The organism is Streptomyces sp. NBC_01381, from assembly GCF_026340305.1.
Taxonomy (GTDB): Bacteria; Actinomycetota; Actinomycetes; order Streptomycetales; family Streptomycetaceae; genus Streptomyces.
In genome coordinates this window covers 1,480,821-1,711,506 of sequence record NZ_JAPEPI010000002.1, presented here as the reverse complement: position 1 = coordinate 1,711,506, position 230,686 = coordinate 1,480,821, and the positions used below count along the sequence as shown (strand labels likewise).

Below are 230,686 nucleotides of genomic sequence, written 5' to 3'. Positions count from 1 at the left end.
GATCTCGTCGCGCAGGGCCGGGTCGAGCCCCGCGGTCGGCTCGTCGAGGAGCAGCACGGCGGGGCGGCGGGCGAGCGCCCTGGCCAGGGCCACGCGGCGCTGCTGACCGCCGGAGAGTTCGCCGGGGCGGCGGCCCAATATCCCTTGCCCTGTGGGGAGTTGGACCTCGGAGAGCAGGGCGGAGAGGGACGCGGGGGTCCGGTCGACGGCCACTTCGGCGAGCAGGCCGCGCACCTTCATCCGGGGGTTGAGGCCGGTGCCGGGGTCCTGGCCGAGGTAGGCGAGCCGGTGCCTGCGCAGGGTGCGCAGATCGGCGGCGCCAAGGGTCAGGACGTCCCGGCCGAGCACTTCGACCCGGCCTTCCGTGCGCCCGGCCCCCGGTGGCAGGGCTCCGGCGACGGCCCGCAGGAGGGTGGTCTTGCCGCAGCCGGAGGGGCCGACGAGCGCGGTGACGCGGCCGGGGCGCACCTCCAGGCTGCCGCCGTCGAGCAGCAGACGGCCGTCGGCGGCGGCGACCGTCAGGTCCGTGACGCTCACCGCCACGTCGGACGCGGGGACTTGGCCCTCGGGATACCAGTCGGGCAGGTGATTCACAGGGCGGTCCCCACTTTCCGGCCGGTCTGCGGGACGAGTGCCGACGCGGCCAGGTTGACGCTCATGGCGAGCAGGCCGATGGCGATGCTGGGGGCCAGGACGGCCCAGGGGTTCAGGACGATGCCGCCCGAGTTCTCCCGGATCATCAACGCCCAGTCGGCGGCGGGTGGTTGGGGCCCGACCTGGAGGAACCCCGCGGTGGCGACGATGTAGACGGCGGCGACGAAGCGCAGCCCGAAGAGGGCGAGCAGCGTGGCGCGCAGATTGGGCAGGACCTCGCGTACGACGAGATGCCACAGGCGTTCCCCGCCGACGGCCGCCGCTTCGATGTACCCGGCGGCCGCGACCGGCGCCGCGGCGCCAGCGACGAGTCGTACGGCATAGGGAACGCCCATCACGACCGCGGCCGCGATCACGGCGAACCGGCCGCCGCCCGGCCAGGACAGCGCGATGAGCAGGATGCCGAGCACGGCGGGCAGCAGCATCAGCACATCGGCGGCCCGCTCGACGACACGTCCGACGGGCGGCCGCAGGGCCCCGAGCACACCGAGCAGCGCGGCCGTCACGGTCACCAGCGCGGCCACAAGCAGCGACGTACCAATGAGCTCACGCCCTCCGGCAAGCAGCCGACTGAGCACATCACGCCCGAGCTGATCGCCACCGAGGACGGCCTTGCCGCCCGGTTCGGCGTACGGGGCGGCGACCGGGGTGTCGATGGCGTGCGGGGCGAGCCAGGGGCCCGCGACGGCAACCGCGATGAGCACGAGCGCGGGCAGCACCCGCAGCACGACACCCCGCCCGGGACGGCGACGCGCGGCCCGCGGCGCGGCTTGCAGGGCGGTCATGCAAAGCCTCCAAAAGCCCGGGCACCAAACTCGCCCGATTCGGCGTACGAAGCATCGACGGCGCACGGGGCCAACGCGAGCGCGGGCAGAACCCGCAACACAACACCCCGCCCGGGACGGCGACGCGCAGCCCGCGGCGCAGCTTGCAAGGCGCTCATGCAAGACCTCCAAAAGCCCGAGCACCAAACTCGCCCGATTCGGCGTACAGAGCGTCGACGGCGCGCGAGCGCAGGCGGGACCCACGGCACGACGCCCCGCCCGGGGCTGCGGTCCGCGGGCTGCCGGGCGGTCATACGCGGCCCCCAGAAGCCCTTGCGCGTACCAGATCGGCGAGCAGGAGTACCCCGGTGATGACCGCGCCGGTGACGGCGACGACTCCGGCCACTACCGGGCTGTCCCGGTCGGCGACGGCTCCGGCCAGTACCGAGCCGATTCCCGGGTAGTTGAAGATGGTCTCCACCACGACGGCGCCGCCGAGGAGCATGCCCGTCGAGGTGGCGATGCCCGCCGCGATGGTCGGCAGTGCGCCGGGCAGCAGATGGTGGGTGAGGATCCGGTGGCGCGGGAGTCCGTCGATCACGGCGCTCTCCACGTGCGGGGCCTTCGCCTCGTCGGCGAGGGCGGCGCGCACGATGCGGGTGTTCCAGCCGATCTGCGGGATGGCCAGGGCCAGTACGGGCAGGATCAGCATCCGCCAGGAGGCCGGTGAGCCGTCGGCGTCGGTCAGTGTGACGGCGGGCAGCAGGTCGGTCCAGAGGGCGAAGACGAGCACCAGGGCCACCGCGACGACGAACTCGGGCAGCGCGAGGATCCCGGTGGCCGTGGCGGAGAGGGCCCGGTCGGCGGTGCCGCCTGGCTTGAGCGCCGCCCAGCAGCCGAGGCCGACCGAGACGGCGAGCGTCACCAGCAGCGCGAGACCGCCCAGGAGCAGGGTGTTGGGGAAAGGACGGGACAGCAGCTCCGCGATGGACTCGCCGCGCGCGGACGTGCCGAGGTCACCGGACGGCAGGCCGGTCATCCAGTCCGTGAAGCGGGTGAGGACCGGCTGGTCGAGGCCGAGCAGGTGGCGCCGCCGCTCCAGGTCGGCGGCGGTCTCGCCGCGCTCCGACGTGGCGTTGGCGGCGTCGCCCGGCAGCAGTTCGATGGCGGCGAAGACGACGGCGAGCAGTACGGCGAGCAGCAGCGCGCGGCGGGCGAGCAGCACGCCGAGCCGGAGGGCGCCGGACAGCGCCGCCCGTCCGGCCCGGCGCGCCGTCGCGGCACTGCCGCCGGCGCCGGGTCCGGAGCCCGGGCCAGGGCCCTTGCCGCCTACGCCCGTCCCGGACGCCGTCGCCGTACCGCTCAGCGGGCCAGCCATGCCGCCTCGAGCTGCACACGTCCGTAGCCGGGCAGTTCGGGCAGGCCGTGCACGGGGGCGGCGGCCAGGTCGATGCCTTCGGCGACGCCCCACAGGAGATAGCCGGACGCGTCGTGCTCGATCTTCTGGAGTTCGCCGAGCGCGGCGGCGCGCGCCGCCGCGTCCTTGCCGCCGGTGGCCTCGCGGTAGGCCGCGTCGAACTCCTTGCTCTTCCAGCCCGCCTCGTTCTGCGCGGACTCGGAGACCATCGTCTTGCTCGCCAGGAAGATCACCGAGTCGTTGGTGCCCCAGTAGGTGGTGTAGAGGTCGCCCTTGAGCCAGGTCTTGTCCCAGAAGGTCGCGGACTCCTGCTTGACCACCTCCACCTTCACCCCGGCCTCGCGGACCTGACTGGCGAAGAGCGTCGCGGACTCGGCGAGGCCCGGGACGTCCTCGGTGGTCAGCAGGCGGTACGTCTTGGACGTGTCGAAGTCCGCTTCCTTCAGCAGGGACTTGGCCTTGGCGAGGTCACGGCCACGCTGCGGGACCTTCTCGTCGTACGCGGGGTCGCCGGTGCCGAGAATGTCGTTGCCGACGCTCCCGTACCCGGAGAGGACCTGGTCGACCATGGCCTTGCGGTCCACGGCGAGCCGCAGCGCCTCGCGCACCTTCGGGTCCGCGAACGGGCCGTCGGCGGTGCGCATGACGATGGGCATCGCCATGTCGTCGGGGCGGCGCACGATCTGGATGTCCTTGCGCTTCTTCGCCGTACGGGCGGCGACCGAGCCGACGTTGGAGGCGAGGTCGATCTGCCCGGCGATCAGGGCGTTGGACATCGCCTGCGGCGACTCGAAGATCTTGACCTCGATGGCGTCCAGGTACACCTCGCCGCCGTGCCAGTCCGCATTGCGTACGAGACGGGCGTTGCCGGAGCGGAACCAGTCGAGCTTGAAAGGACCGGTGCCGGGCGCCTTCCCGAGCTCCTTGTCCTTGGTGCCCTTCTTGAGCACGAAGGTCGTCAGACGCATGAGCAGGGGCAGTTCGGCGTTGGCGTAGTCGGAGACGAGGACGACCGTGTCCTCGCCCTCCGCCCTGATGTTCTCGGCCTTGATGCCGGGCAGCCGTGACGCACCGGACGGCGTGCCGCGCAGCCGGCGCAGCGACCAGACGACGTCGTCGGCGGTGACGGGTGTGCCGTCGTGGAACTTGGCGCCCTTGGCGATGGTGAAGCGCCAGGTCTTCAGGTCCTCGGACGACTTCCAACTGGCCGCGAGGCGTGGGGTGGTGTTCTTCTTGGCGCCGGGCGCGGTGAGCGTGTCGTACAGGAGGGCGATGATGAGGTAGTCGCTCTCGTTGGTCTGAGTGCCGTGCGGGTCCCGGGTGATGGCCGAGGCCCGGCCCAGGGCGCCGACCCGGAGCGTGCCGCCCTTGCGGGGCTTGCCGCCCGCGCCGGCCGCGTCGGACGAGGATTCACCGTCCCCCGAGCACCCGGTCAGCAGAGCCGCCGTACTCAATGCCCCGCCGGCCCACAGCACTTGGCGCCTGGAGATGTCCACGTACGTCCTCGTTCCGTTCGGACCGGTTCGCAGCCGGTTCGGGGGCAATCAAGAAGGCTTTAGGTTTGCCTACCCTAAGAACGAAGGGCCCCGCAAGCCGCACCCCCCGTGAAGTGCACCTGTGCGCCCCCGAGTTGAGAATTACGCCGTTCCCTGGCGTGATCCACTACTAAGGTTTGCCTTACCTTAGTTTACTGCTAGCGTTCAAAGCGTCACCGGTGGCACGGACCGACTCCCCCCCCATCACATGTACCGATTCCTCCCCCATCAACGGAAACGGACTATTTCGCGATGAGCACGGCAGCCGCACCTGTCCGCACGCTCGACCCCCATTCCGCACACCAACTCCGCGAAACCGCCGAGAAGATACTCGCCGAATTCGGCACATCCGCCACGTCTCCCCGGCTCCTGGAGCGCATAGCGCAGGCCGCCACCGGCTTCGACCCCCGTCTGCTGCACCATTGCCGGCCCGTGGACACCGCCGACGGACTCTTCGTCCTGCGCGGCCTCGACGTCGACGACCAGGCCATCGGGCCGACACCCGCGAGCTGGGCCGACGCCGGTGACAGCGGGGCCGTCCACGACATCACGCTGCTGCTGCTCGCCTGCGCGATGGGCAACCCCCTTGCCTGGGAGGGCCAGCAGGACGGCCGGTTCGTGCACAACATCGTCCCCTCGCCCGGCCACGAGGCCGAGCAGACCGGCGCGAGCAGCGCGGTGCTCCTCAGCCCGCACACCGAGGACGCCTTCCACCCCGGCCGCGCCCATCTCCTGATGCTCGGCTGCGTACGCAATCACGACCGCGTCGCCACCACCGCGGCCAGCGTCCGCAAGGTCCAACTCTCCGACGAAGACGTCGACTTGCTCGCGCGGCCCGTCCTGCCGATCCTCCCCGACGACGCGTACGCCGCCGCCCAGGGATACGCCGACCAGCCGCCACCCGCGGTGCCCGCCCTGTTCGCGACCGATGACGGCCTCACGCTGCGGTTCGACCCGGCGTACACCCCGGTGGAGCGTGCGGTGGCGCCCTACCGCGCCGCCTACCGGCGCCTCGAAGCCGAACTCGCCCGCGCCTCGGTCGCGGTGAGCCTCGCGCCCGGCGAGATCCTCGTCGTCGACAACGACCTCGTGGTGCACGGCCGGGTGCCGTTCCAAGCCCGCTACGACGGCACCGACCGCTGGCTCAAGCGGGCCTCCGTACGCGTCCCCGGGCGGCGCACACGGCCGCCCGCCGAAGCCGCCGAGCACGGCTACGGCCAGAGCGCGCTCGAAGCACACGCGCGCTGACCCTGCCCGGCGCACGTGCGTCGGCGCCGCCCGGCACACGCGGCCCGAACTCCCGCCCACGGACCGGAGGTACACCCCCATGACCCGAATATCGACGAGCCCCTCGGACACCGGGACGGCCGACGGCGCCGGCCGACGCCTGCGCGTCCTGTCCACCACGGACCTCGCCGGCATCGACATCTCCCTCGCCGACGTCATCGCCACGGTCGAGGACGCCTACGGCACCCTCCACGCGGGGCGCTCCGACAACCCCCGCAAGCTGACCGTCAAACCGCGCGACGAGCACTCGGTCGCCTACGCGATGCTCGGCCGTGACGGCTCCCGCGATGTCGTCGCGATCAAGACCTCGTACAAGCACGGCCTGGACAAGGGCCGCGACGAGCAGCACTACTACACCTCGCTCACGCTGTACGACGATGTCACGGGTCTTCCGGTGGCGATGATGGACTGCTCCCGCATCGGCTCCCTGCGCACCCCGGCCGTCTCCGCGCTCCTGGCCCGCGAGTGCGCCACCCCCGGCGCCCGCAGCGCGCTGGTCATCGGCACCGGGACCCAGGGCCGGCTCGCCCTGCCGTTCCTGCTCACCGCGCTGCCCGGCCTCGACCGCCTCATGCTGTCCGGCACCCACCCCGAAGGCATCGCTGCCGTCCGCGCCGAGCTCAACTCCCATTTCCCGGAGCGGGAGTTGGAGATCGTGACCGATCTGCGGGCCGCGGCCGCGGACGCCGACGTCATCGTCGCCACGGCGGGCGGGCACACCCCCGCCGCGGTCGAGGCCGACTGGCTCAAGCCCGGCGCGCTCTGCATCCTGGTCGGGCACGGGCTCGCCCCCTCGACGCTCCACGAGGCCGACCGCCTCATCGCCACGAGCGAGGCACAGATGAACGTCACCGGAACCGACATGGCCGACGCGAAGGGCCAACTCCCGCCGGTGGATGCCGAGTTCCCGCCCGTGCTCGCCGGAGCCGCCGTCGGGCGCCGGTCGGCCGATGACCGGATCTTCGCGTACAACAGCGGCCTGGTCGTCACGGACATCGCGCTCGGCCACCGTTTCGCCCAACTCGCCATCGCCCAGGGCCTGGGCACCGAGGTGGCCCTGTGGCAGTGACCGCATCCGCCGGGGGCGGGGCCACCTGGCCGAGCGTGCCCGCCCTGCCCGATCCCGCCACCGAGACGGTCCTGGCGAGCGGGCTGCTCGATGAACTCTCGTACGCGCTCGGCGGCCCGTTCCACTTCCTCCTGCCGGACGCCTTCGACACCAACTTGCAGGCGATGCGGGCGACTTTGACCGCCGCCGAGGTGGACGGCTTCGTGTACTTCGCGAAGAAGTCCAACAAGGCCGCCGTGTGGGTCGAACGCTGCGCGGCGCACGGCGCGGGCGTCGACGTCGCATCCCTCGGTGAGCTGCGCGAGGCGTTGGGCCACGGAGTACGCGGCGAGGACGTCGTCGTCACCGGTCCCGCCAAGGCGCGCGAGCTGCTCGAACTCGCGGTGCGGCAGGGCGCGTTGATCGCCGTGGACGCCCTCGACGAACTCGACGCGCTGCTCGCGACGGAGACAGTGGCCGCGCTCCGCCCTGCCCGAGTGCTGCTGCGCTGCCTGCCGCCAACCCAGCCGCACAGCCGCTTCGGCATGACCGACGCCGAACTGACCGCCGCCCTCGACCGCTGCGTCCGGGCGGGCGACTCCGTACGGATGGAGGGGTTCAGTTTCCATCTCTCCGGATACGAGGTGGGGCCGCGCGCCGAGCTGGCGGCCCGGCTCGTCGAGCGGTGCCTGAAGGCGCGCGCGCTCGGCCTCGCGGCGGACCGGATCAGCGTCGGCGGCGGGCTGCCGGTCAGCTACACCGACGCCGAGAGCTGGCGCGCGTTCCTCGCCGAGCAGCACGGTGGGCACTTTCACGCGGGGAAGTCGTTCGACTCCGGGGACTTCTATCCGTACCACTCGCCGGTCGCCGGGGCCGGGGCGCTCGCGGCCCTGCTTTCGTCCCGGCCGCAGGGGCACGGGCAGCCGCTCGCCGGGCTGTTGAAGGAGTGCGGCGTCACGCTCCTCGTCGAGCCGGGGCGTGCGCTTCTGGACCGGGCGGGCGGCAGCGTGTTCCGGATCCAGGGGGTCAAGGAACGCGACGGCTATCGGATCCTGACCGTCGACGGGAGCAGCCTGAGCCTGTCGGAGCAGTGGTTCAACAGCGAGTATCTGCCGGAGCCTTGGCTGCTGCCCCGGTCCTCCGGCGACTCCCCGGGGGTCTATCCCGCGAGCGTGGGCGCGGCGACATGTCTGGAGTCGGACCTGCTCACCTGGCGAAAGGTCCCGTTCTGGCGGCGACCTCGGGTGGGGGATCTGCTCGTGTATCCGAACACAGCCGGGTACCAGATGGATTCCAACGAATCGCCGTTCCATGAACTGCCGTTGCCACCGAAGGTGGTCATCGACCGCGTCGAGCGTCCGGAAGGGCGTCCAGCCGTGCGTCCACGCTGGCGGTTCGACCGTCACTTCCTCCGAGCCTGATCGTGACCGACCCGACCCGACTCACCCCAGGAGCTGTGATGCCCGGATCACTTCAGCGCCCCGCCGTGGTCACCCGCGTGTCCGACCTCATCGGCCACACCCCCCTCCTCGAACTCGCCGCCACCGAGACCGGCAGCCGCCTGCTGCTCAAACTGGAGATGTTCAACCCCACCGGCACGGCCAAGATCCGGATGGCCCGGCAGATGATCGCCGACGCCGAGGCCCGCGGCGAACTGCGCCCCGGCGGCCGGATCATCGAGTCCACGTCGGGCAACACCGGGCTCGGCCTCGCCGTCATCGCCGCCGAACGCGGCTACACCTTCACCGCCGTCGTCGACCACCACGCCTGCGCCGACAAACTGCGCGGGATGAAGGCCCTTGGCACCGAACTCGTCTACGTGGCCGACGACGGGACCGATGAACTCGCCACCGCCGCCCGCGAGGAGCTCGCCGAGGACATGGCGCGCGGCCAGGACAACACCATCTTCACCGAGCAGCACAACAACCCCAGCAACGGCGTCGGATACTTCCCCGTCGCCCATGAACTCCACGACGCGCTCGACGGACGTATCGACGTGCTCGTCGGCGCGGTCGGCACGGGCGGCGCCCTCTGCGGAACGGCACGTGAACTGCGTACGCTCATGGCCGACTTCACGACCGTCGGCGTGGAACCCAAGGGGTCCATCGCGTTCGGCGGGCCCGCCCACGACTACTACCAGTCGGGCACCGGCACACCCGAGGGCGCCGAGATAGGCGCCCTCGTCGACTTCGGCCTCATCGACGAGGGCGTGAAGGTCGGCGACATCGAGGCGTTCGCCACCTGCCGGGCCGTCGCCCGCACGGGGCTGCTGATCGGCGGTTCCGCGGGCGGTGTCGTCCATGAGGCGCTGACCCGGCTGCCCGCCCTGCCGCCCGGCACGACTATGGTCGCGCTCGTCAACGACGGCGGCGAGAAGTACCTGGACACCGTCTTCAACGACTCCTGGATGCAGGCCCGCGGCCTCCTCGATCCCGCAGCGGAGCGGGAGATCGAGGAGCTCCTCAGCAAACTCCGCAGGAACCGATGACACCGATGCCGATGCCGACCACCCTCCTGCGCGACAGCCGCGCGCTCGCCACCCTGGCCGTCCCGCTCGTCCTCACCCAGCTCGCACAGGTCGCCCTGACCACCACCGACACGGTGATGATGGGCCTCCTCGGCACCCAGGAGCTGGCGGCGGGCGGCCTGGCGATCGTCATCTTCAACCAGCTGCGCACCATGGGCGTCGGCCTTGTCACCTCCGTCGGCAACCAGATCGCGGCCGCGGCGGCCCGTGCCGAACAGGCGGAATCCGTAAGGGAATCGGGACCAGAGGAAGGAAGGGAGGCGGGCTGCGGGAGTCACGATGAAGTCCGCGGGATCGTCCGCGCCAGCCTCGCCGTGGCCACCCTCGCCGGCATCGCCGGGGCCGTCCTGATGATCCTCATCGGCCAGGCCCTGCCGCTGCTCGGCCAGGACGCGGACGTCGTCGACCGCGCCCAGAGCATGCTCTTCGCCCTGGCTCCCGGACTCCTTCCGTGTCTGTGGTTCCAGGCCATCCGCCAGTTCACCGTCGGCATGCGGCGACCGCAGGCCCTGCTGCAGATCACGGTCGCATCCATCGCCGTCAACGCGGGCCTCAACTGGGTTCTCATACACGGCACTTGGGGCCTGCCCCGGCTCGGCCTGACCGGCATCGGCATCGCCACGTCCACCGTCTATCTGCTCTCCTTCCTCGCCCTCTACGTATCGGCCAAGCGGGACAGCGAACTGGCGCCGCTGCTCACCCTGAGCGTGACCAAGGCCGACCCGGTCACGGTCAAGCGCCTTGTCGGCCTCGGGGTGCCGATCGCGGCGACGTACGGATCGGAAGCGGGATTCTTCTCCCTGACCGCGCTGATGGCCGGCTCCTTCGGGCCCGCCGCACTCGCCGCGCACACCGCCGTCAACCAGCTCGTCTACATCGTCTTCCAGGTCGCCGTCGGCCTCTCCCACGCCGCGTCCATCAACGTGAGCCGCGAACTGGCCCTCGGCCGCGTCGACGACGCGCGACGCATCAAGAACACCGCGCTCGCGTGCGCGGCGGCCGTCATGACGGTCGTCGGCATCGCCTATCTCACCGTGCCCCGCCTGATCCTGGCCCCCTTCATGGACTCAGGATCCGACCGCGCGCTGACCATCGCCACGCAACTGCTCGTCGTCACGGCGTTCCTGCAGTTCTTCGACTGCGCGCAGAACATCGGGGTGGGGCTGCTGCGCGGCCTCGACGACACCAAGAGCGGCTTCCGCATCACACTCATCGGATACTGGGCGGTCGGACTCCCCGCCGCCTGGCTCCTGGCCTACCCGCTCGCCCTGGACACCACCGGCATCTGGCTCGGCCTCCTCACGGGCCTCGCCACCACGGCAGTCCTGCTGCTGCGCAGATACTCGGCGTCATTGGCCGGGCGGGGGGATGCGGTGGCGGCTGGGGCGGTCAGCGGGTAGCACCTGACTCACCGTGCGCGCGGTGGGTCACCCTGCGGCTCCGTCACACGTTGCCGATTCGCCCGCCGCGCGTTCGGCGGCACTGCGCAGCACACAGAATTCGTTGCCCTCCGGGTCGGTGAAGACGACCCAGCCGGTGCCGTCGGGATTGCGGCGGTCCGCCGCCACGGTCGCGCCCGCGGCGCGGAGCCGCTCGACCTCAGCGTCGCGCGGTCCATCGGGCTGCAGGCACAGGTGGACCCGGTTCTTGTGGGCCGCCTTCGGCTCGGGGACCTGGGCGAAGTAGAGGTGGAGTCCGGTGGGGAGGGCGATGGCCGCCGTCGACTCACCGGGAAAGTCGTCGTCGTTGAGCGGATGGCCGACCACCTTGCTCCAGAACTGGGCCAGTTCGTAGGCGTCGACACAGTCGAAGGCGACGTTGAAGAGGGTCGAGCGCATGGGTGGGGCCCTTCGTCGGTGCGGGTCGGTGCGGTCTGCCGGGGGTGGGTGGGAGCCGGTCGTTGCGGGGCATCCGTCCGGCATTGTCAGTGGCGGATGCCAACGTGGCCAACATGACTTCGCCGACGACCGAGCTCCCGCCGACCGCGAATCCGCTGACGCTGGCCGGCATCGACGCCGCGCTGCGCGCCGCGTGGTCCGCCGACACCTGCTCCCCCGACGATCTCGAGCGCAGGCCGTGGAGCGCCGAGAATCCGGCCTGGGGGCACTGCGACATCACCGCGCTCCTGGTCCACGACCTGTTCGGCGGCGTGCTGCTGTGCGGGGATGTGCGGTCCTCGGCGGGGGAACAGCAGGGCCACCACTGGTGGAACCGCCTGCCGAGCGGGCTCGAACTGGACCTGACCCGCGAGCAGTTCATCCTGGGCCAGCAGATCTCGACGCCCCGCACCGTGATCCGCCCACCGGGGCCGCTGCGCCGCCAGGCGGAGTACGAACTGCTGCGGCGGCGGTTCGGCGGGGCGGCGGGGCTTGTCCTGTCCGACGACGGGGAGGCGGGTGGCGGCGACGACCGCTCCTGACCCTCACTCCGCCGACGAGCGCCCGTGAGCCTCATTCCGCCGCCGGGCGGCTGGACTCCCTCGCCTCGATGCGTACCCTCGCCCGCCAGTGCACGGCCGGTGGCGTCTCCGGCTCCCGGACGAGCCGGTCGACCAGGGCGGCGACCTCGGCGGCCGCGGGGAGTTCAATGCGTACGCTGGTGAGCCTCGGGCGCAACAGCCTGCCGAGCAGCAGATCATCGGCGCCGACCACGGCGACGTCCCCCGGGATGTCGAACCCGGCGTCCTGCAGGGCCCGCATCAGGAGCATCGCGTACTCGTCGCGGCGCATACGGCCCGGAGATCTTCGCGGACGACCTGGTCGCGACGTTGCCACGCGGGGCGGAGCTCGCGATCGGGCACTCGCTCGGCGGGATGGCGCTCGGCCTCGCGGTGGAGCGGCTCGCGCCGGCGCGTGCCGTCTACTCCGACCCGGCGTGGCCGCTCGGGCAGGCCGGGTCGGTCGACCCTGCCGTGTTCGTGGAGTTCCAGCAGGCGTCGCGCGCGATGATCGCGGAGTTGAATCCGCGCTGGGAGGACGCGGATGTCGACGTCGAGGTGGCGACGTTGGCGGCATGGGATCCGGGCACCGCGCTCGCCCTCTCCGGGGAGAACGCGGTCGATCGCACGCCGGCCGCTCCCGTCGTCCCGTCCCTGGTACAGGTGGCGGATCCCAGCTTCCTCATCTCCGATGAGCTGAAAGGGGAGTTGGAGCGGCGGGGCTTCACCATACGTACGGTGAAGGGGGCCGGGCACACCATCCACCGGGACGACTTCGAGGCGTTCATGGCGTCGCTGGACGGCTGGGTCTAGGCCTCCGGCGGTCCGGACCCGCCGCTTCCCGGCGAGCAAGGATCCGCCGTCCGGGGGCCAGCGCGCCCCACCTTCGGCGATTTGCGCCGCTTCACCCGTTATGTTCGCCAGATGATCACACCGGCCACCAGGCGGCTGACCACCGCCTGCGCTCTCAGCGCCCTCGCGCTCACCACGCTCGGCGCCTGCGGCAGCGACACCGCCCCCGCCCCCGCCCCGCGCGAGCGGGTCCGCGCCACCGAGGGACCGGCGACCCTCGCCCCCGGCCCCGCAGGCCTCACCCCCGTCTTCAAGAACGCCCCCCGCACCAAAACCGCCGCACCCACCGTCGCCCTCACCTTCGACGCCGACATGACCGCCGATCAGGGGCCACGCGCCGCGGCCGGCGAGCGGTTCGACAATCCGGCGCTGGTGGCGACCCTGCGCCGGCTGAATGTGCCCGCGACCTTCTTCATGACGGGGCGGTGGGCCGAGGAGTACCCGGCGCAGGCGAAGGACATCGGGCGGGATCCGCTCTTCGAGGTCGCCAACCACTCGTACAGCCACTACGCCTTCACCAAGAACTGCTACGGCCTGCCCACCGTCCCCGCCTCCGGCATGCGCGCCGACATGGAGCGCGCCTTCACCGCCTTCCGCAAGGTGGGCATCGAGCGCCCGGTGCCGTACTTCCGTTTCCCCGGCGGCTGTTACGACAAGCAGGCGCTGCGCGCGCTGGCACCGGGCGGCGTCACGGCGGTGCAGTGGGACGTGGTGAGCGGCGACGCGTTCGCCACGGACGCCGACGCGGTGGCCAAGCAGGTGCTCGACGGGGTGCGGCCCGGTTCGGTCGTCGTCATGCACTGCACCCGCAGCGCGGCTCCCGCCACCGAGCGTGCCCTGCGGACGATCGTCCCGAAGCTGCGTGAGCGCGGCTTCCGGCTCGTCCGGGTGTCGGAGCAGATCGGCAGCGCCCGTCCGCGCGGATAGAGCGGATGGAGCGGATGGATGAGTCATTCCGACGTGATGGCAGGATGACTGCATGGTGACGAATCAGCCGTGGACGGGGCTTCACGACGACCTGCTGGCAGCGAAGACATCGGTGTACGACCCGAGCGGTTTCGCCTGCTCACTGCCGGTGCCCGAACCGGAGAGTGCCGAGTACGCGGCCCACGGGTTCACGCTCGACGGCCGCTCGGTCCGGTTTCGCGTGGCCAAGACCACCCCGACGAAGGTGGGACAGTTCGTCACCGTGTGGCAGCGGTCCGCGGAGGGGCCGATCCGGCCCTTCGACGCCGACGACGGAGTGGATCTCTTCGTCATCAGCAGCCGCGACGACGACGGCTTCGGACAGTTCGTGTTCCCGCGCGAGGTGTTGTGCGAGCGCGGCATCGTCTCCCGCGACGGCTCCGGCGGGAAGCGCGGATTCCGCGTCTATCCGCCGTGGGTGACCACGACCAACCGGCAGGCCCGCAGCACCCAGGCATGGCAGGTGAACCACTTCTTCGACCTCGCCCAGGACGGGCATGCCGACCTGACGCGCGCCCGCGCCCTCTACCACCCATCGGTGCCCGGCAGCCCGTCGGCCGAGTGCGTGCTCTGCCGGAAGCCCACCGAGTACCCGGAGTCCCACAAGGGCGTCACGCTGTGCCCCGTATGCGAGTGGCACGAGGCGCAGCGCACGGCCTGCTCGGGCTGATCCCGAGGGACCGCCCGAGCCGCGCCCCCTCCCCCCAGCCCCTCTCCTCATCCCCTACGCGAAGCGAGCCCGCAAGCCGTCGCCACCGCCGCGGCCGCCAGCGCCCCCGCCCCGGCGACCGGCAACAACGGAACCGGCACCACCCCGTCCCGCGACCCCGTGATCAGGTCCGTCAGGACCGCCTGCGCCGGTGAGCCCGTGGTGACGAGCGCGAGCAGCGCGGCAAGCAGCAGCACGGAGATCGCCCACGCCGGCGAACGCAGCAGCGGCCAGTTGGTGACGGCGCCTATCGCGGTGCCGAGCAGGGCGCTCACCAGCATGGCGAGGAGACCGGCGCCGCTCGCCGCGATCCGGTTCACCGCCGTACGGTGATCGGTGCTCGCCGCGTCGCTGATCACCGCGACGACGACGGTGGCCACGACACCGAGCACGGCGCTCGCCAGGAAGGCGGAGAGCAGCGTGGCCAGGTGCGCCCGCCAGGGTCCCGCCGCCGCGGCCGTGCAACTGCGCGCCGACGGCGGCTCGTTGGTGACGCAGATCCGTACGATCCAGGCGGCGACGGGCAGCAGCGCGGCGGCCGCGTACGCGAGGGAGTCGAGGACGGGCTGCCCGCTCTGCACGCCCACGGCGAGGAACGCGGCGTACAGGATGACCGGCGCGAGCCAGCGCTGGGAGCGCAGCAGCAGGGCGGACTGATAGTGCAGCAGGGCGTTCACCGGCCTCGCACCTCGCTCTCGGAGTTGGTCTCCAGGGCCGAAGCCGCAGCGGCCTCGCACCCCGGCCCGGAATCGGCCCCGGACCCTGCGGACACCGACACCACGTGCCACGGCGGACGCGCCCCCAGCAGCGCGCGCAGCGCCACGTCCGAGTGTGTCGCGGCCACGGTCAGGCGCAGCCCGCCCTCCGGGGAGTGCCCGGTGACGGTGCCCGGGGTCGCGGGTGGCGGCGCTCCCGGTGGGCCCTGTGCCTCGATGACGACGGACGGTTCCTGCGGGGCCGTGGCTTCCGAAGTCGCTTCCGGGGTACGGAGGTTCACCTCCGTACCCACGACGGCGTACGTCACGTCCACCGCGCCCGAGAGCCGCCGCGGGTCGTGGTCGACGAAGACGACGGCGCCGCCCTCCGCGACGCGCTCGGCGACGGTCCTGTCGAGTTCGTCGCGGGCCGCGGCGTCCAGGCCCGTCCATGCCTCGTCCAGGACGAGCAGTTCGGGCCCGGCGAGCAGGGCCTGCGCGACGGCGACCTTCTGACTGCTGCCCTTGGACAGCTCCGACAGGGGCGTACGCGCGTAACTTCCGGCGCCGAAGCGTTCGAGCAGCTCCTCCGCGCCGCGCGCGGCCTCGCCCTTCGGCAGGCCGTGGATCCGGCCCAGGTGCGTGAGGTATCCGACGGCCGTGAACGGCAGGGCCGCCGGGAAGCGTTCGGGTACGTACGCCGTGCGCGGCCGGCCGACGACGCGGCCCTCGGACGGGGCGTCGATCCCGGCGATCATGCGCAGCAGCGTCGATTTGCCGGTGCCGTTCGCGCCCTCGATCCGGACGAGCGTGCCCGCGCGTATGCCAAGGCCGACGCCGCGCAGCACCCATGGCCCGCCCACGGCATAGCGCCGCCCCACCCCGTCGAGCCGCAGCGCGAGATCGGCGCGGCCACCGTAAGGATCTTGATCACCTTGCATCCGGACATCCTCGCGCAGGGGCAACGCGCAAGGGGCAACCGGTACGACAAAGCCCCTGCCAGGACCGATCTTCGGCCTGGCAGACTGGTCGGGTGAGCAGCGACCCGACCGCCGGGAACACCGGCACCCAGAACGGCCAGGACACCCGCGACCCCCAGGGCAGCCCCTTCCGCGTGGAGCAGGTCTCGCGCGACGAGGCACCGCAGTTCGTGCTGCCGCTGGTGGCGCGGATCGAGAAGGCCGAGCCGCCGCACCGTACGGACGCCCTGGAGACGGCGGCCCGCGCGGTCCTGGTGATGCTCAGCGACGAGCGGTCCCTCGGTGACGGCCAGTGGGCGCAGGCCATGCGGGACTGGCAGGACGCCCGCATCCGCAAGGTGGTCCGGCGAGCCCGCGGCGCCGAGTGGCGCAGGGCCGAGGCGCTGCCCGGCATCACGGTCACGGGCAAGTCGGCGGAGGTCCGCGTCTTCCCGCCGGTCCCGCTGGACGGCTGGCCCAAGGAGTTGGCGAAGCTCCAGGTGTCGGGCACGGACCTGGACGACCCGGAGCCGCTGCCCCCGGCGGACGCGACCGCGCCCATCCTGTGGATGAGCCCCGATGTCGACATGTCGGCCGGCAAGGCGATGGCCCAGGCGGGCCATGGCGCCCAGCTGGCCTGGTGGGAGCTGTCGGACGAGGAGCGCGCGGCCTGGCGGGACGCCGGTTTCCCGCTCTCCGTCCGCACCCCGGACGCCGCGCTCTGGCGCGAACTCGTGGCGAGCGGCCTGCCGGTGGTGCGGGACGCGGGGTTCACGGAGATCGCGCCGGGCTCCTGCACGGTGACCGCCGACCACCCCGCCCTGCGCTGAGCCGAGGAGGGCCGACATGGCGACAAAGACCGACGGCGAAGGCACCGGCAGGCTCGCCAAGCTCGACGGCCGTGTCGAGCGCGGCAATCAGACCCGGCGGCTCGTCCTGCGCCGCACGGTCGACATCGCGTCGGTCGAGGGTCTGGACGCGCTGTCGGTGGGCCGTATCGCCACCGAGCTGAAGCTCAGCAAGAGCGGGGTGTTCGCGCTCTTCGGCTCCAAGGAGGAGCTGCAGCTCGCGACGGTCCGCGCGGCGGGCCGCATCTTCCTGGACGCGGTGGTGGAGCCGGCCCGGCAGTCCCCGCCGGGCCTCGGCCGGGTGGGCCGCCTTTGCGCGTGCTGGCTGGACTACTCGCGGCAGCGGATCTTCCCCGGCGGCTGCTTCTTCTACGGGGTGATCGCCGAGTTCGACGCCCGCGAGGGGGCCGTGCACGACGCGCTGGTCCGCGCCGACCGCGACTGGACCGACCAGGTCGAGCGCTGCATCGCCGAGGCCCGCGACACGGGCGAACTGCGCCCGGACCTCGACGTCCCGCAGCTCGCCTTCGAGCTCATCGCCTTCATGGAGACGGCGAACGCGCACTCGGTCCTGCACGACGAACCGGATGCCTATCGCAGGGCGGGCGTCGCCATCACGACCCGTCTGCGCGCGGCGGCGACGGATCCGGCGCGGGTTCTTCAACTCCCCTGATCGCTGAATGAATTGATCCCGAGGGCAGCAACTCCAAGAAACAAGTAGCACGACCGTTCGCATAGTTTTATGCTCGTACACATGCCCTCATGGATCAGGATCATGCGATCGCCCTGGCAGGCGGGACCCGAGGCGCACGCGCCGGGCCCGGTCCTGGTGAGCGTCACCGAGTTCACCGCCCACCGGCACTCACAGACCCTCCCGATCGCCCTGTCGGGGCTGCGGCTGCGAAGAAATTGGCCGGGGCTGCCCGGCGCCGTCGGCATGTGGCTCTGGGTTGAACCGTTGCGCAAGCGCTCGGGGTCCGTCTCGGTCTGGATCGGCGAGCGTTCGCTGTACGCGTTCGTCGCGCGCCCCGACCATCTGCGGACCGTCCGTGCGCACCGGGACCGGGGCGCGATGCGCGCCACCGTCTGGACGGCGGACCGGCTCGCCCCTGACGCCCTCTGGGCCGAGGCGAGCGCGCTGCTCACCGGCTCAAGTCCCTGGCCAGAACCGGCAGTTCACACCCCGGAAGGAAAGTGATGACCTCATGACCACCGACCTCGTCGCGCTCGACCGCGCCGCCGTCCAGGAATCGCTCCGCGTCCTGCGCATCGCACGCGACACCGACTGGGAACGCCCCTCGACCTGCGCGGGCTGGACGCTGCGCGATCTGGTGGCGCACATGGCCGCGCAGCACCACGGGTTCGCGGCGGCGGCGCGGGGCGCGGGTGCCGACCGTACGTACTGGATCGCGCCGGATCTCGGCCGCGATCCGTTCAAGGTCTACGACGAGTCGGTACGTCATGTCCTTGCGGCGTTCGCCGAAGAGGGCGTCCTGGAGCGGGGGTTCACGCTTCCCGAGCTCGGCGGGACGTTCACCGGACGTGTCGCCGTCGGCTTCCATCTGCTCGACTACGTGGTGCACTCCTGGGACGTGGCGGCGACCCTGGGCGTCGGGCTCGACCTGCCACGGCCGGTCGTCGGGGCCGCGCTCGACATCGCCCGGCGGGTGCCGAAGGATCCCGGACGCAGGGGCCCCGGTGCCGCGTTCGCGCCGGTCCTGCCCACGCCCGAAGAGGCGTCCCCGCTCGACGAGATGCTGGCCCTCCTCGGGCGCTCTCCCCGGTGGCACGAGCGATGAACATCACGCACGCCTCTTCCGTATCTCCCGGTACCAGGAAGTAGCTTGCCCTCCACGGCAAGTCGACGGGCACGGGAGGCACGGCACATTGCGGCGCATCAATGGCACGGCTCTGATCATCGCGGCACTTGTGGCCACACTGGGCGCGCTCGCGTTCCCGATGTGGTCCTACGCCGACCGTTCGGGCACAGGGCCCGCCAATCTGGCCGCCGGATCCGTGGCAACGCAGTGGGGTCCGCTCTCGGCGGCCGACCGCGATCTGCTCGTGAAGGTGCGGCTGGCGGGGCTGTGGGAGCTGCCCGCGGGCCAGCAGGCGGTCGAGCGGGCACCGACCGAGGCGATCAAGGAGGCCGGCGACCATCTGATCGTCGGCCACACGGACCTCGACAAGCGGGCCCGTTCGGTCGCGGCGCAGCTCGGCGTGGAGCTTCCGAACCAGCCGAACGCCCAACAGCAGGGCTGGCTCCAGGAGTTGACCGAGGCCAGCGGCGAGACGTACCAGCGGAAGTTCGTGAATCTGCTGCGCGTCGCGCACGGCAAGGTGTTCAGCGTGATAGCGCAGGTGCGGGACAGCACCCGCAACACGCTGATCCGGCAGCTGGCCAGCGACGCCAACCAGACGGTCCTCGACCACATCACGATGCTGGAGGCGACCGGGCTCGTCGACTTCGACGACATCGCGAACGGTGGCGCCGCCACCGCCACGGCCAGCCCCACCGGGCCTCCCCCGCCCTCCGGCGGGCTTCCCCCCGAGCCTGCTCCCGCCGGTCCCAGCGGTGATGTGTCGACCACGTCACGGCCCTCGCCCGCACCGCCGGGAGAGGTCAATACGGATCGGCCGGAACCTCAAATGTAGCTCTGAACGTCCCTCTCCAGGGGTTCACCCGCGGCTGTCGGGGTCATGACTCCGACACTCGACCACGACGCGGGGTCATGGCGGAGGAGGGGGAAACATGAAGCACCTGGGGACCGGAATCGGGTGGCGTCCGGAGATCGCGGACGCCGTGGAACGGATGCCCGGCATCGACTGGGTCGAGGCCGTGTCGGAGAACCTGTGCCCCGGGCACCTCCCCGACTCCCTGCTCAGGCTGCGCGAGCGCGGCGTGAGGGTGGTGCCGCACGGCGTCTCGCTCGGCCTCGGCGGCGCGGACCGCCCCGACGAGACCCGCCTCGCCGCACTCGCCGAGCGCGCGCAGGCCCTCGGCTCGCCGCTCGTCACCGAGCACATCGCGTTCGTACGCGCCGGTGGCCCGCTGACGGCCTCGCAGCCGCTGGAGGCGGGCCATCTGCTGCCGGTGCCGCGCACCCGCGACGCCCTGGACGTGCTGTGCGAGAACGTACGCATCGCGCAGGACGCGCTGCCGGTGCCGCTCGCCGTGGAGAACATCGCGGCGCTGATCTCCTGGCCCGGCGAGGAGATGACGGAGGGGCAGTTCCTGTACGAGCTGGTCGAGCGCACCGGCGTCCGTCTCCTCATCGACGTCGCCAACCTCCACACGAACCACGTCAACCGCGGCGAGGACCCGGCCAAGGCCCTGGACGAGCTGCCGGTCGAGGCCATCGCGTACGTCCATGTGGCGGGCGGCTTCGAGCGCGACGGCGTCTGGCACGACAGCCACGCCCATCCGGTCCCTGAGCCGGTCCTCGCGATCCTCGCGGACCTGGCCTCACGGGTGAGCCCGCCCGGCGTCCTCCTGGAGCGCGACGAGAACTTCCCGGAGCCGGGCGAGCTGGAGCGTGAGCTGGACGCGATACGGGAGACGGTGACGGCCTCCGGCGAGCTGCCCGCGGGCGACTCGCAGGCGCGCGGCGACTGCCCGCCCGCCTCCCCCGGCGCCCGTCAGCGCACCGCCCTCGCGCAGACCGCGCTGCTCTCCGCGCTCGTCGCGGGCACTCCCGCGCCTGAGGGCTTCGACCACACGCGTCTGAAGGTGCAGAGCCGCGCACTGACCGGCAAGCGGGCCGATGTCGTGGCGAAGGTGGCGCCCGAGCTGCCGGAGATCCTCGGCAAGACGTTCCGCTCGGACTTCTTCGCGTACGCGCAGACCCGCCCGATGACGGGCGGGTACCGGCGTGACGCGCTCGACTTCGCCGAGCGGCTGCTGCTCGCCGGGCAGCCGGAGGACGCCGAAGCCCGGGGCCGGCTGACCCGCTGGTGGCTGGAGCGGTCCGGTCCCGCGCCGCTGGACGGGCGGCCGGTCACACGTTGGCTACGGGCGGCGCGGTTCGCGCTGCGGCGGGGATAGACAGCGGCATACGGGGGATAGGGAAATACCGTGGAAGTTCTGACGATCTGTTACTTCGTGCTGGTCACGGCCTCGTCGGTGGTACTCGCCGTCGGACTCGCCACGGCGCTGCACGCCGATGTCCGCCAGCCCGACGCCCAGCACCAAGCCGTGTTCGACCCCCTGGAGGCCGCGTTCCTCGCGGGCGGGCCCGGCAGGGTCACCGATGCCGTGATCACGACCATGCACGAGGACGGCCGACTGGCCATCGCCGGACCCGGCATCGTCGGCATCCTGCGGCCCGAGGCCCGTAACCCGGTGGAGGGCGCCCTGCTCCAGGTGCACGCCGCCGCGCCGAGCGGCGCCCTGCACTGGCTGCGGATCGGCGTGATGCGCAGCCCCGCCGTGCAGGCGGTCGGTGACGCGCTGGCCTGGCGCGGCCTGATGGTGCGGCCCGAGGCCCTGGCCCGCTGGCGGGTCAAGGCGAGGCTGCACAACGTCGTGACCTTCGCGGGGTTCTTCGTCGTCTGCATCTTCGGCTTCGCGGGCGCCGGCGACGGGCCGTCGGGCGACTCCGTGACCGGCCCGATGGTCCTGCTGTTCGTCGGGGTCTTCATCGGGGGCCTCACGGGCTCGCTCTGCGCCAAGTCCGCCGGCGGCCGGGTCAGCACCGCGGGACGGGCCGCGCTCGACCAGTACCGCGTCGCCTACGCCCACGCGTACGACGCGATGAACCGCGTGGCCATCGGCGGCCTGAACGGCGTGCTCGACCCCGAGCTGCAGGCCCAGCTGATCGCCGCGTACGGGATCCGGCCGGTGCGGCGCGCAGCCCCCCATTCGCCGTCCTATTCGGGCGGCTCCGGGGTCGTGTGCTCGTCGGGCAGCCCCTCGTGGTGCGGCGGAGGCGGGGGCGGCGGCTCGGCCTGCGGGGGCGGCGGCTGTGGAAGTTCCGGCGGAGGCGGCGGGTCATCCTGCGGAGGTGGTGGCGGCGGAGGCGGGTCCTCCTGCGGCGGCAGCTCCGGCGGGGGCGGTGGCGGCTGTGGGGGCGGCGGAGGCGGCGGTTCCTGACCCCGCCGCCAGGGGCACGGCGGGCGCCCGCCCGCAATGCCCCTTACTCGTACGGCAGTTGACGTACTCCGGGCGGTAACCGGCAGACGCCTCCCCGCGGCGCACTAACGTGCGGTGCCGCAACAGGAGGCGCCATGCGATCCATCAACGGCACCGGCCTCATCGTCGCGGGGCTCGTCGCGACCCTGGCCGCGCTGCTCTTCCCCATCTGGTCGTACGAGGACCGCTCGGGCACCGGCCTGGACAGACTCAACGCGGAGACCGTGTCGACCGACTTCGGCCCGCTGTCCGCGCTCGACCGCGAGTTCATCACCAAGGTGCGGCTCGCGGGACTCTGGGAGCTCCCCGCCGGACAGCAGGCGCAGGAGCGCGGCACCGCCAAGGCCGTGCAGACCGCGGGCGAGCACCTCGTCGACGGCCATACGTTCCTCGACGCGCGGGTGCGCGAGGTGGCGACGCAGCTCGGCCTCGAACTGCCCAACCAGCCGAGCTCGCAGCAGCGTGACTGGCTCGACGAACTGAACGACGCGCGCGGCGCCACGTACGACGAGAGATTCGCGAACATCCTGCGCGCGGCGCACGGCAAGGTCTTCTCGGTGGTCGCCGAGGTCCGCGCGACCACCCGCAACTCGCTGGTGCGCGCCCTGGCCGACGACGCGAACACGACGGTCCTCGACCACATCACGGTGCTTGAGGACACCGGCCTCGTCGACTTCGACGATCTGGCGCGGGACGCCGCGTCGGCGGCCCCCGACCCCGTCACCCGCTCCCCCGCCCCGCCGGAGCCGACCGACTCCCCGCCCCCGGCGACCCCAGTCTCCCCATCGCCCACGTTCCCGCTGCCGCCACCGGTGTCCCGGCCCAAGCCGACGAAGACCGAGCCGCCCCACAAGCCCAAGGAAGGCGAGAAGGGCAGGACCGGGAAGAGAGACAAGCCGGAGAGTCGGGGCAAGGGCCGGCCCGCGCGAAGCGGAACGTTATCCACCGGCGATCTCCCGTCCGCATGGTGAATAAGCCGTGGCGCGGGCCCCGTCCGCTCGCATAGAACACCCGCATGTTCTGGCTCCCCCTGCTCCTCCTCGCCTGGGTCGCGACAGGCCTGTCCTGTGCCCGGCTCTGCCTCGCCGCGTACCGCACGGCCCCGCCCGGCGCGGCCCTGGAGCACCGTCATGAACTGACGCTCTACGAAACCGCCTTCCTCTCCGGCGGCCCCGCTCGCGTCACCGACCTCACCCTGGTGTCGATGGCCCGCGCCCGGCGGCTGCTGCTCGCCCGCACCGGCTGGGCGACGGTGGTCGACCCGGTGGGCGGTGACGACATGGAGCGTTCCGTGCTCGGCGCGATAGGGCCCGCGGGCCAGTCGCCGATAGCGCCGGTGCGCCGGGCCGCGGCCGGCACCGAAGCGATGCGCGCCCTCGCCGACCGGCTCGTCGCGGCGGGGCTCGCGCTGCCGGACGGCACCTGGTCGGGGGTCGCGGGCGCGGTCCGCCAGGTGCGGGCGAGCGCCGCGGTGGTGCTCGCCCTCGGCGCGGCGGCGCTGCTGATGCCCGCCCAGGAGGCGGCCGACCGGACGCCCGGCGATGTGCACATCGCGTTCTGGTTCGCGCTGCCCCTGGCCACCGCCCTGGCCTGTCTGGCCGTCGCCCGCTTCGAGATCCACCCCTACCCCCGCTGGGCGTCGCCCGCCGGGCAGCGTCTGCTGAGCGCGCTTCCGGCGCGCGGCGGCTCCGACCTCACCGCCGTCGCCGTACGCGGCACCCGCGCCCTCGCGGACCCCGATCTGCGCGCCGCGTTCACGCACCGGGATACGGCGCATCGGGGGCATTGACGGAACAATGCGCCGACACCGGCAGGCGGTGCTTTACTTCGCCTTTTACCGAACGAATCATCCCTTTTGTTCGAGCAACACACGGCCGAATGAAGGGATGGAGAGCGATGAGAGCAGCAGCCGCCCTCTACGGAACCGCCGGATCCTTGGTCCTGACCGCACTCGTCGCCGCCCCCACGGGAAGCGCGTCCGCGACCGACACCTTGCCCTACCCGCAGGCGCACGGCACCGCCGTCGCCGTCCAGCGCGCGAAGGCGGCCGGCATCCGCTTCGGCGCCTGCGCCGCGGCGGAGGGCCTGCCGCCGTCCGTCCGCTGCGGCACCGTGCAGGTGCCGCTCGACTACGCGCAGCCGGACGGCAAGCAGATCAAGCTGACGGTCAGCCGCGTCAAGGCCACGAAGAAGGCCGCGGGCAAGCGCGCCAAGGCCGTCAAGCGCCAGGGGGCGCTCGTCTTCAACCCCGGGGGCCCCGGCGCGTCCGGCATGTACTTCCCGCTCGTCGGGGCCATTCCCGAGTGGAAGCGCATCGCCGCCGCCTACGACCTCGTCGGCTACGCCCCGCGCGGTGTCGGCCGCTCGGCGCCGATCTCCTGTCAGGACCCCAAGGAGTTCGTGAAGGCGCCGACCCATTCGCCGGCCCACCCGGACGCCGCGTACAAACTGAAGCGCGTCGCGGAGGCGCAGGCGTACGCGCGCGGCTGCGCCAAGCGCTCCGGGGCGGGCCTGCCGCACTTCAACAGCCTGAACAACGTCCGTGACCTGGAGGTCCTTCGGGCGGCGCTCGGCGAGCAGAAGCTGACGTTCATGGGCGCCTCGTACGGCACCTACTTCGGCGCCGTCTACGCCTCGCTCTTCCCGTCGCACGTGCGCCGCATGGTGTTCGACTCGGCGGTGAACCCCGACCCGGCGCAGATCTGGTACTACAACAACCTCGACCAGTCCGTGGCGTTCGAACGGCGCTGGGCCGACTTCCGTACCTGGGTGGCCAAGCACGACAAGACGTACCACCTGGGCAAGACGCCCGATGCCGTCCTCAGGAGCTATGAGAGGGTCCGCGACGCGCTGGCCCGCAAGCCCGCCGGCGGCAAGGTCGGCTCCGGCCAGCTGCAGTCGGCGTATCTCCAGGCCGGCTACTACGACGACTTCTGGCCGATGCGCGCCTCGGCGCTCTCGGCGTATCTGAAGGGCGACCCGAAGCAGCTGATCGAGCAGGCCGCGCCCGTGCCGAAGGCGGCCAAGGAGCAGGAGAACAGCAACGCGGTCTACACCGCGGTCGAGTGCAATGACGCGGCCTGGCCGACGGACTTCAAGACCTGGAACCGCGACAACTCACTGGTCGCCCGCCTCGCGCCCTTCGAGACCTGGGACAACGCCTGGATGAACCTGCCGTGCGCCTACTGGCCCGCGCCCCGCCAGCGTCCCGTGGACGTCCGCACCGACGAGGGCGAGCTGCCCCCGACGCTGATCCTGCAGGCCGAGCGCGACGCGGCGACGCCGTACGAGGGCGCCGAGGAGCTCAACCGCAGGCTGAAGGGTTCGGTCCTTGTGACGGAGCGGGATGCGGGCACGCACGGCATCGCGGGCGGCCCCAACCAGTGCGTCAACGGCCACCTGGAGGCATATCTCCTGGAGGGCAGGCTCCCTGTGCGGCGCGCGGCGTGCGCACCGCACAAGGAGCCCGAGCCGCTGTCCGGCGCACGGGCGAAGGCTCTTCCCAAAAAGCGCTAGCAGGCGAGCGCTAGCCGGTCACAGCGCGCCGAGCCGCTCCAGCGGGAACGGCGGCTGGGCCAGCGGGCGCACCGCGAGCCGGGTCAGCGGCAGGGCGTTGTCGTCGCCCGCCGTGCGGTTGGCGTGCAGGACGCCGCAGTGGGTGCAGCGGTGGACGAGGACCCATTCGCCGTCTCCGCGTACGGAGATGGCGAGAGGTTCCATCCGGGCGCCGCACTCCGCGGCCCGGTCGCCCGGGGTGTCGTCGAGGTGACGGCTCCACAGGCAGTTCGGGCAGTGGTTGCGGTGGTCGGTTCCGGGTGCGGTCATCGATACGTCGAGACCGCACTGCAGACAGCGGAAGGACTCGGCGCGCGCCTCAGTGCGGGCGCGCCTTGATGTGTTGCGGGACATGGTGAAGGTGACTCCAAAGCAATGCGGAAGGGATCGGCTCCGAGCTGTTCCGCAGGGCCCTGGGCATACACTCACCATCTTTCTGTCTCCGGGTACGACCTTTCGATGAAACGCGCACCGGGCGGGCGCGGCAACCGAATTAACGGTGCCGCGCCCGCCCGGCGCGTGTACGGCGGTGGCGCTTACGCCAGACCCGCCACCAGGTCCGCCACGGACTTGCGGCGGCCGGTGAAGAACGGGACCTCTTCGCGGACGTGCATCCGGGCCTCGGAGGCGCGCAGGTGCCGCATCAGGTCGACGATGCGGTACAGCTCATCGGCCTCGAAGGCCAGCATCCACTCGTAGTCGCCGAGCGAGAACGAGGCGACGGTGTTGGCGCGCACGTCGGGGTAGCCGCGGGCCATCTTGCCGTGGTCGGCGAGCATGCGGCGGCGGTCCTCGTCGGGCAGCAGGTACCAGTCGTAGGAGCGCACGAAGGGGTAGACGCTGATGTAGTTGCGGGGCGTCTCGTCGGCCAGGAAGGCCGGGATGTGCGACTTGTTGAACTCGGCGGGGCGGTGCAGCGCCATGTTCGACCAGACCGGCTCCAGGGCGCGGCCCAGCATGGTGCGGCGGAAGAGGTTGTAGGCCTCCTGAAGCTCGTCGCTCGTCTCCGCGTGCCACCAGATCATGACGTCGGCGTCGGCACGGAGCCCCGACACGTCGTACGTGCCACGGACCGTGATGTCCTTGGCGGCGAGCTGGTCGAACAGCTCCTGGACCTCATCGGCGAAGCCGACGCGATCGTCGGGAAGGACGTCGCGCAGCTTGAAGACGGACCACAGCGTGTAGCGGATGACCTCGTTGAGGTCCTTGGCCTTCTTGCCGGCGTTCGGGCTCTTGGCGGGGGCGTCGTCACTCATGTCTCTATTCTCCTCCGCCGCCGTGCAGACTCTGCACCGGGTTGCTGCTGAGCTCCTCCGCCCACCCGTCGCCCACCACCACCCTTCCAAAGAAGCGCTGCGCGCTGCCCCTATTACTCCAGGTCGCCGCCCAGCTGGTCCACGGCCGCGTACGCGCTCGCGATGCACGCGGGGATGCCCACGCCGTCGTACGCGGCTCCGCAGACGGCGAGGCCGGGCAGTTTGCTCACGTGCTCGCGGATGCGGGCCACGCGCGCGTGGTGGCCGACGGGGTACTGCGGGAGGCCGTCGTGCCAGCGGGTGACGCGGGTGGCGACGGGCGCGGCGTCCAGGCCGGTGGCCGCGTACAGATCGCGCCGGGAGAGGGCGAGCAGGTCGGCGTCGTCCCGCTCCAGGATCGCGCTCTCCCCGTACCGGCCCACCGAAGTGCGCAGAACCAGCAGGTCAGGGTCCTCATCGGCGATCCAGGCCCACTTGCGCGAGGCGAACGTGGACGCCTTGATGGTGTGCCCGTCGATGGGCGGCACGAGAAAACCGCTGCCTTCGGGGAGGTCGGTTTCGCTGCGGCGGTAGGCGAGGGTCATCAGGGCCATGGAGGCGTACTCGACGGCGGCGAGCTCGGCGGCGGCCGCGGGTGCCTCGACGCCCAGGAGCGCGGCGGCGGCGTACGCGGGCACGGCGACCACTACGCAGTCGGCGTCGATGACGCTCTTCTCGGTGCTGACCTGCCAGCCCCCCGCGGTGCGCTTCAGCCCGGTGACGGCCGCCCCGGTGTGGATGACACCGCCACGCGCGCGTACCGACTCCGCGACCGCGAGCGGCAGTTGGCCGACGCCGCCCTCGATGCCCATGAAGACGGGGCCGGTCTGCCGGCTCTTCGCGGCGCGGGCCTGGATCTCGCGTACGCCCTCGGTGAGCGAGGCGTGGCTGCGGGCCGCCTCGAAGAGCTGCGGCACCGCCGAGCGCATCGAGATGCGGTAGGCGTCACCGGCGTACACCCCGCCCAGGAGCGGCTCCACCAGGCGGTCGACGACCTCGCGACCGAGGCGCCCGGCGACGTACTCACCGACCGCGACATCGTCGCCGACCTCGGTGGCCGGCAGCTCGCGGTCCTGCTCGATGCGGTGCAGACCTTCGTCGGAGAGCACCCCGGAGAGGGCCGACGCGTCGCCGGGCACGCCCATGACGTGGCCCTTGGGCATCGGGCGCAGGGCGCCCCGGGTCCAGATCGCGGCGGTCGCGGTGGCGGGCGGCTGCAGCCGGTCGGTGAGGCCGACCTCGCGGGCCAGGGCCACGGCCTCGGGGCGGCGGGCGAGCATCGACTCGGCGCCGAGGTCGACGCGGACGCCGGCGATCTCGCCGGGGAGCAGTTTGCCGCCGAGCCGGTCGGCGGCTTCCAGGACGGTCACCCGTGCTCCGGCGCCGAGCAATCGATGGGCGGCGGCAAGGCCGGCGATCCCACCGCCGATGACCACGACATGACCCGTACCCGTACGTGTGTCCGTTTCGCGCATACCTCCACTCTACGAGCCGCGCGAGTCCCGACCGTGACCCCATCGGGACCTGTCGGCAACCACCGTTCCGCCCCGCTCCGGCGTCAAAGGAGCAGTCAAGGGAGCAACAGCCACCACGACCCTCGGGGGGTACGTCGGGATGAACGCGTCCAGCACGTCCAGGCACCGCACCGTCCAGGCACTCTCGGCCGTGCTGCTCGCGGTCGCCCTCGCGCTCGCGGGGTGCAGCGCGGGCGGTGACAGCGGCGGCGACAGCGACAAGGCGGCGGGCGGCGCGGCGAGGGACCGGGCGGACTCGTCCGACGAGCGTGGCGTGGGCGGCGGCCAAGCGGACGAGTCCGGCGCGAAGAAGCCGCCGAAGCTCACCGGCACCCACATCATCCGCACCGCGACCCTGACCGTCCGCGTCAAGGACGTCCCGAAGGCGCTCGACGAGGCGCGCGCGGTCGCCACGGACGCGGGCGGTGTCGTCGGCGACGAGACGACGGACCGCGACGGCCGCGGCCACGAGCGCTCGCGGATCGTGCTGCGGGTGCCGCAGGACCAGTACGAGGAGGTCCTCAAGTCCCTTGAGGGAACGGGCAAGTTGATCGAGCGCAAGGCCAAGGCGCAGGACGTCACCGACCAGGTCGTCGATGTCGAGAGCCGCATCAAGTCGCAGCGGGCGAGCGTGGCGCGGGTGCGGGAGCTGATGGACAGGGCGACGAAGCTGAGCGATGTCGTCACCCTGGAAGGGGAGTTGAGCTCCCGGCAGTCCGAGCTGGAGGCGCTGCTCGCGCAGCAGTCGTCCCTGAAGGACCGTACGAGCATGTCGACGATCACGCTCTCGCTCAGCGAGACGGCGGTGCAGAAGACGGACGCGGACGACGACGATCCGACGTTCGTGGACGCGCTGTCCGGCGGCTGGAACGCCTTCGTGACGATGCTGCGCTGGCTGGCGGTCGCCCTCGGCGCGATCCTGCCGTTCGCGGCGGTGGCAGCGCTGTTGATTCTGCTGTGGCAGCGTCTTGTGCGACCCCGGCTGCCACAGCCACCGGCGGGCGAAGGCGACGACGACTAAGCGCTCCGCGGGAAGTGCCGCGAGGGTGCCGTCGCTCGTCTGCGGCTTTGGCGAAGTCCGGTGCGGTTCGGGTGCGCCCCGAAGGGGCGCGGGGCTGTGACATATGCGGCTCCGCCGCGTGGGCGCGACCAGCCCCCACCGGCCCGCGGGTCCATCACCGCGATTCCAGCGGAGCGCTTAAGTAGCGTGTCCGTATGAGCAGCGCGAGAGAGCGACTTGTGGTCATCGGGGGCGACGCGGCGGGCATGTCCGCCGCGTCGCAGGCACGCAGGCTCAAGGGCCCGGACGAGCTGGAGATCGTCGCTTTCGAGCGCGGTCACTTCACCTCGTACTCGGCCTGCGGCATCCCCTACTGGGTGGGCGGCGACGTCCCTTCGCGGGACGAGCTGATCGCGCGTACGCCGGAGGAACACCGGGCGCGCGACATCGACCTGCGGATGCGTACGGAGGTCGTGGAGATCGATCCGGCGGGGCGCCGCGTGCGCACCCGGGACCTCGAATCCGGGGCCGAGGACTGGACGGCGTACGACAAGCTCGTGATCGGCACCGGCGCCCGTCCGGTCCGCCCTTCGCTGCCCGGCATCGACGCCCCCGGTGTGCACGGCGTGCAGACCCTCGACGACGGCCAGGCGCTCCTGGACACGCTCGCCGAGACGCCGGGCCGCAGGGCGGTCGTCATCGGCGCGGGCTACATCGGCGTCGAGATGGCCGAGGCGCTGATCCAGCGACGCTACGAGGTCACCGTCGTCAACCGCGGCGCGGAGCCGATGTCGACGCTCGACCCGGACATGGGCCGCCTGGTCCACGAGGCAATGTCGGGGATGGGCATCGAGATGGTGAACGACTCCGAGGTCACCAAGATCCTCACCGGTGAGGACGGCCGGGTCAGGGCGGTGGCCACGGAGGACGCCGAGTATCCGGCGGACGTGGTGGTGCTCGGCATCGGCGTGCGCCCCGAGACGGAACTCGCCCGCGCCGCGGGCCTGCCGCTCGGCGAGCACGGCGGGCTGCTCACCGACCTGGCGATGCGCGTACGCGGCCACGACGGCATCTGGGCGGGCGGCGACTGCGTGGAGGTGCTCGACCTGGTCTCGGGCCGCGAACGCCATATCGCGCTCGGCACGCACGCCAACAAGCACGGCCAGGTCATCGGCTCGAACGTGGGCGGCAGTTACGCGACGTTCCCCGGTGTCGTCGGCACGGCGGTCAGCAAGGTCTGCGACCTGGAGATCGCCCGCACGGGCCTGCGCGAGAAGGACGCGCGGGCCGCGGGCCTGCAGCACGTGACGGTGACCATCGAGTCGACGAGCCGGGCGGGCTACTACCCCGGAGCGGCCGTGATGACGGTGAAGATGCTCGCCGAACGGGGCACGGGCCGGCTGCTCGGCGTCCAGATCGTGGGCCGCGAGGGAGCCGCCAAGCGCGTGGACATCGCGGCGGTGGCACTGACGGCACGCATGACGGTGGAACAGATGACGGCACTCGACCTCGGTTACGCCCCACCGTTCTCACCGGTGTGGGACCCGATCCTGGTGGCGGCACGGAAGGCGGTGGCGGCGGTGCGGGCCTAAGCGCCCCGAAGGGGCGCGGGGAACTGCGCGCCCAGCCACAGCAGACCCGCAGAAAGAGACGCACACACCCCCGCGCGGAGCGCAAGTACGCCCTGATTCGCGCCCCCTTCACTTCCGCGTAACCCAGTTCCCCCGCAGGTCAGAACGCGCTTGCTACGCAAAAGGCCCCGCAACCCGAGCCTCCCGAGTTGGCTGATTCATGGCGGTTCGGCCCGGCACCCTTTCCGGGCCTCACCGAGCCCGCCGAGGACCAGAACATGTAACCGGCACCGATCGGAGCCCCGGGGGCCGCCGACCCCCCTGAGCGGCCACGGTTTCCCGGAACGCCCGGCTCCGAAGTGTCACCACCCTCCCCGCGCACCCCTCATCCACCCCTTTAGAACAGAGCCATCTTTTTTCCGCCAGCTTTCACAGAATCCGCACAGAACCCTCAATCGGGCCGCACTATGTGACGCGTCAGAGCTGCACGGACACACACTGCGACAGGTGACCGTGCCGTTGGGGGCCGGGCCGCTGGGTGGAGACACCCCAGCGGCCCGACCGTGGAGGGGACCACACACCGCATGAATCACACCGCACGAGCGGCGGCTCTCGGCGCCGCCGCTCTGCTTCTCGCGCTCTCGCTGCCCGGCGCTCCCGCGTCAGCCGCCGAGGCGCCCCGCATCGACCTGCGCGTTCTGGTGGTGACCGACGGGGGCCCCGCCACCGCCGCGATCACCGCCGAGCTGGACGGCCAGGGCACTCCGTACACCACCGTCGACCTGCGACAGAGCGGCCGCCCTGTGATCGACGGAGCGTTCCTCGCGGACACCGTGAACGGCCGGCCGCGGGCCAGGTTCCAGGCCGTCGCGCTGCCCAACGACAACCCGTTCGGGGCCGGTTCGGCGGAAATGGCCGCCCTCGCCTCCTACGAGCAGACGTACGCGATCCCGCAGGTGGACGCCTACACCTACGCCCGGCCCGAAGCGGGGCTCCAGACACCGAAGTTCAGCGGTTCGCTCGACGGGGTGCGGGCCCAGGTGACCGCTTCGGGCAAGAGCGGACCGTTCGGCTATCTCGCGGGACAGGTGCCCTTCGAGGACAACTCACCGTCCGTCAACGAGAGTTACGGCTTCCTGGCCGAGCCCGCACCCGGCGCCGACTTCACCAGCTACGTGGACGCACCGGTCCCCGGCGGTTCCGGCCGCGGCTCGCTCGTGGGCGAGTACCGGCACGACGGGCGGCGCGACCTGGTGGTGACCTTCGTCTACAACCAGCACCAGCAGCAGTTCCGGCTGCTCGCCCGCGGCATCGTCGACTGGCTGACCCAGGGCGTCCAACTCGGCTCCTCCCGCAACTACTTCGCCGTCCATGTCGACGACGTCTTCGGCGCCGACGACCGCTGGGACACCGAGCTCAACTGCACTCCGGGCGACGTGGACTGCCCGCCGGGCCAGGGCACGCCCGACCCGATCCGGATGACGCCGGACGACGCCGCCTACGCGGCCCAGTGGTCCAAGGACCGCAAGTTCCCGCTCGACATGGCCTTCAACGGCGGCGGCAGCGAACTCTTCCGTGAGGAGAACGGCGGCTCGGACCCGCTGGCCGACCGGTTCGTCGCCGACCGCGACGACCACCGCTGGATCAACCACACCTACAACCACCCCTTCCTCGGCTGCGTCCAGGACGTCAGCACCGTCCCGTGGACCTGCGCGAAGAACGCGGACGGCAGCACGCGCTACGTCTCGCGCGCCGAGATCTCCGGGCAGATCTCCGACAACCGGGCCTGGGCACAGCGGGCCGGACTCCCCCTGGTCACCGGCGAGTTGGTCACCGGAGAGCACTCGGGACTCAAGGTGCTCCCGCAGCAGCCCGACGACAACCCGAACCTGGGCACGGCGCTGCGGGACAACGGCGTGACCTGGCTCGGCTCGGACAACTCACGGGACCGGGCCCAGCGCCAGGTCGGCCCGTCCCTGACCGTGCCGCGCCACCCGATGAACGTCTTCTACAACGCGGGCCGCACCAGCGAGCAGGTCGACGAGTACAACTGGATCTACACCCGCAAGGCCGACGGCGGCAGCGGCGTCTGCGAGAACTCCTCCGTCGCGACCTGCCTGGACCGGCCCCTCGACCTCACGACCGGCTACCAGGACCACATCGTGCCCGTCGAGTCGACGATCGCGCTCGGGCACGTCCTGGCGAACGACCCGCGGCCGCACTTCATCCACCAGTCGAACCTCGCCGAGGACCGCATCGCGTACCCCGTGCTCGGGTCCGTACTCGACGCGTACGGTGCGCTGTTCGCGGAGAACGCGCCCGTGGTGAACCTGCGGATGGCCGACGTCGGCGGCGAGTTGCGCTCGCGCGCGGCGTGGGACTCGGCCGTCGACGCCGGGCGCGTCACCGGCTACCGGGTCGGTGACACCGTGACGGTTCAGGCGCCGGCGGGTGTGGCCGTGCGCGCCACGATGCCTGCCGGCAGCGTTCAGCGGCTCCTTTTGGGTACCGCACCGTTCGGGTCCGCCTATGCCGGGAGAACCTCGGGCTGGGTCTCGCCTGGCCTCCTCCAGGACAGGGTCACGCTTACGTTGCCGAGCGCTGTCGCCGCGGGCGACGTGGGCGGTTCTCGGGCCGATGTCCCGAAGCCTGCCAGGAAGCTGCCAGTGCCTGACGGGGCTGCACGGTACGTGAAACCTGGCGCCGACAGGCACTGATCACTCCGCATCTTTGCCGTTTGAATCTGCGGGTCCGCTGTGGCTGGTCGCGCAGTTCCCCGCGCCCCTTCGGGGCCCTCCCCGTCGCGTTTCGTACCTCACCCGCGGAGCCCCACCATGCCCAACTCGACCCGTGTCACCCTCCTGACCGAAGGCACCTATCCGCACAGCCACGGCGGCGTAAGTGTCTGGTGCGATCAGCTCGTGCGTGGCATGCCCGATGTCGACTTCGGGGTGCTCGCCGTCACCGGGACCGGTCGCGAGAGTCTCGCCTGGGAGCTGCCGGGCAATGTCGACGAGCCCGTCTCTCTTCCGATGTGGGGCCCGGCCCCGGCGGGGCATCCCCCTCGCGGCCGCCGGGCACGCCAACTCCTCGCCTCCTACGAGCAGTTCCTCACCGCCCTGCTCGACCCCGCCGCCGAGGACGGCTTCGCGCCCGCCCTGCACGAGCTCGCCCGGCATGCCCGCGACGGCGCCCTCGCCCCCGCGCTGCGCACCGACCGTGCGGTGCACGTCCTGGCAGCCGTGTGGAACACCTCGGGGCTCGCGGTCGCCGACGCGCGGCCGACGCTGCACGACGCGGTCACCGCCACCGGGCTGCTCGAACACGCGCTGCGGCCGCTCGCCGCCCGCCCTCCCGAGCGCGGTGTCGCGCACGCGGTCAGCGGCGGCATCGCGGCCCTGCCGGGACTGATCGCCCATCAACTCCACGGAGTACCCCTGCTGTTGACCGAGCACGGGGTCTATCTGCGCGAGCGCTACCTCGGCTACCGCACAGGACCGTACAGCTGGCCGGTGAAGGCCCTGCTGCTCGGCTTCTTCCGGCTGCTCGCCGAGGAGACATACCGCAGGGCCGCCCTGATCACCCCGGGCAACCGCTACAACCGCCTCTGGGAGGAGCGCGGCGGCGCGGCCCCCTCCCTCATCCGCACCGTCTACAACGGCGTGGACCCCGAGGCCTTCCCGCCCGCGGGACCTGAGCCGCACAGCCCCACCCTGAGCTGGGCCGGCCGGGTCGACCCGATCAAGGACCTGGAGACGCTGATCCGCTGCTTCGCCCTGGTCAGGCAGGAGATCCCGGACGCCCGCCTTCGCCTGTTCGGCGGCACACCGCGCGGCGGCGAGGCCTACCGCGAGCGCTGCGAGGCGCTGGCGGCGGAGCTCGGCCACGGCGACGCGGTGGTCTTCGAGGGCCGCGTCGAGCACATCAAGGACGCCTACGCGGCGGGCAATGTGGTGATGCTGTCCAGCATCAGCGAGGGCTTCCCCTTCACGCTGATCGAGGCGATGTCCTGCGGGCGCGCCACGGTCTCCACCGATGTCGGCGGGGTGCGGGAGGCCGTCGGCCCGACCGGTCTCGTGGTGCCGCCGCGCGCCCCTGAGGCCATGGCGCGGGCCGTGCTCGAACTGCTCCGCGATCCGGAGCGCCGGGCGGCGATGGGCGAGGCGGCCCGGCTGCGGGTGATCGAGCAGTTCACGCTCCGGCAGACGGTGGATGCCTTCCGCGCGATCTACGAGGAGCTGGCCACCGGACAGGGTCAACAGGGCGCTTCTTACGAGGTGTTGGCCTACCGCGACATCACCGGCGGGGTGGCCGGATGAGCGGCCCGCTGCCCCTGCGGCCGCGCGGCAGGCGCGTACCCTCGTGGGCCGCGGCGGCCCACGCCGCGCACACCCACGGCCCGAACGCCACCACCGGCCGCACCCACGAGTCCGGCGCCGACGACACCCTCGCCCTGCGCCTGGCCCGCCCGCCCCGCACCACCACCGACGACGACCGGCCGCGCGTGCACCCCCGCGTCACGCTCCGGCCCGCCCGCGCCGACGACCCCGTCGACCGGCTCGCGGCCGAGCTCGCCGAGGACGCGGGCGCCGCCGTCCACCCCTACGAGGTCGCCGCGCTCCTGGAGTCACAGGGCCTGACCGGCGACCGGATCCAGGAGACGTATGGGCACCCCGATCTGTTCTCGCTGGCCGACGCCGTCTTCCGGCGGGTGCCGCGCAGCCATCCGAAGCCGCCTGTGCCGCCCGACCCCTGGCGGCCCGACCATCTGCGCTGCGCCCTGCGCGGACTGCTCTTCGCGCTTCCGGGTACGGCGTATCTGCTGGCGGAGGGCGCCTGGGGGTCGGCCTCCGGGCTGTACGGGCTGATCGCCGCGGCCCTGGTGTCCTGGGCCTGGTCCCAGGCGCTGAGCCACCGGGCGTACGCACGCCTTGCCACGGGGCGGCACGAGGCCGGGCGCACCCTGCTGTTCGGGGCGCCGCTCGGCATCGCCGCCGCTTCCGCCGCCGGGCTGCTGGTCGCGGGGCCCGGACCCGCCGCGCTGTTCGCCGCCGGGCAGTCCTGTTACCTGGCGGCGGCCGGTGTGCTGCTCGTGCTCGGCCGCGAGAAGGTGCTCGCCGCCGCGCTGCTCCCGGTGTCGCTGGCCGCGGCCGCGCTGCCGTGGTGGCAGCCGCCGGGCGCCCTGCGGACGGGTGTCGTGCTGCTCACCGTGCTGCTCGCGGTGGCCGCCGCCGGGCACGCGTTGCGCTCGGCGCTGCGGGCCGCTCCGGTGCCGGGCCCCGCGCCGCATCCGCTGCGCTCGCTCCCGTACGGCCTGTTCGGTCTCGCGGCCGGAGTGCTCACGGCCGTGGCGGGGCGTCAGGAACCGTACGCCGTCATCGTGTTGACCCTGAGCATGGGCCCCGCCGAGTGGCTGCTCTACCGCTACCGCGGACTCGCGGTAGCCGCCCTGCACGCCTCGACCACACCCCGTGGCTTCCGGCTCCGCGCCACCCGCGCACTCGCGGTGTGCGGCGCGGCCTATCTCGCGCCGCTCGCGCTGGGCGCCGTCGTCGTCGGCGCGCCCGCGGTCCAACTCCTGCTGCTCGGCGCCGTGTTGTGGACCGCCCTGCTTCTCCAGGCGTTCGGCGCGGCCTGGTCGTCCGCCGTGCCCTGCCTGGCCGCGGCACTCGCCGCCACGGCGCTCCCGCACACCGGCGCGCTCTCCGCGTCCGCCGCACAACTCATCGGCTGTACGGCCGCGGCTCTGGCTCTCCTTGCCGTCGCCGTCCACCACTTGGGCCGGCCCACGGCACACGCCTGAGCCGACCCGCGCCCTCGGCGCCCCCTTCATCGGGCCGGGCCCCCGCCCGCCGCACACCACCTCCATCACCCTCCGTCACCTGCAAGTCACCGAACCGCCTTCAGGAGCACCCATGCCCTCCGCACCACTCGTCGCCGTCACCGGAGCCGAAGGCTTCATCGGCTCGCACCTCACCGAAGCCCTGGTCGCATCGGGCCACCGGGTCCGCGCGATGGCGCAGTACAACTCCTTCTCGTCCTACGGCTGGCTGGAGACCCTCGCCCCCGACGTGCTCTCCGAGGTCGAGATCGTCCTGGGCGACGTACGCGACCCGGGCTCGGTCCGCGGCCTGGTCGCCGGCGCGGAGACCGTCTACCACCTGGCCGCCCTCATCGCGATCCCGTACTCCTACCAGGCGCCCCACAGCTACGTGGACACCAACGTCACGGGCACCCTCAACGTCCTCGAGGCCGTACGCCACTTGGAGACACCCCGCCTGGTGCACACCTCCACCAGCGAGACCTACGGCACCGCACAGACCGTGCCGATCACCGAGGACCACCCCATCAACACCCAGTCCCCGTACGCCGCTTCGAAGGCGGGCGGCGACCGGCTCGCCGACAGCTACCACGCGAGTTTCGAGACGCCCGTGGTCACCCTGCGCCCCTTCAACACCTTCGGGCCGCGCCAGTCGATGCGGGCCGTCATCCCGACCGTGATCGGCCAAGTGGCCGCAGGATCACGGGAGATCACCCTCGGCGATCTGCGGCCGACCCGCGACTTCACCTTCGTGGCGGACACCGCGCAGGCCTTCATCGCGGCGGGCACCGCGCCCGCCGACGCCGTCGTGGGCCGCACCTTCAACGCCGGTACCGGCGGCGAGATCTCGGTGGGCGACCTGGTGCGGCTCATCGGCAAGGTGATGGACGCCGATCTGGACGTGCGCGAGGACGAGCGGCGCATCCGCCCGGCGGCCTCCGAGGTGATGCGCCTGGTCGCCGACGCGACCCGGCTGCGCGCGGCCACCGGCTGGGCCCCCGCCCACGACCTGGAACAGGGCCTGCGCCGCACCGTCGAGTTCTTCCGCGACCCGGCCAACCTGGCCCGCTACAAGACGGACATCTACAACATCTGACGCCCGCCCGGCACCGCAACTCAACTCGCCCACCGCGCAAGGGAGTTCCACCATGCACGCAGTCATACTCGCCGGCGGCAAGGGCGTCCGGCTCCGGCCGTACACCACCGCCCTGCCCAAGCCGCTCGTCCCGATCGGCGACCAGCACGCGATCCTGGAGATCGTGCTGCGCCAGCTGGCCACCGCCGGCTTCACCAGCTGCACCATCGCCATCGGGCACCTCGGCCACATCATCCGCGCCTACGTCGGCAACGGCGCCCGCTGGGGCCTGCGCGTCGGCTACTCCACGGAGGACAGCCCGCTCGGCACCATGGGCCCGCTCCTGACGATGATGGACCGGCTTCCCGAGCACTTCCTCGTGATGAACGGCGACATCCTGACCGACCTCGACTACGCGGACGTGCTCACCAGCCACCGCGCGTCCGCCGCGCCGCTCACCATCGCGACGTACGCACGCGAGGTGAACATCGACTTCGGCGTGCTCACCACCGACTCGCAGCGCGTGGTCGCCTTCACGGAGAAGCCGAGCATCGACTACCGCGTCTCCATGGGGGTGTACGGGGTCTCGCGCGACACCCTCGCCCCCTACACACCCGGCCTTCCGCTCGGCTTCGACGAACTGGTCCTCGACCTGCTGAAGTCCGAAACCCCGCCGCACGCCTACGATTTCGACGGCTACTGGCTCGACATCGGCCGCCCGGACGACTACGACCGCGCGAATGCGGAGTTCACCACGCACCGCTCGCTGCTCCTCAAGGGGGCGTGACGACACCGTGCGCATTCTCGTCCTGGGCTCCACCGGATACCTGGGCGGGCACATCGCCGAGCGGCTGCACGCCCTGCCGGGCGTGCGGCTGTTCCGCGGCGGCCGCGCCCCTTCGGACGACCTCCGGATCGACCTCGCCCGCGTGACCACCGACGCCCTCGCCGAGCAGCTCGCCCGGGCCGCGCCCGACGCCGTGGTCAACTGCGCGGGCGCGGTCGGTGGCGGAGTGCTTGCCCTCGCCGAGGTCAACTCCCGGGGCCCCGCGGTCCTTTGCGACGCTCTGCGGGCCGCGGCGCCCACCGCCCGCCTGGTGCATCTCGGCTCGGCCGCCGAGTACGGGCCGACGTGCATCGGCGAGCGGACCCCCGAGGACGCCCCCGCCCGCCCGGTCGCCCCGTACGGCGCGACCAAGCTGGCCGGCACCCTCGCCGTCCTCGACGCGGGGCTCGACGCGTTCGTCCTGCGGGTCACCAACCCGGTGGGCCCTGGCGCCTCCCGCGCCGGGCTCCCGGGCCGGCTCACCGCCGAGCTGCGCCATGCGCTGTGCCGTACGCCGCACGGCACGGTACGGGTCGGCGACCTGTCGGCGCACCGGGACTTCGTCGACGTACGCGATGTGGCGGACGCCGTGGCGCTGACGCTGACCACATCGGGGCGGCCGCGCCTGCTGAACATCGGCAGCGGCCGGGCCGTCCCGGTGCGCGACCTGATGCACGGCCTGGTGGCCGCCGCGGGCTTCACCGGGCGCGTGGAGGAGACGCTCGGCAAGGTGGGCCGCTCGGTGGCCGTGCCCTGGCAGTGCGCCGACATCTCCGCGGCGGAACGGGAGTTGGGCTGGACACCGGTGCGCTCGCTGCGGGATTCCCTGACCGCGCTGTGGGCCGCCGACGGATCGTCACCCATCGGGCACGCCGTCGGGGATCCGCGATGACGCTGCTGGTGCCGCTGTACGTCCACCCGGCCGCGGACCCCGCGGCCTGGCAGGCGCTCCTGGCGGCCGCGCCCCAGCTGTACGGCGTCGTCCTGAACGCCGCCGACGGCCCGGGGCAGGCCCCCGACCCCGCGTTCACCTCCGCCTCGCGCGCGCTGCGCGAGGCGGGGGTGCGGGTGCTCGGCTATGTCGACACGGCGTACGGGCGGCGGCCGCTCGACGCCGTCACCGACGACCTGGACCGCCACCGCGCCTGGTACGGGGTGGACGGCTGCTTCCTCGACCGGGTCGCGCCCGGCCGCCGCGAGCTGCGGCACTGCCGGCGTCTGGTCCGTTCGGCGCGGGGGCGTGGCGCGCGGACGGTGGTGCTCAACCCGGGCGTGCATCCGGCGCCGGGGTATGCCCGGGCCGCCGATCTGCTCGTCACGTTCGAGGGCCACTGGTCGACGTATCTGAGCTCGTTCACCGCCCCGCCCTGGACGGCCCGGCACTCCCCCGAGCACTTCTGCCACCTCGTGTACGGGGTGCCGCCGGCGCTGGCCCGCCTCGCCGGACGCACCGCGGTACGGCGGGGTGCGGGCGTGCACTGCGCGGTGCCGGGGGCGGGGCCCAATCCCTGGACGCAGCCGCCGCCGTTCCGCGGCAGCGGGGAGGAGTCGTGACCCGCCGCCGCGCGCTCGCCCCGCTCCTTGCCGCCGTCCTCCTCCTCTCCGGCTGCTCGTCGGCCGCGCGGGACGAAGCGGACCCGGAACCGTGGCGGCCGCGTCCCGGCACCGCCTGGCAGTGGCAGCTCGACGGCCGCGTCGATCCGCGCGTGGACGTGCCCGTCTACGACATCGACGGCTTCGAGAACCGCGCGTCCGACGTGGCCCGGCTGCACAAGGACGGGCGCCGCGTCATCTGTTACGTCAACGTGGGTGCCTGGGAGTCCTTCCGCCCCGACAGCGGCGACTTCCCCGCCTCGGTCCTGGGCCGCCCCAACGGCTGGAAAGGGGAGCGCTGGCTCGACATCCGCCGTCTCGATGTGCTGCGCCCGCTGATGGCGGCGCGCTTCGACATGTGCCGCGGCAAGGGCTTCGACGCCGTGGAGCCTGACCTCCTCGACGGCTACCTCAACCGCACCGGATTCCCCCTGACCGCCCGCGATCAGCTGGCCTTCAACCGGATGATCGCCCGCCTCGCGCACGACCGCGGCCTGTCCGTCGGCCTGAAGAACGACCTGCCGCAGATCCCCCGGCTCGTCGACGACTTCGACTTCGCCGTCAACGAGGAGTGCGCCCAGTACAAGGAGTGCGCCGAGCTCACCCCGTTCGTGAAGGCGGGCAAGGCGGTCCTGCACGTCGAGTACGCCGTGCCCAACGAGGAGTTCTGCGACCGCACACGCCGCCTCGGCCTGTCCTCCATGCGCAAGAGGCTGGACCTGGACGCGTGGCGCAGACCCTGCTGACACCCAACAGAAAAGGGTCACTGCCCGATCGGACAGGGACCCTTTTCAGACATCTTTCAGACGGACGTCAACCAGGCGGACGTCTTTCAGACGGCCGTGCGCGTGTGGACGTGCTCCACGAGCCGCGTCAGCGCGTCCGGGTCCGTCGACGGCAGGACTCCGTGGCCGAGGTTGAAGATGTGCCCTTCGAGCCCGGAAGCGGCGGCGAGCACCTCGTCCGTCTTGGCCTCGACCGCCTCGCGCGTGGAGAAGAGGACCGCCGGGTCGAGGTTGCCCTGCAGCGCCTTGCCGGGACCGACCCGCCGGGCCGCCTCGTCCATCGGCACCCGCCAGTCGGCGCCCACCACGTCGGCGCCCACCTCGCCCATCAGTCCGAGCAGCTCGCCCGTGCCGACACCGAAGTGGATGCGCGGCACGCCGTACGAAGCCACCGCGTCGAACACCTTCTTCGACGCGGGCATCACGGAGCGCCGGTAGTCGGCCGGGGCGAGCGCGCCCACCCACGAGTCGAAGAGCTGCACGGCGCTCGCGCCCGCCTCGATCTGCACCTTCAGGAAGGCCCCGGTGATCTCCGCGAGCCGGTCGAGCAGCTCGGCCCAGAGCTCCGGGTCGCCGTACATGAGCGCCTTGGTGTGCTCGTGGTTACGGCTCGGACCGCCCTCGACCAGGTAACTCGCGAGGGTGAAAGGCGCACCGGCGAACCCGATGAGCGGCGTCGACCCCAGCTCGCCCGTCAGCATCCCGATCGCCTCGGTGACGTAGTGGACGTCCTCAGGCGTCAGGTCCCGCAGCTGCGCGAGGTCGGCGCGCGAGCGGATCGGGTTGGCGACGACCGGGCCGATGCCCGGCTTGATGTCGAGGTCGATGCCGATGGCCTTGAGGGGTACGACGATGTCGCTGAAGTAGATCGCGGCGTCGACCTTGTGGCGGCGCACGGGCTGCAGCGTGATCTCCGTGACGAGCTCCGGCATCATGCAGGACTCCAGCATGGCCGTGCCCTCGCGCACCTTGCGGTACTCGGGAAGTGAGCGCCCGGCCTGCCGCATGAACCAGACCGGCGTGTGCGGCACGGGCTCGCGCCTGCAGGCCTTCATGAAGGCTGAGTCGTACGTCGCTGCGTTCTGCTGGCCCGCGGGGCTGTTGTTGGCACTCACGCGGAAAGTCTCGCACGGGGCCGTGCGCCCCCTGTCCCGAGGGACACCCTGGCTTGACCGAGCCCCCTCTCAGGGGTGTCCCTCCCTGCGCGAAGCGGCGGTTCCCCTTAATCTTCCCCGCATGGCTGCGGCTCAGGGACAACGGTCGGACGGCGCTGGCGAGATGGAAAGTACGGAGGGGAAGGTGGGGGAATCGGCTCCGTTGCCCTTCCGCGCGGCGGTGGACGCACTGCGCGGGGCACGGCTTCGGCCCGAGATCGAGATCGACCCGACGCGGCCTCCGCAGCGCCTCGCCCCGTACGCGTACGCGCTGGAGGCGGCGGTGGTGGACGGCGACGACGACCTGGCGGACGGCCGCCTGGTGCTGCTGCACGACCCGGCGGGGCACGAGGCCTGGCACGGCACGTTCCGCCTCGTCACGCTGGTGCGCGCGGAACTTGAGCCGGAGATGGCGGCGGACCCGCTGCTGCCCGAGGTGTGCTGGTCGTGGCTGACGGGTGCGCTGGGGGCGCGCGGTCTGGTGTGCGGGGCGCCGAGCGGCACGGTCACCCGCGCCGGGTCGCACTACTTCGGCGGACTCGCCCAGCGTCCGCCCGCGTCGCAGATCGAGATCCGGGCTTCCTGGACGCCGGCGCCGCACGAAGGGTTCGGCGGGGTGCCGGACACCGCGGCGCACCTGGCCGCGTGGTGCGATCTGCTCTGTCAGGTGGCGGGGCTGCCGCCCGCCGGGCAGGGAGGCGACGGTTCCGTGGTGTCGCTGCCGCAGCGCCGGGGACCGCAGAGTCCGTGAGCGGAGATGCCCGCGCAGGTGTCCGGGTGACGCCCGGACACCTGCGGGATCGTTTCTGAGCGACTCCGATTCGGGTTGATCTTCGGATGATCGATCATGTGTCCGAATGGTCCGAATTGTTACTCACCAAATCGTGATCATTCTCTAAAGGCGGGCGGGTTTGGTGCCGAAGAGGTGGGTGACCTTGAAAGCACGGTTCGTCCCGGCTTCATCCCCGAGCCGGTTCCGTCCCGCACCCCAGGAGGCCTGGTGTCCGTTCTCCTCGAGCAGCCCGCAAGCCTGGTCGCCTACCGCCCGAACAAGCCGACCGCCATGGTCGTCGTGGCCGACCCACGTGTCCGCTCCACCGTCACCCGCCACCTGTGGGCGCTCGGTGTGCGCGACGTGATCGAGGCCTCGTCGATCGCGGAGGCTCGTCCCCGCATCGGCAACCCCCGTGACATCTGCGTCGCAGACGTCCACCTCCCCGACGGCTCCGGCCTGACGCTCCTCTCCGAAACCCGCGCGGCGGGCTGGCCCAACGGCCTCGCGCTCTCCGCCGCCGACGACATCGGCGCCGTACGCAACGCCCTCGCGGGCGGCGTGAAGGGCTATGTCGTCACCGGTACCCGTACCAATGTCGGTCTCCCCACCCGCCCCGGCGCCGCGCCCATCGGCTCGGCCGCCGCCCGAATGCACCGCCGCCCCCCGGGCGCCCCGAGCCACCCCGGCGGCTACCGCGAGCTGTCCGGCCGCGAGGTCGAGGTGCTCCGCCTCGTCGCCGAGGGCCAGTCGAACAAGGCCATCGGCGTCTCGATGGGGCTCTCCGCCCTGACCGTGAAGAGTCACCTCGCCCGTATCGCGCGCAAGCTCGGCACGGGTGACCGGGCCGGGATGGTAGCGGTGGCGCTGCGCACCGGAATCATCCACTGACTCATTTACACCCCTCGCACACCCGTCGACGGAACGTTCCGTCGACGGGTGCTGTGCATACACAGATACCCTTGACAGGTGACCGACGCCCAAGAGACCGCAGCAGACAGCTCACTGCGAACCACCGGAGGCGGCCCTCCGGACGACGTCGAATCGGCGCCGATCCCTTTGGACGAGCCGCGTGATGGCATCCCCCCGGTGGTCGCCGACGAGACCGCCCTCGCCGAGGTGATCGCCGCGTTCGCGGCAGGCAGTGGCCCCGTGGCCGTGGACGCCGAGCGCGCGTCCGGCTACCGGTACGGCCAGCGCGCCTACCTCGTGCAGCTGCGCCGCGAAGGCGCGGGCAGCACCCTGATCGACCCCGTCGCCTGCCCCGACCTCTCGGGGCTCGGCGAGGCGATCTCCGGTACGGAGTGGGTCCTGCACGCCGCCACTCAGGACCTGCCCTGCCTCCGCGAAATAGGCATGATCCCGACCAGCATCTTCGACACGGAGCTCGCGGGGCGGCTCGCCGGATTCCCCCGGGTCGGCCTCGGCGCGATGGTCGAGGGGGTGCTCGGCTTCGTCCTGGAGAAGGGACACTCGGCCGTCGACTGGTCGACGCGCCCGCTGCCCGAGCCGTGGCTGCGGTACGCGGCGCTGGACGTGGAGCTCCTCGTCGACCTGCGCGACGCCCTGGAGAAGGAGCTCGACCGGCAGGGCAAGCTGGAGTGGGCCCGCGAGGAGTTCGACGCGATCGCCTCCGCGCCGCCCGCGCCGCCGCGCAAGGACCCCTGGCGTCGTACGTCCGGGATGCACAAGGTGCGGCGGCGTCGCCAGATGGCGGTCGTACGCGAACTGTGGACCGCGCGCGACAAGGTGGCCCAGCGGCGGGACGTGTCGCCGGGCAAGGTGCTGAGCGACGGCGCGATCGTCGAGGCGGCGCTTTCGCTGCCGCCGAACGTGCACGCGCTCGCCGGGCTCACCGGCTTCGGGCACCGCATGGGGCGGCGCCAGCTCGAGCAGTGGCAGGCCGCGGTGGACCGGGCCAAGGCCCTGCCCGACTCCGAGCTGCCGCAGCCGGGGCAGGCCGTGTCCGGGCCGCCGCCGCCGCGCTCCTGGGCGGACCGCGACCCGGCGGCCGCGGCGCGCCTCTCCGCCGCGCGGGCAGCGGTCTCGGCGCTGGCCGAGGAGCTGAACATGCCGCAGGAGAACCTGATCACTCCGGACACGGTACGAAGGGTCTGCTGGGAGCCGCCGGCCCAGGTGGACGCGGATTCCGTCGCGGCGGCGCTGGCCTCGCACGGCGCGCGCCCCTGGCAGATCACCCAGGTCACACCGGCCCTGGTGACGGCCCTCACCTGACCGCCGCTCCGCGGCGGATCTCTCCCACCCACCCACCCGATTACCCCGCAACACGGGGCAAGCGGGTGGGTGGCTCGCGTTGCGACGGACGCGCGGCCCGTACGCCCCTGGCGGATGCCGGGTAATCGGGTGGGTGGGCGGGAAAGGATCCGCCGCGGAGCGGCGGTACAGGACAGCCCGCCCTGCGGCAGCCGGGACGCTCGGCGCACCCGCCCGGCGGCAGCCGGGGGGATCGGCGCGCCCCGCCCCGGGGGCCGGAACGCACCGCCCAGCCAGGCCGCAGGCCAAGTGTGACCTTCGCCTCCCCGAGCCGGGACTGGGCAGCCTAGTTACCGACAAGTAGCATGGTTCCCGGAAGCGCGCCGCAGGCGCACCCGCACCCTGGAGGAGAGCCATCGTGCCTCGTACCGTCAGGGACGTCGTCTTCGTTGATGGCGTCCGCACCCCGTTCGGCAAGGCGGGCCCGAAGGGCATCTACCACGAGACCCGTGCGGATGACCTCATCGTGAAGGCCATCCGGGAGCTGCTGCGCCGCAACCCGGCCCTCGACCCCGCCAAGATCGACGAGGTCGCCATCGCCGCGACCACGCAGATCGGCGACCAGGGTCTGACGCTGGGCCGCACGGCCGGGATCCTGGCGGGCCTGCCCCAGTCCGTGCCGGGCTACTCGATCGACCGCATGTGCGCCGGCGCCCTGACCGCCGTGACGGCGACCGCCGGCTCCATCGCGTTCGGCGCGTACGACGCCGTCATCGCCGGTGGTGTCGAGCACATGGGCCGCCACCCCATGGGCGAGGGCGTCGACCCGAACCCGCGGTTCGTGAGCGAGAAGCTCGTCGACGAGTCCGCCCTCTTCATGGGCATGACCGCCGAGAACCTGCACGACCGCTACCCGAGCATCACCAAGCAGCGCTCCGACGAGTACGCCGTGCGCTCGCAGGAGAAGGCCGCCAAGGCGTACGCCAACGGCAAGATCCAGCAGGACCTGGTGCCGGTCTCCGTGCGCCGGACGAACGCCGAGGCCGGTGAGACCGGTTGGGGTCTCGCCACCGCCGACGAGCCGATGCGCCCGGGGACGACCCTGGAGAACCTCTCGGGTCTGAAGACGCCGTTCCGTACGCACGGCCGCGTCACCGCCGGCAACGCCGCGGGCCTCAACGACGGCGCCACGGCGTCGATCATCGCCTCCGAGGACTTCGCCCGCGAGAACAACCTGCCGGTCAAGATGCGCCTCGTCTCGTACGCCTTCGCGGGTGTCGAGCCCGAGGTCATGGGCTACGGGCCGATCCCGGCCACGGAGAAGGCGCTCGCCCAGGCGGGCCTGACCATCGACGACATCGGTCTCTTCGAGATCAATGAGGCCTTCGCCGTCCAGGTGCTCGCCTTCCTCGAGCACTACGGCATCGCCGACGACGACGCGCGCGTCAACCAGTACGGCGGCGCCATCGCGTACGGCCACCCCCTCGCCTCCTCCGGCGTACGTCTGATGACGCAGCTGGCGCGGCAGTTCGAGGAGCAGCCCGAGGTCCGCTACGGCCTGACGACCATGTGCGTCGGCTTCGGCATGGGCGCCACGGTCATCTGGGAGAACCCGAACTTCAACGGAGGCAGCAAGTGAGCACCAACACCGCTGAGCTTCTGAAGGGCGCGGCCGAGCTGTTCCCGGACGAGGTCGTCACGCAGGCGCACGTACGCCACCTCGACCTGCCCGCGGGCGCCGGGCGCTTCGCGCTCATCACGCTCGACAACGGCTTCGACCACACCAAGCCGACCACCTTCGGCCCCGGCTCGCTGGCGAACCTCAACGCCGCCATCGACCAGGTCGAGAAGGAGGCGGCCGAGGGCACGATCGTCGGCGCCGGCATCACCGGCAAGCCGTTCATCTTCGCCGTCGGCGCCGACCTCAAGGGCGTGGAGATCCTCAAGCGCCACGAGGACGCGCTCGTCATCGGCAAGAGCGGACACGACGTCTTCAAGCGTCTGTCCGGCCTCGCCGTGCCGACCTTCGCCTACTACAACGGTGCCGCGATGGGCGGTGGCGTCGAGGTCGGTCTGCACTGCTCCTACCGCACCGTCTCCAAGGCGCTGCCCGCCTTCTCGCTGCCCGAGGTCTTCCTCGGTCTGGTCCCGGGCTGGGGCGGCTGTGCGCTGCTCCCGAACCTGATCGGCGCCGACAAGGCCGTCTCGGTCATCATCGAGAACTCGCTGAACCAGAACCGCCAGCTCAAGGGCAAGCAGGTCTTCGAGCTCGGCATCGCCGACGCGCTCTTCGAGGGTGCCGACTTCCTCGAGCAGTCGCTGATCTGGACGGCGTCCGTGCTCAACGGCACCGTCACGGTGGAGCGCCCCGAGATCGACCGCGCCGAGGGCTGGGACGCCGCCGTCGCGCGCGGCCGTGGCATCGCCGACTCCAAGGTGCACGGTGCGGCCCCGGCCGCCTACCGCGCCCTGGAGATCATCGAGGCCGCCAAGGACGGCGACCTGCAGAAGGGCTTCGACGCGGAGGACGTCGCGCTCGCCGACCTCATCATGGGTGGCGAACTGCGCAGCGGGCTCTACGCGTTCAACCTCGTACAGAAGCGCGCCAAGCGCCCGGCGGGTGCCCCGGACAAGAACCTGGCGCGCCCGGTCACCAAGGTCGGCGTCGTCGGCGCGGGCCTGATGGCCTCGCAGCTCGCGCTGCTCTTCCTGCGCCGCCTCGAGGTGCCGGTCGTCCTGACCGACATCGACCAGGAGCGCGTCGACAAGGGTGTGGGCTACGTCCACGCCGAGATCGACAAGCTGCTCCTCAAGGGCCGCGTCAACCAGGACAAGGCCAACCGCCTCAAGGGCCTGGTCTCCGGTGTCCTGGACAAGGCCGAGGGCTTCTCCGACGCCGACTTCATCATCGAGGCCGTCTTCGAGGAGATCGGCGTCAAGCAGCAGGTGTTCGCCGAGGTCGAGGCCGTCGCTCCGGCGCACGCCATCCTCGCCACCAACACCTCCTCGCTGTCCGTCTCCGAGATGGCGTCGAAGCTGAAGCACCCCGAGCGGGTCGTCGGCTTCCACTTCTTCAACCCGGTCGCGATCCTCCCGCTCCTGGAGATCGTCCGCGGCGAGCAGACGGACGACGCCTCCCTGGCCACAGCCTTCGGTGTCGCCAAGAAGCTGAAGAAGACCGCGGTGCTCGTGAAGGACGCCCCGGCGTTCGTCGTGAACCGCATCCTCACCCGCTTCATGGGCGAGATCCAGAACGTCATCGACGAGGGCACCCCGGTCGCCGTCGCCGAGAAGGCCGTCGAGCCGCTCGGTCTGCCGATGTCGCCGCTGGTTCTGCTCGAGCTGGTCGGTCCTGCCATCGGTCTGCATGTGTCGGAGACCCTGAACCGCGCCTTCCCGGAGCGCTTCACGGTGTCCCCGAACCTCGCCGCCGTCGTCAAGGCCGGCAAGCGCGGTTTCTACGTGTACGACAGCGGGAAGCCGGAGCTCGACCCGGAGGTCGCCGCTCTCCTCAAGCAGGGCGATGTCGTCCTGACCGAGGAGCAGACCCGTGACCGCGTGCTCGACGCGGTGGCGCAGGAGATCCGTCTGATGCTCGACGAGGGTGTCGTCGCCGAGGCGCAGGACATCGACCTGTGCCTGATCACCGGCGCCGGCTGGCCCTTCCACCTGGGCGGCATCACGCCGTACCTGGACCGGGCGGGTGTCAGCGAGCGGGTCACCGGCAAGAAGTTCCTGGAGCAGGGCCTGGCGAGCGTGCCCGCGTAACGCCTGAGCAGTGACTCCTGAACAGTGAGAGGGGTGTCCGGTCGGCTGCCGACCGGACACCCCTTCGCCGTTTCCCGGGGCCTGCGACGTACGGGCGTACGGGTCAGACCCGCGTCCACGCGTCCAGGGCGAGGCCCGGCTCCGCCTTCTGCCGTGCGATGTGCAGCGTGCCGTCCACGCTGATCGCCGCGAGCACCACCCGCCCGCGCGCGTCGAGCGCCAACGCCGGTGATCCCAGGCACGGTTCGCCGGTCTCGGACCACCACAGGCCCGCCTCCTCGCGCTCCGTGGGGAACGCCGCGAGCGCGGGGCGTCCGGTACGGGTGCGGTGGGCGAGGATCGTGCAGTCGTGGCCGTCGATCGTCGCGCGCAGGGCGGCCGTGGGGCCCGGGTCGGGGGTGCCGCTCAGGGGGATCGGGGCGGCGTCGGAGCGGTGGGCCTGGACGCCCGTGGCGCGGGCGTCGGCGGCGTAGTACGTGAGGCCGTCCTCCGCGGTCTCCAGGGCCGTGCCCGAGCCGGGTGCCGGGGCCAGCGGGATGTCGTCGCCGCGCACGAACTCGCCGCCCTGCTTCTCCTGGGCCCAGTGCAGCGTCTTGTCGGCCGCGGGCCCGAAGACCGCCACGCGTCCCGTCGAGGTGGCGACGGCCACGATGCCGTCGAGGACCTGGCGGACCTTGAAGTCCTTCCAGCCCTCCCACTGGCCGCCCTTGCCCTCGCGCCGCAGCCGGACGCTGTTCACGGCGTCCCGTACGAAGACATGGACCGTGCCCGCGGCGTCCACCGCGGCGGTCGGGGCGCCGAGGTGCGGGGCGCGCTCGACGAGCTTGGTGTGCGGGTTGCCGAGCGAGCGCCAGTCCATCAGCGGGCGCCCCGACTGGTACTGGATGGCGTGCACGACATCGACCTCGGGGTCCGCGCCGCCCGGCTTCGGGCGCCGTCGCAGGCCGATGAAGTGCACGTATCCGTCGGCGCCCTGGGCCAGGGTGAGATGGGTGATGTCCGGTGCGGCGAAGAAGTCGGGGCCCGTCCAGTCGGGGCCGCCGGGGCGGGTCTCCGTCCAGCGCAGCAGGCCCCCGTCCGTGCGGGCGTACGCGGTGAGCCGGTCGTCCTTGCCGCGCAGCAGCCAGCGGCCGGTCTCGGGCGTACCGGTCGCGGCGCGGTCGCCGCCGGCCGGGTGGGCGGGCTCCTGCCCGGGCCTGGGGGCTGACCTCTGCGGCATGACTCGGCGCCGACCTTCCTTCGAGCGTTCGCTGGTCGTGGCCTGGGGACTGTCCGGGGTTCGGGGCCGGACATGTCCTGGGGCCGACGGCCCACAAGTCTACGTTTGGTGCGCACGGCCGCCGGTCAGGGCCCGGACCCTTGGTGTGCCAGGGTTGCGCCATGACAACTCTGCTCGTCGTCGACGCGGCGAACGTCGTCGGCTCGGTCCCCGACGGCTGGTGGCGCGACCGGCGCGGGGCCGCCGAGCGGCTGCGGGACCGTCTGGTGCCGTACGCGGATGAGGGCCTTCCCGGCCTTCCGGGCCCGCTGGACGTCGTGCTCGTCGTCGAGGGGCAGGCCCGCGGTGTGGAGTCCGTGCCGGGCGTACGCGTCGACTCGGCGCCGGGCAGCGGGGACGACCGGATCGTGGAGTTGGTGGCGCTGCAGGGCTCCGACCGGGCCTGCGTCGTCGTCACCGCCGACCGGGAACTGCGCCGCAGGGTGACCGATCTCGGCGCGCGGTGCCTCGGCCCGCGCAGCGTGCGTCAGCCCGACGCCGGGCGGGAGTAGGTCCGGGAGTAGACCACCGCGCCCACCACAGCCACCGGGCGAGCACCGCGGCCACCACGGACTCCACGGCCACCGGGTGACCGAACTCCCCGCGCAGCGCCCCGGCCCGCGCAGCGTGCGTCAGCCCGACGCCGGGCGGGAGTAGGTCCGGGAGTAGACCACCGCGCCCACCACAGCCACCGGGCGAGCACCACGCACACCACAGCCACCGGGCGACCGAACTCCCCGCGCAGCGCCCCGGCCCGCACACCGTGCGTCAGCCCGACGCCGGGCGGGAGTGGACCCGGGAGTAGATCACCGCGCCGTCCACCGTCGCCACCGGCGCATAGCCCGCCGCGAGCACCCGGCGCAGCGAAGGCACCCGCTCCGGGGCGAACGGCTTGCCCCGCGAGTCGTCGACGATCAGCGCGGGCGGCGCGGCCGCGAGCTCGGCGCGGAAGACCGGCCAGGCGCCCTGAACCGCGTACTTCTCGCCCACCTGGGGGCCGTTGCGGCCGCCGCTGTAGTTGGTCAGGAGCCCCGCGGTCAGATAGCGGCTCGCGGGGTCGCGGTCGGCGAGCCAGTACGTCTCGGGGTGTATCCCCCAGAGCAGCACCCGGTCGCGCGGGGATGTGCGCGCCCTGACCTCGTCGGCGATCCGCTCGGCGTGCGCCAGTTCGGGGCGCGGCGCCAGCATCCCCCAGGCCAGGAACAGCACACACGCCCCGGCCGTCACGGACACCGCCGTCAGGGTGCGCTCACGGGGCAGGATCTGGAGCGCCGCGGTGCCCAACAGGGCGAGTGGTGGGGTGAGTTGGAGGTAGTAGTGGCCGAAGAAGTGGAAGCCGACCAGAACCGCACCCACCGATGAGGCGAGCCAGAGCCACAGCTCCGCCGAGCCGGTGCGCGCGACGCGCAGGACGCGTACGACGGGCGGGATGATCCCGGCGCAGGCCGCCGCGAGGATCACCGTATTGGTCAAACCCCGGACCAGCACGTGGAGTTCGGACCCGGTGAAGGAGGCGTAGGCGCCCGATCCCGTCACCGTCCAGAAGAGGAAGCCGGCCGGGTCGGTGACGGCGGCCGCAGCGAGGACCGGGCCGCACAGACCAACTCCCAGGCGCAGTACGTCCCTTCGGCCCGCCCCTGAGCTCCAGAGGAGCCACGCCACCGGCACCAGCATCGCTCCCCCGGTCTGCTTGGCCAGGAACGCGCAGGCCACTGCGGCCCCGGCCAGGGCCCACCGGCGCCGGTCGGCGCACCACAGGGCGGCCGCTGTACAGGGCAGCATGAACACCTCGAAGGTGGCCGCCTGTACGTCCTCCGGGTTCAGGCCGACCGAGATCAGGAGATACAGCACGCCGGCCGTGCGGCCCGCCCCGTCGCCCCAGCGGCGCCGGGCGACACACGTGAGGAGGACGGCGGTGGCGAGCTGGGCCGCGACCGCGAGCACCTTCAGCGGGAGCAGGCTCGTGTCGCCGCAGAGCGCGAAGGCCCCTTCGTACAGCCAGGGGACGAGCGGCGGCTTGCGGTCGACGACCGTCTCGTAGAGCGCGCCGCCGTCCGCCAACATCCTTGCCTGGACGGCGAGATAGCCCTCGTCCGGGCTCCACAGCGGCCACCGGAAGGAGGGCACCCGGGTGAGGCAGGCCAGCGCGGCGAGGACCGGGAGCAGGCGCCTGAAGTACGGGCGGCGGGGCGCCGGCGCGTGCTCCGTGCGGGGGCGCGGCACCCAGGGGACGCGTACGGAACGTAGGGACGCGGAGGGCTCGGCGAGCATGGGGTGCACGCTATCCGGCCCCGCAGTCCCCATCAGAGCGGGACATACGGGGCCGGTCGATTGACGGCAAGAGACCGCGGCGGCTACAGAGCGTCTTCGGCCTGGAGTCCGCCCCCGCTCTTGCCCATCCGGCTGTGCGAACGCCCGTACAGGAAGTAGACGACGAAGCCGAGCACCATCCAGATGCCGAACCGCAGCCACGTCTCGCCCGGCAGGTTCAGCATCAGCCACACCGAGGCGGCCACCGAGAGGATGGGCACCAGCGGCACCAGCGGGGTGCGGAAGGCGCGGTGCAGTTCGGGGCGGGTGCGGCGCAGGACGATCACGCCGATGGCCACGACGACGAACGCGAAGAGGGTGCCGATGTTCACCAGGGTCGCGAGCTCGTTGATGCTGGTGAAGCCCGCGATGATGGCGATGACGACGCCAAGGAGGATGGTCGGGCGGTAAGGCGTCTTGAAGCGCGGGTGCGTGATGGAGAAGAAGCGCGGCAGCAGACCGTCGCGGCTCATCGCGAAGAACACGCGCGTCTGGCCGAGCAGCAGGATCAGACACACGGTGGTCAGGCCGACGGCGGCACCGAAGCTGATGGCGCCGGCGTACCAGGGGTGACCGGTGGCCTTGAAGGCTTCGGCGAGGGGCGCGCTGACGGACAGCTTGGTGTAGTGCTGCATGCCGGTGACCACGAGCGAGACGGCCACGTACAGGACCGTGCAGATGAGGAGCGAGCCGAGGATGCCGCGCGGCATGTCGCGCTGCGGGTTCTTGGTCTCCTCTGCGGCGGTGGCGACCACGTCGAAGCCGATGAAGGCGAAGAAGACGACGGAGGCGGCGGTGAAGATGCCCATGACGCCGAAGTTGGTGGGTTCGTAGCCGAAGATCAGCTGGACCATGGGGGCGTCTTCCCAGCCCACCCCGACCTCCGGGGTCACCGCGTCGGGGATGAACGGCGAGTAGTTGTCACCCACGATGAAGAAGAGACCCGCGATGATCACGATCATGACCACGGTCACCTTGATGGCCACGACGACCGCGGTGATGTTGGCGGACAGCTTCATGCCGACCACCAGGATCGCGGTCAGCACCAGGACCAGCAGGAAGGCCAGGATGTCGAAGCTGCCGCCTGGAATGTCGGGGCCTTCCAGGGCATTCGGTAGATGCCAGTTCGCGTTGTCCATCAGGGAGCGCACATATCCGGACCAGCCGACCGCGACGACGGCCGTGCCGAGGGCGAATTCGAGGACGAGGTCCCAGCCGATGATCCAGGCGGGCAGCTCACCGATGGAGGCGTAGGCGAAGGTGTACGCCGACCCGGCCACCGGGACGGTCGATGCGAACTCGGCGTAGCACAGGGCCGCAAGGGCACAGACGATGCCTGCGGCGACGAACGCAAGGGCGGTCGCGGGCCCCGCGTTCTCCTTGGCCACCTTGCCGGTCAGGACGAAGATGCCGGTGCCGATGATGACGCCGACGCCGAAGACCATGAGGTCGAAGGCGGAGAGCGACTTCTTGAGCGCATGCTCGGGCTCTTCGGTGTCCCGGATGGACTGCTCGACAGTCTTCGTTCTGAAAAGGGTGCTTGTCACGGGCGTACCTCCACGCTTGTCGTCCTCGACATGATCGAGACGGGGGGTGTTCCGCAAGCTCCGGCACGGGGGGATTCACGCAAATGGGCCGGTCCCACCACCCGTACAGGGTGGTGGGACCGGCCCATGAGGGACGGTGGTTGACGACCGTCAGTCGCGCGCGGGCTCCCCCGCGTCGACCGAGTCCACGGCCGCGGCCCGCTCGAAGCGCCCGTCCAGCTTGGCGACGAGACCCGTCATCTGGCGGGCGATGTCCGGGGCGGTCAGACCGATCTCGGCCATGACCTCCTTGCGGGACGCGTGGTCGAGGAAGCGCGGCGGGATGCCGAAGTCGCGCAGCGGCACGTCGACGCCCGCGTCGCGCAGGGCCTGGGCGATCGCCGAACCGACGCCGCCCGCGCGGGAGTTGTCCTCGACGGTGACCACGACGCGGTGCTGCTCGGCGAGCGGGGCGAGCGCCTCGTCGACGGGCTTGACCCAGCGGGGGTCGATGACGGTCGTGGTGATGCCCTGCTTGTCGAGGAGATCGGCGATCTCCAGGCACATCGGGGCGAGCGCGCCCACGGAGACCAGGAGGACGTCAGGCCGGTGCGTGGCGGCCTTGCGCAGGACGTCCATGCCGCCGACCTTGCCGACGGCCTTGACGGCCGGGCCGACCGCGCCCTTGGAGAAGCGCACCACGGTCGGGGCGTCCTCGACCTCGACGGCCTCGCGCAGCTGCAGACGGACCTGGTCGGCGTCGCGCGGGGCGGCGATCCGCAGGGTCGGCACGCACTGCAGGATCGACATGTCCCACATGCCGTTGTGCGATGCGCCGTCGGTGCCGGTGATGCCGGCCCGGTCCAGGACGAAGGTGACGCCGCACTTGTGCAGGGCCACGTCCATCAGGAGCTGGTCGAAGGCGCGGTTGAGGAAGGTCGCGTACACGGCGAAGACGGGGTGCAGGCCGCCGGTGGCCAGGCCCGCGGCGCTGACCGCGCCGTGCTGCTCGGCGATGCCGACGTCGTAGACCCGCTCCGGGAACTCCTTGGAGAACTTGTCGAGGCCGACCGGCTGGAGCATGGCCGCGGTGATCGCGACGATGTCCTCGCGCTCGTGGCCGAGCTTGACCATCTCCTCGCCGAACACGGAGGTCCAGTCGACGCCGGAGGACGCGATGGGCAGGCCGGTGTCGGGGTGGATCTTGCCGACGGAGTGGAAGTGGTCGGCCTCGTCCTCAAGGGCGGGCTTGTAGCCGCGGCCCTTCTCGGTGATGCAGTGCACGATGACCGGGCCGCCGAAACGCTTGGCGCGCGTCAGGGCGGACTCCAGGGCCTCGATGTCGTGGCCGTCGATCGGGCCGACGTACTTCAGGCCCAGGTCCTCGAACATGCCCTGCGGGGCGATGAAGTCCTTCAGGCCCTTCTTCGCGCCGTGCAGCGTCTCGTAGAGGGGCTTGCCGACGACCGGGGTGCGCTCCAGGAGGTCCCTGCCGCGGGCCAGGAAGCGCTCGTAGCCGTCCGTGGTGCGCAGGGTGGCCAGGTGGTTGGCGAGGCCGCCGATGGTGGGCGCGTACGAGCGCTCGTTGTCGTTGACGACGATCACCAGGGGGCGGTCCTTGGCGGCCGCGATGTTGTTCAGGGCCTCCCAGGCCATGCCGCCGGTGAGCGCGCCGTCGCCGATGACGGCGACGACGTGGTCGTCCTTCTTGCGCAGCTCATTGGCCTTGGCGAGACCGTCGGCCCAGCCGAGGACGGCGGAGGCGTGCGAGTTCTCGATCACGTCGTGGTCGGACTCGGCCTGCGAGGGGTAGCCGGAGAGGCCGCCCTTCATCTTCAGCTTCGAGAAGTCCTGGCGGCCGGTGAGCAGCTTGTGTACGTAGCTCTGGTGGCCGGTGTCGTAGAGGATCTTGTCCTGGGGGGACTCGAAGACGCGGTGCATGGCGATCGTGAGCTCGACCACGCCGAGGTTGGGGCCGAGGTGGCCGCCTGTCTTGGAGACTGCGTCGACGAGGAAGGTGCGGATCTCGTCGGCCAGCTGGATCAGCTCCTCCTGGCTGAGCCGGTCCAGATCGCGCGGTCCCCTGATGCGGGTCAGCAGCGGCACCCGTGCCTCCTTGCAGTAGAGCTGTTCAAGCGTTGCCCGGATGTTGCCCGGGCCTGATGAGTCTAATGTTCCGCAGTTGACGGCGGCGTCCGGGCCGGGAGTTGTGCGTCACGCGATCGGCGGTAGACAGAGAACTGCCCGGCACCGCGCCATTGCGGTACCGGGCAGCCCCCGATCAGGGTTCGGGCAGGTCAGGCGCGGCCTGCCGTCTTCTGGGTCTTGCGGGTCACGGAGTCGATCACGACCGTGGCGAGCAGTACGCCACCGGTGATCATGTACTGGACCGGCGTCGCAATGCCTTCGAGTGCCAGGCCGTACTGGATGGACGTGATCACCATGACGCCCAGGAGGGCGTTCCAGGTGCGGCCGCGGCCGCCGAAGAGGCTGGTGCCGCCGATGACGGCCGCCGCGATGGCGTTCATCAGGAGGTCACCGGTGCCGGCGCCCTGGTTGGCGGCGGCGATCTTGGAGGCCATGAAGAGGCCGCCCGCCGCCGCGAACGTACCGGCGATCGCGTAGACCGACGTACGGATCAGGGTGACGTTGATACCGGCCCGGCGGGACGCCTCGACGCTGCCGCCGAGGGCGAAGATCTTGCGGCCGTAGCCCGTGCGGCGCAGCACGAAGTCGGTGCCGACCAGGACCACCAGGAAGATCACCAGGGCCAGCGGGAGGCCCTTGTACTGGTTGAACATCATCGCGGCGGCGAAGGCCACGACGGCCAGGACCACCGTGCGCACGACGATCTCGCTCAGCGGCCTTGACGGGACTCCGGCCGCCTCGCGGCGGCGGCTGTCCAGGAAGGAGGAGAGGAAGAACGCCACGACCGCGACGACGGCGAGGCCGTAGGCCGCGGCGACGTCCGTGAAGTAGTACGAGGTCAGCTTGGCGATCAGGCCTTCGGAGTCCAGGTTGATCGTGCCGTTGTCGCCCAGGATCTGGAGCATGAAGCCCTGCCAGAACAGCAGGCCTGCCAGGGTGACGGCGAACGCCGGGGCGCCGATGCGGGCGAAGAAGAAGCCGTGGATGGTGCCGATCACGGTGCCGGTGAGGACGGCGACGATCAGGGCTATCCACTCGGGTGCGCCGTGCGTGACGGCGAGCACGGCGGCGACCGCGCCCGCGACACCGCTGACCGAGCCGACCGACAGGTCGATCTCGCCGAGCAGCAGCACGAAGACGATGCCGACCGCGATCATGCCGGTGCCGACCATGGCGACGGAGATGTTGCTGAGGTTCTCCGCGGTCATGAAGCGCGAGTTCATCGAGGCGAAGATCGCCCAGATGATGATGAGGCCCGCGACGACCGGGATGGAGCCCAGGTCACCGGCGCGCATCTTCCGCTTGAACTCGGTGATGTATCCGGCGAAGCCCTGCTCGCGCACGAGCAGGCGGGGGTCGACGGCGGTGACGGCGTCGGCCGCGGCGGCCGGGGCGTCGACGGGTGCGTCGCCGGGCGTGGAGGTCTTCTCGATGCTCACTTCTGGACCTCCACGTTGCGCGCCGCGCGACGGGTCACGGCATTGTCCGTGGCGCCCGTGATGGCGGAGATGATCTCTTCCTGCGAGGTGGTCTTCACGTCGAAGACTCCGTTGTTCCGGCCGAGCCGGAGCACCGCCACCTTGTCCGCGACGGCCTTGACGTCCGCCATGTTGTGGCTGATGAGGATGACCGCGTGGCCACGCTCGCGCAGCCGCTCCACCAGGTCGAGGACCTGGGCGGTCTGCTCGACGCCGAGGGCGGCTGTGGGCTCGTCGAGGATGACGAGCTTGGGCTCGCCCAGCATCGAGCGGGCGATCGCCACGGTCTGGCGCTGACCGCCGGAGAGCGAGGCGATCGGGATGCGGACGCTGGGGATGCGGATCGACAGCGTGGTGAGGAGCTCGCGGGCGCGGCGCTCCATCTCCACCTCGTTGAGCACGCCGCGCCTGCGCAGCTCACGCCCGAGGTAGAGATTGCCTACGACGTCGATGTTGTCGCACAGCGCGAGGTCCTGGTAGACGGTCGCGATGCCCAGGTTCTGGGCGTCGTGCGGCTTGTTGATCGAGACGCTCTTGCCTTCCCACTCGATGACACCGTCATCGATGGGATGCACGCCGGCGATCGTCTTGACCAGCGTGGACTTTCCTGCGCCGTTGTCGCCGACCAGGGCGACCACCTCACCGGCACGGACCTCAAGCTCTACGTCGGTGAGCGCCTGGACGGCACCGAATCGCTTGGAGACCCCGCGCAACGCCAACACGGGCGTAGCGGACACGTGAACCATCTCCTTCGCCGCCTGACCGGCGGGAGGTTGAACAGAAGAGAACGAGAAATACGAGACGTACGAGAAGTACGAGCGGAGCAGAAGAACGCGAAGACCAGAGGGTGTTTCTGTCCGGCGCCCCGCCATAGCTGCGGGGCTGTTGAAGCGGAGCACCGGACAGGCCTCAATGGTGGTGAAGTCCCGTGGAAAGCGGGGGACTTACTTCAGGCCGACCTTGCCGCAGTCGGCCTTGTACTTGGCCGTGCAGATCTCGTCGACGGAGTAGATCCCGTCCTTGATGACGGTCTCCTTGATGTTCTTGTCGGTCAGCGAGACGACCGGCACGAGCACGGTGGGGACGCCCTTGGTGGTGGGGCTGTCGACCTTCGTCTTGGCGATGGAGTCGAGCTTCTCGCCCTTGCCGAGCGCGACGGCCATCTCCGCGGCGACCTTGGCCTCCGCCGGGTAGGACTTGTAGACGCTCATGAACTGCTCGCCCGCGACGATGCGCTGCACTCCGGCGAGCTCGGCGTCCTGGCCGGTGACCGGCGGGAGCTTGGAGAGGCCCGCGGCCTTGAGGGCGGTGATGATGCCGCCCGCCATGCCGTCGTTCGCGGAGTAGACGCCGTCGATCTTGTCCTTGCCGAGGGCCGAGATCGCGCCCTCCATGTTGGCGTTGGCGTTCTCCGGCTTCCACTCCTTGGTGTCGTACGACTTGCCGACCTTGACCTTGCCCTTGAGCACGGACTCGGCGCCCTTCTTGAAGAGCTTGGCGTTCGGGTCGGTGATCGCGCCGTTCATCATCACGATCTGGCCGCCCTTGGCCTTGTCTCCGAGGGCCTCGAGGAGGGCCTTGCCCTGGACGCGGCCGACCTCTTCGTTGTCGAAGGAGGTGTACGCGTCGATGGGGCCCTCGGCAAGGCGGTCGTACGCCACGACAGGGATGCCCGCGTCCTTGGCCTTCTTGACCGAACCGGCGATCGCCTTGGAGTCCACGGCGTCCACGATCAGCACGTCCACCTTGTTGGTGATCATGGTGTCGGCCTGCTGGTTCTGTACGGTCGCGTCCTGCTTGGCGTTCGCGTAGGTGACCTTGGCCTTGCCGTCGGTCAGCTCCTTGATGTGCTTCTCGATCAGCGGCTTGTCGAACTTCTCGTAACGCGCGGTCTGGTTCTCCGGCAGGAGCAGACCTATGTTCAGCGCGTCACCCTTCTTCGAGCCCGCATTCTCATCCTTGTCACCGCCGGACTCCTTGGCACTGCCACAGGCGGCAAGGGTGACGGCCATGGTGGTGGCGGCAACGGCAACGGCGGCACGACGCATACGCGTGTTCATTTGGGAACCTCCCTGACGTGGCCGCGTCGTTGCGGCCGAGGTGGCTCGAAGTCAACTCGGCCGCCACACCAGCGTCAAGGAGTAAATCCTTAACGAGATGACAACGGTGCCATGCGTTATCTAAGTGAAGGCAGGTGCAGACGCAGGGAGAGACCCGTCCAAAAGGGTCGAATCGCCCATTTCGCTGAGCGCGAGGGCAAGGGCGCCGAGCACTTCCGCTCGCCCACCAAGTGCCCCCGGAAGCACGGAGAGTTGGCGTGCCGCACTGGGGATCGCATAGCGCCCCACGGACTCCCTGATGGGCCCCAGGACCAGCTCACCGGCCTCCGCGAGGTCGCCGCCGAGGACGACCCGGCTGGGGTTCAGGAGGTTGCAGAGATTCGCCACACCGCTGCCGATGTGCCGTCCGACGTCGGCGATCACCCGGCGGCAGCCCGGGTCGCCGCCCCGCGCGAGGGCCACCACGCGCTCCATGGTCAGATCGGTGCCGTGGCTGGACTGCAGCAGCGGCAGGACGTACCGCGCCGCGGTGAAGGTCTCCAGGCAGCCGCGGTTGCCGCAGCGGCAGACCGGGCCCGACTCGTCCAGGGTGATGTGCCCGATCTCGCCCGCCGTGCCGCCGGGGCCGCGGTAGATCCGGCCGTCGATCACCAGGCCGGCGCCGACACCGCTCGCGACCTTGATGTACGCCAGGTCCTTGACCCCGCGGCCGCTCCCCCAGACCAGCTCGCCGAGCGCTCCGAGGTTGGCGTCGTTGTCGACGTGCACGGGCACCCCGAGGCGGCCGCCCAGCTCCTCGGCGGGCTTGGTGCCGGTCCAGCCCGGCAGGATCGACGTCGAGCCGAGCGTCCCGGACTCCACGTCGATCGGCCCCGGCACACCGAGACCGACCCCGGCGATCTTCGCGCGGTCCACGCCGGTGGCCGCGATCAGCCTGCTGACCAGCTGCTCGGCCCGGTCGAAGCCCTGCGCGGCGGACGCGTCCACGTCCAGCGGCTCGGACTCCTCGGCGAGCACCTGGTGGGCGAGGTTGCCCACGGCCACACGCAGATGCGTGTGCCCGAAGTCGACGCCGATGACGATGCCCGCGTCGCCGCTGAGCGAGACGCTGCGGGCCCTGCGGCCCCCTGCCGAGGTGGGCGTGACCTCGACCGTTCCGCCGTCCTTGAGCTCCCGGACGATGTTGGAGACCGTGGCCGCGGACAGGCCGGTCGTCCTGGCGATCTCGGCCTGAGTGAGCGAACCGGCGAGCCGTACGGCGCGTACGACCCGCTCAAGATTGGCCCGGTGCAGCGACGACTGCGACCCCGGAGTCTCCATTGACTCAGCCACCCTTTTCCGTATGCCGATGTACGTAACGGCTTCGTCGCCGCCCGTACAAGTTGTGAACTCCAAGCTCTGCTGAAGGGGTTAGCGCAGTCAAGTCCTTGACGGAAATCTCCCCGGCCCAACAGCCGGACAGGCCGGGTCCAAGTGACCGGGATACACCCCAAACCACCCAGACCCGGCCTGCGGGGGCCGATCCGTTACTTGACCGAGCCCGCCGTGAGACCCGAGACGACATGCCGCTCGATGAAGGCGAAGAGCACGATGACCGGCACGATCGCCACCACCGACGCCGCGAAGAGGTAGTTCCACTCCACGGTGTAGGCGCCGATGAAATTGTTGATGCCGACGGTCAGCGGCTGCTTGTCGGGCTCCGTGGTGAGCGTGAGCCCCATCACGAACTCGTTCCAGGAGGTGATGAAGGTGAAGATCACCGCGGTCACCACACCGGGCAGCGCGAGCGGCAGCGTGACCTTCACCATGGCGCCGAAGCGGCTGGTGCCGTCCACCATGGCGGCCTCCTCCAGCTCCGGCGGGATCGAGCTGATGTAGGCGGTCAGGATCCACACCGCGAAGGCGAGGTTGAACGCCGCGTTGGTGATGATCAGCGTCCAGACCGAGTTGAGCATGTCCAGCTGGTGGAACTCTCGGTAGAGACCGACGAGCAGGGCGGTCGGCTGGAACATCTGCGTGACCAGGACGAGCAGCAGGAAGGCCTTGCGCCCCCGGTAGCGCATGCGTGCCGTGTAGTAGGCGGCAGGCAGCGAGACGAGCAGCACCAGGAGCGTCGCCCCGCCCGCGACCAACAGGGTGACCTGCAGGTTCTGGCCGAGCTCGGACTCCTTCCATACGTCGATGAAGTTCGCCCACTCGAAGTTCTGGGGCAGGTACGTGCGGTCCCGCAGCTCGCTCTTGGGCCGCAGGGCCGTGATCACCATCTCCAGGTACGGCGCCAGGAAGAGCGCCGCGAGCGCCCAGGCGACGACGGTGATGACGAACGTGCGCGGCCGGAAGGTGCGCTTGGGCTTGGGGGGCTTGGGGGACTTCTGCGACCCGGTCCGGGTCGCCGTCGCGGTGGCCATCAGTCCTCCTCGTTCCACCGGCTGACCTTCAGGAAGATCAGCACGAGCACCACGACCATCGCGAAGTTGACCACCGACATCGCAGCGGATTCACCGATGTCGGTCTCCTTCAGCTTGTACATGAACACCATCGACGTGGAGGTGTCGTAGCCCGGACCGCCCTGCGTCATGGCCCAGATGATCGGGAAGGAGTTGAAGACGTTGATGAGGTTGATGACCACGCCAACGAGGAACGCGGGCCGCAGCATCGGCAGCGTGATGTGCCGGTACGTCTGCCAGCCGCCGGCCCCGTCGATCCGCGACGCCTCGTAGACGTCCTGCGGGACGGTCTGCAGTCCGGCGAGCAGCGTGTACGTCGTGAAGGGCAGCGAGACGAAGACGGCGACGGCCATCATCCACGGCCAGGCGGTGTCCGAAGACCCCAGCCAGTCCTTGGACTTGTCGATGAGACCGAGGTCGAGCATCACCGTGTTGAGCACGCCCGCGGTCTGGTTGAGCATCCACTTGAAGCCGATGGCGGTCATCAGGACGGACGCCGCCCAGGGGGCGATGAGCGCCCAGCGCGTGATGCGGCGGCCGGGGAACTTCTGGTTGAACAGCTGGGCGAGGCCGAGCGAGAGCAGCATCGTGACGCTCACGACGACGACCGTCCAGATGGTCGTCCAGAAGAGCACCGAGCCGAAGTCGCTCTCCTCGAAGAGCTTCTTGAACTTGTCGGTTCCCGCGCTGCCGCGCACGACACCGGCGATGGACACATTGAGGAACGAGGTGCGGATCAGCTCGACGACCGGCCAGACGACCACGGCGAGGATCAGCAGGATGACGGGCGCTATCCAGGGCAGCGGGCCGAGCCTGGCGATGCCGCTGCGCCGGCTGACCGGCCTGGGTGCGCGCCCGCCCCGTCCCCGGCCGGTGTCGGCCGGGGGCGGAGGGGCCTTCAGTGACACAAGGACTCCTTGTGAACGGAGCGAACGGGGGTCGGCTGTCTGCTACTTGGCCGCGGCCGCCGCGTCCTCCGCCTTCTTCTGCAGATCACCGAGGACCGACTTCGGGTCGTCGGCCGCCGCCTTGCCGCCGGTCTTCTTCATCTCGGCGGAGATGACGTCCCACGAGGTGTCGCCCAGCGGGTAGAACTTGGCGTTCGGAAGCACCTCGAAGAACGGCTCCAGGTCCTTGTGCTTGCCGTTGCCCTGCATCTCCTTGAGGGTGTCCTGGGTGACCGGCATGAGGTTGTACATCTCGTCGAAGGCCAGCATCTTCTTGGAGTACGTGAAGTCCAGGAACTTCTTCACGCCCTCCTTCTCCGCGCCGCCGTCCTTGAACGCCATCATCCAGTCGGCCACGCCGAGGGTGCTGTCCAGCGGGCCCGCCTTGCCGGGGATGGGGGCGACGCCGTAGTCGACCTTGCCGTCCTTGGCCATCTGGATGAGGCTCGGGTGGCCGTTGAGCATGCCGACCTTGCCGGCCGCGAAGTCCGCGAAGGCCGTCTTGCGGTCGGTGGAGGCCGGGTTGGAGTACGTGAGGCCGGGCTTGACCAGGTTCTTCTGGAGCCACTCGAAGGTCTCGACGTTCTTGGCGCTGTCGAGCGTGTACTTGCCGCTCGCGTCGGTGTAGCCGCCGCCGTTGCCGAGCTCCCACATCATCGTCTCGCCCTGGGTCTCCTCGGGGCCGAGCGGCAGGGCGTAGGGGGTCTCGGCGGCCTTGGAGTCCTTGATCTTCTTTGCGGCCGCGGCGAGTTCGTCCCAGGTCTTGGGCGGCGTCTTCACACCGGCCTTCTTCAGGACGGCCTTGTTGTAGAACATGACGCGGCTCGATGAGACCCACGGGATGCCGTACTGGGTGCCGTCGACCTCGCCGGCCTTGGCGAAGGTCGGTATGAGGTTCTCCTTGGTCTTGGGAGAGAGGACCTCGTCGGCCTTGTAGAGCAGGTCGTCGGCGACCTTGTCGGCGTAGCCGCCGGTCTGCAGCAGGTCGGGCTGGTCGCCCGCCTGGATCATGTTCTTGACCTGCTTGTCGATCTCGTTCCAGTTGATGACCTGGACGTCGACCTTGTAGCCCTTGTTGGCCTTCTCGAACTCTTTCTTGACGTCGTTCCAGTAGATCTTGGAGGCGTTGGAGGCCTTGTCGCCGTAGTCGGCGGCGACGATCTTGATGGTCTTGCCGTCGCCGCTGTCGCTGTCACCGCCGCAGGCGGTAAGTCCCAGTGCCATCGCGAGCGTTGCCGCACCGGTGGCGATTACTCGTTTCCTCATGCTGTTCAACCCTTCGACATCGGTGTCGACTTGAACGCGGGCAAAGGACCCCCCGCGGCGCCGTGGCGCCGACATTACTCACGGCCGGAATTGGCGCGACAGGCCTAGACCACTTTCGTGGCCAAGCTGAAATCACCCGCTGTCGGGGTCACTTGAGAGCGCCCGCGGTGAGGCCCGCCTGCACCTGTCGCTGGAAGACGGCGTACACGACGAGCACCGGAAGCATCGCGATCGTCAGGCCCGCGAAGAGCGCCCCCCAGTCGCCCCGGTAGCCCTGCGTCACGGCCAGGTTGGCGAGGCCTTGGGGCAGCACATAGCTGCTCTCCTCCTCGTTGTTGAGCAGCAGCGGAAGCAGGTACTGGTTCCACTGGCCGAGGAAGTTGAAGATGCCGATGCTGACCAGGCCCGGCTTGGCCATCGGCAGCATGATCTGGAAGAACGTGCGGGTGTGCGAGGCCCCGTCGACCATCGCCGCCTCCTGGACGCCCGTCGGCAGCGTACGGAAGAAGGAGGTGAGGAAGAAGACGGTGAAGGGCAGCGAGTAGGCGATGTACGCGATCATCAGACCTGGCCGGGTGTCCAAAAGGCCGAAGTTCTCCATGACCGCGAAGAGCGGGACCAGGGCGAGGATGACCGGGAACATCATGCCGCCCGCGAAGAGCAGGAAGATGAACCGGTTGCCCGGGAAGGTGAATCGGGCGATCACATACGCGGCCATCGACCCGAGCAGCATGGTGCCGGTGAGTGAACCCGCCAGGATGATCAGCGAGTTGAGCGCGTACTGGCCGATGCTGGCCTCGGTCCACGCGTTGCTGAAGTTCTCCCAGTGCAGGGAGGACGGCCAGCCCATCGGGTCGCTGAGGATCTCGACCGAGGGGCGCAGCGCCGTGAGAGCGACCCAGACGAGCGGGCCCGCCGCGAGCACCACCCACAGGACGAGGAAGGCGTGCGAGAAGACGTTCAGCGTGGCGCCGCCCGCCGAACCCCCGTCCCTGCGGGGCGAGTCGGTGGTCTCTTTGCGGGGCGCGGTGGTGTTCGTGGTCATGATGCAGTGGCTCCCGCGGTCTCAGTATTCGATCCGGTCGCGATTCCCGATCCTCATGACGATCAGCGAGAACGCCATGCTGAGGACGAGGAGGACGACGCCGATGGCGGTCGCATAGCCGTACTGGCCGTCCCGGAATCGCTCGTAGAGGAAGACCGGAGTCACCTTCAGCACATGCTCGGGCACCATCACCAACACGATGGCGAACGAGTCGAGTGCCTGAATCCCCATATAGATCCAGCCGGTGCGCACGGTGTCCCAGATCAGCGGAAGCGTCACGCTGAAGAAAGTCCGCCCCCGCCCCGCGCCGTCGAGCAGCGCGGCTTCGTAGATGTCCCTGGGGATCGCCCCCATGGCCGCGGAGAACAGCACGACATAAAAACCGACGAAGCTCCAGGAGAGCACGACGAGTACGGCGATGAGGGCGAGGGAGCGGTCGCCGCCGAGCCAGGCGGGCCCGTCGATGCCCACCTTGTCGAGCCCGCCGTTGATCAGCCCGCTGTTGGTGTTGAGGACACGCCCCCACACCACGGCGATGATGGCCACCGACAGGACCTGCGGAAAGAAGTAGACGACTTTATAGAACGACGATCCCGCGACCCCTGCGATGGCCTGGCCCTTACGGTGCCGGCCGCCCGACGTGATCATGTAGGCGAAGAACATGCCGAGTACGAGCGTGACGAGCGGGGCGATGACCGCCAGGGCGACGCTCATCTCCAGGGAGTCCCAGAAGCGCTCGTCGTCCCACATCTTGGTGAAGTTGTCGAAGCCGATGAAGTTCGCCACCGGTCCGCCGGACCAGTCGGTGAACGAGTAGTAGATCGCCTGCACGAAGGGTGAGATGACGAACAGGGAGTAGAACGCGAGGGGCAGGCCCAGGAAGCCCGCGATGAAGCGGTACTTGTCGAGCGTGCGGTAGCGCCGGTCGTAGCGCACGCTGTCGGGCGTGAAGCGGGGCGGCAGCACCACCGCCAGGAGGAACAGCAGCTGGTTCGGCGCCTTGGGTGGGCCGCTCGGCGCCGCCGCCTCCTTCGAAGGTTCCGAAGGTGGGGGATCGTCCACCCGGGTGTCAGTCGTCATGCCCCTCCGCCCCGCCTCACTCACGTGCCCGCGTTCCCGGTCCCGTGCCTCTCGGATACCCCTCAGGCCTTCTTGACCTTGCTGACGTCCGGGTCCTTCAGGATCCGTTCGGACGCCTTCTCCATGGTGTCCATCGCCTGCTTGGTGCCGATCTGGCCCAGCATGAACTTGGCGATCATGTTGTTGAAGTCCTCGCGGAACAGCTCGTTGTACCAGTCGTAGAACTTGGGGATGACGACGTTGTCGCCGGCCGCCTCGATGGCCGCCTTCGCGCTCGCCGTGCCGGACGGCAGCTTCTGGCCGTCGACGGCGCCCTTGACCGCGGGGATCGAGCCGACCTCCTTGAACAGGTTCAGGGCGGCCTCCTTGCTGTACATCATCCGCAGCCACTCAAGGCCGCCCTGCACGTTCTTGGCCTTGGAGGGGACGATGAACGGCTCGCCGGCCGGGGCGTAGAGCGTGCCGAACGGCATCTTGTCGCTCGAATCCAGGGACGGCGTCGCACCGACCGTCATCTGGAAGTCCTTCGGGGTGGTGTCCTTGGCCTCGTTCTCCACCCACGAGCCATTGGGTACGAAGAGGCACTTGCCGCCCTTGGTCCAGGCGGTCTGCATCTCCGTGTGCGCCTCGGTGCCGTCGAAGCCGGTCAGCACGTACTTCTTGGATACGAGCTCTTCCCAGGCCTCGAACACATCCTTGACGGCGTCGTGCTTCCAGGCACCGGGCTCCAGATAATCCATGGCATCGATGACGTCACTCCCACCACGCTGCGCGAACATGGCATACATGCTGAAGAACATGTAACGGGGGTGACCGCCGGGGTAGCTCCACCCATGGATCCCCTTGCCCTTGGCCTTCTTGCAGACCGCGAGCATCTCGTCCCAGGTCTTCGGGTACTCGGAGTCGAGCCCCTCTTCCAGCAGCTTCTTGGAGTACCAGTTGCCGTAGACGGTCACGGCGATGTTCAGCTGGTAGCACTCCTTGCCGCCGAACTGGCCCATCGTCTCGACCACCGGCACCAGGGTGTCGCGCACCTTGACGTTCGGGTCGTCCCACGAGGGGGCGTCGAGCACCTCGCCGAGGTCGGCGACCTGCTTGTTGTGGACCAGCTTGCCGATGTTCATCTGGTCGGCGCCGGAGTTGTTGACGACGTCCGCCGTCGGCTTGCCGCGGACGATCTTCGGCTGCAGCTGGGTGGCGATCTTCGTGGTGGCCTTCTGGTCCGCGTCGGACTTCGGGTACTTCTCCTGGTACATGTCGGTGACGAACTGGGCGTACTTGTCGCCGTATCCGCCATTGAAGATGTAGACCCCGAGCGCGGCATCGGCTTTGACGCCTAGCGGGTTCTTCTTGGACTTCTCGCCCTTTTCGGCCTTGTTCTCCTCGCCGCCCCCGCTGGCGCACGAGCTCAGCGCGCCGACGGCCGGCACCGCAAGGAGGCTGGTCGCTGCCGCCTTCTTCATCACGTCACGACGGTTGAAGCTGGTGGATCCCATGCTCAAGTCCTCGCCTTCTCCAGGACTCAGGCGGTGTGCGGGACCCCGCCGGCTCACTGGGGCGAAGGGCCCGACACCGCGGGTCAGTTGAAGCTTGGGTGGTACTGAACGTGCGGCAACTCCATGGCAAGGGCTTGCACCCGCCACCACTCAGGGTGCCGATAGGTATAGTCCACTCTTCGGCAGCAGAGCAAGATCGAACACAGGCTCGGCCAGCAGTCTTTCCCGAGTTGAGACCTCGCGGAGACGTGGGGTGGTTCGTTCACGGCGTGAGCAAATTCGGCCGTGGGCGCCGTCGGGGGGCGGGGGCTTCGGTGGGCCGGTGGTTGACTGGCACCGGGGCCGCCCGGTTGTCCCGAGGTTGGCGGTTCCGGGCCGGGAGTCAAGGGCGCTCCTTCGTCGCGTCGGCTGCGCCGATTCCGCTTCGCTCCACCCTTGACACCCACCCCTCCACCGCGAGAAGCAAATTGACCGGGCGGCCACGAAGCGGGGCTCACGGGGACGGGTCCTTGGGGCGTCCGGCTTTCCTGCCGGGTGCGGACTGGTTCGTAGCAGCGCAGCCGGGTGGGAGGGTGCGCGGCCGGTCCGGGGATGGGTGCCGGTCTCGTCAAGCGTCTACCGACCGGATCTTCCGGCGTGGACGTCGCTTCCTGGATGAGTGGGGGGGTGGGGGACCTACTTTGGGAAAGTTGCGTTCTGGCACAAGGGGGCGCGCGCCGCCACGAAACACAACTTCGCCGAAGTAGCTCCCCCACACCCCCCTCTCCCGGCCACCCCGGGGATCGGTGCCGGTCTCGTCAAACGTCTACCGGCCGGATCTTCCGGGGCGACCCTCACGGTCATGGGCAGGTGGGGCGACCTACTTTGGGAAAGTTGCGTTCTGGTACAAGAGGGCGCACGCCGCCACGAAACACAACCTTGCCGAAGTAGCTTCCCCACACCCCCTCCCTCCCGGCCAGCCCGGAGACCGGCACCGGTCTCGTCAAGCGTCTGACGACCGGAGCCGGATCTTCCGGGGTGGCCGTCGCTTTCTGGATGAGCGGGCGGGGTGGGGGGACCTACTTTGGAAAAGTAGTGTTCTGGCACAAGGGGGGCGCGCGGCGCTGCGAAACGCAACTTTGCCGAAGTAGGTTCCCCACACCCCCCCCGGCCAGCTCAGGTCCGACCAACCGTCGAGGGCCGCGAGTTGTATTCATGGGCTGCGCCCGGCCAAATGAGACAACAGCCCCGCTCACCAGCCCGCCCGACCAGTCAACACCTCGACACCTCGGCGGCTCAGCGGCTCGACACCTCGGCGGCTCAGCTGCTCGGCGACTGCGCGACTGCGCGACTGCGCGCCACGGTGGATCGGGGGACGCGCCGGGCCTGGCCGGGCCAGCCGCTCGGGGCATTTCTCACCGGCCGCCACCCGCTCGACGAGACCGGCGTCCGCGCCCGCACCGGCCGCACACCCACACCATCGCCCTGCACCCACACCGTGACGTCCACCCCGGAAGATCCGGTCGCCAGACGCTTGACGAGACCGGCACCCATCCCCGGACCGGCCGCGCACCCTCCCACCCGGCTGCGCTGCTACGAACTAGTCCGCACCCGGCCGTGAAGCCGGATGACCCAAGGATCCGTCCCCGTGAGCCCCGCTTCGTGGCCGCCCGGTCATATGGCTTCTCGCGGTGGAGGGGTGGGTGTCAAGGGTGGAGCGAAGCGGAATCGGCGCAGCCGACGCGACGAAGGAGCGCCCTTGACTCCCGGCCCGGAACCGCCAACCTCGGGACAACCGGGCGGCCCCGGTACGAACACCACCACCGGCCCACCAAAGGCCCCCGCCCCCCACCAAGCCCTCCAACAGCCTTGACACCACCACCCACTTGACGCCCTACTGGACCTTGCGCAGTGAACTGACAACGTTGTCTAACTCGCAGGGAGGGATTCGAGGATGGGACACAGACCTCGGCACAGACACCGTCCAGGTCACCGGAACCGTCTCGGCCACCGGCCCCACTCAGCCGCGCTACTGGCAGCCACCGCCTTCTCGCTCGTCGCGACAGCGCAAGGCGCGGCCATCGCGAAGCCGGAGGAACCGCCCAAGGCAGCCCAGGAGTTCGTCTCCTCCTTCGAAGAAGGCGACGCCCAGCCCGACTGGCTGAACACCGTGGAGACAGGACCCGACGGCAAGAAGCGCACCGCCGGCGTCAACGGCGCGTTCAGCTCCGGCATCCCCGGAAGTGTGAACGACCACGTCACCGAGGTCCGCGCCAGCGCCGAGAACGCCGGCGGCGGCGAGGTCAAGGAGAACCTGGTCGACGGCGAACCCACCAGCAAATGGCTGACCTTCGCACCCACCGGCTGGGCCGAGTTCGACCTGGACGAGCCCGCGAAAGTCGTGACGTACGCGCTGACCTCGGCGAACGACCACGCCGAGCGCGACCCGAAGGACTGGACCCTGCAGGGCTCCACGGACGGCAAGGACTGGAAGGTCCTCGACACCCGCAAGGGCGAGTCCTTCCCGCAGCGGCACCAGACGAAGAAGTACGACTTCGAGAACGCGACCGCGTACTCCCACTACCGACTCGACGTCACCGCCAACAACGGCGCGTCCGACGCCCTCCAGCTCTCCGACGTCCAGCTCTCCGTCGGCGGCAGCGAGGCACCCGCCCCCGAGGACATGCTCTCCCTCGTCGACCGGGGCCCCAGCGGGTCGCCGACCGCGAAGTCGGGCGCCGGGTTCACCGGCAAGCGCGCGCTGCGCTACGCCGGCACCCACAAGGTGGACGGCCGCGGCTACTCGTACAACAAGGTCTTCGATGTGAACGTCTCGATCCACCGGGACACCGAACTTTCCTATCGCGTCTTCCCGTCCATGGCCGAGGGCGACCTCGACTACGACGCCACGAACGTGTCCCTGGACCTGGCCTTCACCGACGGCACCTATCTGAGTGACCTCAAGGCCATGGACCAGCACGGCTTCCCGCTGAGCCCGCAGGGCCAGGGCGCCGCGAAGGGTCTGTACGTCAATCAGTGGAACAACGTCGTGTCGCGGATCGGGCAGGTCGCCGGCGGCAAGACCGTCGACCGGGTGCTCGTGGCGTACGACTCCCCCAAGGGGCCTGCGAAGTTCCGCGGGTGGGTGGACGACGTATCGCTGAAGGAGAAGGCGCCGCCGAAGCCGAAGGCCCATCCCTCGGACTACGCATCGACCACCCGCGGCACGAACTCCAGCGGCGGCTTCTCCCGCGGCAACACGTTCCCCGCCACCGCCGTCCCGCATGGCTTCAACTTCTGGACGCCGGTGACCAACGCGGGGTCCCTGAGCTGGCTGTACGACTACGCGCGCGGCAACAACGGGGACAATCTGCCGACCATTCAGGCGTTCAGCGCAAGCCATGAACCGAGCCCCTGGATGGGTGACCGGCAGACCTTCCAGATGATGCCGTCCGTCGACAAGGACACCCCGAGCGCATCACGGACCAAGCGGGCGCTGCCCTTCAGGCACGAGAAGGAGACGGCACGCCCGCACTACTACGGCGTGACCTTCGAGAACGGCCTGAAGGCCGAGATGGCGCCGACCGATCACGCCGCGATGATGAAGTTCACCTATCCCGGTGACGACGCGAGTGTCATCTTCGACAACGTCTCGGAGAAGGGCGGCCTCACCCTCGACAAGGAGAGCGGTGTGGTGAGCGGCTTCTCGGACGTCAAGTCCGGGCTTTCGACGGGCGCGACGCGGCTGTTCGTGTACGGGACCTTCGACTCGCCCGTGACCGCCGGCGGCAAGCTCGACGGCGGCGGTGGCGGTGACGTCACCGGCTATCTGCGCTTCAAGCCCGGCAAGGACCGCACGGTCAACCTGCGCCTTGCGACCTCCCTCATCAGCCTCGACCAGGCCAAGGCCAACCTCGACCGGGAAATCCCGTCCGGGACGTCGTTCGACCGCGTCAAGGACCGTGCCCAGAAGCAGTGGGACGACATCCTCGGCAAGGTGGAGGTGGAAGGCGCCAGCGAGGGCCAGCGCACCACGCTGTACTCCAGCCTCTACCGGCTGTACCTGTACCCCAATTCCGGCTTTGAGAAGGTCGGTTCGAAGTATCAGTACGCCTCCCCCTTCTCGCCGCAGACCGGGCCTGACACCCCGACCCACACCGGCGCGAAGATCGTCGACGGTAAGCCGTACGTCAACAACGGCTTCTGGGACACCTATCGCACGACGTGGCCTGCGTACTCGCTGCTCACGCCGAAGAAGGCGGGTGAGCTGGTCGACGGCTTTGTGCAGCAGTACAAGGACGGCGGCTGGACGTCGCGTTGGTCGTCGCCGGGATACGCCGACCTGATGACGGGCACCTCGTCGGACGTCGCGTTCGCCGACGCGTACGTCAAGGGAGTCGACTTCGACGCCGAGGACGCGTACGACGCCGCCCTGAAGAACGCGACGGTGGTGCCGCCGAGTTCGGGCGTCGGCCGCAAGGGCATGGAGACCTCGCCCTTCCTCGGCTACACCCCGAGCGAGACCCACGAGGGCCTGTCGTGGGCGCTTGAGGGCTACCTCAACGACTACGGCATCTCACGCATGGGCGACGCCCTCTTCAAGAAGACGGGCAAGAAGCACTACAAGGAGGAGTCGGAGTACTTCCTCAACCGTGCCCGGGACTACGTGAAGCTCTTCGACGACAAGGCGGCGGGGGGAGGCTCCGCACCGGGCTTCTTCCAGGGCAAGGACAAGAAGGGTGAGTGGCGCGTCCCTTCGGACAAGTTCGATCCGCGCGTGTGGGGTTACGACTACACGGAGACGAACGCCTGGGGTTACGCCTTCACCGCCCCGCAGGACTCGCGCGGTCTGGCCAACTTGTACGGCGGCCGCTCCGGCCTCGGCGACAAGCTGGACACGTACTTCGCCACTCCGGAGACCGGCTCCGCCGAGTTCGCAGGATCCTACGGAGGCGTCATCCACGAGATGACCGAGGCACGCGACGTACGCATGGGCATGTACGGGCACTCCAACCAAGTCGCCCACCACGCCGCCTACATGTACGACGCGGCCGGTGAGCCGTCCAAGACGCAGGAGAAGGTCCGCGAGGTCCTCTCCCGCCTCTACACGGGCAGCGAGATCGGGCAGGGCTACCACGGCGACGAGGACAACGGCGAGCAGTCGGCCTGGTATCTCTTCTCGTCGCTCGGCTTCTATCCGCTGGTGATGGGCAGCGGTGAATACGCCATCGGGTCGCCGCAGTTCACCAAGATGACCGTGCACCTGGACGGCGGGCGCGACCTGGTCGTCAAGGCGCCGAAGAACAGCGCGAAGAACGTGTACGTGCAGGGCCTGAAGGTCAACGGCAAGAAGTGGACCTCAACTGCCCTTCCGCACAAGGAGATCGCGCGGGGTGGCGTCCTGGAGTTCGACATGGGCCCCAAGCCGTCGGCCTGGGGCACGGGCAAGAACGCCCAGCCGACGTCGATCACGCAGGACGACAAGGTGCCGTCGCCTCGCGGTGACGCCATCAAGGGTGACGGCGCGCTCTTCGACAACTCGTCGGAGACGGACGCCACTTCGGCGGCCGGTTCGGTGGAGCTGCCGGTCGCCAAGGCGACCAAGGCCGTGCAGTACACGCTGACGTCGTCGTCCGACAAGGCGAAGGCGCCGCGCGGCTGGGTGCTCCAGGGCTCCGCCGACGGCGAGAAGTGGAAGGAGCTGGACAAGCGGTCCGGTGAGTCCTTCGCCTGGGACCACCAGACCCGGGTCTTCACGGTCGACGATCCGGGGACGTACCGGCACTACCGGCTCGTGCCGGACGGGGCCGCGACGCTCGCGGAGGTCGAGCTCCTGAGCTGACCAGGCTCTGCGGGGTATCCGCGTAACGCGGGGGCGGGAGTGGCGAGTTCACTCCCGCCCCCGCTCACGTTCGCCGGGGTTTGTCCGCCGAGAAGAGCCACGTCTCGAACAGGTCCGAGAGGTCCTGCCCCGACTCCTTCTCGCACAGCGCGATGAACTGCTCGGTGTCGGCGTTCCCGTGCCGGTGCTCGCGCGTCCAGGTGCGCAGGATGGCGAAGAAGGTTCGGTCGCCCACCGCCTTGCGCAGCTGATGCAGCGTCATGGCGCCTCTGCCGTACACCGGCGAGTCGGAGACCCGGGTGGCGTTCGGCGGGTCCGCGACCGGGAAGTCCCAGATGCCCTCGCTCTCCGGGTGCGTGCCGTCGTAGAAGGAGTCGAAGGTCTCCTGGGCGCTGCGGTGTCCGTGCTCCTCGTCCCACAGCCACTCGGCGTAGGTGGCGAAGCCCTCGTTCAGCCACATGTCCTGCCAGGCGCGGGGCGTGACGGAGTTGCCGAACCACTGGTGGGCCAGTTCGTGGACGACCAGGCGTGCGTCCGGTGCCTCTTCGAAGTACGGCTTGGTCTGCGTCTCCAGGGCGTAGCCGAGGCCGGGGAGGTGGTCGACGACGGCGCCGGTCGAGGAGAAGGGGTAGGGGCCGAAGCGGTCACTGGCCCAGTCGACGACCTCGGGCACCAGGTCGGGGACGTCGACGGGCCCGTCCGCCTCGTCGGGGTCGACGGCCGTGTAGACGGGCAGGCCGTCGTCCGTCGTGCTGGTGGAGATGTCGAAGACTCCGGTGACGACGGTCGCGACGTAACTCGCCATGGGCTCGGAGTTGTGCCAGCGGTAGGTGGTGCGCTTCCCCCGCTGCCGTGTCTCGCGCAGCGTTCCGTTGCTGACCGCCGTGTAGTCGGACGGCACGGTGACGTCGATGTCGTACGTCGCCTTGTCGGACGGGTGGTGGTTGCCGGGGAACCAGGTCATGGAGCCGGTGGGCTCGCCGAGAGCCGCCACGCCGTCGTCCGTCTCGATCCAGCCCTCGTCACCGCCGTCGTCCGCCGTGAGCATCCGGGGCGTCCCGCCGTACCGGACGGTGGTCTTGAAGGTCTCCCCCTTGCCGATGGGCCGGGCGGGAGTGAGCGTCAGCTTGTTGTTCTTCTTCTCGCCCTTCGTCCTGCTGAAGCGGGCGTCGGAGCCGTCGATCTCGGCGTGGCGCACGCGCAGGCCCGCGAAGTCCAAGGTGAAGCGGGACAGGTCCTGGGTGGCTCGTGCGGTGATCACGGCGGTGCCCGTCAGGTGGTTGCCCTCCGGGGTGTAGTCGAGGGTCAGGGCGTAGTGCGTGACGTCGTAGCCGCCGTTGCCGAGCGCCGGGAACAGGTGGTCGTCGACGCGATTGCCGCTTGCGTCGAGCATGACGAGGTCTCGCACGGTGCCGTCGCCATCGTCGCCGTCCCACCAGGTGCGGAAGAGTTCGGCGAGCACCTTGGCCTCGGCCGACCTCGCGGAGAGGTCGGTCTGCACCTCGACGTCGTACGCGCCCTCGGCATCGGCATCGGTGAGCTCGACCGTGTACACGGCCTGCGCGTGGCGTGCGGTGCGGGACTCGCCGGTGTCACGGGCCCAGGAGCGGAACTGCTCCAGGAGGCGATGGTGGGACTCCCGTACGGCAGTGTCCGGGTCGCCCGGGGGCTTCGTGTCGCACGCCGACAGGGCGAGGCAGACAGCTGCCGCGCACAAGAGCGCGGCGGGGCGGTTCATGGTCGGTCTCCATCCGGTCGTCCACAGGGGAAGAGGGGCGGGGACACCCCGAGGTTGCCGCCGCCCCTCGCGCCCCGCGCTCAAGGGGGCTTCGCCTGCGGTTACGCGGGCGCCACGAGCTGGTTCTCCGAACCGATGCCGGAGGCGTTGCCGTCGGCGTAAAGGGTCAGTTCTCCGTCCGACCAGCGCACGATGGTGTCATCGGCCCAGGGGTTGTCGGTGAAGTCGCCGCCGCTGACGACCAGGGCGTGCTTCCACAGGCCGTTCGGGGCCTGCCACTTGTTCTCGCCCCAGGAAGAGCCGGTGCCGGTGAAGTCCTGATACTGCGTCAGCTCTCCGTCGGACCAGCGCACGATCAGGTCCCAGGTGTCGTCGCCCGAGTAGTCGCCCGCGGTGATCTGGGTGGCGTGCTTCCACGTACCGGCCAGTGAGGTGCCCGGCGAGACCACCTTGATCTCCTTGCCGAGCTTCTTGTTGTCGCCGGTGTTCTGGTAGAGCGTGACTTCGCCGTCCGACCAGCGCACGACGAGGTCGTCCTGCCACTTGTTGCCGCCGAAGCGGCCCGAGGTCATCGCCTCGGCGTGCTTCCAGGTGCCGTTCGCGGCGGCCAGCTGGTACTCGCCGTGGAAGCCCTTCTCATCGACCGACGGGTAGAGCGTCACCTCGCCGTCCGACCAGCGGACGATGAGGTCGGAGCCGTTGTCACCGGTGAAGTCGCCCGCGACGACCTGCTTGGCGTGGTCGCGCCACAGGGCGTTGGGTCCCTGGACCTTGAACTCCTTGTCGAAGTGGTTCTTGGCCTTGCCCGCACCGCGGTAGATGCTCAGCTCGCCGTCGGACCACATGACGAACATGTCCATCCGGTCGTCGGAGACCGGGCCGTCGAGGGCGAAATAGCCGTTGGCTATGGACCTGGCGTGCTTCCACGTGCCGGCGCCGGGCAGCACTGGGTCGGCCATGGGCGGCGGGTTGATGCTCGCCGGCTGCTTGCCCGCCTTCGCGGCGTCGTAGATCCGCTTCACGTCGCCGTCGAAGTACGACGAGTACGAGGTGTTGGCGCTGTGGCCGCCGGTCATCCAGCCGCCGGTGACGCCGATCAGCTTGGCCGACTCGCCGCCCGCGGTGATGAAGGGGCCACCGGAGGTGCCGCCGACGTAGCCGTCGCAGTGGATCTCGGTGAAGGTGCCGCCGCGCCAGAGCCGGCCGTCCTTGTCCTTGGTGTTGCCGCTGGTGTACTTCTTCGTCGGCGTGGTGCAGCTGAGCGGGTCCTGCTTCGGCTTGTAGTTGCCGCCGCCGTACAGATACGGGTAGCCGATGGCGTGCGCGGTGTGGCTGAAGCCGGTGTTGAAGCCCATTGGGATGGCCCCGACGACGCTCTCGACCTCCTTGCCGTCGCTGCGCGGCTCGGTGGCGAGGAACGCGACGTCGACGTCGGTGAAGTTCTCCTCGCTCTTCTTGGACCCGGTGTAGCCGGGGTCCTTGAAGATGTGGCCCTTCTTGATGGGGTACATGCCGTGCGGCATCGGGCTCTTCGCGCTGTGCTGCGGCACGAAGACCAGGTTCGTCTTCTGGTCATTGCTGTCGAAGCAGTGCGCCGCCGACGCGACCAGGTTCTTGCCCGGGGACGGGACGACGGTGCCGCCGCAGAAGCGGTAGTCGTAGCGGTCCGGGTAGTCGTTGCCCGCCTTCTGCGCCCAGTAGAAGGTGCCGACTTCCTTGATGCCCTTGAAGGTGTGCGAGGGCGAACGCAGCATGCCCTCGCGCGGAGCCGCCTCCTCCCTGTCCCCCTGGGAGTCCCTCTTGGCGTCCTCGGCCGCCGCGGCCTCGCGGGCCTGCTGCTCCTCGACCGGCTTGGCCTTGGCCATGCGCTCGGGCGTCCAGAACTCCTCGAGCTCGCGGGCCAGGTCCTGGTCAGGGTCCTGGGACGGCGACTTCGAGGTCTCCGACGGCGACTTCGACGGGGTCGGGGTCGCCGACGGGGTCGGAGTCGCGGACGGAGTCGGACTCGCCGACGGGGTCGGCGTGACCGTGGTGGTGGGCGTCGGCGTCGGGTCCGGGGCGGACCAGGCCGGTCCCGCGGCGGCCCAGAGGGCGGCCGCGGTAGCAATCGCCGTCAGGGTGCGTTTCATTCTCACAGTGGTGTTCCCCCACAAAAAACGGACCCCACTCATCCGGGGCCCGATTGGTACAGATCAATCAAGAAGGTACGTTACGCATAGATCGAACGATGTGTCGATTGGGGCGGTACTTGCTGCTTGCCCTGTAAGTGTTGTATTGCACCAGCTGGTTGATCGGAGAGATGCAGTGGGGAAGAGGACGCGTGCGGGAGCGCTCGCGGCGGGGGCACTGCTCCTGACGGTGGGGTGTTCCGGAGGAGATGGGTCGTCGCGGAAGGACGACCCGGACAACCCCAATCCGCTGCTCGGGTTCCGTACGTGGCTGAAGACGAATGACTCGAAGCGCGACGACACCCTTGCGAGCCATGCCCGGAACGTCAGCCTCGACTACCGGCCCGGTGAGCGCAACGGGGTGGTCAAGGTCCTCACCGACTACGGCCCCTGGGGCGAGGCAGAGGACCAAGTCGGCCCGCTCGCAAAGGCGTTCACGGAATGGTGGGACGAGGATCCGGCGGCCGGGAGCGCGCGCTTTCTCGGGCAGGGCGGAAAGACGGCGAAGAAGACCACACTGTACGACGGTGACAAGCCGTCGAACCTCCTGGAGGAATTCCGCTCCTGGGCCGCCAAGAACTCCCCGAGCGGCGAACGCCTCGCCCCGCACATCACCCAACTCGCCATCGGATACGGGGCGAAGGGATCCGGCGCCGTCACCGTCTCGACCAACTACCTCACGTACAAGGACAACAAGACCCAGCAGAATATCGACGCCCTCAGCAAGGCATTCGCCGACTGGTGGGACGGCGATGAGGGTGCGGAAACCGTCACCGTGACCAGCGAGGACCAGGGCAGCCACGCCGAGAGGGAGCTGTGAACGGGACACGCCGCGCGGCTGGGTACTCGAAGGGTCCAACGACGGTGAGAAGTGGGACCAGTTGGACAAGCGGTCGGGTGAGTCCTTCGCCTGGGACAAGCAGACGCGGGCGTTCAGCGTGGACGATGCGGGCGAGTACCAGCGCTACCGCCTTGTCCTCGACGGCTCTGCGACGCTCGCGGAGGTGGAGCTGCTCGGCTGAGCGGCCTGACCCCACCAGCGGCATTCCGCGCCCCGGTTCGTCGGCTTCACCGCCGATGAGCCGGGGCGCGCTCGCGATGTCACTGGTGCGGAGAGTCGAGCAGCCACTTCGTCGTCAGCGCCTGGACATCGGCGCGGCTGCGATCGCCGTGGGCGGCGAAGATGAACTGGTCGGCGATGTACAGCGAGAAGGTGATCCGGCAGCGCGCCTCGACCTCGTCCTCGTCGGCGCAGAAGGCACGGAACAGCGAACGCAGGTAGTCCATATGGCGGTTGTCGACGCGCCGGACGCGCTCGGCGACCGCCGGATCGCGCCGGGCCCAGTCGCGGATCGCCAGGTCGGTCGTGACGTCCGTGTCGAGCCCGTCCCCGGTGTCGACGATCGCGAACAGGTGGCGCAGCCGCGCCTTCGCATCGCCGCCCTGCTTCTCCACGCGCGCTTCGATCTCCTCGGTGACCTCGCGTTCCCAGCGGTCGAGCATCTCGTCGAACAGGGTGCGCCGATCGGCGAAGTATCCGTAGAAGCCGCCCTTGGACACGCCGAGGGCCTTCGCGATGGCCTCGATCTGGACGGCGTCCGGGCCGCCCTTCGCGAGCGCGCTCAGCCCCTCGTCGATCCATCTGTGCCGCGGGGTGCGAGCCACCGCCATGACCTGCTCCGTTCCGCTCGGGCCACCCATCTATACGGCCCCGTATAGATGGGTGTTACGCTCTCATCTATACGGCATCGTATAGATGAGGACGAGGCGAGGGGGAGTCATGGTCCTCATCTATACGGCATCGTATAGATGAGGACGAGGCGAGGGGGAGTCATGGTCCGCAGTGTGGTCCCGGGGGTACTGACGATCGCGCTCGCGGCGATCGGCCTGATGCACTTCGTCTGGGTGTTCACCACCTGGCCGATGAAGGACGAGATGACCTTCACCAAGACGATCGCGGGTGTCGACGACGGCAAGATGCCCTCGGCGTCGAGCACCGTCCTCGTGGGCGTGGCCCTGATCGGTGCCGCCGCACTCACCCTCATGGTCAACGAGTCCATCCCGGCGATCGGCCCGGACTGGCTGCGGCTTGCGGGCATGTACGGCCTGACGGTGATCCTGCTCGCGCGCGGCCTGGGCGGGTACTTGATGAACGCCGGAGCCGCCGCCGAGTTCCAGCGCATGAACAGTTTCCTGTACTCGCCTCTGTGCGTGGCCCTCGCCGTCCTGGGCGGCATCGTCGCGGTGGCCGCGACCAGGCGCTGACCCCTGCCGGGCGAACTCGCACCACACGGTCTTGCCGGGTTCGCGCGCCACGACCCCCCACTTGTCAGCCAGGGCCGCCACGAGCAGCAGGCCGCGCCCCGACTCGTCGGCACCTTCGTCACCGCCGGCGAGTCGGGGCCATCCACCTCCGCTGTCGTGCACTTCGACACGGAGTACGTCACCGGAAAGGCTCAGGCCCAGCCGAAACCCTCGCCCCGGCGGGACGCCGTGCAGCAGGGCGTTGGTCACCAACTCGCTGACGCAGACGGTGATTTCGTACGCGCGTGACCCGCGGATCCCCCAGTCGGCGAGCGCGGCGCTCGCGAAGGCGCGGGCGGCGGGGGCGGACTGGCGTTCGCGCCGGTAGAGGCGTTCGCGTGGAGTTTCGTCGTTCACGTGACGAGAGTCACGCTCTGTGGCCATCATGAAGCAGTACGTGAACCCGTACAGCTGAGCTGTACGGGTTCGCTGTGTGAACGCACGGCCACTGGTGGGGAGTTGGTCCGTATGAGCAGCCCAAAGCGACGGTCACGGAGAAACGCATCGGCGATGCGGATGGTGGGCGCGCTGCTCGCCGTCCACCGCGAGGCGGCCGGGTACACACAGAGGTCACTGGCCGAGCGGTTCGTCATCAGTGAGGAAGCGATTGCATCTATTGAGCAGGGGCGGAGGCCCCTGAAGATGGATCTCGCGGTGCAGTTGGACGAACTCCTGGGGACCAACCGGACGTTGGAGACCGCCGTCGACAATATGCCGGAGGTGGATTTGGTCCCGAGGTGGGCGGAGGAGTATCTGGACTGCGAGCGGGAGGCGATTGCGATCTCGTGGTACGAGGGACTGGTGCTCCCCGGGCTGCTCCAGACGGATGCGTATGCGCGGGCGGTCTTCCGCAGCCGCGTCCCGATTCTCGACGAGGACGAACTCGAGCAGTTCGTCGCGATGCGGGTGGAGCGCCAGGAGATCCTGCACCGCAAGGTCCCACCGACCACCAGCTTCGTGATCTGGGAGGCAGTGCTGCACGACCGACTCGGCGGCCCGACGGTCTACGTCGAGCAGCTGCACCGCCTGCGCGAGTACGCCGAACTCCCGGGCATCGTCTTGCAGATCATGCCGTTCGGGCGCACCACTCATGCGGCCCTCGACGGCCCGTTCGTGCTGCTTGAGACACCTGAACACCAGCGGCTCGCCTACACCGAGACCCAACGCGGAAGCCAACTGGTTGCTGATCCAGACGAGGTGGCGATCCTTACCCACAAATATGCGATGCTGCGGACACAGGCCCTCAACCCCGAGCACACCACGGGTCTGTTGGACCAACTGCTAGGAGAGCAATGAGCGGCAGCACGGCGCTTGAGTGGTTCAAGTCCAGCTACAGCGGCAGCGAAGGCGGCGCCTGCCTCGAAGTCGCCTACGCCTGGCGCAAGTCGAGCTATAGCAGCGAGCAAGGCGGCGCCTGCCTAGAATTCGCCGCCCACCCCACCGCCGTACACATCCGCGACTCCAAGAACCCGGACGGCGGCCCGCAGCTCACCGTGGCCCCGGATGCCTGGACCGCCTTTCTGGCCCTCCCCCGGGACCGCGCCTGACGACGTGCGCTACTACCTCTACGTCTCCGGCACCAAGCTGGCCATGCTGTACGAGCAGATCCCGCCCAAGCTGCTCAAGCGTCTCGCTGTCGAGGCGAAGGTCGATCTGAAGGTGCTGAGCCTCGCCGTGCAGTCGTCGCGCGCCGATACGACGAGCACGTACGAGCGGCTGGACATCGTCGAGTCGTACCTGGAGCGGGAGTTCGACGTCAGCTGGATGACGGAGCCGAGACCCTGGTTCCGGGGTGATCTGGGGCTGCGGATCGCGGGGTACGGCTCGCCCGCCGGGCCGACGTTCATGACGGGGCGCGAGGGCGACACCGTCGTCGCACTCATCGGGTCGGGGCACCATCTCATCGGGCAGCGTACGGCTCCCGACACGATCCAGGCGGCCTACTCGAATCTGCCGTCGCTGTTCCAGCTCGCGCGGGAGAGCGCCCCGGCGCATGGGCGTCACGCCGACGAAGAGGAGGCGATGCGCCAAGTCCTGCTGTTCTCCGAGTCATTGACGGTGCCGCCCGTATACGGCGAGTTCCTCGCCCGGCGGCTGCTGCACGGAACCGTCACCGGACGGGACGGCCGGGAACTGCGGATCGTCATCGGCACTCCGCTGTACGTGGCGATGGCGGACGAGGACCAGGAGCAGGGGCGGGGAGCCTGAGTGGAGCCGGACACGGCACGTCCCGACCTGGTCCGGATGCGGCTCGCCGGGGACGTGGAGGGCCTGTCCCTGGCCATGCGGTCCGCCGAGTTCATCACGGCCCTGACGGCCGTCGAGCTGATCGGGGACATCGGTGGCCCGGCTGCCGCCGACGCGCTCCTCGACTGTCTGGAGCGGCCGGGCAGCTACGTCCGCCATCTCCATCTGTGGGTCATCACCCCCTTGGCGAAGCTCGGCGAGCGCCGCGCGGTCCCCTTGCTGCTGCGGCGGCTGCGCGACGGTCTTGTGGAGAACTCCGGTCAGGAGCAGACCCTGTTCCGGGCCCTTGGCACCCTCGGCGGGCCCGAGGTCGTCAGGGAACTGATCGGTCGGCTGGCCGAGCCGCGCCCTTCGAAGCCGGTGCTCGACGCGGTGGCCGCGCTGCGCCCGCCGGAAGCCGTGCCCGCGTTACTGGCCGCGCTCTGGACGCTGCTGCCCGGTGACGAGATGCATGCGGTGAAGGTGCTCGGCGCGATGCGCGATCCCCGTACGGGAGCGGCGCTGCTGTTCCTCGTGAAATCGGAGAGCACCTCTCCCGAACTGCGCAGGGCCGCCGTCAAGGCACTCACCGAACTCCCCGAGGAGTCCTGGCCCCCACCGGCCGGCTGGATCCCCGAGATCATGCTGCGGCGCGCGCTGCGCGATCCGGACGCGGCGACCGCGGCGCCCGCGGCCGAGCTCCTCGCCCGGACCAAGACGGGGCGAGACGTGCTGCGGGGCGACCTGATGGACTCCGTGCCGGGGCGGCGTGCCAAGTACCGGACGCCCGCCTGCGTCGCTGTTACGGTCTGCGCCTTCATCCAGGACCGGCCCGACCTCTTCGGCGAGACACACGACTACCGGGACGTACCGACCCTGATCAAGCTGCTCGACCCGGCGGCCGTGCCGACCGTGCGCAGGGCGGCGGCCTCGGCGCTCGGGGCACTCGGCGGCGCGGAGGCCACCGCGGCGCTGCTCGCCGCGCTGGGCGACGCGCGGATCGGCGGGGCGGTCGCGGGGGCGGTGGCCCGTCTGCCGCAGCCGCCCGTCCGTGAGCTGCTCGCGGTCCTCGGCGGGAAGGGCGGGGACAGTCAACGCCCGTACGCCGCGCTGGCGTTGGGCCTGCTGGAATGCGCCGAGGCCGCGCCCCTACTCCTTGCCGCCCTGGACGACGAGAGCGCGCCGAAGCTGCGTACCGCCGCCGCCGACGCCCTCGGCGCGCTGCGCCACGGACCGGCCGCCGAACGCCTCGCGGTACTGGCGGCGGACGGGGAGGAGTCGGGCACGCTCCGGGCCCGTGCCGTGCACGCGCTGGGGCTGATCGGCGTACCGGAATCGCTGCCGGGGCTCCTGGCCGCCGTACGCGACCCGTCGCATCCGGTGCGGCTCCAGGCGGCGCAGGCGCTTGGCGGGTTCCCGGGGCCCGAGGCGGCCCGGGCGCTGGGGGCGCTCGCCGCCCAGGACCCCGACCGCGACATCGCGCGGGCCGCGGTCCTCGCTCTGGGCGGGATGGGCGCCGTCGCCGCACCCGTCCTCGCCTCTCTGACGCAACCGCTCCGGCAGGACGTCGACGTCGACCGTGAGGTGATCACCGCGCTCGCCCGGTGTCCCGGGCCCGAAGCGGTCGCGGGGCTCATGCAGTTGACCGGGCCGGACCTGTCGGAGGGCCTCCACGTGATGGTGGCCGAGGCGCTGGGTCGGGTGCGTGCACCCCAGAGCGCCGCGGCGTTGGGCGCGCTCCTTGCCGATGACCATCCGTACCACTGCCGCCATGCCGCCCTGCGGGCCCTCGCCGCGCTGGGCACCGAGGAAGCCGACGCATACGTCCTCGCACACTGCCGGACGGCCGACCGCAGCACCAAGGTCTGGCGTGAGGCCCTGACCGCCATCGCGGAACGCCGCGATCCCCTCCGGCGGCGGGCGTGGCGCTGACCGCCCGCACGCGGCCGGCTGTCGGCGGGAAATAGCGCGCGGCCGTCAACTGCTCCCCGCCGCCGCCCATTCACCGACCCCTCACGCACTCCCGCCCAGCGCAAGGCGCAACGGATCCCGCGTCCCCGCTCCCTCCGCGAAGGCCGCCGCGTAGGCCCGCTCGCCGAGGGTGCGGCGCACCAGGCGCTCGGTCTCGACATGGGCGTCGTGCAGCGGCCGCAGGCCCGTCAGTGCGACGCCGGTCATCCGCAGGAGGCGGTCCGCCGCACCCATCAGGCGGGCGGCCCGGCCGTGGTCCCCGGTGGCGGCGACGGCCCAGGCCATGGCCTCCACGCCCCACACGGTGCCCCAGCGATCGCCGATGGACCGCTGCCGGCGCAGGGAGTCGCGGAACAGTTCCGCCGCCCGGTGCGGGTCGCCGTGCCGGAGTTCCGCCAGCGCCATGCCCCACAGCGCCCAGGAATGCGCCCAGCCCGCGCCATGGGCGTCGGCCTCGGTCACGTACTCACGTCCTGCCGCGAGCGCGGGCTCCCGCTCGCCGAAGAAGGACTCCGCCATGGACCAGAGCATGGTCGCCATGTGGGCGTCGCCCACTTGCCCGCCGGCCCGGAAGCGTTCCCTGGCCCTTGCCAGGAGCGCGATGGACCGTACGTCCGCGTGGATGAGGAAGGCGAAGACGCCCTCCATGTAGGAGAGCACGCCCAGTGCTTCGGCGTCCGTGATGTCCCCACCCAGCCGCACGGCCTCGGCCAGGAAACCCTCGGCTGCGGACTGGTCCCCCTGGCACAGTGAGATCCAGGCGGCGAGCGCCAGGCAGCCGGACCGCAGCGGGGCGGGCGCTTGGGGTGCGAGGTCGAGCGCGCGGGTCAGCCAGTGCCGGCCCTCCCCCAGCGAGCTGCTGAAGAACCAGTACCGGGTGCGGGTGAGGTTCGCGGCGATCCCGAGGCCGGCCGTGGCGTCGCCCTCTCCCGTGACGCAGAAGTCCAGGGCCGCCCGCAGGTTCGGCGACTCCAGGCGCAGCCGGGACAGCCAGGCGACCTCGTCGGGCCCGCACCACTGCTCCGCGGCCCGCGCCGCCATGTCCGCGTAGTACGCGCAGTGGCGCCGCCGCAGCGCGATGTCCCGGCCGAGCTCCCGAAGCCTTGACTGCCCGTACTGGCGCAGGGTCTCCAGCATGCGGTACCGGGCCCGGGGGCCTGTCGTGTCGACGGTGAGCACCGACTTGTGTGCCAGCGCGGCAAGGACGTCCACGATGTCCTCGCGGGCCATGTCCTCGCCCGGACAGACCGCCTCGGCCGCCGCGAGGTCGAAGCCGCCGGAGAACACCGACACCCCTGCCCACAGGCTCCTTTCGCGCTCGTCGCACAGGTCGTGGCTCCAGTCGACGACGCCGCGCAGGGTGCGCTGGTGCCGGGGTCCGGTGGGCGCCCCGGTGTCGGAGAGGAGCCGGAACCGGTCGTCGAGACGCTCCAGGATCTCCTCGGCCGAGAGCGTGCCGAGGCGCACCGCCGCCAGCTCGACCGCCAGCGGAATGCCGTCCAGGCGGCGGCACAGGCGGCCCACGGCCTCTTCGTTGCGTGCGGTGATCCGGAAGTGCGGGGCACAGGCCTCGGCGCGGTCGGCGAGGAGGCGTACGGCTTCACAGCGCGTCAACGCCGTTGGCGCACCCCGGTCCTGAGGGACCGTCAGGGGCGGAACCGGCAGCAGGTACTCCCCCGGGACGCGCAGGCCCTGGCGGCTCGTGGCAAGGACCCGCAAGCCCGGGGCCGCGGCAAGGAGCGTACTCAGGAGGTGGCCCGCCGCCTCGGCGACGTGCTCGCAGTTGTCGAGGACCAGCAGCAGCTGCCGTTCCCTCAGGTGCTCGACGAGCACCGCCGTACCGGGGCGCAGTGACTGGTCGGGGATGCCGAGCGCGTCGGCGACCGCACGGTCCAGGAGCTGCGGCTCGGTCAGTGGCGCCAGGTCCGCGAGCCAGGCACCGTGCGGGAACGCCCAGGAGGCCTCGGCGGCCGTGCGCAGCGCCAGGCGCGTCTTGCCGACTCCGCCGGGACCGGTGAGCGTGACGAGCCGGGCGTTCTCAAGGAGTTTCCGCGTTCTGCGCAGGATGCTCTCCCGGCCGATGAACGTCGTCGTCTCGGCGGGCAGGTTCCCCTCGGCCCGTGGCCCCGCCGGCGACGCCGGTGCGGTCAGGGAGAGGTCCGCGGTGAGCACGCGCTGATGGAGCTGCCACAGCTCCGGACCCGGGTCGACGCCCAACTCGTCCTGCAGCAGGGCGCTGACGGTCCGGTAGCAGTCCAGGGCCTCGCCCTGCCGGCCCGAGCGGTAGAGGGCCAGCATGCGCTGCGCCCAGAAGCGCTCCTGCAGCGGGTGGGCGGCGGTGAGTTCGCGCAGGCGCGGCAGTACGTCCGTGTGCCGTCCGAGCTGGAAGTCGGCGTCGGTGCGCAGTTCGAGCGCGCCGATGCGCCGCTCGTTCAGCGCCGGAACGACCTCCAGTCTCAGCCGCTCCGACGGCACGTCCGAGAACGGCTCCCCGCGCCACAGCGCCAGCGCCTCGCCGAGGAGCGCCGAAGCCCGCTCGGCCGCCTGGGCCGCCGCGGCGGCGCGGGCCCGGGCGACCAGGGCATCGAACCGGTGCAGGTCCAGGGCCTCGTCGGGCACGTCGATGAGATAGCCGCCCGCGCACGTACGGATCGGCCCGCCGTTCAGGGTGCGGCGCAGCCGCAGCACGTAGTTCTGCAGGGCGTTGCGGGCGCCGTCCGGCGGTTCGTCCCACAGTCTGTCGATCAGGGTGTCGGCGGAGACGACCTTGTTGGCGTCCACCAGGAGCGATGCCAGAAGGGCCCGCTGTTTGGCCGCCCGCATCACCACGGGCCTCCCGTCGAACAGCACTTCAAGCGGCCCCAGGAGCCGGTACTCGAACTCCGCGATCCTCACCCCAGTCACGTTGAGTAATGATCGCAGTACGAGGGGTGAGTGTCGAGTGACTATGGAGTGAGCGGGATGACAGGGCCGCTCGGAAGCATCACAGGAGTGCGGACGGCGGTGCACTTCCAGTGCACCGCGACGCAGATCCAGAAGGAGACCGACCCATGAACAAGCCTCGCCGTCTTACCGGGCTCGCCCTCAAGCAGCTCGCAGCGATGGTGGCCGTCACGCTGCCGGTGTTCGCCGTCACGACGGGTGCGGCGGCGGCGCAGCAGGAACCGGCCGCGGCCGCCAAGGTTCTCGACTGCACCACGGACACCGACGGCTACTGGGGTCACGCGCACTGCACCAACAACACCGGTGTCGTGACGGCCTTCCGTGTCACGGTGGTCTGTGGGGGATGGCCGGACGCCACCGGAGAATGGAAGACCCTGAATGCGGGCAAGGCCGATACGTCGAGCGCTCGCTGCCTCGGCGGCTCGGGTGTCGGCAGCGTGAACTGGGAGGAAGGGTGACCTTCCGCCGGCGGGTCATGACCGCCCACGGGAAGTAACTCGACAGCGCGATGTCGCCGTGCCTAAGATCCACGGCGACATCGCGTGTCGGTCACCGGCTGGGTGAGGCATGGAGGTGTCAGGAGATGCCTTCTGGAGGCATTCCTTGTCGGTCGAGCTGAACCACACGATCATCCACGCCCGGGACAACCGGGAGTCCGCTGAATTCTTCACGGACCTTCTGGGCCTTGAAATCACTTCTGAATGGGGCCCGTTCATCGCGGTGGCCCTGAGCAATGCAGTCACGCTGGACTTCGCCACCATCCCCGCGAAGGACATCGCGCTGCAGCACTACGCCTTCCTCATCTCCGAGGAAGAGTTCGACGCGGCGTACGAGAAGATCTCGACGCGCGGCATCGAGCACTGGGCAGATCCGCAGCAGAAGCTGCCGGGCGAGTTCAACACCAACGACGGCGGCCGGGGGGTCTACTTCCTGGACCCGGCGGGCCACGCCATGGAGCTGATCACCGTCCCGTACGGCGGCTTCCCCGGTTCATGACGGGCAGCTCTTCGCCTTGTCCCCCCGGTACGTCCGGTACAGCGGCAGCTTCTCCTTGTCGTCGGACCGGGCGACCGGCGGGAACTCGATGATCGGGACGGGCTTGCAGACGGCCCACTGGTTGTTCTCACCCGGCCCTGTGAACCCGTAGGTGCCGCCCGCCCCGACCAGACAGCCGGTGCACGCCCCTCCATTGATGGTCGAGATGGTGAGCGTGCTGTACACGTCCTTGGTGGAGGGCAGCAGGGCCGGATCGGGGGTGTGCGCGCCACCTTCGTTGATCTCGCCGTATGTACGGTCGACAGCGGACGCGAGGAGAGCGAACCCGTCGTGGTACATGGCCGCGTACCCGTCCTTCAAGGGCTCGGCCCCCAGCTCGTGTTCGCTGTCGATCTTCTTGAAACGCGCGAGGAAGGGGGAGAAACCCGAGGGCGCCTCGCCGGTGGCCTTCGCCCAGGCGGGGTCGTAGGCCGAGGCGTCGACGATCGTGGCGTTGGCCCTGTGCAGACTGCGTGCGGCATCGGCGGAGGTGAGCGTCGGCTCCAGGCCGATGCCGACCTTGAGGATCCGCAGCTTGCCGCCGCCGCGGTCGCAACCACCCTCATGGGCAAGGCGGTTGATGAAGGCGGGCAGGTCCTGGTCGCGTCCCGCGAAGAAGACGGTGTCCGCCTTGTCACGGCAGATCCTCGCGACGGCGTCGGCGAAGCGCCGCGGGATGCCCTGATCGTCGCCCGACGAGCCGATGTAGTGGGAGTTGTGGTTCTTCAGGTCGTAGGTCTTGCCGAAGTGCCGGTCGAAGACCTCACGCAGGTTCTGGGAGTACACGTCGCCCTCGCGGCTGTCCCAGAGCAACAGGCCCTTCTTCTCCTGCGGATAGCGGTCGAGGTAGCGGGTAAGGGCCTTGGCGAACTGTTCGTTGTTGGGCGATGTCTTGAAGAAGTACCGGGAGTTCATGGAGGCGGCGGTGATCACCGGGCCGACCGTGGGGATGCCGCGCCGGGTGAGCTCGGCGACCGCCTCGCGGGTCTCCGTCGTACTGCTCGGGATGCCGGTCACCCCCACGAGCGGGGCCCGCGTGTCCCGCGTCAGCTCGGCGAGACGGTCCACGACGGGCTTCCACTCGCTGAGGTCCTTGCCGTCGGGGGCGAAGAGCAGCTGGTAGTGCGGCCCGCTGGCGCTGTTCGCCTCCAGCTGCGCCGCGTGGGCACCCGCGAGGGCGCGCCGGATCATGTCGCCGGTCATCGCGCTGGACTCGTCCGACGTGAAGGGCATCATCAGGGCGATGCGTACGTAGGGAGTGCGCGCCTTGCCGCCCGACGGGTTCTCCCAGCCCTGCTCCACCCTGGCGTTCTCGTCCGCCACGGCCTTGATGAGGCTCTTGGTCTTCTCGTCCGCGTCAAAGGCGTGGTCGGTGACGCCGACACACTCCCCGGCGATCTGCTCCAGGCCGTCACCGCACGGGCCGGGGCGCGAGCTGTTCCAGGTGACGGCGCCCGCGACGAGGGCGATGACCACCACCGCGGCCACGAGCCATTCGAGGGGGCCCCACTCCTTGGGCGGGTGGTTGAACATCATGACCCCTCACTGGCGGGGACGGGCAGGACCTTCCGTCTGCGGGCGGCCACCGGCCAGTCGCGGGCGGCCCTGCCAAGGGCTGCGTACCAGGTGCGGTGGCGCCGGGAGAGGAATCCGAGTTCGTCGCCCACCGCCTGGCACAGGGTCTCGGCGTCCGGGTCGATCGCCGCGTCGGCGTACGGCTCGGACAGGTACCACAGGGCGTGCAGGAGCCGGTTGATGCTGCGGCCCGCCTCGTCGAGGTGGGTGTAGCGGGCGGCGTACTCCCCCAGGGCGATCTCCACCCGGTGGTCGCTCCAACCGCCCGCACCGTCCTGGGAGTTCACGGACGATCCGCCGCCCGCCGACGGCGGAGTCGGGGCGGTGGCACAGTGCCGCAGGCAGAACAGCCAGTGCTGGACGCTCTGTTCCGCCTCCTCCGCACCGAACTCGTCCGCCAGCATGTCCACCACCTGTGCGGCGTTCCCGGCGGCCAGACTGTGCCGCAACGCGTCCGCTTCCTCGGTGTCGGAGCGCTGCACGTGGTGCAGATGCAGGAAGCGGTGGATCTGGTGCCAGCTGTGCGGATCGTCGGGGGGCGGCGAGGTGCGGCGCGCCTCGTGGACGAGGAGCGACTGAAGCAGCCGGCTCTCGACCAACGGCGCCTCGACGGGGACGGATTGCTGCCACTGCCGCTCCACCAGGTACTGTGCCGCCGCATTGGCGGGCAGCTGCTCGGGCCCGTCGAGACGCAGGTCCTCGGCGAGTGCCTCCGCGGTCGCGTTGTCCCGGGCCAGGCACAGCACGAGGAGCCGGTCGCGCTGGCGCCGGTCCGGCAGCAGATCCTCAAGCAGCACCTGGGTGACCGGGCGCCCCTGCGCGGTGGGCAGGTCGAGCAGGTCCCTGGGGGTCACCGTGCGGTTCTGCCGCGCCGCGTGCACCACGGCGTCGCACAGCGCGGTACCGGCCGCCGGGTGGCCTCCGGTCAGCGAGTGCAGCGCCGATGCCAGGTGCGGGTGGAGCAGCCGCGCCGACGCCCGGTCGAGCATCGACAGGACGTCGTCCCTGCCCAGCGGCGTCAGCGGCACGACGAGCAGCCCGGCGGACGGATCGTGTCCGGTGCGCTGCCAGATGGCGGCGGCCTGCTTGCGCCGCGCGCCGCCCACGGCGGGCAGCAGGTCCGCCAGTTCGCGGCGCACCGCCTGCGGCGCCTCGTCCTGCGGTACGTCCCCGAGACGGGTGGCGACGACGGTGATCCGGTCTCGGTGGGGCCGCTGCGCGACGGCGCGGTGTTCGAGGAGCAGGTTCAGGAAGCGCTGCCCCGCGGGGGCGTGCGCCTCGTCGAGGAGGATCAGTGGCCAGGGCTCACGGTTCAGGTGCCGTACCAGGCCGTAGGTGTCGGCCACTTCCTCCAGGAAGGCGGCCATCAGGGTGTTCTCGACGGCGTGCTGGTAGTCGCCGCCCCGGTGGAAGCGCCGGCCGAGCTCCAGCAGGGCATCGGGTTTCCCGGTGACGCCGTCCGGCGTGGTGTGCCGCTGCCCGTACCAGTTCCGGGCCGGGGCGAGGCCGCGCAGGGACTGGAGTTCACGCAGGATCGCCGCGGTGACCGGCTGCGAGCCGTCGTCGTCCTCCACCGCGATGCCGGCGGCGGCCGCGCCCGCCGCCTCGGCCACGGAGGCTTCGACCCGCTCCGACCACTGCCGCGCCACGTCCCGCTCGTCCCCGGCCAGAAGACCGCAGGCGATCAGGAGCCGGGCGTGCCGGGCACACATGGCGTCCCGCCCGTCCGCGTCGCCCAGGCACCAGCCGGTGACCGCGAACAGGCCCGGCAGCAGGACGGGGAACAGGCCGAGCCCGGGTGCGAGCGCGCACACGATCCGTTCGAGGACCTGCACGAAGTCGGCGGCCGGCGCGGCGGGCACGCCCCCGGACTGTGCGGGGACGGCGGCGGACGCCCCCGGCGTCACGACCCGCACATGGGCCAGCGGGAGCCGCTTGTGGTAGTGCCGCGCGAGCCCGTCCAGGACGGCGCTGCGACCGAGTCCGTGCTGCCCGGTGAGCAGGACGACGGGCACGTCGTCGCCGAACTCCCGTTTTCTGCGCGCCCGTTCGTCGTAGGCCAGGCCGGTGAGCGACGGAATGAGTGAGCCCAGCAGAGGACCGCGACCGTACAGCGGTGGCGTTTGCGGCTTGCCCATCCGACGACATCCTGCTTCCGCTGGGGGCCTTCGGCCGCGCTCGGGGCGAGTCGCAGCGCTCCCCCGGTCAGCAGCCGCTGACTACTGCTCCAACTCCCTGTAGAACAGTGGAACTTACCCCCTTTCCGTCAGGGCTGTGGGTAGATCTCGAGGTCGACCCGGTCGGGGACGTTCGCCGCCGCACGGACCTCTCCCGGGTAGGCGAGCCTGACCCGTCGCAGCCCGGACAGGCCGGCCAGATGAGAGAGATCGATGTCGGTGCCCTGGGTGAGATGGATCTCCACAAGTCCCGGCAGCCTCCGGGCGATACGCCGCAGCGAGACGGGTGCGCCCGGCTTGGCGTACACATAGAGATGCGTGACCTGCGAGACCTGCGCCTTCGGGTCGAAGAGCAGCGTGCTCAGCTGCTCGGGCGAGAGGGTCACCGTGCGCAGCGCGGGCAGCTGGGCGAGCAGGGCGCCCCAGCCGTCCGGCAGTAGCCGGTCGCCCGCTTCGTGCAGGCGCAGCTCCTCCAGCGCCTGGAAGTGCGCGATCTCCGACAGCTCGACCGTACCCATCGGCAGCGCGAGGACCCGCAGATCCCCGAGGCGTGACAGATCGGCGAGCCCGCGCCAGGGCACTTGTAGCCCCAAGTGCAGGGCGCTGAGGCGCGGGCACTGGGCCAGCTTCGCCAGCGGTTCGAACTGCGGGAGGTCTTCCAGTACGAGGGTGTGCAGCTGGGGCAGCCGGGTGAGCGGCGCGGGCTCCCTGAGGTTGCGGCAACCCTGCAGGGTGAGGCTCTCCAGTGCCGGGAAGTCCGCGAGCAGACCGAGGTCGTCCAGCTGGAGCGCGCCGCGCAGCCGCAGCTCGCGCAGGCGCCGGGGGTCCAGCGCCGCGCGGATGGCCGTCGGGGCGAAGTCGCCGTGAATGCCGACGCGTTCGCATCCGGGCAGGGTCGCGAGGGCGTCGAGCTCGGCACCCGAGCGCACGGTGACGGGCTGCGACGGATCCGCGGTCAGGAGCGGCCGGATGATCTCCTTGGCGTAGACACCGGTGTCGAACCGGTCCCAGTGTCCGAGGAGTTGGGCCCGCACCACGGGCTGTCGGGTGCCGAGGAACTCCGTCAGACGCGGGATGGCGGCGTCACCGCCGATCTGGCAGATCGCGTGGACGGTCGCCAGCTCCTCGTCGCCCTTCAGTTTCCCCGCCCTGGGCAGCAGGCCGAGCAGCAGCGGCCCCGTGCGCGCGAGGACCCTGGCCTGGCGCAGGCTGCGCGGCGGCAGCATGCGCGCCGCCTCGGTCTCGATGGTCCGCCGCACGACGGGGTCGAGACGGGTGGCCTGCTCCAGCGAGGCGAGGGCGAGCAGCCGCAGTCTGGCCTGTACCGTCGCGTCCTTCTCGCGGTTGCCGCGGTCGTTGAGCCGCATGAGCAGATCGGCGCGTCCGTTGTGATCGCTCTGCGCCACGGCCATCTGCACCACGTCCTCCCACTCTTCGGCATGGGCGTTCTTCACCAGAATGCCGAAGTCCCGCTCTTCGAGCACCGCCTTGGCGCCGAGATAATCCTGAAAGGTGCGGTGGACGAAATCCACGGCACCCGAGGCGGGTTCACGCAGCAGTCCGGTGCGTACGAGGAGATACCGCAAGGCGTGCTCGGGGTCTCCCATCCGCTGGAGGCTCGGCACCTGGGGTTGAAGCCTGCGGAGCAGCTCCACGGCGTCCGTACGTTCGATCTGGGTGCGTTCGTTGCGGATGAGCCAGTACGCGAGGCGTTTGAGGGGTTCGGCGGCGGCCTCCTCGCTGAGCTCGGGGGGCACGCCGCGCTCCTTGTCGCGCCGTTCAAGCAGCATGGACAGGGCCGCTTTGTAGAGGGCGGACCGCCCCTCGGGCAGAAAGCCGTTGCGCTCCCTGTGCAGGGCGCAGATCAAGCTGCACATCAGCGGGTTGGTGGCGAGCCTGCTCAATTCCGGGTGTGTGCGCAGGGATTGGATCAGCTCGTCGTCCGTTCCTTCAGGCGCTTCGGCCGCCGTGTGCCACCGCTGGATGAAGCGCCACAGATCGTCGGGGCGCAGCGCGTTCAGGGTGAACTCGTGGAAGCCCTCGCGCTCCAGCCAGCCGGGGGCGAGCGCGGAGGGGCGGGTGGTGGCGAGCCACAGGTTGCCGGAGAAGGCGGCGAGGAGCCGGCGCAGCCAGTCCCTGGTGCGTGTGCGGTCGGCCTCGGGAATCTCGTCGAGGCCGTCGATGAGCAGGACCCCGCGGCCGTTCTGCAGCACGCGCGCCGTCCAGCCGTCGGGTTCGGTGCCCACCAGCGGGCAGCCCATCCGGCGCAGGAAGTCGTCGGGCAGCGGCAGTTCGGTGCCCTCGCGGACCAGGGTGCGCAGCGGGAGGACGAAGGGAACGCGCCCCAGGAGCTGCGGCAGATGCCCCGGCACCGTCTCCTGCCGCGCGGTGGTCAGGGCCAGCCACTGGACGAGCGTCGTCTTGCCCGTACCGGCGAGCCCTTGCAGCAGGACGCGCCCGTGACCGACGAGGACGGTCTCGACGCTCTCTTCGAGTTCCGCCGCCCTTCCCTCGCGGGCCGCGTCGGGTTCGTCGTCCACGGCGGCCGTCGCGACGGCCCGCAGGCTCAAGTAGGCGCTCTCCAGGGGCCACTCCTGGCCGCCGGGGTCGCGCAGATCGACTCCGTAGAGGGTGAGGCTGCCGTGCCGCTCAATGACGTAGGCGGCATATTTCTCCTCGAAGCGGGCGTCCGCCGCCATCCAGTCGTCGCCCGATACGCGGCGCAGAATGACCTCCAACTGGTCGCGCTGGCGCCGCAGTTCGTGGAACTCCTCGAGTTGGGCCCGGGCCGCGAATCCGGGCCGCTGGGTGAAGAACCGCACGAGGTGCACGCAGGCCGTCCGCAGGAGTACGTCGTGGAAGAGCGCCGCGTCGCGGGTGAGCAGCCTGCGCGTGTCGGGCCCGGCCTTGCGGGACAGTTCCCTGGCCAGTTCTTCGGGCCCGAGCACGAAGACCTGCACGTCGTCCATGTCGAGCTCGCCGAGGGCGAAGAGGGTACGGGTCAGGGCCTGCCCGACGGCGTCGTGCTCGTCGTCCGCGATCGGCCGCTCGTGCGGCCCGGCGGCCCGTACCGCCCGGCGCACCAGCTCCCGGGCGAGCCGGTGCATGTCGTCCTTGCTGAGCGCGGGGTGGTCGCCCGCGAAGGACAGCAACCCCTTGATCCGTACGGGCCGTTCGGTGTACTCGGCTCCCGGCGCCTTGGGCGGCGGCAGCAGCAACCGCTTCAGCAACGGCACCACGACCGAGGACGCGACCTTGATGCCCACTGCTCCAGCGTCCACTGCAACCCCCGTCGCCGCCGCGCGTTCCCTGGCACACAAAGCGTAGGGCCCGCACCCCCCGGCAAGGGAAGTGCGGGCCCAACTGCCCTGGGGCGAGACCTACTTGCGGATCAGCGAACGCAGCACGTACTGCAGGATGCCGCCGTTGCGGTAGTAGTCCGCCTCGCCGGGGGTGTCGATGCGGACGACCGCGTCGAACTCCACGCCGGTGTCGGTGGTGACCTTGACCGTCCGAGGCGTGGAGCCGTCGTTCAGCTCGGTGAGGCCCGCGATGGAGAAGGTCTCCTCGCCGGTCAGGCCGAGGGAGTCGGCGGACTGGCCCTCCGGGAACTGCAGCGGGACGACGCCCATGCCGATGAGGTTCGAGCGGTGGATGCGCTCGTACGACTCGGTGATGACGGCCTTCACGCCGAGCAGGCTGGTGCCCTTGGCGGCCCAGTCGCGCGACGATCCTGAGCCGTACTCCTTGCCGCCCAGGATGACCAGCGGGATGCCGGCGGCCTGGTAGTTCTGCGAGGCGTCGTAGATGAACGAGACCGGCGCGTCGGCCTGCGTGAAGTCACGCGTGAAGCCGCCCTCGGTGCCCGGCGCGATCTGGTTGCGCAGGCGGATGTTGGCGAACGTGCCGCGGATCATGATCTCGTGGTTGCCGCGACGGGAACCGTACGAGTTGAAGTCGCGGCGCTCGACGCCGTGCTCCGACAGGTACTTGCCGGCCGGGGTGTCGGCCTTGATCGCACCGGCCGGGGAGATGTGGTCGGTGGTGACCGAGTCGCCCAGCTTGGCGAGCACGCGGGCGCCGGAGATGTCCTGGACCGGGGCCGGCTCCATGCCCATGCCCTCGAAGTACGGGGGCTTGCGGACGTAGGTCGACTCGCCGTCCCACTCGAAGGTGTTGCCGGTCGGGATCGAGAGCGCCTGCCACTGGGCGTCGCCCGCGAAGACGTCCTGGTAGGACTTGTTGAACATGTCCTCGCCGATGGAGTTGGCGACGACGTCGTTCACCTCGGCCTCGGAGGGCCAGATGTCCTTCAGGTAGACGGGCTTGCCGTCCTGGTCGACGCCGAGGGCGTCCTTGGTGATGTCCACCTTCATCGAACCGGCGATGGCGTACGCGACGACCAGCGGCGGGGACGCCAGGTAGTTCATCTTGACGTCGGGGTTGATGCGGCCCTCGAAGTTCCGGTTGCCGGAGAGGACGGACGTCACGGCCAGGTCGTGGTCGTTGACGGCCTTCGAGACCTCCTCGGGCAGCGGGCCCGAGTTGCCGATGCAGGTGGTGCAGCCGTAGCCGACGAGGTTGAAGCCGACCTTGTCCAGGTACGGGGTCAGGCCCGACTTGTCGAAGTAGTCGGTGACGACCTTGGAACCCGGGGCGAGGGTCGTCTTGACCCACGGCTTGCGGGTCAGGCCCTTCTCGACGGCCTTCTTCGCGACGAGCGCGGCGGCGACCATCACGTACGGGTTCGAGGTGTTGGTGCAGGAGGTGATCGCGGCGACCGTGACGGCGCCGTGGTCGATCTCGTACGTCGAGCCGTCGGGGGCCGTGACGGTGACCGGCTTCGACGGGGCGCCGTTGGGGTGGTTCGCCGGGGAGTCGGAGGCCGGGAAGGACTCCTTGCCCGCCTCGTCGTCGTCCGCGACGTAGTTGCGCACGTCGACCGCGAACTGCTGGGCGGCGTTGGCGAGGACGATGCGGTCCTGCGGGCGCTTGGGACCGGCGATCGACGGGACGACCGTCGAGAGGTCCAGCTCGAGCTTCTCGGAGAAGTCGGGCTCGGCGGCCGGGTCGAGCCAGAGGCCCTGCTCCTTGGCGTACGACTCGACGAGCGCGACCTGCTGCTCGTCACGGCCGGTCAGGCGCAGGTACTTCAGCGTCTCGTCGTCGATCGGGAAGATCGCGGCGGTGGAGCCGAACTCCGGCGACATGTTGCCGATGGTGGCGCGGTTGGCGAGGCTCGTGGCCGCCACACCCTCGCCGTAGAACTCGACGAACTTGCCGACGACGCCGTGCTTGCGCAGCATCTCGGTGATCGTGAGGACGAGGTCGGTGGCGGTGGTGCCGGCCGGCAGCTCGCCGGTCAGCTTGAAGCCGACGACGCGCGGGATGAGCATGGAGACCGGCTGGCCGAGCATCGCGGCCTCGGCCTCGATGCCGCCGACGCCCCAGCCGAGGACGCCGAGGCCGTTGACCATCGTGGTGTGCGAGTCGGTGCCGACCAGGGTGTCGGGGTAGGCCTGGCCACCCCGGACCATGACCGTACGGGCCAGCTTCTCGATGTTGACCTGGTGGACGATGCCGGTGCCCGGGGGGACGACCTTGAACTCGTCGAAGGCGGTCTGGCCCCAGCGCAGGAACTGGTAGCGCTCCTTGTTGCGGCCGTACTCCAGCTCGACGTTCTGGCCGAAGGCCTCCGCCGTGCCGAACTTGTCGGCGATCACGGAGTGGTCGATGACCAGCTCGGCCGGGGCCAGCGGGTTGATCTTCGCCGGGTCGCCGCCGAGCTCCTTCACGGCCTCACGCATGGTGGCGAGGTCCACGACGCAGGGCACGCCGGTGAAGTCCTGCATGATCACGCGGGCCGGCGTGAACTGGATCTCCTGCGACGGCTGCGCCTGGGAGTCCCAGTTGCCGAGCGCGCGGATGTGGTCGGCGGTGATGTTCGCGCCGTCCTCGGTGCGGAGCAGGTTCTCCAGCAGCACCTTCAGGCTGTAAGGGAGGCGCGCGGAGCCCTCGACCTTGTCCAGCTTGAAGATCTCGTACGACTCGTCGCCCACGCGCAGCGTGCTGCGGGCGTCGAAGCTGTTCGCCGACACGACAGTCTCCTTCATATATGTGCGCGTTCCGTCACATCCTGCCGCCACGACTCCTCGTCGATCCGCTAAGGTAAGGCTTAGTTAGGTAACCCTTACCGGGGGGCGGCTTATGGTGCGCCTCGGCAGATATCTCGATGTCGAGATAACTCTAGTACATCACCCTGCGCCGCGACGAGGCGCGGGGTCTCAGACCTGCCGGGACAAGCACCTGGCCGGGCGCTTCGGCCTGCCCTCCTTCGATCAGGTCGACGAGCAGGGACACGGCCGTGCGTGCCGTGCGTTCCGGGTCGAGGGTCACCGTCGTGACGGGCGGCTCGGTCTCCGCGTACCCCGGATCCTCGCTCGCGCACACGAGCAGCAGATCGTCCGGGACCCGCAGGCCGTGCCGGGCCGCCACGGCGAGGAGCTGGCGGCCGCCGGGGTCGTAGACGGCATGGACGGCGTCGATCCGTCCGAGCACCTCGTCGAAGGCATGACCTTCATCGTCGTACTCATCGAAGGGAACCACCAGCGGGGGCAGTGAGCGCCGGGCGCACCACGCCTCGTACGTCTCGGTCACCACGCGCGCGTAGTGCTCACCGCCGCTGCCGGACTGCAGGGCGATACGGCGGGCGCCGGCCGCGGTGAGGTGGTCGAGGACCTCGTGGGTGGTGGCCACGTGGTCGTTGTCGACCCAGCGGTCCGTGGGGTGCGGGTCGCCGGGGGCGCCGTCGAAGACGAGCGGGATGCCGCGGGCGCGCAGGGCGCGGACCATGGGGTCGCCCGGGGTGCTGTCCATCACGAGCATTCCGTCCACGGCGATGCCGTGCCAGGTGTCCTCCGTGACACGGTCCGCCGGGAGGGTGGTGAGGGCGTAGCCGCGGGCGTGGGCCGCGGTGGTCGCCGCCGCGACGGCTCGGGAGAAGTAGGCGACTTCGGTGTAGTTCCAGGCTTTCCGATACGTGGTGACGGCCACGCCGATGGTCCGTGTGCGGGGCGTCGCGGCCCCGCTGTAGCCGAGGGCCGTGGCGGTCTGCCGTACCCGGCGGCGGGTGGACTCGCTCAGGCGGCCCGTGCCGTTCAGGGCGTGCGAGACCGTCGCAGTCGACACCTCGGCTGCGCGGGCTATGTCGGCGAGGGTTGGCCTGTGCACGCCGGGGATCCTACGGAATCGGTCGTGGGCGGGGGGTTCTGGTTAACGCGTTACTCGCGGAGTCTCGCTCCCGCCAAGCCACCCGATCACCCCGGAGTGCCCTATGACGTCTCCGCAGTTCTCTCCCCTCTCCCGCCGCGGCCTCCTCGCCTCCGCAGGGGCCGCCGGGCTGCTCGCCGCCGTGGGGGCGCCCGCCGAAGCAGCACCCGCCGCCGCACCACGCCGCTCCGCCGCGCTCGTCGTGCACAACTCCCGTGTCTTCAGCGGAACCCGGGGTCACGCCCGCGCGCAGGCCGTCGCCGTCGGGCGGGACGGGAAGATTCTCGCCGTCGGGAGCGATGGCGCCCTCAAGCGGTTCATCGGGCGGGACACCCAGGTGGTGGACGGGCGTGGCGGCACCCTGATGAGCGGGATCCACGACGGGCACGCGCACCCGACGGGCGCCGCCGACCGCTCCCTGAAGCCCTCGCTCGCCGGGGCCGAGCAGACCGTCGACGAGCTGCAGAAGACCCTCACCGGGTTTCTGAAGGACTCCGCCGACCAGGAGCCGGACGGGTGGCTCGTGGTGGAGGACTGGAACCCGGTGGGCCTGCTTCCGCACGGCACCGCGCCGCACCACTCGATGCTCGACGCCCTGCCGACCCGCCGGCCCATCGCCCTGGTCGGCGGCGACGGGCACAACGTCTGGGCCAATCAGCGGGCCCTCGACATCGCGGGGATCACGGCCGCCACTCCGGAGCCGCCCGGCGGAAAGATCGTCAAGGACAAGGACGGCAAGCCCAGCGGCGTGCTCAAGGACGACGCGCAGCCGCTGGTGACCCGGCACATCCCCGCGCCGGACCGCGAGCAGCTCATCGCCGCCGCGAAGAAGACCTTCGCCGAGGCCGCCGCGTCCGGGATCACCACCTTCATGGAAGCGGTCGTCGGCGAGAACGAGTTGAGCCTCTATCAGGCGCTCTCCGAGCGCGGCGCGTTGCCGCAGCGCATCGTCCCGGCGCTGCGGATCGACTCGGACCTGGCCAAGGACCCGGCGGCGGCCCTGGCGTTCGCCCGCAAGCTGCGGGACGACTTCGGCGGCGTACGCGGACTGCGGTTCGGCACGGTCAAGGTGTTCCTCGACGGGGTCATCGAGTACCCGGCGCAGACGGCCGCGATGCTGGAGCCCTATACGGACAAGGACGGGAAGCCGACCGACAACCGCGGTGAACTGTATGTGTCCGGCGCCGATTACGGCCGGCTGACCGCCGCCTTCAACAAGGACGGCTGGCAGATGCACGCGCACGCCATCGGCGACCGCGCCGTGCGCACCTCCCTCGACGGATACGCGTACGCCCTGCGCAAGACGGGGATCCGTGACGTCCGCAACACCACCGCCCACCTCCAGGTCGTCGACCCCGCCGACCTGCCCCGCTTCGCCAAGCTCGGCGTCATCCCCTGCCTGCAGCTGCAGTGGGCATCGCCGAGCACCTGGACCATGGAGGCGCTCCTGCCCTACATCGGTGCCGAGCGCCACCGTTGGCAGTATCCGGCGCGCAGCCTGGAGCGGGCCGGGGCGCGGCTCGCCGGCGGCTCGGACTGGCCGGTCGATCCGCTCCAGGTGTGGAACCAGGTGCGGACGGCCGTCGACCGGTACGGCGCCGAAGGCGAGGGCGATGGGGACCTCTACCGCGAGGAGGAAGGCATCAGCCGTACGTCGTCCCTGCTCATGCACACGCTCGGCACCGCGCGCCAACTCCGCATGGACCACCTCACCGGAACCGTCGAGCAGGGCAAGTCGGCCGATCTGGTGCTGCTCGACCGGGATGTGACGCGGTGTCCGGTGGCCGATATCAGCTCCACCGAGGTGCGCCTGACGTTGACCGGGGGCACAGTGGTGCACGATGCCGAATCGTCGGCCGGGCGCGCTGCCGCCGCCCGGGTGACGCGGGCGGCGGCGGGTCCGAGGCCGGACGCGCAGGCCGCGGTGCACGGCGGGCGGCACGGTTCGTGCGGCTGCGGCTGACGCGCGTGCCGGAAAGGGCGTAGCACAAAGGCGTAGGACAAAGGCGTAGGACATGGCCATACGGGGACGACACGCGAAGGGCGTACGAGACGGGGAACTTCCGTACCCAATCAGCCGTTTCCCGTATGGCCTACCCCAGCGCGTGCACCATCTCATATCTGAGATAACCTGCCCGCATGGCAGACGATTACCTCGTACGCATCGGCAAGCTCATCCGTGACGCCCGGCAGCACCGGGGCTGGACACAGTCGCAGCTCGCCGAGGCGCTCAGCACAAGTCAGAGCGCCGTGAACCGCATCGAGCGGGGCAACCAGAACATCAGCCTTGAGATGATCGCCCGGATCAGCGAGGCGCTCGACAGCGAGATCGTGTCGCTCGGTTACGCGGGGCCGATGCACCTGCGCGTGGTCGGCGGGCGCCGGCTCTCCGGCTCCATCGACGTCAAGACGAGCAAGAACGCCTGCGTGGCGCTGCTCTGCGCGTCGCTCCTCAACAAGGGCCGCACGGTCCTTCGCCGGGTCGCGCGCATCGAGGAGGTCTACCGTCTCCTCGAGGTCCTCGGCTCCATCGGCGTACGCACCCGCTGGATCAACGACGGCGTCGACCTGGAGATCGTGCCGCCCGCGCAGCTCGACATGGAGGCGATCGACGCCGAGGCCGCGATCCGGACCCGCTCGATCATCATGTTCCTGGGTCCGCTCCTGCACCGCATGGACCACTTCCAGCTGCCGTACGCGGGCGGTTGCGACCTCGGCACCCGCACGATCGAGCCGCACATGATCGCGCTGCGCCGCTTCGGGCTCGACATCGCGGCGACCGAAGGGCTCTACCACGCGCAGGTCGCGCGCGACGTCACCCCCGACCGCCCGATCGTGCTGACCGAGCGCGGCGACACCGTGACCGAGAACGCGCTGCTCGCCGCGGCACGCAGCGCGGGCACGACCGTCATCCGCAACGCCTCGTCGAACTACATGGTCCAGGACCTGTGCTTCTTCCTGGAGGCGCTCGGCGTGCAGGTCGAGGGCATCGGCAGCACGACGCTCACCGTGCACGGCGTGCCGAACATCGACGTGGATGTCGACTACTCCCCCTCCGAGGACCCGGTCGAGGCGATGAGCCTGCTCGCCGCCGCGGTCGTCACGGAGTCCGAACTGACGGTCAACCGCGTCCCGATCGAGTTCCTGGAGATCGAGCTCGCGGTCCTGGAGGAGATGGGGCTCGACCACGACCGCACGGCGGAGTACTTCGCCGACAACGGCCGTACGCGCCTGATCGACCTCACGGTCCGCCCCTCCAAGCTGGAGGCGCCGATCGACAAGATCCACCCGATGCCGTTCCCCGGCCTCAACATCGACAACGTCCCCTTCTTCGCGGCCATCGCGGCGGCGGCGCAGGGCAAGACGCTGATCCACGACTGGGTCTACGACAACCGCGCGATCTATCTGACCGACCTCAACCGCCTCGGCGGGCGCCTCCAACTCCTCGACCCGCACCGCGTGTTGGTGGAGGGCCCGACCCGCTGGCGCGCCGCCGAGATGATGTGCCCGCCGGCGCTGCGGCCCGCCGTGGTCGTGCTGCTCGCGATGATGGCGGCCGAGGGCACGTCCGTCCTGCGCAATGTGTACGTGATCAATCGCGGGTACGAGGAGCTGGCCGAGCGGCTCAACTCGGTCGGCGCCCAGATCGAGACGTTCCGGGACATCTAGGGGCGGGCCTTCTGGTTGTCCTGCTGATCGTTGCCCCGCTACGACTGGGCAACGATCAGCAGCCGTGCCTGGAGTCGGGCGTGGGCGCGGTGCTGGGGTGGGCGCATGACAGACCGCAGCACCATCCCCGGCACTCGCGCCCTCGTCGTCTGCGCCGCACTCGCCCTCTTCGGGGCGGGGTGCGGCGACGGGTCCGCGACGGCGGACAAGTCGCCGTCGGCCTCCCGGGACGGCAATCCCGTGTCGACTCCGTCCGCGGGCGGCCCGCCGCCGTCCGGCGGCAAGGGCTCCAAGGACCCGGACGACATCAACGGGGACGGGCATCGCGATCTGCTCCTGCCGGTGCCGTCGCGCGACAAGAACGGAGAGCCGCGGACCGGTGTCGTCTTCGGCTCCGCCAAGGGGCTCGACCCGTCGACACACGCCGTGTACCGCTATGCCCCGGGCTACGTCACCACCGTCGACCTGGACGGTGACGGCTATCCCGACTTCGTCTCCACGACCACCGACGACGTGCCGGACGACGTGTCCGACGATCCCGGCGCGACCATGCGGCAGGAGCAGCCGACCGTGGACTGGGGCGGCCCGAGCGGGCCGAAGGCCGCTGCGAAGCCGACCCGGATCCAGATACCGGGCGGTCTCTCCGGCAGCGGTCTGACACGGCCGGTGCGGGGCGACTTCGACGGGGACGGGCACCACGACATCGCGGCGCTCCAGCAGAACGGGTCCGTGACCCTGCTGTACGGCCCCTTCACCCGCTCCGGTGCCCCGGCCCGCTCCGACTCCCGGCCCGGCAAGGGGAGTTGGCTCGCCGCGGACGACATCGTCCCGTCGGGCAAGCCGCGCGCCACCGGTCTCCTGGTCCACGAGGGCGACGACGGCGAGCAGTCGGCCGGGGTCCTCTACCCGGCGCGCAACGGAAGCGGTCTCTCCCGCACCCCCGTCGAGCTGCGCGAGGGCAACTCGGTGGCGTTCGGCGACTACGACGGTGACGGCGCCCGCGATCTGGCCATCGGTGACGACGGGAGCCGCAACGACGAGCCGGGCGCCGGCGTGGAGGAGCCGGAGGTGGCCCACTCGTACGCGGTCTACCCCGGCAAGGGCGGCGCCCCGATCGCGTACAAACTCCCGAAGAGCCGCAGCCCGTACGAAGGGCCCCACGACTACACCTCCGCGGACCCGGACGGCGACGGCAAGGACGGCCTGTTCATCGCCACGGCCGACGGCGCTCTCCTGATGGAAGGCGAGGGCGACCGCACGAAGGTGCTCCGTGTGGGGCCCGCTCGGGCGAACGGCAAGAAGATCCCCACGAAGTGGCGGTACGCGCGCCCCTACGCCGCCGCCGACTTCGACGCCGACGGCAAGGAGGAACTGGTCCTGAACTGGAGCGCGGACGGGCTCTTCCGGATGTACAGCGAGGAGCCGACGCACTGGTGGATCACGGAGGGTACGTCGGGGCGGGACAGGGCGGCTTTCGCGACGACGTCCTTCCCCGCGCCGACTCTTGGGTGACGACTCGCGGTCTGCCTGCCTGCCGGCTCAGTCCAGGACTGCCACTCCCTCCAGCTCCACCCTGCACTCCTCGTCCCAGAGGCGGACGGCACCGATGACCGCCATGGCGGGGTAGTCGCGGCCCGCGAGCCTTCGCCAGATGTGGCCCAACTCGGCTGCCTGGACGCGGTAGTCGGCGACGTCCGTGGCGTAGACGGTGACGCGGGCGAGGTCGGCGGGGGTGCCGCCGGCGTGGCGCAGGGCCGTGAGGAGATTGGTGAGGGCCCGCTCGAACTGCTCGGGGAGGGTGGCGCCGACGATCTTGCCGTCGGCGTCGAGGGCGGTCTGCCCCGCGAGAAAGACGATGCGGCTGCCGGTGGCGGTGACGGCGTGGGAGAAGCCGGTGGGCGGGGAGAGCTCGGCGGGGTTGAGGCGGCGGAGGGGCATCTTGGGGCTCCTTTGGGTTGCGGCTGAGAGTCGTCTGCGGTCCGTTGCGCCTGCGGCGGGCTTCTTTCCCCAATCCCACCCCTTCCCAAAACTGGGGGCTCTGCCCCAGACCCCCGATTGCCCGGCAGGTGTCTGTCTTTTTCAGCCCGTCGAGGGGGTCCCCCCTGCTCTTTAAGAGCTTGGGGGAGTTTGAGGACGAACTCGGCGGAGCCGGTGATTGACCGAGCCATGAGCCCGACGGAGTCGGAAAGTTCGGGAAGGGGCGGGATTGGGGAAAGTCACCCGTCTGTAGCCGCACCCGCGTACAAGTCCTTCGCGATGATCCCCCGCTGCACCTCACTCGCCCCCTCATAAATCCGCGGCGCCCGCACCTCCCGGTACAGATGTTCCAGAAGATGCCCGCGCCGCAACGCGCACGCCCCGTGCAACTGCACCGCCGCGTCCACCACGAACTGCGCCGTCTCCGTGGCCAGCAGCTTCGCCATCGCCGCGCGGCGAGCCACGTCCGGCTCACCGCGGTCGTACGCCGCCGCGGCCGCGTACACCATCAACCGAGCCGCCTCCGTCCGCGTCGCCATCTCCGCGACCTGGTGCGACACCGCCTGCAGATCGCTCAACTTGCCGCCGAACGCGTCCCGCCGGGCCGTATGCGCCAGCGCCGCGTCCAGCGCGGCGTCGGCCATGCCGACAGCGAACGCGCCCACGCTGGGGCGGAAGCGGTTCAGCGTCGTCATGGCGACGCGGAAGCCGCGGTCCGGCTCGCCCAGGAGGTCGTCAGTCGTCACGCGTACGCCGTCGAAGGCGAGGGCGCCGATCGGGTGCGGGGAGAGCATGTCGAGGGGGGTGCCCGAAAGACCCGCCCGGTCGGCGGGGACCAGGAATGCCGTGACGCCGCGCGCGCCCGCGTCCTGGGTCGTACGGGCGAAGACGGTGTAGAAGTCGGCCTCGGGGGCGTTCGAGATCCAGCACTTCTCCCCCGTAAGACGCCAGGACGACGCCCCGTCCGGCGACGCCCGCAGCGCAAGCGCCGCCGCGTCGGAGCCCGCGCCGGGCTCCGAGAGCGCGAAGGCCGCCACCGCCCGCCCCTCGCGGGCCGGGGTGAGCCATCGGTCCCGCTGGGCGGTGGAGCCGTACTCGGCCACCGGATGCGCGCCGAGCCCCTGCAGGGCAAGCGCCGTCTCCGCCTCCGTGCAGCCGTGGGCGAGCGACTCGCGGAGGAGACAGAGGCCCAGGGCTCCGCCGCCCGCGGGTCCGTCGCCCGCACCGAACAGGCGGTCCAGCAGGCCCAGTTCGCCGAGCGCCGCCACCAGCGGGCGGTTCACCCGGCCCGGCTCGCCCTTCTCCACCAGGGGCCGCAATCGCTCCGCGGCCAGCGCACGCAGCTCCGTACACCAGGCGATTTGTTGTGGATTGAGCGAGAATGCCGTCATGCCGGGCCCCTCCTCTATCGCGAACCGTTGACTGTCGTCACCATCACGATACGCTCGTTGTGCGAGCTCACCACAAGCCCGAACGGCAACCCGAACGGCAAGGGGGCGACCCGCTGTGGACGCCAAGAGTGCACCCCGACTCCACCCATCGGCTCACATCGACACCTTCGCCCGCGACCATCTCCCGCCGCCGGCGCAGTGGCCCGCGTTCGTCCACGACCGGCCCGAACTGCACTACCCCCGGCGTCTCAACTGCGGCGCCGAGCTCCTGGACCGTACGGTGGAACGGCTCGGCGCGGGGCGCACCGCGTTCCGTTCGGGGTCCGGCGAGGCCTGGACGTACGGCGAACTGCAGCGGCACGTCGACCGGATCGCGCACGTCCTGACGGCCGAGCTCGACGTGCTGCCGGGCCACCGCGTCCTGCTGCGCGGGCCCACCACGCCCTGGCTGGCGGCCTGTTGGCTCGCCGTGATGAAGGCGGGCGCCGTCGCGGTGACGGTGCTGGCCCAGCAGCGCTCGCAGGAGCTGGCCACGATGTGCGAGATCGCCGAGGTCAGCCACGCGCTGTGCGATGTCCGCGTGGTCGACGACCTGGTCAAGGCCGGGATTCCGGGGCTGAGCGTCACGACCTTCGGGGGCGAAGGGAGTGATGATCTGCTGGCCCGCGCCGGCCGGCAGCCCGATGTGTACGAGCCCGTGGACACCTCCGCCGACGACGTCGCGCTCATCGCCTTCACCTCCGGCACCACCGGGCGCCCCAAGGGGTGCATGCACTTCCACCGTGATGTGCTCGCCATCGCCGACACCTTCGCGCGGCACGTCCTGAAGCCGGGGCCCGACGACGTCTTCGCGGGCAGTCCGCCGCTCGGTTTCACCTTCGGGCTCGGCGGGCTCGTCATCTTCCCGCTGCGGGCCGGCGCCTCGTCGCTGCTGCTCGAACAGGCGGGCCCCAAGCAGTTGTTGCCCGCCGTCGCCGAGCACGGCGTCACCGTGCTCTTCACCGCCCCTACCGCGTACCGCGCCATGCTCGACGAGCTGGGCAAGCCGGACGCGTGCGACATCTCCACGCTGCGCCGGTGCGTCTCCGCCGGGGAGAATCTGCCCGCCGCCACCTGGCAGGCGTGGCACGAGCGCACCGGGCACCGCATCATCAACGGCATCGGCGCCACCGAGCTCCTGCACATCTTCATCTCGGCCGCGGACGAGGAGATCAGGCCCGGCACCACGGGGCGGCCCGTGCCCGGGTGGCACGCGCGCGTGGTCGACGATTCGGGGGCTCCGGTACCGGACGGCGAGCCGGGTCTCCTTGCCGTGCGCGGGCCCGTCGGCTGCCGGTATCTGGGCGACGAGCGCCAGTTGCAGTACGTACGTCATGGGTGGAACGTCACCGGTGACACGTACGTCCGTGACGCCGACGGCTACTTCCGGTACGTCGCTCGCGCGGACGACATGATCATCTCCGCCGGGTACAACATCGCGGGACCGGAGGTCGAAGAGGCGCTGATGCGGCACCCGGACGTCCAGGAGACGGCGGTGGTGGGGCGGCCCGACGAGCTGCGCGGCCAGATCGTCGTCGCGTACGTCGTGGCCCGTGCGGGCACGGCCCGCGACCCCGAACGGCTGCGCGCATTCGTGAAGAGCGAGCTTGTGCCCTACAAGTGCCCGCGCGAGATCGTCTTCCTGGACGCGCTGCCGCGTACGGCGACGGGCAAACTCCAGCGGTTCCGGCTGCGGGAGTCCGGGCACGTAGAGTGATCACGTGTCCGAGCAGCACACTCCCCGGTCCCTGATCGTCACCTTCTACGGCGCCTACGGGCGCGCGGCCCCCGGCCCGGTGCCCGTCGCCGAGCTGGTCAGGCTTCTCGCCCCCGTCGGCGTGGACGCCCCGTCCGTGCGCTCGTCCGTGTCCCGGCTCAAGCGGCGCGGCCTTCTCGTGCCCGCCCGGACGGCGGCGGGCGCCGCGGGGTACGCCCTCTCGCCCGACGCACGGCAGCTCCTGGACGACGGCGACCGCCGTATCTACGCGAATCGCCCGGCCGCGCGGCAGGGCGGCGGCTGGGTGCTCGCCGTCTTCTCCGTACCGGAGTCGGAACGCCAGAAGCGGCATGTGCTGCGCTCCCGCCTTGCCGGACTCGGCTTCGGAACGGCCGCTCCGGGGGTGTGGATCGCCCCGGCGCATCTCTACGAAGAGACCCGGCACACCCTGGAGCGCCTCCAACTCGCCGTGTACGTCGACTTGTTCCGCGGGGAGCACCTGGGCTTCGCGGCGACATCCGAAGCGGTGGGCCGGTGGTGGGACCTGGCGGCGATCGCCAAGCAGCACGAGGCGTTCCTCGACCGGCACGAGCCGGTGCTCCGCTCCTGGCAGGGCCGCACGGACACTCCCCCGGACACGGCCTACCGGGACTATCTCCTTGCCCTGGACTCCTGGCGGCGGCTGCCGTACGCCGATCCGGGCCTGCCGGCGGAGCTGCTGCCGGACGGGTGGCCGGGCGAGCGGTCCGCGGAGGTGTTCGCGGCGCTCGACGAGCGGCTGCGGGAGCCGGGCGGCGAGTTCGCGGCGCCCGCCCCCTCAACTCCCCAGCGTTAGGCGGGGCTTGGGCCCGTCCGTACGCCCGGTCTGCGGGCGGCGGCTGCCCGCCCGGTAGGGCAGCGGCCAGCTGACGCCCGGTCCCGAGTACCCCTGCTCGGCCGCCGCGTGCAGCGTCCAGTGCGGGTCGTAAAGGTGCGGGCGTGCCAGCGCGCACAGGTCCGTACGGCCCGCCAGGATCAGGGAGTTGACGTCGTCCCAGGAGGAGATGGCGCCGACGGTGACGACCGGGATGCCGGTTTCGTTGCGGATGCGGTCGGCGAACGGGGTCTGGTAGGAGCGGCCGTACGCGGGGCGCTCGTCGGAGACGACCTGACCGGTGGAGACGTCGATGGCGTCGGCCCCGTGCGCGGCGAAGGCGCGGGCGATCTCGACCGCGTCGTCCGCCGTGGTGCCGCCGTCGGCCCAGTCGGTGGCCGAGATGCGGACGGTCATGGGCTTGCCACTCGGCCACAACTCCCTTACGGAGTCGAAGACTTCGAGGGGGAAGCGCAGCCGGTTAGTGAGTGATCCGCCGTACGCGTCGGTGCGCCGGTTGGTGAGCGGCGAGAGGAAGCCGGACAGCAGATAGCCGTGCGCGCAGTGCAGTTCGAGCAGATCGAAGCCGCACTGTTCCGCTCGCCGCGCGGCGGACGTGAACTGCTCGCGGATCTCGTCGAGTCCGGCGCGGTCCAGCTCGTGCGGGCGCTGACTGTTCTCCTTGTACGGGAGTGAAGAAGGCGCCACCAGCGGCCAGTTGCCGTCGCCGAGGGGGTCGTCGATGCCTTCCCACATCAGCTTCGTCGAGCCCTTGCGACCGGAGTGGCCCAGCTGGACGCCGATCGCGGTATTCGGCGCCTGCGCGTGCGCGAAGTCGGTGATCCGCCGCCAGGCGTCGGCCTGTTGATCGGTGTAGAGCCCGGCGCAGCCCGGCGTGATGCGGCCCCGCTCGCTGACGCACACCATCTCGGTCATGACGAGTCCCGCGCCGCCCAGCGCCCTTGCCCCGAGGTGGACGAGGTGGAAGTCGCCGGGGACGCCGTCCACAGCGGAGTACATGTCCATCGGCGAGACGACCACGCGGTTGCACAGGGTGAGTTCGCGCAGCCGGAAGGGTGTGAACATCGGCGGTGTGCCCTCGGGGCAGCCGAACTCGCGCTCGACGGCCGCGGTGAAGTGGGCGTCGCGCAGCCGCAGATTGTCGTGGGTGACGCGGCGGCTGCGGGTGAGCAGATTGAACGCGAACTGCCGCGGCGGCTGGTCCAGATGGTCGGGGAGCCGCTCGAACCACTCCAGGCTCGCGCGGGCGGCGCGCTGCGTGGACTCGACGACGGGGCGGCGCTCCGTCTCGTACGCGGCGAGGGCCCCGGCGATGTCGGGCTGCTCCTCCAGACAGGCGGCGAGCGCGAGGGCGTCCTCGACGGCGAGCTTGGTGCCGGAGCCGATGGAGAAGTGGGCGGTGTGGGCCGCGTCGCCGATCAGCACCGTATTGCCGTGCGACCAGCGCTTGTTGACGACCGTGCGGAAGGTGGTCCAGGCGGATTTGTTGCCGCGCAGGGGCCGCCCGCCGAGCGCGTCGGCGAAGATCTTGGCGCAGCGCTCGGTCGACTCCCGCTCGTCGAGCTCCGCGAACCCGGCGGCCTCCCAGACCTCTTCGCGCATCTCGACGATGACGGTGGAGGCGCCGGGCGCGTAGGGGTAGCCGTGCAGCTGCATCACGCCGTGCTCGGTCTCGGCGATCTCGAAGCGGAAGGCGTCGAAGGCGAAGTCGGCGGCGAGCCAGATGTAGCGGCAGCGGTGCGTCTCGATGCTCGGCGCGAACACGTCCGCGTACGCGTCGCGGGTGAGGCTGTGCACGCCGTCGGCCGCGATCACCAGGTCGTACGCCGTGGAGAGCTCGGCCGCGGGCGGCGCCTCGGCGCGGAAGCGCAGGTCGACGCCGAGGTCGCGGCACCGCTCGTGCAGGATCTCCAGGAGGCGGCGCCTGCCGAGAGCGGCGAAGCCGTGCCCGCCGGAGGTGTGGCGGCCGCCCCGGTGGACTATGTCGATGTCGTCCCAGCGGACGAACTCGGCCTGCAGCGCGGCGTACACGACGGGGTCGGCGTGCTCGATGCCGCCGAGGGTCTCGTCGGAGAGGACGACTCCGAAGCCGAAGGTGTCGTCGGGGGCGTTGCGCTCCCAGACGGTGATCTCGCGCCGCGGGTCGAGCCGCTTGAGCAGGGCGGCGGCGTAGAGCCCGCCGGGCCCGCCGCCGATGACGGCGATGCGGTGCGCCGCGGGCGGCGTGGGCGGTGTGGGCGGTGTGGGCGGTGTGGACCTCAAGGCGGGCGCATGAGTGGCCGCCTCGGTCCGCGTCGGCCCGCCGCCCTTCGGCGTCCCCACGCTCATCGCCCCTGCCACTTCGGCGGCCGCTTCTCAGTGAAGGCGGCGTGGAATTCCTTGTAGTCCTCGCCGTTCATGAGCAGCGCCTGGGTCGCCGCGTCCAGCTCGACGGCCGCCGCGAGCGGCATGTCCAGTTCCGAGGTGAGCAGCGCCTTGGTCTGCGCGTACGCGAGAGCGGGACCGTCGGCGAGGCGGCGGGCGAGGGTCCGCGCAGCCTCGGCGGCCTTGCCCTCGTCCGTCAGCTCGCTGATCAGGCCGATCCGCTCGGCTTCGGGGGCACGCACCGGTTCGCCCAGCATGAGTAGCCGCGTGGCGTGACCGAGGCCGACGACGCGGGGCAGCAGGTAGGCGGCCCCCATGTCGCCGCCCGACAGGCCCACCCGTGTGAAGAGGAAGGAGAAGCGTGCCGAGGGGTCGGCCACCCGGAAGTCGGCGGCGAGCGCGAGGACGGCGCCGGCACCGGCGGCCACGCCGTGCACGGCGGCGATCACGGGGAAGGGGCACTCGCGGATCGCGCGCACGACCTGCCCCGTCATGCGGTTGAAGTCGAGCAGCTGCGCGGTGTCCATGGAGAGGGTCGCGCCGATGATCTCGTCGACGTCACCGCCCGAGCAGAAGCCCCGCCCCTCTCCGCCGAGCACCAGGGCGCGCACGGATTTGTCGCGGGACAGCTCGGCGAGGAGATCGCGCAGGTCGGCGTAGGCGCCGAAGGTGAGGGCGTTGAGCTTGTCGGGGCGGGCGAGCGTGACCGTGGCTACCCCGTCCTCGACCTCGTACCGCAGGTGCTGCCAGTCGGGGGTGCGGTGCGCGGAGCCGGTGAAGGGACTCATCAGATGCGGCCTCCTCGGCCTGGGGCTGGAGTTCGCTGCCCTTCGAAGTTATCACCGATCCGTGACTGTCGTCATGAGTGCGCGATAAGACTGCCGCCTCACCCGCCCCACCGGGAACGAAAGTCACGATATGCGCGTCTTTTCACTTGGAGCACCACAGGGCCGGACGTCCCGTGATATGCCCTACCGACGGCCCTGTCGACATAGTGATTAAGATTCGTACGGTTGAAAGCAGGACCACCTGCTGCCTGAACGGACCACCCGCCTTGCACGAACCTCCCGCTCCCGCCTCGTGGCGCATCGCGCTGCCGCACACCACGGCAGCCGTGCCGATCGCCCGCGCGCTGGTGCGTACGGCCCTCGCGGAGATCGAGTCGGCCGCCGACACCGACACCGCGGAGCTGCTCACGGCGGAGCTGGTGGCCAACGCGGTGGAGCACACGGCGGGGGAAGAGCCGATAGAGCTTGTCATCGAGCTCCTGCCGAACGGCTGCCAGGTCGAGGTGCACGACTCCAACCCGCTGCCGCCCGGCAACCTCACGGACCCCACGCCGGACTCGGAGCCCGACCCCTGGCAGGAGCACGGGCGCGGACTGCTCCTGATCCGCACCCTCAGCTCGTCCTGCGGTCACCGCCCCACCGACTCCGGCAAGGCGGTCTGGTTCACACTGCCTGCGGCGTAGGCACCTCGGCCTCTGCCTTGGCCTTCGCCTCTGCCTCCGCTGCCGCCCTGCCGAGCCGCGAGTGCCCGCGGCCGTACAGCGCGTACACCAGAGCGCCCACCACGAGGAACACGGCGAACTGCACCCACGTCGTCCAGCCCGTGCCCCAGATCAGATAGAGGCAGAAGCCCACGCCGAGCACCGGGCTCACGGGGTACAGCGGCACCCGGAAGGTGCGCTTCAGCTCGGGGGCCGAGCGGCGCAGCGCGATCACCGCGACATTCACCACGATCATGATCGCCAGCGTGCCGATCGTCGTCAGGTTCACCACCGCGTCCAGCGACGAGAAGGCGGCGGGGACGGCGAAGACCGCCGCGACGATCCAGGTGTTGGCGACCGGCGTCGAGGTCTTCGGCGAGACGCGCTCGAAGACGCGCGGGACGAGCCCGTCCCGGGACATCGACATCAGGATGCGGGTCTGCCCGTACATCACGGCGAGTACGACGGACGCGATCGCCACGACCGCGCCGAAGGCGATGATGCCGCCGCCGACGGCCGAGTCGGTGACGTGGTCGACGACCAGCGAGAGCGCGGCGGGCTTGTCGGCGACCGCGTCGCCGCCGAGCGCGCCGATCGCGCCGAGCGCCACGGCGACGTACAGCAGGGTGACGACACCGATGCAGATCATGATCGCGATCGGGATGTTCCGCCGCGGGTTCTTGACCTCTTCGCCGGCCGTGGTGATCGCGTCGAAGCCGATGAAGGAGAAGAAGGCGAGCGAGGCGCCCGATGTGATGCCGGCGACGCCCGCGCCCGCGAAGGGCGTGAGGTTGCCGTCCTTGAACGCGGTGAACGCGATCGCCAGGAAGAGCAGCAGGATCCCGATCTTGAGCACGGCCATCGCGGCCGTCGCCCCCGCGCTCTCGCGGATGCCGCGCACGAGCAGGGTCGCGGCGAGCAGGATCACGACGATGGCGGGCAGGTTCACGACGCCGCCCTCGCCCGGTCCCATGGAGAGCGCGTCGGGCAGCTGCCGGCCGGTGAGGCTGTCGAGCAGCTCGTTCAGGTACTGGCTCCAGCCGACCGCCACGGCCGAGACGGAGACGCCGTACTCCAGGAGCAGACACCAGCCGACCAGGAACGCGGTGCGCTCGCCGAGCGATCCGTACGCGAAGGAGTAGGAGCTGCCGGAGACCGGTATCGCGCCACCCAGCTCCGCGAACGAGAATGCGGTGAAGATGCAGGTCACGGCCGCGAGGACATACGAGACGGCGACCGCGGGGCCGGCCTCGGCGACGCTGTCGGAGAGGCCGACGAAGATGCCGGTGCCGACGATGGCGCCGACACCGAAGCAGACCAGCTGGAAGAGGCCCATGGTCCGCTTCAGACCGTGCCCCTCCAGGTCTGCGCCCGATTCGGCGACGAGGAGTTCGGGGGACTTGATGCGGAGCCCTGCCGGGCCGGTCGAGCGCATGCGGTGGTTCTCATTTCGGTGGTGCTGAGCACGGCGAATGGGGTCTCCCCTGCTCGAACGGAGTTGAGAGCTTGGGGAAGGGCCGCGAAAAGTGGGGCCGGGGGATGGTGTTCCCCGGCCCCACTGAAGGAGCGAGTGGAGCTGGTGGTGCTGGTGGAGCTGGTCGTACGAGTGGCGGATCAGGCCAGCGTGGCGACGAGAATCGCCTTGATCGTGTGGAGCCGGTTCTCCGCCTCGTCGAAGACGACGGAGTGCGCCGACTCGAAGACCTCGTCGGTGACCTCGAGAGAGCTTAGACCGTGCCGCTCGTGGATCTCGCGGCCGACCTTCGTGCCCAGGTCGTGGTAGGCGGGCAGGCAGTGCAGGAACTTCACGTCGGCGTTGCCCGTGGCGCGCAGGACGTCCATCGTCACGGCGTACGGAGCCAGGGCCGTTATGCGCTCGTCCCAGACCTCCTTGGGCTCGCCCATGGAGACCCAGACGTCGGTCACGACGAAGTCGGCGCCCGCGACGCCTTCGGCGACGTCCTCGCTGAGCGTGATCCTGGCGCCGCTGGTCTCGGCGAGCCGACGGGCGCGGGCGACGATCTCGTCGGCGGGCCAGTAGGCCTTCGGCGCGACGATGCGTACGTCCATGCCGAGCAGCGCGCCGGTGACGAGGTAGGAGTTGCCCATGTTGAAGCGGGCGTCACCGAGGTAGGCGAAGGCGATCTCGGTGAGGGGCTTGGCGCTGTGCTCGGTCATCGTGAGCACGTCGGCGAGCATCTGGGTGGGGTGCCAGTCGTCGGTCAGACCGTTCCAGACGGGTACGCCCGCGTAGGCGGCGAGCTCCTCGACGGAGTCCTGGCTGTCCCCGCGGTACTCGATGCCGTCGAACATCCGGCCGAGCACCCGGGCGGTGTCCTTGACCGACTCCTTGTGCCCGATCTGGGAGCCCGAGGGGTCGAGGTACGTGGTGGATGCGCCCTGGTCGGCGGCGGCGACCTCGAAGGAACAGCGGGTGCGCGTCGAGGTCTTCTCGAAGATCAGCGCGATGTTCTTGCCGCGCAGATGCTGCGTCTCGGTCCCCGCCTTCTTGGCCGCCTTCAGCTCGGCGGCCAGTTCGATCAGGCCGCGGAACTCCTCGGCGGTGAAGTCCAGCTCCTTGAGGAAGTGGCGGCCGGTGAGGTCGATGGCCATGGGGGCGCTCCAGGGGTACGAGTAAGGGGACTCTGGAAGTCTATACGACGCTCCACATTTCTATACAGGCCGGATTTCCCTGCGGAACAGGCCCGGATGCACTCCGGACCGCCGCCCCGCTCACCCCTCAGTCGACGGGATCCCGCTCCACCGGGCAACTCATGCACCGCGGCCCGCCCCGGCCCCGGCCGAGCTCGCTGCCCCGGATCTCGATGACCTCGATGCCCTCCTTGCGCAGATAGGTGTTCGTGGTCGAGTTCCGCTCGTACGCGACCACGACGCCCGGCTCGACCGCGAGGACGTTGCAGCCGTCGTCCCACTGCTCGCGCTCGGCCGCGTGCACGTCCTGGGTGGCGGTGAGCACCCGGATGGCGCTCAGGCCGAGCGCCGCCGCGATCGCCCGGTGCATGTGCTCGGGCGGATGGTCGGTGACCTTCAGCTCGCGTCCGTCGTCGCCCGGCTCGATGGTGTACGAGCGGAGCATGCCGAGCCCCGCGTACTGCGTGAAGGTGTCGCCGTCGACCATCGTCATCACCGTGTCGAGATGCATGAACGCGCGCCGCTTCGGCATGTCGAGCGCCACGATCGTCTGCGCCGAACCCGCGGCGAACAACTTGTGGGCGAGCATCTCGACGGCCTGCGGGGTGGTGCGCTCGCTCATCCCGATGAGCACCGCGCCCTGGCCGATCACCAGGACGTCGCCGCCCTCGATGGTGGAGGGGTAGTCCGACTGCCCCTGGGACCAGATGTGGAAGTCCTCGGCGCGGAACAGCGGGTGGTACTGGTAGATCGCCTCGAAGTGCACGGTCTCGCGCTGCCTGGCCGGCAGGCGCATCGCGTTGATGGACACACCGTCGTGGATCCAGGCCGAAGTGTCGCGCGTGAAGAGGTGGTTGGGGAGCGGGCCGAGCAGGAAGTCGTCCAGATCCATGCAGTGGAAGCGCACGGACGTCGGCTCCGGATGCCGCTCCAGGAACTCCCGCTTGGTCATCCCGCCGACCAGCGCCTCGACGAGCTCGGCCGAGGGCATCGTCTCGAAAGCGGCCCGCAGATGGTCGGTGGCGAGCGGCCCGTACTCCTTCTCGTCGAAGACGCGGTCGAGGACGAGCAGCCGGGCCGCCGGCACGTCCATGGCCTCGGTCAGCAGGTCACCGAAGAGGTGGACGGTCACATCGCGGTCCCGCAGGACGTCCGCGAATCCGTCGTGTTCCTGGCGGGCTCTGCGGACCCACAGGACGTCGTCGAAGAGCAACGCGTCCTTGTTGGTGGGGGTGAGCCGCTTCAGCTCCAGATCAGGGCGGTGCAGTATCACGCGGCGCAGCCGCCCGGCCTCGGAGTCGACTCGGAAGGTCATGAACTCAGCCTGCCACGCCGGGGCGGCCGGGACACCAGGACCGGCCACACCGCTGCTGGCGGACGCCCGCCCGCAGGTGTGCGTCCGCGGAACTTCCCTGTACCGACGGGGAGTTCCCACTGCCGGTCGGCCCCGCTCGGGCGCCGGTTAGGCTGGCCGGGCCATGCGCCTCTCCTTCCACCCCTTCCCCACGCCGCCACGAGCCCCCGCGCGTACGGTCCGTACGGCACTGGCCGTCGCCGTCTCCGGGGTGGTCGGATGCGCCGCGCTGACCGGGTGCGCCGCGGGGAACGGCGGGGTCGAGGACGGGGGCGTCGCGCCGAGCCTCTCGGCGCCGGTCAGCTCCTCGCCGCTGTGGCCCGACTACACGTCCCCGCCGTCCGAGCGCGATGGCCTGGACCCCGGCCCCACCAAGCCCTACCTCCCCGTCAAGGGAGTGTCGGTGCCCGCGGGAGGCCTGCGGAAGGTACCGCTGGAGGACCTCCTTTCGCACGACCCCAACGTGCCCGGGATGGTGAGCGTCATGCCGAAGGCCTGTCCGGGAGCGAAGTGCGGCATCCGCACCCCCGTCCACCGGGACCTCACCGGGGACGGCGCCGACGAGCTGATCGTGGCCGTCGACGATCCGGGCACCGCGAGCACCGTCGTCGTGGTCTACCGCGCCACCGGCCGCACCGTCCGGCCCATCCTCGTCGCGTACGGCCAGCTGGGGCTCACCGGCGAGACGCTCGGCCGGGACCTCGTGCTGACCTGGGCCGGGGCCTCCGGCGAGTACATCACCCGCTACCGGTGGAACGGCAAGGGGATGGCGCCCCATCTGGAGGGCGACGAGCCCGCCCCCGTGGCCACCCCCAGCGTCGCCCCCGACCCGCAGCGCCCGACCGCCACCCCCAGCGCCACCCCGCCCCGCAGCGTTCCGCGCGACCCGACCTGAGGCCCACGCCATGACGACCCCCCGCCCCCACCCCGCACCGGAGCGGCCCGCACCCCGGCCCGCGGCCGAGGCCCACCTCCTCCTGGTCGAGGACGACGAGGTCATCCGCAACACCGTCCGGATGGTGCTCGAGCGCTACGGCTTCACCGTCTCCACGGCCGCCGACGGCCTGACCGGCCTGGAGATCTTCCGCGAGAGCCGGCCCGATCTGCTCCTCCTCGACGTGATGCTCCCCGAGCTGGACGGCATCGGTCTGTGCCGCCGCGTCCGCGAACTCAGCCTCGCGCCCATCCTGATGATGTCGGCGCGCGGCGACTCCCTCGACGTGATCTCGGGGCTTGAGGCAGGCGCCGACGACTACGTCGTGAAGCCCATCGAGAGCCCCGTGCTGGTCGCCCGGATCCGCTCCCTGCTGCGCCGCTCCTCCTTCAGCCCCGTCACCGCGGGCCTTCCGGAGGCCGCCGACGACCCGGACGTGGTCCTTGCCTTCGGCGAACTGACCATCGACACCAAGGGCATGGAGGTGCGGCGGGCCGGGGAGCCGCTGGCGCTGACCCCGACCGAGCTGCGGATGCTCCTGGAGTTCGCCGCGTCGCCCGGCGTGGTGCTCGAGCGCCAGACCCTGCTCAGCCGGGTGTGGGACCACGCCTGGCACGGCGACACCCGCGTGGTCGACCTGCATGTGCAGCGGCTGCGCGCCAAGATCGGTGCCGAACGGATCGAGACGGTCCGCGGCTTCGGCTACAAGCTGCGGCGCTGACCATGGCGTTGCGCTGGCGGATCATCGCGCTCGTCGCCGCGGCCATCTGCACGGTGGCCGCGGCCGTCGGTGTGCTCGTGCACAACGCGTCCCGTGCGCGGGAGCTGTCCCAGGCCCGCGACGCCGCGAGCACCACCCTCGACAGGGCGGCCGTGACCTACGCCCGCACCGGAGTCGTCCAGGGGTCCGGCGCCGCGCTCGACGCCCGCGACCTGCCCGCGGGACTGCGGCGTCTGGTCCACAAGGGGCGGCAGGGCACCGAGTTCACCGGCGGCCCCGGCGGACCCGCGATGTGGGCGGCCCGCCCGGCGGGCGGCCGGGTGCTCTCCGTACACATCGACATGTCGGCCAACATGCGCAACATCAGCGCCCTGGACACCAACATCGTCCTCGCCGGTCTTGTCGTCACCGCCGTGGTCCTTCCGCTCGGGGTGCTCACCGCGGGGCGGATGAGCCGGCGGCTGCGGATGGCCGCGGGCACCGCGCGCCGGATCGCCGCGGGCGACCTGGACGCCCGGATCGCCGCCAGGCCGCGGCCGCACGACGAGATCGCCGAGATCTCCGGTGCCGTGGACTCGATGGCCTCCGCGCTGCAGGAGCGGCTCCGCGCCGAGCAGCGCTTCACCGCCGACGTCGCGCACGAGCTGCGCACCCCGCTCATGGGCCTGGTCACCGCGGCGGAACTGCTGCCCGACGAGGACGAGGCCGTGGGGTACGTACGGGACCGGATCCGGGTCCTGAGCACCCTCGTCGAGGACCTGTTGGAGATCTCCCGGCTCGACGCGGGCGCGGAGCAGGCCGACCCGTCGCCGTGCCCCGTGGCCCCGCTGGTCGAGGCGGCGATAGCCCGTACGGAACTGCCCGCGCAGGTGCGGGTCGACGCCGCGCCGGAGCGTGCCACGGTCTGGACCGACCCGCGGCGCCTCGAGCGCATCGTGGCCAACCTGCTGGTCAACGCGCACCGCCACGGCCACCCCCCGGTCGAGGTCACCGTGGCCGCGGACGGCAGGACCGTGACCGTACGCGACCACGGCGGCGGCTACCCCGATGAACTCCTCGAGGACGGCCCGCAGCGCTTCCGCACCGGTGTCCGCGAACGCGGCCGCGGCCATGGCCTGGGGCTGACCATCGCCCGTGGCCAGGCCGAAGTGATCGGCGCCGCCCTTGAGTTCGGCAACGCGCCGGACGGCGGAGCCGTCGCCACCCTGCGTCTGCCCGCCGGATCCGAGCCCCGGCCGATACACAGCTGATACAACCCCGCGCGGCAGCCGACACCCCGCTTTGAGCCGTCCAAGATCTTCTCCGCCGAAGATGCGGTCATGCGTATCAGGCAGGCAGAACGAGAGCCACGGGACGCGGAGGAGGCGGAGGAGGCGAAGGAGGCAGAGGAAGCGGCTGGCGAAACCGCCGTCGGCCGTAGGCGCCGGCACGCGACCGTCCGCCCCAAGAGCCGCCTCCGCCGCATCTTCAGCTGGAAGAGAATCCTGACAGCGGCGCTCTCCTTCATCCTGCTCGTCGTGGGCGGCTTCACCGCCCTGTACCTCGCCATCGACGTCCCGCAGGGCAACGCGCAGGCCAAGGCGGAGAGCAACGTCTACCTGTACAGCGACGGCACCCTGCTGGCCCGCACCGGCGACGTCAACCGCGAGTCCGTCCCCATCAACCGGGTGTCGAAGCCCGTCCGGCACGCCTTCGTCGCGGCCGAGAACAAGTCGTTCTACGAGGACTCCGGCATCGACCCGGCCGGGCTCACCCGCGGCCTGCTCAGCACGGTGTCCGGCGAGGGCACCCAGGGCGGCTCGACGATCACCCAGCAGTACGTCAAGAACTACTACCTCAGCCAGGAGCAGACCCTCACCCGCAAGGCGAAGGAGATGGTCATCTCGCTCAAGGTCGACCGGCGCGAGTCCAAGGACGACATCCTCGCCGGATACCTCAACACCAGCTACTTCGGCCGCGTCGCATACGGCATCCAGGCCGCCGCCCGCGCGTACTACGACACGGACGTCTCGGACCTGACCGTCGAGCAGGGGGCGTACCTCGCGGCGCTTCTGCAGGCACCCAGCCAGTACGACTGGGCGGTGGCCGGGCCCACCGCCCGGCAACTGGTCAAGGCCCGCTGGAACTACGTACTGGACAACATGGTCGGCCAGGGCTGGCTCGACAAGGCCGAGCGGAAGGGGATGCGCTTCCCCGTGCCCAGGGAACCCCGGCCCACCCCCGGCCTCGACGGACAGGCGGGCTACTTGGTCGACGTCGCCAACCGCGAACTGGCCGCCACCGGCATCAGCGAGCAGCAGCTCGCGGCGGGCGGCTGGACCATCACCCTGAACATCGACCGGAAGCGGCAACGGGCCCTGCGCACCGCCGTCGACGCGGGCGTGAGCGGCCCCGGCTCCCAGTCCGGCGCGGTGTCGGTCGACCCCAGGGACGGCCGGATCGTCGCGATGTACGGCGGCCGCGACTACACCAAGCACTACCTCAACAACGCCACACGCTCCGACTACCAGACGGGTCCCGCCTTCCTCCCGGTCGTCAACGCGGCCAAAATGGAGGACCTCGAGACAGCGCGTCCCGATGCGCCCGGCGAACACGCCTCCGCCGGGATCGAGAAGACGTCCGTGGACCTCGGCATCGACCCGCACGCCGGCGACTTCGACGACCCCGAGGCGGTCTCCCTCGGCCTGCTCGGCACCAGCCCGCTCGAACTCGCCGAGGTCTACGCGACCCTCGCCCACCACGGCAAGAAGGTCACCCCGTCGATCGTGAAGTCCGCCCAACGCGGCGACGAACGCGCCGACGTGCGCAGCCCGTTGGGCGGCCAGACGGTCTCCCGCACCACCGCCGACACCGTCACCGCCGACCTGCGGACCGACTTCGACGGGCAGTTGGCCCAGGGCCCCGACTCAAACGCCACCGTCATGCAGCCCGTGGCGGGCGTCTCGGGCGCATCCGACGACAGGAAGGCGGCCTGGCACATCGGCTTCACGCCCCAACTGCTCACCGTCGTGGGCCTGTTCGGCGAGAACCCCAAGAGCGGCAAGCAGGCCCGCCTGACCGCGGACGGGGAGAAACGCGCCGGCCAGATCTGGACGGACTACATGAGCCAGGCACTACGGGGTGAGCGTTCTTCGGGACGTCACGTGGAGCGGTCCGGCAGGGGTGAGACAGCGACACAGTGCGTGGCGTCTTCGGGCACACCGGTGTGTTCCACGCCGTCGTCGTCGCGGTAGCGCCATGCGAACGGCACACCTCGTGCCGTCATCACGTCGGGGCCGTCCATGAGCTGGAAGTGCAGGTGAGGCTCGGACGAGTTGCCGGAGTTTCCGCATGCGGCGATCTCCTGGCCCGCCGTCACGCGGTCGCCCGCGGCCACGCGCAGCGAGCCGCGCCGCAGGTGCGCGAAGGCCGCGTGCACGCCGTCGCCGAGGTCCAGGATGATGTAGTTCCCCATGAGGTTGCTCGGCCAGCCGAGGCTGCGGATGAAGCCCTCCAGGTAGAGGAAGAGGAAGGCGGGGAAGGACATGCGCGAGAGATGGTCCCGCTGTCGTCCCGCGGTCGCGACGACGACTCCGTCGGCGGGGGCGAACACCGGCATGCCGTACGTGGGGTAGAGGCGGGGGCTCCGGGCGATTGGCCAGAGCCAGCGGAAGGGCGGGGCCTGCGGCGTGACTTCTTCGCCGCCGTCACCGCTTGCCTCGGGGACGTACTTCAGGTCGATGGCGTACGTCTGCGCATGGCTGTGGGTGTGGCTGGGGACCTTCGTGGCCGGGCCGTTGAGCGCCACCCAGCGCCCGGCGGTGGGGACGCCGAGGAGTATCGGCTCGCGGTCCAGGGGCGGGCGCTGGGCGCGGGTCAGTGTCACGCGCATGGTCTGACCGATGATCAGCAGGGCCACGCCGGTGTACCAGAGCGGGCCGATCCCTTGGGTGTTCACCACAATGCACAAAGCGCCGGCAGCGAACACCAGGCCATAGCGCTTCCACAGCATCACGAGCATGTGCACCTCTTCGCAGGCATGTCAGTTCGGGCGGAGTCCGCATCCTGCCACGGTGGAGCGGCAGGTTCCGGCGAGGTCGGCCGTCATGAGGCTCCGATGGGAGCCAACTGCTGGCTGGCCAGCCGTCGGTAGGTGGCGTCCTCCGTCATCAGCTCCAGGTGGCTGCCGCGGGCCCTCAGCCGGCCGTCCTCGATGACGAGGATGTCGTCTGCGCCTGCGGTGGTGGAGATGCGGTGGGCGATCGTGAGCACTTGGCAGGTGGCGCCGATGGTGGTGAGGGCGGAACGCAAGGCCCTCTCGGAGTCCGAGTCGAGGTTCGACGTGACCTCGTCGAGGAGCAGGACCGCGGGGCGGGTGAGCAGGGCCCGGGCGATGGCCAGACGCTGGCGCTGGCCGCCGGAGAGCCCTGCGCCGCCCTCCCCGAGGCTGGTGTCGAGGCCGTCCGGCAGGGCGGCGACGACGTCGGTGAGGTGGGCCGCCTCCACGGCCTGGGTGATCTCCTCCGCCGTGGCGTCGGGCCGGGCGTAGACGAGGTTCTCGCGGACCGTGCCCCGCATGAGCGGGGAGTCCTGCTCGACCAGGCCGATACGGGAGCGGAGTTCCCGCAGCGGCAGGAGGGAGACGTCCTCGCCCGAGATCCGGATCGCCCCCTTGTCGGGGTCGTAGAAGCGTTCGATCAGCTGGAACAGTGTGGACTTGCCCGCGCCCGACGGTCCGACGATCGCGGTGATGCCGGTGGCGGGGAGCGTGAACGAGACGTCGTCGAGGGCTCGGGGCGCGGTGTCGGAGTAGCTGAAGGTGACGTTCTGGAACTCGACGGCAGCGGTGCCGTCGGCCTTGTCCCGGTCCCGCGCCACTCCACCCCGCTCCCGCGCCACCCCAGGTCCTGCCGGGGCCTCGACGGTCTCCTGGTCGACGGTGGCGAGGTCGTTGACACGGTCGATGGCGGCCCGGCCCTGCTGGAACTCCCCCAGCGACATGAAGAGCGTCACCAGCGGTGAGACGAGATAGAAGAGGTACATGATGAACGAGGTGAGGTCCGCGGCAGGGAGGGATCCCGTGGCGGTGCGGGCCATGCCCCAGGTGATCACCACCGCGAGGGACACCTGGGTGCCCACGTTCATCGCGGGCATCAGCATCGCCGACAGCCGGGTCACCCGGATTCCGCTGCCGCGTGCGGCGTCGGCGAGCGTGTCGATCCGCTCGGCTTCACGGCCCTCGGCGCCGGAGGCCTTGACCGTGGTGAGCGCGCCGAGGACCCGCAGGAGTCCGGAGCCGTAGTCGCTGGTGTCCTCGCGGTTCTGGACCGCCGCCTTGCGGACCGCTCTGGCCAGGAACAGCGCGAGGGTGGACGCGGCGCCGAGACAGCCCGCGGTGACCAGGAGCAGACGCCAGTCGATCCAGGCCATGACGGCGATGCAGCCGACGGTGGTGAAGCCTGCCGTGATCATCTGGGCGACGGACGAGGACAGGGCGATCCGGGCGAGCGAGGTGTCGGAGACGGTACGGGTGAACACGTCACCGTGCTCGAGCCTGTTGAAGGCCCGTATCCGGGAGTGGAGCAAGCGTCCTGTCAGGGTGGAGCGCATGTCGAGGACGATGTTCTCGCCCGCCCGGCCGATGAGGTAGAAGTGCGTGGCGGCGAGCACCGCGTCCGCGACGAACAGGGCGGCGATGGACACGATCGGCCAGGTCACCGACTTGTCCAGGGAGACGGCTTCGATCAGGTCGCCGATGAGGAGCGGCTGCACGAGGGTCGCGGCGGTACCGCCCAGACCGAGGAGGATGCCGACGGCGAGCAGTACCCGATGACGTCGGACGATCGCGGAGAAGTTCACGACGCGCCCTGCCCGACGGAGATGGCCATGATCATTGCGATGCTCGCGGCGAAGACGATGCCCAGGGCCATCGCCCGTCTGGTGAACCGTCCGTTCTCCCGGAACACCGCGGACATGCTCGGCGCGGCGAAGACGAACGTGACCGCGAACCACATCGCACGGCTTGTTGTCATCACTGGGTTCCTCCCTTGTACTGCTCGCTCACACCGGCGGTGGCTCAGGCGCTCTTGGTGTACGTGGTCAGGAACATCGGGTACTGCTCGGTGTACGGGGAGAGGTGCCAGTCGGCATAGCGGCCTTCGGGGGTGAGGCCGGCTGCCGTGGCGTATCCGTCGACCTCGTCGGGGGTCGTGAGGCGCGCCAGTTCACTGCCCACTCGGGTGCTGCCGTCGGACTCGTACCAGATGTGGGAGCACTGCCATATCTCGGGGGTGAGCGTGGAGTGGGTCTGCAGCCCCGTTCCCGGCTCCGGGTAGGGCGTGAACAGGGTGGTGCGCGGCTGGCCGTCGTGGAGCGCCTCCACCGCGGGCCGGTTGCCCGTCTCCACCACCAACCGGCCACCAGGGGCCAGCAGTTCAGCGGCGCGGCGCACCGTCTCCTGCTGGTCCTCGGGGCTGAGCACCATCGACAGCGTTCCGCACACCACATAGACCAGGCCGTAGGTGCGGGTGTCGGTGTACGTGCGGATGTCCGCGTGCACGGAGACGACGTTCTCGCTCCCCGGGGCGTCGGCCAGTTGGGCGAGCATTTCCGGGGACGAGTCGACTCCGGTCACCTGTCCGGTCTTCTGGGAGAGCGGGACGGCGATGCGTCCGGTGCCGACCCCGAACTCGATGGTGCCGGCGTCGGGGTCGGGGTGGAGTCGTGCCAGGGCATCCGCGATGACCTGGGCGTCGGTGCCTCTGGGAAAGATCCGGTCGTACCACTTCGCGAACTGTGCGCCGTAGCCGATGTCTTCAACTGTGCTGGTCATTACGGGGTGTTCACTTCCCTTTGGCGGTGTCCGGGGGGCCTGTCGCGGGTCAGGTGGGCCAGTAGCCGCTCCTGGTCTGCATCACGGAGCGGAGGAGGCGGACGCGTCCGTCGTCGGCGAACTCGCCGAAGGTGAAGACCTCCATCTCGCCCGCCCGGCGTCCGTTCCCCGAGGGCACCATGGAGTAGCGGGCGGCGAAGCGGTTGCCCTGGGCGAGCGCCGCGTGGACGTCCAGGGTGTAGTCGGGGCCCTTGTCGCGGGCCCCGGCGAGGGACTGCAGGGCCGCGGGGCGCTGCATCGACGTGCCGTTGATGTACTGGACGGAGTCGGGGGTGTGGAACCGGTCGAAGGCCTCTTCAAGGGGCACGCCCGGGTCGTTGGCCAGCTCCGCGAAGGTCGTGAGGTAGGCCGCGGGGTCCGCCGGCGCACCGTTCGGTGTGCCGGCGGATGCCGCGTCGCTGTCCCAGGTCTCGGTGTCGGAGCTGCCCCATCCGTAGGTCGACCGCGCGGTGGTGACGGTGGACGCGACGCGTCCGTCGTCGGCGAGGTCGGCGAAGATCACCACTTCGGTGTTGTGCCTTACCTGCATCACCAGGGGCTTGCTGATGGTGTAGCGGGCGGCGGCGCGGGTGCCGTCCACCACCGCCTCGTGGATCCACAGCTCGTACGGCGTCTGGTCCGCCCGCCACTGCGAAAGGTTCTTCAGCGTGGCGTCCCGGTCGAGCTGCTTCCGGTTGACCACATGGGTGGCGTCCGGGACGTGGTAGCGGTCCCAGACGTCCTCGAGGCTCTGCGCGGAGGCGAATGCGTCGGCGGTGTAGGTGCGGAGATAGCCGACGAAGTCGTCGGCGGGGATCGGGGCGGTGGTCATGGTGCGTACTCCAACGCTCTGTCGGTGGGGCGGTGTTTCTCGGTGGTGCTCAGGCCGCGGCGAGGTGCGGGCCGACGCGGTGCATCGGGGTGTACGGGGAGATGAACAAGGGCTCCGGGTCCTCGCTGGTGTCGTGCCCCGCGGCTCGTACGACCGCGAACTGGAAGCCCTTGACGTTCGTGTCGCCCTGCTGGTCGCGGATCGTCTTGCGGATGAACTCGGCGAGGACCCGGTAGGAGGAGGTCTTCTGCACCTCCGTCGCACCGGCCTGGGTGGCCTGCTGGAGGATGGCGGTGCACAGGTCGAACACCGACTTCTCCGGGCGGCGGGTGGCGAACCAGAACGCCTGGTACATCTTCCGGGGTTCGATCATGTCGATCTCGCTCCACTCGGACGTCCCGCCCGTGTGGTCGAGGGTTCGATAGACGTAGTGGAAGTCATGGGTCGCCGGGTTCGGGGCGAAGAACTTCCAGTTCGGCACGAAGGAGAAGAGGTCCTTGGCGCGGACCCGGTCGAACGCCGGGTGCGGGTGCTGCGCGGCGATGGTCGCCACCAGCATCCCCGCGCCCACGACGCGAGCCAGGGAACCGGGACCGGTGAACGTGTCCTTGAGCAGGGTTGTCGGGTTCACCTCTGTGCTCCTTGCTCGTCGACGACGGACTCGCTGTCCGGGTCGCCCGTGCTGTCCTTCATGAAGTCGGTCATGTGCTGCACCGTCTTGTGGGCGAAAAGCGCGTTGGTCAACAGGGAGTCGTGGTCGGCCCCTTCGACGACCTTGACCTCGCCGCGCCGGTGCACCCGGGCCAGTTCGTTGTACATCAGAAGCTGCTCGGGGTCCTGATCGACGGTCTGCTGCGCGGCGATGATCAGCGCGGGCGCCGCCACCTGCGGCATGTCGCCGTCGAAGGACCTGAAGTCCTTCTCGACCGCCGCCCATTCACGCCGGCCGGCCTTCCAGAGCCGGGCGTCGGTGTACTGGGCGAACACCTTGTCCCGGTAGTTCGCCGGGAGCCTGTCGAGCCACCCGGGGCGGCTCATCAGGATGCCGGTGCCCAGCGAGAGGTAGCGGGCGGCGTGCGTGATGTTGTCGTTGAGGTCCTTCGCACCGTCGCTCTGGCGCTCGGAGCGCTGCAGCTCGGCGGGGTGGGACGGGTCGAGGTAGACGAGTCCTGCGACCCGGTCCGGGATCCGGGCCGAGACCCGGCGGATCAGCTCTCCGCCCAGGGAGTGGCCGACCAGGACCGCCTTGCGGTGCGCGGGCACCGTGGCACGGATCAGATCCTCCAGGTCGTCGACCGACTCGTCCAGGACGAAGGGCGCGTTGGTGCGGCGGAGGCTGCCCGCGTACCCGGCTCGCGCGTACGAGACGACCGCGCTGTCCGAGTCGTTCACGAACCGCTCGGTGATCCAGGCGAAGTGCTCGGACGTCGAGGTGAGCCCGGCGCAGAAGACGAGGACCGGAGCGTCCGTCTCGTCGTCCCGACCGCCCGTCTCGTACATGAGCTCGTTGCCGTGCCGGGTGATGAACTTCCGTGACGTGGGCCAGCCTTCGCGGACCACGGCGCGGCGCTGGGCGGCTGTCGCGGCGGCCACCGCGACGCCTCCGGCGAGCAGCAGGGCCGCGGCCTTCACCGCGCGGTCGTCGCGTCCCGCCACCAGCGGGTGCGTCTTGGGGGCCGTGGTGTAGGCGACCATGGGGTGCATGGCCGGGAAGGCCGTCATGAAGCGCCCGAGTCCCATGACGAAGCCGTTGGCGACGTGGAAACTTCCGGCTGCCGCGATCATCGGGCGGGTCAGCTTGCCACCGGCGAGGTGGACGACCGGGAAGAGGCATTCCATCGCGAGCACGCTGTGCTGCACGTACTTCGCGGTCTTCGGGTAGCGCTGGGTGAGGCGGTAGGCGCTCTCGAACCCATAGGTGCGGGTGCGCATCACTCCGGGAAGTGCCGATCCGTCACGCCACTTCTCACCAAGGAGCTTGACCCAGCCGGAGGCCGCGTAGGACAGGCTCGCCTGCATCGCCACGTACCAGAGGAATGCGTCCTTGGTCTGTGAACTCTTCGAGAGGCGCGCGAGGCCGGTGGCGGTCTGCACCAGGTTCGCCACCTGGTCCGAACCGTCCGTGCCGTAGCGGTGGCGCGTCTGCAGAACAGAGGTGGAAGCGGTGAGGAAGAGACTTCCGGCCCCGCGCCATCTGCTGTTGCCGGGAAAAAGAAGTCCGACGCTCACGGCTGCCCGGGCGGAGTGAATCGCCACCGTGGCCTTCTTGCCGCTGACAGCCTCGGTGATCTTACGAATGGCCAGGTTTTTGGTCTCCGGGGATTCCTTCATGATTTCCCAGTCATTGAGACCACCGGGATCCAGCTGCTTGTGCTGGTGCAGATATTCAAGAGAGGAGGAGAGGGTGGTGAGCGCGGAGAGTCGCTCAGATAAACCCAGGGCGCGGTCCCGGGATATTGGCACCGGAGAGAAAAGCGACGAGACAAGCTTCTTCATTCGTCTCACAGGATATTCCTCACGACTGAACCATGGGTGAGCTAATATGTGAAAGCTGTCGGGCCGCGATTGCGGCGCGGCCCGACAGCTCGCCTCGTGCTCGCAGATGTCACTCTCCGAGCGGCTTCAGAAGCCCACACTCATGTACAAGGGCTGCTGACGGTGTTCTTTACTTGCCGCCGGCGCCGGCGGCACGGCCGAGCTCGTAGGCGCCCACTATGGTCGCGCCGGCCGCGAGGCCGCCGCCCGCGTACGGGCAGGTGACCAGAACGGCCGGGGTGAAGGCGACAGGCATGGTGCGGGTGATCCGGTCCTGCTCGCCCTCGGTCAGGGTCGGCTCCGTGATCGAACGCACGCTGTCGATGATGAGAGTCATTCTGATCTCCTTTTCGAAGATGCTCGGAAAGCCTGGCGGCCTTTAGTTGACGACGCGGCCGGCGACGTACGCACCCACCGGGACGGTGAAGGCGACAATGCCTGCCGTGATCTTGACGGTGACCGGCACTGCCACGGCCGGGGTGGCCATGACGGGAACGCCGTCGGTGTTCGTCAGACCGTCCTCAAGGGAGCCCAGCTCCTGCTGGTTCATAAAGGCAGCAATGTTGCCCATGATCCATTCCTCACTGTTGATTCCAATCGAGGCGTCGGGGAGGAGATTTCCGCATGGAACACCGTCCATGAATTTCTCACTCGACAGCTGCTCGCCAGCGATCGATCAACTCCCCCATGCAGGCACCACTATAGAAAGATTGCGAAGCTTGAAATCAAGCCCATTCAGTGTGACGTGCATCACATACTGAAAAGCCCTTGGCGTGAAGCTAACGATGACATTAGTCATGCTTTACGCGTTGACCAGTGAGAACAAAGGCCGGAGGGCGCTGAATTCCGGTCCGCCCTGGTGGCTCAAACCGGCCGACCGGTATTCAGCCCCTGCGGGCGACGCCCGGCCGACTGAACCCCTGGTGGCCCACCCGCCCTACCGCCAACCGCGCCTGGTCACCACCGGTCTGCTTCTGGTCGCATCGAGCAACCGGGAGGCACTTTCCGGCCAACCTGGGTTCGCCGACGTCGGAGTGAAAGCGTGGTGACGTGCGCGACTCCCACTTGAATGTGACAAACGTAAGTGTCGGAAAACAGGTGAGGGAGCCCTCCGCGGCAGAAAGAAGCCAAGAAGACCTTGCTCCCCGCGTATGAGCTGTGCCTAAAGTGACGGCATTCATCGATCCGTAACAACGATTCACGAATGGATGGAGAGATCATGCTGCTCGAAAAGGTAAACCAGGACCCTTCACTGGCCGGCTTCCTTGCCGCGAATGACCCGGAGGTGACAGCTGAGCCGGTCATGGCCACCTTCACGATTGTCGCCGTTCCGGGCTGTGCGGCGGCCGCCGCCGTCGTGTACACGGTCACCAAGAACATCTGGTAATTCAGATTCCGTGACGTCCTTGCCGATCGAAATGATCGGCAAGGACGTCCCGCTGCCCAGCAATAGGGATAGAGAGCATGCTGTCATGTGTCCGGAAAGTCGCGGAATCCGTGCGTGCCCGGCCCCTCTCCACCGCCGAGCGAATCTCCGCCACCACTCATCTCCTTTCGAGCCTTGAGTACTTGGTACGTAAGAGTGACCGAATGCCGGGCGGGCTCAACGACTGGACCCGGCTGCGAGACCAGGTTCCTGCCAAGAGCAGATTCACGCAGGCGGCCAGGGATTTACTCGCCCGTGAGACCGTCACACAGGCAATCCATGGATCACGGGCCCTGGCGGCAGCGGTGCTCATTTCCCCGGTACGGAACAACAAAGTGCGGATGGCAGCCGACGCATATCTCGCAGGCAGCCAGATCCTTGTCTACCATCGGCATTTGTTCGGCACCGACGGGTCCGACCAGGTTTCCTTCCTTGTGCAAGCGGCAGCTGCTCTCGGCAGGGCCGGGGGCACCGAGTCGAGCCGCACGGCCGCGGTCCATTTCATCGGCGCCCAGACCGTGCTGTCGTACGGGGCATCTGGGTGGGCCAAGCTCCCCGGCGACACCTGGCGTTCCGGTGAAGCGCTGACAAAGATCATGCGCACCCAGACGTACGGCGACGAATGGTTCTTCAAGAATCTTGAGAAGCATCCGATAGCAGCCCGCGCGCTCTGTCACACCGTGCTCGCCATCGAATGCGGATTTCCGCTGCTGCTGCTCAAGAAGGGCAGGTTCATCGATGCCGGTTTGGTCGTGATGGGCGGCTTCCACCTGGCCAATGCCCGGCTGATGGGCCTGTCCCGATTCGCGTTGGCGTTCTCTTCCACCTATCCGGCCGTACGCGCGTTGGCCAAGGGGACGGGGGAAACGGAGTGATCCCCGGAATCGGCTCGCTGTCGTTCCCGAAGCTGACCGGCGCCGGCCTTGCCGCGTGTCTCGCCACCGGGCTCGTGCACCAGGGTTACGCGACCGTCGCGACCTGGCGCGGCCACAGCGGGTTCGAGCGCCACAGCACGCGCTGCGGGAGCGGGAACGTCATCACGTACCACCTGCGGCGCGGCGCACCGGACGGCCCTGTGCTGGTCTGCGACGCGGGACTGATGAGCACGTCCACGGCGTGGCTGCTCGTCGCCGACCACCTGGACCCGGCGGTCACCGTCGTGCTGTACGACCGGGCCGGCTACCGCAGTTCCCTGCGGCGCTGCCCTGATGCGTACTCGCTGAGCGAGTCCGTGAACGACCTGGTGGACGTGGTCACCGTCGCGCTCGGCGGCCGGCGCACCTGCGTGCTGGCCGGGCACTCCCTCGGGGGCTACCTCGTCCACCGCGCCGCGGCGGCAGCTCCCGAGCTGGTGGAGGGGGTGATCCTGGTGGACCCCACGCACCCGCGCGAGCTGCTGCACTCCCCGAGGCAGCGCGAGGGGGCCCGGGCGGCGGACATGACGATAAAGCTGGGGCCGTGGACGACCCTCTTCGGCGGCGGCCTGCTCCTGGACAAGAAGGAGATGTTCGCCTTCGCTCGGGGAACCGCCCACCATCGGGCGCTGCGCCTCGAAGTCTCGGCCTCCGCCACCTGGCGCGCGGCGCGGCGGGAGTGGGGCCACTCCTATGCGTTCATGATCGACGGCGGCAGGCCGCTGGACCGGCTGGAAATTCCTGTTTCCGTTATAGCGGCCGAGCTGACGCTGCGGAACAGCCCCGAGCATCGCGAACTGCTCGATGAGTACGTCTCTTCCGGCACCCGGGGCGAGGTGACCACCATTCCGGACGCGACACATTTCTCCGTCGTCAGTGGGACGGGAACCGCCGCGCTCACGGCCAAGGCCATCGAGGGAATGCTGGGCGACGGCCGGCAGGAACAGCGGGAGGCGGCATGAGAAGGGCAACGGGAGCGGCGGCGGATGTCCTGGAGCGGGCCGTTCCGGTGGTCCTCGCGGGCTGGTTCATCGCATCGGTACTGGCCCAGCACCCCGACCGCAGTTACGACAGGATCCGGAAGGCGGACAAGACGGGGTCCGGTATCGCCATCCCGAACTGGCGCTTCTTCGCTCCGAATCCGTCCGTGGAGGACCAGCACTTCCTCTACCGGCTCGCGAACGAGGACAAGTCGGAGCACACGGAATGGCGGGAGGTGTACTCCATCAGTCCGCGCAAGATGATCCACACGTTCTGGTTCCCCGGCCGCCGTTTCGAGAAGGCCATCTTCGATGTGACGTCAACGCTGTTGCACAACCCGGGAGCGACGACGCCGCAGGGCGAGGCGTCCAAGAAGGCCACCCGTCGGCTCATCAACGAATTCGTCCGGCACCGCATCGCACCGGAGCCCGGATTCCCGTACTTCCAGGTGCTGTTGGTGCGTTACTCGGGCTACGACCACAGTGAAGACCCCAAGTACGACATGGTGTTCGGCTATGAGTCGGTGAACCCATGACCTCGAGTGTCCAGTACGGGGACGCGGTGGCGTCCGTGTATGACTCGCTGATCTCGTCGGCCGTGGACATCGGCCCGTCGGTGGAGCGGCTTCGGCCGTACGTCGCAGGTTCTCGGGTGCTCGAGATCGGTGTGGGCACCGGTCGTATCGCGATTCCCGTGGCAGCGATCGCCGCGGAGGTGGTCGGGGTCGACAACTCCGACCCGATGCTGAGCATTTTCCGCGCGAAGGGCGTTCCGGGGAACGTAACGCTGGTCGAGGCGGATTTCCGGAATGAGCTGCCGGTGAACGGGGCCTTCGACGCGGCCTATTCCACGCTGGGCTCGCTGGCCTGTGTGCGCTCGCGCGAGGAACTCGTGGGTGCTCTGTCCCACGTACGCGATGTACTGAAGCCGGGAGGTTCGCTCTCGTTCGAGTACTACGCCAAGCAGGCCTACGAGCCGCTTCTCCAGCAGCAGAGTGTGACGTTTCCCGACACGCGCGGGGGTGGTCTTGTCACCGTCACCGCCACGGTCGACGAGGGGGATCTCCTCACCCTGGGAACTCGCATCGAGGCGAACGAGGAGATCGCGGAGAACACAGTGCCGGCGGTGGAGTTCAGTGAGCGGGTTCTCCTCATCGGGCACGAAGAAGTCGAATCCTGTGTGGCCGCGGCCGGATTCGCGGTGGAGGGCGTGGATCTCGGCGGGGGCCTGGGCCCCTACGACTGGTACACGGTCCGCAGCACCGAATAGCGGCGAGCAGCGGGGCGAGAGGGGCCGGCACTGAAGTGCCGGCCCCTCTCGTTCTATTGGCGCGCCGCCCTCGGCCGCATGTCCGTCCAGTGCTCGTCGACGTACGCGAGGGCCGACTGCCGGTTCGCGTCGCTGAGCACAGCCCGCCAGCCCGCGGGCACCGGGCTGAACGAGGGCCACAGGCTGTGCTGCCCGTCCTCATTGACCAGGACATGGAAGACGCCTTCGGCATCGTCGAAGGGGTTGGTGGTCATGGTGGTCGGTCCTTCCTCTCACGGCCGACGGGTCTGGTCGGCGCTCGGCTTGGGGAGCGGTCCCGGGTGCGGCTCGGGGCGCAGCAGCTTCGCCACCGGGGCGTACGGGTCGGCGGCCATCTCCGCCAGGATCAGGGCGAGTTCACCGGCAGCCGACTCGGCGTCGGCCCGGGTCACGGTGTCCGTGCGGTGGGACAAGCGCAGCGTCAGGCGGGACTCGTCGGCGAACGCCGCCAGGGCCAGGGCGTAGTGCGTGGCGTCGCGGCCTTCGCTGCGCACAAGACGCAGGCCGGCAGCCGTTCCCGCCGGACCGGCCCGGTCGATGGGGTAGTTCTCGAAGACGACATGGGTGTCGAACAGGTCCCTGCGCCCCGCGGCCCGTTGGATCTCGCCGAGCCCCAGGTGGTGGTGGGGCAGCAGTGCGGACTGCTCCCGCTGGAAGCGGGTGAGGAGGTCCATGACCGGTTCGGACGCGGTGACGGTCAGGCGTACCGGAACGGTGTTGATGAACAGGCCGATCATCGACTCCATGCCCGGGAGTTCGGGCTGGCGCCCCGAGACGGTCGTGGCGAACACCACGTCCCGCGCTCCGGTCCGCCGGGCCAGGAGCAAGGCCCAGGCAACCTGGACGGCCGCGTTGAGCGTGCGGCCGTGCGTCCTCAGCCCGCGGAGGGATTCCGTGAGCGGCACTGACGTCTCGGTCCGTGCGGTGCCGGCCGGGGCCGCCGAAGGGGCGGCGACGGGCGGGGCACCGGGCCGGACCGGATCGGGTACGCCGTCGAGCGCGGCCCGCCATGCCTCGCGCGCCGCGTCCCGGTCGCTGCGGGCCAGCACGGCCAGGTGCTCGCGGTAGGGCGTGACCGGGGGCAGCGCGTCGGGGTCGCCACCTTGCGCATGGAGCGCGAGGAGCTCCCCGACCAGCAGGGACACCGACCAGCCGTCCAGGATGAGGTGATGGTGTGTCAGGGCCAGGCGGAACTCGCCGGGGCCCAGCGTGAACAGCGTGAACCGCAGCAGCGGAGGGCGGTCGAGATCGAAGCGCTCGTGCAGGTCGGCGTCGGTGATCCGGGCGATCACCCGGTCACGGCGTGCGGCGTGCACCCGGGTGAGGTCGACGTCCCGCCAGGGCGGTGACTGCGGGCGCGGTATGGCCTGGACCGGGCGGGCCAGGTCCTCGTGGACGAACGCCGCCCCGAGGTGGGGGTGGCGCCGCAGGAGGGCGGCCGCCGCGGTGCGCAGCGCGGCGGGGTCCAGGTCGCCCCGCAGATGCAGGACACACTGCGCCTGGTAGGTGTCCGGGCGGTGCGGGGCGTACAAGGAGTGGAAGAGCAGCCCTTCTTGGAGCGGGGTCAGGGGCAGTACGTCGGACAGGCCGGGGTGCGCCGTCTCCAGCCTCTCGACCTCCTGTTGGGTGAGGGGTACGAGGGGCAGGTCCGACGGGGTGTGGCCGCCGGAGCCAGCGGTTCTGGCGTGGATGACCAGCGCGTCGAGTGCGGTGAACCACAGCTCGGCCAGTTCTGCCGTCTCGCCGTCGGTGAGCGCCGAGGCGTCCCAGGTCCAGGTGGCGTGGAGACGGGGCCCGTGCGGGCCGTCGAGGGTGAGGGCGTCGAGGCCGACGAGGTGCGGGGCGCGGCCGGGGGTGGTCGGCCCGGCCGGGTCGGGCTCGGTGCCGGGCTCCGTACGGGGATCGGCCTCGCCATGGGCTATGGCCGTCTCGGTGAGGTCCGGGGTCAGGTGCCAGTCCCGGGTGCCGTGCGCGGCCATCCTGCCCAGGTAGTTGAAGCTGATCCGGGGCTGAGGCAGGCGGGCGAGCCCGGGCGTGGTCTCCGGGTCGAGGTGGCGCAGCACGCCGTAGCCGATGCCCCGGTCGGGGACGGCCCGCAGCCGTTCCTTGGTGCGCTTGAGTGCCCGGCCGAGGCGCGGGCCCGCCGTCCACACGTCGGTCCATGTGCAGCCGGTGGCTTCCAGACGAACGGGGAACATGCTGGTGAACCAGCCCACGGTGCGTGTGAGATCCCGGTCGGGCAGGTCGGGGCGCCCGTGCGACTCGACATTTACGGTGAGCCCCTGGCCGGCGGCGGTCAAACCCCTGCGGCGGCGCCACTCTTCGAGGGCGAGGGCGAGACCGGTGAGCAGGACGGGCTCGACGCCGCAGTGGAAGGCGGCCGGTACGTCCGTCAGGAGGGGGCGGGTGCGCTCCGGGGGCAGGGTGAGCGTGCGGCTTCCGACCGTGCTGCCGGAGTGCCGGTGAGTGGCGGTGCGGGTGGGGTCCGTGAGCGGGGCCGTGCCCGTCAGGGCGTCCTCCCACAGCGGCAGTTCGTCGCGCCGGGCCCCCGTCTCTCCCTGGAGGGTGAGGTACTTGGCCCAGCCGCCGAACGAGGTCGGTGCGGTGGGCAGTTCGGCCGGGCGTCCTGCGGCCACGGCTCGGTGGGCCGCGGCCAGGTCGGGCAGCAGGATGCGCCAGGAGACGCCGTCGACCGACAGGTGGTGCACGGCGAGCACGAGTCGGCCGGGCCGGTCGGGGCCGAGGTCCAGGAACTCCGCGGCGACCATGGCGCCCGTGGCGGGGTCCAGTCGTGCCCTGGCCGCTCGTACGGCGTCGGCGAGGAGTTCGGGGAGGCGGTGCCCGTCTGCGGTGGCGTCGACGCGGTGGACGCGGTCGGCGGGGCCCCGCGCGGCGGCGGAGTCCGCGCCCGGTGGGACTGTCCTGAGCCTCGCTCGACCCGGCTCCCCGGGGACGTCGAGGCGCAGCCGCAGGGCCGGGTGGTGGTCGACGAGTGTCTGGAGCGAGGCGATGACGTGCTCGTGGGTGAGGCCGGGCGGGGTGCGCACGGTGACGTGCTGGCTGAAGGACGCCCGGTCGCCGCCGGGTTGGGCCAGCCACCAGTGCATGACCGGAGTGAGGGGCAGCGCTTCCGTGCTTTCGCCCTCGTCCGCCGCGTCGGGGGTGGGGGCCCGGTCCGGCGCGACGGCTTTTGCCGCTTCGGCAAGACGTGCCACGGTGGAGTGGCGGAACACGTCCCGCACGCTGATCCGCAGGCCCGCCGCATGGGCCCGGCTCGCCAGCTGGATCGCGGTGATGCTGTCGCCGCCGTTGTCGAAGAAGCCGTCGTGGATGCCGGTCGACGGGGCGTCGAGCAGCTCCGCGACGATGTCGCACAGCACGCGTTCGCGAGCGGTGCGCGGGAGTCCCGGGCGGGGAGCAGCTCGGCCCGGCGCGGGGAGCGCCGCCCGGTCGAGCTTGTGGTGGCGGGTCAGCGGGAGCCGGTCCATGGCGACGTACGCCTGCGGCAGCATGTAATCCGGCAGGGTGCGCGCGGCGTGTTCCTGTACGGCGTCGGTGTCGAGGGTGCGGCCGTCCGCCGGAACCAGGTAGGCGGTGAGCCTCTGTCGGCCCGGCCGGTCCTCCCGCACGGTGACGACGGCCCGGCGCACGTCGGGGTGGGTGGCGAGGGCCGAGGCGACCTCCTCGGTCTCGACGCGGTGGCCCCGCACCTTCACCTGGCCGTCGTTGCGGCCGACGAAGGCGAGCGTGCCGCCGGGAAGCCAGCGGGCGAGGTCCCCGCTGCGGTACATGCGGGTGCCCGGCCCGCCGTGCGGGTCGGGGACGAAGCGCTCCGCGGTGAGCGCGGGCTGGTTGAGGTAGCCCCGGGCCAGGCCGGCGCCCGCCAGGTAGAGCTCTCCGGTCACGCCGGTGGGGGCGGGCTGCAGATGCGGATCGAGTACATAGGCACGGCCGCCGTCCATGGGGCGTCCGATCGGCACTCCGGACCGGGCCCGTGGCAGGACCAGGTCGGCGTCGGTGACGGCGTGCCGGGTCGCGAACGTGGTGGCCTCGGTCGGCCCGTAGCCGTTGAACACCCGTGTGTCCGGGGCGTGTTCGCGGACGGCGCGGACGGCGTGCGGTGGCACGACGTCGCCGCCGGTCCACACGGCGTCCAGGTCGCGCAGACAGCCGGGGTCCTCGTCGGCGACGAGCTGGAAGAGCCCGGAGGTGAGCCAGAGGGTGCTGAGGCCGGTGCCGCGCACCAGGCGCGCGAGCGTCGGCAGGTCGAGCTCGCCGGGTGGGGCGAGGGTGACGTCGCCCCCGTTGAGCAGGGGGACCCACAGCTCCATGGCCGACGCGTCGAAGGAGTGCGGTGAGTGCATCAGGGTGCGCGGCGGCCCACCGCTCTGCCAGACGCTGTCGCTCGCGAGGGCGACGACGTCCGCGTGGCTGATCGCCACGCCCTTGGGGGTGCCGGTCGATCCCGAGGTGTGGATGACGTAGGCGAGGGAGGCGGGGGTCCGGGTGCTCCGTGGCGCGGGCCGCGCGTCCCTGGCGTCGAGGAGCGCGCGTACGTTGAACGTCCTGGCGCCCTCGATGGCCCGCGCGGCCGCCGCCGTCGCGTCGTCGACGAGCAGGAGCCGTACTCCCGCCGCGGTCGTCATCCCGGCCTGCCGGGCGGCGGGTGCCCTCGCGTCCAGCGGCATGTACGCGGCACCGCACTTGAGCACGGCGAGCGCCGCCACGACGAAGTCCGTGCTCCGCTCCATGAGGATCGCAACGGGACGGCCGGCCGTGGCACCGCGGTCGGACAGTTGGGCTGCCACCCCGTCGGACAGGGCATCGAGTTCGGCATAGCTGAGGGTCCGGTCCGTGGTCCGGAGCGCGGGGGCGTCCGGGGTCCGCCGCGCCTGTTCGGCGAAGCGGTCCGGGACGGTGGCGGGGACGGTGGATGCCGGAGTGGTGCCCCAGGTGGTGAGCAGGCGGTGCCGCTCCCCCTCCTCCAGTACGTCGATGAGGTGTACGGGGGTGTCGGGCTCGGCGGTCGCGTGGGCGAGCAGGCGGGTCAGGCGGTTCCCGATGCTCTGGGCGGTGGCCCGGTCATAGAGGGCCGTGCGGTATTCGAGCCGTCCGTCCAGGCCCAGGGCGGTGCCGTCGGCGGCGCGGTGCTCGTACAGGCTGAAGGTCAGCTCGAACTTGGCGGCGGCCGTGGGAGCCGTGCCCAGGGTGGCGGTCAGGCCCGGCAGCCGGAGCGTTTCGGGGAGGGCGGGAGTGACGGTCAGCATCACCTGGACCAGGGGCTGCCCGCCGGCGGCGCGGTGCGGTGCGAGCGCCTTCACGACCTGGTCGAAGGGCAGGTCCTGATGGGCGAAGGCGGCGAGGTCGGACCGGGTCACACGGCGCAGCAGCTCCCGGAACGTCACCGGGCCCGAGGTGTCGGAGCGCAGCACGACCGTGTTGACCAGGAAGCCGACGAGGCGGTCCCAGCGAGCGTCGGCGCGCTCGGAGACCGCCGTGCCCACCGGGACATCGGTGCCGGCGCCGAGCCGGGTGAGGAGGGCCGCGACGGCGGTGTGCACCGTCATGAAGAGCGTCGATCCCTCCTCGGCGGCGAGCGCGGCGATACGGGCGTGCACCACGGGCGGAATACGGAAGTCCACGGTGTCGCCGCAGTCTGTGGGGCCGTCTCCGTCCGGACCGGGGTGGCGGTCGGCCGGCAGGTCGATCCGCTCGGGGAGTCCGTCGAGCGCCTCCGTCCAGTGCGCGCGCCGGCGTTGGGCGAGGGGGGTGGGTTCCTCGTCGGTGCCGAGGCGTCCGCGCTGCCAGAGCGTGAAGTCCGCGTGCCGGGCAGGAGCGGGCGGCCACTCGGGCGCGGCGCCTCGCAGCCGGGCCGCATAGGCCGTTGCGAGGTCGGCGATGAGCGGTTCGAGCGAGGCGTGGTCGCAGGCGATGTGGTGCAGCAGCAGGAGCAGGGCCTGGCGGCCCGGAGCGAGGTGGAACAGCTCGGCACGCACCGGGAGTTCCGTCTCGAGCTCGAAGCAGTGGCGGGCGGCTGTGGCGAGCGCGGCCGACAGCTCGCCGTCCCCGTCCACGCCTGGGAGGCGGGTGACGGTGAGCGAGGGGCGGGCCTTGGCCGGGGGCAGGACGTGCTGGTAGGGGATGCCTTGGTCCTCGCGGACGACGGTGCGCAGCGTCGCATGACGGTCCGTCAGATCGGCGAGCGCCGCCCTCATCGCCTCCTGGTCGGTCTCCCCCGTCAGGTGCAGCACGAGGGGCACGTTGTAGGCGCTGTCGGGTCCCGTGAGGGTGTGCAGGAACCACAGGCGCCGCTGCGCGAAGGAGAGGGGGAGGCGATCGGGCGGATCGCCCGGGAGCGGGGCGGGGCCCGCGACAAGAGGTGCGGCCGCGGCGATACGGGCCGCGAGTCCCGCGACGGTGGGGTGCTGGAATACGTCGCGTACGTCGATGTCCACGCCCAGTTCGGCCCGGACCGCACTGACCAGGCGGGTCGCGCTGATGCTGTCGCCGCCCATGTCGAAGAAGCCGTCGTCGGGCCCGGCGTGTGCGATGCCGAGCACGGTGCCGTAGAGGGCGGCGACGCGCCGCTGCGCGGGGGTGGCAGGGGCGGTGGGGCCGCTGGGCGCGGTGTCGGGCGGTTCCGGGAGGGCGGCCCGGTCCAGCTTGCCGTTGGGGGTGAGCGGCAGGGCGTCCAGCGCGACGATCCTGGCGGGCACCAGGTGCGCGGGCAGGGTCTCGCGCAGTCGCGTGCGGATGCGGGCGAGGTACGGGGCGGCCGGCTCCGCGGCCGCGGCCCGGTCGGGTACGACGTACCCCAACAGGCGTGGCGTGCCCGCGCCGTCCGTGCGGGCTGTCACGGCGGCCTGTGTCACGCCGGGTTGGTCGAGGAGTGCGGCTTCGACCTCTGCGGGCTCGATGCGGAATCCCCGTACCGCGAGTTGGTCGTCGGCGCGGCCCAGGTACTCCAGATCGCCGTCGGGCCGTCGGCGGACGCGGTCGCCCGAACGGTAAAGACGGCTGCCGGGCGGGCCGAACGGGTCGGCGACGAAGCGCTCGGCGGTGAGGGCGGGGCGGTTGAGGTAGCCCGTCGCGACGCCGGGGCCCGCGACGTAGAGCTCTCCCGCGGTGCCGGGCGGGACCGGGCGCAGCCGGTGGTCGAGGACATAGAGGCGGGTGCCGGGCAGCGGGGTGCCTATGGGGCTTCCAGGGTCGGCGCTGTGACGGGGGGTCAGGTCGAGCCGGGTCGCGTGGACCGTGGTCTCCGTGATGCCGTACATGTTGACGAGGGCGGGGCCGTCGTCGCCGTACCGCTCCTGCCAGTCGCGCAGCCGGTCGGGGTGCAGCGCCTCTCCCCCGAAGATCACCCGGCGTAGGGCCGGCTTCGGGCCGGGCCGGGGGTCTTCGGCGTCGGCCCGGTCCAGCGCGTGGAAAGCCGAAGGCGTCTGGTTCAGGACCGTGACCCGTTCGTCGGCCAGCAGCCGCAGGAAGTCCCGGGGCGAGCGGGCCACGTCCGGCGGGACGACGACGAGACGTCCGCCGTGCGCGAGGGCGCCCCACATCTCCCAGACGGAGAAGTCGAAGGCGCTGGAGTGGAACATCGTCCACACGTCGCCGCTGTGGAAGCCGAACCCGGTGCGGGTGGCGGCGAGCAGCGAGACAAGGTTGCGGTGCGGGACGAGCACGCCCTTGGGGCGGCCGGTGGAGCCTGACGTGTAGATGACGTAGGCGGTGTGGTCGGCGGTGAGGGGGGCGGCGCGGTCGGTGTCCTTCAGGTCGGCGGCCGCGTCTGCGGAGTCCGCGCGGGTGTCGGCGTGGTTCGCGAACGTGTCGGTGTTCACCGTGTCGGCGGGATCGGCGTCGGCCAGGATCAGGGCCCTGCGCTCCTCGGGCCACTCCGGGTCCACGGGCAGGTAGGCGGCGCCCGTCTTGGTCACGGCGAGGAGCGCGACGATGAGGTCGGCACTCCGGGGCAGCACAACGGCGACGGTGCGGCCGGGTGCGGCGCCGCGCCGGACGAGCGACCTGGCCAGGCGGTTGGCGCGGGCGTTGAGCTCGCCGTAGCTCAGGGTCGTCGGGCCGTGGGTGACGGCCGCGGCGTGCGGGGTGCGGGCGGCCCGGCTTTCGAAGAGTTCGGGCAAGGTACGGCGGTCGGACCGGGGATCGGGGACGGTGGCGCGCGGCACGGTACGGCGCCGCTCCCCCGCCGACAGCAGGTCGAACTCGCCCACGGGGCGGTCCGGTTCGGCGGTGAGCCTGCCGAGCAGACGGGCGTAGCGGCGTGCTTCGGCCGCGGCCTCCGCCGGGCCGTACTGATCGGAGTCGGCGTAGAGGTCCACCCGCAGGCCGGACCTGTGGGCCTCCGGGTGCACGGTGACGGACAGGTCGTCGACGGGACCGACGGCGATGTGGTGCATGGTCATCGGACGTCCGGCGAACTTCCGGCCGAAGCTGAAGGGCATGACGTTCACCGCGACGTCGTGGATCCGCTGTCCGCTGCCGGTAAGGCCCAGGTCGCGGTGGAGATCTTCCTGCCGGTAGCGCTGGTGGGCGAGGGCCTCGGTCATCTCGGCACCGATGGCGCGCACCATGTCGGCGGCGGACCGGTCGGCCCGTACCTCCACTCTCAGGGACAGGGTGTTGGACATCGTCCCCGCGATGGTGCGGGCCGTTTCTCCCGTACGGCACGCCACGGGCAGCCCGATGACGATCTCCCCGTCGCCGCTGCCCGAACGGGCGTGCGCCAGCAGGGCCCCGGCGGCCGTCGCGAGCACCGGCCAGCGCACACCGAGCCGCTGTGCCAGGGGGCGCAGGGCGGCGAATCCCGCGGCGGGCAGACGGGCGGTGCCGCGGGCCGCGACGCCGCCGGACGGGCCGGACGGGCCGGCGGCCCGGTGCGCGGCGGGCCGCGGGCGGCCGGCGAGCCTGGCCCGCCAGAAGTCGCGGTCGGCGGCGAAGTCCGGGGAGGCACGGTAGGCGTGTTCGGTGTCGAGCAGCGTGCCGATGGCGACGCTCGGGGCGGGCCCGGGAGGCGTGCCGCCCTCCAGTGCGGCGTAGACGTCGCCCAGGCGGCGGGCGAACAGGGCGCCGCCCAGGCCGTCGATGGCCAGGTGGTGGCAGCCCAGGTACCAGCAGACGCGGGTGGCCGAGAGCCGGAGGAACGCGGTGCGGAACAACGGGCCCCCGGTGAGGTCGAAGGGGCGCGCCACATCGGCCCGCATCCACTCCACGGCGGCAGCCAGGGGGGTGCGCTCCCTGCTGAGGTCCACGCGGGGGACGCTCCACGGTGGGAGCGTGCCCGCGCTCTGGCGGGGCTGCTGTCCTTCCTGGACGTGGAGCCGGGTCCGGAGGGGTTCAGACTCGGCCACGACGGTGCGGAACGCCGCGTCGAAGAGGTCCGGGTCGAGGTCGCCCGACACCTCGAACCCGGCCGCCACGTGGTACCGGGCAGGCGCGGCGAGCTGTTGCCCGGTCCAGATTCCGTGCTGCGCGGTGGTGAGCGGCAGGGTGGCGCTCATGTGGTCCCCTTGCCCGCCGCCCGCCCGGCATCCATCCGCTCCCGGAGCACCCGGCCGACCTCGTCCAGCGGGCCGGGACGTCCCAGTTCGCCGTGTGTGCAGTCGACGGAGATCACCTCGACGTCGGAGCCGTCGGAGCCGTCGGAGCCGTCGGAGCCGTCGAGATACGGCCGCCACAGGTCCCGGGCGGTGTCGGGGGCCGTCTCCCGGGCGGCGAACACCAGCGGGGTGCCGGTGAAGCTGCTCGGGGTGTGCGCATGGGAGAGCACGGCGTTGTTGGCGAAGATCCGGGCGACCGCCGCGATGCGCTGCTCGTCGAAGGCGGCGAGCAGTCCCCGCTGTTCCTGCGCGATCTCCACGAACCTGGGATAGGTCAGTTCCTCACCGGCCCAGTTCGTGGGGTCGTAGCCGAAGAACTCCAGGATCATCGCAAGGACGTCACGACCCGCCACCGGTGTCTCAGGGGCGTCCGCGCCACTGGCACCCGGGCCCGCGGGGTAGGCGTCGAGGATCGAGAGGAGCGCGACGGACTCGCCGTTCCGCTGCAGCTGGACCGCCATCTCGTGGGCGACGAGGCCGCCGAAGGACCAGCCGAGCAGGTGGTACGGGCCGGTGGGCTGGACCGTCCGCATGCGCTCCAGATAGTCCGCCGCCATCTCGGAGATGGAAGCGGGCAGTACGTCCTCGCCGTCGAGCCCCCTGGCCTGGAGCCCGTACACCGGCTGGTCGGTGCCGAGCGGCTGGGTGAGCCGGAGGTAGGACCAGGCGATCCCGGCTGCCGGGTGAACGCAGAACAAGGGCGGCCTGCTGCCCGTTTCGCGCAACGGCAGCAGGATCCCGACGCCGCTCTGCGACGGGTCGGAGGACGCGGCGGGCAGGGCGGCGGACTCGGCCGAGGCGGGGGCAGGGGCAGGGGCCTCGCTCACGGCCGACGGGCGGTGCGCGCCGCCCTCGGAGGCACTCAACGCGCCCACCACCGTGGCCGGTTCATGCGCCATGGTGGTCAGCAGCCGTACGAACCGGTCGGCGAGCGTCCGCACATGGCCGCTCTCGATGAGGTGCGGCCGGTGGTCGAAGCGCAGTGCGAGCCGCTCACCCCTGGCCGACACCACCAGGTTCAGCGGGAAGTGCGGGGCGTCGTCGCCGTACGCCCTGGCCAGGCGCAGGCCGGGTGCGGGCTCGGCGAGTTCGTCGCTGTCCAGGGGGTAGTTCTCGAACGCCATCACCGTGTCGAAGGGGTTGCCCAGGTCCGTGATGCGGCGGATCTCCCCCAGGCTGATGTGGTGGTACGGCAGGAGCGCGGTCTGCTCCCGACGGAGCCGTACGAGCAGCTTGCCCAGCGGCTCGGCGGGGTCGAGCGTGACCCTGGTGGGGACGGTGTTGATGAAGAGCCCCACCATGGTCTCCACGCCGGTCAGCTCCGCGGGCCTGCCCGAGACGACCGAGCCGAAGACCACATCGGTGTTGCCGGTCTCCTGGCCGAGCAGGATGCCCCAGCCGGCCTGCAGCACCGTGTTGGCGGTCACCCCGTGGCGGCGGGCCATGTCGGCGAGGTCCGTGGTGGTCTCCGCGCTCAGCTCGACCGTCTCGAACTGTGGAGCCTGCGGCTCCGTCTCACCCTCGGCCCCGGCGACGCGCGTCGCGGTGGTGAGCCCGGACAGCGCGTCGCGCCACGCGGACTCCGCCTCAGTGGAGTCGACTTGCTCCAGCCAGGTGAGGTACTCGCGGAAGGGCGTGGTGACCGGCAGCCCGGCCTCGCGCACGGTGCTGGGGGTGGAGCCGGAGCCGTACAGCGCGAACAGCTCGCGCAGCACCACGGGCAACGACCATCCGTCGAGCAGGATGTGATGAGTCGTCAGCACGAAGCGGTGGCGGCCTTCGCCCAGCTTGACAAGGAGCATGCGCAGCATGGGCGGCCTGGTCGGGGTGAACCTGCGGTTGCGCTCCTGGTTCAGCAGCCGCTGGTTCCGGGCTTCCTGCGCCCCCTCGTCGAGCGCGCTCAAGTCCTCTTCGCGCCAGGGCAGTTCAAAGCTGGACCCGAGCACCTGCACCGGTTCGGCGAGGCCCTCGTGGACGAAGGCCGCGCTGAGGTTGGTGTGCCGGGCGAGGAGCGCCCGGCCCGCGGAGCGCAGGCGTCCGGGGTCGAGGTCTCCTTCGAGTTCGAGCCAGACCTGCACGGTGTAGACGTTGTGCTCACCCTCGCCCGGCTCCTCCGGGTGCGGCTGCGGGTCGTCGGTCAGTCCGCTGAGCAGCACGTGGTAGAGCAGGCCCTGCTGGAGCGGCGAGAGCGGGAGGATCTCGTCCAGGCCGGGGTAGCTCTCCTCCAGCCGCTCGACCTCTCCCTGACTGAGCTTCACCAGGGGGAAGTCGGAGGGCGTACGACCGCCGGCCTCCGGCTCCACGGCGTGCGCGGCCAGCTCGTCCAGGATCTCGAACCAGGCCTCTGCGAGGTCGTCGACGAGGCGTTCGCCGAGGATGCCTTCGGCCCAGGTGAAGCTGATGCCCAGCTCCGGGCCGCGGTCGGTGTCCTGGGTGAGGGCCGTGATCTCCAGCGGGTGGGCCAGCGGCATGTCCGCGTCGGCCCCCGCGCTCATCCCGGACTCGGGCGCCGGGCCCCAGTCACGCTCACCGGACTCGGCGGGCAGCAGGAACCGTCCGAAGTAGTTGAACCCGATGTGCCGGGGCGTGGCCGCGGCGAGCGTCGCCGAGGTGTCGGGGTTGAGATAGCGCAGCAGCCCGAAGCCGATGCCCTTGTCCGGGATCGCCCTCAGCTGTTCCTTCACCCGCAGCAGGGCGCGCCCCAACTCCCGGCGGGAGCCTGCGCCTGGCCCGGTCTGCGCGGTGCCGGGCGCGAGGCGGACCGGGTACATGCTGGTGAACCAGCCCGCCGTACGGGACAGGTCGGTGCCGGGTACGACCGCCTCTCGGCCGTGCCCCTCCACGTCGAGCACCACGTCCTGCGCGGATCCGGCGGTGCGCTGGACGGCGAGCGCGAGCGCGGTGAGCAGTACGTCGTTGATCTCGCAGTGGAACGCGGCGGGAATGGTGCTGAAGAGGTGCCGCGCCCGGTCCGCCGGGTAGGTCAGGGCGCGGGAGCGGGCGCGCCCCGTGGTGTCCCTCGCGGGGTACAGAGGGCGGTCGGCAAGCTCGGGGCCCGGGGTGGCCAGGATGTCGGTCCAGAGCGGGAGTTCGGCGGTGCGGCGCTCGTCGCGCGCCTGTTCAAGGAGGCCGGTGCTCCAGTGCCGGAGCGAGGTCTCGACGGGGCGCAGCTCGGGGGTGCGGCCGTCCGCAAGGTCCTGGTAGGCGCCCACCAGGTCGGGCACCATGATCCGCCACGACACTCCGTCGCAGGCCAGGTGGTGCGCCATGAAGAGCAGCCGCCCCGGCGTGTGCGGCCCGGCGTCCAGCCACACGAAGCGCGTGAGGACTCCGGCGTCGACGTCCAGTTCCGCCTTGCTGCGGCGGGCCTCTTCGGCCAGGACGGGTACGAGGTCAAGAACGCCCCGCACGTCCACGCGCCGGACGCAGGATGCGGCGTCGACGGAGCCCGGTGCGCGGACGGAGAGCCGCCAGTCGCCGCCGGTGCGGTCGAGAATCAGCCGGAGCGCGTCGTGGTGGTCGACGAGCTTGCGCACGGATGCGGTGAGCAGGCCCTCGTCGAGTCCGCCGGGCACCTGGAGCAGGACGGCCTGGTGGAAGCCGTCGACGGGGCCTTCGAGATCGCGCAGCCAGTGCACGATCGGGGTGAGCGGCACGTCTCCGGTGCCGACCGGGGTGTCACGGCCCGCGGCGGTGGTGGTCTCGCGGGCCGCACCCGCAAGGGCGGTGACGGTCTTGTACTCGAAGACGTCCTGCGGGGTGAGGACGAGGCCGGCCTGGCGCAGCCGGCTCACCAGCTGGATCGACATGATGCTGTCGCCGCCGAGGTCGAAGAAGCTGACGTCCAGGGGGACTTCGTCCTGCCTGAGCACCTCGGAGAAGACCTGGGCGACCTGCTCCTCCCTGGAGGGAGCGGGCGGCGTCCGGGGCTCGGGCTCCTCGTGGCGTACGGGTTCGGCCGGCAGGGGCTCAGGGGTGGCGTCCCGGTCGAGCTTGCCGCTGGGGGTGCGCGGCAGCGCCCGCGCCCAGGTGATCCGCGCGGGGACGAGATGGGCCGGGAGGCGGTCGGCGGCCCAGTCCCGCAGCGTCCCGGGGTCGGGGCAGCCGTCGGCGGGATCGGCAGGCACCACGTGGGCGACGAGCCTGGTCTCACCGTCCCCTTCGTCGCGTACCGCCGCGATCGCACCGGACACCGCGGGGTGGTCGGCGAGCACCGCCTCCACCTCCGCCGGTTCGATCCTGAAGCCGTGCAGTTTGACCTGCGCGTCGACACGTCCGAGGAAGTCCAGCTGTCCGTCCGGGCGCCAGCTGACGAGGTCGCCCGTCCGGTACATCCGGCTGCCCGGCGGCCCGAACGGGTCGGCCACGAAGCGCTCCGCGCTCAGCGCGGGCCGGTACAGATAGCCGCGGGCCAGCGCGTCGCCCGCCAGGTACAGCTCGCCCTGCCGGCCGGGCTCGACCGGCTGGAGCGCCGCGTCGAGCACATGGACGCGGACGTGCGGCAGCGGGCGGCCGATGGGCGGGGCGCCGGCGGGTTGTCCGTCCTCGGCCCCGGTGGCGTCGGACGACCAGGCCGTGGCGTACACCGTGGCCTCGGTCGGGCCGTAGACGTTGAAAAGCCGCGTTCCGGGCATGGTGCGCGCGATGTGCTCGGCGAGCGGTCCCGGCAGGGCCTCGCCGGCCATGGCGAGGGTCCGCGGTGTCAGCTCGAGGCCGCTGAACTCGGTGAGTCTCGCGAGGACGGAGGGCGTCGCGCAGAGCAGACCGCCCGTCCAGCGCGGCGCGTCGTCGTCGAGGAGCGAGAGCAGGTTCCCGACGACCTCGACGGTGCCGCCGGTGGTGAGCGCGGGGTAGAGCTCGGCCACCGACACGTCGAAGCTGAAGGAGGTGGCCGCAAGGACGTGTTCCGTCGTCCGCGCGCCGAACTCCTCGGCCACCCAGGTGACCAGGGGAACCACGGACCGGTGCGGCACGACGACGCCCTTGGGGGTGCCGCTGGAGCCGGAGGTGTAGATCACGTACGCGGGATGCGCGGGGGTGAGCGGCGCGGTGCGGTCCGCGTCGGTCAGGGGCTCCGGCGAGCACCGGGTCAGTTCGGCCACCGTCGCCGCCGTGTCCAGTACGAGCGTCGGGTCGGCCAGATCCGCGTGCGCGGCGTCGGTCAGGACGACAGCGGGCCGCGCGTCGTCGACCATGAAGCGGAGCCGGTCGGCCGGGTAGGCCGGGTCGAGCGGCAGGTAGGCCGCTCCGCTCTTGAGCACCGCGAGCATGGCCACGACCGTATCGGCGGACCGGGGCAGCAGGATGCCGACCACGCCCTCGGGGCCCGCTCCCCGCTGGACCAGCAGCCGGGCGAGGCGGTTGGCACGCTCGTGGAGTTCGCGGTACGTGAGGCTGCCGTCGCGGTCCTTGACGGCGACCGCTTCCGGGTCGCGGAGGGCGGCGGCGTCCAGCAGACCGGTGAGGGTACGACGGTCCGGGAGCCGCTGCTCGTCCCCTCGGCTCCAGTTGCGTACGGCCGCCAGTTCGGCACTGCCCAGCAGCTCGATCGCGCCCACCGGACGGCCGGGGGCGGCCACTGCCGAGACGAGCAGACGCTGGAAGCGCCTTGCGTGGGCGGCGAGTTCAGGGGTGGTGTACCGGCCGGGTGCGCCGCGGAAGGCTATACGGGGGCGGCCGCCTGCGGGGTCGTCGTCGATGACGACACGCAGGTCCGCCCCTGCATCGGGCTCGGCGCCGAAGCGGTGGACCGTGGCGGTGAGCGCGCCGAATCGGATGCGCGGGCCGGGGGTGCGGACGTCGGCGACCGGACCGTAGAGCGGCCGGTCGGCGTCTGCCGCGGGCGTCGACTCCGCCGCGTGCACAGCCGCGCGGATCTCCGCGTGCCGCAGCCTCTGGTGGGTCCTCACCCGGCCGCTCGCCTCGGTGACTTGCTGTACGAGGTGGCTGAAGCCGGTGTCGGGCCGCACCGTCAGGCGCAGCGGCAGGACGTCATCGGCGGCGCCCGGCGCACGCTCGGCGGCCCTGCTCGGCCGTCCGTCCACGGGCAGTCCGACGACCAGGTCCGTGCTGCCGGTGATGCGGTGCGTGTAGGCGGCGACGGCGGCGACCAGTACGGCCTGCGGCCGGGCGCCGCTGTAGCGGGCGGCGGCGTGGATCCGCTCGGCGTCGGCTGCCGTGAGCGTCAACGCCTGGGACGCGGGACCGGGTTCGGCCGTGCCGGGTTCGGCCGTGCCGGGTTCGGCCGTGCCGGGTTCGGCCGTGCCGGGTTCGGCCGTGCCGGGTTCGGCCGTGCCGGGTTCGGCCGTGCCGGGTTCGGCCGTGCCGGCAAGCGTCACCGGTTCGGTGTGGCCCGCGAGGCGCTCGCGCCAGAAGGAGCGGTCCCGGTCGGGGCCGCTCGACGCGCGGTAGGCGGCCTCCTCATCGGCGAGCCGGCCCAACGGCGTCAGGGCGGTGCCGGCGAGCGGCAGCCCCTCGGCACGGGCGGTGTAGATCTCGGCGGCGCGGCGGGTGACCAGCGCGGTGCCGTACCCGTCGAGGGCGGCGCGGTGATGCAGGTGCAGCCAGCGGTGGCGGCGTGCGGAGAGCCGCAGGAGCACCTGCACGGACAAGGTGCCGTCCTCGTCGGGGAGGACACGGGCGAGGGCGGCGCGTGTCCATTCCTCGGCCGCCGCATCGGGATCGGGTTCGGCCGAGAGGTCCACCTCGGGCAGCGGAAGCCCGTCGTCGACCTCGGCCTTGACGGTTCCGCCGTCCGCGCCGCCCGCCGGTATCCGCAGGCGCACCGCCTCCGCCTCCTGCACGACCTGTGCGACCGCCGACCGGAACCCCGCGACGTCGAGCGGACCGTCGATGTCGACGGCTTCCGCGACGTACGGTCCCGGCCCGGACAGGCCCTGAGGGGTGTGCGCCCGGTGCCAGGTCTCCCGGCCTGCGAGGGACAGCTCGACATACGCACCCTGGTGGTCAGCCATGGCTGGTCTCTCCTTGCGGAACGCGCTGGGCGTGGGTCGGGGCCGGGATCTGGGTCCCGGGTTCGGGATACGGGTAGAAGCCGCCACCCGTCTTGCGGCCGGTGCGGCCCTGCGCCACGAGGCGGGCAAGGAGCGGGGTCGGGCGGAAGCGGTCGTCGCCGGTGTGCTCACGCAGTACGTCGAGCGAGTCGACGACGGTGTCGAGCCCGATCAGGTCCGCGGTGCGCAGGGGGCCCATGGGGTGGCCGAAGCACTCCTGGAAGATCTGATCGACGGTCGCCGCGTCCGCCGTGCCCTCGTCGAGCACGGCGGCGGCCTCGTTGAGGGTCAGCATCAGCACGCGGTTCGTCACGAAGCCGGGCGCGTCGCGGACGACGACACCGTGCTTGCCGATGCCCGCCAGGAACTCCTCGGTACGCCGCACGGTGTCCTCGCTGGTCCCCGGCGCGCGGATGACCTCGACGGTGTCCTTGAGGGGGGCGGGGTTCATGAAGTGTGTGCCGATGACCCGGTCCGGGCGGCTTGTGAAGGAGCCGAGGCGGGTGACGGGAATACAGGAGGTGCAGGACGCGAAGACGGTCTCGGGGCCGCACACCGCATCCAGTTCCCTGAGGATCAGCTCCTTGACGGGCTCCTTCTCCACGGCGCACTCGACGACGAAGAGGGCGTCGGAGAGGTCGGCGAGGTCGGCCGACCAAGTGACGGGCGCGGCCGCCGTGTACCCCGCGCGCCGCGGGCGGCGCCCGAGCATCCGGGCCAGCTTCATCCCGGCACGCAGCCTCTCGGGTCCGCTCCCCAGGGCGTCCGGGTCGGGGTCGACGACCACGACCGGGTGGCCCGCCTCCATGAAGCACTGGGCCACTCCGATGCCCATGGTCCCGGCACCCACGACGCCCACGGTCGCGGGTGCGGCCGCCGTCGGGGCCGGCTCGGCGTTGTCTTGTTCACCCACGGCTGGGGCCTCCTTCGATCGGCTCCGGTACGTCATCGGGGTACGGCTCTCGGGCGCCGGGGCGCAGCGCGGACAGCGGTGAGTCGGGGACGCCGACGGCGGCGCGCAGGAGCGCGACGAGGTCGTCGGCGATGGCCGTGACCGTCGCGGCGTCGAACAGCTCGGTGCGGTACTCCACCGAGACGTACAGCTCGGCCGCGCCCGGCCCCTCGGTGACGGACCACGCCAGATCGTGAACGGTCGTGGCGCGGGGCAGGGTGAGCCGCCCGGTGCCGGGTCCGTGCCAGGGCACGGCACTGATGTCGAGCCCGGCCCGGGCGCCGAAGCCGCGCGGCACGCGGTGGTGGGCGTAGGTGACGTCGAACAGCGGCGTACGACCCGGCTCGCCGGGCAGTCCTGCGGCGCGTGCGATGTCGTCCGGCGGTACGTCGCGGTGGTCCTCCGCCAGCACGAGCACACGGCGGACCCGTTCGGTGAGCGTGTCGAAGGTGGGATCGCCGCCGAGGTCGACGCGGAGCGGCAGGCCGCCGGCGAACGGGCCGATCAGCTCGCCGACTTCGGGGCGGGCGGCGCGGTCGTCGAGGCGGCGGCCGGGCGATCCGCCGGTGTCCGGTGTCCAGCCGATGAGACCGATGACGGCCTCGTCCGCCCCGGCGCGCAGGCCGAGCAGGGCCGCGATGCCCGCCAGGAGCCGTTCCGCCGTCGCCGTACCGGCGAGGTCTTCGGGGACGCGTACGTCGTGGACGGCGGCCTCGCCCGTGCCGCCGACCGGCCGCGACCGGTCGGCCGGGAGGTCGAGGGCGCGGACGCCGGCCAGCGCGTCCCGCCAGTGGGTGAGGCGCTGGTCGAGGAGCCCGTCGGCGCGCAGTTCACGCTGCCACCGGGCGTATTCCTCGTACTGCACGGGCAAGGCGGGCAGTTCGGCCGGGCGTCCGTCCAGCCTGGCCTCGTAGAGCGCGAACAGGTCGCGGAAGAACAGCTCCGGCTGACCGCCGTCGTAGTCCTCCGGGCGGGTGCTGACCACCAGGACGTGTTGCGAGGGGCCGGTCGTCACCAGCAGGGCGCGCAGGCGCGGGCCGGTCGTGGATGCGCGCATCAGGCGGGCTTGTTCGCGCGCGAGTGCGTGCGCCGAGGCGAGCGGGTCGGTCTGGTGCGCGGTGGTGGTGAGGGTGAGGGCGTCTCCTGTGCCGGGGCGGCGGGAGCGCAGTACGTGGTGGCGTTCGGCCAGGTCGTCGAGGGCGGAGCGGAGGGCGGCTTCGTCGACTTCGCCCTGCAGCTGGAGGCAGCCGGAGACGGGGGACTCGTCGCGTGCCGGAGTGAGCTCGGGCTCCGGCTTCGCCTCCCGGCCGGCCGGGAGTTCTCCGTAGCGGATGTCCGCGTCCGTCGCGGCGGCTTCAAGCAGCTCGAGCAGCGCGTCGCAGAGGGCGGTGACCGTGTCCGGGTCGAAGAGCCGGGTCGCATACTCCACCACCACGTCCAGGGACTCCTCCCCTGCCCGTTCGGCGACGACCATCGTCAGGTCGAACTTGGCCGTGCCCGGCGGCAGTCCGGGAAAGTACGGGCCGGTGTCCTCGTCGCTGTTCGGGCCGAACAGGTGCTCGCCGATGGCGACGTCCGGCGGCAGCGTCTGGTGGACGTACATCACGTCGAAGATCGGGTTCCGCCCGGAGTCACGGTCGGCGACCTCGCGGACGATCCTGTCGAAGGGGATTTCCTGGTGGTCGAGCGCGCCGAGCACCACACCCCGGACCTGGCGCAGCAGTTCCCGGAACGTCGGGTCGCCCGAGAGGTCGGAGCGGAGCGCGACGGTGTTGTTGAAGAAGCCCAGCAATCCCCAGAGTTCGGGGCGGCTGCGGCCGATGGTCGGTGTGCCGATCACGATGTCCCGCTGCCCCGACTGCCGCGACAGGAGCAGTTTGAGACCGGTCAGCAGGACCGTGAAGAGCGTGGTGGCCTCGGCGGTGCCGACCGCCCGCAGCCGGTTGACCAGTTCGGCGGGGATGGTGAAGCCGTGGGCGGCGCCGGCGAAATCCATTCGGGTGGGGCGGGGCCGGTCCGTGGGCAGGGCGAGCGCGGGTGGATCTGCCAACTGCTCGCGCCAGTAGTCGAGTTCGCCCTCGAGGAGTCCACCATCCAGCAGGTCGCGCTGCCAGCGGGCGTAGTGCCGGTACTGCACGGGCAGCGGATCCAGGCGGTGTACGCGGCCCTCGCTCCGGGCCGCGTAGAAGTCGCGCAGCTCCTTCGCCTGGATCTGGGGTGCCCAGCCGTCGTTCACGGCGTGGTGCATCACCCAGCACAGGAGGTGGTCGTCGGGCGCGAGGCGCACCACGGTGACCCGGACCAGCGGGTCGCGGGCGAGGTCGAAGACCCAGTCGGTCGCCTCCTTGACGACGGCGCGAGCGGCGGCCTCGGGGTCGGAGGCGGCGGAGAGGTCCTCGTACCGGAAGAAGTCGCCGAGTTCCGGGCGGACGGTGAGCCGGGGGCGGCCGTCGGTCTCCACGAAGTTGGAGCGCAGGGCCTCGTGGCGGTCTGCGAGGTCCCCCCAGGCGAGGCGGATGGCTTCAGGGTCGAAGGGGCCTCGGTGCCGGGCGACGCCGGGGAGGTTGTAGAGCGTGGTGTCCGGGTCGAGCTGGTGATGGAACCACATCCGCTCCTGCCCGTACGAGAGCACGAGGTCGTCGCCGGCGACGATGGGCGGCAGGCGGTGACCATCGCTCGCGCCTTGGCCTGGAGTCGAGGCGGGCGTCGGAGAGAGCGTGGAGTGCGTCTGTCGCGTCGGTGGGGTGGGTTGCTGCGGCAGCCGGGTGGTGATGGCGGCGGCGAGGGCGCCGACGACGGGGTGGTCGTAGACGTCCACCAGCTTGAGATGGACGCCGTAGCGCTGTCGTACGTGCTCGACGAGCTGGAGCGCGATGATCGAGCTGCCGCCGATCGCGAAGTAGTCGTCGGTGACGGCGACTTCGTCGGCGTGCAGGAGCTCCGCGAGGGCGTCGCAGAGCCAGTCGGGCACCGTCGCCGATTCGGGCACGGATGCGCCGCTGGGTGTGGGGGCGGAGTGGGGTACGGGGGTGGGGGCGACGGGGAGCGGGGCGGGCGCGTTCGCGGCCTGAGCCGCCGGGACGGAAGCGGCCTGAGCCGCTGGGGCGGGCGCGGCCTGAGCGGGCACGGCCACCGCGAGCGCCGGCGTCCCCGTCGGCGGGGCGGGCGCCTTCGCTGCCTGAGCCGCCGAGGCATGCGCTTCCGCCGCCTGACCCGCCGAGGCAGGCGCCGCCTGAGCCGGCGCGGCCACCGCGAGCGTCGGTGTCCCCGTCCGGGCCGTCCCGCGCGCCGTGGCCGGCGACTTCGGGCTGCGGACCCAGCAGGGCACGCCGTTCAGGGGGCGCCCCGGCAGAGGGATCCGGCGGCCCGGGGTGTTCGCGTACCCGAGCGTGGCCGTCAGCGCGGGCCAGTCGACGGCGTGCCCCGTCCGGTAGAGCCGGGCCAGGACGGTGAGCAGGCGCTCCTTGTCGGAGCCGAGTGTGAGGACCGTTGCGTCCGGGCGGTCCGCGAAGTACTCGCGCAGCTGGTCGCCGAGTTCGCCCCGGTCGGCCAGCTCGACGAAGACCACAGGCCCCTCGCCGGTCTCGGCGTCGGCCGCCGCGCGCAGTCGCTCCGGATCGGCCGGCTGCGCGCTCTCGCCCTCCGTACGCGCCAGCGCCGCGCGGTCGGCGTCGGACAGGCCGCCCTGGAGGTGGCGAACGGTGTACCGGGCGATCCCGGAGCTCATCAGCCCGTCGGGAACGATCCCGGACCGGGTGAGCCGGGCATGCGCGGCGAGGTGGCGCCGGACCAGAGTGGCGCGGTCGGCCGGGACGGGCAGGCCGTCCGGCAGCGGCGCGTCCGGCTCGGTCCAACTGCCCGCGTCGGCCCGGGCCCCGGCCCCGTACTCGTCGAATGTGGCGTCTCCCGAGAAGAGGAGCACCACGCGCGGCCGCTCGGCCACGCCCTCGGCCGGTGCGAGCCGTTGCCATGTCGCCTCGGCCGCGAGCGCGACCGCCAGGTCGGCGGTGCGGCGCACCACCGCGCTCACGCGGTACGGCTCGTGGTCCCGCCCTTCGTTGAGCGTCCGGGCGACGTCCGCCAACGTCCGCGTACTGTCGCGGAGTTCGAGCGAGAGCCGTTCGCACTCGGCGACAAGACCGGCCGGGGTGCGGGCGGACACACCGACCAGCCGGGCCCCGCCGTCCGGCTCGGCCTCCCGCACGGGAGCGGGCGCCTGCTCGACGACGCAGTGGGCGTTGATGCCGCCGAGGCTGAAGGAGCTGACGCCCGCCCTGCGCGGCCCTGACTGCGCCGCCCAGGGCCTTGCTGTCGTGACGACGTCAAGGCGGGCGCCGTCCAAGTCGACTTCCTCAGCGGCCTGTTCGAAGTGCAGCGAGGGGTACAGCTCGCCGTGGTGCACGCTCAGCATCGTCTTGACCAGGCCGGTGATCCCGGCGGCGTGGTCGAGGTGCCCGAGGTTCGTCTTGACCGATCCGATCGGCAGGGTCGTCGCGCCGCCCGCCCTGGCGAGCGCGAGGCCCTCTGCCTCGACCGCATCGCCGAGCCGTGTGCCGGAGCCGTGGGCCTCGACGTATCCGGCGGTGTCGATGTCCAGGCCCGCGCCGCGCCAGGCCTGGGCGATCACGGCGGCCTGCGAGCGGGCGCTCGGCGTGGCGATGGTCGCGGAGTGCGCGCCGTTGTGCACGACCGAGCTGCCCCGGATCACCGCGTACACGTGCGCGTCGTCCGCGATCGCCCGGTCGAGCGTGGTGAGCAGCAGCACGGCGCCGCCCTCCCCGCCGCCGGCGCCGTCCGCCGCATGGTCGAACGCGCGGGACCTGGCGGTCGGCGAGCTGATCCCCGGGAAGTCGGCGACGGCCTCGACGGGCGCGACGACCGGGCGCAGGCTCACGCCGCCCACGACCGCGAAGTCGGCGTCGCCGTCGCGCAGTTCACGGCTCGCCTGGTGTACGGCGACGAGGGAGCCGTTGCAGCCGGTGTCCACGCCGTAGCTGGGGCCGGTGAACCCGAAGAGGTGGGAGATCCGGGCCGGCAGCATGCAGGGGATGTTGCCGACCATGGTGAGAGTGCCGGGTTCGCGGACCAGCGAGGCGTAGCCCGTGTGCGGCGAGCTGAAGACCACGGCGGTGCGGCTGTCGCGCAGCGCGGCGGGGGCGTATCCGGCGTTCTCCAGGGCCTCGTGGGTGAGGTGAAGGGCCAGCCGGTGCTGCGGGTCGGTCACCTCCGCCTCGCGCCGCGAGAGCCCGAAGTGCGCGTGGTCGAAGAGATCGATGCGATCCAGGTAGCCAAGCTCCGGATAGGCGACGGAGGGGTCGAGACCGGTGGACGCGATCCGCTCGGCGGGGATGGGGCGCACCGAGTCGACCCCGGCCAGAAGGTTCGCGCGGAACGCGGTGATGCTGTCTGCGCCGGGAAGGCGCGCGGCGATGCCGATCACCGCGATGGGGGTACGCATGGGGCGTTCTTCCTTCACAGTTCGTAGGCGGCCGGGGCGTCCGGGGTGCGTGCCGGGATTCCGGGGGCAGGGCCTTCGCCGGTACCGGTACCGGTCCCGGTCCGGCTGACGATCGCGTCCGCCTGCGCGGAGATCGTGATGAGGTCGAACAGCTCCCCCACGCGCAGCACCCCCGGCCACTGCTCGTTCAGGCGGGCGTGCAGATCGATGATCTTGAGTGAACTGCCGCCCACCGCGAAGAAGTTGTCGTCCGGCCCGATGTCGGAGTGGCGCAGCACGGCCGCCCAGATCTCGCCGACGACGCGCTGCGGTCCGCTCCACCGCGTGTGGCGCGGGGCGGTGCCCGCTCGGGCTCGGGCGAGCGTGCTCAGGGCCGCCCGGTCGGCCTTGCTGCTGGTGTTGAGCGGCATGGCCGTGAGGGGGACGAACTGAGCGGGCACGGCCTGTTCCACGAGGTGGTCCAGGCAGTACTGGCGCAATTCGGCCGAGGAGGGCGAGGAGGGCGACGCGGCGCCGGGCGCGGCCGGCGTCCAGAAGGCGACCAGCCGGGACCCGCCGCCCTCCCCTTCTGCTTGGTCCGACCCTGCGTGGTCCGACCCTGCTTGGTCCGACCCTGCCTGGTCCGACCCTGCCTGGTCCGTCTCGTACAGCACGACTGCCTGTCCCACAGCCGGATGGGTCTCCAACACGCTCTCGATCTCGCCGAGTTCGACGCGCAGGCCGCGCACCTTCACCTGGAAGTCGGTCCTGCCGTAGTAGTGCAGCGCCCCCCGGTCGTCGACGAGGGCCCGGTCGCCCGTGCGGTACAGCCGGGTCCCCGGCAGCCCGAAGGGGTCCGCGACGAAGCGTTCGGCCGTCCTCGCGGGCTGCCCCGCATAGCCGATGGCGACGAACGTCCCACCGACGTACAGCTCGCCCACGGTCCCGGCCGGGACCTCGCGCAGCCGCTCGTCCAGCACGTACGTGGTGGCGCCCGGCCACGGGCGGCCGATTGGGACGCGCTCCTGGTCCGGGTCGGGGTCGGGCTCGACGGTGCAGGAGATGGTCGTCTCGGTGGGCCCGTACTCGTTGGCCAGGCGCACGCCCGGCAGCAGCCGCCGGTGGGTGCGGACCAGTTCGGGCGTGCAGACCTCGCCCGCGACCACGACCAGGCGCAACGTGTCGGCAAGCAGGGTGCTGTGGTCGAGCAGCGCTCGGTAGTAGGACGGCACCACGATGAGGTGGGTGGCGCGGTGCTCCCCGGCGAGCAGGGCCAGTTCGCGGGCATGCCGCAGTTGGCGGGTGTCGGGGAGCAGCAAGGTGTGGCCGCCCCGGAACGACCAGAACATCCCGCCGAGCATGCCGTCGAAGGAGAGCCGCATGGCCATCAGGTACGTGGAGGGCTCGGTGCCGTAGACGTCGGCGCGCGGCGCGGTGGACGCCGCGAGCTGGGCCCGGCTGACCACGACGCCCTTGGGGGTCCCGGTGGAACCGGAGGTGTAGACGAGATAGGCGGGGGCGCTGTCGGGCACGGGCGGGTACGGGTCGTCCCGCTCCTGGGATCCCGCGGCGATCAGCGCGGGCACGTCGAGCCCCGCGGCGTCGATCCACCGGGACGGTGCGGCAGGTCCGCCCGGATCCGCCCCGCCCTGCTCGGGCGCGGCGCTCAGCAGGACCGCGCAGTCGGTGTCCCGGCACAGCTGCCGCACGCGCGCCGCGGGCAGGTCGGGCTCCAGGGCGCACCAGGCCGCGCCGACGCGCAGGGCCGCGAGGACCGCGATCACGGCGAGGTCGCCCTGCTCGACACGTATGCAGACCACCCGCCCCTGACGCGCGCCGTTCTCCCACAGCAGCCGGGCGAGCCCGGCGGACGCGTGGTCGAGTTGTCGGTACGTCAGCTCTGTCGCCCCGACGATCAGGGCGGTGGCGTCGGGGGTGCGGGCGGCCTGCCGCCGGAAGTTCGTCAGGACGGTGTCGCACTGCACGGGGGCAGCCCTCCCTCTCGTATGCCTCTCAGGCGCGGCTGAGTACCTGGATGTGCTGCTGCCGCTGAGGCGTGGCGCGGGCCGGGTCCACGGCGAGGACCATCAAGGGGCCTTCGGACGCCACTTGTTCGTATCCGGCGAAGCGGAGCGTGACCAGCATGTTGCGGTTGACGTCGGTGGGGACGAAGTGGGCGACGGGTCTGCGGCCGCCCTCCCGCGCCTCGCGGATCAGCTCGGTGAGCAGTACGCCGCCCACACCGCGCGACGCGACCCGGCAGGACATGAGCATCAGCCTCAACACGGCGTCGTCGTGGCGCAGTTCGGTGACGGCGAGGCCGATGACGCCGTAGTCCCCGAAGCGGTCCCGCAGTTGCGCGACGCGCACCTGATGGTCGGGCGACGTGCTCAGCCCGCGCAGTTCCCGGGCGTTGTACGTCAGTCCCGTGCTGTTCAATTGGTGGGTGCGCACGGTGAGTTCACCCGCACGGTCGAGATCGTCCGGGGCCGCCGGGCGCACCTCCATGACAAGGTCGAGGGAGGTGAGGAACGCCTGCCGGTCGGTGCCGAACTCCTCCTGGGCCTCCCGGCGCCGCCATTCGGTGCGGTACAGCTTGCGCCGCCCGGCCGCCTCGGCGGTGATGTGCTCCGGCTGGAAGTCGGACAGGGCGGGAAGGCGGGCGACGTCCTCGGCCGGGTAGCAGCGGACCGAGGGAAGAGCGGCGGCGACCTCTGCCCGTTCCGCCGGGTCGTTGTCGATGAACGCGATGGTGTCCAGACCGATGTTGAGGGTTTCGGCGATGTGGCGCACGGCGCCGGACTTGTCGTCCCAGCCGACCTGGACCGCGCAGAACCAGTCGTCGAGGCCTCGCTCGGTCAGATGGCGGGCGATGACCGCGGGGTCGCTGCGGCTGGCGGCCGCGTGCAGCACACCCCGCTTGTCCAGCACGGCGAGGGTCTCCAGTGCTTCCGGGAAGGGATCCGGGTCGTCCTGCTCCAGGACCACGCCGTCCCACAGCGTGTCGTCGAGGTCCCAGACCAGGCACTTCACGGTCGGGGAAGTCGCGGGTGCGGTCATGCCCGGCCCCCGGCGGTCGGCCCGGCGGTGCCGAGGCGGTACGGGCGCACGAGTCGTTCGGCGATGTGCGTTTCCAGCACCTGCTGCGCTCCTTCGATGATCTCCATGACCTTGGCGTCCCGGAAGTGGCGTCCGCTTCTGCAGTCCGGCTCGCATCCGACGGAGCCGAGGAGTTGTACGGCGTCGCGGCTCACCGCGGCGGCGGCGGACGCTGCCGCGTACTTGGCGACGGTGGTCTCGGCAACGCCGAGTCCCGCGCCGCGCGCCCGCGCATCGGCCGCCCGCTCGGCCAGTTGACGGGCCGCCAGGGTGTCGACGTACGCCTTGGCCAGCAGCGAAAGGACCCGTTGGTGGCTGTCGAGAGGGACACCGTCCTGGACGCGGGTTGCGGTGTGCTCGGCCGCGTCGGCCAGGCACGCCTCGGCGATGCCGACACACCCCCAGGCCACGGTGAACCGCCCGTGGTCGAGCGCGCTGCCGACCACATGACTGAGCCCGAGGCCGGGCGGGGCGACGAGGTGGTCGCGGGGCACCCGTACCGCGTCGAAGGTGACATGAGCGATCCGTGCGGCGCGCAGGCCGAGCTGGCCGCGTACCGCCTCCCTGGACACTCCAGGGCGGTCCGCTTCGACCAGCACGGTGGCCGGCCTGCCGTCCGTCTGCCCCAGGACCAGGTACACGTCGGCGACCTCGCCGAAGGTGACCCACCTCTTGCGTCCGCTCACCGTGACCGTGCCGCCGGCGCCGGTGTCGTCCACCTGGGTCTGGACTGCCCCCAGCGCACTGCCCGCGCCCTCTTCGGTCGCGGCGAATCCGGCGGTCAGCTCGCCGCTCGCGAGCGGCACAAGCCACTCGTCCCGCTGGGCGCGTGTCCCCCAGCGGTGCAGCGTGGCAGCGACCATGCCCTGCACGGTCAGCAGGCCACGCATCGACCCGCACACCCCTCCCAGGAGCGCGGCCGTCTCGCCCAGCGCCGCGGGGCCGATGCCCGCCCCGCCGTACGCCGTGGGCAGATCGGCGGCGAGCAGTCCCGCGGCGGCCATCTCCTTGCGGACGGAATCGGGCAGCGCCCCCTCCCGGTCCCAGTCGGCCGCCGCTTTCTGAACAGCCGATGCCAGCTCCGCCGCCGCGCGCAGCACGGCTGCGGCCCGGCCGTCGGCGGGTGCTCCGGCGTCAGACACGGTCGTCACCCAAGTCCGCCGGGGCGGCCTCGCCCGTCTTGCGCAGCACGAGCCGTGTGATGTTCCCGGCGGTGCGGAAACTCGCCACGTCGAGGTCCTCGACCTCGACGGTGAAGCGAAAGGTCCGCTCGACGAACGTGACCAGCTCCAGTGCGAAGAGCGAGTTGGCGAGGCCCAGCGCGAAGTAGTCGTCGTCGGGCCCGACGGGCCGGTGCAGGGCGGCGGTGAGGAACTCGATGACGACCCGGGTGATGTCCTCGGGGACGGCTCGGGCGGCCGCGGTGTTCCGGGTGTCATGGGCGGGGTTGGTCACGCCACGGCCTCCTGGGGACCTATTTCGACCAGCAGCAGGCTCCAGGCCGCCACCGGGCTGACGTTGATCAGGACGACACGGTCTCCGGTCGCGAACTCCTTGCGCTCCAGGGCCGTGTAGAGGTTGAGGAAGACGTCGTTCGGGCCGAGGTGGCCGTAGCGCCGCAGGTTCTCCCGGCATACGGAGTGGATCTCTATGCCCAGTGCTTCCTCGGTGAAGGTGTGGCTTCCGGCGGAGAGGTTGTGGCTGAAGTAGCCGCGCACGTCGCCCCGGTCCAGGCCGTTGCGCTCAAGGAGCTCGCCGAGGAGCTCCGTCAGCCTGTTGCGCGTCTCCATCGCGAGCTGGAAGGAGTAGCCGCGAAGGTCGGTGCACTCCTCGCGCCACTGCGCGGTGGGCCGGTCCCGGTACTTCACGTGGAACAGGTCCCAGTACTGGCCCTGGGTGCGCTGGACGACGTCGAGGATCCGCACCGGGCCGCCGCGGGACACCACCAGGGCGAGCCCGCCGTCGCCGTTGACGGTCACGGGGTGCCGGTAGCGGGTCGCCGCCGCGGGTCTGCTGCCGTGTACGACCAGGACGTGGTCCGCCGACCGGTCGGCGGCGAGCAATCCGCGGGCCGCGAGGAGCGCGGGGGTGATCGATACGCAGCCGAGGCCGCCCACCGAGAAGACCGTCGCCGTCTCGGCGCCGAGCAGGTGCTGCAGGCGGGTCGGCTCGGAGCTGAGGAGGGTCTCCGGTGCCCGGGACTCCACCAGGATCAGCCCGCTCAGGTCCCTGGCGGTCAGCCCGGCCTCGTCCAGCGCGCGGCGCGCGGCGCGCTCGGCCAGACCGACGGCGCCCAACTCGTCGTCGACGCGGACGGTTTCGATGCCCAGGCCCTGGAGCGTGCGTTGCGCCGCCTCGTCCCTGGCCGTCAGGGCCGAGACCTCGGCGGTGCGCTCCGGCAGGTACCAGGCGGCCGAGCGCACCGCGATGGGCTCGGCGGTGCTGCGACTGGCATGCGGGGTCATGTTTCCCTCCTGCCGTGGGGGGCCAGTGATGGCGGGACTCGGATGCCGTGTTCGCGGCGCAGCGCGGAGAGCGCGGCCAGATGGCCGGACATCCCGTGCACGCTGGGTCCCGGAGGCGTGGAGGCCGAGCACAGGTACAGGCCGGGCAGCGGGACCTTGTACGGATCCCACTTCGCGGCGGGGCGCAGCAGCGACTGGCGCAGGGTCATGGCCCCGGCTCCGATGTCGCCGCCGACGTAGTTGGGGTTGTACGTCTCGTACTGGGCGGCGCTCACGCCGCGCGCGGCGACGACGGTGTCGCCGAAGCCCGGCGCGTACCGCTCGATCCGGCGACGGACGAGGTCGACGGGGTCGCGCGGGTCGCCGTGCGGAACGTGGGCGTAGGCCCAGACGGGACGCTTGCCGCCGACGGCCCGGCCGGGGTCGGTCGCGGCGGGGTCGACGAGGAGTACGAACGGCTCGGGGTCCCGGGTGCCGCGTACGGCCGCCGATTCCGTACGGAACATGTCGGCGCGGGTACCGCCGAGGTGGACGGTGCCGGCCCGGCCGGTTTCGGGGTCGGCCCATGGGATGGGTCCGGACACCAGGAAGTCGACCTTGGCCGCCCCCGGTCCGTACCGGAAGCGTTCCAGGGCCCGTCGGTAGCGCCCGGGCAGCCGGTCGCCGGCGATCTGGAGGAGCCCCTTGGGGCTGGTGTCGAGCAACACCAGGGGTACGTCCCCGAGTTCGCCGAGGTCCTTGATGTGCTGTCCGGTGTGGATGCGGCCGCCGTGCGCGGCGATGTCCGCCGCGAGGGCGTCGGCGATGCGGCCGCTGCCGCCCCGGGGCAGCGGCCAGCCCGTGCTGTGCGCCAGGTGTCCCAGGAGTAGCGCGACGGCGCTTGCGGCCGGCGAGGGGAGTCTGCCGACGGCGTGCGCGGCGACACCGGTGAGCAGGGCACGAGCCCGCTCGGTGCGGAAGGGCAGCCTGGTGGCATGGGCGAGGACCCTGGGCGCGAGGAGGAGCGGCGCCGCCAGGTCGTCGGGGACGGCGCGCTGGCCGGAGAGGATGAGGTCGACGACACCCTGGCTGTGTGCGGCGAGCGGCGCCATGAGCCGCCGCCAGCGTCCGCCGTCCGCGCCGAGTCCGGCGCTGGTCTCGGCGAGGTCGCGGTGGGCGAGGACGGTGTCCTCGCCGAACAGCGGGTGGGCGTAGGGGATGTCGGGCTGGAGCAGGTCGACGCCGCGTGCGGGCAGATCGAACTCCCGGAAGAAGCGGGACGCGGCCGCCATGGGGTGCACCGCCGCACAGATGTCGTGCACCACGTCGGAGTCGAAGAGCGGCTCGGTGCGCAGACCGCCGCCGAGCGTGTCGTGCGCCTCGTACAACTCGACGCTGAGGCCCGCCCGCAGGAGCGTGACAGCGGCGGCGAGCCCGTTGGGGCCCGTACCGACGATCACCGCGTCCGTCATGCGACGCCCCTCTCGCTGGTCTCACGGAGGGCTCGTACAAGGGCCTCCGTCGGTCACACGCTGGATACAAGCAGCAGCCGAGAGCCCTCGATATGGCGCAGATCACACCCCTAAGCGGAGTTGACCCTTCTGGATGCTTGACATTCGTCATGACTCCGCGATGACGGATGCCACCATGATCCATGCCGCAATTGCCGCCTTGACCTGCAATTTCGCCGCATCAATCGACGACGCGGACACCGTCGGCGCAGAGAATGTGACCGATGCCACACGAGTTCGGGACCGAGCTTCCCCGCTCCGCAGGGGTCAGATCCAGCCCTGCCGACGGGCGACATGGGCGGCCTCATGCCGGTTCGCCGCCTTCAGCTTGCCGGCGATCCGCGAAAGGTAGTTGCGTACGGTCCCGGGGGACAGGACCGCGCGCCGCGCCACCGTGTCTATCGGAGCCCCGTCCGACGACAGCGCCAGGATGTCCGTCTCCCGCCGGGTCAGCGGGGACTCTCCCGCCGAGATCACCTTCGCGGCCATCTCCGGATCGACATAGCGGGCGCCCTGGTGAACCTTTCTGATGATGACGGCCAGCTCTGTCGCGGACGTTGTCTTCGGTACGAATCCCCAGGCTCCCACCGACAGGGCCGACGCGAGATATCCGGGCGCCGTGTGGGAGGTGACCACGACGCACCGTATGGAGGGCCGGGCCTGCTGCAGATCTCGGATGACGCTGATTCCGCCCTTGTCGGGCATGCTCAGGTCCAGAACGCAGACGTCCGGAACAAGCTTCTTCGCCAACTCGGCAGCTTTCACACCGCCTGCGGCCTCACCGACCACTTCGAGGTCTCCCTCTGCCGCCAACAGCGCGGAGAGTGCCCCCAGGATCAGCTTCTCGTCATCGGCCAGGAGGACTCGAATCCGCACGGCTCATTCCTCTCGCGCAAGGGGGACAGTGACCAGGAGGCGGTAGGTGCCGCGAAGCTGAGGTCCGTGCTCCAGGCGCCCTCCCAGCGGTGCGACGCGCTGCTTCAGCCCGTCCATGCCCGTACCGAGCTCCGGTCGCCGGCCCGGCATGTCACGCACACCGTCGTTCACCACCCGCAAGACGCACTCCCGCGCTCCGCCCGCGCCGGACACGGCCAGCGTGATCGTGCAGGCAGTGGCGTCGGGCGCGTGCCGTATGACGTTCGTGGCCGCTTCCCGCACGGCCCAGCCGAGCACCTCCCGCACCTCACCGGGCAGGCTCAAGCCACAGTCCTCATCGGTGACTTCGCACCGGATGCCGGAGGCTCGGAGCAGGGAGCACGCGCTCTCCAGCTCGTCGTCGAGCGGCGCGGTGCGCACGGCGTTCACCACCGCCCGCAGCTCGCTCTGCGACATCCTCGCCAACACCTGCACCTCCTCCATCTCCTCCAACTTGCCGGTGCGTGCGATGAGTTCGGACTTGATCGCGATGATGGCCAGATGCCGCCCCAGCGTGTCGTGCAGATCGCGGGACATCCGCAGCCGCTCCTCGGCCACCGCCAGCAAGGGGGCCACACCTGCGGCGGTCTCGAGCCGGGAGATGACGGAGACGGGTCGCATCGCATTGCGGACGGCGAAGATGACGGTCAGCAGGACGCCCCCGGCGACCAGCGCCGAGGGCACCGGGGCGTGCGGGCTGACGGCGGCGGCCACCACAAGACACGTGGATCCGGTGAGCAGTTGAACGCGCAGCGGCAGCTCTGCCACTGCGACGGCCGCGGGCACGACGGCCATACCGGAGAGCGGGACGACCTCCGCCCGCGCGAAGGCACCGGTATAGGGGAGCAGCCAGAGGCAGGCCAGCCACACGGCGGCGGGGGCGAGCAGGGCGAGCGGCGGGACCGGGTAGGGGCATCCGGTCCACACCGGACGCAGCAACGCCCCCAGATGAAGGGCGTAAAGGACGGATACGAGCCCGAGGACGGGGTGCGGATCGGGCATCTCCGCAATCAGAAGGAAAACTAAAAGGGGTGCGGTCAGACAGACGGCGAGTCCCTGCCGGGTGTGCCTCGCAAGTCTTTCGGCATCCCGGCGTGTGGCGTGCAACTGCGTGGATTCCATCGGAGGCCGGCTCGAAACCCGATCAGAGAGCGGGGCGGATGCGATGGGCGGGTACTGACAGGATTCGGGCAGGTAGGGCAAGACGGGCCTCACAAGGTAGGTGCATCACGCAGGTACGGTTCGGCCTCGCCGGGGCAACTACGGGCAGGCACTGGCCCGTTCGGGCTCTGGAGGCAGTCGGAGGCATGGGGCAGCCCGACCCCATCGCACCGCGGAGGGGGATCCACGCCCCAGTGGGGCGGCACCCGAATCCGACGTGATCAATGGCGCGCGCCCAAGAGAGCGGCAGCCAGGGGGAGATCGCGACTCATGGACCGTCCGGGCCCAGCAGGCACGGCTCGTGGCTCAAAGAGACTTATGCGTTCAAAGAGACTTACGCCCGGGGGAACATCGGGCGTCGGCACCGTCGTCGACGAAGGCCGCGCAAGGGTGCACCGGCGCATCTCGCGGCGCGTGAAGCCTGAAAGTAGACATGAAAATCCCCCTGAACATGCCGTGCTGGAGATACATCCGCTTGATCAGCCGTTCGCACCGAATCCTCACCGCCCACCCGCACAAGTGTCAACTATTGATGGCACCCTCATGAAGCCTCCCGAATGACCTGCCTGGTGACCGGCAACTCTCCGATGTATGGGAGCGCCTATGTGAAGCAGGCCGGGCCCTCTAGACTCCCCTGACCCCCCACGCCCTGAGCAGACGAGGAGCTTGGCTGTGAGTGAGAGTGGTGACGAGCTGGCCCAGCGGGTGGCAGTGCGCCTGGAGCGCCTCTTCCAGAACGTCATCCCGGCCCGGCTCGGCCGGCCATGGACGAACCGGGAAGTCTCCGAGGCCACGGGCGTGGCAGTGGGCCGGATCGCCGGCCTTCGCCGCGGCCGACCGCTCGAACCCCTGCACCGCGACCCTCCGCAGGAGCACATCTCCGCACGCTTCACCGACCGCCTCAACCATCTCCTGGCGCAGCGCGTGGACGAGCAGGGGCAGCGCTATTCGCTGCGGGCGGCAGCCAGGGCATCGGGGATGTCCTCGACGTATCTCGACAAGCTGCTTGAAGGCCGCAGCCAGCCCACACTGTCGAAGCTGGCGCCGCTGGCCGCCTTCCTCCGGATCGGCATCGACGCCCTCCTGACGGACGATCTGGGCTCCATCGCCCACCACTTCGGAGTCCGCAGGGAAGCCCTCACCTACGACAGCAGCGAGCCGGTGGTCATCGAGCTCGAAGACACCCTCAAGGCCCTGGCCGCCTATCGCCGCATCGCTCACAATCCGGCCGCCGTGCAGATCGCGTTCCGCATGGCCGGCCTCCCCCCGGGGCAGGCGTCCGAGGTCGCTGCCGCGGTGGAGAGCCTGCTCGCGGACCCGGACCCGTCCCCGCACGACGCTGCCTCACAACCCCCCGGCCCCCATTAGCCCGACACCACCGATACGGCATTTGCAAACGCGCTGAGCGGCCCAATATTTCGCACCCGTGTCCAGGACGCGGCGGGGAGCCATAGGATCACCCGTACGTGGCCCTGACCAGACCACAGGCGTCCAGACACTACGGGGGCAACATGCGAATCGGCCGTGAACGGCGGCGCGCAATCAGGCTAATTCGGGAACTCGATCTTCCGGAATTGCCTGTGCTAAAGGATGTAATCGAATCGGTGGCACGAGCGCGGGACAGACCGGTCGAGGTCGCCTACCGCCGACTCCCCTCCGGTCTCACCGGCTTCTGCGCGCAGTTGGCCCACCGCGATGTCATCGTCATCGGCGACAGTGCGTCCCCCCTGAACAGAATCCTCACCGGCTGCCACGAACTCGTGCACCTGTGGCGCGGGCACACTCCGACGCCAGGCGCCCTGTTCGACAGCGCCACCGCGCGCACGCTGCTGCCCGGGATCCGTCCGGACGTCGTCCGCGGGGTCTTGATGGGGCGCTCCCACTACGGAGCGCCGCTGGAGCGGGAGGCCGAGGTGGTGGCCACCCAGTTGGTCACCATGCTGGACCTGCGGGCGGATCAGATCGGCAACGCTCAGCTCGCGGCCTCTCTGGCCCATCGCAGAACCGGTGTCTGATGACGGTCCTCAACACCGTGTACGTCGTCCTCTACTTCCTCCTCTGCGGGGTGTCGGTCATGACGGCGGCCAGCAAGATCCTCGCGCTGCGCAACAACTTCTCCCGCTCTCTGAGCATCCTCGCCTGGGGAACCCTGCTGGCCGCCGGTTCCTTTCTGATCATGTATCCCGCCGTCTACCGGTGGATCGGAGCCGTCTCCGGCATCCCCACGCTCAGCGCCCTGCTGATCTATCTGTGCATCTTCGGCTTCGCCATCAACTCGCATGTGCTGGTGCGCCTTTGGAGCCAGGACCACGGCGTCGTCTGCCAGCTGGGACTACGCCGCCTGGCCCGCCCGGCCACGCTGTATCCGCCGCTCGGCATCGCCATGGTCGCGCTCTACTTCACGGCTTCCTTCAGTTTCCCGCAGGAGCTGCGGACGGGCCGCATCACCGCCGACACCCACCCCCTGACGGTGTACTTCTTCGCCACCACCTGGGTGGCAATCGCCACTCCCCTCCTTGCCACCGCCAACCACTGCAGCAAAATCCGCATGGCCTGCCAGTCCGAGCACCCCTCCATCAGCCGAGGCCTGCACGCAGTCCAGATCGGGGCGCTCCTCCTGGGGTCCTCGTACGCGCTCAAGCTCCTGCCGCTGACGGCCAGTTCCTTCGGCGCCCATCACATCGACGTACTCCACCTCGGCACCCCTCTCCTGAGCGGCGCCGGCACCCTTCTTGTGCAATACGGTTATCTGGCACCGGCCCTGGGCGCCTGGATGGACGAGCGCCGTGACTTCCGCACACTCCGCCCCCTGTGGAAACTGACCATGCAGGCCAGTGATCCACGCCTGGTACTCGCTCCGCCCGGCCCGCTCACGGAGAAGCTCGCCCTCAACGTCACCAAGTGGTACCTGCCCCGCCGCATCATGGAGATTTCCGACGCCATCCACGCTCTTCACCCCTGGATGCGCCCCGAGCCCGCTGACCGCATCCGGCAGTCAGCCCGCTCCACCCCCACCCCGGACCTCACGGCCGCATGCGCGGCCGCCACGCTCATCGACGCGATCACCCGCAAACGACAAGGCGTTCCGCCCCGGCCGGACACCCCCACGACTCCCCTGCTCTCGGTCCCGCCGGCCGAGGAACGGGCCCACCTGGTCCGCATGGCCACCGCACTCCAGCACCCCGACAGCCGCCACCCGGGCCTGCAGGGCGGGACGGCCCTGATCCCTGCGTAAGCCCTGGTGCCCCGGGCCGAGCGAGGCCGGCGGACTCCGAGCTGACCAAGCCGGTCAGTGGCGACCCAGCTTGCGGGGCAATGGTGGTGTGCTCATGTCGGGTTGCGGGTGGCGGACAAGGTGAGGGAGAGGACCCAGGGCTGCTCGGAAAGTGTTTCGACGTCCTCCCGGGACAGAGTTCCCGTCATGACGGCACGGCCGGGTGCGGCCGCGCTGTCGACTCCTCGGCTCTGCAGGTGTTCGAGCTGGGGAGGCGAGGGCGGTTCGGTCAGGCGTACGAGCACCAGCATGTCCCGGGCCTGGGGAACGCGGCCCTCGGCGTCGATGGCCATGGCGAGGGAGGAGTCGAGTTTCCGGTAGTCCACAGGTCGATTCTCAGAGATTGGCGGCGTTGATGAGGCCGTCGCCCCACTTCGGGTCGAAGGTTCCGGATGCGGCGCCGGGGACGGCCGCGTTCTGCCGGAAGAGTTCCTTCAGCTTGCCGGGGTCACAGCCCGGGTCGCGCTGCAGGATGAGGGCGGCGAGCCCAGAGACGAAGGGGGCGGCCATGCTGGTTCCCTGCATCGCCACGTGCTGTTCGTCCGTGATGAAGCCCGGGTCCAGGTCCACGGCGTCCCGGGACAGCGCTGAGACGATCATGGCTCCGGGAGCGGTGATGTCGGGCTTGTGCGCCCCGTCCCGGCGCGGACCCTCGCTGCTGAAGCTGGCGATGTTTCCGGGTTCCAGCCAGAACGCCTCCCGGTCGACGCCGTCGATGTCCTTCCACTCGGTACGGGTGGTGAAAGCAGCGACGGTGACCGCGGACGAGGCGGCTCCCGGCGAGCCGACCTTGACCGCGTCGTGCACGGCGCGGCCGCTGAACTGCGGCTGCGGTCGGGCGTCGGAGCGGCCAAGCATCCAGACATCGACCTCGCCACTCGTGACGTTCGCCCCGCGGAGAAGCAGCCGCCACTTGCCGGGGGCGGCGTTGGCGGGGCCGCCGGTGCCCCTCGGCTCGACCTGGACGAAGAAGTTGATGTCGCCGTTGGCCGGGTCGGGGCCCGGGGTGGTGATCTGGACCTTGCCCCCTGAGATGTTGAAATCGGTGCTCGGGCTGCCCGAGGTCCGTACCGGCTGGAAGGGGGTCGTTGCGCCGGTCGGGGAGGCCATCGCGACCTCCAACTGGTCACTGCCCGCGTACCAGCCGTTGAGCCAGAAGATGTCCGGCTTGCCGTCGAAGACGCCAGGGTGGCAGGTGATCGCGCGGTTGGCGCCGTGCGGGACGGTGACGCGGGCGTGGATGTCGTCGTCGCCCTCGTTGCCGGCGGCGCACACGACGATGCGGCCGGGGCCGGTCTCCTCCTCGATCGACTGGGACATCGTGTCGGTGCCGTCGTGCGCATCGAAGTGGCCGCCCAGGCTGAGGTTGACGACCGCGGGCAGCTCCAGGTCGCGAGCGACACGGAAGATGTACTGGATACCGTCGATGATGTGGGCGTCCTGGAAGTCCGTCTTGACGATCACCAGGCGCGCCTCGGGAGCGATGCCCTCCGCACCGGCAGCGATGCCGGCGACATGGGTGCCGTGGCCCTCGATGTCGCGGGACAGGGTGGCCATGGCCATCCCGGCGTTGACGAATTCCGCTCCGTACCGGCCCTCCGGCACTCCGGAGCCGCCGCGCAGGGTCTGGTCCCAGATCCGTTCGATGCACCCGGTGAAGGCCGTGTGCTGCGTGTCGATGCCGGTGTCGACGATCCCCATGACGACGCCCTTGCCGGTCAGGCCGGAGCTCGTCCGGAATTGCGGCACGCCGACGTTCTGCTGAGCGAGGTTCAGGTACGGGCGCAGCCTGGTGGCCGGCACGATGCGCTTGATGCCGGGGTGCTCGCTGAGCCGCTCCAGCTCGTCGAGGGCAACAATGGCAGTCTTCACCCGAGTGCCGCCCTGGTTGAGGACGATGCCGTCCCCGAGACCGCCGTCGGAGACGGCGTCCGGGTCGCATTCGACGGAGACGACGACGCGCAGCGGCTTGGCGCGCTCCCGTACGGAGATGAGCCCGAGTGTCCCGGCCTGAGGCCGCAGGGGCTCGCGGCTGCCGCCCTCCTGGTGGTAACGCTCGTAAGTCGCTGCCAATGGAGGCGCCAGCTTGGTGTAGTCCATGACCGCTCTTCCTTCAGGGCTCGTCGACAGGTGTCTCCAGCGTTGATCGCGGGCGCCGGGAGTACACGTCCGACATGCCCTCCCACTCCGACCTCACTCGATTGGTTGCGCAGGAGTGGCAGGGGCGCGGAGAGTGTCCGGTCTGACGGAGGCGACCTACACAGGGCCTGAGAAGTCGCTGACACACCTCCGGCACACCACGTGTCGCTGCTGGTCCGCGGCAGACTCCAGCCGCAGCCGCTACTCGACCTGTTCGTCCGCGACGATCCTGGTCAGCCAAGCCAGGGGAAGCCCCTTCGGTGAAGGCCAGTTCCTCTACTGCACCACGCTCTTTGAGGTACGTCGCCAGTTCGGCGTCCGCAGTGAAATCGCCGGTCGACCAGCCGATCGCTGCGCAGCAAGGCAGCGACGCGGGTGGAGTTGTGACGGGAGTACCCGGCCGGGACGCCGGCCTCGGGCGGGAGCACCGCGAGGATTTCCTCGTCGCGGTCGAGGAGATCCAGCAGGCGCACGAGTTCAGCGCGGGCACTGGAGGAATCGGCAGCAGCAGAGCACCACAGATCAAGTGCTTCGTCGTGCCGGTCGCTGTTCTGGTCAGTGAGGAGCGTGGCGATCTGTCCGCGCGCCGAGTCGACGATGTGCTGGGTCTTGAGGAGCAGTGTGATGGCTTGGTCCTGGTGGCCTCGTCCGGACTGCCATGGATGTCCAGGACCCGGGCGAGGCCAGTTGCAGCGCACTCGAAGCTGCCCGCGTACTTGCGTAGCTCGGCAATCCGCTGCTCAGGGTCGGGGAAGTCCGAGTGGGACCACCCGACCAGGGTTTCGACTGCGACGTCGCTTCCGCTGCGGGCGAGTTCCTCAACGACTCCCCGCGCATAGGAGACGTGCCCCTGCCCTCGCCAGAGCCCCGTTCGCAGGAGGTAGTCGGCGAGGACGTAGCCGCGCACCATGCCCGGCTTGTCGGCAATTGGGCTCAGAACGGCGGACGTTCCATCGATGGTTGCCGCGGCGTATGCGAGGGCCTGCGCCATCCACTGCTCGTCGAGGCGGGCACGCTGTGCTTGGGTCAGATGGCCGAGGGCCGCTGTGCCGAGCAGCGCGGCGGTGAGGACCTCTGGACCGCCGAGCCTGCCTATGTCGACTACTGCGGCGATCAGGGCGCGGCCTCCCGGAGGGCCGGTGCGCCAGCGGCGCAGCAGGGTGGGCGCGCCGGCCAAGGCTGCACGCGTCGTTCAGGAAGCGGTCCAGGTCGTCGAGCCGCACCAGCAGTTTGCCCGGACCGCTGGTGGCAAGGCTCCGAAGCTCGGCGACGTCGCGCGGACGGGGAGAAACGCGCCGGCCAGATCTGGACGGACTACATGACCCAACCGCTGGAGGGCGAGCCCCCGACCCTGTTCGACTTGCGGTGGCGGCGGCACTGAAAGCTCCGCCCGACACCTCACTGATCGCGCAGCTGCTCGGCGGCTTCCTGGTACGCCTCGGCGGCACGGGCGAAGTAGTCGAAGAGGACGTCGAGTTGCTCCGGTGAGTACCCCCCGAGAATCTGCCCGATCTTCTGCCGCGCGGGGGCCATGACGCGGTCGAGGTCCGCGGGTTCACCGAGCGGCTCGACGGTCACCTTGCGCCGGTCGCCGGGGTCGGGCACGCGGCGCACGTAGCCCGCATGCTCCAGACGGTCGATGAGACGGGTGGTCGGCCCGGTCGTCAGACCGGTGCGCGCGGACAGTTCACCCGGGGTCATCGCGCCCGTCAGCTGCAGGATGTTCAGCGCGTACAGATCGGTGGCGCCGAGCTCGCAGGCCCGGCCGCTCGCATGACCGTGGAGCAGCACCGCGCTGAGGTACTGGCGGTAGATCTGGCCCGCATCGGGGCGCATGGCCGGCGTTGACAAGGGCTCCTCCACTCCCTAATTTCTTCCTCGATGAAGAGACTTCGTCTGCGCAGTAACTTCACCTAAGAAGTTATCACGGGAGGCCATGACCATGAACGCCACCAGCACAGCACAGTCCGAGCCCACCGAGTCCACCACCGCCCAGACGCCGGCCCCGAAGAGCCGCCGTCGCCGCCGCATCAAGATCACCCTGGGCGTCACCGCGCTGACACTGGTCGCGGCAGCGGGCGGCGGATACCTGTGGCTCAACGCCATCTCCGACGCGAAGAACCTCGGCGTGAGTGACTGCAACGCGGTCACACCCGAAGTCACCGCCACACCGGCCGGCACCGCGACCGCCGACGACCAGCGGGCGGTCTGCCGCACCCTGCGTTCGATGAAGGACGCGTGGGCCCGGCACGACGCCACCGCGTACGGTGACCAGTTCGCCAAGGACGCCACGTACACCAGCTACGTGGGCACCGCCTACCAGGGCCGACGCGACATAACCGAAGGCCACCGCGCTCTGTTCGACGGATTCCTCAAGGGCACCAAGCTTTCCGACTCGTGGCTCAGCATCCGCTTCTACGGCCCCGACACCGCCGTGGCCACCAGTCGCGGCGACACCTACGAGGGCGGGGAGCCGAAGGCGGCCGACCTCTCCAAGACGCAGACCTACACACTGGTCCGCCAGACCGACGGCACGTGGTGCATCGCCGCCTTCCAGAACACCAAGCGCCAGCGCGTCATGGAACGCATCTCATTCCTGTTCTCCCCCGACACCAGGCCCGCGGCCGAGAAGTGACTTCAAGACCGCCCCGCGCCGCAGCAAGGCCGGCGGCGTCGACCGCATCGACAGGTGATCCAGGGCGGCGGAGCAAAAATCCCTGAGTACGCCTCCGGTGTTCGCGTACGTTGTAGAGGCGCGCCGGAGCGACGGCGTCGCGCTGGAGTATCCCCAGCTCAGATCCCGTTTTGAGGTCTACCCACCGTGTTCCTGACGATCAGTACCACCGGCAGCCCTGAACGCCCCGCGACCGACCTCGGGTTCCTGCTGCACAAGCATCCCGACAACGCGCAGCGCTTCTCCACCTCGCACGGCACGGCGCACGTCCTCTACCCCGAGGCGACCGCCGAGCGCTGCACCGCGGCGCTGCTGCTTGAGGTGGACCCCGTGGCGCTCGTGCGCCGGGGCAAGGGCAAGGGGCGCGGCGGTGCGGCCGACGCGGCACTCGCGCAGTACGTCAACGACCGCCCGTACGCCGCGTCCTCGCTGCTCTCCGTCGCGATGAGCACGGTCTTCAAGAGCGCGCTGCGCGGCGTGTGCAACGCCCGTCCCGAACGGGCCGCGACCCCGATGCCGCTGCGCATCGAGGTGCCCGCGCTGCCCGCGCGCGGCGGCGCCGATCTGGTGCACAAGCTGTTCGGGCCGCTTGGCTGGGACAGCGTGAGCGCCGAACCGGTCGCCCTCGACGAGCAGTTCCCCGAGTGGGGCGACTCGCGTTACGTACGCCTTGTCCTGGAGGGCGAGTTGCGGCTCGCCGACGCGCTGCGGCAGCTGTATGTGCTGCTGCCCGTCCTCGACGACGCCAAGCACTACTGGGTCGCGCCCGACGAGGTCGACAAGCTGCTGCGGGCGGGCGAGGGCTGGCTGGCCGAGCACCCCGAACAGAAGCTGATCACCAGCCGCTATCTGTCACGCCGCTGGGGTCTGACCCGGCAGGCGATGGAGGCCCTTGAGCTGGTGCGGCTCGCGGAGGCCGACGACAGCGAGGTCGAGGAGATCGACAACGCGGTCGACGAGACGACGGACACCGAGGAGAAGCCGGTGCCGCTCGCGGTCCAGCGGCGCACCGCGATCGTCGAGGCGCTGCGCGCCGCCGGGGCGGGCCGGGTGCTCGATCTCGGCTGCGGGCAGGGGCAGTTGGTGCACGAGCTCCTGAAGGACGTGCGGTTCACCGAGATCGTCGGCGTCGACGTCTCCGTGCGGGCGCTGACCGTCGCCGCGCGCCGGCTGCGCATCGAGCGGATGGGTGAGCGCCAGGCGGACCGCGTGCGGCTGATGCAGGGCTCGCTCGCCTACACCGACAAGCGGCTCAAGGGGTACGACGCCGCCGTCCTGAGCGAGGTCATCGAGCACCTCGACCTGCCTCGCCTCCCCGCCCTGGAGTACGCGGTGTTCGGTTCTGCAAGGCCCCGGACCGTGCTCGTGACGACGCCCAACGTCGAGTACAACGTCCGCTGGGAGACGCTCCCCGCCGGGCATGTCCGCCACGGCGACCACCGCTTCGAGTGGACGCGCGAGGAGTTCCGGAGTTGGGCCGGTGAAGTCGCCGGACGGCACGGCTACGACGTGGAGTTCGTGCCCGTCGGGCCCGACGACCCCGAGGTGGGGCCGCCGACCCAGATGGCCGTGTTCACGATGATCGCCGACGACGGCAAGACGGCCGACGACAACAAGCCGAGCGCGAAGGAGGCGAAGGCCGCATGACCAGTACCGAAACCCCCACGGGTGCCGGCAAGAAGCGCACTCTCCCGGTGACCGACCTCTCCCTCGTGGTCCTCGTCGGCGCCACCGGCTCCGGCAAGTCCACGTTCGCGCACCGGCAGTTCAAGGCGACCGAGGTGATCTCCTCGGACTTCTGCCGCGGGCTCGTCGCCGACGACGAGAACGACCAGAGCGCGAGCCGGGACGCCTTCGACGTGCTCCACTACATCGCCGGGAAGCGGCTCGCCGCCGGACGCCTCACCGTCGTGGACGCGACCAATGTGCAGGCCGAGAGCCGCAAGCAGCTCGTCCAGCTGGCCCGCCAGTACGACGTGCTGCCCATCGCGGTCGTCCTCGACCTGCCCGAGGAGGTCTGCGCCGAGCGCAACGCGACGCGCCCCGACCGGGCCGGCATGCCCCGCCACGTCATCGCGCGCCACCGCCGCGAGCTGCGCCGTTCGCTGCGCGGCCTGGAGCGCGAGGGCTTCCGCAAGGTGCACGTGCTGCGCAGCGCGGCGGAGGTGGAGAACGCCGAAGTCGTCCTGGAGAAGCGCTACAACGACCTCACCCACCTCACAGGGCCCTTCGACATCATCGGCGACATCCACGGCTGCCGCTCCGAGCTGGAGACCCTGCTCACCAAGCTGGGATACGTCGACGGGGCGCACCCCGAAGGCCGCACGGCCGTCTTCGTCGGCGACCTCGTCGACCGCGGCCCCGACAGCCCCGGCGTACTGCGCCGCGTCATGGCGATGGTCGCCGCCGGCAACGCCCTGTGCGTGCCCGGCAACCACGAGAACAAGCTCGGCCGCTACCTCAAGGGCCGCAACGTCCAGCACACCCACGGCCTCGCCGAGACCATCGAGCAGTTGGAGAAGGAGGACGCCAAGGACCCGGAATTCCGGGAGCGGGTGCGGGAGTTCATCGACGGACTCGTCAGCCACTACGTCCTCGACGGCGGCAAGCTCGTCGTCTGCCACGCCGGCCTGCCCGAGAAGTACCACGGCCGCACCTCGGGCCGGGTCCGCTCGCACGCCCTGTACGGGGACACCACCGGCGAGACCGACGAGTTCGGCCTGCCCGTGCGCTATCCGTGGGCCGAGGAGTACCGGGGCCGGGCGACGGTCGTCTACGGCCACACTCCCGTGCCGAACACCAGCTGGATCAACAACACCATCTGCCTGGACACCGGCGCCGTCTTCGGCGGCAGGATGACCGCGCTGCGCTGGCCCGAGCGTGAACTCGTCGACGTACCCGCCGAGCAGGTCTGGTACGAGCCCACCCGACCCCTGGCCACCGAGGCACCCGGCGGCCACGAAGGCCGGCCGCTCGACCTCGCGGACGTCAGCGGCCGCCGGACCGTGGAGACCCGGCACTCCGGCCGCGTCGCCGTGCGCGAGGAGAACGCCGCGGCGGCCCTGGAGGTCATGAGCCGCTTCGCGGTGGACCCCCGGCTGCTCGCCTACCTCCCGCCCACCATGGCCCCGACCGCGACCTCCCAGGTGGAGGGCTACCTGGAGCACCCGGCCGAGGCCTTCGCCCAGTACAAGGCGGACGGTGTCGCGAAGGTCGTGTGCGAGGAGAAGCACATGGGCTCGCGAGCGGTCGCCCTGGTCTGCCGCGACGCGGACGTGGCGCGCGAACGCTTCGGCGCCGAAGGCCCGACCGGCGCGCTCCACACCCGCACCGGACGCCCCTTCTTCGACGATGCAACCGTCACCGAGGAGATCCTCGGCCGACTGCGCGCCGCCGTCACCGAGGCCGGGCTCTGGCAGGAACTCGACACCGACTGGCTGCTGCTCGACGCCGAACTGATGCCCTGGTCCCTCAAGGCATCCGGCCTGCTGCGCAAGCAGTACGCCGCCGTGGGCGCCGCGTCCCGAGCCGTCTTCCCCGGCGCCATCGCCGCCCTGGAGGCGACCGCCGCCCGCGGCATCGACGTCGGAGACCTGATCGCCAAGCAGTACGAACGGGCCACCGACGCGGCCGCGTTCACCGAGGCCTACCGCCGCTACTGCTGGCCGACGGACGGCCTGGACGGCGTACGCATCGCGCCGTTCCAGATCCTCGCCGCCCAGGGCCGCTCCCTGGCGGCGATACCGCACGACGAACAGCTCGCCTGGCTCGACCGCCTCGTCGAACACGACCCGACCGGTCTCCTCCAGACCACCCGCCGTCTCGTCGTCGACACCGGCGACGAGGCATCGGTCCGCTCCGGCATCGACTGGTGGCTGGAGATGACAAGCCGCGGCGGCGAAGGCATGGTCGTCAAGCCGCTCCAGGCGCTCGTGCGCGACGGAAAGGGCCGGCTCGCCCAGCCCGGCATCAAGGTGCGCGGCCGCGAGTACCTGCGGATCATCTACGGTCCCGAGTACACGCGCCCGGACAACCTGGACCGGCTGCGGCAGCGCTTCCTGAACCACAAGCGCTCGCTCGCCCTGCGCGAGTACGCCCTCGGCCTGGAGGCCCTGGACCGGCTCGCCGACGGGGAGCCGCTCTGGCGCGTCCACGAGGCGGTCTTCGCCGTCCTGGCCCTGGAGTCGGAGCCGGTCGACCCGAGGCTGTGAGGCTCCGCCCGCCAACAGAGCCGTCGGCAGTGGCACTTACCGTGCCGCTGCCGGCGGCGGCAACACGGATGGTCCAAGACAGAAACCGGATCCCTTATCCGGGCAAGATGGCTGTATGGACCTTCGAATCTTCACCGAACCGCAGCAGGGTGCGACCTACGAGACGCTGCTCCGCGTCGCCAAGGCCACCGAGGACCTCGGCTACAGCGCCTTCTTCCGCTCCGACCACTATCTCGTCATGGGCTCCTCCGACGGCCTGCCCGGCCCCACGGACGCCTGGATCACCCTCGCCGGACTCGCCCGCGAGACCCGGCGGATCCGGCTCGGCACGCTGATGACCGCGGGCACCTTCCGACTGCCCGGCGTCCTCGCGATCCAGGTCGCGCAGGTCGACCAGATGTCCGGCGGCCGCATCGAACTGGGCCTCGGCTCGGGGTGGTACGAGGCGGAGCACACCGCCTACGGAATCCCCTTCCCGAAGGAGAAGTTCGGGCGCCTCGAGGAGCAACTCGCCATTGTGACGGGCCTGTGGGAGACACCGGCCGGCGACCGGTTCTCCTTCGACGGTACGTACTACCAACTCTCCGATTCCCCCGCCCTTCCCAAGCCCGCGCAGTCGAAGGTGCCCGTCCTCATCGGCGGCCACGGCGCCAAGCGGACGCCCGCCCTCGCGGCGCGGTACGCGACTGAGTTCAACATTCCCTTTGCCTCTCTGGCCGATACCGAGCAGCAGTTCAAGCGGGTGCGCGCAGCCGCCGATGAGCACGGCCGCAAGGCCGACGACCTCACTTACTCCAACGCTCTGGTGGCCTGCGTCGGCAAGACGGACGCGGAGGTGAGGCGCCGCGCCGCCGCCATCGGCCGCGAGGTGGAGGACCTGAAGGCGAACGGGCTCGCCGGGTCTCCCGCGGAGGTCGTCGAGAAGATCTCCGCCTACGCTGCCGTCGGCTCGCAGCGGATGTATCTGCAGATCCTCGACCTCGACGACCTGGACCACCTGGAGCTGATCTCCTCGCAGGTCATGCCGCAGCTGGGCTGACCGCATCTGGTGCCGAGCGGCCTGCGGGACCACGGACCACGGGACCGCAGGACCGCGTGGTGCTCACGGCGTTCACCGGCGGGCCTGGACCGCACAGGCACAGGCACAGACCCAGGCCCGCTCGAACGCCCGTCAACTCCACCGGTCCCGCCGGTCCTCCCCGCCCCGGCCGGGTGAAAATCCGTCAACCCGGAATCCGCCCCACGCCCTCCCCAGTGACCCGCCGCCGCCAGTGATCGTTGGCTCGGGCGGAGCCGGACCGCCCGGCACCCGCACCGGCGGTCGCTGCCGGCGCGTCGCCCGCACCAACTGCCCTTCCACACAGGAGGGGCGAGGGCCGAGGAGGCCGTCATGTCCCACGAAGCCGTACCCGAGCAGGAGGCCGCGCGCGAACCGTCCGTGCCCGAGCAGCAGGGCGCACCCAAGGGCCTGCTGCAGCAGATGGAGGAGCTGATGGCAGCGCTCAACGCCGATCTGACCCAGCTCGACGCCGACCTCCAGCAGTCCACGTCGACCGGGGCCATGCCTGGCACCAACCCACCGGCCGGCGAAGACCCCCGCCCCGTGTGACGCATCCCGGGTCATGACGACCCCGCCGCCGAGTCGGGCTCGGGCAGGCTCTGTTCGCGCACCGCCAGCCTGCGCAGCATCTCGAGCACCCGGTCCCTCGACTCGTCGGCGGCGTCGATGGCTTCCATGCACTGCCAGTACACCCCCTCGTCGTCCGCGCCCATCGCGACGCCGACGAGGGCGATGCCCACCTCGCCGAGCAGCTCGTCGAGTCCGTGCAGAACCTGCTGTGCGTCGCCGATGCCCGTCAGCCGCGCCGCCCGTATCCCCTCGCTCCCGAGCGACGGCGCGTCGAGGACCCCGCAGCCCCTGCCGCCGAGCTCGCTCAGACCGAGCGCCTCACCCCGCAACTCCGGCGGCCCCGCGACCGCGAGCCGGCTGCCGATCGCCTGTGCCAGGGCCTGCGACTGCCACACCTCCGCCACGATGTCCGGCGGTTCCTGGCTCTGCGCCAGGGCGTGCCTGCTCGCCTCGATGAGCCGCATCGCCTCCATGCGCACCCCCATCTATCCCGCGCGCACTCGCCGCACGTCGCCCGAACTCCCCTGACCACTACCTAGAGTGACTGTCATCGGAATGAAAAGCCAGAGCAACTCGGAAATCTGTGGACAAGTTATCGACTGTGGACAACGCGTCCACTCCGGAGAGTGACGGATCTATACGTCCTTAGGTGTCCTAGGCGCCCTTCGCGGGGAACCGCTGCTCATTCCGGTCGATCTTCGCGTCAAGGGCCGCCAGCGCGTCGATGCCCAACACCTCGCAGAACTGCAGCAGATAGGCGAGCACGTCGGCGACCTCGTCCGTCACCCGGTGTGCCGTGTCCGGGTCGTCCATCACCCGCGCCGACTCGTCGGGCGTCAACCACTGGAAGATCTCGACCAGTTCGGACGCCTCGACGCTGAGCGCCGCGGCCAGGTTCTTGGGCGTATGGAAGGGCTGCCAGTGCCGCGCCGCCGCGAACTGGGCCAGTCTGCGCTGGAGTCCCGCTACATCAAGTTCTGTCACGGCTCCAGGTCTACCACCGAGGCCCCGTCCTTCTCGGCGGCCCACGACGCGTCACTCACCGCCGCGACCAGGCGAATGTGCCCGCGTTCACAGGTGCGCGCCGCGAGTTCGGCGAGCGCGCGCCGCTGCCGCAGGTCGAGACAGTCGTCGAAGCCGTCGGCGAGCACGGTGAGGGTCTGGTACGCCGACGGCACCTCGGCCACCGGGTCGACCTCGAACACTCCGGGGCCGGTGAGCAGCACCAGGGCGAGCGCCAGATACCTCAACTCGCCGTCCCCGAGCCGTCCGACGGGAGAGCGGTATCCGTCGCCCCGGTCGATCAGCGCGCGCACCGACCCGTCCTCCGTCACCTCCGAGAGGACGTCGGCGACCGGCCCCGCGCACCCGGCACGCACCACCTCCACCAGCCGCGCGTGCCGGTTGCCGCACTCCTCGCGCGTACGCAGGAGCACCTCGGCAAGGTTGTCGCAGCTGCTCAACAGGCGCCCCGCGCCGACGAGTCCGGGCGGCACCGGCAGCCGCATGAGGCGCGGCGCCGGCGCGCACGGGAAGACCGAACGCAGCGCGACCACCACCTGCTCGGCCGCCGCGAGCACCAGGCGCTGCCCGTCCGTCTTGCCCGCCACCCGCAGCGGGAGCAGCGCGGTGCCGAGCCGGTCGTCCGGCAGCGGGCCGCGGGTGACCGGCGAGAGACCCGCCGTGTGCCAGGCCGCCTGCACCGCGCGCCGGCCGGGATCGCGCAGCGCCGTCTCCAGCAGGGTGAGCCCGCCGCGGGTCAGCCGCTCGCCTACGACGCGCAGTTCGGGCTCGGCCTGTACGGCGAGGTCGAGCCGCACCGCCCCGACGGGCCCCTCGACCGTGCAGCCGATGCGGAAGCCCCGCCGCCGCTGGCCGTCGGCGCGCGCCCGGTCGGGCACACAGGCCACCGGATCGGCGAAGACTTCGGTGAGTTCGTCCCCCGCGGCGAGCCTCGCGAGGGCCTCGTACGCGGCGAGCGCGGTGGACTTCCCGCTGCCACTCGGCCCGGCCACGAACGTCAGCGGGCCGAGCGGCAGCACGGCGCCGCGGTGCGCGGCGAAGGCGGAGAGCCGGAGTTCGGTGACGCAGCTCCGGTCCGGGCCCGACGGTGGCCCGGTGGCCGCCCCCGGGAGGTGCACAGTCATGTCCGGACGGTAGGCGGCGGTGGGTCCGCCGAACCGTTCCGCCCTGGTGACCTTCCTACTAATGAGGGATTACCGCCGGAGCGGCCTCCCGCCCGACCCCGAGCGGCTATGCGCCTGGCCTATGCCCCATGGCCACGGCGTACGCAGTGGTGCCTACGACTGGGCCGCCGCGACGAGCCCCTGCACCTCGGTGCCGGGCGGTGCGAGCAGGAAGACGTTCTTGTCGACCCGGTGCATCCCGCAGCCGAGGCCGAGGACCACGCCGCTGCTGAAGTCCAGGACGCGCTTGGCGACTTCCGTCTCGGCGCCGGTCAGGTCGAGCAGGACCGGGATCTGGGACATCACCGTCTCGGCGACCTCACGGGCGTCCGCGAAGACGTTCACCCGCATCACGACGAAGCGCCTTCGCGTCTCGGTCTCCGCGTCGGGCAGCGCGCGGTGGCCGGGCCAGGACGGCCATTCGTTGCGGCTGCGCAGCGGTACGACCTGGGCGAGCCCCTCCCACTGTTCGTCGGTGACGTCGTGGCTGTTCAACGCCCCACCCCGTCCTGACTCGCCTTCGGTATCTGCACCGGCCAATTCTTACGCGACCTCACCCGTTCAGCCCAACAGCGACACGGGCGGCCCAAGTGTGACAGGGCGCCCGCGTCAGCGTCGAGAACGGTGCGCGCGGCGGGGCGTCGGCTCGGCGGGCGGCCGCTCAGCGGGCGAGCAGGGACACCAGGCCGTCGGCGAGGCAGCCGCGCCAACAGGCGTGATCATGACCGCCGTTGTACGTGTTCCAGGTCGCCGGACAGCCACGGGAACGCAGCGCCTCGTACAGCCCGCGGGTGTGGTCGACCAGGGTGCCCTCGTGCAGTCCGACGTCGATGTGCACGGTGATGGCGCGCCGTTCGGCGGCGTTGAAGCGTGAGATGAGCCACGGATTCTGCGCGGGCGGCACCTCGGGAACGCCCGGCGGAAGTCCGGGGCGCCACCACAGCGACGGGGACTGGGCCAGGACGTTGCCGAACCGCTCCGGGCGCAGGAACCCCGCGTACAGAGAAGTCAGTCCGCCCAGGCTCTGGCCCGCGACGACGGTGCGCGCGGGGTCGGTGGTCAGCGGCCAGCGCCCGGCGGCCCAGGGCAGGAGCTCGTCGGCGAGGAAGCCCACGTAACTGTCGTGGGCGCCGAGTTCGCGCTGCCGGGTGGGGTTGTCGACGGCGTCGGGTGCGAGGACGGCGAGCGGCGGCAGTGCGCCGTCGGCGACGAGGGCGTCCAGCGTGTCCTGGAAGCCGAGCCGCCCGAACCACATGTCGCCGTCGCACAGCACGAGGACCGGCAGATCGGCCGGCGGTTCGCTCGACAGTCCGGCCGCATCGGCGCCCGGCGGCAGATACACCCACACGTCGCGCTCGGCACCGAGCACACCCGCGGGCAGCCGGTGCCGCTCGACCCTCCCCCGGGCCGCCCCGGCGCGCGGCTCGGCCCACGGCTGCGCGGGGGCCTGCGGCAGCGCGAAGACCGAGCTCTCGCGGGCGAGCCAACGGCCGGGCATCCGGCGCGAGTTGAGCGGGTCGGGAGCGGCGTGCGCGGACAGGGAGCGCAGCCGCTCCTGGAGGAGCGCGGCGGAGGCGGGCGGCCGACCGGGCGAGATGTCGGCGGCCATGCGGTACGAGCCACGGTGATCGGCGCGCAGCCGGTAGCCGACGTACCAGATGTCCGTACCCGGCAGCAGGCTGAGGCGGGAGGCGGCGAGGTCGTCCCGGTCCCCGATGCGGTTGGCGAGCAGCAGCACCTGCCGGGTGACGCGGTGGCCGCGCCACAGGAACGTCACCGCGCGGTGTTCCGGGTCGCCGTCGACGGCCTCGACCAGGGGCGTGCCGCGGCGCCGGGCCTCCGCCCAGAACTCTTCGAGCAGGGCGGCCCGTTCACCGGTGAAGCCGCCGAGGCCCTCGGGGTCATCGAGCCCCCCGGAGGAGTCCGCGAGGCCCGCCAGGCGCGCGGCGACACGCTCGATACAGGGCGTCGGCCCCACGATCCGACGGGGCGTCACATCCGCCGTGAGCACTCCCGTTTCCGCGCTCGCCGCGGCATCCGTGCTCATCCGCACACGAAGAGGACCCGCATCGTTCCCCGCCTTCCTGGCCCACCACACCCCAACATCAACTTAGCTAAGCCTAACCTTAGCTCAACGGTCGGAAGAACGTCCGCTGAGGGTGATGGCGCCGGGGACGGTGATGGGCGGCACCGGCGGGCTTCCAAGTCGCCGCCGCAGTCGCTCCAGTCGCGGTACTTGTCGGCGATCCAGGCGACGAGCCCGGCGGGGGAATCCATCAGGGCGGCGGCGATCGTGTCGGGCCGGGTGCACATGATCTCGCTGTAGCCCTGGTCGTCCACGTCGTCCACGTCGTACGCGGCCAGCGCGTCGAGGTACGCCTGCTCCTCGGGGGTCGCGGGATGCTCGTCGAACTCGGCGGTGACCACCGCCGACGTGATGTGCACCCCCGCCACGTCGCGCGGGTGGAGGGCGCCGAGCCAGCGTCACACCGCCGCCGATGTCACCGCCGAACGCGCCGAAGCGCTCGTACCCGAGGGTCTCGGTCATCAGCTCGTGCCAGATGTCCGCGACGCCCCTGCGGGTGAACGGCTCGCGCGGCAGCTCGGAGTGGAGGAAGCCCGGCAGCGAGGGGACGACCACGTCGAAGGCGTCGGCCGGGTCTCCGCCGTGCGCGGCCGGGTCGGCGAGCCGCTCGGCGACCCGCAGCATCTCCACGAAGCTGCTCGGCCAGCCATGGCTCAGGACCAACGGCAGCGGCGCGGGGGCGCCTTCGGGCCGGCGGCCGCGCAGATGGACGAAGTGCACGCGCCGTCCGGCGACTTCGGCGACGTACTGGGGAAAGGCGTTGAGCGCGGCCTCGGCGGCCCGCCAGTCGAATTCGTCCGCCCAGTAGGCGACGAGTTCGCGCAGATAGCCGGGGTCGGTTCCGGCCGCCCAGTAGGTGGAGTCGGACGGGACGGTGAAGAGCGTGCGCTTCAGACGCGTACGCAGGTCGTTCAGGACGTCGTCGGAGACGGCGACGCGGAAGGGCGTGGGCCCGGCCGGCATGGTTCCTTCGGGGCAGGGAGCAGCAGGCAGCAGGCAGCAGGGATGCCGTCGGCAAGTCGGCTGCCCGGCAAGGCATTCGACGGGCACAGACATCAGGCGCGAACCGGCAGACTGAGGCCCATGGAATTTCTTCAGACGGACGCCTACCTGCGTCGCATCGACGCCGAGCGCCCGGCCGCACCGACCACGCGTGCCCTGCACGATCTGCACCTCGCGCATCTGCTGGCCGTCCCCTTCGAGAACCTCTCCATCCATCTCGGCGAGGACATCGAACTCACCGATGAGGCCCTCGTCGCGAAGATCGTGGACCGCCACCGGGGCGGGTTCTGCTACGAACTCAACGGGGCCTTCGCGGCGCTGCTCACCTCCCTCGGCTTCGAGGTGACGCGGCTGCAGGCCCGGGTGTACGAGCCGTCGGGGCGCCCCGGCATCCCCTACGACCACATGGCCCTGCGCGTGCGCACCAGCGACGGGGGCGACTGGCTCGCCGACATCGGCTTCGGCACCCACAGCCACTTCCCGCTGGCCTTCGGCGAGCGCGGCGACCAGTCGGACCCCGGCGGCACCTTCCGCATCGAGGACACCGCCGAGGGCGATCTGGACGTCCTGCGCGACGGCAAGCCGCAGTACGTGCTCGAACACCGCCCGCGCGCCCTGGCCGACTTCGCGATCGGCGCCTGGTGGCACCGCACATCGCCGCTGTCCCACTTCACCCGGTCGCTGGTCTGCTCGCTGCTCACCGGGACCGGTCGGATCACCCTCAGCGGCCGCACCCTCACCACCACGGTGGCCGGTGAGCGCGAGACCGCCGAGCTGGCCACGGACGCCGATGTGCTCGACGCGTACGCGACGCATTTCGGGATCGCGCTGGAGCAGGTCCCCGTGGTGAGGGGACGGGCGCCCGAAGCCGGGTGAGCGAACGCATCGGCGGGGCGAGGCACGGCACGGCCGACGAGCCCGGATCGGGCCTTCCTCCAAGGAGAGTGGCATCTGCCATGGAGATTCACCCAGGTGTGTTGTAGATGCCAGGTGCGGTTGCCTATCGTGTCGCGCATGCAGTCCTACACCATCGGGCAGGCGGCCCGTCTGCTCGGCGTCAGCCCCGACACCGCACGTCGCTGGGCGGACGCCGGACGGGTCGCGACCCATCGGGAGGAGGGCGGCCGTCGGCTCATCGACGGGCGCGATCTCGCCGCCTTCTCCGTGGAGGTCGGCCAGGGGCAGGCGGGCGGTGACGAGGACGACGTCTCGTACACCTCGGCCCGCAACGCCTTCCCCGGCATCGTCACCGCCATCAAGCTCGGCGACGTCGCGGCCCAGGTCGAGATCCAGGCGGGCCCGCACCGGCTCGTCTCCCTCCTGACCCGCGAGGCCGTCGAAGAACTCGGCCTGGAGGTGGGCATGCAGGCCACCGCCCGCGTGAAGTCCACCAGCGTGCACATCGACCGCACCTGAGAAAGCCGCGGCCGCGCCCCTAGGAGAGGCGCGACCCGCGGGAAGCCCCGAAGCGGTCGTGATCGGCGAGCACCGCCTCGATCACGCGCCGGCAGTCGGCAGCCCGTACGGGATCGGTGTCGATGCAATCGGTCAGCGTCAGGAGGGTCTTCCACAGCGACCAGCCGCGCGCCCGCGCCCACGTGTCGTCGTCCTGGCCGACCGCCTGCCGGAAGGCCTCGCGGCTGTCGCCGGAGAACATCCCCCACGCGATGACCAGGTCGCAGGCCGGGTCGCCGACCCCCGCCGTGCCGAAGTCGATGACGGCGGTCAGCCGGCCGTCGGCCACCAGTAGGTTGCCCGACGCGATGTCGCCGTGGAACCACACGGGCGCCCCGCGCCACTCCGCGGCGAGTGCCGCGTCCCAGACGGCGGTGGCCCGGGCGATGTCCACCCCGCCGGTGTCCACCCCGCCGGTGTCCACCCCGTCGCTGCCGGCCCCGCGCTCAGCCCTGCGCTCAAGGGCGGCCAAGCAGCGGCGCGTCTCCCCGTCGTAGTGCGCCGGTGACGCGCCCCGCCACCAGCTGTGCGCACCGGCCTGCGGACCGCCGATGGCGTCGCAGCGCTGCAGGGCGCGGATGAACCCGGCCACCGAGACGGCGAAGCGCTCCATGCCGTCGATGCGGTCGCGCGCGGCCGTCTCGCCGTCCAGCCAGCCGCGGACGGACCACGGGAAGGCGTATCCCTCGCCCGGTTCGCCCTGGGCCAGGATCGGCGGAACGGCCACCGGCAGGCCCGGCGCGAGGCGCGGCAGCCAGCGGTTCTCCTTGGCGACCGCGGGGGCGTATCCGGCGGCGGTGGGCAGCCGGGCCGTCATGGCGTCGCCGAGGCGGTACGTGCGGTTGTCCCAGCCGTCGACCTCGACGGGCCGCACGGGCAGTTCGCTCCACTGCGGAAACTGGGCGGCGATCAGGCGCTTCACCAGGGCGGCGTCGATTCCGGCGCGGCCGTCGGGGGGATTCGGGGCCATGGGCCGATCATCGCGTCGGCCGATCGCGCGACGCAACGCGATTTCGATCTGCGGGAGCCTCCTGCGAGAACGCCCTTGCCCCGATGGCAAGTTGGCAGAATCCGTCCATGCCGGGCGCCCTTAATGATCACTCGTACTGATCACGCGGACCGACCCGAACCCGACCGGAACGACTTCGGACAACTGCGATCAGCAGAGGCACGGCCCCGCCACCGCCCCTAGGGTCTGCCCTCATGGACGCCAGCTCCGCGACCCGGACGGTCTCCGTCACCCGTATGAACGCCGGCGACCACGCCTGCCTGGGGTTCGACGACGACGAAGACCGCTGGGAGCTCCGCGCCGCCTACACCGACATCGGCCTGTCACGGGGTGAGCAGGTCATGCTCTTCACCGACCCTGCGACCACCCCGGCCGTCGCGGCCGAACAGTTACGCATCCGCGGCTTCCCCGTCGAAGCGGCCCTCTGCGAGGGGCAGTTGGCCGTGGTCAACGAAGTGCCGGGTTACGACCCGGACAGCGGCTTCGACCCGGTCGAGCGGGCCCGCACCTGGGTGGAGCTCACCGAACAGGCCCGGCACAAGGGCTTCTCGGGGCTCCGGGTGGTGGGTGACATGGCCTGGGCCGCCGAACCGGGCGTCGACCACGACCTGTTGGTCTCCTACGAGACCGATCTCTCTCCGCTCTTCGCCGAGATCGGCTTCACCGCCATCTGCGAGTACGACCGGCGCAAGTTCGACGACGCCCTCCTGGACCGCATCCGCCGGGCCCACCCCAAGAAGGTCCTGCACCGGCTCGGCGCCCTGGAAGTCACCCGCACGGGCGGCGAGCTGCGGATCGCCGGAGACGCCGACCTCTGCACGCGCGAGGAGTTCGCCACGGCCCTCACCCACGCCCTCACCGGTCCCGGCCGGCCAGGGGCGCTCGATCTCTCCGAACTCTGCTTCATCGACGTACACAGCGCCGCTCTGCTGGTACGGCTCGCGCGCGGACTCCCCCGCGACCAGCGGATCACGGTCCGCGTCCGACCCGCGCAGAGCAAGGTGATACGGCTCTGCCGAGCCGCCGAAGTCCCTCAACTCGTCCTGGCTGAAGGGTGATCCGCGCAGTGATCCTCAACCGCGGCATCGACAGCGACGACTACGGGGGCGACCGCGGCCCCCGGACCAACCCCCGCGATCCCGCTCAGGACCGGCCGCCGCCGCTGGAACTCCCCTTCACCATCGGCGACTTGGCGCGACTGCGCCATCAGGTGACCCGCAGGGCCGAGAACGCGGGCCTCTGCGACCCCCGGCTCGGCGACTTCGTGCTCGCCGTGCACGAGGTCGCGAGCAACGCGATCGTGCACGGCGGCGGCAAGGGCCATATCCACCTCGACCACACGGACGACGGCCTGCGCTGCGTCATCACCGACAACGGCCCGGGACTCGCACGGCCACTGAACGGCCACAGCCACGGCCACGGCATCGACATCGACATCGACAGCTCCGTCGACGACGAGGCCGAGAACGGCCGCGGTCTGTGGCTCGCCGAGGCGCTCGCCGACCGCCTCGACATCACGGTCGGCGACACCGGCACCACCGTCACGCTGGTGGCACTGCTGCCCTGAGCGCCAACTCCTCAGGGGTGCGCGGCCCGTCGTCCGTCTCCGCAAGCAGCCCGTGCGCGTGCAGCAGATCGCGCACGGCGATCCCCCACGGCAGATGGAGGCCTGCCTGGGCCAGCAGGTCGCGCCGGGCCAGCGACTGCGCGACCGGCCCGGTGCGCACCCCCGAGGGGGTGAGCAGCGCCGCGTCGTCCGCCCAGCGCAGGGCCAGGTCCACGTCGTGGGTGGCCATGACCACGGTCGTCCCCGAGTCCCGCAGCCGTTGCAGGGTGGCGAGGAGGCGTTCCTGCCCGTCGGGGTCGAGCCCCGCGGTCGGCTCGTCGAGGATCAGTACGCGCGGGCGCATCGCCACCGCACCGGCGATGGCGGTCCGCTTGCGCTGGCCGTAGGAGAGCAGATGGGTGGGGCGGTCGGCCAGGGCGCCGATGTCCAGTGCGTCGAGCGCCTCGGCGACCCGTGCGCGGACCTCCGCGTCGGGCAGGCCGAGGTTCAACGGACCGAAGGACACGTCCTGTTCGACCGACGCGGCGAACAGCTGGTCGTCCGGGTCCTGGACGACGAGCTGAACGGTCGTACGCAGCCGGGTAAGACCCTTGCGGTCGTACGTCACCCTGCTCCCGTCGACCGTCAACTCACCGGCGTCCGGGCGCAGTCCACCGCTGAGCAGCCGCATCAGGGTGGTCTTGCCGCTGCCGTTGCGTCCGAGCAGCGCGAGTGCACGCCCCTCGACGATGTCGAAGTCCAGGCCGTCGAGCACGGTGGGGCCGTCCTCGTACGCGTACGAAGCCGCGCGCAGAGCCACCAGGGACTCGCCCGGCGGCATGGGAGGAGCGCTCGGCTCGCTCATGGAAGAAGCCTTTCGAGTACGAGGGTGAGGGCCACCAGGGCCACGAGAAGTGCCGCGCTCACGGTCACGAAGGGCCGGGAGACCCGGGCCTCGGGCACAAGGACCCGCAGCGTCCCGTCGTAACCCCGTCCGGCGAGGCCCGCCTGCAGCCGGCTCGCCCGGTCGAAGGCCCGCACGAACGCGGTGGCGCCGAGCCCGGCGAGCGACCGCCAGGCGGCGGCCCGGGTCGTGTGCCCGAGCCGCGCGGCCTGCGCCTGACGGATCCGCGTCATGGAGTCCAGAAGCAGAAAGCTCATCCGGTACGTGACGAGCGCCACGTCCACAACGGGTGCCGGCACGCCCGCCTTGACCAGGCGGGGCAGCAGGTCCGACATCGGCGTGGTGAAGGCGAAGAGCAGGACGCCAAGGGAGGCCGCGGAGGTGCGCAGGAGCAGACCGCCCGCGCGCGCCGGACCGCCGTCGGCGAGCGTGATGAACCCTCCTGGTCCTGCGATCTGGATGAGCAGGCTCAGGGCGCCGGTGACGCAGAAGCCGAGCGGTACGCGGTAGGCGCGCCACAGCTTGCGGGGCGGCACGCCCGCCGGGCCGAGCAGCACGGCGAGCGCGGCGACCAGGACAAGGGCGGCGCCCGGCCAGGGCGGCAGGGAGACCGCGAGGGCGGTGAGACCGAGCCCGAGCACGGCCTTGTCCACGGGATGACGGCGGCGCCAGCGACTGCTGTGCGCCGCCGCGTCGATGGGCAGCACGCCGGATCAGACCTGCTCGGTCTTGGGCCGGGTGCCCTCAGCGCCCACGTCCGCATCCCCATCCACATCCGCGTCCGCGTCCGCATCCGTGGACGGCTCGGCGTCGGCGGCCTCCGCCCGCGCACGTTCGGCACCCTGGCGGCGCCCCTTGCGCAGCCCGAAGTAGTAGGCGAGGACGCCCGCGCCGAGCGCCGCCTGCAGGGAGAAGAGCGCCGATTCGATCTCCCCGGACGGGGGTTCGTACAGGGGCGAGAACCACGGCTCGTACTCGGGGTCGTTCTCGGCGATCGCCGTCTCGGCCTGGGCGTCGGCGCCGGTGAACGGCTCTTCCTTGTCGTCGCCGAGGCCGAGGACCAGGGGCAGCACCGCGAGTGCGGCGACGATGACCAGGAGCAGGGTGTTGATCTTCGCGTTGCGGCTCATCAGGCACTGGCCTCCGTCTCGGACTTCTTGCCCTGAAGCAGCACGCCGAGCCGGGTGAGCTCGCCCTTGCTGGACTGCACGAGGAGCCGCATCACCAGGACGGTGAGCAGTCCCTCGCTGACCGCCAAGGGGATCTGCGTGACGGCGAAGATGCCGCCGAACTTGCCCAGGGCGCCGATGAATCCGCTGGAGGGGTCGGGGAACGCCAGGGCCAGCTGGACGCTGGTGACGCAGTACGTCGACAGGTCGGCGACGAACGCCCCGAAGAACACGGCCACCATGAGCGGTACGTCGTATCTCTTCAGGAGCCGGTAGACGGCGTACCCGGCCCATGGCCCGATGATCGCCATGGAGAACACATTGGCGCCGAGCGTGGTGAGCCCGCCGTGGGCGAGCAACAGAGCCTGGAACAGAAGTGTGATGGTGCCGAGCACCGCCATGATCGGCGGCCGGAAGAGAATCGCGCCGAGCCCGGTGCCCGTCGGATGCGAGCAACTGCCCGTGACAGAAGGGATTTTCAGGGCGGAGAGGACAAAGGTGAAGGCTCCGGACGCGCCGAGGAGCAGGGTGCTCTCGGGGTGCTCCTTGACTTCACGGGTGAGGGAACGGACTCCGTGGACGACGAACGGCGCGGACGCGACACTCCAGGCGATCGCGTGCGCCGGGGGGAGGAAACCCTCGGCTATGTGCATGGCGGAACAGACCTCTCCAGCACCTCGTGGATGGACAACGCGCCTTGACCGGTCTCCTGGCTGACGGGTCGTACCGCCCGGACTCCGCCTTCCCGGGCACGTGAGTACCCAGTGGCTGCCCCCACAGGGGGCCGGAGCCGGACTTTCCCGATCACAGTGGCGAGGGCCGCACCGGCATCACACCGGATTTCCCGAGCACCAAGGCGTGGTGACACTAGTGCGCCACGTGGGGCCTGACAACTCGCACGGCGGGCGCGGCGGTGGCACACGCAAGCGCACACCACCACCGCGTACGCCCCTGGTCAGAGGGTGGAGCGGAGCTCGCGCGCGGCGCCGACCAGGTTCTCGAGGGCGGCGCGGACCTCGGTCCAGCCCCGGGTCTTCAGACCGCGGTCCGGGGGGATAGCCGGACGCGGCGAGTTCGCCGGCGACCTGCATGTGCGAGCGGGCGGATGTCGCCGGACTCGGCGTAGCACATGTCGGTGTGGATCTGGCTGTCCGGCCGTACGCCGCTCGTGCCGAGCCGGAAGGACTCGGTGGCCGAGGCGAGATACCCGCCGTGGTGGGCGGCGCGCAGCGGCAGCGTCTCGCGCAGCGCGAGCGCGACCTGGCGGGCGGTGTCGGCGAGGGGCTGGGCGTACGCGGTCCAACGCACCGTCATCGGCTCGGGGTGGGAGATGTCGCCGGCCAGGATCGGCGGAAGACATGGCGCGTCCCGTAGGACTGGACCATGTCGTTGCGTTCGGGCTCGCCGTGCACCAGGACGTCGGTGCCGGTCTTCTCCTGGAAGGCGATGACCTCGCGGATCTCGGCCACGATGCGCTCCTCGTACGTGGCCGTGCCGATGCGTCCGGCACGCAAGTCGGCGCGGGCAGTGGGCAGTTCGCCGGTCTGCGGGAAGGAGCCGATGGACGTCGTCGGCAACAGCGGCAGGCGGCCGTTCGCGCCGGGCGGCGACCCGCTCGGCGTACGTCTGGGAACGGCGGGTGTCCGCGTCGGTGACGGCCGCGGCGCGGGCGCGCACCACCGGGTCGCGGGTGAGGGTGGCGATCTCACCGGTCTTCTGCCGGGCGAAGGCAAGCCAGCGGGCGATCTGCGGATCAAGCCCCTGCTCGGCGTCGGCGTCCAGCGGGACGTGCAGCAGGGAGCAGGAGGCGGCCACGTCGACCCGCCCGGCGAGCCCGAGCAACGTACCGAGCACGGCCAGGGACTTCCCCAGGTCGTTGATCCACACATTGCGGCCGTCGACGACGCCGGCGACAAGACGCTTGCCGGGCAGACCGCCGACGGCCGCGAGATCGTCGAGATTGGCGGCGGCGGGCCCGGTGAAGTCGATGGCGAGGCCGTCGACATCCGCCATGGCCAGCACCGGAAGGGCCTCGCCGAGCCGGTCGAAATAGGAGGCGACGAGCAGTCGGGGCCGGTCGGTGAGCGCGCCGAGATCGCGGTAGGCGCGGGCGACGGCGTTCACTTCGGCCGGGGTGCGGTCCTGCATCAGGACGGGCTCGTCCAGCTGAACCCACTCGGCGCCCGCGGCCCGCAGCTCGGCGAGGACTTCGGTATGACGGCGGTCGTTCCCGCACACCGCTGCGGTACGTGGTCACTTGCTGGAGCTGCCGCCCGTTCCCCCGAGATCGTCACGGCCCAAGTGCTCGCCCGGTGTCGCCAGCGTCTCGACCGCGTCCGCGGTTACCACCGCGCCGGTGGACTTCTTGCCGCGCCTCAGCCTGCCCTCCAGCCAGCTCGCGAAGGACGTGAGTGCGAAGTTCAGCACGACGAAGATCACGGAGACCACGGTGAAGCTGGCAATGGTGTTGGCGCCGTAGTTCGCGCTCATCGGGCGGACCGACGCGAGGAGTTCGGAGAAACCGATCAGCGCGCCGCCCAGCGCGGTGTCCTTCACGATGACCACCAGCTGGCTGACGATCGCCGGGAGCATCGCGGTGACCGACTGCGGCAGCAGCACGTGGCGCATGACCTGGTTCTTGCGCATGCCGATCGCCTTGGCCGCGTCGGTCTGGCCCCGCGGGAGGGACAGGATTCCGGCTCGTACGATCTCCGCGAGTACGGAGGCGTTGTAGAGGACGAGACCGGTGACGACGGCGTAGAGCGGCCGGCTGGCGGGGCTGATGTCGGTGTACTCGGAGTACGCCGCGTTCGCGAAGAGCATCAGGATCAGCACCGGGATGGCGCGGAAGAACTCCACGACGGTGCCGGCCGCACCCCGCACCCACCAGTGGTCCGAGAGCCGGGCGATGCCGAACAGCGCCCCGAGCGGCAGCGCGATGACCATGGACAGTGCAGCGGCGATGAGCGTGTTCTTGAGCCCCGGCAGGATGTACGTCTCCCAGGCCCGGGAGTCCGTGAAGAAGGGCCGCCATTTGACCCACTCGAGCTGGTTCTTGTCGGCGAGGCTCTGGACCACCCACCAGATCAGGACGGCGAGTGCGACCAGGAACACCACCGTGAGCAGCACGTTGCGCCGTTTGGCACGCGGCCCCGGGACGTCGTACAGAACGTTCTGCGCACTCATCGCCTCACCGACACCTTCTTGCTCACCCAGCCGAGGAACAACCCGGTCGGGAGGGTGAGGCAGATGAATCCGAACGCGAAGATGGTGGAGATGAGGATGAGTTGAGCCTCGTTCTCGATCATTTCCCGCATCAGCGCCGCGGCCTCGGCGACGCCGATCGCGGCGGCCACCGTTGTGTTCTTGGTCAGGGCGATCAGCACGTTCGCCAGCGGGCCCACCACGGAACGGAAGGCCTGGGGAAGAACGATGAGCCGCAGCACCTGGGGGAAGTTCAGGCCGATGGCACGCGCCGCCTCCGTCTGGCCGACGGGCACCGTGTTGATGCCGGACCTCAGCGCCTCACAGACGAACGACGCGGTGTAGGCGATCAGACCGAGCACGGCGAGCCGGAAGTTGATCGTCGTGAAGTCGTCGGCGCCGAGGGTGACGCCGAGCGTCTGGAACAGGCCCAGCGAGGTGAAGACGATGATCACGGTGAGCGGGATGTTCCGGACCACGTTGACGTAGGCGGTGCCGAAGCCGCGCATCAGCGGCACGGGGCTGACGCGCATGGCGGCCAGCACCGTTCCCCAGATCAGGGCGCCGATGGCGGAATAGAGGGTGAGCTGCACCGTCACCCAGAAGGCAGCCAGCAGGTCGTAACCCTCGAGAAAGTCGAACACAGTCTCCGGCCTTCCGCGTGAGTTCGTGAGTGCGTGAGTGCGTGAGTGCGTGCGTGCGTGAAGGGGCGACGCGCGCCGCTGCGAGGGCGGCGCGCCGCGGGTCACCCGCCTCAGCTGACGATGACGCCGATCTTCGGTGCCTGCTCGTTCTTGTAGCCGGCCGGGCCGAAGTTCTTCTCGACGGCGTCGTCCCAGGCGCCGTCCTCGACCATCTTCTCCAGGGCGGTGTTGATCTCCGCCTTGAGATCGCTGCCCTTTTCGACGCCGATGCCGTAGTTCTCGTTGCTCAGCTTGAATCCGCCGAGCTTGAACTTGCCCTTGAATTCGGGCTGCGCGGCATAACCGGCGAGGATCGAGTCATCGGTGGTCAGGGCGTCGATGACCTTGTTCTCCAGGCCGGTCAGGCACTCCGAGTAGCCGCCGTACTCCTGCAGCTGGGCCTGCGGCGCGATCTTGTCCTTGACGTTCTGCGCCGATGTGGAGCCCGTGACCGAGCAGAGCTTCTTGTTGTTGAGGTCCGCGGGCTTCGTGATGGAGTCGTCGTCCGACCGGATCAGGACGTCCTGGTGTGCCAGGAGGTAGGGGCCTGCGAAGTCGACCTTCTCCTCGCGCTCCGGGTTGATCGAGTACGAGGCGGCGATGAAGTCGACGTCGCCGCGCTCGAGCAGCGTCTCGCGGTCGGCGCTCTTGGCTTCCTTCCACTCGATGTCGCCGGCGTCGTATCCGAGCTCCTTGGCGACGTACGTAGCGACGTCGACGTCGAAGCCCGTGTACTTGCCGTCCGGCGTCTTCAGGCCGATGCCCGGCTGGTCGAACTTGATGCCGACGGTGATCTTCTTGTCGTCCGAGCTCGTGCCGCCGCCGTCGTCGTCCGAACTGCAGCCGGCGGCGCTCAGGGACAGCACGAGCGCAGCGGCGGCCGCGACGGTGACCTTGTGAAGCTTCATGGTGATCATTCCTAGTGCTGTAGTGCCCCGGGCCCCGGATCAGTGGTGAAGGATCTTCGAAAGGAAGTCCTTGGCCCGCTCGCTGCTCGGGTTGCTGAAGAACTGCGCGGGTGTCGTCTCCTCCACGATGCGGCCATCCGCCATGAACACCACACGGTTGGCGGCCGAACGGGCGAATCCCATCTCGTGGGTGACGACGACCATGGTCATTCCGTCATGGGCGAGCTGCTGCATCACCTCGAGCACCTCGTTGATCATCTCGGGGTCGAGCGCGGAGGTCGGCTCGTCGAAGAGCATGATCTTCGGGTCCATGGCCAGCGCTCTGGCGATCGCGACGCGCTGCTGCTGGCCACCGGAGAGCTGCGCGGGGTACTTCTCCGCCTGGGAGCCGACCCCCACCCGGTCGAGCAGCTGACGCGCCCGGTCCTCGGCAGCCTTCTTGTCCTTCTTACGCACCTTGACCTGGCCGAGCGTCACGTTATTGAGCACGGTTTTGTGCGCGAAGAGGTTGAAGGACTGGAAGACCATGCCCACATCGGCCCGCAGCGCGGCCAGCTCGCGACCTTCGGCGGGCAGGGGCTTTCCATCGATGACGATCTCACCCGAATCGATGGTCTCCAGGCGATTGATGGCGCGGCACAGCGTGGATTTCCCGCCGCCGGACGGCCCGATGACGACGACAACCTCGCCACGGGCAATGGTCAGGTCGATGTTCTGGAGGACATGCAGCTCGCCGAAGTGTTTGTTGACGTCGCTCAGCACAACCAGATCGCCTGTGGCCGGGGTGGGATTTTCATGGCTCACGGCTACTCCGCTCTCATTGCCTTAATCCTCCGTCTTCCAAAAGGAAGCCGCACGCCGAGAGCGGTGGATTACGACTATTCGATACCACTGATTGCCGATCCCCTAAGAAAATGCTGGTCAGGCACTCTTTGCCGCCGACTCAAGAATCGCGAGGCACTCCACATGGCGGGGCATCGGAAAAGATTTGGCACCTCTCGTACGCGACGCAAGGCTGACGCCGCGCGGCCACGCACCCGAGTGCCCCGCCAGGACTCAAGTCCTGGCGGGGCACTCCACTTACGCCTGGCCCTCCGGTTACCGGACCTTCAGGAGTCCGCCGTCGATGACGTAGTCGCTGCCGGTGACGTAGGCAGCGGCCGGGGAGCTGAGGAAGACGATCACGTTGGCGACCTCCTGCGGGGTGCCCCAACGCCCCAGGGTGACCTTGATCTGGTCGGGCAGGTCGCTCATGACCTGCTGGAAGTCGGCACCACGGGCCTGGCTGACGCGCGGGCCGTACTCGTCCCACAGCGGCGTACGGATCAGGGCGGGCGAGACGGTGTTCACCCGGATCCCGCGCGGGCCCAGCTCATCGGCGAGGCCCTTGCCGAAGGAGGTCAGCGCGGACTTGGACGCTCCGTACCAGTGCGGGCCGGACGCCGGCCAGTGCGCCACGCTCGTGGAGATGTTGACCACCGACTCCCGCAGCAGCGGCACCAGCGCACGGGTGATGCGCATGGTCCCGAAGAAGTTCAGCTCGAACGCCCGCTGCCACGTCTCATCGTCCAGATCCGGCAGTGGACCCAGATCCAGACCGGCAAGGCCGCCGACACCGTTGACCAGCAGGTCGACACGGCCGAGCTCGCTCTCGGCCACCCGTCTCAGCTCCCCGACGCCCTCCGGGGTGAGGAGATCCGCCTCGACGGTCACGGCGCCGGATTCCTTCAGCTCGGCCGAGACCGTACGGTCCGCGCCGAGCACCTTGACCCCGTCGGCGATCAGCGTACGTACGACCGCGCCCCCGATGCCGCCACTGGCGGCCGTCACGACGGCGGTCTTGCCCGCGAGTTGCAGGTCCATGATTGCTCCTTGTGTGTCACAGACTGATGGGTGAGACGCCCCTGGGGCTGCCAGGGAGCCCAGGGGGAAGTGCGGACGCCGCCGGTCAGTTGTCCGCGTCGAGGGTCGGGTAGTCGGTGTAGCCGCGGTGGTCGCCGCCGTAGAACGTGGCCTTGTCCGCCACGTTGTACGGGCCACCGGAGCGGACCCGGGCGGTCAAGTCGGGGTTGGCCAACCACAGTTCGCCCAGTGCGACGGCATCGGCCACGCCCTCCCGCAGTGCCTCGGCACCGATCTCGGGCGTGCTGGGGAAGGACTCCGGCGTGGGATGCGCACACAGGATCAGCGTCCCCGGCCACTCGGCACGGATCAGCCGGGTGACGTCCCGCGTCATGACCTCGAAGACGTGAAGGTAGGCCAACGGCAACGGGGCCAGCGCGCGGACCAGTTCCGGGTACAGCTCGGCCGTGTCGCTCTCGCCGATCCCGTTGTACGTGATCCCGGGCGAGAGCCTGACCCCCACCCGCTCCGGGCCGATCGCCTCGGCCACCGCCGTGACGACCTCCACGGCGAAGCGGATCCGATGGGCGATCGAACCGCCGTATCCGTCGGTCCGCCGGTTGGCGCCGTCCGCCAGGAACTGGTGCAGCAGGAACCCGTTGGCCGCGTGCACCTCCACCCCGTCGAAGCCGGCCTCGACCGCGTTGCGGGCACTGGCCACGAAGTCCTCCACCGTGCGGTGGATGTCGTCGAGGGTCATCTCCCGCGGCGTCGGGTGGTCCAGCATGCCCTCGGCGGTGAACAACTGCTCGCCGGACGCGATGGGGGAAGGGCCGACAGGGAGAGCACCGTCCGCGTACAGACTCGGGTGGCCGATCCGACCGCAGTGCACCAGCTGAGCGACGATTCGCCCACCGGCCGCATGCACGGCATCGGTCACCCCACGCCAGGCCAGGACCTGTGCCGCCGTGTACAGACCCGGAGTCAGGATGTACCCCTGTCCGATCTCGCTCACCTGGGTCGCCTCGGTGATGATCAGACCCGCACCGGCCCGCTGCGCGTAGTACTCGGCGGTCAACTCCGAGACCACGCCCGCGCGGTCCGCGCGGCTCCGGGTCATCGGCGCCATCACCAAACGGTTCGGCAGGTCCAGCTTGCCCGTGATCAGCGGGTCGAAGTACTCGATCGTCATGACGTCGCTCCTTCGCGCAGTCGCCGCCACCGCGGACGCGGAGGAGGCGTCCCCAACATTCGTCGAACGGTGAAGTCGGAACAACGACGGATTTCGCGAGGATCATGTACTACGAGTAAACGATCGATTCGGGCACACCGCCCGCATGGGCAGCACCGCTCAGGCGGGCGTCACCGTGTCCTCGGTGCTGCGGGGGACAAGCGTCGGCGCGGGCAGCGAGAGCGCGGGCGCGATCTCCAGGACGACATCGGCGAAGGCCCGCACGCGCTGGTCCGCGTCGTCGCGTGTGCGCCACACCAGTCCTTGCTCGACCTGCGGCATGTCGGAGACGAGGACGAAGTGGATGTCCGGCCGTCCGTACAGCGACAGCAGTTGCCGGTCGCCGGGCACGATGGCCCGCCCTGCCGCGACCAGTGCCAACGCCTCGGCGTACGTGGCGCACGGCTCGCCGTACCTGCCGATCGGCCGACCGCCGGGCGTTGTACGGGGCAGATGGAAGTCCGTCCAGTAGGTGGGGACCGAGCCGGCCATGGCGACGAAGGTCTCACCCGCGAGGTCCTCGAACGACACCACGTCGTGCCCCGTGAGCCGGTGGTCCGCTGCCAGGGCCATGTATCTGCTGCCACGCGTGATCACTGCTCCGACGGTCAGGTCCGGCTCGCTGACGGGCAGCGTGATCAGCAGCAGGTCGGCGGTGCCGTCGCGCAACTGCGCGGTGTGATGGTGCAGATGGGTCTCGACGACGCGCACGGTGCAGTCCGGGTTCCGCAGCTCGAACACCTCACGAGCTGCGGAGAGGACCCGTGCGCTCTGGGTGCCCATGAAGCCGACGGTCAACGTGCCGGTGATGCCGCGCCCGGCGGCCTCGGCGCGTTCCATCGCGCCCCTGATCCCCTCGTACAGCGGCAGCAGGTCCTCGCGCAGACGTCGCCCGACGGAGGTCAGTTCGACGTGGCGGCTCGTCCGCTCGAACAACGGCGCGCCGACGCGTCGCTCCATTTGCTTGATGATCTGGCTCACCCGGCCCGTGGAGCAGTACAGGCGCTCGGCGGTACGACCGAAGTGCAGTTCTTCGGCAAGGGTCAGGAACATCTCCATCTCCGTGCGCTCCAGCATCCCGCCGCCCCCCTTGTGATTGTTTAACCCACGCACACGATCCTGCCTCATCGTTCACCGTGCCGGAACGATGGGGCCACCGGCCCCGTGAACGACTGAACATCAAAGAACCGCCCCTCCGGCGCGATCGCCGAGGCGCCGGCCTTGCGGAGCCCGATGAGCAGATCGCCGATGGCCTGGGCCGCCGGGGACCGGCCGTCGGTCAGGACCGCGGGCCGTATCGCCAGGGCCTTGGCCAACTGTCGTGACTTCGCGCGGCCGCCCGCGACCGCGGTGACCACGGCCGGATCGTCTCGGCGCCGAGTTCCTTCTCGACGTCGGCGACGAGGCCCGTGATCAAACCGACCGGGTCCGCGACAGCGCGGTCGAGCTGGTCAGCCGTGGTCATGACCGGTCAACACCCCTGATCCGGGGCCGCTTTGGCCGCAGTCCGCCAAGTCCCTCCGCATCAGGCGCCGAGCCGCCGACGGCTGCCGCGAGCGGAGGGAGAAGGTCGGTGGTGGAGAACATCCCGCGGTCGGCCATGACTCTGCGCAGGTGCCAGTGGTAGTCGAGCTTGGCGGCCATCGCCGATTCCTTCCCTGCGTGTAGATGGCCGGGGAGCTGTCGCACTCGTGGCCGACCTGCTGCTGGATGAAGCGCCGGTCCACCCCGTCCTCGGTCAGATGCGTGACGTATGAGTGACAAAGCCCGTGCGGGGACAACTCCTTGGGCAGCCCCAGGGCGTCCCGGTATGCCTCGAACCGGTCGTTGATCGAACCGGGCTGCAGGCGGCCCCCGCGTTCGGTGATCCACAGAGCCGGATGGTCCGGGAATCCGAAGCGCGGGCGGACGTTCTCGACGTAGTCGGCGACCGCCCCTTCTTCGCCTTGCCATAGCGGACGTTGAGCGTGTCGTACCGGCCGCACTGCCGGGCCTGCGGATTGCGGCCGAAGTCGACCACATCGAACTTGGACGTCTCGGTCAGGCGAAGCCCCCACCCGTAGATCACCTTGAACAACGTGGCGTCGCGGTAGGCCGCCAGGGCACCCTTCCGTTTCGCCCGAACCGCTCGTTCGACCTGGTCGTCGGTGATGAGGAGCTCGGTGAACAGCCGGACAGTGCCCTGGTAGCTGCGGACTGTGGACGGCGCCAAGTGCTTCCCGCTCGTCAGCGACGCCGACCATTCGTCCAGGTGGGCCGGCGTTCATCGCCACGGGTACTCGTTCGTGAAGTCCAGGAACCGGCGGATCAGCCGTTCCCTCGGGTCGATCGTCTCGTCCTTTAGCCCCGCAACTTCTGCTGAGCTCGCCAGCCCCGCAGCATCGCGTCGAACATCGCGTCCTCGGAACGCAGCTGAACAACCCCGGAGACGAGCTCCAGTTGAACCGGCCCGGCCAGGGCCACCTTGCGACCCGACCTGCGCGACACCGCCCTCTGTCACGGCGTACTGGCCGCCATCGCCCAGCGCAACCACACCCGGGGCGGCATCGCAGGCTCCCTGGAGCGCCCCGGTCAGGGCCCGGCCGTCTGGGACCGCTCGGAGGCCACCTTCCGCAGCAAGGTCGTCGGCCCGCACTTCGAGCAGGTCTGGCGCACCTGGACCCCCTGGTATGCCTCTCCCGACACCCTCGGCGGACAACGCACGCGCGTGGAATCCGGGACAGTCGCCGACCCCGGCGCCAAGACCAGCCACGAGATCGATGCCGCCGGCTTCGGCCGCACCGACAACGGCCGGGAGGTACTCCTCGCGATCGGCGAGGCCGAGTGGAACGAGACGATGGGCGTCGGCCACCTGGAGCGGCTGCGTCACATCCGCGACCTCCTCCAGAACCGCACGCAGCTGCACACCCCCGACACCCGGCTGCTCTGCTTCAGCGGCACCAGCTTCACCGACGGCCTGTGCGCCATCGCCGACCATGACCCACGGTCCAGCTCGTCGATCTTGACCGGCTGTATCACGGGACATCACGGAACCCAGCCGGAATAACAGCAGGGCGCGCACAGCCGGCACTGCAGGTCAGGGGCCTAAAACAGCACCTGATCAGCGCAGATGCCAGCCCGCCCGCCTCCAAGCTGTTCATGTCCGCGACCAGAGAGGTCGCCGACTCATGGGAGTTCGCGGGCCGGAGCTTCCTCGATGGCACTACTGCGGCGCCGTCCATTTTCATCCCGCCTCCGCGAGCGAAGACGCGGGACGCGTCGCCGTGAGTGACGGCGAATCGCTCAGGCAGTTCCTTCGTATGAGTTCCTGGAACTTGGCGGCCCCAGAGTTTCCCGAGAGGCCCCCTCTCGTTGATCCGGGAGAACGAGGACCGGATTTCCTGGAAAGGAACACGATGAAGAACCTTAAGGCTGCTGCCGTTGTCGCCGGCTCCCTTGCCATTGCCGGCGCTGCTGTTCCCGCCTCCGCGGTGGACCTGTCGGAGCACGGCCTCCTCGACAACGGTAAGACGGTCGCCAGTAGCCTCCCCAACGCCGCCAAGCTGCCGACCGGCTACGTGGGAAACAACGTGGAGCGCACGGCGGATAAGGTGAAGACCGTCGCGAAGGAGTCGGGGGTGGTCAAGACCCCAGTCTTCGGTGGCACCCTGCCGAACCCCATCAACGGACAGCTGCTCGGGGGACTTCCGCTCGACAAGTGAGTTCACCGCTCACCGGCTCAATGCTCGGGGCCGGCTCCGTATTCTTCGGAGTCGGCCCTTCGGCATATATGACTGGTCGGCGTATATGGCTCGTCATTGCCGGGACGGGCTCGCGAAACGCCGATGGCGGCCCACCGGGATTCCGGGGACCGCCATCGGGGTGAGGCACTGTTCAGAACAGCAGGCCACCCTCGTACGGGGCCTGCTGCTGCTGGTTGACCGTCGCCGTGTTGCAGGCGGCGTAGTGCGAGTTCGGCGCGACGACGCCACCGAGGACAGCTCCGTTGGACCACGGGGCGATGCAGCGGCCGTCGACGACAGCGCCGTTGACGACGGCAATACCCTGCTGCGGGGCGTTCACGACGACCGGGGCGGACGAGAAGCCGCCACCACCCTTGACGGTGGTGGTGTTGCTGTCGGCCGCGGCGGCGCCACCGGTCGCGAGGACGATGCCTGCGGCAATGGCGGAAACAGCCATAACCTTATTGCGCATGAGTTGAGCCTTTCCGGACTGTGATGGGGGTTTACCTGCTCCGCATCGCACGAAGCAGGAGTCAGAACAGCAGGCCACCCTCGTACGGGGCTTGCTGCTGCTGGTTGACCGTGTCCGTGTTGCAGGCGGCGTAGTGCGAGTTCGGCGCGGCGACGCCACCGAGGACAGCTCCGTTGGACCACGGAGCCACACAGCGGAGGTCGGCCACGGTGCCGTTGACGATGACAACGCCCTGCTGCGGAGCGTTCACGACGACCGGGGACGTCGAGAAGCCGCTACCACCCTTGACGGTGGAGACGTTGCTGTCGGCCGCGGCGGTACCTCCGGTCGCCAGGACGATGCCTGCCGCGACGGCGGAAATGGCCGTAACCTTCTTACGCATGAGTTGCGCCTTTCCGGGCTGCGTTGGGGGGATTCACCTGCTGCGAATTGCTCGAAGCAGGAGTCAGAACAGCAGGCCGCCCTTGTACGGGGCTTGCTGCTGCTGGTTGACCGTCGCCGTGTTGCAGGCGGCGTAGTGCGAGTTCGGCGGGACGACGCCACCGAGGACAGCTCCGTTGGACCACGGGGCGATGCAGCGGCCGTCGACGACGGTGCCGTTGACGACGAGAACGCCTTGCTGGGGCTCGTTTACGACGACCGGGGCGGACGAGAAGCCGCCACCGCCCTTGACGGTCGTGGTGTCGCCACCGTTGCCGCCACCGTTGCCGTTTCCGCCACCGTTGCCGCCACCGTGGCCGTTTCCGCCACCGTTGCCGTTTCCGTTGCCCTTGCCGTTGGCGGGCTTGGTGACGCCACCATTGCCCTTGCCGTTGGCGGGCTTGGTGACGCCACCATTGCCCTTGCCGTTGGCGGGCTTGGTGACGCCACCATTGCCCTTGCCGTCGACAGGCTTGGTGACGCCACCGTTGCCCTTGCCGTCCTTGCCGTAGCCGTCGTCCGCGGAGGCGATGCCAGCGGTGCCGAGGACGGTGGTGAGGGCGAGGGCCGTGATGATCGCGAACTTCTTAGGCAACTCGGTTCCCTTCCTGAATTCACGTTTGCACGCTTACGAAAAGGAAACCCGTATATGCATGCATAAGTCACGGCGGAAACATTCAGACGTGGGCAGGTTCCATCGGATGGCGCAACGCGGCGCACTCTGCGGCGGACCCGGCTTTACGTACGTTCCTAAGGCTTGTCCCGTAACCGCCGGTCAGGGATGAGATAATCTTGGTGTAGCTGGTGTGATTATGACGTCGGAGCCGTCCTGGATAGGCCCCCGCATTCCGCTGGTCGCGGCCTACTGGCGAACGAACTTGACGATGCGCCAGATCGCCCCGCTGCTTGGGGTCTCGAAGTCGGCGACGGACCGCCCTGGTGCCCACCCGCGACCACACGATCGCCGAGCAATCGAAGAACTACCGCTATTCCACGGCCCATCAGGTGGTCATCGACGCCGACACCCGCCTGGTGGTCATGGTCGGTCGGCGGCTACCAGGGCACCGGGCTGGTCATCCCGCGTCGAGCACACCTTCGCCCGCATGCACAACCTCGCCCTCGCCAAATAGGCGAACAGCCGGTACAGCAGCCGACGTTGCCCTCACCAGATCCAAGATCAGTTACGGGACAAGCCTTAGGGAAGCCTTCGGAAATGTTTGCCCGTCCGGCGTGAACAGATTCCCGATGACATGCGTCCGGCCCACCGGTGAGGAAAAGGCCGGTGGGCCGGACGAGGGTTCACGGGTGCCGATGGGCTCGGGGGCCCGCCGCGTGCGGAGCTGGAACTGCGGGTCCGGATCCAGTGTCCGGCCCCGCCGACGGTCTTCCGGCCACCGAGATCCGGATCAGAGTCTTGGAATTCCGGGCCCGTCTTTCGCCGGTACGACCGACTCGTAAGGCTGCCGGGTCGTCACTTGTTGGGGAGCAGGGAGCCGAGTCCCGTGGCGGTCGGCGCCTTCAGCGGGCGGACCTGGACCGAGCCGCTGCCAGCCGGGTTCTTCACCGGAATCGTGGGCTTCTTGGCGGCGGTCGGGTCCAGGCCGTCCAGGTAGATGCCGGACACCGGCTGCCCCGGCTTCTTCTTGTCGAACGCGCTGCCCTTGGCGATCTGTCCGTTACTGGCCAGCTGCGTCACGGTATCGGCCGCCGGCACGATCGCCGGAGTCACCTTGGTCGGGGACACGAGCCCGAGCGGGCCGGCGGAGTTCCCCGAGCCCCCCGCGGCGGCCGACGCCGCCGCAGCGGAACCGCCCACAAGACCCGCCCCGATCGCCAACGCCGCAGTGGTGAGAACTGCCTTCTTCATGATTTACCTCGCTTGAAAGTACCTCTGATCCGACGGTTGGAGAACATAGCAGTCCATCGGCACTGCAAAAACGGCTCGTTACTCCGTACGCGTGAAAGTCGCAAGGGTGAAGAATGCAATGTGCGGGGGAATTCGGCGGAATTGACATCTAGTCCGCGAATCAATTCATCCTATGGTGCTTCCGGTTCGGCTGGTCCGCATGCATGACCGAAAATATGAAATTCAGTGGCCTCCTCGACATGCTCACCGGCAGTGTCGGGGGCGTGGCCGGCTCTGTGGACCCGGAAGGAGGGCGAGAACGAGGTCGACAGCTTCTGCGCCGCAGCTTCCTGCCCGCGCCGCCCGGTGCGGGCTGCCTTCTTCGACGAGTTCACCTGGGTCCTCCCGGTGCCGCACATCGGCATCGTCGGCATGCTGCTCCTGACCCGTTGGTGGGATTTCTGGACAAGCCGACCATTGCTGCACCCGGGGCGACACAGCCGTAGTGACGCTTCGGCGGTGACCGCTCGGCGCCCTTGAACTGCTACTCGTACGGAGAACGAACCGTACGAGGAGTGAGCGATGGCCGTCAGCGCAGGCGGGGTTTCGGTGGGTGGGGTCCAGGGCGCGGACACCCCGGTGGGCAGTGAACCCGGGGGATGGACGCGGCGGGAGGCGGCACGGATGCTGCTCGCCCCTTCCGCCCTGGCGGTCGCCCCCGTCATCACCGGCTCCCGCCCCCCGCAGTCCGCCGACCAACCAGCGGGCCCCGGCGCCGAAAGTCCCTTCGACGAGACCTATCGGGGCCGCCGTATCCAGGGCATTCCGGTTTCCCACGGCGGCCTCAGCGACCCCGACGTCGCCTGGCACGTCACCGTGGACGGCCAGCCGCTGCATCTGATGCGCCGGGCCGACGGCACCTGGCTGAGCATGGTCGACCACTACAGCTGCTACGAGACCCCGCTGGAGGCGACCCGCGCGGCCGTCGACGAACTCGGGCCTCGCGAGCGGCTTCGCGATCTGGCTCCCGGGCCGCTCGGCGGCGGGCATCCGCACAGGGAGGCACAGCATGGTGTACGTGCGTAAGAACGTGAGCAAGCTGACGCGCACCGAGCGTCGGCGGTTCGTCGAGGCGCTCCTTGAGCTCAAACGGCGGGGCGAGTACGACGAGTTCGTACGCGTGCACATCGCGCACTTCACCGGAGACGGCGACCGGGGCCTGCGCGTCGCCCACACGACGCCCTCCTTCCTTCCCTGGCACCGCAAGTTCACGCTGGACCTGGAGAACGCGCTGCGCCGGATCGACTCCTCGGTGACGGTGCCCTACTGGGACTGGACCCGGGACCGCAAGACGACCTCGCTGCCGTGGACCGACGATCTGCTCGGTGGCAATGGGCGGCCCGGCGACCGGCGGGTGATGACCGGGCCGTTCGCCTTCGGGACGGGCGGCTGGACCATCGGGACGGGCGTCACCGAGGCCAACTACCTCACCCGGGACCTGGGCCGCTTCCGCGGTCCGATCGACCTGCCCACCAAGGCCGATCTGAATCATGCGCTGGCCGACCCCGTCTACGACGTCGCACCCTGGACCTCGACGGTCAGCCGAGGCTTCCGCAACAAGCTGGAGGGGTGGGGGCGGGGCAGCGGCCGGGACTCCTGGCGCTGCCACAACCGGGTGCACCGCTGGGTCGGTGGCACCATGGTCGGCAGCGGGTCCGTCAACGACCCCGTCTTCTGGCTGCACCACGCTTTCGTGGACCTGCAGTGGTCCCGCTGGCAGAAACGCCATCGCAACCACCGCTACCTGCCGGCGACGCCGCCCGGACCGGACAGCGACCAGTACCGGCGGGTCATCGCCCGGCACGAGCGGCTCCCACCGTGGGACGTGACGCCGGACGAGCTGGATGACGTGTCCAAGATCTACCGGTACGCCTGAGGGACGCGGCGAGTCCTTGGCCCGTCCTCGCGGCGGAGACCACGATCGCGTCGAACGGGGCCCGGTCCGGCACGCCCAGGGTGCCGTCCGGGTACCGGCGTTGCCCGCCCTGAAAGAGGTCGAGGGCATCGGGCACCGGAGGGTGGTGCGGCGCGTTGTCCGGGCACCCCCACCTGAGACGCTACCGAGGCTCCGCGCTGGTCGCGGACCACGTGCCGGAAGGCATCCCGTGCACCGGCCGGATCTCCCCCAGGGAGCAACGCCCACCTGACTATTCGCCTCGGCGGACATCGCGACCGAGGTCCCGGTCCCCGCAGAGGCACTCGCTGGCCATCAAAGAGCCGCCCATCCCCTCTATCAACCTGGAGGGGACGGCGGCTCTTTTTGTGTCTGACGACCCGTCAGGACGAGCGTCGCTTCAGCGTCAAGATATCGCCCGTGACGCACACAACGCACACAACAACCACAAGAGAAACGGCAGTTCAGAGGCCCTTTGCCGCAGGTTCAAGGATCGCGACGCACTCCACATGGTGGGTCATCGGGAAAAGATCAAACGCCCGCAACGTCCGCACCTTGTACCCGCCCTCCTTGAAGTACCCCAAGTCCCGTGCCAGCGCCGCCGGATCGCACGCCACGTACGCGATGCGCCGCGCGCCGAGCCCCGTCAGATGGCGGACCGTCTGCTTGCCCGCGCCCGCGCGCGGCGGGTCGAGGACGATCAGGTCGACCTCCGTGATGCCCGTGCGCGGCAGGGCCGACTCGACCTTGCCCTGTTCGATGCGGACGCGGTCGAAGGCGGCCAGGTTGTGGCGGGCGTCCTCCACCGCGCGCTTGCCGGACTCGATGCCGAGGACCGCGCCCTTCTCGCCGACCCGGTCCGCGATGGCGCCGGCGAACAGGCCCACGCCGCAGTAGAGGTCGAGGGCCGTGTCGCCCTTGCGGGGCGTCAAACCCTGCATGACCGCGAGCATCAGCGTCTCCGCGGCCTTCGGGTGGACCTGCCAGAAGCCGCCGTTGCCGACGCGGTAGGTGCGGCCGTCGGCGCGTTCGCGGACGAAGGGGCGGCCGTGGACGCGGTGGACGCCGCCGTCCTGTTCGGCGATGCGGAGGACGGACACCGGCTTGTCCAGTTCGACCAGGGGGAGGCGCGCGCCCGGCTTCGGTTCCAGGATGACCTGGCGGTCCTGGGAGCCCGTGGCCGCGATCGCCTCCACCGAGGCCATGCCGGACCAGTCGTGCTTCTCGATGCCGAGCTCGGTGACGCCGGGCGCGGCGATCATGCAGTGGTCGATCGGCTCGACCTCGTGCGAGCGGTGGCGGCGCAGGCCCGCGTTGCCGTCGGGGTCGACCGCGAACTGCACCCGGGTGCGCCACTGCGGGACCTCGCCCTGCGGAAGCTTGTCGCCCTCCGCCGGCATGACCGTGCCGTCCCAGCCCGCCTCCTCCGGGGTCAGGCCCGCGAGGCGCGAAAGCTGCTCGGCGATGACTTCGCCCTTCAGGCGGCGCTGTGCGCCCGGCTTCGCGTGCTGCCAGTCGCAGCCGCCGCAGCGGCCGGGGCCGGCGTAGGGGCACGGCGCCTCGACGCGGTCCTTGGACGCCTCCAGGATCGTCACCGCGTCCGCGCGCAGGAAGCGGGAGTCCTCGCCGCCCTCCGTCACACGTGCGACGACCTTCTCGCCGGGCAGCGTGTGGCGGACGAAAAGCACCCGGCCCTCTGCCGTGCGGGCGACGCAGTGGCCGCCGTGGGCGACGGGGCCGACCTCGACCTCGTACTCCTGGCCCACCAGGGATTTCTCCTCCAGCGAGTCCTGCGAGTTCCCCGCCTGCGAATTCTTCGGTTCTGCCTGCATGGCGGGGTGACTCCACAACGTAAAAGGGGAACGGCCGGACAACAGCCCACCAGTCTACGTGGGTGTCGTCCGGCCGCTCGCCAACCGTCAGGAAGCAGAAAAGAGGCTCAGCCCTTGTTGCTCGGCTGCTTCACCCGCTTCTCGACCGGGCCGCGGCGCACCGAACCCGGCGCGTTCCACTCGGACCGCTTGCGGGCCCGCTTCTTGGCAGCCTCGGAGGAGTCCAGCTGGTAGGGGACGGACGTCACCATCACGCCCGGGGTGAACAGGAGCCTGCCCTTGAGCCGGAGCGCGCTCTGGTTGTGGAGCAGGTGCTCGTACCAGTGGCCCACCACGTACTCGGGGATGATCACGCTGACCACGTCGCGCGGGCTCTCGCGGCGCAGGTTCTTCACGTAGTCGATGATCGGCCGGGTGATCTCGCGGTAGGGCGAGTCGAGGATCTTCAGCGGCACGGTGATGCCGCGCTTCTCCCACTCGGCCTTCAGGGCCTTGGTCTCCGCCGGGTCGACGTTGATGCTGAGCGCCTCAAGCGTGTCCGAGCGCATCAGTTTCGCGTACGCGAGAGCACGCAGCGTCGGGCGGTGGATCTTGGAGACCAGGACGATCGAGTGGACGCGGGAGGGGCGCACGCTGTCGTCGGTGGGGGTCTCCGGGGCCGCGATCTCCTCGGCCACGCGGTCGTAGTGGCGGCGGATCGCCGTCATCACCCCGTAGAAGATCACCATGCCGAGCAGCGCGACCCAGGCGCCATGCGTGAACTTGGTGACGAGTACGACGACCAGGACGAGGCCCGTGAAGAAGGCACCGAAGGTGTTGATCGCGCGGGAGCGGACCATGCGGCGGCGCTTGGCCTGGTCCTTCTCGCTGCGCAGATGGCGGTTCCAGTGCCGCACCATGCCGATCTGGCTGAGCGTGAAGGAGACGAAGACGCCGACGATGTACAGCTGGATGAGGCGGGTGGAGTCCGCGCCGTAGACCCAGACGAGCATCGCCGCCGCGCCCGCGAGGAGCACGATGCCGTTGGAGAAGGCGAGCCGGTCGCCGCGGGTGTGCAGCTGACGCGGCAGGTAGCGGTCCTGCGCGAGGATCGAGCCGAGCAGCGGGAAGCCGTTGTACGCCGTGTTGGCCGCGAGGAAGAGGACCAGCGCGGTGGCGGCGGCGAGCACGATGAACAGGAAGCTGCCGTTGCCGAAGACCGCCTCGGCGACCTGGGAGATCACCGGGTTCTGGACGTAGTCGCTGCCGACGGCCACGCCCTGGTCGATCAGGTCGTGCGCGGGGTTCTCGGCCATCTTGACGTCGGTCGCCATGGCGAGGCCGATGATGCCGCAGAACATGGTGACGGCCAGGCCGCCCATGAGCGCGAGCGTCGTCGCGGCGTTCTTCGACTTCGGCTTGCGGAAGGCGGGGACGCCGTTGCTGATCGCCTCGACGCCGGTGAGCGCGGCACAGCCGGAGGAGAAGGCCCGAAGGAGAAGGAAGATGAGGGCGAATCCCGCGAGGCCCTCGTGCTCGGGTTTGATCTCGAAGTCCGCGGTGGGCGCCTTCATCGCGTCGTCGAGGACGATGCCCCGGAAGGCACCCCACGCGATCATGATGAAGACGCCGGCCACGAAGACATAGGTCGGGATGGCGAAGAGCTTCCCGGACTCCTTGACTCCGCGCAGGTTCATCAGCGTAAGAAGCACGATGACGATGACCGCGCAGAGCACCTTGTGCTCGACGACGAACGGGACGGCCGAGCCGAGGTTCTCGATGCCCGATGAGATCGAGACGGCCACGGTCAGGACGTAGTCGACGAGCAGTGCGCTGGCGACGGTGAGCCCGGCCTTGGGGCCGAGGTTGGTGTTGGCGACCTCGTAGTCGCCACCACCGCTCGGGTACGCGTGCACGTTCTGCCGGTACGACGCGACGACCGTGAACATCAGCACGACGACCGCGACCGCGATCCAGGGACTGAAGTGGTACGCCGACACACCCGCGATGGAGAGGACAAGGAGAACCTCTCCCGGCGCGTACGCCACGGAGGAGAGCGGGTCGGAGGCGAACACCGGTAGAGCGATGCGCTTCGGGAGGAGGGTTTCCCCCAGCCGGTCGCTGCGCAGTGCGCGCCCGATGAGGATCCGTTTGGGCACGTCGGTCAGTTTGGACACGCAGAGGATCGTAAGCGTTCGAATGGGTGCCCGCCCACCCACCACCCCCTAACTGCTCCGGTTAGCCATGGCGAGCCACCCCCTGCCCGGTGAACGGACGCTGGTCGGCGGCCATCTGCGCCCCGTGCCGCTGTGCCGCGAGGGCCTCGGCGCGGCGGATCGCGCGGGACGGCCACCAGGTGGCGCGGCCGAGGAGCAGCAGCGCCGCGGGCAGGATCATGACGCGAATCACGAACGCGTCGAGCAGCACGGCCACCGCGAGGACGAAGCCCATCTGCTTCATCTCCAGGATGTGCAGCATCACGAAGCTCGCGAAGACGGTGACCATGACGATCGCGGCGCTGGTGACGACCTTGGCGGAGGACGCGATGCCGTCGAGGACCGCCTGCCGGGTCGGTACGCCGTTCAGCGCGGCCTCGCGGATCCGGCTGACGACGAACACCTGATAGTCCATCGAGAGCCCGAAGAGGATCACGAAGAGGAAGAGCGGTACGCGCGATGAGATGCCGCCGAGCGAGACGAAGGAGAGCAACTCCTCGGCCCAGTCGCCCTGGAAGACCAGCACGAGCAGTCCGAGCGCGGACCCGACCGAGAGCAGGTTGAGGACGGCGCCGAGCAGTCCGAGGACGACGGAGCGGAACGCGAAGACCGTCATGACGAACGTCATCAGGAGCAGGAAGCCGAGGACGAGCGGCAGCTTCTCGTTCTGGTGCGTCACGTAGTCGGTGCCGCGCGGCACTTCGCCGGTGACGGCCGTCTCGACGCCGGGCAGCTTGTCGACGGTCGCGGGGAGGTAGTCGTCGCGGAGGTGGTCGAGCGAGGCTTCGGCCTTCTCCGAGTACGTCGGATGCGGGGAGTTCAGCTCCAGGGTGGTGGTCCTGCGGTCCTCAGAGGAGCGGAGGAGCGGAGCACCTGAGGGGTGCGAGAAGAGCGGGTCGGACTGCGCCTTGCGGTCGAGGGTCGTCAGGGCGTCGCGTACGTCGCCGGCCTGCGAGGCCTCGGCCCGCACCACGACCAGGTGCCGGACGCGCAGCTCGGGGAAGGCTTCGAGCAGCCTGTCGTACCCCTTCATGGCCGGGATCTCGCGCGAGAAGCTGTCCCGCGCCGGGTTCTTGAGGTTCAGGTTCAGCGCGGGAAGGGCGAGCCCCAGCATGACAAGCACCGAGAGGCACAGGGTCAGCGCGGGGTGCTTGCGGGCGGGCGTGAGCAGGGCGCTCCACAGCCGGCCGGGGTTCGTCTCGTCGCGCGTCCGGACGGGCTTGCCCCGGGCGATGCGCTTGGCCGTGCGGCGCTCGCTCCGGCGGCCGAGCTTGACCAGGAGCGCGGGCAGCACCGTCACCGAGCTGATCACGGCCACGGCGACGACCAGGATGGTGCCGGTGGCAAGGGAGTCGAAGATGACGTCACCGGCCAGGAAGAGCGCGGTGGTGGAGACGATCACGGCGAGCCCGGAGACGACGATCGCGCGGCCGGCCGTCGCGGCGGCGGCCTCGACGAGCGCCTCGGAGGTGAGGCGGCCGCCCGCGCGGGCCCGCTCCTCACGTTCGCGCTTGAGGTAGAAGAGTGTGTAGTCGACGCCGACGGCCATGCCGATGAGCAGGATCATGCTCATCCCGACGCCGGTGTCGGGCAGCAGGTGCGAGGCCAGCATCGCCAGGCCCATCGTCGCCATGATCGAGGTGACGGCGAGCAGCAGCGGTACGCCGACCATGACGACCGAGCCGAAGACCACGGCCAGCGTGATCAGCGTGATGGGCAGCGTGATCGCCTCGGAGAACTGCAGGTCCTTGTCGCGCTGGCCGTCGACGCCCTTGCTCACCGACGCGTCGCCGGTCTCCTCGATCACCAGGTCCGGGTGGGCCTTCGCGGCCTGCGCGGTCTGCTCCTGGAGCGGGGGGACGTGGTCCTGGTCGTCCTGCTCGGAGCCGTTCAGCTCCACCTGGACCCGCAGGACCCGCCCGTCGGCGGAGCGCACCGGGTCCGCCACCGATGCGACTTCCGGCAGGGCCTTCATCCGGGCGGTGATGTCCTTGACGGCTGCGTCGGCGGCCCCCTTGTCCAGCGGGCCCGACGCGGCGCGGATCAGCACGTGTTCCGTGGACCGCAGTTGGACGCCGCCCTCGGTCGCCAGGGCCTCGGCCCGGCCCGCCTCGCCGACGCGGAAGTCCTCCGAGGTCGCGCTGTTCATGCCGGCGGCGATCCCGCCCCCGAGGCACAGCACGACGAACACCAGCCAGCCGATGACCGCGCGCCACGGATGCAGCGCACTCCACCGGGCCACGCGCACCGTGACCGATCGCTTCCTCATGACCATCCCCGCCTCTTCGTCATGCACTTACCTTCATGTGTAAGTGGAGACTTACAGGTGAAGGAACGAGCCGTCAACTGTCATACGGGACTGGAGGAAGGCGGATTGACACTGGAACCCGCCATGCGTAAGCCTTGGCTGACAGGTTTCGGGACCAGCGCAAAGGCGGGCCATGGACAGCGAAGAGCTGCTCGCCTTTCTCTCCGCGGTCGGCCATGCCCAGCGGATCCGGATCATCACCGAGCTCGCCCCGGGGCAGCTGTACGTCAGCGAACTGGCGCGGCGGCTCGGCGTCTCCCGGCCCCTGCTCTACATGCACCTCGAACGTCTGGAGAAGGCCGGTCTCGTCGTCGGCCGCCTGGAGCTCTCCGGCGACGGCAAGGCGCTCAAATACTTCGAACTGGCGCCGTTCGACGTGCGGTTGAATGTGGACACGATCCTCGCGGCCGTCCAGCAGGACACGTCGGACGGGGCAGGACAGCACTCACCTGAGGGGTCTTAATGGACGACGTGATCATCCCGGTCGCCTTTTTCCTGATACTCGCCGGCGCGATCGTGGCGGTCGCGTACTTCCAGACGCAGCGCAACCGCGAGCGCGACCGCCAGTACGCCGAGGCGATGCAGGGGTATCAGGAGGCCGTCGAGCGTGCCAGGTCCGAGCAGGAGGCGAACCGGCTGCAGCTCGTCGAGCTCGGCCACCGCCTCGAGAAGGTCGAGAGCCTGCTGCGCAGCGTCGACTGAACACGTTCCCGAGAGATCCGCCCCGTGCACGGGGGTGCCCCGCACGGACCGCGCGTGTGTAGCTTGGGCGTCGGTCTGAGACGCTTTTACCGTTCAGCCTGAGCAAAAAGTATTGACACAGCCGGAAGGACGGGCGTGCACATCGTCATCATGGGCTGCGGGAGAGTCGGATCCGCTCTCGCGCAGACCCTGGAACAACAGGGGCACACGGTCGCCGTGATCGACCAGGACCCCACCGCCTTCCGCCGCCTGGGCTCCGGCTTCGGCGGCCGCCGCGTCACCGGCATCGGCTTCGACCAGGACACCCTGCGCGAGGCCGGCATCGAGGATGCGGGCGCGTTCGCCGCCGTCAGCAGCGGTGACAACTCCAACATCATCGCCGCCCGGGTCGCCCGCGAGATGTTCGGCATCGAGAACGTGGCGGCCCGCATCTACGACCCGCGCCGCGCCGAGGTCTACCAGCGCCTCGGCATCCCCACCGTCGCCACGGTCCGCTGGACCGCCGACCAGATGCTGCGCAGGCTGCTGCCCTCCGGGGCCGAGCCGCTGTGGCGCGACCCCACCGGCGGCGTACAGCTCGCCGAGGTGCACGCGTCCGACGCCTGGATCGGGCAGAAGATCAGCCGCCTCCAGGAGGACACCGGCGTACGCGTCGCCTTCCTCACCCGGCTGGGCGAGGCGGTCCTGCCGACCTCGCAGACGGTGCTGCAAGAGGGCGACCTGGTGCACGTGATGATGCGTACGGACGAAGTGGAAAAGGTCGAAGCGGCGTTCGCCGAAGGCCCCGAGGAAGGTCACTGATGAGGGTCGCCATTGCCGGAGCGGGCGCGGTGGGCCGGTCCATCGCCGGTGAGCTCCTGGAGAACGGGCACGAGGTTCTCCTCATCGACAAGGCGCCGACCGCCATCTCGGTCGAGCGCGTCCCGCAGGCCGAGTGGCTGCTCGCCGACGCCTGTGAGATCACCTCCCTCGACGAGGCGGCGCTGCAGCGCTGCAACGTCGTCATCGCCGCGACGGGCGACGACAAGGTCAACCTGGTCGTCTCGCTGCTCGCGAAGACCGAGTACGGCGTCCCGCGGGTCGTCGCCCGCGTGAACAACCCCAAGAACGAGTGGCTCTTCAATGAGTCCTGGGGCGTCGACGTCGCGGTCTCGACCCCGCGTCTGATGTCCGCGCTCGTCGAGGAGGCGGTCAGCGTCGGCGATCTCGTCCGGCTGCTCCGCTTCAGCCACGGCGACGCGAACCTCGTCGAGCTGACGCTGCCGCCGGAGTCGGCCCTGGCGGGCACGCAGGTCGGCGACGTCGAGTGGCCCCAGGACACCTCGCTGGTCACGATCATCCGCGGTACGCGCGTCCTCGCGCCGACCGCGGATGATTCCCTTGAGGCGGGGGACGAGTTGCTGTTCGTCGCGGCGCAGGCGCGGGAGGAACAGCTGGAGGATCTGCTTTCGGTGCGCCGGGAGGATGCGGTGGGCTGAGACCGCCCTGGCAGTACGTCGATGGGGGCGCCCGGAAGGTTCCGGGCGCCCCCATCGGCGTCAGCAAACGCTGCGGGTTCGTTGTGGCTGGTCGCGCAGTTCCCCGCGCCCCTTCGGGGCGCGGCTCAGACGTCCCGCCCGTGGGCCGCCGCCTTGCGCTCTTCCTCCGCCTTCTCCGCCGCTTCCATCTCGGCGAAGACATCGATCGGAGCCGGCGCCTTCGCCAGGAAGACCCAGGTCAGCCATACCGCGAGCAGGAACGGCGGGATCTTCAGGGCGATCAGGACCCAGCCGAACTGGGTCGTGTCCGCCCACCAGTAGAGCGGGAAGAGGATCGCGCACTTGGCGAGCAGGATCAGGCCCCAGGCCCAACTGGCCTTTGTGTACGCCTTCTTGCGGCCGGGGTTGCGGGTCCGCCAGGAGAGGTTCTCCTTGAAGACCGGGCCGAGGATCAGGCCGATCAGCGGGACACCCGCGATGGCCGTGATGATGTAGGCGAGGGCGAGGCCCAGGGTGTAGAGCATGCCCGGCAGATAGAAGTCCTTGGCGTTGCCGGTCATCATCGCGAAGACCACACCGAAGGCGACACCGAAGACGCCGCTGAAGGCGTGCTTGACGGTGTCCTTCATGACCAGGCGGACCGCCACGAGCACCAGGGACACCGCGAGGGCCGCGATGGCCGACATGTGCAGGTCCTTGTTGATCGTGAAGATGGTCACGAAGAGCAGGCCGGGGAGAACGGTCTCCACCAGGCCCCGCACGCCGCCGAAGGCCTCGAACAGCGCGGCCTCGGTCACGGCCCTGGAATCGGCATCCTGGTCCGTGCTTCCCTGGTCCGTCGACTTGTCGAGGGACGTCACCGGCTACTCCCGTCCGAGGGGTCTGAGTTCGTACTTGGGGTTGAAGAGCACCCGTCGGCCCCGGCTCATGGATATCCGGCCCGACGCGATCAGCTTGCGCCCCGGTTCTATCCCCACGATGGAGCGCCTGCCGAGCCACACCACGTCCAGCGCCGCCGAGCCGTCGAAGAGCTCGGCCTCCAGGGCCGGAACCCCGGCACGCGGCCGCAGCGTGACCGTGCGCAAGGTACCAGCAACCGTCACTATCTGGCGGTCCTGACAGTCTCCGATGCGGATGCATCCGGCCGTCTCGGAGTCCTCACGCAGCTCTTCCGACTCCAGGTCCTCCTGGGAGGAGGACAGCCGGTCGAGCATGCGCCGGAAACGGCCCGCCGGCTTCTCTGAACCAGGAACAGCACTCATACAGGAAGCGTACCGGGGGTCGCCGACAGCGCCGCAATGGGTGCGCTCATCTGTGCTTATGCCCGCTCAGTCCCGGCTCGACCCTTGACTCACCGCTCGAACCTGTAACCCATCCCCGGCTCGGTGATGAAGTGCCGCGGATGCGCGGGGTCCGCCTCCAGCTTGCGGCGCAGCTGGGCCATGTAGACGCGCAGGTAGTTCGTCTCCGTGCCGTACGAGGGGCCCCACACCTCCTGGAGCAGCTGCTTCTGGCTGACGAGGCGGCCGGTGTTGCGCACCAGGACCTCGAGCAGATGCCATTCGGTGGGCGTCAGGCGTACGTCGCGGCCGTCGCGGTTGACCTTCTTGGCGGCCAGGTCGACCGTGAAGTCCTCCGTGTCCACCATCACGTCGCCCTCGCCCGCTCCGACGGGCTCGGCCCTGCGGATGGAGGCGCGCAGGCGGGCCAGGAGCTCGTCCATGCCGAACGGCTTGGTCACGTAGTCGTCGGCGCCCGCGTCGAGGGCCTCGACCTTCTCGTCCGAGCTGTGCCGTGCGGAGAGCACCAGGATCGGTACGCGGGTCCATCCGCGCAGCCCCCGGATGACCTCCACCCCGTCCATGTCGGGCAGGCCGAGGTCGAGCACGATCACGTCGGGGTGGCGTGCGGCGGCGAGCTGGAGCGCGGTGGCTCCGTCCGGGGCGGCGTCCACCTCGTACTTGCGCGCCTTCAGGTTGATCACGAGGGCGCGTACGATCTGCGGCTCGTCGTCGACCACGAGCACCCTCGTGGGGGTCCGGGGGTCTCCCCCGGGAGAGTGCAGCATGCGTACCTGCCTTTCGGGCTTGTCAATGGTGGTCATGAAGTGACCTGGGCGGAGAGATCCGGGTGGACCGGCGGCCGCCCCGCCGCCGCCCGCAGGGTGAGGACCATGGTGAGGCCGCCGCCCGGGGTGTCCTCGGCCTCGAGCGTGCCGCTCATGGCCTCGACGAAGCCGCGGGCGACCGCGAGGCCCAGGCCGACGCCCGCACCGCGCGGAGCGTCACCGTAGCGCTGGAACGGCTCGAAGATGCGGTCCTTGGCGGCATCCGGGACGCCGGGGCCCCGGTCGACGACGCGGACCTCTACGCGGTCGCCGAGGGCGCTCGCGGAGACCAGGACCGGTTCGGCGTCGGGGCTGTACTTGACGGCGTTCTCGACGATGTTGGCCACGGCACGCTCCAGGAGCCCCTTGTCGACGGCGACCATGGGCAGCGTCTCGGGGATGTCGAGGTCCGCGCTGCCGTCCGGGACGCCGCCGAGCGCCATCGGGACGACCTCGTCCAGGTCGATCTCGCGGATCAGCGGGGTGACGGTGCCGGTCTGCAGGCGCGACATGTCCAGGAGGTTGCCCACCAGGTGGTCCAGGCGGTCGGCGCCGTCCTCGATGCCCTCCAGGAGCTCGGCCTGGTCCTCCTCGGACCAGGAGACGTCGTCGGAGCGCAGGGAGGTGACGGCGGCCTTGATGCCCGCGAGCGGCGTACGCAGGTCATGGCTGACGGCGGCGAGCAGCGCGGTGCGGATGCGGTTGCCCTCGGCGAGGGTGCGGGCCTGGTCGGCCTCGGACTGCAGGCGCTGGCGGTCCAGGACGACGGCGGCCTGTGCGGCGAAAGCGGCGAGCACCCGGCGGTCCTCGGCGGGCAGCACCCGGCCGGAGAGGGCGAGCGCCATGTGGTCGCCGACGGGCATGTCCACGTCCGCGTCCTCGGGGCGGCCCAGCGGCTGCGGCCCCACGCTGCCCGCGCAGGTCCAGGGTGCGACGTCGCTCTCGCGCTCCAGGAGGGCCACGGACTCCATGCCGAAGGTCTCGCGGACCCGCTCCAGGAGGGCGTCGAGGGAGGTCTCGCCGCGCAGCACGCTGCCGGCGAGGAAGGAGAGTATCTCCGACTCGGCGCGCAGCCTGGCGGCCTGGTGGGTACGGCGTGCGGCGAGGTCGACCACGGAGGCGACGGAGATCGCGACGCCCACGAAGACGATGATCGCGACGATGTTCTTGGAGTCGGAGATCGTCCACAGGTGCAGCGGCGGCGTGAAGTAGTAGTTCAGGAGCAGCGAGCCGAAGGCCGCCGACGCCAGGGCGGGCAGCATCCCGCCGAGCAGGGCCGCCGCCACCGTCAGCGTCAGGAACAGCAGCATGTCGTTGGCGAGGCCGAGGTCGGCGTCGATGTGGGTGAGCAGCAGCGTCAGGAGCGCGGGGCCGCCGATGCCGACAAGCCAGCCCCAGATGATCCGGGACCGGCCGAGCCGTGCCCCGCGGGCCACGGGAAGGCCGCGCCCCTTGGCGACCTCGTCGTGCGTGACGATGTGGACGTCCAGGTCGGGACCCGATTCGCGGGCCACGGTCGCGCCGACGCCAGGACCGAAGACGTACTGCCAGGTCTTGCGGCGCGAGGAGCCGAGGACGATCTGGGTGGCGTTGACGCCGCGGGCGAAGTCGAGCAGCGCGGCCGGTATGTCGTCGCCTATGACGTGGTGGAAGGTGCCGCCCAGGTCCTCCACGAGGGTGCGCTGGACGGCGAGTTCCTTGGGCGACGCCGCGGTCAGGCCGTCGCTGCGGGCGATGTAGACGGCCAGGATCTCGCTGCCTGAGCCCTTGGCGGCCATGCGGGACGCGCGGCGGATCAGCGTGCGGCCCTCGGGGCCGCCGGTGAGGCCGACGACGATGCGCTCGCGGGCCTGCCAGGTGGAGCGGATGTTGTGCTCGCCCCGGTACTGCTGGAGGTATTCGTCGACCCGGTCGGCGACCCAGAGGAGCGCGAGTTCGCGCAGGGCGGTGAGGTTGCCGGGGCGGAAGTAATTGGAGAGGGAGGCGTCGATCCGGTCGGGCTTGTAGATGTTGCCGTGGGCCATGCGGCGACGCAGCGCCTGGGGCGACATGTCGACCAGTTCGATCTGGTCGGCCCGGCGCACCACCTCGTCCGGCACGGTCTCGCGCTGGCGTACGCCGGTGATCGACTCGACGACGTCGCCCAGCGACTCCAGGTGCTGGATGTTCACGGTCGACACGACGTCGATGCCCGCCGACAGCAGCTCCTCGACGTCCTGCCAGCGCTTGGCGTTGCGCGATCCCGGCACATTGGTGTGCGCGAGTTCGTCCACCAGGGCGACGGCGGGCGACCGCTCCAGGACGGCGTCGACGTCCATCTCGGTGAAGAGGGTGCCGCGGTACTCCAGCTCCTTGCGGGGCAGCTGTTCGAGGCCGTGCAGCATCACCTCGGTGCGCGGCCGGTTGTGGTGCTCCACAAAGGCCACGACGCAGTCGGTGCCGCGCTCGATACGGCGGTGCGCCTCGGAGAGCATCGCGTACGTCTTGCCGACGCCCGGTGCCGAACCGAGGTATATCCGAAGCTTGCCGCGTGCCATGGCCCCATTGTCTTCCCGAAACTGCGCCGTACGCAGCGCCGATCTCTGTACGCAGCGTCGACCTTACGGCCAACAATTCCCTCAAATGGGACGAGGGTGCGCGGACGGGTGCTCCTTGACGCAACCCTGATGGGGGCCGGTCGGAGCCGCCGGGCGGGCGTCAGTGCTCCACGATCTCGCCGTCGCTCAGTTCCAGGACCCGGTCGGCGAGGTCGAGCAGCGCCGTGTCGTGGGTGGCGACCAGGGCGGTGACGCCCTCGCTGCGGACGACGGCGCGCAGCAGCTCCATCACGGCGAGACCGGTCTCCGCGTCGAGCTGTCCGGTGGGTTCGTCGGCGATCAGGAGGGACGGCTTGTTGGCTAGCGCGCGGGCGATCGCCACGCGCTGCTGCTGCCCTCCGGAGAGCTCGCCCGGCCGCTGCCCTGCGTGGTCGGCGAGCCCGACGAGGGCGAGCAGGAGCTCGACCCGCTCTTCACGCGCGCGTGGATCGGTCTTCTTGAGCCGCAGGGGCACGCCGACGTTCTCGGCAGCGCTGAGGATCGGGATGAGTCCGAAGGACTGGAAGATGAAGCCGACGCGGTCGCGCCGCAGCTCCAGGAGCCCGTCCTCGCCGAGGCCCGCGAGTTCGAGACCCTCGACGGTGATCTTCCCCGCGTCCGGGGTGTCGAGCCCGCCGACGAGGTTGAGCAGCGTCGTCTTGCCGGACCCCGACCGGCCCTTCAGGGCGACCAGTTCGCCGCGCGGGACGGTGAAGGAGACGCCGCGCAGGGCGTGCACGGCGGCCGCTCCGGTGCCGTACGACCGATGCAGATCCTCGACGACGACCGCGTCCTGCGTCATGCACACTCCCCCGTACGGTCCTGTTGGGCCGGGCGCCAGTATGGTCACCGTACGCCCGGCCCAACAAGGGCCGGATCAGCTCGGGTTGTCCGCGTGGGTGAGGGTCTCCCAGGCGACGAAGAGGTTGTTGGACCCCGCGGGGCGCTTCTGCTCCGTGAGCTTCTGGGTGTTGGTCATCGGCAGCCCCATGCGGCCGTGCAGGGCGTTGTAGCCGACCTCCGTGACGGGGCCGAGCCCCCGGTCCACCGAGCCCCCGCAGAGCCAGCTCGGCGGTGCCTCGCCCAGCTCGTACTTGGCCTGGAAGCCGAGCCCCTGCCGCAGCCGCTCGCCCACGTCGGTCTTGTAGAGGTCGTCGCCCTGGATGCGGCTGGTCTCGGCGACGTGCGAGATGGCCGAGAGTCCGTACCCGGTGTGCGTGAAGTCGCGGCAGGTCTCCTGGGTGAGCCCGGTGACGAAGGTGCCCTGCCCCTGCCAGTACTTGACGATCTTCGCGCGGGTGTCCAGGTTCTGGCTGGGCACGGTCTTGGGCAGGTCGCCGTCGGAGGCGAGATAGACGTAGGCGGCCGTACGCGTACGGAACTTGGCCATCGCCTTGTCGTACGACCCCTTGTCCTCGATGAAGACGGAGATGCCGATGGCGGCCTCCATCATCGACAGCTCCCAGTTCCCGTTGGAGTTGGAGCCGTTGATGATCTCGGGCAGATAGACGTTGCGCAGCATCGTCGCGAACCGGCCCGAGTTGCCCCAACTGCCGCTGTACGTGTGCTTGATGATCTCGGCGGCCCTGGGCCAGGACGAGCCGGCCCAGCCGGTCTGCAGCGGGGCGTTGCTGTTGGTGTGGTCCTTGATGGTGCCGGACCAGGCGTCCATCAGCTCGATGGACTTCTTCGCGTAGCGCTCGTCGCGGGTGATGTACCAGGCGAGAGCGGTGGTGTACGCGGCTATCGCGTCCTCGCGCTCGTCGGTGCAGCCGTAGTTGGGGTCCGAGTAGGAGCCGCACTCGACGACCGCGCGGGGCTTGGGCGTGCGCGACAGGGAGGCGTACTTGCTCCCCATCATCTGGTCGTAGGCGCCCTTCCAGGGCTGGGCGCCCGCGTTGACCTTCTCCCTGGTGAAGTCCAACTGGCCGCGGGAGACGGTGACTCCGGGGTGGGCGAAGGTGCTGGGCGCGGCGTCGGCGCGCTCGGCGCCGGGCCAGGCGAGGGCGGTGGCGACCAAGGCGGTCACTACGGAGGCGACGGTCGCGAGGACGGTGGTGCGACGTCTGCGGCGGTGACGCACGGGTGTGGGGGTGTCGGCCATGCGAAGGGCCATCCATTCTCGTATGTGAACTTCAAGTGCCTTTCTGAACACGCGTGTTGGCCCGAGACCATAGGTACGGACCAGCCTTCCGTCAAGGCGTGAAGTCACCCCAGACCCCGATGTGGTCCGTCTCCTCCGTGAGCCGCACCCGCCCCTGCAGCCCATAGCGCTCGACGTACTCCCGCGGCAGCTGCAACCGCCCCGCCCGGTCCAGAACCGTGAACTCCTCTCCCGCGCCGCCCTGTTCACGCAGCGTCTCCGTAGACGTACGACCGTCCCGGATGCGCACGGTGCGGCGGACCTGCCCGGAGACCAGCGGGTCGTGCGTGACGACCAGGACGGTCGCGCCGAGCTCCTCGTTGGCGCGGCGCAGCGCTGCGAACACCTCCTCGCCGCCGGCCGTGTCCAGCTCTCCGGTGGGCTCGTCGGCCAGCAGGACGCGCGGCGCGTTGGCGGTGGCGACCGCGACGGCGATCCGCTGCTGCTCGCCGCCGGACAGCTCGGCGGGGCGCCGGTCGCGGCAGTGCGCGACGCCGAGCACGCCGAGCAGTTCGGCGGCCCGCGCCGTCCGCTCGCGACGGGGCACGCGCGCGTACTTCATCGGCAGCGCGACGTTCTCCAGGGCGGTGAGGTACGGGAGGAGGTTGCGCCCGGTCTGCTGCCAGACGAAGCCGACGGTCTTCCTGCGATAGCCGAGGCGTTCGCGGCGGCCCATGGCGAGCAGGTCGTGGCCGGCGACGCTCGCCCGTCCCGCGGTCGGCAGATCGAGCCCCGAGAGGATCGACAGAAGGGTGGACTTGCCGGAGCCCGACGCGCCCACGAGGGCCACGCACTCCCCTTCCCGGACCACCAGGTCGAGCCCCTGGAGCGCCTGCACCTCCACCGCGTCGGTGCGATAGACGCGTACGAGGTTGTCGCAGACGACCAGACCTTCGTCACCGGCGGGGCGGCGCGCGGCGGTCGCCCGTGCCTCCAGGTCGGCGAGTTCAGTCATCGTTCCTCCCCAGTCGCAGGACGGCGCCGAGGCCCCGTCGCCGTCCGAGCCATGTCTCCACGCCCACCGCGGCCGCCACCAGGGCGATGGCCCCGGCGGCCGGCACCGCGGTGAACAGCGCGTCGGTCCGCAGGGCGGGCGCGGTGGGCCCGCCGGTGAACTCCCGCAGGTCGAGGGCGGGTCCGAGCAGCTCGGGCAGGGTGAGGCCGAGCGTGACGCCGCCCGCCACTGCCGCGAGGACCAGCGGAATGAGCTGGAGCAGATGCAGTCCGGCGACTCCGCGGCCGCCCAGGCCGAGCGTGCGCAGCCGGGCTGCGGTGCTGCCGCGTGCGGGGGCGGACAGCAGGAGTTCGAGTACGAGAGCGAGCAGCGCGAGGAGCACGGCCACGGCGGTGCACGCGGTGTGCGCGGCGGTCACCGCCGCGATCAGGCCGTCCTCGTCGGCCTCGGCCTGCTCCTCGGCACGGATCCGCAGCTCCCCGGCGCCGATGCCCGGCGCGGTGCGCGGGACGACGGAACGCAGCCGGTCCGGGTCCAGGCGTGGCCCGTACAGGAGCAGGGCGGACTCCTCGAACTCGCTCGCTTCGAAGGCCTCGAGGTCCCGGTTGTCGGCGAGCAGGAGTCGTTCGCTGCCCTCGGTGCCGTCGCGTACGGGGCCGAGGGCGGGGTCGCTCCGCACCGCGTCGGGCAGGGGGCCCACGACGCGCAGACGCCGCTCCTTGCCGTGCACGGTGACGGTGAGTACGTCGCCCGCGTCGGCGGCGTCGGCGAGCACCCGGATGTCACGGCTGCCACCGCCCCCGCTGATGCCCGCGCCGATGAGCGCGCGGGCCGCTGGTGAACTCCCCGCCGCTGAGCGCAGTTTCAGGCCGTCGACGCCGACCAGGCTCGCGATCCCGTACCGCCCGCCGTCCGTCCCGCTCATCGGGTCGACCCGCAGCTGCCGCACCGTCACCGTCTCCCGCACCCCACGCGCGCGTGCCAGGCGCTCCGCGGTCTCGGGGTCACGCCCGGCCCCCAGGAAGGAGGCATCGGCACCCACCCGCCAGGCGGCCGCGTCCCGCCGCCCCTCCGTCAGCGTCCCGGTGACCAGACCGCCGAACACGGCACCGGCGAGCGTCACGACCAGGACGAGCAGCGCGAGCGCCCGGGCGGGGGCCTCCTTGGCGGCACGGGACAGCGCGATGAGGACCACGGCTCCGCGCCACCGGGCCGACCAGCGCGCGACAAGGCGTACCGGCAGGGGGTAGAGGCGCACGAGCACCACCACCGTGGCGAGCCCGAGCAGCACGGGCACGGCGGCCAGCAGCGGATCGTCTCCCGAGCCGCCCGTGGTGCCACGGGCCCGCAGCGCGAGGACACCCCCCGCCGCGACCACCAGCACACCCGCCTCGGCGACGGCACGGCGGCCGCCACCGGATCCCCTGTCCCGAAGGAGGGCCCGGTCCCGCACGGCCCACCATGTGAGCAGGGGCAGCAACAGCCAGGCGCACAGCGCGACAAGCACCCCACGCCCGTACGCGGCCGACGCGGACGCAGTGGACGCCGCAGACGACGCGGACGCCGCACCCGGCAGCAGCGAGGCGCCCGCGCAGCCGGCCACGAACCCCAGCACCACGGCCGGCGCGGTCCACAGCGCGCGCCCCAGGGCGATCCCCGAGGCCGACGCTCCACGCGCGCGTTGCAGCCGATGAACGTCAAGCCGACGGCGTACGGAGAGCAGAGAGGCGACCACGACGGCGGCAAGGCCCACCGCTGTCACCGAGGCGAGCGCGAAGGAGATCACGACACTCCCCTGGCGCCACTGCCGCTGGAACTCGTCCAGGGTGTCCGGCAGTTGGGTCGCGGTCTCCACCTCGGTGGCCGGATGCGAGCCGAGGGCGCAGGCCATGCCGCCGTACGTCCCGAAGTCACAGGTGACGCCCTGCACGGACTCCGGATAGCGGAACATGAGGCGCTCGAAGTCGCGCTGCCCCTGATCGCCGACGAAGCGGGCGGCGTCCGCGCCGGGGTCGAGCCGCATGCCCCAGACCACGGTGAGCTCGGCGCGCGACTGGTTCTGCAGCACTTCGACGCCGCGCGGCGCGAGGAGTGCGCCGGCATACCGCACCGCGTCGTCGGCCCCGCCGCGCGGATCCCGTGCCGTGCGCGCGAGCAGCGGCTGCTCGCGCCAGAGCCGCCGCCCGTCATCGGCGGCGAAGAACCCGACCACCCGTGCCGGTGCGTCCACGTTCTCCAACGCGCCGGGCCCGAGCCGGAGTTCCTGCCCGAGCCGCAGCTTCAGCGCGTCACGGGTGCGGGTGGAGACGGCGATCTCGACCACGCCGCCACGCGCGCGTGGGGGCCGCCCTGCGGCGTAGGCGGCGGCGGGCGGCGCGTCGGAGGCATACAGCAACGACAGAGTGGTCCCCTCGCCGGTCCGCACACCGGGCAGCGCGATCCGGGTGGAGTCGCGGACGAGGTCACCCCGCAGGGCGGCGGGAGCGGCATTCTCGATGAGGGTCGAAAACCGCCCAAGATCGGCACCCAGCACACTCGTCTCACCGGGCCGCTCCACCTCCGGATCGAACCGCATCCGGTGCGTGATCCCGGGCGCGTCCCGCTGCTCCTGCTCGAGCCGCGCCGCCAACGCGTCCCCGGAGGACCGCTCGAGCATCCCCGGCCCGGCCACAACGACCCCACTGAGCACGGCGACAAGCACCGCGAGACATCCGAGCAGCGTCAACTCCCCCCGCACCGACCGCTTCATACGCCACCACGCAGAGCTGGCGCCCACCGACACCGCCGACGCGACACGAACGCACCTCCGGACGCCCCCTCAAACATCCCGCGCCCGGCCACCACAACCCCGACGAGCACGGCCACAACCACCGCGAGACGCCCGAACAGCATCAGCTCCCCCTGCACCAGCCGCTTCATATGCCACCACGCCAAGCCCGCACCCGTCGGCACCACCCGCGCGACGCCAACAGGCCCCCGACACCCCCGGACAACCGCTCAAGCACCCCCGGCCCGGCCACAACGACCCCACCGGGCACAGCCACAAGCACCGCAAGACATCCGAGCAGCGCGAACTCCCCCCGCACCAGCCACTTCACACGCCACCACGCCCAGTCCGCGCCCGCCAGCGCTTCTGCCCCAACTCCCCGCACCCCCGGCCCTTCACACGTCCTCCCGCGCCCGCAACACCCAGCCCAAATCACCCGCGCCACCACCCGGGCCACCCCGCACACGCCCCCGCCGAGCACAGCCACAACCCCCGCGAGACACCCGAACAGCCCCAACTCCCCCACCCCAGCCGTCCTTCACACGTCCTCCCCCGCCCGCAGCACCCGCCCCAGATCCACCCGTGCCACCACCCGTGCCGCCCCGCTCACCACCGCGCAGATCACCGCCGTCACGCCCGCCGCCGCCAGGCCGACCCGGCCCCACGGAACCTCCGTGAGCAGGCCGGGGAAGACCGGGGCGCCCTCCGCGTCCACCGTCACCACCGGCATGATCAGCGCGGCTAGGCCCGCTCCGAGAGCCGTGCCCAGGATCGCTGCCGCGCCGGCCAGCGTCAGCTGCTCCGTCCAGAGGTATGCGGCGAGCTGGCCCCGACGTACGCCCAAGGCCCTCAGCAACGCGAACTCCCGTCCTCTGGCCCGTGCCGAGAGCACCGTGTGCAGGGTGAAGGCGATGACGGCGAACGCCGGTGCCAGCGCCAGGCACAGCACGAGCCCCGCCCGCGCCCCACGCCGCAAGGGGTCCTCGGCGAGCTCCACGCGCGCGTGGGGCACGTCCACGGCCGTGCCGAGGCGCGGCTCGTCCCGCACCGCCTCCCACGCGGCAGTGGCGTGACCCCGCTCCGCCCCCGCCCACCACATGCTCTCCGACCCCGGCAGCGCCCCGCTCAGCACCAACTGGGCGGCCATGGCCCGCGAGTCGGCGAGCAGTCGGGGCCGGTCACGCGCGAGGCCCGGCACCGCCGCGATCCGCCCGACGATCTTCAGCCGCGCATCGCCACCCGTGCTCCGCCGCACCGTCACCGTGTCCCCGACCCGCACCGCCCCCGAGTCGAGCAGCGCACGATCGGCGAGCGCTGGCGCGGCAGGGCGCCCTTTGGCGCTGTCGGTGCCGAGGCGGACGCTCCGCGTCGGGTACTTGAGCCGCGTATCGGGCCCCCGGAGCACCGCGTCGAGCAGCACGCCAGCCCCCTCGCCGGCCCGGTCCGCGCAAAGGACCGGGCCCGGCGCCTCGCCCACCACCCCGCGCGGCTTCTCGGCCCCGGGACACCCCGCCCCGTACCGGTCGGGCGCGTCCGCACGCAGGTCGTGCCAGCGAGCCGCCCGGGTGAGACCGGGCACCCGGTCGACGCGGAGCCGGTAGGTGCGCCGCACCGTCTCGCCCACCATGCTCAGGTCGATCTGCAAGATCCGTACGCCGCCACTGCGTACCGGCACCTTCAAGGGAAGCGTCCTGGAGCCACCTTCTTTAAGAAGAGCGGCACTTGAGTGGACCAGACCGTCGTCGTCCTCGAAGAAGACGGTGAGCCGCACGGGCACGGCGCGACCCGGCCCATCGGCCGAAAGCCCCACCCGGAGCGGGAGCCGGCCCTCGGAACGGGCAACCGGAAGCCCATGCGACGGAATCCCCTTCCCCAGCGGCGCGACAAGCTCCCGCAGGGGCCGGTCCGCGAGATCGCCCCGCAGCGAAGGCACCGGACCACGCCCGGTGTTGATCCCCGTGACGGCCACCGCGTCCTGCCCCGCATAGCCCTCCGTGGTCACCACGGGAGTGACCGCGGTGACCCCGGGCAGCGCGCCGTACGTCACGCGCCGCTCCCCGGACGGCACGCCCTCGCCCGGCTCGATCCGCAGGTCGGCGCCCACCTGGAAGGCGGCCTGGTCCTGGTCCCCCCGGTCGAGAATGGCCAAGGCGGTGCTGCTCAGCCCCGCGACGGCCAGGGCCAGCGTCACCACCAGGGCGGGCCCCGCGTGCCGGGCAGCCCGCCGCCCGATCTGCCACCCGCCGAGCGGCAGCACAAGTCCCTTGCCGCGCCGGGCCAGCGGGTCGATGGCCCGCGTGAGCAGGGGCAGCAGCCGCAGCACAAGGAGCGCGGCCGCGGTGGTCATCACCACGGGCGCGAAGACGAGCACCGGGTCGACGCTGCCGCCGGTCACCGGTGAGCGGTACTGCCGCAGCTGCAGCCACCCGAGGACCGCTACCGCCGCCAGCGCCCCATCGGCCCCGACCCGCTGCGCCCCCGCGAACCTCCCCACCCGCAGCCGGAGCCGGCTCACCGCCCGCCGGTCCCGCACCGCCCGCGCCGTGGGCAGCAGCACCGCGGCCCCGTGCACCAGGACGGCGAGCCCGGCGGCCACCCATCCGGCGGTGATCGCGGCCGTGTCCGGTACGTCACCGTCCAGCAGCCCGGCCCCTGCGAGCAGCCGCAGCAGCGGCCCGGCGAGGAAGGGCGCGGCGACCCCCATCGGCAGGGCGATCGCCGCCCACTGCACTCCGGCCGACACCACGAGCCGCCGCGTCCCCGCACCCCTTGCGGCGAGCAACGCCAGCTCCGGGCGCCGGTGTTCGGAGAGCTGGCGCCCGGTGAGCACGAGGGCCGCGACCGCGAGGGCGGCAAGGAGCGTGGCCGGGACGTAAAGACCGGCGCGGGCCACGGCGATGGGCGTCGTCAGCCGGTCCACGGCCCTGCGCAGCCCCGCCGACACGGTCAGATCGCCCGCGGGCCCCTTCCCCCGCAGCACCGACAGGGAGGCATCGCTGCCGCCGAACTTCCGGGCGCGCTCCCCCAAGGGGTCGATGTCACCGAGCCGCAGCCCCCGCACATCGGGCACGCCGAGCCACAGCGCCGCTGCGTCCTTCGCGAGCGCCGGCCGCGCCGTGAACACACCGCGCGGCACAAGGGCGATGGAGTCGGCCGTCCCGAACGTGCTGCTCAGGCCGGCCCACAGCGCGGGCCCGTGCCCCTCGGTCGCGTAGAGCCCGACCACCCGCATCCGCACCGGCCGCCCACCGGCGCCGCTCACGCGCAGCTCGTCACCGGTCCGCACCGCGAGTTCCGCCGCAAACGCCTTGGTCAGGACGGTCTCCATGACCTCGGGGCCGGAACCTGAGGAGCCAGAGGAAGCTGAGGAACCTGAGGAGCCAGAGGAGCCCGCAGAGCCCGAGGAGCCCGCAGAGCCGCCGCGCGGCCACCGTCCCGCCACCAGGTCGGCATGGCGCCGCGCCCCTTCCAGCGCGACCACGGACACCGTGGCGTCCTCGCGGCGGCGCCCCGCGGCCTCGGTCACGGCGAGCTCGTCGTTGCGCGCCGCGGGCGCCCGCAGCGCTAGACGGGTCCGATGAGGTACGTCGCCATAGGTGCGCCCGACCGCGGCCCGCACGTCCGCGTCCCACTGCCGCACATGATCGGACCGGTAGCGCCCGGCCACCTCGACGACGGCCTCCCGGTCCGCGGCGAGCCGCTGCCGCACCCCGCCCTCGACCGCCTTCTCGGTCAACGCGGCGAGCGCGGCGAGCACCGTGGCAGCAAGGAGGACGGCAAGACCGGCGGCCCCGAGCACCATCCCGTGATACCGGCCGCTCCGCACCGCCGCGGGCACGCGCCGTCCACTCACCGCACCGGTCTCCCCCCGCGTGACCGGCACAGTATGGACGTACGCAAATGTGGCTCGCAACGGTCCGGACAGACCGGATCGCCGCGAGCCACACGGGAATTGAGTCGACGTCAGGAGTTGAGCTGACGTCAGGAGTTGAGCCGACGTCAGTTCTTGTCAGCGACAAGCTCCTTGAGCGCGACGTTGAGCTGGAGAACATTGACGCGCGGCTCGCCCATGAAGCCGAGGATCCGCCCGTCGACATGCTCGTCGACCAGCTTCTGGACCTGCGCGACGCCCAGGTGGTTCTTCTCCGCGATGCGGTGCACCTGAAGATCGGCGTAGTCCGGGGAGATGTGCGGGTCCAGACCCGAGCCGGACGAGGTGACCGCCTCGGCCGGCACATCCGATGGCTTGACCTTGAAGTCGGCCGTGGAGTTGTCCTTGACGACGGCCGCCTGCGCGTCCTTCACCTGCTTGATCAGGTCCTTGTTGTCACCGGCGAGATTGGTGGCGCCGGACAGGATCAACTGGTACTGCGTGTTGACGCTGTTCTCGCCCAGGCCGTTGGAGGGCCGCGGCTGGAACCACTTGAGGTCCGGCTCGGCCGTCTCCTGGCCCTTCTTCAGGGGCAAGTCGTAACGCTGGCCGATGAGTTCGGAGCCGACGACCTTGCCCTCGCTCTTGATCTCCGAGCCGTTGGCCTTGTCGTTGAACAGGGCCTGGGCGATCCCGGTGACGGCGAGCGGGTAGATGACGCCGCAGATCACGGTCAGGACGAGCAGGGCCCGCAGGCCCGCCCACAGCAACCGGCCGGTGTTTCCTACCGAGTTGTTCATGGTGATCAACACGCTTTCAAGAAATTACAGCCCGGGGATGAGGGAGATGACGAGGTCGATGATCTTGATGCCGATGAACGGGGCGATGAGACCGCCGAGCCCATAGATGCCGAGGTTGCGCCGCAGCATCTTGTCCGCGCTCATCGGCCGGT

At 70.7% G+C, this 230,686-nt stretch carries 183 protein-coding genes, 8 pseudogenes and 1 riboswitch (2 of these 192 only partly in view); of the genes and pseudogenes, 82 read left to right on the top strand and 109 right to left on the bottom strand.

Features of this window, described 5'->3' with window-relative positions; all coding sequences use genetic code 11:
• The 4 genes from OG453_RS29320 to OG453_RS29305 form a co-directional block, all read right to left on the bottom strand.
• Positions 1-594, bottom strand: partial view of an ABC transporter ATP-binding protein gene (locus tag OG453_RS29320; protein WP_266871546.1) — the start only. The gene continues 945 nt to the left of window position 1, outside the view; only the first 594 of its 1,539 coding nucleotides appear in the window; its start codon is at positions 592-594; its stop codon lies beyond the left edge, outside the window.
• Positions 591-1,439 carry an ABC transporter permease gene (locus OG453_RS29315; RefSeq protein ID WP_266871545.1) on the bottom strand — a complete coding sequence of 283 codons (849 nt, stop codon included), beginning with the start codon at positions 1,437-1,439 and terminating at the stop codon, positions 591-593. The genes OG453_RS29320 and OG453_RS29315 overlap by 4 nt, the downstream gene beginning before the upstream one ends.
• Before the next feature lie 289 nt (positions 1,440-1,728).
• Positions 1,729-2,796 (bottom strand): ABC transporter permease, encoded by a 1,068-nt coding sequence (locus tag OG453_RS29310; protein WP_266871544.1) that lies wholly within the window; start codon positions 2,794-2,796, stop codon positions 1,729-1,731.
• Positions 2,781-4,331, bottom strand: a complete 1,551-nt coding sequence (locus OG453_RS29305; protein WP_266871543.1) for an ABC transporter substrate-binding protein — start codon at positions 4,329-4,331, stop codon at positions 2,781-2,783. Before OG453_RS29305 ends, OG453_RS29310 begins: the two co-directional genes overlap by 16 nt.
• A gap of 291 nt (positions 4,332-4,622) precedes the next feature.
• Between OG453_RS29305 and OG453_RS29300 the strand changes: the two genes are divergently transcribed.
• The 5 genes from OG453_RS29300 to OG453_RS29280 all read left to right on the top strand — a co-directional run bounded on the left by OG453_RS29300 (position 4,623) and on the right by OG453_RS29280 (position 10,632).
• Positions 4,623-5,618: a TauD/TfdA family dioxygenase gene (locus OG453_RS29300; protein ID WP_266871542.1), complete on the top strand. Its 996-nt coding sequence runs from the start codon at positions 4,623-4,625 to the stop codon at positions 5,616-5,618.
• 79 nt (positions 5,619-5,697) lie between these two features.
• The gene (locus OG453_RS29295) at positions 5,698-6,726 is read left to right on the top strand and encodes an ornithine cyclodeaminase family protein (RefSeq protein ID WP_266871541.1); all 1,029 of its coding nucleotides are present in this window, start codon (positions 5,698-5,700) and stop codon (positions 6,724-6,726) included.
• Complete coding sequence (locus OG453_RS29290) at positions 6,717-8,126, top strand: Y4yA family PLP-dependent enzyme (RefSeq protein WP_266871540.1); 1,410 nt, start codon at positions 6,717-6,719, stop codon at positions 8,124-8,126. Before OG453_RS29295 ends, OG453_RS29290 begins: the two co-directional genes overlap by 10 nt.
• A 38-nt stretch (positions 8,127-8,164) precedes the next feature.
• The gene (locus tag OG453_RS29285) at positions 8,165-9,193 is read left to right on the top strand and encodes a cysteine synthase family protein (RefSeq protein WP_266871539.1); all 1,029 of its coding nucleotides are present in this window, start codon (positions 8,165-8,167) and stop codon (positions 9,191-9,193) included.
• An 11-nt stretch (positions 9,194-9,204) separates the two neighbouring features.
• Entirely contained in the window at positions 9,205-10,632 is a 1,428-nt protein-coding gene (locus OG453_RS29280) for an MATE family efflux transporter (protein WP_266871538.1), read from the top strand.
• A 27-nt stretch (positions 10,633-10,659) separates the two neighbouring features.
• On the opposite strand, the gene OG453_RS29275 is transcribed toward OG453_RS29280, so the two are convergent.
• Positions 10,660-11,070 carry a VOC family protein gene (locus OG453_RS29275; protein WP_266871537.1) on the bottom strand — a complete coding sequence of 137 codons (411 nt, stop codon included), beginning with the start codon at positions 11,068-11,070 and terminating at the stop codon, positions 10,660-10,662.
• 113 nt (positions 11,071-11,183) lie between these two features.
• Between OG453_RS29275 and OG453_RS29270 the strand changes: the two genes are divergently transcribed.
• On the top strand, positions 11,184-11,651 hold the full coding sequence (locus OG453_RS29270) for a hypothetical protein (protein WP_266871536.1): 468 nt from the start codon (positions 11,184-11,186) through the stop codon (positions 11,649-11,651).
• A 31-nt stretch (positions 11,652-11,682) separates the two neighbouring features.
• On the opposite strand, the pseudogene OG453_RS29265 reads toward OG453_RS29270, so the two are convergent.
• Positions 11,683-11,952: pseudogene (locus OG453_RS29265) on the bottom strand (substrate-binding domain-containing protein); the annotation flags it as partial.
• 47 nt (positions 11,953-11,999) lie between these two features.
• On the opposite strand from OG453_RS29265, the gene OG453_RS29260 reads away from it, so the two are divergent.
• The 3 genes and pseudogenes from OG453_RS29260 to OG453_RS29250 all read left to right on the top strand — a co-directional run.
• Complete coding sequence (locus OG453_RS29260; RefSeq protein ID WP_323178681.1) at positions 12,000-12,482, top strand: alpha/beta fold hydrolase; 483 nt, start codon at positions 12,000-12,002, stop codon at positions 12,480-12,482.
• Between the two features lie 111 nt (positions 12,483-12,593).
• A complete protein-coding gene (locus OG453_RS29255; RefSeq protein WP_266871535.1) occupies positions 12,594-13,448 on the top strand; it encodes a polysaccharide deacetylase family protein in 855 nt (284 codons plus the stop codon).
• A gap of 52 nt (positions 13,449-13,500) precedes the next feature.
• A pseudogene (locus OG453_RS29250) lies at positions 13,501-14,022 on the top strand (MepB family protein); the annotation flags it as partial.
• Positions 14,023-14,204: 182 nt separating this feature from the next.
• Here OG453_RS29250 and OG453_RS29245 read toward each other — a convergent pair.
• Positions 14,205-14,873 (bottom strand): ABC transporter, encoded by a 669-nt coding sequence (locus OG453_RS29245; RefSeq protein WP_266871534.1) that lies wholly within the window; start codon positions 14,871-14,873, stop codon positions 14,205-14,207.
• On the bottom strand, positions 14,870-15,832 hold the full coding sequence (locus tag OG453_RS29240; protein WP_266871533.1) for an ABC transporter ATP-binding protein: 963 nt from the start codon (positions 15,830-15,832) through the stop codon (positions 14,870-14,872). Before OG453_RS29240 ends, OG453_RS29245 begins: the two co-directional genes overlap by 4 nt.
• Positions 15,833-16,005: 173 nt before the next feature.
• On the opposite strand from OG453_RS29240, the gene OG453_RS29235 reads away from it, so the two are divergent.
• The 10 genes from OG453_RS29235 (at position 16,006) to OG453_RS29190 (ending at position 25,345) form a co-directional block, all read left to right on the top strand.
• Positions 16,006-16,680 carry an aminoacyl-tRNA hydrolase gene (locus OG453_RS29235; RefSeq protein WP_266873166.1) on the top strand — a complete coding sequence of 225 codons (675 nt, stop codon included), beginning with the start codon at positions 16,006-16,008 and terminating at the stop codon, positions 16,678-16,680.
• A gap of 16 nt (positions 16,681-16,696) precedes the next feature.
• The gene (locus OG453_RS29230; RefSeq protein ID WP_266871532.1) at positions 16,697-17,371 is read left to right on the top strand and encodes a TetR/AcrR family transcriptional regulator; all 675 of its coding nucleotides are present in this window, start codon (positions 16,697-16,699) and stop codon (positions 17,369-17,371) included.
• Between the two features lie 81 nt (positions 17,372-17,452).
• Positions 17,453-17,896, top strand: coding sequence for a hypothetical protein (locus OG453_RS29225; RefSeq protein ID WP_266871531.1), 444 nt, complete (start codon positions 17,453-17,455; stop codon positions 17,894-17,896).
• Between the two features lie 7 nt (positions 17,897-17,903).
• Positions 17,904-18,497 (top strand): TIGR03086 family metal-binding protein, encoded by a 594-nt coding sequence (locus tag OG453_RS29220; RefSeq protein WP_266871530.1) that lies wholly within the window; start codon positions 17,904-17,906, stop codon positions 18,495-18,497.
• 88 nt (positions 18,498-18,585) lie between these two features.
• The gene (locus tag OG453_RS29215) at positions 18,586-19,353 is read left to right on the top strand and encodes a DUF4142 domain-containing protein (RefSeq protein WP_266871529.1); all 768 of its coding nucleotides are present in this window, start codon (positions 18,586-18,588) and stop codon (positions 19,351-19,353) included.
• 97 nt (positions 19,354-19,450) lie between these two features.
• Positions 19,451-20,743, top strand: coding sequence for a DUF692 domain-containing protein (locus OG453_RS29210; RefSeq protein WP_266871528.1), 1,293 nt, complete (start codon positions 19,451-19,453; stop codon positions 20,741-20,743).
• Between the two features lie 30 nt (positions 20,744-20,773).
• Positions 20,774-21,790: a TIGR04222 domain-containing membrane protein gene (locus OG453_RS29205; protein ID WP_266871527.1), complete on the top strand. Its 1,017-nt coding sequence runs from the start codon at positions 20,774-20,776 to the stop codon at positions 21,788-21,790.
• 134 nt (positions 21,791-21,924) lie between these two features.
• Positions 21,925-22,800: a DUF4142 domain-containing protein gene (locus tag OG453_RS29200; protein ID WP_266871526.1), complete on the top strand. Its 876-nt coding sequence runs from the start codon at positions 21,925-21,927 to the stop codon at positions 22,798-22,800.
• Positions 22,801-22,844: 44 nt separating this feature from the next.
• Entirely contained in the window at positions 22,845-23,618 is a 774-nt protein-coding gene (locus OG453_RS29195) for a TIGR04222 domain-containing membrane protein (RefSeq protein WP_266871525.1), read from the top strand.
• A 107-nt stretch (positions 23,619-23,725) separates the two neighbouring features.
• A complete protein-coding gene (locus OG453_RS29190) occupies positions 23,726-25,345 on the top strand; it encodes an alpha/beta hydrolase (protein ID WP_266871523.1) in 1,620 nt (539 codons plus the stop codon).
• A gap of 18 nt (positions 25,346-25,363) precedes the next feature.
• Here the strand turns inward: OG453_RS29190 and OG453_RS29185 are convergent, their stop codons facing one another.
• The 3 genes from OG453_RS29185 to hemG all read right to left on the bottom strand — a co-directional run bounded on the left by OG453_RS29185 (position 25,364) and on the right by hemG (position 28,154).
• Entirely contained in the window at positions 25,364-25,738 is a 375-nt protein-coding gene (locus OG453_RS29185) for an RNHCP domain-containing protein (RefSeq protein WP_266871522.1), read from the bottom strand.
• A 182-nt stretch (positions 25,739-25,920) separates the two neighbouring features.
• A complete protein-coding gene (gene hemQ / locus OG453_RS29180) occupies positions 25,921-26,640 on the bottom strand; it encodes a hydrogen peroxide-dependent heme synthase (protein ID WP_266871521.1) in 720 nt (239 codons plus the stop codon).
• A 113-nt stretch (positions 26,641-26,753) separates the two neighbouring features.
• The gene (gene hemG / locus OG453_RS29175) at positions 26,754-28,154 is read right to left on the bottom strand and encodes a protoporphyrinogen oxidase (RefSeq protein ID WP_266871520.1); all 1,401 of its coding nucleotides are present in this window, start codon (positions 28,152-28,154) and stop codon (positions 26,754-26,756) included.
• Positions 28,155-28,293: 139 nt separating this feature from the next.
• Here hemG and OG453_RS29170 point away from each other — a divergent pair, with 139 nt between their 5' ends.
• From OG453_RS29170 to OG453_RS29125, 10 genes are all read left to right on the top strand, one after another.
• A complete protein-coding gene (locus tag OG453_RS29170; RefSeq protein WP_266871519.1) occupies positions 28,294-29,214 on the top strand; it encodes a DUF4349 domain-containing protein in 921 nt (306 codons plus the stop codon).
• Positions 29,215-29,408: 194 nt separating this feature from the next.
• Entirely contained in the window at positions 29,409-30,785 is a 1,377-nt protein-coding gene (locus tag OG453_RS29165; protein WP_266871518.1) for an FAD-dependent oxidoreductase, read from the top strand.
• 563 nt (positions 30,786-31,348) lie between these two features.
• A complete protein-coding gene (locus tag OG453_RS29160) occupies positions 31,349-33,481 on the top strand; it encodes a hypothetical protein (protein ID WP_266871517.1) in 2,133 nt (710 codons plus the stop codon).
• Between the two features lie 117 nt (positions 33,482-33,598).
• On the top strand, positions 33,599-35,083 hold the full coding sequence (pelF, locus tag OG453_RS29155) for a GT4 family glycosyltransferase PelF (protein ID WP_266871515.1): 1,485 nt from the start codon (positions 33,599-33,601) through the stop codon (positions 35,081-35,083).
• Positions 35,080-36,567, top strand: coding sequence for a hypothetical protein (locus tag OG453_RS29150; protein WP_266871514.1), 1,488 nt, complete (start codon positions 35,080-35,082; stop codon positions 36,565-36,567). The genes pelF and OG453_RS29150 overlap by 4 nt, the downstream gene beginning before the upstream one ends.
• A gap of 112 nt (positions 36,568-36,679) precedes the next feature.
• A complete protein-coding gene (locus OG453_RS29145) occupies positions 36,680-37,681 on the top strand; it encodes a GDP-mannose 4,6-dehydratase (RefSeq protein WP_266871513.1) in 1,002 nt (333 codons plus the stop codon).
• 52 nt (positions 37,682-37,733) lie between these two features.
• Complete coding sequence (locus OG453_RS29140) at positions 37,734-38,447, top strand: nucleotidyltransferase family protein (protein ID WP_266871512.1); 714 nt, start codon at positions 37,734-37,736, stop codon at positions 38,445-38,447.
• A gap of 7 nt (positions 38,448-38,454) precedes the next feature.
• A complete protein-coding gene (locus tag OG453_RS29135; RefSeq protein ID WP_266871511.1) occupies positions 38,455-39,378 on the top strand; it encodes an NAD(P)-dependent oxidoreductase in 924 nt (307 codons plus the stop codon).
• Positions 39,375-40,040, top strand: a complete 666-nt coding sequence (locus tag OG453_RS29130; protein WP_266871510.1) for a spherulation-specific family 4 protein — start codon at positions 39,375-39,377, stop codon at positions 40,038-40,040. The genes OG453_RS29135 and OG453_RS29130 overlap by 4 nt, the downstream gene beginning before the upstream one ends.
• The gene (locus tag OG453_RS29125) at positions 40,037-40,825 is read left to right on the top strand and encodes an endo alpha-1,4 polygalactosaminidase (protein WP_266871509.1); all 789 of its coding nucleotides are present in this window, start codon (positions 40,037-40,039) and stop codon (positions 40,823-40,825) included. The genes OG453_RS29130 and OG453_RS29125 overlap by 4 nt, the downstream gene beginning before the upstream one ends.
• A gap of 86 nt (positions 40,826-40,911) precedes the next feature.
• Here the strand turns inward: OG453_RS29125 and hemE are convergent, their stop codons facing one another.
• Positions 40,912-41,979 carry a uroporphyrinogen decarboxylase gene (gene hemE / locus OG453_RS29120; RefSeq protein ID WP_266871508.1) on the bottom strand — a complete coding sequence of 356 codons (1,068 nt, stop codon included), beginning with the start codon at positions 41,977-41,979 and terminating at the stop codon, positions 40,912-40,914.
• Positions 41,980-42,100: 121 nt separating this feature from the next.
• On the opposite strand from hemE, the gene OG453_RS29115 reads away from it, so the two are divergent.
• From OG453_RS29115 to OG453_RS29095, 5 genes are all read left to right on the top strand, one after another.
• Positions 42,101-42,769 (top strand): DUF3000 domain-containing protein, encoded by a 669-nt coding sequence (locus tag OG453_RS29115; protein WP_266871506.1) that lies wholly within the window; start codon positions 42,101-42,103, stop codon positions 42,767-42,769.
• A gap of 249 nt (positions 42,770-43,018) precedes the next feature.
• Positions 43,019-43,681, top strand: a complete 663-nt coding sequence (locus OG453_RS29110; protein ID WP_030687574.1) for a response regulator transcription factor — start codon at positions 43,019-43,021, stop codon at positions 43,679-43,681.
• Between the two features lie 78 nt (positions 43,682-43,759).
• Positions 43,760-45,025: a ribonuclease D gene (locus tag OG453_RS29105; protein WP_266871505.1), complete on the top strand. Its 1,266-nt coding sequence runs from the start codon at positions 43,760-43,762 to the stop codon at positions 45,023-45,025.
• A 397-nt stretch (positions 45,026-45,422) separates the two neighbouring features.
• Entirely contained in the window at positions 45,423-46,643 is a 1,221-nt protein-coding gene (locus OG453_RS29100) for an acetyl-CoA C-acyltransferase (RefSeq protein WP_266871504.1), read from the top strand.
• Entirely contained in the window at positions 46,640-48,772 is a 2,133-nt protein-coding gene (locus OG453_RS29095) for a 3-hydroxyacyl-CoA dehydrogenase NAD-binding domain-containing protein (RefSeq protein WP_266871503.1), read from the top strand. The genes OG453_RS29100 and OG453_RS29095 overlap by 4 nt, the downstream gene beginning before the upstream one ends.
• A 103-nt stretch (positions 48,773-48,875) precedes the next feature.
• Here OG453_RS29095 and OG453_RS29090 read toward each other — a convergent pair whose 3' ends face one another.
• Entirely contained in the window at positions 48,876-49,991 is a 1,116-nt protein-coding gene (locus tag OG453_RS29090) for a hypothetical protein (protein WP_266871502.1), read from the bottom strand.
• A gap of 161 nt (positions 49,992-50,152) precedes the next feature.
• On the opposite strand from OG453_RS29090, the gene OG453_RS29085 reads away from it, so the two are divergent.
• Entirely contained in the window at positions 50,153-50,542 is a 390-nt protein-coding gene (locus tag OG453_RS29085) for an NTP pyrophosphohydrolase (RefSeq protein ID WP_266871501.1), read from the top strand.
• A 256-nt stretch (positions 50,543-50,798) separates the two neighbouring features.
• Here OG453_RS29085 and OG453_RS29080 read toward each other — a convergent pair whose 3' ends face one another.
• The 13 genes from OG453_RS29080 to ngcE all read right to left on the bottom strand — a co-directional run bounded on the left by OG453_RS29080 (position 50,799) and on the right by ngcE (position 67,833).
• A complete protein-coding gene (locus OG453_RS29080; protein WP_266871499.1) occupies positions 50,799-52,301 on the bottom strand; it encodes a glycosyltransferase family 39 protein in 1,503 nt (500 codons plus the stop codon).
• An 83-nt stretch (positions 52,302-52,384) separates the two neighbouring features.
• Positions 52,385-53,887, bottom strand: a complete 1,503-nt coding sequence (locus tag OG453_RS29075; protein WP_266871498.1) for an amino acid permease — start codon at positions 53,885-53,887, stop codon at positions 52,385-52,387.
• A 150-nt stretch (positions 53,888-54,037) separates the two neighbouring features.
• Positions 54,038-55,972, bottom strand: coding sequence for a 1-deoxy-D-xylulose-5-phosphate synthase (gene dxs, locus OG453_RS29070; protein ID WP_266871497.1), 1,935 nt, complete (start codon positions 55,970-55,972; stop codon positions 54,038-54,040).
• 191 nt (positions 55,973-56,163) lie between these two features.
• Positions 56,164-57,453, bottom strand: a complete 1,290-nt coding sequence (locus OG453_RS29065; RefSeq protein WP_266871496.1) for a sugar ABC transporter permease — start codon at positions 57,451-57,453, stop codon at positions 56,164-56,166.
• Positions 57,450-58,238 (bottom strand): ATP-binding cassette domain-containing protein, encoded by a 789-nt coding sequence (locus OG453_RS29060; protein ID WP_266871495.1) that lies wholly within the window; start codon positions 58,236-58,238, stop codon positions 57,450-57,452. The genes OG453_RS29065 and OG453_RS29060 overlap by 4 nt, the downstream gene beginning before the upstream one ends.
• A gap of 198 nt (positions 58,239-58,436) precedes the next feature.
• Positions 58,437-59,552: a sugar ABC transporter substrate-binding protein gene (locus OG453_RS29055; protein ID WP_266871494.1), complete on the bottom strand. Its 1,116-nt coding sequence runs from the start codon at positions 59,550-59,552 to the stop codon at positions 58,437-58,439.
• Positions 59,553-59,672: 120 nt separating this feature from the next.
• On the bottom strand, positions 59,673-60,872 hold the full coding sequence (locus tag OG453_RS29050) for an ROK family transcriptional regulator (protein WP_266871493.1): 1,200 nt from the start codon (positions 60,870-60,872) through the stop codon (positions 59,673-59,675).
• A gap of 206 nt (positions 60,873-61,078) precedes the next feature.
• A complete protein-coding gene (locus OG453_RS29045; RefSeq protein WP_266871492.1) occupies positions 61,079-61,960 on the bottom strand; it encodes a carbohydrate ABC transporter permease in 882 nt (293 codons plus the stop codon).
• Positions 61,960-62,907 (bottom strand): carbohydrate ABC transporter permease, encoded by a 948-nt coding sequence (locus OG453_RS29040; protein ID WP_266871491.1) that lies wholly within the window; start codon positions 62,905-62,907, stop codon positions 61,960-61,962. The genes OG453_RS29045 and OG453_RS29040 overlap by 1 nt, the downstream gene beginning before the upstream one ends.
• A 42-nt stretch (positions 62,908-62,949) precedes the next feature.
• Complete coding sequence (locus tag OG453_RS29035; RefSeq protein ID WP_266871490.1) at positions 62,950-64,212, bottom strand: ABC transporter substrate-binding protein; 1,263 nt, start codon at positions 64,210-64,212, stop codon at positions 62,950-62,952.
• A 148-nt stretch (positions 64,213-64,360) separates the two neighbouring features.
• Entirely contained in the window at positions 64,361-65,257 is an 897-nt protein-coding gene (locus OG453_RS29030; protein ID WP_266871489.1) for a carbohydrate ABC transporter permease, read from the bottom strand.
• Positions 65,258-65,278: 21 nt separating this feature from the next.
• Complete coding sequence (locus tag OG453_RS29025; protein ID WP_266871488.1) at positions 65,279-66,337, bottom strand: carbohydrate ABC transporter permease; 1,059 nt, start codon at positions 66,335-66,337, stop codon at positions 65,279-65,281.
• 62 nt (positions 66,338-66,399) lie between these two features.
• Positions 66,400-67,833 carry an N-acetylglucosamine/diacetylchitobiose ABC transporter substrate-binding protein gene (gene ngcE / locus OG453_RS29020; RefSeq protein WP_266871487.1) on the bottom strand — a complete coding sequence of 478 codons (1,434 nt, stop codon included), beginning with the start codon at positions 67,831-67,833 and terminating at the stop codon, positions 66,400-66,402.
• A 1,213-nt stretch (positions 67,834-69,046) separates the two neighbouring features.
• Here ngcE and OG453_RS29015 point away from each other — a divergent pair.
• Together OG453_RS29015 and OG453_RS29010 are read left to right on the top strand one after the other, a co-directional pair.
• Complete coding sequence (locus tag OG453_RS29015; RefSeq protein WP_266871486.1) at positions 69,047-69,433, top strand: hypothetical protein; 387 nt, start codon at positions 69,047-69,049, stop codon at positions 69,431-69,433.
• A 333-nt stretch (positions 69,434-69,766) separates the two neighbouring features.
• A complete protein-coding gene (locus OG453_RS29010; protein WP_266871485.1) occupies positions 69,767-73,654 on the top strand; it encodes a GH92 family glycosyl hydrolase in 3,888 nt (1,295 codons plus the stop codon).
• Positions 73,655-73,718: 64 nt separating this feature from the next.
• On the opposite strand, the gene OG453_RS29005 is transcribed toward OG453_RS29010, so the two are convergent.
• A complete protein-coding gene (locus OG453_RS29005) occupies positions 73,719-75,392 on the bottom strand; it encodes a M1 family metallopeptidase (RefSeq protein WP_266871484.1) in 1,674 nt (557 codons plus the stop codon).
• 101 nt (positions 75,393-75,493) lie between these two features.
• Positions 75,494-77,521 (bottom strand): serine protease, encoded by a 2,028-nt coding sequence (locus OG453_RS29000; RefSeq protein ID WP_266871483.1) that lies wholly within the window; start codon positions 77,519-77,521, stop codon positions 75,494-75,496.
• A gap of 175 nt (positions 77,522-77,696) precedes the next feature.
• On the opposite strand from OG453_RS29000, the gene OG453_RS28995 reads away from it, so the two are divergent.
• Together OG453_RS28995 and OG453_RS28990 are read left to right on the top strand one after the other, a co-directional pair.
• Positions 77,697-78,380: a hypothetical protein gene (locus OG453_RS28995; protein ID WP_266871482.1), complete on the top strand. Its 684-nt coding sequence runs from the start codon at positions 77,697-77,699 to the stop codon at positions 78,378-78,380.
• Positions 78,381-78,390: 10 nt separating this feature from the next.
• Positions 78,391-78,582, top strand: a pseudogene (locus OG453_RS28990) (hypothetical protein); the annotation flags it as partial.
• 79 nt (positions 78,583-78,661) lie between these two features.
• Here OG453_RS28990 and OG453_RS28985 read toward each other — a convergent pair.
• The gene (locus OG453_RS28985; RefSeq protein WP_266871480.1) at positions 78,662-79,231 is read right to left on the bottom strand and encodes a TetR/AcrR family transcriptional regulator; all 570 of its coding nucleotides are present in this window, start codon (positions 79,229-79,231) and stop codon (positions 78,662-78,664) included.
• A 162-nt stretch (positions 79,232-79,393) separates the two neighbouring features.
• Between OG453_RS28985 and OG453_RS28980 the strand changes: the two genes are divergently transcribed.
• Positions 79,394-79,825 (top strand): DUF3995 domain-containing protein, encoded by a 432-nt coding sequence (locus OG453_RS28980; protein WP_266871479.1) that lies wholly within the window; start codon positions 79,394-79,396, stop codon positions 79,823-79,825.
• Positions 79,826-79,837: 12 nt separating this feature from the next.
• Here OG453_RS28980 and OG453_RS28975 read toward each other — a convergent pair.
• Positions 79,838-80,248, bottom strand: a pseudogene (locus OG453_RS28975) (ATP-binding protein); the annotation flags it as partial.
• Positions 80,249-80,374: 126 nt separating this feature from the next.
• On the opposite strand from OG453_RS28975, the gene OG453_RS28970 reads away from it, so the two are divergent.
• Genes OG453_RS28970 through OG453_RS28955 form a run of 4 tightly spaced genes read left to right on the top strand, consistent with a single transcriptional unit; the run spans position 80,375 to position 84,022 of the window.
• Positions 80,375-81,160 carry a helix-turn-helix transcriptional regulator gene (locus OG453_RS28970; RefSeq protein WP_266871478.1) on the top strand — a complete coding sequence of 262 codons (786 nt, stop codon included), beginning with the start codon at positions 80,375-80,377 and terminating at the stop codon, positions 81,158-81,160.
• Positions 81,157-81,411 carry a DUF397 domain-containing protein gene (locus OG453_RS28965; RefSeq protein WP_266871477.1) on the top strand — a complete coding sequence of 85 codons (255 nt, stop codon included), beginning with the start codon at positions 81,157-81,159 and terminating at the stop codon, positions 81,409-81,411. The genes OG453_RS28970 and OG453_RS28965 overlap by 4 nt, the downstream gene beginning before the upstream one ends.
• Positions 81,368-82,072: an SAVMC3_10250 family protein gene (locus OG453_RS28960; RefSeq protein WP_266871476.1), complete on the top strand. Its 705-nt coding sequence runs from the start codon at positions 81,368-81,370 to the stop codon at positions 82,070-82,072. Before OG453_RS28965 ends, OG453_RS28960 begins: the two co-directional genes overlap by 44 nt.
• Entirely contained in the window at positions 82,073-84,022 is a 1,950-nt protein-coding gene (locus OG453_RS28955) for a HEAT repeat domain-containing protein (RefSeq protein ID WP_266871475.1), read from the top strand.
• An 81-nt stretch (positions 84,023-84,103) separates the two neighbouring features.
• Here OG453_RS28955 and OG453_RS28950 read toward each other — a convergent pair whose 3' ends face one another.
• On the bottom strand, positions 84,104-86,965 hold the full coding sequence (locus OG453_RS28950) for a BTAD domain-containing putative transcriptional regulator (RefSeq protein WP_266871474.1): 2,862 nt from the start codon (positions 86,963-86,965) through the stop codon (positions 84,104-84,106).
• Positions 86,966-87,111: 146 nt separating this feature from the next.
• On the opposite strand from OG453_RS28950, the gene OG453_RS28945 reads away from it, so the two are divergent.
• Together OG453_RS28945 and OG453_RS28940 are read left to right on the top strand one after the other, a co-directional pair.
• Positions 87,112-87,462 carry a hypothetical protein gene (locus OG453_RS28945; RefSeq protein WP_266871473.1) on the top strand — a complete coding sequence of 117 codons (351 nt, stop codon included), beginning with the start codon at positions 87,112-87,114 and terminating at the stop codon, positions 87,460-87,462.
• A 145-nt stretch (positions 87,463-87,607) separates the two neighbouring features.
• Entirely contained in the window at positions 87,608-88,000 is a 393-nt protein-coding gene (locus OG453_RS28940; RefSeq protein ID WP_266871472.1) for a VOC family protein, read from the top strand.
• Here OG453_RS28940 and OG453_RS28935 read toward each other — a convergent pair.
• The 5 genes from OG453_RS28935 to OG453_RS28915 form a co-directional block, all read right to left on the bottom strand.
• A complete protein-coding gene (locus OG453_RS28935) occupies positions 87,995-89,575 on the bottom strand; it encodes an ABC transporter substrate-binding protein (RefSeq protein WP_266871471.1) in 1,581 nt (526 codons plus the stop codon). The two genes, OG453_RS28940 and OG453_RS28935, sit on opposite strands and share 6 nt — an antisense overlap.
• A complete protein-coding gene (locus OG453_RS28930; RefSeq protein WP_266871470.1) occupies positions 89,572-91,752 on the bottom strand; it encodes an ATP-binding protein in 2,181 nt (726 codons plus the stop codon). Before OG453_RS28930 ends, OG453_RS28935 begins: the two co-directional genes overlap by 4 nt.
• Positions 91,753-91,880: 128 nt before the next feature.
• A complete protein-coding gene (locus tag OG453_RS28925; protein WP_266871469.1) occupies positions 91,881-95,072 on the bottom strand; it encodes an NACHT domain-containing NTPase in 3,192 nt (1,063 codons plus the stop codon).
• Positions 95,073-95,171: 99 nt separating this feature from the next.
• Positions 95,172-97,889 carry an aconitate hydratase AcnA gene (gene acnA / locus OG453_RS28920; protein WP_323178680.1) on the bottom strand — a complete coding sequence of 906 codons (2,718 nt, stop codon included), beginning with the start codon at positions 97,887-97,889 and terminating at the stop codon, positions 95,172-95,174.
• 148 nt (positions 97,890-98,037) lie between these two features.
• Positions 98,038-99,021, bottom strand: a complete 984-nt coding sequence (locus OG453_RS28915; protein WP_266871467.1) for a LacI family DNA-binding transcriptional regulator — start codon at positions 99,019-99,021, stop codon at positions 98,038-98,040.
• Positions 99,022-99,124: 103 nt separating this feature from the next.
• On the opposite strand from OG453_RS28915, the gene OG453_RS28910 reads away from it, so the two are divergent.
• The 3 genes from OG453_RS28910 to OG453_RS28900 all read left to right on the top strand — a co-directional run bounded on the left by OG453_RS28910 (position 99,125) and on the right by OG453_RS28900 (position 104,241).
• A complete protein-coding gene (locus OG453_RS28910; RefSeq protein WP_266871466.1) occupies positions 99,125-101,023 on the top strand; it encodes an amidohydrolase in 1,899 nt (632 codons plus the stop codon).
• A gap of 176 nt (positions 101,024-101,199) precedes the next feature.
• Positions 101,200-102,729 carry a UDP-N-acetylglucosamine 1-carboxyvinyltransferase gene (locus OG453_RS28905; protein WP_266871465.1) on the top strand — a complete coding sequence of 510 codons (1,530 nt, stop codon included), beginning with the start codon at positions 101,200-101,202 and terminating at the stop codon, positions 102,727-102,729.
• Between the two features lie 105 nt (positions 102,730-102,834).
• Positions 102,835-104,241: a hypothetical protein gene (locus OG453_RS28900; RefSeq protein WP_266871463.1), complete on the top strand. Its 1,407-nt coding sequence runs from the start codon at positions 102,835-102,837 to the stop codon at positions 104,239-104,241.
• Positions 104,242-104,268: 27 nt separating this feature from the next.
• Here OG453_RS28900 and OG453_RS28895 read toward each other — a convergent pair whose 3' ends face one another.
• Together OG453_RS28895 and OG453_RS28890 are read right to left on the bottom strand one after the other, a co-directional pair.
• The gene (locus OG453_RS28895; protein ID WP_266871462.1) at positions 104,269-104,667 is read right to left on the bottom strand and encodes a RidA family protein; all 399 of its coding nucleotides are present in this window, start codon (positions 104,665-104,667) and stop codon (positions 104,269-104,271) included.
• 278 nt (positions 104,668-104,945) lie between these two features.
• On the bottom strand, positions 104,946-106,097 hold the full coding sequence (locus OG453_RS28890; RefSeq protein ID WP_266871461.1) for an acyl-CoA dehydrogenase family protein: 1,152 nt from the start codon (positions 106,095-106,097) through the stop codon (positions 104,946-104,948).
• A gap of 115 nt (positions 106,098-106,212) precedes the next feature.
• Between OG453_RS28890 and OG453_RS28885 the strand changes: the two genes are divergently transcribed.
• Positions 106,213-107,853, top strand: a complete 1,641-nt coding sequence (locus OG453_RS28885; RefSeq protein ID WP_323178678.1) for an AMP-binding protein — start codon at positions 106,213-106,215, stop codon at positions 107,851-107,853.
• A 4-nt stretch (positions 107,854-107,857) separates the two neighbouring features.
• Positions 107,858-108,688, top strand: coding sequence for a PaaX family transcriptional regulator C-terminal domain-containing protein (locus tag OG453_RS28880; protein WP_266871460.1), 831 nt, complete (start codon positions 107,858-107,860; stop codon positions 108,686-108,688).
• Here OG453_RS28880 and OG453_RS28875 read toward each other — a convergent pair.
• Positions 108,671-110,989 (bottom strand): bifunctional salicylyl-CoA 5-hydroxylase/oxidoreductase, encoded by a 2,319-nt coding sequence (locus OG453_RS28875; RefSeq protein WP_266873164.1) that lies wholly within the window; start codon positions 110,987-110,989, stop codon positions 108,671-108,673. The two genes, OG453_RS28880 and OG453_RS28875, sit on opposite strands and share 18 nt — an antisense overlap.
• Before the next feature lie 62 nt (positions 110,990-111,051).
• Positions 111,052-111,879, bottom strand: coding sequence for an enoyl-CoA hydratase family protein (locus tag OG453_RS28870; protein ID WP_266871459.1), 828 nt, complete (start codon positions 111,877-111,879; stop codon positions 111,052-111,054).
• A gap of 266 nt (positions 111,880-112,145) precedes the next feature.
• On the opposite strand from OG453_RS28870, the gene OG453_RS28865 reads away from it, so the two are divergent.
• Positions 112,146-112,562, top strand: coding sequence for an ATP-binding protein (locus tag OG453_RS28865; RefSeq protein ID WP_323178677.1), 417 nt, complete (start codon positions 112,146-112,148; stop codon positions 112,560-112,562).
• Here the strand turns inward: OG453_RS28865 and OG453_RS28860 are convergent.
• The 3 genes from OG453_RS28860 to OG453_RS28850 form a co-directional block, all read right to left on the bottom strand.
• Entirely contained in the window at positions 112,543-114,015 is a 1,473-nt protein-coding gene (locus tag OG453_RS28860) for an amino acid permease (protein ID WP_266871458.1), read from the bottom strand. The two genes, OG453_RS28865 and OG453_RS28860, sit on opposite strands and share 20 nt — an antisense overlap.
• A 179-nt stretch (positions 114,016-114,194) precedes the next feature.
• Positions 114,195-115,193 (bottom strand): ornithine carbamoyltransferase, encoded by a 999-nt coding sequence (gene argF, locus OG453_RS28855; protein ID WP_266871456.1) that lies wholly within the window; start codon positions 115,191-115,193, stop codon positions 114,195-114,197.
• Between the two features lie 127 nt (positions 115,194-115,320).
• Complete coding sequence (locus OG453_RS28850) at positions 115,321-116,547, bottom strand: arginine deiminase (protein WP_266871455.1); 1,227 nt, start codon at positions 116,545-116,547, stop codon at positions 115,321-115,323.
• A 163-nt stretch (positions 116,548-116,710) separates the two neighbouring features.
• Here OG453_RS28850 and OG453_RS28845 point away from each other — a divergent pair, with 163 nt between their 5' ends.
• The 4 genes from OG453_RS28845 (at position 116,711) to OG453_RS28830 (ending at position 121,474) form a co-directional block, all read left to right on the top strand.
• Positions 116,711-117,481: a hypothetical protein gene (locus OG453_RS28845; protein WP_266871454.1), complete on the top strand. Its 771-nt coding sequence runs from the start codon at positions 116,711-116,713 to the stop codon at positions 117,479-117,481.
• Positions 117,482-117,491: 10 nt separating this feature from the next.
• Positions 117,492-118,241, top strand: a complete 750-nt coding sequence (gene cseB, locus OG453_RS28840; RefSeq protein WP_266871453.1) for a two-component system response regulator CseB — start codon at positions 117,492-117,494, stop codon at positions 118,239-118,241.
• Positions 118,242-118,243: 2 nt separating this feature from the next.
• On the top strand, positions 118,244-119,491 hold the full coding sequence (locus OG453_RS28835) for a HAMP domain-containing sensor histidine kinase (RefSeq protein WP_266871452.1): 1,248 nt from the start codon (positions 118,244-118,246) through the stop codon (positions 119,489-119,491).
• A 69-nt stretch (positions 119,492-119,560) separates the two neighbouring features.
• Positions 119,561-121,474, top strand: a complete 1,914-nt coding sequence (locus OG453_RS28830; RefSeq protein ID WP_266871451.1) for a transglycosylase domain-containing protein — start codon at positions 119,561-119,563, stop codon at positions 121,472-121,474.
• Here the strand turns inward: OG453_RS28830 and OG453_RS28825 are convergent.
• The 9 genes from OG453_RS28825 to OG453_RS28785 all read right to left on the bottom strand — a co-directional run bounded on the left by OG453_RS28825 (position 121,381) and on the right by OG453_RS28785 (position 129,029).
• Entirely contained in the window at positions 121,381-122,241 is an 861-nt protein-coding gene (locus tag OG453_RS28825) for a M23 family metallopeptidase (protein ID WP_266871450.1), read from the bottom strand. The two genes, OG453_RS28830 and OG453_RS28825, sit on opposite strands and share 94 nt — an antisense overlap.
• A gap of 83 nt (positions 122,242-122,324) precedes the next feature.
• Complete coding sequence (locus OG453_RS28820) at positions 122,325-124,079, bottom strand: ABC transporter ATP-binding protein (protein WP_266871449.1); 1,755 nt, start codon at positions 124,077-124,079, stop codon at positions 122,325-122,327.
• Positions 124,076-124,252: a hypothetical protein gene (locus tag OG453_RS28815; RefSeq protein WP_266871447.1), complete on the bottom strand. Its 177-nt coding sequence runs from the start codon at positions 124,250-124,252 to the stop codon at positions 124,076-124,078. The genes OG453_RS28820 and OG453_RS28815 overlap by 4 nt, the downstream gene beginning before the upstream one ends.
• 44 nt (positions 124,253-124,296) lie before the next feature.
• Positions 124,297-125,052 carry a class I SAM-dependent methyltransferase gene (locus OG453_RS28810; RefSeq protein WP_266871446.1) on the bottom strand — a complete coding sequence of 252 codons (756 nt, stop codon included), beginning with the start codon at positions 125,050-125,052 and terminating at the stop codon, positions 124,297-124,299.
• Between the two features lie 49 nt (positions 125,053-125,101).
• Positions 125,102-125,923, bottom strand: a complete 822-nt coding sequence (locus tag OG453_RS28805; RefSeq protein ID WP_266871445.1) for a nuclear transport factor 2 family protein — start codon at positions 125,921-125,923, stop codon at positions 125,102-125,104.
• A gap of 49 nt (positions 125,924-125,972) precedes the next feature.
• Positions 125,973-126,554 (bottom strand): hypothetical protein, encoded by a 582-nt coding sequence (locus OG453_RS28800; protein ID WP_266871444.1) that lies wholly within the window; start codon positions 126,552-126,554, stop codon positions 125,973-125,975.
• Positions 126,551-128,419: an alpha/beta fold hydrolase gene (locus OG453_RS28795; RefSeq protein WP_266871443.1), complete on the bottom strand. Its 1,869-nt coding sequence runs from the start codon at positions 128,417-128,419 to the stop codon at positions 126,551-126,553. The genes OG453_RS28800 and OG453_RS28795 overlap by 4 nt, the downstream gene beginning before the upstream one ends.
• A 169-nt stretch (positions 128,420-128,588) precedes the next feature.
• On the bottom strand, positions 128,589-128,795 hold the full coding sequence (locus tag OG453_RS28790; RefSeq protein ID WP_266871442.1) for a hypothetical protein: 207 nt from the start codon (positions 128,793-128,795) through the stop codon (positions 128,589-128,591).
• A 42-nt stretch (positions 128,796-128,837) separates the two neighbouring features.
• Positions 128,838-129,029 carry a hypothetical protein gene (locus tag OG453_RS28785; protein ID WP_266871441.1) on the bottom strand — a complete coding sequence of 64 codons (192 nt, stop codon included), beginning with the start codon at positions 129,027-129,029 and terminating at the stop codon, positions 128,838-128,840.
• A 633-nt stretch (positions 129,030-129,662) separates the two neighbouring features.
• On the opposite strand from OG453_RS28785, the gene OG453_RS28780 reads away from it, so the two are divergent.
• The 5 genes from OG453_RS28780 to OG453_RS28760 all read left to right on the top strand — a co-directional run bounded on the left by OG453_RS28780 (position 129,663) and on the right by OG453_RS28760 (position 133,048).
• The gene (locus OG453_RS28780) at positions 129,663-129,845 is read left to right on the top strand and encodes a hypothetical protein (protein WP_266871439.1); all 183 of its coding nucleotides are present in this window, start codon (positions 129,663-129,665) and stop codon (positions 129,843-129,845) included.
• Between the two features lie 203 nt (positions 129,846-130,048).
• The gene (locus OG453_RS28775; RefSeq protein WP_266871438.1) at positions 130,049-130,759 is read left to right on the top strand and encodes a hypothetical protein; all 711 of its coding nucleotides are present in this window, start codon (positions 130,049-130,051) and stop codon (positions 130,757-130,759) included.
• On the top strand, positions 130,756-131,760 hold the full coding sequence (locus OG453_RS28770; RefSeq protein ID WP_266871437.1) for an alpha/beta fold hydrolase: 1,005 nt from the start codon (positions 130,756-130,758) through the stop codon (positions 131,758-131,760). Before OG453_RS28775 ends, OG453_RS28770 begins: the two co-directional genes overlap by 4 nt.
• Positions 131,757-132,314: a hypothetical protein gene (locus OG453_RS28765; protein WP_266871436.1), complete on the top strand. Its 558-nt coding sequence runs from the start codon at positions 131,757-131,759 to the stop codon at positions 132,312-132,314. Before OG453_RS28770 ends, OG453_RS28765 begins: the two co-directional genes overlap by 4 nt.
• On the top strand, positions 132,311-133,048 hold the full coding sequence (locus OG453_RS28760; protein WP_266871435.1) for a class I SAM-dependent methyltransferase: 738 nt from the start codon (positions 132,311-132,313) through the stop codon (positions 133,046-133,048). Before OG453_RS28765 ends, OG453_RS28760 begins: the two co-directional genes overlap by 4 nt.
• Positions 133,049-133,101: 53 nt before the next feature.
• On the opposite strand, the gene OG453_RS28755 is transcribed toward OG453_RS28760, so the two are convergent.
• The 13 genes from OG453_RS28755 to OG453_RS28695 form a co-directional block, all read right to left on the bottom strand.
• Positions 133,102-133,302, bottom strand: coding sequence for an MbtH family protein (locus OG453_RS28755; RefSeq protein WP_266871434.1), 201 nt, complete (start codon positions 133,300-133,302; stop codon positions 133,102-133,104).
• An 18-nt stretch (positions 133,303-133,320) separates the two neighbouring features.
• Positions 133,321-142,602: a non-ribosomal peptide synthetase gene (locus OG453_RS28750; protein WP_266871433.1), complete on the bottom strand. Its 9,282-nt coding sequence runs from the start codon at positions 142,600-142,602 to the stop codon at positions 133,321-133,323.
• Positions 142,599-149,675, bottom strand: coding sequence for a non-ribosomal peptide synthetase (locus tag OG453_RS28745; protein WP_266871431.1), 7,077 nt, complete (start codon positions 149,673-149,675; stop codon positions 142,599-142,601). The genes OG453_RS28750 and OG453_RS28745 overlap by 4 nt, the downstream gene beginning before the upstream one ends.
• Positions 149,668-150,627 (bottom strand): 3-hydroxyacyl-CoA dehydrogenase family protein, encoded by a 960-nt coding sequence (locus OG453_RS28740; protein WP_266871430.1) that lies wholly within the window; start codon positions 150,625-150,627, stop codon positions 149,668-149,670. Before OG453_RS28740 ends, OG453_RS28745 begins: the two co-directional genes overlap by 8 nt.
• The gene (locus OG453_RS28735) at positions 150,620-156,124 is read right to left on the bottom strand and encodes a condensation domain-containing protein (protein WP_266871429.1); all 5,505 of its coding nucleotides are present in this window, start codon (positions 156,122-156,124) and stop codon (positions 150,620-150,622) included. Before OG453_RS28735 ends, OG453_RS28740 begins: the two co-directional genes overlap by 8 nt.
• Before the next feature lie 14 nt (positions 156,125-156,138).
• Positions 156,139-158,088 carry a non-ribosomal peptide synthetase gene (locus tag OG453_RS28730; RefSeq protein WP_266871428.1) on the bottom strand — a complete coding sequence of 650 codons (1,950 nt, stop codon included), beginning with the start codon at positions 158,086-158,088 and terminating at the stop codon, positions 156,139-156,141.
• Between the two features lie 28 nt (positions 158,089-158,116).
• Positions 158,117-159,163, bottom strand: a complete 1,047-nt coding sequence (locus tag OG453_RS28725; RefSeq protein WP_266871427.1) for an HAD family hydrolase — start codon at positions 159,161-159,163, stop codon at positions 158,117-158,119.
• Positions 159,160-160,344: an acyl-CoA dehydrogenase family protein gene (locus OG453_RS28720; RefSeq protein WP_266871426.1), complete on the bottom strand. Its 1,185-nt coding sequence runs from the start codon at positions 160,342-160,344 to the stop codon at positions 159,160-159,162. Before OG453_RS28720 ends, OG453_RS28725 begins: the two co-directional genes overlap by 4 nt.
• Positions 160,337-160,657, bottom strand: a complete 321-nt coding sequence (locus tag OG453_RS28715) for an acyl carrier protein (RefSeq protein ID WP_266871425.1) — start codon at positions 160,655-160,657, stop codon at positions 160,337-160,339. The genes OG453_RS28720 and OG453_RS28715 overlap by 8 nt, the downstream gene beginning before the upstream one ends.
• Positions 160,654-161,667 carry a 3-oxoacyl-[acyl-carrier-protein] synthase III C-terminal domain-containing protein gene (locus OG453_RS28710; RefSeq protein ID WP_266871423.1) on the bottom strand — a complete coding sequence of 338 codons (1,014 nt, stop codon included), beginning with the start codon at positions 161,665-161,667 and terminating at the stop codon, positions 160,654-160,656. Before OG453_RS28710 ends, OG453_RS28715 begins: the two co-directional genes overlap by 4 nt.
• Entirely contained in the window at positions 161,664-163,118 is a 1,455-nt protein-coding gene (locus OG453_RS28705) for an NAD(P)/FAD-dependent oxidoreductase (RefSeq protein WP_266871422.1), read from the bottom strand. Before OG453_RS28705 ends, OG453_RS28710 begins: the two co-directional genes overlap by 4 nt.
• Positions 163,119-163,424: 306 nt before the next feature.
• Positions 163,425-164,033: a response regulator transcription factor gene (locus OG453_RS28700; RefSeq protein WP_266871421.1), complete on the bottom strand. Its 609-nt coding sequence runs from the start codon at positions 164,031-164,033 to the stop codon at positions 163,425-163,427.
• Positions 164,034-164,036: 3 nt separating this feature from the next.
• Positions 164,037-165,074 (bottom strand): sensor histidine kinase, encoded by a 1,038-nt coding sequence (locus OG453_RS28695; RefSeq protein ID WP_266871420.1) that lies wholly within the window; start codon positions 165,072-165,074, stop codon positions 164,037-164,039.
• An 831-nt stretch (positions 165,075-165,905) separates the two neighbouring features.
• On the opposite strand from OG453_RS28695, the gene OG453_RS28690 reads away from it, so the two are divergent.
• The 3 genes from OG453_RS28690 to OG453_RS28680 all read left to right on the top strand — a co-directional run bounded on the left by OG453_RS28690 (position 165,906) and on the right by OG453_RS28680 (position 168,468).
• Complete coding sequence (locus OG453_RS28690) at positions 165,906-166,601, top strand: helix-turn-helix domain-containing protein (RefSeq protein ID WP_266871419.1); 696 nt, start codon at positions 165,906-165,908, stop codon at positions 166,599-166,601.
• A gap of 236 nt (positions 166,602-166,837) precedes the next feature.
• Positions 166,838-167,248: a hypothetical protein gene (locus OG453_RS28685; RefSeq protein WP_266871418.1), complete on the top strand. Its 411-nt coding sequence runs from the start codon at positions 166,838-166,840 to the stop codon at positions 167,246-167,248.
• Entirely contained in the window at positions 167,248-168,468 is a 1,221-nt protein-coding gene (locus OG453_RS28680) for an MAB_1171c family putative transporter (protein ID WP_266871417.1), read from the top strand. The genes OG453_RS28685 and OG453_RS28680 overlap by 1 nt, the downstream gene beginning before the upstream one ends.
• 92 nt (positions 168,469-168,560) lie before the next feature.
• On the opposite strand, the gene OG453_RS28675 is transcribed toward OG453_RS28680, so the two are convergent.
• From OG453_RS28675 to OG453_RS28665, 3 genes are all read right to left on the bottom strand, one after another.
• A complete protein-coding gene (locus tag OG453_RS28675; protein ID WP_266871416.1) occupies positions 168,561-168,833 on the bottom strand; it encodes a hypothetical protein in 273 nt (90 codons plus the stop codon).
• 10 nt (positions 168,834-168,843) lie between these two features.
• Positions 168,844-170,607: a S8 family serine peptidase gene (locus OG453_RS28670; RefSeq protein WP_266871415.1), complete on the bottom strand. Its 1,764-nt coding sequence runs from the start codon at positions 170,605-170,607 to the stop codon at positions 168,844-168,846.
• A gap of 1,437 nt (positions 170,608-172,044) precedes the next feature.
• A complete protein-coding gene (locus OG453_RS28665) occupies positions 172,045-172,497 on the bottom strand; it encodes a MarR family winged helix-turn-helix transcriptional regulator (protein WP_266871414.1) in 453 nt (150 codons plus the stop codon).
• A gap of 91 nt (positions 172,498-172,588) precedes the next feature.
• Here OG453_RS28665 and OG453_RS28660 point away from each other — a divergent pair, with 91 nt between their 5' ends.
• The 5 genes from OG453_RS28660 (at position 172,589) to OG453_RS28640 (ending at position 179,140) form a co-directional block, all read left to right on the top strand.
• Complete coding sequence (locus OG453_RS28660) at positions 172,589-173,281, top strand: SgcJ/EcaC family oxidoreductase (protein WP_266871413.1); 693 nt, start codon at positions 172,589-172,591, stop codon at positions 173,279-173,281.
• 186 nt (positions 173,282-173,467) lie between these two features.
• Entirely contained in the window at positions 173,468-174,967 is a 1,500-nt protein-coding gene (locus tag OG453_RS28655; protein WP_266871412.1) for a 3' terminal RNA ribose 2'-O-methyltransferase Hen1, read from the top strand.
• Complete coding sequence (locus OG453_RS28650; protein ID WP_266871411.1) at positions 174,964-177,531, top strand: polynucleotide kinase-phosphatase; 2,568 nt, start codon at positions 174,964-174,966, stop codon at positions 177,529-177,531. Before OG453_RS28655 ends, OG453_RS28650 begins: the two co-directional genes overlap by 4 nt.
• 115 nt (positions 177,532-177,646) lie before the next feature.
• Positions 177,647-178,570: an LLM class F420-dependent oxidoreductase gene (locus OG453_RS28645; protein WP_266871409.1), complete on the top strand. Its 924-nt coding sequence runs from the start codon at positions 177,647-177,649 to the stop codon at positions 178,568-178,570.
• Positions 178,571-178,921: 351 nt separating this feature from the next.
• Positions 178,922-179,140: a hypothetical protein gene (locus OG453_RS28640; RefSeq protein ID WP_266871408.1), complete on the top strand. Its 219-nt coding sequence runs from the start codon at positions 178,922-178,924 to the stop codon at positions 179,138-179,140.
• Positions 179,141-179,151: 11 nt separating this feature from the next.
• Here the strand turns inward: OG453_RS28640 and OG453_RS28635 are convergent, their stop codons facing one another.
• The 6 genes from OG453_RS28635 to OG453_RS28610 all read right to left on the bottom strand — a co-directional run bounded on the left by OG453_RS28635 (position 179,152) and on the right by OG453_RS28610 (position 184,396).
• Positions 179,152-179,634 carry a DUF6099 family protein gene (locus OG453_RS28635; protein WP_266871407.1) on the bottom strand — a complete coding sequence of 161 codons (483 nt, stop codon included), beginning with the start codon at positions 179,632-179,634 and terminating at the stop codon, positions 179,152-179,154.
• Positions 179,635-179,815: 181 nt separating this feature from the next.
• The gene (locus OG453_RS28630) at positions 179,816-180,145 is read right to left on the bottom strand and encodes a nucleotide pyrophosphohydrolase (RefSeq protein WP_266871406.1); all 330 of its coding nucleotides are present in this window, start codon (positions 180,143-180,145) and stop codon (positions 179,816-179,818) included.
• The gene (locus OG453_RS28625) at positions 180,142-181,308 is read right to left on the bottom strand and encodes an AAA family ATPase (RefSeq protein ID WP_266871405.1); all 1,167 of its coding nucleotides are present in this window, start codon (positions 181,306-181,308) and stop codon (positions 180,142-180,144) included. The genes OG453_RS28630 and OG453_RS28625 overlap by 4 nt, the downstream gene beginning before the upstream one ends.
• 153 nt (positions 181,309-181,461) lie before the next feature.
• Positions 181,462-181,842: a cell division protein SepF gene (locus OG453_RS28620; protein ID WP_266871404.1), complete on the bottom strand. Its 381-nt coding sequence runs from the start codon at positions 181,840-181,842 to the stop codon at positions 181,462-181,464.
• A gap of 166 nt (positions 181,843-182,008) precedes the next feature.
• The gene (fes, locus tag OG453_RS28615) at positions 182,009-183,394 is read right to left on the bottom strand and encodes an enterochelin esterase (RefSeq protein ID WP_266871403.1); all 1,386 of its coding nucleotides are present in this window, start codon (positions 183,392-183,394) and stop codon (positions 182,009-182,011) included.
• Positions 183,395-183,478: 84 nt separating this feature from the next.
• Positions 183,479-184,396 (bottom strand): epoxide hydrolase family protein, encoded by a 918-nt coding sequence (locus OG453_RS28610; RefSeq protein ID WP_266871401.1) that lies wholly within the window; start codon positions 184,394-184,396, stop codon positions 183,479-183,481.
• Positions 184,397-184,516: 120 nt separating this feature from the next.
• Here OG453_RS28610 and OG453_RS28605 point away from each other — a divergent pair, with 120 nt between their 5' ends.
• Together OG453_RS28605 and OG453_RS28600 are read left to right on the top strand one after the other, a co-directional pair.
• Positions 184,517-185,311: an arylamine N-acetyltransferase gene (locus tag OG453_RS28605; protein ID WP_266871400.1), complete on the top strand. Its 795-nt coding sequence runs from the start codon at positions 184,517-184,519 to the stop codon at positions 185,309-185,311.
• Positions 185,312-185,449: 138 nt separating this feature from the next.
• Entirely contained in the window at positions 185,450-185,851 is a 402-nt protein-coding gene (locus OG453_RS28600; protein ID WP_266871399.1) for a molybdopterin-binding protein, read from the top strand.
• Positions 185,852-185,870: 19 nt separating this feature from the next.
• Here the strand turns inward: OG453_RS28600 and OG453_RS28595 are convergent, their stop codons facing one another.
• Positions 185,871-186,860, bottom strand: coding sequence for an aminoglycoside phosphotransferase family protein (locus OG453_RS28595; RefSeq protein ID WP_266871398.1), 990 nt, complete (start codon positions 186,858-186,860; stop codon positions 185,871-185,873).
• 233 nt (positions 186,861-187,093) lie between these two features.
• Between OG453_RS28595 and OG453_RS28590 the strand changes: the two genes are divergently transcribed.
• Positions 187,094-187,957 (top strand): MEDS domain-containing protein, encoded by an 864-nt coding sequence (locus OG453_RS28590; protein WP_266871397.1) that lies wholly within the window; start codon positions 187,094-187,096, stop codon positions 187,955-187,957.
• A gap of 8 nt (positions 187,958-187,965) precedes the next feature.
• Positions 187,966-188,466 carry an ATP-binding protein gene (locus tag OG453_RS28585; protein WP_266871396.1) on the top strand — a complete coding sequence of 167 codons (501 nt, stop codon included), beginning with the start codon at positions 187,966-187,968 and terminating at the stop codon, positions 188,464-188,466.
• Here the strand turns inward: OG453_RS28585 and OG453_RS28580 are convergent.
• The 16 genes and pseudogenes from OG453_RS28580 to OG453_RS28505 form a co-directional block, all read right to left on the bottom strand.
• Positions 188,441-189,310: an energy-coupling factor ABC transporter ATP-binding protein gene (locus OG453_RS28580; protein WP_266871395.1), complete on the bottom strand. Its 870-nt coding sequence runs from the start codon at positions 189,308-189,310 to the stop codon at positions 188,441-188,443. The genes OG453_RS28585 and OG453_RS28580 overlap by 26 nt on opposite strands.
• Entirely contained in the window at positions 189,307-190,056 is a 750-nt protein-coding gene (gene cbiQ / locus OG453_RS28575) for a cobalt ECF transporter T component CbiQ (protein WP_266871393.1), read from the bottom strand. Before cbiQ ends, OG453_RS28580 begins: the two co-directional genes overlap by 4 nt.
• A gap of 6 nt (positions 190,057-190,062) precedes the next feature.
• Positions 190,063-190,479 (bottom strand): energy-coupling factor ABC transporter substrate-binding protein, encoded by a 417-nt coding sequence (locus OG453_RS28570; protein ID WP_266871392.1) that lies wholly within the window; start codon positions 190,477-190,479, stop codon positions 190,063-190,065.
• Positions 190,479-191,171 (bottom strand): energy-coupling factor ABC transporter permease, encoded by a 693-nt coding sequence (locus OG453_RS28565; protein WP_266871391.1) that lies wholly within the window; start codon positions 191,169-191,171, stop codon positions 190,479-190,481. Before OG453_RS28565 ends, OG453_RS28570 begins: the two co-directional genes overlap by 1 nt.
• 28 nt (positions 191,172-191,199) lie before the next feature.
• A riboswitch (cobalamin riboswitch) is annotated at positions 191,200-191,389 on the bottom strand.
• Between the two features lie 84 nt (positions 191,390-191,473).
• Positions 191,474-192,729: pseudogene (locus OG453_RS28560) on the bottom strand (5-methyltetrahydropteroyltriglutamate--homocysteine S-methyltransferase); the annotation flags it as partial.
• 42 nt (positions 192,730-192,771) lie between these two features.
• Positions 192,772-193,704, bottom strand: a complete 933-nt coding sequence (locus OG453_RS28555) for an amino acid ABC transporter permease (RefSeq protein ID WP_266871390.1) — start codon at positions 193,702-193,704, stop codon at positions 192,772-192,774.
• Positions 193,701-194,366 carry an amino acid ABC transporter permease gene (locus OG453_RS28550; protein WP_266871389.1) on the bottom strand — a complete coding sequence of 222 codons (666 nt, stop codon included), beginning with the start codon at positions 194,364-194,366 and terminating at the stop codon, positions 193,701-193,703. The genes OG453_RS28555 and OG453_RS28550 overlap by 4 nt, the downstream gene beginning before the upstream one ends.
• Before the next feature lie 110 nt (positions 194,367-194,476).
• Positions 194,477-195,313 (bottom strand): glutamate ABC transporter substrate-binding protein, encoded by an 837-nt coding sequence (locus OG453_RS28545; RefSeq protein WP_266871388.1) that lies wholly within the window; start codon positions 195,311-195,313, stop codon positions 194,477-194,479.
• A gap of 39 nt (positions 195,314-195,352) precedes the next feature.
• Complete coding sequence (locus tag OG453_RS28540) at positions 195,353-196,117, bottom strand: amino acid ABC transporter ATP-binding protein (protein WP_323178676.1); 765 nt, start codon at positions 196,115-196,117, stop codon at positions 195,353-195,355.
• A gap of 294 nt (positions 196,118-196,411) precedes the next feature.
• A complete protein-coding gene (locus OG453_RS28535; protein WP_266871387.1) occupies positions 196,412-197,176 on the bottom strand; it encodes an SDR family NAD(P)-dependent oxidoreductase in 765 nt (254 codons plus the stop codon).
• Between the two features lie 85 nt (positions 197,177-197,261).
• Entirely contained in the window at positions 197,262-198,347 is a 1,086-nt protein-coding gene (locus OG453_RS28530) for an alkene reductase (protein ID WP_266871386.1), read from the bottom strand.
• 159 nt (positions 198,348-198,506) lie between these two features.
• Positions 198,507-199,463, bottom strand: coding sequence for a LysR family transcriptional regulator (locus tag OG453_RS28525; protein WP_266871385.1), 957 nt, complete (start codon positions 199,461-199,463; stop codon positions 198,507-198,509).
• Between the two features lie 47 nt (positions 199,464-199,510).
• Entirely contained in the window at positions 199,511-199,744 is a 234-nt protein-coding gene (locus OG453_RS28520; protein WP_266871384.1) for a hypothetical protein, read from the bottom strand.
• Between the two features lie 103 nt (positions 199,745-199,847).
• On the bottom strand, positions 199,848-200,030 hold the full coding sequence (locus tag OG453_RS28515; protein ID WP_266871383.1) for a hypothetical protein: 183 nt from the start codon (positions 200,028-200,030) through the stop codon (positions 199,848-199,850).
• A gap of 71 nt (positions 200,031-200,101) precedes the next feature.
• Positions 200,102-200,629, bottom strand: a pseudogene (locus tag OG453_RS28510) (hypothetical protein); the annotation flags it as partial.
• Between the two features lie 97 nt (positions 200,630-200,726).
• Positions 200,727-200,849, bottom strand: a complete 123-nt coding sequence (locus OG453_RS28505; RefSeq protein WP_266871382.1) for a hypothetical protein — start codon at positions 200,847-200,849, stop codon at positions 200,727-200,729.
• A gap of 1 nt (position 200,850) precedes the next feature.
• On the opposite strand from OG453_RS28505, the gene OG453_RS28500 reads away from it, so the two are divergent.
• Both OG453_RS28500 and OG453_RS28495 read left to right on the top strand, forming a co-directional pair.
• A complete protein-coding gene (locus tag OG453_RS28500) occupies positions 200,851-201,432 on the top strand; it encodes a hypothetical protein (protein WP_266871381.1) in 582 nt (193 codons plus the stop codon).
• A 349-nt stretch (positions 201,433-201,781) separates the two neighbouring features.
• Positions 201,782-202,087 carry a hypothetical protein gene (locus OG453_RS28495; protein ID WP_266873161.1) on the top strand — a complete coding sequence of 102 codons (306 nt, stop codon included), beginning with the start codon at positions 201,782-201,784 and terminating at the stop codon, positions 202,085-202,087.
• A 172-nt stretch (positions 202,088-202,259) separates the two neighbouring features.
• Here OG453_RS28495 and OG453_RS28490 read toward each other — a convergent pair whose 3' ends face one another.
• The 3 genes and pseudogenes from OG453_RS28490 to OG453_RS28480 form a co-directional block, all read right to left on the bottom strand.
• Positions 202,260-202,580, bottom strand: coding sequence for a hypothetical protein (locus OG453_RS28490; protein WP_266871380.1), 321 nt, complete (start codon positions 202,578-202,580; stop codon positions 202,260-202,262).
• Positions 202,581-202,641: 61 nt separating this feature from the next.
• Positions 202,642-202,962 carry a hypothetical protein gene (locus tag OG453_RS28485; RefSeq protein ID WP_266871379.1) on the bottom strand — a complete coding sequence of 107 codons (321 nt, stop codon included), beginning with the start codon at positions 202,960-202,962 and terminating at the stop codon, positions 202,642-202,644.
• A gap of 63 nt (positions 202,963-203,025) precedes the next feature.
• A pseudogene (locus OG453_RS28480) lies at positions 203,026-203,265 on the bottom strand (hypothetical protein); the annotation flags it as partial.
• 547 nt (positions 203,266-203,812) lie between these two features.
• Between OG453_RS28480 and OG453_RS28475 the strand changes: the two are divergent.
• Positions 203,813-204,068, top strand: a pseudogene (locus OG453_RS28475) (IS5/IS1182 family transposase); the annotation flags it as partial.
• Between the two features lie 403 nt (positions 204,069-204,471).
• On the opposite strand, the gene OG453_RS28470 reads toward OG453_RS28475, so the two are convergent.
• On the bottom strand, positions 204,472-204,867 hold the full coding sequence (locus OG453_RS28470) for a hypothetical protein (RefSeq protein WP_266871378.1): 396 nt from the start codon (positions 204,865-204,867) through the stop codon (positions 204,472-204,474).
• A 561-nt stretch (positions 204,868-205,428) separates the two neighbouring features.
• Here OG453_RS28470 and OG453_RS28465 point away from each other — a divergent pair.
• The gene (locus OG453_RS28465; RefSeq protein WP_266871377.1) at positions 205,429-205,932 is read left to right on the top strand and encodes a tyrosinase cofactor; all 504 of its coding nucleotides are present in this window, start codon (positions 205,429-205,431) and stop codon (positions 205,930-205,932) included.
• The gene (locus OG453_RS28460; protein WP_266871376.1) at positions 205,916-206,782 is read left to right on the top strand and encodes a tyrosinase family protein; all 867 of its coding nucleotides are present in this window, start codon (positions 205,916-205,918) and stop codon (positions 206,780-206,782) included. The genes OG453_RS28465 and OG453_RS28460 overlap by 17 nt, the downstream gene beginning before the upstream one ends.
• A gap of 482 nt (positions 206,783-207,264) precedes the next feature.
• Here the strand turns inward: OG453_RS28460 and OG453_RS28455 are convergent, their stop codons facing one another.
• From OG453_RS28455 to OG453_RS28445, 3 genes are all read right to left on the bottom strand, one after another.
• A complete protein-coding gene (locus OG453_RS28455; RefSeq protein WP_266871375.1) occupies positions 207,265-208,632 on the bottom strand; it encodes a class I SAM-dependent RNA methyltransferase in 1,368 nt (455 codons plus the stop codon).
• A gap of 107 nt (positions 208,633-208,739) precedes the next feature.
• Positions 208,740-210,788 (bottom strand): APC family permease, encoded by a 2,049-nt coding sequence (locus OG453_RS28450; protein WP_266871374.1) that lies wholly within the window; start codon positions 210,786-210,788, stop codon positions 208,740-208,742.
• Between the two features lie 61 nt (positions 210,789-210,849).
• Complete coding sequence (locus OG453_RS28445; RefSeq protein WP_266871373.1) at positions 210,850-213,096, bottom strand: MMPL family transporter; 2,247 nt, start codon at positions 213,094-213,096, stop codon at positions 210,850-210,852.
• Between the two features lie 172 nt (positions 213,097-213,268).
• Between OG453_RS28445 and OG453_RS28440 the strand changes: the two genes are divergently transcribed.
• From OG453_RS28440 to OG453_RS28425, 4 genes are all read left to right on the top strand, one after another.
• Positions 213,269-213,598, top strand: coding sequence for a winged helix-turn-helix domain-containing protein (locus OG453_RS28440; protein WP_266871372.1), 330 nt, complete (start codon positions 213,269-213,271; stop codon positions 213,596-213,598).
• Positions 213,598-213,837, top strand: a complete 240-nt coding sequence (locus OG453_RS28435) for a hypothetical protein (protein ID WP_266871371.1) — start codon at positions 213,598-213,600, stop codon at positions 213,835-213,837. Before OG453_RS28440 ends, OG453_RS28435 begins: the two co-directional genes overlap by 1 nt.
• A gap of 135 nt (positions 213,838-213,972) precedes the next feature.
• A complete protein-coding gene (locus OG453_RS28430; RefSeq protein ID WP_266871370.1) occupies positions 213,973-214,638 on the top strand; it encodes a TrkA family potassium uptake protein in 666 nt (221 codons plus the stop codon).
• Entirely contained in the window at positions 214,638-215,315 is a 678-nt protein-coding gene (locus tag OG453_RS28425; protein WP_266871369.1) for a TrkA family potassium uptake protein, read from the top strand. The genes OG453_RS28430 and OG453_RS28425 overlap by 1 nt, the downstream gene beginning before the upstream one ends.
• A gap of 125 nt (positions 215,316-215,440) precedes the next feature.
• Here OG453_RS28425 and OG453_RS28420 read toward each other — a convergent pair whose 3' ends face one another.
• From OG453_RS28420 to kdpB, 11 genes are all read right to left on the bottom strand, one after another.
• Positions 215,441-216,175 carry a DUF3159 domain-containing protein gene (locus OG453_RS28420; protein WP_266871368.1) on the bottom strand — a complete coding sequence of 245 codons (735 nt, stop codon included), beginning with the start codon at positions 216,173-216,175 and terminating at the stop codon, positions 215,441-215,443.
• Between the two features lie 3 nt (positions 216,176-216,178).
• Positions 216,179-216,577, bottom strand: coding sequence for an OB-fold nucleic acid binding domain-containing protein (locus OG453_RS28415; protein WP_266871366.1), 399 nt, complete (start codon positions 216,575-216,577; stop codon positions 216,179-216,181).
• Between the two features lie 89 nt (positions 216,578-216,666).
• The gene (locus OG453_RS28410) at positions 216,667-217,383 is read right to left on the bottom strand and encodes a response regulator (protein ID WP_266873160.1); all 717 of its coding nucleotides are present in this window, start codon (positions 217,381-217,383) and stop codon (positions 216,667-216,669) included.
• 32 nt (positions 217,384-217,415) lie between these two features.
• Positions 217,416-219,959: a sensor histidine kinase KdpD gene (locus tag OG453_RS28405; protein ID WP_266871365.1), complete on the bottom strand. Its 2,544-nt coding sequence runs from the start codon at positions 219,957-219,959 to the stop codon at positions 217,416-217,418.
• A gap of 160 nt (positions 219,960-220,119) precedes the next feature.
• On the bottom strand, positions 220,120-220,800 hold the full coding sequence (locus OG453_RS28400; RefSeq protein ID WP_266871364.1) for an ABC transporter ATP-binding protein: 681 nt from the start codon (positions 220,798-220,800) through the stop codon (positions 220,120-220,122).
• A gap of 75 nt (positions 220,801-220,875) precedes the next feature.
• The gene (locus OG453_RS28395) at positions 220,876-222,102 is read right to left on the bottom strand and encodes an alginate lyase family protein (protein WP_266871363.1); all 1,227 of its coding nucleotides are present in this window, start codon (positions 222,100-222,102) and stop codon (positions 220,876-220,878) included.
• Positions 222,103-222,193: 91 nt separating this feature from the next.
• Complete coding sequence (locus OG453_RS28390; protein ID WP_266871362.1) at positions 222,194-223,096, bottom strand: ABC transporter ATP-binding protein; 903 nt, start codon at positions 223,094-223,096, stop codon at positions 222,194-222,196.
• The gene (locus OG453_RS28385) at positions 223,089-225,845 is read right to left on the bottom strand and encodes a hypothetical protein (RefSeq protein ID WP_266871361.1); all 2,757 of its coding nucleotides are present in this window, start codon (positions 225,843-225,845) and stop codon (positions 223,089-223,091) included. The genes OG453_RS28390 and OG453_RS28385 overlap by 8 nt, the downstream gene beginning before the upstream one ends.
• A 556-nt stretch (positions 225,846-226,401) precedes the next feature.
• Positions 226,402-229,716 (bottom strand): ABC transporter permease, encoded by a 3,315-nt coding sequence (locus OG453_RS28380; protein ID WP_266871360.1) that lies wholly within the window; start codon positions 229,714-229,716, stop codon positions 226,402-226,404.
• A gap of 146 nt (positions 229,717-229,862) precedes the next feature.
• Positions 229,863-230,534, bottom strand: coding sequence for a potassium-transporting ATPase subunit C (locus OG453_RS28375; RefSeq protein ID WP_266873159.1), 672 nt, complete (start codon positions 230,532-230,534; stop codon positions 229,863-229,865).
• 24 nt (positions 230,535-230,558) lie between these two features.
• Positions 230,559-230,686, bottom strand: partial view of a potassium-transporting ATPase subunit KdpB gene (gene kdpB, locus OG453_RS28370; RefSeq protein WP_266871358.1) — the final stretch only. The gene runs 2,020 nt beyond the window's last position; the window shows 128 of its 2,148 coding nt (coding positions 2,021-2,148); the start codon falls outside the window, past its right edge; its stop codon occupies positions 230,559-230,561.

Bases quoted from the DNA above. Each gene is read 5' to 3' on its own strand.
- OG453_RS29315 (WP_266871545.1), bottom strand. From the start codon at position 1,439: ATGACCGCCCTGCAAGCCGCGCCGCGGGCCGCGCGTCGCCGTCCCGGG.
- OG453_RS29310 (WP_266871544.1), bottom strand. From the start codon at position 2,796: ATGGCTGGCCCGCTGAGCGGTACGGCGACGGCGTCCGGGACGGGCGTA.
- OG453_RS29300 (WP_266871542.1), top strand. From the start codon at position 4,623: ATGAGCACGGCAGCCGCACCTGTCCGCACGCTCGACCCCCATTCCGCA.
- OG453_RS29295 (WP_266871541.1), top strand. From the start codon at position 5,698: ATGACCCGAATATCGACGAGCCCCTCGGACACCGGGACGGCCGACGGC.
- OG453_RS29285 (WP_266871539.1), top strand. From the start codon at position 8,165: ATGCCCGGATCACTTCAGCGCCCCGCCGTGGTCACCCGCGTGTCCGAC.
- OG453_RS29280 (WP_266871538.1), top strand. From the start codon at position 9,205: ATGCCGACCACCCTCCTGCGCGACAGCCGCGCGCTCGCCACCCTGGCC.
- OG453_RS29275 (WP_266871537.1), bottom strand. From the start codon at position 11,070: ATGCGCTCGACCCTCTTCAACGTCGCCTTCGACTGTGTCGACGCCTAC.
- OG453_RS29270 (WP_266871536.1), top strand. From the start codon at position 11,184: ATGACTTCGCCGACGACCGAGCTCCCGCCGACCGCGAATCCGCTGACG.
- OG453_RS29255 (WP_266871535.1), top strand. From the start codon at position 12,594: ATGATCACACCGGCCACCAGGCGGCTGACCACCGCCTGCGCTCTCAGC.
- OG453_RS29240 (WP_266871533.1), bottom strand. From the start codon at position 15,832: ATGCAAGGTGATCAAGATCCTTACGGTGGCCGCGCCGATCTCGCGCTG.
- OG453_RS29230 (WP_266871532.1), top strand. From the start codon at position 16,697: ATGGCGACAAAGACCGACGGCGAAGGCACCGGCAGGCTCGCCAAGCTC.
- OG453_RS29225 (WP_266871531.1), top strand. From the start codon at position 17,453: ATGCCCTCATGGATCAGGATCATGCGATCGCCCTGGCAGGCGGGACCC.
- OG453_RS29220 (WP_266871530.1), top strand. From the start codon at position 17,904: ATGACCACCGACCTCGTCGCGCTCGACCGCGCCGCCGTCCAGGAATCG.
- OG453_RS29210 (WP_266871528.1), top strand. From the start codon at position 19,451: ATGAAGCACCTGGGGACCGGAATCGGGTGGCGTCCGGAGATCGCGGAC.
- OG453_RS29200 (WP_266871526.1), top strand. From the start codon at position 21,925: ATGCGATCCATCAACGGCACCGGCCTCATCGTCGCGGGGCTCGTCGCG.
- OG453_RS29195 (WP_266871525.1), top strand. From the start codon at position 22,845: ATGTTCTGGCTCCCCCTGCTCCTCCTCGCCTGGGTCGCGACAGGCCTG.
- OG453_RS29190 (WP_266871523.1), top strand. From the start codon at position 23,726: ATGAGAGCAGCAGCCGCCCTCTACGGAACCGCCGGATCCTTGGTCCTG.
- OG453_RS29185 (WP_266871522.1), bottom strand. From the start codon at position 25,738: ATGTCCCGCAACACATCAAGGCGCGCCCGCACTGAGGCGCGCGCCGAG.
- hemQ (WP_266871521.1), bottom strand. From the start codon at position 26,640: ATGAGTGACGACGCCCCCGCCAAGAGCCCGAACGCCGGCAAGAAGGCC.
- hemG (WP_266871520.1), bottom strand. From the start codon at position 28,154: ATGCGCGAAACGGACACACGTACGGGTACGGGTCATGTCGTGGTCATC.
- OG453_RS29170 (WP_266871519.1), top strand. From the start codon at position 28,294: ATGAACGCGTCCAGCACGTCCAGGCACCGCACCGTCCAGGCACTCTCG.
- OG453_RS29165 (WP_266871518.1), top strand. From the start codon at position 29,409: ATGAGCAGCGCGAGAGAGCGACTTGTGGTCATCGGGGGCGACGCGGCG.
- OG453_RS29160 (WP_266871517.1), top strand. From the start codon at position 31,349: ATGAATCACACCGCACGAGCGGCGGCTCTCGGCGCCGCCGCTCTGCTT.
- pelF (WP_266871515.1), top strand. From the start codon at position 33,599: ATGCCCAACTCGACCCGTGTCACCCTCCTGACCGAAGGCACCTATCCG.
- OG453_RS29150 (WP_266871514.1), top strand. From the start codon at position 35,080: ATGAGCGGCCCGCTGCCCCTGCGGCCGCGCGGCAGGCGCGTACCCTCG.
- OG453_RS29145 (WP_266871513.1), top strand. From the start codon at position 36,680: ATGCCCTCCGCACCACTCGTCGCCGTCACCGGAGCCGAAGGCTTCATC.
- OG453_RS29140 (WP_266871512.1), top strand. From the start codon at position 37,734: ATGCACGCAGTCATACTCGCCGGCGGCAAGGGCGTCCGGCTCCGGCCG.
- OG453_RS29130 (WP_266871510.1), top strand. From the start codon at position 39,375: ATGACGCTGCTGGTGCCGCTGTACGTCCACCCGGCCGCGGACCCCGCG.
- OG453_RS29115 (WP_266871506.1), top strand. From the start codon at position 42,101: ATGGCTGCGGCTCAGGGACAACGGTCGGACGGCGCTGGCGAGATGGAA.
- OG453_RS29090 (WP_266871502.1), bottom strand. From the start codon at position 49,991: ATGCCGCAGAGGTCAGCCCCCAGGCCCGGGCAGGAGCCCGCCCACCCG.
- OG453_RS29085 (WP_266871501.1), top strand. From the start codon at position 50,153: ATGACAACTCTGCTCGTCGTCGACGCGGCGAACGTCGTCGGCTCGGTC.
- OG453_RS29080 (WP_266871499.1), bottom strand. From the start codon at position 52,301: ATGCTCGCCGAGCCCTCCGCGTCCCTACGTTCCGTACGCGTCCCCTGG.
- OG453_RS29060 (WP_266871495.1), bottom strand. From the start codon at position 58,238: ATGGTTCACGTGTCCGCTACGCCCGTGTTGGCGTTGCGCGGGGTCTCC.
- OG453_RS29055 (WP_266871494.1), bottom strand. From the start codon at position 59,552: ATGAACACGCGTATGCGTCGTGCCGCCGTTGCCGTTGCCGCCACCACC.
- OG453_RS29050 (WP_266871493.1), bottom strand. From the start codon at position 60,872: ATGGAGACTCCGGGGTCGCAGTCGTCGCTGCACCGGGCCAATCTTGAG.
- OG453_RS29045 (WP_266871492.1), bottom strand. From the start codon at position 61,960: ATGGCCACCGCGACGGCGACCCGGACCGGGTCGCAGAAGTCCCCCAAG.
- OG453_RS29035 (WP_266871490.1), bottom strand. From the start codon at position 64,212: ATGAGGAAACGAGTAATCGCCACCGGTGCGGCAACGCTCGCGATGGCA.
- OG453_RS29030 (WP_266871489.1), bottom strand. From the start codon at position 65,257: ATGACCACGAACACCACCGCGCCCCGCAAAGAGACCACCGACTCGCCC.
- OG453_RS29025 (WP_266871488.1), bottom strand. From the start codon at position 66,337: ATGACGACTGACACCCGGGTGGACGATCCCCCACCTTCGGAACCTTCG.
- ngcE (WP_266871487.1), bottom strand. From the start codon at position 67,833: ATGGGATCCACCAGCTTCAACCGTCGTGACGTGATGAAGAAGGCGGCA.
- OG453_RS29015 (WP_266871486.1), top strand. From the start codon at position 69,047: ATGAGACAACAGCCCCGCTCACCAGCCCGCCCGACCAGTCAACACCTC.
- OG453_RS29010 (WP_266871485.1), top strand. From the start codon at position 69,767: ATGGGACACAGACCTCGGCACAGACACCGTCCAGGTCACCGGAACCGT.
- OG453_RS29005 (WP_266871484.1), bottom strand. From the start codon at position 75,392: ATGAACCGCCCCGCCGCGCTCTTGTGCGCGGCAGCTGTCTGCCTCGCC.
- OG453_RS29000 (WP_266871483.1), bottom strand. From the start codon at position 77,521: ATGAAACGCACCCTGACGGCGATTGCTACCGCGGCCGCCCTCTGGGCC.
- OG453_RS28985 (WP_266871480.1), bottom strand. From the start codon at position 79,231: ATGGCGGTGGCTCGCACCCCGCGGCACAGATGGATCGACGAGGGGCTG.
- OG453_RS28980 (WP_266871479.1), top strand. From the start codon at position 79,394: ATGGTCCGCAGTGTGGTCCCGGGGGTACTGACGATCGCGCTCGCGGCG.
- OG453_RS28970 (WP_266871478.1), top strand. From the start codon at position 80,375: ATGCGGATGGTGGGCGCGCTGCTCGCCGTCCACCGCGAGGCGGCCGGG.
- OG453_RS28965 (WP_266871477.1), top strand. From the start codon at position 81,157: ATGAGCGGCAGCACGGCGCTTGAGTGGTTCAAGTCCAGCTACAGCGGC.
- OG453_RS28960 (WP_266871476.1), top strand. From the start codon at position 81,368: ATGCCTGGACCGCCTTTCTGGCCCTCCCCCGGGACCGCGCCTGACGAC.
- OG453_RS28945 (WP_266871473.1), top strand. From the start codon at position 87,112: ATGAACAAGCCTCGCCGTCTTACCGGGCTCGCCCTCAAGCAGCTCGCA.
- OG453_RS28935 (WP_266871471.1), bottom strand. From the start codon at position 89,575: ATGATGTTCAACCACCCGCCCAAGGAGTGGGGCCCCCTCGAATGGCTC.
- OG453_RS28930 (WP_266871470.1), bottom strand. From the start codon at position 91,752: ATGGGCAAGCCGCAAACGCCACCGCTGTACGGTCGCGGTCCTCTGCTG.
- OG453_RS28910 (WP_266871466.1), top strand. From the start codon at position 99,125: ATGACGTCTCCGCAGTTCTCTCCCCTCTCCCGCCGCGGCCTCCTCGCC.
- OG453_RS28905 (WP_266871465.1), top strand. From the start codon at position 101,200: ATGGCAGACGATTACCTCGTACGCATCGGCAAGCTCATCCGTGACGCC.
- OG453_RS28900 (WP_266871463.1), top strand. From the start codon at position 102,835: ATGACAGACCGCAGCACCATCCCCGGCACTCGCGCCCTCGTCGTCTGC.
- OG453_RS28895 (WP_266871462.1), bottom strand. From the start codon at position 104,667: ATGCCCCTCCGCCGCCTCAACCCCGCCGAGCTCTCCCCGCCCACCGGC.
- OG453_RS28890 (WP_266871461.1), bottom strand. From the start codon at position 106,097: ATGACGGCATTCTCGCTCAATCCACAACAAATCGCCTGGTGTACGGAG.
- OG453_RS28870 (WP_266871459.1), bottom strand. From the start codon at position 111,879: ATGAGTCCCTTCACCGGCTCCGCGCACCGCACCCCCGACTGGCAGCAC.
- OG453_RS28860 (WP_266871458.1), bottom strand. From the start codon at position 114,015: ATGCGCTCGACCGGCCCGGCAGGGCTCCGCATCAAGTCCCCCGAACTC.
- argF (WP_266871456.1), bottom strand. From the start codon at position 115,193: ATGGCCATCGACCTCACCGGCCGCCACTTCCTCAAGGAGCTGGACTTC.
- OG453_RS28850 (WP_266871455.1), bottom strand. From the start codon at position 116,547: ATGACCTTCCGAGTCGACTCCGAGGCCGGGCGGCTGCGCCGCGTGATA.
- OG453_RS28845 (WP_266871454.1), top strand. From the start codon at position 116,711: ATGCGCCTCTCCTTCCACCCCTTCCCCACGCCGCCACGAGCCCCCGCG.
- cseB (WP_266871453.1), top strand. From the start codon at position 117,492: ATGACGACCCCCCGCCCCCACCCCGCACCGGAGCGGCCCGCACCCCGG.
- OG453_RS28835 (WP_266871452.1), top strand. From the start codon at position 118,244: ATGGCGTTGCGCTGGCGGATCATCGCGCTCGTCGCCGCGGCCATCTGC.
- OG453_RS28830 (WP_266871451.1), top strand. From the start codon at position 119,561: ATGCGTATCAGGCAGGCAGAACGAGAGCCACGGGACGCGGAGGAGGCG.
- OG453_RS28825 (WP_266871450.1), bottom strand. From the start codon at position 122,241: ATGCTCGTGATGCTGTGGAAGCGCTATGGCCTGGTGTTCGCTGCCGGC.
- OG453_RS28815 (WP_266871447.1), bottom strand. From the start codon at position 124,252: ATGACAACAAGCCGTGCGATGTGGTTCGCGGTCACGTTCGTCTTCGCC.
- OG453_RS28810 (WP_266871446.1), bottom strand. From the start codon at position 125,052: ATGACCAGCACAGTTGAAGACATCGGCTACGGCGCACAGTTCGCGAAG.
- OG453_RS28805 (WP_266871445.1), bottom strand. From the start codon at position 125,923: ATGACCACCGCCCCGATCCCCGCCGACGACTTCGTCGGCTATCTCCGC.
- OG453_RS28795 (WP_266871443.1), bottom strand. From the start codon at position 128,419: ATGAAGAAGCTTGTCTCGTCGCTTTTCTCTCCGGTGCCAATATCCCGG.
- OG453_RS28790 (WP_266871442.1), bottom strand. From the start codon at position 128,795: ATGACTCTCATCATCGACAGCGTGCGTTCGATCACGGAGCCGACCCTG.
- OG453_RS28785 (WP_266871441.1), bottom strand. From the start codon at position 129,029: ATGGGCAACATTGCTGCCTTTATGAACCAGCAGGAGCTGGGCTCCCTT.
- OG453_RS28780 (WP_266871439.1), top strand. From the start codon at position 129,663: ATGGATGGAGAGATCATGCTGCTCGAAAAGGTAAACCAGGACCCTTCA.
- OG453_RS28775 (WP_266871438.1), top strand. From the start codon at position 130,049: ATGCCGGGCGGGCTCAACGACTGGACCCGGCTGCGAGACCAGGTTCCT.
- OG453_RS28765 (WP_266871436.1), top strand. From the start codon at position 131,757: ATGAGAAGGGCAACGGGAGCGGCGGCGGATGTCCTGGAGCGGGCCGTT.
- OG453_RS28760 (WP_266871435.1), top strand. From the start codon at position 132,311: ATGACCTCGAGTGTCCAGTACGGGGACGCGGTGGCGTCCGTGTATGAC.
- OG453_RS28755 (WP_266871434.1), bottom strand. From the start codon at position 133,302: ATGACCACCAACCCCTTCGACGATGCCGAAGGCGTCTTCCATGTCCTG.
- OG453_RS28750 (WP_266871433.1), bottom strand. From the start codon at position 142,602: ATGAGCGCCACCCTGCCGCTCACCACCGCGCAGCACGGAATCTGGACC.
- OG453_RS28745 (WP_266871431.1), bottom strand. From the start codon at position 149,675: ATGGCTGACCACCAGGGTGCGTATGTCGAGCTGTCCCTCGCAGGCCGG.
- OG453_RS28735 (WP_266871429.1), bottom strand. From the start codon at position 156,124: ATGCGTACCCCCATCGCGGTGATCGGCATCGCCGCGCGCCTTCCCGGC.
- OG453_RS28725 (WP_266871427.1), bottom strand. From the start codon at position 159,163: ATGACCGCACCCGCGACTTCCCCGACCGTGAAGTGCCTGGTCTGGGAC.
- OG453_RS28710 (WP_266871423.1), bottom strand. From the start codon at position 161,667: ATGACCCCGCATGCCAGTCGCAGCACCGCCGAGCCCATCGCGGTGCGC.
- OG453_RS28705 (WP_266871422.1), bottom strand. From the start codon at position 163,118: ATGACGGACGCGGTGATCGTCGGTACGGGCCCCAACGGGCTCGCCGCC.
- OG453_RS28695 (WP_266871420.1), bottom strand. From the start codon at position 165,074: ATGCCCGATCCGCACCCCGTCCTCGGGCTCGTATCCGTCCTTTACGCC.
- OG453_RS28680 (WP_266871417.1), top strand. From the start codon at position 167,248: ATGACGGTCCTCAACACCGTGTACGTCGTCCTCTACTTCCTCCTCTGC.
- OG453_RS28670 (WP_266871415.1), bottom strand. From the start codon at position 170,607: ATGGACTACACCAAGCTGGCGCCTCCATTGGCAGCGACTTACGAGCGT.
- OG453_RS28660 (WP_266871413.1), top strand. From the start codon at position 172,589: ATGAACGCCACCAGCACAGCACAGTCCGAGCCCACCGAGTCCACCACC.
- OG453_RS28650 (WP_266871411.1), top strand. From the start codon at position 174,964: ATGACCAGTACCGAAACCCCCACGGGTGCCGGCAAGAAGCGCACTCTC.
- OG453_RS28645 (WP_266871409.1), top strand. From the start codon at position 177,647: ATGGACCTTCGAATCTTCACCGAACCGCAGCAGGGTGCGACCTACGAG.
- OG453_RS28640 (WP_266871408.1), top strand. From the start codon at position 178,922: ATGTCCCACGAAGCCGTACCCGAGCAGGAGGCCGCGCGCGAACCGTCC.
- OG453_RS28635 (WP_266871407.1), bottom strand. From the start codon at position 179,634: ATGGAGGCGATGCGGCTCATCGAGGCGAGCAGGCACGCCCTGGCGCAG.
- OG453_RS28625 (WP_266871405.1), bottom strand. From the start codon at position 181,308: ATGACTGTGCACCTCCCGGGGGCGGCCACCGGGCCACCGTCGGGCCCG.
- fes (WP_266871403.1), bottom strand. From the start codon at position 183,394: ATGAGCACGGATGCCGCGGCGAGCGCGGAAACGGGAGTGCTCACGGCG.
- OG453_RS28610 (WP_266871401.1), bottom strand. From the start codon at position 184,396: ATGCCGGCCGGGCCCACGCCCTTCCGCGTCGCCGTCTCCGACGACGTC.
- OG453_RS28605 (WP_266871400.1), top strand. From the start codon at position 184,517: ATGGAATTTCTTCAGACGGACGCCTACCTGCGTCGCATCGACGCCGAG.
- OG453_RS28600 (WP_266871399.1), top strand. From the start codon at position 185,450: ATGCAGTCCTACACCATCGGGCAGGCGGCCCGTCTGCTCGGCGTCAGC.
- OG453_RS28595 (WP_266871398.1), bottom strand. From the start codon at position 186,860: ATGGCCCCGAATCCCCCCGACGGCCGCGCCGGAATCGACGCCGCCCTG.
- OG453_RS28590 (WP_266871397.1), top strand. From the start codon at position 187,094: ATGGACGCCAGCTCCGCGACCCGGACGGTCTCCGTCACCCGTATGAAC.
- OG453_RS28580 (WP_266871395.1), bottom strand. From the start codon at position 189,310: ATGAGCGAGCCGAGCGCTCCTCCCATGCCGCCGGGCGAGTCCCTGGTG.
- OG453_RS28570 (WP_266871392.1), bottom strand. From the start codon at position 190,479: ATGAGCCGCAACGCGAAGATCAACACCCTGCTCCTGGTCATCGTCGCC.
- OG453_RS28565 (WP_266871391.1), bottom strand. From the start codon at position 191,171: ATGCACATAGCCGAGGGTTTCCTCCCCCCGGCGCACGCGATCGCCTGG.
- OG453_RS28555 (WP_266871390.1), bottom strand. From the start codon at position 193,704: ATGAGTGCGCAGAACGTTCTGTACGACGTCCCGGGGCCGCGTGCCAAA.
- OG453_RS28545 (WP_266871388.1), bottom strand. From the start codon at position 195,313: ATGAAGCTTCACAAGGTCACCGTCGCGGCCGCCGCTGCGCTCGTGCTG.
- OG453_RS28535 (WP_266871387.1), bottom strand. From the start codon at position 197,176: ATGGACCTGCAACTCGCGGGCAAGACCGCCGTCGTGACGGCCGCCAGT.
- OG453_RS28530 (WP_266871386.1), bottom strand. From the start codon at position 198,347: ATGACGATCGAGTACTTCGACCCGCTGATCACGGGCAAGCTGGACCTG.
- OG453_RS28525 (WP_266871385.1), bottom strand. From the start codon at position 199,463: ATGCTGGAGCGCACGGAGATGGAGATGTTCCTGACCCTTGCCGAAGAA.
- OG453_RS28515 (WP_266871383.1), bottom strand. From the start codon at position 200,030: ATGGCCGCCAAGCTCGACTACCACTGGCACCTGCGCAGAGTCATGGCC.
- OG453_RS28495 (WP_266873161.1), top strand. From the start codon at position 201,782: ATGAAGAACCTTAAGGCTGCTGCCGTTGTCGCCGGCTCCCTTGCCATT.
- OG453_RS28490 (WP_266871380.1), bottom strand. From the start codon at position 202,580: ATGCGCAATAAGGTTATGGCTGTTTCCGCCATTGCCGCAGGCATCGTC.
- OG453_RS28485 (WP_266871379.1), bottom strand. From the start codon at position 202,962: ATGCGTAAGAAGGTTACGGCCATTTCCGCCGTCGCGGCAGGCATCGTC.
- OG453_RS28470 (WP_266871378.1), bottom strand. From the start codon at position 204,867: ATGAAGAAGGCAGTTCTCACCACTGCGGCGTTGGCGATCGGGGCGGGT.
- OG453_RS28465 (WP_266871377.1), top strand. From the start codon at position 205,429: ATGGCCGTCAGCGCAGGCGGGGTTTCGGTGGGTGGGGTCCAGGGCGCG.
- OG453_RS28460 (WP_266871376.1), top strand. From the start codon at position 205,916: ATGGTGTACGTGCGTAAGAACGTGAGCAAGCTGACGCGCACCGAGCGT.
- OG453_RS28455 (WP_266871375.1), bottom strand. From the start codon at position 208,632: ATGCAGGCAGAACCGAAGAATTCGCAGGCGGGGAACTCGCAGGACTCG.
- OG453_RS28445 (WP_266871373.1), bottom strand. From the start codon at position 213,096: ATGAGGAAGCGATCGGTCACGGTGCGCGTGGCCCGGTGGAGTGCGCTG.
- OG453_RS28440 (WP_266871372.1), top strand. From the start codon at position 213,269: ATGGACAGCGAAGAGCTGCTCGCCTTTCTCTCCGCGGTCGGCCATGCC.
- OG453_RS28435 (WP_266871371.1), top strand. From the start codon at position 213,598: ATGGACGACGTGATCATCCCGGTCGCCTTTTTCCTGATACTCGCCGGC.
- OG453_RS28425 (WP_266871369.1), top strand. From the start codon at position 214,638: ATGAGGGTCGCCATTGCCGGAGCGGGCGCGGTGGGCCGGTCCATCGCC.
- OG453_RS28415 (WP_266871366.1), bottom strand. From the start codon at position 216,577: ATGAGTGCTGTTCCTGGTTCAGAGAAGCCGGCGGGCCGTTTCCGGCGC.
- OG453_RS28410 (WP_266873160.1), bottom strand. From the start codon at position 217,383: ATGCTGCACTCTCCCGGGGGAGACCCCCGGACCCCCACGAGGGTGCTC.
- OG453_RS28405 (WP_266871365.1), bottom strand. From the start codon at position 219,959: ATGGCACGCGGCAAGCTTCGGATATACCTCGGTTCGGCACCGGGCGTC.
- OG453_RS28400 (WP_266871364.1), bottom strand. From the start codon at position 220,800: ATGACGCAGGACGCGGTCGTCGTCGAGGATCTGCATCGGTCGTACGGC.
- OG453_RS28395 (WP_266871363.1), bottom strand. From the start codon at position 222,102: ATGGCCGACACCCCCACACCCGTGCGTCACCGCCGCAGACGTCGCACC.
- OG453_RS28390 (WP_266871362.1), bottom strand. From the start codon at position 223,096: ATGACTGAACTCGCCGACCTGGAGGCACGGGCGACCGCCGCGCGCCGC.
- OG453_RS28385 (WP_266871361.1), bottom strand. From the start codon at position 225,845: ATGAAGCGGTCGGTGCGGGGGGAGTTGACGCTGCTCGGATGTCTCGCG.
- OG453_RS28375 (WP_266873159.1), bottom strand. From the start codon at position 230,534: ATGAACAACTCGGTAGGAAACACCGGCCGGTTGCTGTGGGCGGGCCTG.